Source organism: Pseudomonas sp. Pso3, assembly GCF_055393275.1.
Genome location: NZ_AP043687.1, coordinates 4,080,530 through 4,304,844 on the forward strand (window position 1 = coordinate 4,080,530; position 224,315 = coordinate 4,304,844).

Consider the following 224,315-nt stretch of genomic DNA (forward strand, 5'->3'; position numbering starts at 1 on the left):
CGCGCTCGCGGCGCAGGCGACCCAGTTTCTCGTCGCCACTGGATTCTTCCACTTCCTCCAGATCGAGGATCTGCTGGTCGAGCTTGGCGTAGTCTTCCAGCAGCTTGGCAAAGGCCGCATCGGTCTGCGGACGGCTGTCCAGCTGCTCGGCGTACTCGGGAAAGTCTTTGTGCAGGTCGTGTTTGGCAACCATCAGGGGCTCCTTGGGGACGAGAGGTGGAGGTCGCGAGGGTTGCTGCCCTCGGCGTACAAGGGTGGACCCGGCCCCTTCGACAAAGTGCGACAGCCGCGACCAGTTGCCGATCGCGCGGCGATTTGCCGCTTCCGGGGAACCTGGAGACCGTTAGCAGGGTTCCAAACCCGAGCGAAGCGAGCACAATCGTCTATCGTCTCTTCGAAACCATCCAAAGGAGTGCAGCATGAGCATCATTGCCGAGTTCAAGAAATTCGCCATGAGAGGCAACGTGGTCGACCTGGCGGTCGGCATCATCCTGGGCGCGGCTTTCGGCAAGATCGTGTCGTCCTTCGTGGCCGACATCATCACGCCGCCGCTGGGCCTGTTGCTGGGGGGTGTGGATTTCTCGCAACTGGCGATCACCCTGAGGGCCGCCGTGGGTGACCAGCCAGCCGTGGTCATGTCCTACGGCAAGTTCCTGCAGACCATCTTCGACTTCGTGATCATCGCCTTCGCCATCTTCATGGCGATCAAGGTGCTCAACCGCCTGCGCCTGCACCAGGATGCCGCCCCGGCCGGTCCGACCAAGGACCAGGTGCTGCTGACCGAGATCCGCGACCTGCTGAAGGAGCAGAACAGCAAGGCGACCGAGGCTCCCGTGGTGAAGCAGGAACCGCCGGTCAACCCGCTGTAAGCCTTTCAAAGGCGGCTGCGCGTCGGCCAACCTGCGTTGAAAATGGCTTCGGAATGCTCATTTACCACTTGTAAACTCCGCTTCCTCAGCCATTTTCGCCTTGTTTGACTCTAGCTCGCAGCCTTTGAACAGGCTTACAGAACGCCCGCCTCGCTAGGAGGCGGGCCGCTCCAGGCGGATCCAGCCGATCCGCCGATCCTTGACCGATTCCACGGTCAACTGCCAGCCCTGGTATTCCAGGCGATCACCGGCCACCGGCAGGCGTCCCAGCAGGTCCACCACCAGGCCGCCAAGGGTCTGGTAGTCCTCGTTTTCGGCGATCTGGAAACCGGTGCGCTGGGCCAGGGGATGCAGATTCAGGCCGCCGCTGGCGCGATAGCCGTTCTCCACCTTTTCCAGTTCCGGCAGGCTCTCCTCGCTGGCGTCCGGCAATTCGCCGGCGATGGCCTCGAGGATGTCGGTCAGGGTCAACAGGCCTTCGAAACCACCGAATTCATTGACCACGAAGGCCACGTGGGTCGAGGCGGCGCGCAGCTGTTCCAGAGCGCCCAGTACCGTGGCCTGGGCCGGCAGGTGGATGGGGGTGCGCACCCGGGCACGCAGATCCGGCGACTGGCCTTGCAGGATGTCAGCGAACAGCTCCTTCTTGTGCACATAGCCCAGGGGTTCGTCGATGTTGCCGTTGACCACCAGAGGCAGGCGCGAGTGGGCCGAGGCCAGCAATTGCTCGCGCAGCCGTTCCGGGGCGGCGTCGGCATCGAGGATGTCGACGTCGGCGCGAGCGGTCATCACCGTTCGCACCGGGCGCTCGCCCAGTTGCAGCACGCCACTGATCATCAGGCGCTCGCGGCGATCGAAGACCGGGCCCTCGCCCTTCTCGCCTTCCATCAGCTCGGCGATGTCCTCGTCCACCTCGTCTTCGCGCAGGCGACCGCCCAGCAGCCGCAGCACGGCCTGGGAGGTCCTCTCGCGCATGCCGAGCCGCTCGTGCAACTGGCGCTTGCGCTTCCAGCGCACCACCTGGTTGGCCAGCTCGATGAGGATCGAGAAGCCGATGGCGGCATAGAGGTAGCCCTTGGGAATATGGAAGCCCAGGCCTTCGGCGGTCAGGCTCAGACCGATCATCATCAGGAAGCCCAGGCACAGCATGATCACCGTGGGGTGGGCGTTGACGAAGGCGGTCAGCGGCTTGCTCGCCACCAGCATCAGGCCGATGGAGATGATCACGGCGATCATCATCACGCTCAGGTGCTCGACCATGCCCACGGCGGTGATGACGGCGTCCAGCGAGAACACGGCGTCAAGCACCACGATCTGCGCGACCACCGGCCAGAAGGCCGCGTAGGCGCGATTGCCACCGGTCTTGTGGGTGTGGCCCTCGATGCGTTCGTGCAACTCGGTGGTGGCCTTGAACAGCAGGAAGATACCGCCGAACAGCATGATGAGGTCACGGCCGGAGAAGGCCTTGCCGAAGACCTCGAACAGCGGCTCGGTGAGGGTCACCATCCAGGAGATGCTGGCCAAGAGGCCCAGACGCATGATCAGCGCCAGCGACAGGCCGATCACCCGTGCCTTGTCACGCTGCGCGGGCGGCAGCTTGTCGGCGAGGATGGCGATGAACACCAGGTTGTCGATGCCCAGGACGATTTCCAGGACGATCAGGGTGAGGAGTCCCAACCAGGCGGTGGGATCGGCGATCCATTCCATTAGCGGGATGCCTCCGCGATAGAGGGCCGAACGGCCGCGGAGGAAGAAAGACGGTAGGGGGTGTCAGCCGCACCTGGCCTGGGGGCCGGGGGCGGCTCGGATCTGTCACTGCTCATCGGGACTCGGAAAGTAGCCTTGGAAATTCCGATCCTAGAGCAAGGTGGGGCCAAAGCTAAAGGCCCAACCTTTTCCAATTGTGAAGAAAACGTAAAGACGCCGGTGGTGGCCCCTGTTACCAGTAGTTTTCCACCGCCACCTGCCCGGGTCGGCGACTCAGGGCCAGCTGTAGATCGCGGGTCTTGAGCAGCTGGCGGGTGTCGTCGACCATCTCCGGATTGCCGCAGATGAGGATGCGCGAGTGCTCGGGCGAGAGTTCGACGCCGGCGGCGCGTTCCAGCTCGCCGTTCTCGATCAGGGTGGTGATGCGGCCACGCAGGGCGCCGGGGTGATCCTCGCGGGTAACCACGGGAACATAGACCAGGCGGTCGGTGAGGCCTTCGAGGTGCTCCACCTCGCCGTAACCGCGGATGACCTCCTGGTAGGCCAGATCGCGAGCTTCGCGCACGCTGTAGACCAGCACGATGCGCTCGAAGCGCTCCCAGGTATCGGGCTCCTGCAGCATCGACAGGAAGGGCGCGAGGCCCGTGCCGGTGGCCAGCAGCCAGAGATCGCGACCGCCGCCGAAGCGCTCCAGGGTGAGATAGCCATAGGGCTGCTTTTCCACCAGCAGTTCGTCGCCCTCGCGCAGGCGGCTCAGTTCGCTGGTGAAGGCGCCACCCGGCACGACGATGGAAAAGAATTCGAGGAAGTCGTCGTGGGGCGCCGAGACCATGGAGTAGGCCCGCCAGACGATGTCGCCATCGGCCTTGCGCACGCCCAGCCGGGCGAACTGGCCGGCGCGAAAGCGATAGCGCGGATCGCGGGTGGTCCTCAGGCTGAAGAGGTTGTCGCTCCAGGGCCAGACGGCGGTGATCGTCTCGCGGGTGAACTTGTCTTCGGTGGCGGTCATACTGGCCTCTTTTTCCCGATTGCTTGGCGCCATTGTCCCGCAGTGAGCCGCCGATAAACACCGACAGAAACCATGCCTTCTCTCGTCTCGCCCTTCGCCACCCTCGAACTCGACCGTCAGCCCCCGCGCCGCGACGATCCCCTGCAGGCCTTCGACGCCGCCGACGAATACCTGCTGCAGCAGGTCGCCGAGGAGGGCCTGGCCCCGTCCGCCCGGGTGCTGGTGCTCAACGACGGCTTCGGCGCCCTGGCCGCCAGTCTCGCCGCTCATGCCCAGGTGACCTCCAGTGGCGACTCGCACCTGGCGGCCCTGGCGCTGGCGGCCAACCTGGCGCGCAACGGCCTCGCCGCCGAGGCGGTAACCTTCGTCCCGGCCAGCGAGGCGATCAGCGGTCCCTTCGATCTGGTGCTGGTGCGGGTGCCCAAGACCCTGGCGTTGCTGGAAGAGCAGCTGATCCGCCTGCACGGCCAGCTGGCGCCGGGTGCCCGGGTGATCGCCGCCGGCATGCTCAAGCACCTGCCCCGCGCCGCCGGCGACCTGCTGGAGCGGCATATCGGCCCGGTGCAGGCTTCGCTGGCGGTAAAGAAGGCGCGGCTGCTCTTCGCCACCCCCGAGGCGCGACCGGCGGTGGCCTCGCCCTACCCGAGTCGCTATCGCCTGGATGCGCCGCCACTTACCCTGGTCAACCATGCCAACGTCTTCTGCCGCGAGGGCCTGGATATCGGCACCCGTGCCTTCCTGCCACACCTGCCCCAGGGCCTGGGCCAGGCCCGGGTGGCCGATCTCGGCTGCGGCAACGGCGTGCTGGCGCTGGCCTGCGCCCTGGCCAATCCGGAGGCGCAATTCACCCTGGTGGACGAGTCCTACATGGCGGTGCAGTCGGCGCGCGAGAACTGGAGCGCGGCCTTCGGCGAGCGACCGGTGGCAATCCGCGCGGCCGATGGCCTGGCCGACCAGGCGCCGCGGTCGCTGGAGCTGATCCTGTGCAATCCGCCCTTTCACCAGCAGCAGGTGGTGGGCGACTTCCTCGCCTGGCGCATGTTCCAGCAGGCGCGGGCGGCGCTGACCGAGCAGGGCGAACTCTGGCTGGTGGGCAATCGCCACCTGGGTTATCACGTCAAGCTCAAGCGGCTGTTCAGGCGTGTCGAACAGATCGCGGCCACGCCGAAATTCGTGGTGCTCAGGGCGGTCCAACCCCTCTGACATCCACCCAGGAGCGAGAGCTGCCCGCGTGCCTTCCCTGCCCCTCGATCTCCACTACATCGCCCTGGTCCTCGAACTGATCGGCATCAGCGCGGCGATCCACGCCATTATCACGGTGCGTACCGCCCAGGGCGCCATGGCCTGGGCCATGGCGCTGGTGTTCATGCCCTTCCTCAGCCTGATTCCCTATCTGGTATTCGGCCGGCGGCGCTTCGACAGCTATGTGAAGGCGCGGCGTCAGGCCGACGAGGAGATGGCGCGCCAGGCCGCCGAACTGGACTGGCGGCCCTGGATCGCCGAGGCCATGGCCGCCCAGCAGTGCAGCGCGGCCAATCGCAAGCTCAAGGCCATGACCGCCCTCACCGGCACGCCCTGCGTTGCCAACAACCAGGTGCGGCTGCTGATCAACGGCGAGGAGACCTTCGCCGCCATCCTCGCGGCCATCCGCGGGGCGCAGAAGGTGGTGCTGGTGCAGTTCTTCATCATCCACGACGACGCCCTCGGCCTGGCCCTGCAGAACACCCTGCTGGACCGCGCCCGCGCCGGGGTCCAGGTCTTTCTGCTGTACGACGCCATCGGCAGCCATGCCCTGCCGCGCGCCTATGTGGAAAAGCTGCGCGAAGCCGGTTGTGAGGTGAAGGGCTTCAGCAACAGACGCGGGCTGATCAACAGGTTCCAGGTCAATTTCCGCAACCATCGCAAGATCGTCATCGTCGATGGCGAGGTGGGCTTTACCGGCGGGCTCAACGTCGGCGACGAATACATGGGTCTCAAGCCGCCCCTGGCGCCCTGGCGCGACACCCACCTGGAATTGCGCGGTCCGGCCCTGGCCACCCTGCAGGAAACCTTTGCCCAGGACTGGTACTGGGTGACCAGAAAGCTGCCCACCCTGCTGCTGCCGGAACGCTACGAAGAGGGGGGCGTGCTCTGCCAGGTGGTGCCCAGCGGGCCGGCGGACGATCAGGAGACCTGCTCGCTGTTCTTTGTAGAGGCCATCCACTCGGCGCGCCACCGCGTCTGGATCACCACGCCCTACTTCATCCCTGACGAAGCCGTTTCGGCGGCCCTGCGCCTGGCCGCCCTGCGCGGGGTGGACGTGCGCATCCTGCTGCCCTCGCGACCCGACCACAAGGTGGTCTATGCCGCCTCCTACCTCTATGCCTTCGAAGCGGTACATGCCGGGGTGCGGGTGTTCCGCTACGGCCCGGGCTTCCTGCACCAGAAGGTGGTGCTGATCGACGAAGACGTGGCCGCGGTGGGCAGCGCCAACCTGGACAACCGTTCCTTCCGCCTCAACTTCGAGGTCATGGTGATGGTGATGGACGTCCCCTTCGCCTGGGAGGTGCGCAAGATGCTGGAGCAGGACTTCAGTCGCTCCCGCGAACTCACCCCCGAGGACAATGCCGCCCTGCGCCGCTGGCGGCGGGTGGCCATGCGGGTGGCGCGGGTGTTTTCGCCGGTGCTCTAGGGCCTGGAACCCGCTCGGCGGCGGCCTGGTCCGATGCCCCATGGCGCCTCACCCGGAGCGCCCCGCGCATCCCGGAGTCGCCATGTCGTGCCCCTCGCCCCTGCGTTGCGCCGGTCTGCTGGCGGGCTGTCTGGCCCTGGAGGCCACCGCCGCGCCGCGTAGCGTGCCGTCCATCGAAAGCGAAGACGCCGCCCTGGGCAGCGTGGAGGTCAGCGAAAACTCCGGGCGCTTCCATCCGCAACTGGGCATGGACGTGCGCAACGGCGACTTTTCCCGCGGCAACTACGATGACGACGCGGCCAGCCTCGACCGCGTCCCCTTGCACCTGCAGGCGGGCTTCGCCCTGGATCTGCACCAGGGAAGCGACGGCAATGCCGATGCCTGGCTGGTGTTCAGCAGCAGCAACGGCTTGCACAGCCCCTCCAGCGAGGAACGGGTCAGCCCGCGGCGCTGGTACGAGAGCAACAACCTGCTGGGCGTGGTGGTGTCACCGGCCGAGGGCCTGAGGGTCGGCTTCGTCTACACGGTCAAGAGCAGCCCAAACGATGTCGCCGCCACCACGCAAGAGGCCAGCCTGACCCTGGCCTACCAGGCCGAGTCGGGCCTGGGTGCCTGGCGTCCGGGACTGGCGGTGACCACCCGCACCCAGGGCGACAGCGGTCTCTATACCCAGGGCAGCCTGGAACCCGGACTGGACCTCTCGGCCAGTGGCCTGCGCCTGAGTTTCCCCAGTGCCCTGGGGGTGGGCTGGAACGGCTTCTATGGACCGGATTCCGGCGATCGCCTCTATGCCCGCACCGGGCTGGCGCTGGAGCAGCCCTTTCGCTGGGGCGAGACGCGCTGGAGCGCTCGCGCCGAAGCCCTGGCGCTCTATCGCGACGGCGCCCTGCGCGAGTTGAGCGGTCCGGAGGGCGAGACCGACGGCGTGGTGCCCCAGGTAACCCTCAGCCTGTCCATGGCCTACTAGCCGAGCGGCGCCACGCCCAGCCCTTCCACCAGGGTCTCTAGAGAACGCAGGCCGGCCACCGAGTTGCCGTAGCTGTCCAGCCGGGGCGACCAGACGCAGATGCTCATCTGTCCCGGCACGATGGCGACGATGCCGCCCCCTACCCCGCTCTTGCCCGGCAGGCCGACGCGCCAGGCGAAGTCGCCGGCCGCGTCATAGAGGCCGCAGGTCAGCAGCAGCGCATTGAGCTGGCGGGTCTGCTGGGGCGTCACCACGACCTGGCCATCCTGGGGATTGATGCCGCCGTTGGCGAGAAAGGCGAAGGCGCGAGCCACGTCGACGCAGCTCATGGCCAGGGCGCAGCCGTGGAAATAGACGTCGAGGACGTCATCGACCTCGCTGTGCAGATTGCCGTAGGCCTTCATCAGATAGGCCAGGGCGGCGTTGCGCGCCTTGTGGTCCATCTCCGAGCGGGCCACGCGGTCGTCGAAGTTGAGCGTCGGATTGCCGGCCAGACGGCGCGCCTGTTCGCGCATCATCCAGTGGATCGACATGATGCGCGACACCAGCAATTCGCAGACCTGCACGGCGCCGGCGTTGATGAAGGGATTGCGCGGCACGCCCTTCTCTTCTTCCAGCTGGGCCATGGAGTTGAAGGCATGGCCGGAAGGCTCGCGGCCGACGCGGGTCCAGATATCCGCCTCGTCCAGGCGCTGCATGGCGATCACCAGGTTGAGCACCTTGGAGATGGACTGGATGGAAAAGGCGGTGTCGGCCGCCCCGGCGCGCCAGACCTGGCCGTTGACGTCGCAGACGGCGATGCCGAACTGATCCGGCGCCACCTCGGCCAGCGCCGGGATGTAGTCGGCCACCTTGCCCTCGCCGAAATGGCGCGGCGCGGCGGCGGCGATACGGTCGAGCAGGGGTTGCAGCGAGTGGCGGTCGAAGGGCTCTGCCATGACGATTCCGAAACGGGCGGGGGCGCCAAGTGTAGGGGCCACGGCGGCCTCAGGCGAGCCCCAGGCGCGGCGGCAATGGCAGGCGGATCTCGAATCGAGCGCCACCCTGGGCACCGGCGCTCAGGTCCAGCCGGCCACCCTGGTTTTCCACCGCGCGCCGGCTGATGGCCAGGCCCAGGCCGAAGCCGCCGGTGGCGCGGTCACGACTGCGATCCAGGCGATAGAAGGGTTCGAAGACCCGCTCGCGCTCCGCCGCGGGAATCCCCTCGCCGTCATCCTCGACGGCGATCAGCAACGCGTCGCCGTCGTCACGGACCGCTACCCAGACCTCGCGCTGGCAATAACGCAGGGCGTTGCCGACGAGATTCTGCAGGGCGCGGGCGGTGAGGCGTGGCGCCAGTTCGGCCCGCCTGGGCGCCTGCGTCAGGTCCAGGTGAATCACGACGCCGCGGCGCTCCTGCTCTTCGGCGAAGTCGGCCAGCACGCTGTCGAGAAAGGCTTCGAGTTCCAGGCTCAGGCGTTCGGGCGGCTGCTGGCTGCTCTGCAGGCGGGCAAAGGACAGTAATTCGTCGACCAGGGCATCCAGTTCGCGGACGTGGCGCACCAGTTGTTCCAGCTGGCGGTGGGTCTCGGCGGGCAGCGGATCGGCCTGCAACAGCGCCAGGCCGAATTCCAGGCGTGACAGCGGCGTGCGCAATTCATGGGAGACGGCGTTGAGCAGGTCGCGCTGCTGGACGATCAGCGCCTCCAGTTCCTGGGCCATGTCATCGAAGGCCCGCGCCACCTCGCCGATGTCCGAGCGCGGCGAGATGGCCGTGCGCTCGCCCAGATGGCCCTTGCCCAGGCGCGCCGCGGTACGCCGCAGCCGCTCCAGGTCGCGCCAGTGCGGTCGCAGCCAGACATAGAGGCAAACCAGCAGGGCCGCGCCGATCAGGGCGTTCATGGCCCAGTAGGTCAGGGCGATGTCGGTGGGCGCCTCGGGGATGCCGACCCAGAGCACCTGATCCGTCGGCAGCGGCACCAGGGCCGCGCTGGGTTCGCCATAGTCGCCCAGGCGTACCCGCCGCTGGCCGGCGGCCAGATCGGCGCGCTCCTCCGGGGTGAGGGCTGGATCCTCAAGCGGGACCAGACGCAGGCTGATGGGCGCCAGCTCCGCGGCCAACTCCTTCTGCAGGGCTGGCCAGCGCGCCGGCGGCGCCTGGTTGAAGGTGCGCTGCACCAGGCTGAGCGGGCCGTGCAGTTGTTCGAGGGTGTAGCGACTGTAGCGCTCGTAGAACACCTGCAGCAGCGCCTCGGGCACCAGGTAGCTGGCGGCGCCATAGGTCACCAGCAGGATGAGGTAGAGGCGGACGAGGATCTTGAGCATCTATTCCCACTCGGCGCGGGAAAGGAGATAGCCCTTGCCCCAGACGGTCTTGATCCGCCGGGCGTCGCCGGGGTGCTCTTCGAAGCGCCGGCGCAGCTTGGAGATGGCCACGTCCACCGAGCGATCGACGCCGTTGAATTCGATGCCGCGCAGTTGCTGGATCAGCTGGTCGCGACTGAGCACCTCGCCGGCATGGCGCATGAGGATCGCCAGCAGGTTGAATTCGGTGGATGACAGCTCCACCAGTTGGTCGCGCCACCAGACCTGGCGTTCACCCGGCAGCAGCCGCAGCTGGCCGATAGTGAGGCGGTCATCGGCGGGTGCCTCACCCAGCTGGCAGCGGCGCAGCAGGGTGCGGATGCGTGCCAGCAGCACCCGCGGTTCGCAGGGCTTGCTGACGTAGTCGTCGGCGCCGATCTCCAGGCCCAGCACCTGGTCGTGGCTGTCGTCCAGGGCCGTAAGCATCAGGATCGGCAGGCTCGGCTGGGCGGCGCGCAGCTGACGGCAGACCTGCAGGCCGTCCAGCCCCGGTAGCATGACGTCGAGCACCACCAGGTGCGGGCGCAGGCGCTGCACCGCGGCCAGGGCTTCGTCGCCGCGACCGATCACCGTCACGGCATAGCCCTGACGGCCCAGGTAGGTGGCGATGAGCTCGGCCAGGGCGGTGTCGTCTTCGACGATGAGCAAGGGGATCACGGCAGGTCTTCGCGGTGGAAAGTGCCGAGCATAGCCGAGCCCCGGGCAGGCGGGCGCCAGGCTTAACACTCTTTCACAAGAGACCTACAGACGTTTACAGGGAGGCCTGAGCGGGACGCCTACCATGGCGCTCTCCTGGAGGAAGCCCCTGATGTCCCTGCCCCGCCCTGCCCTCGGCAGCCTCGCGCTGCTCTGCCTGCTGCTCGCCGCCTGCGACCGTCCGGCCCCGGAAGCTGCCGCCCCGCCCGCGCCCAGGGTGCAGGTGGAGACGCTGCACCCCTCGCCCCTGGCCATCGCCAGCGAACTCAGTGGCCGCCTGGTGGCGCCGCGGACCGCCGAGGTACGGGCGCGGGTCGCCGGCATCGTGCTGCAGCGGGTGTTTCACGAGGGCAGCGAGGTCAAGGCCGGCGCGGTGCTGTTCCGTATCGATCCGGCGCCGCTGCAGGCCGAGGTGGACAGCGCCGCCGCCGCCCTGCGCAAGGCCGAGGCCAGCGCCTTCCAGGCCCGCCGCCTGGCCGAGCGCTATGCGGCACTGGTGGAGAGCGAGGCGATCAGTCGTCAGGCGCAGGACGATGCCCAGGGTGCCAGTCTGCAGGCGCAGGCCGAGGTGGCGGCCGCCCAGGCGGCGCTCAAGCGGGCGCGGCTGAATCTGGGCTATGCCACGGTCACCGCGCCCATCGCCGGGCGCATCGGCAAGGCCCTGGTCAGCGAAGGCGCCCTGGTCGGCCAGGGCGATGCCACGCCGTTGGCGATCATCCAGCAGCTGGACCCCATCCATGCCGACGTCACCCAGTCGACCCGCCAGCTCAAGGCGCTGCGCGATGCCCTCAGCGACGGCCGGCTACAGCAGGTGGCGCCGGACCAGGCGCGGGTCACCCTGCTGCAGGAAGACGGCAGCCCCTACCCGGAGAGCGGCCGCCTGCTATTCGCCGATCTGGCGGTGGACGCCAGCACCGGCCAGATCACCTTGCGCAGCCAGTTTCCCAATCCACGGCGCGAACTCCTGCCGGGCAGCTTCGTGCGGGTGCGCCTGGAGCAGGCACGGCTCGACCAGGGCCTGAGCGTGGCGCAACGGGCGGTGCAGCGCAGCGCCGGCGGCCAGGCCCAGGTCTGGGTGGTGGACGCCGAAGACCGGCTCGCCCTGCGCGAGGTGCGCCTGGGACCGGTGGTGGACGGTCGCTGGGTGGTGAAATCCGGCCTGGCCGCTGGTGAGCGGGTACTGCTCTCGGGCCTGCAACAGGCGCAGCCAGGACTGCTGGTGGAACCCCAGGAACCCCAGGCCGCCCCGGCGGAGGCGCGCTGATGGCCAATTTCTTCATCGACCGCCCGGTGTTCGCCTGGGTGGTGGCGCTGTTCATCCTGCTCGCCGGCCTGCTGGCCCTGCCGCAGTTGCCGGTGGCCCAGTATCCCAACGTGGCGCCGCCGCAGATCGAGTTGACCCTGAGCTATCCGGGCGCCACGCCGCAGACCCTGGACGAGAGCGTGGTCAGCCTGGTCGAGCAGGAACTCAATGGCGTCAATCACCTGCTCTACTTCTCGTCCAGCAGCAGCCAGGGCAGCGCCACCCTGACCGTGACCTTCCAGCCCGGCACCGATCCGGAGCTGGCCAAGGTGGACATCCAGAATCGCCTCAAGGTGGTGGAGCCGCGCCTGCCGCGGGCGGTCACCCAGCAGGGCATCCAGATAGAGGAGACTTCCGCCGGCTACCTGCTGTTCGTCACCCTCACCGCCACCGACGCGCGCCTCGACACCACCGCCCTGAGCGACTACCTGGCGCGCAACGTGGTCAACGAACTGCGCCGGCTGGACGGGGTGGGCAAGGCCCAGCTGTTTGGCGCCGAGCACGCCCTGCGCGTCTGGCTCGATCCCAGTCGCCTGGTGGCGGTCGGCCTGACCCCGGCCGACGTGACCCGCGCCATCGCCGAGCAGAACGTCCAGGTGGCGGCCGGCAGTCTCGGCGAATTGCCCACCCCCGCGGGTCAGGAGCTGAACGCGCCGGTGCTGATCAAGGGCCAGCTCAGCGACCCGGCCGAATTCGCCGGCATCCTGCTGCGCGCCGGGGTCGATGGCTCCAGCGTGACCCTGGGCGATGTCGCCCGGGTCGAGGTGGGCAGCCAGAGCTACAACTTCGGCACCCGGCTGGACGGCAAGCCCTCGGTGGCGGTCGGCGTGCAGCTGGCGCCCACCGCCAATGCCCTGGCCACCGCCAAGGCGGTGCGCGCCAAGCTGGCCGAGTTGTCGCGGTACTTTCCGCCGGGAATGAAGTACGACATCCCCTACGACACGGCGCCCTTCGTCGAGATCTCCATCACCCAGGTCATCCACACCCTGCTGGAGGCCATGGCGCTGGTGTTCGCGGTGATGTACCTGTTCCTGCAGAATCTGCGCTACACCCTGATCCCGACCCTGGTGGTGCCGGTGGCGCTGCTGGGCACCTGCGCCGTGCTCCTGGCGCTGGGCTATTCGATCAATGTGCTGACCCTGTTCGGCATGGTGCTGGCCATCGGTATTCTGGTGGACGACGCCATCGTGGTGGTGGAGAACGTCGAGCGCCTCATGGCCACGGAAGGACTCGATCCGCGCGCCGCCACGCGCAAGGCCATGGGCGAGATCTCCGGCGCCATCGTCGGCATCACCCTGGTGCTGACCGCGGTCTTCGTGCCCATGGCCTTCATGAGCGGTTCGGTGGGCGTCATCTATCGCCAGTTCTCGGCGTCCATGGCGGTGGCCATCCTCTTGTCCGCCTTTCTCGCCCTGAGCCTGACCCCGGCGCTGTGCGCCGCCCTGCTCAAGCCGATTGCCCAGGGCGCCCATGCCCGCGGCGGCTTCTTCGGCGCCTTCAACCGGGGCTTCGAACGCCTGACCGGCGGTTTCGAAGGCTGGGTGGCCCGCGCCATCCGCCGACTGCTGCCCAATCTCCTGCTGTTCGCCGTCCTGCTGGCGGCCCTGGTGGCGCTCTATGGCCGCCTGCCCGGCGCCTTTCTGCCCACCGAGGACCAGGGCTATCTGATCACCGACATCCAGCTGGCGCCGGGCGCTACCCAGGAGCGCACCCTCAAGGTGCTCGAGCGCCTGGAGCGCCATTATGCCGAGGAGCCGGGCGTGGCCAACGATCTCGTGCTGCTCGGCTTCAGCTTTTCCGGCAGCGGCCAGAACGCCGCCCTGGCCTTCACCACCCTCAAGGACTGGTCCGCCCGCGGCCCGGCCGACTCCGCCGCGGCCATCGCCGAGCGGGCCAATAACGTCCTGGCGGGCGAGAGCGAGGCCCAGGGCTTCGCCGTGCTGCCGCCGCCGGTGGAAGGCCTGGGCACCTCCAGCGGCTTCGAGGTGCGTCTGCAGGACAGGTCCGATCGCGGCCAGGCGGCGCTCAAGGCGGCGCGCGATGAACTGCAGGCCAGACTGGCAGGCAATCCGATCATCGCCTACGTGCGGGAGACCGCCCTGGCCGACAGCGCCCAGGTGCAGCTGGTGGTGGATCGCCGCCAGGCCGCCGCGCTAGGAGTGAGTTTCAGCGCCCTCGGCGAGACCCTGGGCACGGCCCTGGGCTCCAGCTACGTCAACGACTTTCCCAATCGAGGCCGGATGCAGCAGGTGATCGTGCAGGCCGACCTGGGTACCCGCAGCCAGGTGGACGACCTGCTGCGCCTGGAGGTACGCAACGAGCGCGGACGCATGGTGCCGCTGTCCGCCTTCGTCAGCGCCGACTGGACCCAGGGCCCGGCGCAGTTGTCGCGCTACAACGGCTACCCCGCCATCAGCCTGGCCGGCGAGCCGCTGCCCGGTCATACCACCGGCGAGGCCATGGCCGAACTGGAGCGCCTGGCCGCCGAGTTGCCGCGCGGCTTCGCCCTGGAGTGGACGGCGCTGTCGCTGCAGGAACGCCTCTCCGCCGGCCAGGCGCCCCTGCTGCTGGGCCTGTCGCTGCTGGTGGTGTTCCTCTGCCTGGCGGCGCTCTACGAGAGTTGGTCGATTCCCACCGCGGTGCTGCTGGTGGTACCCCTGGGGGTGCTCGGCGCGGTGCTGGCGGTGACCCTGAGGGGGATGCCCAACGACGTCTTCTTCAAGGTCGGCCTGATCACGGTGATCGGCCTCACGGCGAAGAACGCCATCCTGCTGATCGAATTCGCCAAGCGCCTGCACGACGAAGGCATGGACCTGCACCAGGCCACCTGCCGCGCCGCCCGCCTGCGCCTGCGACCCATCGTCATGACCTCGCTGGCCTTCATCCTCGGCGTGGTGCCCCTGGCCCTGGCCACCGGGGCCAGCTCGGCGAGCCAGCAGGCGGTGGGCACCGGGGTGATCGGCGGCATGCTCAGCGCCACCCTGGCGCTGGTCTTCGTGCCGGTGTTCTTCGTGCTGGTGCTGCGGCTGGTCCGGCGCTGGCGCGCGCCGGACCGTTAGCCTCAGGCGTTGTGGGGGCGCTTGTCGCCCAGCAGCGTGGCGTCCTCGACCGGCGCGGGCTCGGGCTTGCGGGCGCCGAGCTTGTCCGAGGTCCGCAGGCTCTGCGGCAGCGCCCAGAACATCAGGCCGGCGGCCAGCAGGCTGGTGCAGCCGATGAGATAGAGCGCCGGGGTGGTGCTGCCGGTCAGGTCCTTGATGTAGCCCACCATCACCGGACTGACGATACCGCCGACCTGCCCCAGGGTGTTGATCAGGGCGATGCCCCCCGCGGCGCCTGCGCCGGCGCCGGCCAGCAGTTTCGGCGGCAGCGACCAGAAGGTCGGGATGGCGGCGATGATGCCGGCGCCCATCAGGGCCAGGGACAGGATCAGGAAGAGGGTGTGGTCGGCGAAGAGTCCCGCACTGAAGAACCCCAGGGCGCCGGCGATCACCAGGCCGCAGACGAACTTGCGCCGCTCGCCGCTGGCGTCCGACAGCCGTCCCACCACCACCATGGTGATGGCGCCGAAGACGTAGGGCACGGCGGTCAGCAGGCCTATGAGGGTGGGACTCTCGGTACCGGCGCTGCGGATCAGCTGCGGCGCCCAGAAGTTGAGGCCATAGGAGGCGACCTGGATCAGGAAGTAGATCACCGCGAGCAGCAGGAAGCCCGGCAGCCGGATCGCCGCCAGCAGCGAGCCGTGGCTGTTGTTTTCATGGCGGGCGATACGGCTGGCCAGGAAGGTCTTCTCGTCGGCGTTGAGCCAGGGCGCATCGGCGATGCGGTCATGCAGCAGGCGCAGCACCAGCACGCCGAGCAGCACGCAGGGGATGCCACCGACCAGGAACAGCCAGTGCCAGCCGCGCATGCCGAGCAGGCCGTCCATCTGCCCGAGGATCACCCCCGAGACCGGGGCGCCGATCAGCCCGGCAAAGGCCGAGGCGAGAAACAGCGTCGAGGTGATGCGCCCGCGATAGCTCTGTGGAAACCACAGCGTCAGGTAGTAGAGGATGCCCGGCGCGAAGCCGGCCTCCATGGCGCCGATCAGGAAGCGCAGCACATAGAACTGCCATTCGGCGGTGACGAACATCATCAGCGCCGTGGCGATGCCCCAGGAGATCATGATGCGGGCGATCCAGCGCCGGGCGCCGACCTTGTACAGCATCATGTTGCTGGGTACCTCGAACAGCACATAGCCCACCACGAAGAGTCCCGCGCCCAGGCCATAGGCGGTGTTGCTCAGCGACAGGTCCGCCTGCAGCTGGAACTTGGCGAAGCTGATGTTGATGCGGTCGAAGAAGGCGAACAGGTAGCAGACCATGATCAGCGGCATGAGCCGCCAGGCGACCTTGCGGACGATGGCCTGTTCGGTGGCCGCCAGGGCGGCGGAGGTTGCGGATGAGGACATAGCGGTCTCCCGGGAGCGGCCAGGCTGGCGCTCCTTTGTTGTTGTAGTCAGGGCGAACGAATGAAAACGGGGGCGGCTCAGCCAGTGGCGGCGGGCGGCGGATGCAGATCGCAGTTGCGACCGGCCTTGGCCAGCTGACCGGGGGTGTCGTGGCCGAGCAGCGCCGGCAGGGTGCGCGACAGCGCGATCAGCCGCTCCAGGTCGATTCCGGTCTCCACTCCGGTTTCCACGCAGAGGTTCACCAGGTCCTCGGTGCAGATGTTGCCGGACGCACCGGGCGCGAAGGGGCAGCCGCCGAGTCCGCCGAGGGCGGCGTCGAAGCGGCGCGCGCCGGCTTCATAAGCCGCCAGCACGTTGCACAGGCCGAGGCCGCGGGTGTTGTGGAAATGCAGGGTCAGGGCGGACGCCGGGATCAGTTCCAGCACCTGGCGGACGATCCGCGCGACCTGCCGCGGATTGGCCATGCCGGTGGTGTCGGCGAGGGTGATGCCGGTCATGCCCAGCGCCAGATAGCGCTGTACCAGCTCGAACACCCAGCCTTCGTCGATGCGCCCCTCGAAGGGGCAGCCGAAGGTGGTCGCCACCGTGCCGTTGAGCGAGACCGCCTGCCCCTTGGCCAGCTGCACCACCTCGGCGAAGCTGGCGAGGGACTGCTCGCAGCTCATGCGCATGTTGGCGCGGTTGTGGGTCTGGCTGGCGGAGAGCACCAGGTTCAGCTCGTCGGCGCCGGCCGCCAGGGCACGCTGGGCGCCCTTGAGATTGGGCACCAGGGCGACGTAGGTCACCCCGGGCCGGCGGGCGATGCCCTGGAACACGGCCTCGCCGTCGCGCAGCATGGGTACCGCCTTGGGCGAGACGAAGGAACCGGCCTCGATCCGCGAGAAACCCAGCGCCGAAAGCTCGTCGATCAGAGCGATCTTGTCGGTGGTTTCCACCCAGCTCGGCTCGATCTGCAAGCCATCGCGGGGGGCGACTTCCTGGACGATCAGGCGTTCGGTACTCATTGCACCACCCCGCCCTGCCTGAGTCGCTGGATGTCCGCTTCGCTCAGCCCCAGTTCGGCCAGCAGGCCGTCGGTGTGCTGACCGAGGGTCGGACCCTGCCAGTTGACCTGGCCCGGAGTGGCCGACAGCTTGGGCACAATGCCCGGCATCTTCAGGGTCGCGCCGTCGGGCAGCGTGGTGTCCAGCAGCATCTCCCGCGCCTGGTAATGGGGATCGGCGACGATGTCGGCGGCCGAATAGATGCGGCCGGCCGGGACCTCGGCGCCTTCGAGGATCTCCAGCACCTCGTCGATGCCGCGACTGCCGGTCCAGGCGGCGATGGCCTCGTCGATCAGCTCGCAGTGGCGGGCACGCCCGTCGTTCTGCGCAAGGTCCGGGCGCTCGGCCAGATCGGGACGGCCGATGGCCTGCATCAGCCGGACATAGATGGGATCGCTGTTGCCGGCGATTACCACGAAACCGCCATCGCCGGTGGGATAGGTGTTGGACGGCGCGATGCCCGGCAATGCCCCGCCGGTGCGCTCGCGCACATGGCCGAGCATGGAGTATTCGGGCACCAGGCTTTCCATGACGTTGAACACGCTCTCGACCAGGGAGACATCGACCACCTGGCCGTCGCCCTGGCCGGTCTTGACCCGCAGCACCGACATCAGGGCGCCGATCACCGCGTGCATGGAGGCCAGGGAATCGCCGAGGCTGACCCCGACCCGCGCCGGCGGCACGCCCGGGGTACCGGTGGTGTAGCGGATGCCGCCCATGGCCTCGCCGATGGCACCGAAGCCGGGTCTATCACGATAGGGGCCGGTCTGGCCGTAGCCGGAGATGCGCACCAGGGTGAGCTTGGGATTGAGGGCGTGCAGGACGTCCCAGCCGAGGCCGAGCTTTTCCAGGGCGCCCGGGCGCAGGTTCTCGATGAGCACGTCGGCGCCCTCGACCAGCTGCTTGACCAGGGCCACGCCTTCGGCGGAACGCAGATTCAGGGCGAGGGACTTCTTGTTGCGCGACTGCAGGTACCACCACAGCGAGGTGCCCTCGTGCAGCTTGCGCCACTTGCGCAGGGGATCGCCCTTGTCCAGGGCTTCGATCTTGATCACCTCGGCGCCGAATTCGGCCATCAGCCGAGCGGCGAAGGGGGCGGCAATGAGCGTGCCGATCTCGATGACACGGAGTCCGGTGAGAGCCGTCATGGCGGGCTAGCCTCTCTTTGTTATTGGAATGAGGCCGATGCTAGGACAATAGTGCAGTCGGTGGTTAACGTCTTTCGGCAAGGGGTCTTCGCAGATCGCGAAGACCCGATTCACACGTCCAGCAGGTGGTCGTAGAGCAGCCGGCTGACCGGCGACAGCGACTCGACGTCGCGCACCACCAGCGCCAGGCTGCGCTGGGACCAGTCGTCATCCAGCGCCGCCGCGATCAGTCCGAGCGGTCGCCCGATGAGCTCGAAGGCCTGCAGCGGCAGCACGCCCAGGCCGAAGCCCGCCTGCACCATGCGGCACACGGCATCGAAGCCGGGCACATGGATGCGCAGGCGCAGGGCCTTGCCGTGACTGCGTGCGGCCGCCTTGGTGCGCAGGTTGATGAAGCTGTCGGCGTGCAGGCCGACGTGGTCGTCGTCCAGGGTCTCGGCGAAGGCCAGCCGCGGGCGTGCGGCCAGGCGATGATCCGGACGCATCACTACCACCAGGGTGTCCTGCCGGTAGGGCACGGCCAGCAGGCCGCGGGTATCGGTGTCCGAGGAGCAGATGCCCAGGTCGGCGGCGCCTTCCAGCACCCCCTTCACCACCCCGGCGCTGGGTCGTTCGTCCAGGCTGACCTTGACCTGGGGATGGCCGACGGTGAAGGCCTGCAGGTCCTCGGGGAGGAATTCGATGATGGCGGAGATGTTGGCCATCATCCGCACGTAGCCGCGCACGCCCTGCAGGTGCTCGCCGACATCGATGCTGATGCGCTCGACGTCGGCGAGGATGCGCTTGGCGTAATGCAGCAGCGTCTCGCCGACCGGGGTGAGGGTGGTGCCCTTGGCGTTGCGCTCGAAGAGTTCGATGTCGAGCGAGCGCTCCAGGTCGTGCAGTCGCTTGCTGGCGGCGGACAAGGCGATCATCTCGCGCTCGGCGGCGCGGGTCAGGGTGCCCTCCTCGTGCACCGCCAGCAGCAGCTGCAGCGAGACCAGGTCGAGGCGGCGGAGCAGGTTGCGGTAGTGCATCGTCTTGGGGTCCAGGCGGCCAGAGGTCCTTGTACAGGACCCGGCGCGCCCGGGGTAGCCACCTGCCTCAGGTTAGAGACCCAGGTCGCTCAGGCCGGGATGGTCATCCGGGCGCCGCCCCTGGGGCCAATGAAACAGCCGCTCGGCTTCGGTGATCGGCAGGTCGTTGATGCTGGCGTGACGCTCGGCCATCAGGCCCTGGTCGTCGAAGTGCCAGTTCTCGTTGCCGTAGGCGCGGTACCACTGGCCGTCTTCGTCCCGCCATTCGTAGGCGAAGCGCACGGCGATACGCGCGCCGTCATGGGCCCAGAGTTCCTTGATCAGCCGGTACTCGTGCTCGCGCTGCCACTTGCGGGTGAGAAAGGCCTCGATGGCGGCGCGGCCCTGGAGGAAATCGCTGCGATTGCGCCAGCGACTGTCGGCGGTATAGGCCAGGGCCACCTTGGCCGGATCGCGGCTGTTCCAGCCGTCTTCGGCGGCGTGGACCTTTTGCCGGGCGGATTCGAGGGTGAAGGGCGGGACGGGAGGACGGGCGGCGCTCATGGGACACTCCTAGGCAGATGAGGCCCCAGTGTCGGGCCGCAGCGCGGGTGTCACAAGGTCGATCAGCCCACGGATCCGGCCAAGTCGCTCAGACCTCGACCAGGCGATAGTGCAAGCCCCGCACCACCGCCTCGACCCGGTTGCGCGCGCCCAGTTTGCGGGCGGCGGAGTTGAGGTGCAGGTTGACCGTGGCGGTGGAGCGGTTGAGGGTCGCGGCGATGCGCTTGGCGGTGAGGCCCTTGGCCGAGTACTGCAGGCATTCGCGCTCGCGCGGCGTCAGGCGGACCTGACCGCAGCGGCGTTCAGCCGGCGCGAGCAGTTCGTCGGCCCGGGCCTGGAAGGCATGGGCCAGCACCAGGAAGGCGCCCAGGCAGGCTTCGCCGGCGGCCTCGGCGTCCCGCGCATCGGCATCGAGGATGCCGGTCAGGGTGGCGAAGGCACCGCCCGGCAGGTGCAGCGGCACCGTCACCCCGGTGGCCAGGCCGCTGTCACGCACATAGCAGGTGACCGGGCGGTGACTGTCACCCAGGTACTCGCGCAGGGCGCTGCGGGTTTCGCTGCGAAACGACCAGACGAAGGGCGCCGCGCGCCGACTGGCGCATTGCTGCACCGGGTCGATCTGGTAATAGCCGCGCTCGCACCAGAAGGCCTGCATGTCCGCCGGGGCGTTGCGCACCTTGAATACCGAGGGGGTGATGAGCACGCCCTCGTGACTGAGGGGCACCGGGGCATAGTCGTAGATCAGCGCCTTGCACCCCAGGTGGTCGGCGCTGGCCTGGACGGCATCCAGACAGGCGTCGAGCGTGGGCAGTCCGGCGAGGCGGCTGCTGACGGTAAGCAGATCGGCATGCATCTTGGAGCTCCTCCCCTGGATCGCGATGGGGAACGCGAAGCAAAGGTTCTGCCAGTCGCGACAGCACTGCTGCAAACCTAGCACTTTTGCGGATGGGGCCAGGCCCCACCCTGGCCTAGAGTCGAGCCTAACCCGCCCCTTCGAGGAAGCCCCCATGACTCAGCACGCTCCGTCCGGCGACGCCGCCGACCTCGCCCGCTTCGGCTACACCCAGGAACTCAAGCGCCAGCTCGGGTTGAAGGACCTGCTGATCTACGGCCTGGTGTTCATGGTGCCCATCGCGCCCTTTTCCATCTTTGGCGGGGTGTTCGATGCCAGCCACGGCATGGTGCCCCTCACCTACCTGATCGGCTTCGTCGCCATGCTGTTCACCGCGGTCAGCTACCAGCAGATGTCGCGCGCCTTCCCGGTGGCCGGTTCGGTCTATGCCTATGTCGGCCGCGGCCTACACCCGGCCCTGGGCTTTCTCGCCGGCTGGGCCATCCTGCTCGACTACCTGCTGGTGCCCACCCTGCTCTATGTGATCGGCGCCAACGCCATGGCCAACGTCATCCCGGCGCTTCCCCAGCCGCTGTGGATCCTCTTCTTCGTCGGCCTCAACACCCTGGTCAACCTGCGCGGCATCGAGACCACCGCCCGCGCCAACCGGCTGTTCCTCTACGGTCAGCTGGCGGTGCTGCTGGTGTTCGTGGTGCTGGCGTCGCTGGCCATCAGCCGCGGCGTGAACGGCGCCGAGTGGAGCCTGAAGCCGCTGTACAACCCTCAGGAATTCTCCCTGCCGCTGATCTTCAGCGCCCTGTCGGTGGCGGTGCTGTCCTTTCTCGGCTTCGACGCCATCTCCACCCTTTCCGAGGAAACCCGCGGCGGCAGCCGCGTGGTGGGTCGCGCCACCCTGCTGGCCCTGACCCTGGTGGCGGCGCTGTTCATGGTGCAGACCTGGCTGGCCGCCCTGCTGCAACCCAACCTGATCCAGTACCCCGACGCCGACGCCTCCAACAACGCCTTCTACGAGATCGGTCGGCTGATCGCCGGCCCCTGGCTGCAGGTGGTGATCGCCCTGGCGGTGGCCATCGGCGCCGCCATCGCCAACGCCCTGGTGGCCCAGGCCGCCACCTCGCGCCTGCTGTTCGCCATGGCCCGTGATCGCCAGATGCCGCAGTTCCTGCGGCAGATCCATCCCACGACCCGGGTGCCGCAACGCGCCATCCTGCTGGTGGCGGCCCTGAGTCTGGTGCTGGGGCTGTTCTTTGTCGGCCAGATCAATCTGCTCGCCTCCATGTGCAACTTCGGTGCGCTGACCGCCTTCCTGCTCCTGCATGTGGCAGTGGCCTGGCATCACCGCGGCGCCGGTCGCCCGCTGCTCCATGCGCTGGTCCCGCTGATCGGCTTCATCATCCTCGCCTATGTGCTGTTCAACGCCGACGTCTACGCCAAGGTCGGTGGCAGCTGCTGGATGGTGCTGGGCCTGGCCGTGCTGGCCTTCCTCAGGCTCAGCGGCCGGACCACGGAATTCAAGGCCAACGACGCCGTCCATTAGGCACAGACCCGCCGCGGAGGCTTCAGATGATCAAGACCCTGCACAGCCAGCACTGCCATTGCGGCTGGGACCACAGCCTCCCCCCGGCGCTGGAGGTCGCGCCGGGCGAAACGGTCAGCTTTGCCTGCCGCGACGCGGCGGACGGCCACTTCCACGGCCACTCCAGCGCCGCCGACATCGCCACCCTGCCCTTCGAGCGGGTCAATCCGGTCTGCGGTCCGCTGTGGATCGACGGTGCCGAGCCGGGCGACGTGCTCAAGGTGACGCTGGACAGCTTCACCCCCAGCGGCTTTGGCTGGACCGCCAACATCCCCGGCTTCGGCCTGCTCGCCGACCAGTTTCCGGACCCGGTGCTGCAACTCTGGCAGTACGACCGCAGTGGTCAGACGCCGGCCGCCTTCGGCGAGCTGGCGCGGGTCCCGCTCAAGCCCTTCGCCGGCACCCTGGGGGTGGCGCCCGCGGCGCCGGGTCTGCACTCGGTGGTGCCACCGCGACGGGTGGGCGGCAATCTGGATATCCGCGACCTGGCCGCCGGCACCAGCCTCTACCTGCCGGTGGAGGTCACCGGGGCGCTGTTTTCCATCGGCGACACCCATGCCGCCCAGGGCGATGGCGAGGTCTGCGGCACCGCCATCGAAACGGCCATGGCGGTCACCGCCACCTTCGAGCTGATCAAGGGGCAACCGCTGGCCATGCCGCGCTTCAGCACCCCGGGGCCGGTCACCCGCCACCTGGACGGCGCCGGCTACGAGGTCTTCACCGGCGTCGGACCGGACCTGCTGGCCGCGGCGCGCATGGCCGTCAGCGGCGCCATCGACTGGCTCGGGCAGAGCCGCAACCTGCCGGCGGAACAGGCCTATCTGCTCTGCTCGGTGTGTGGCGACCTGCGCATCAGCGAGATCGTCGACGTACCCAACTGGGTAGTCAGCTTCTACTTCCCGCGGATCGTGTTCGAATAGCTGGTTCCGAATAGTCCGGCGCCCGCCGTGGCAAGGTCCCCCACAGCGAGGCGATGACGATCAGCAGGCCGCCCAGCCAGCCCCAGAGGCCCAGGCGTTCGTCCAGCCAGACGCTGGCGAACAGCGCGCCGAACAGCGGCTCGGCGCCCATCAGCAGGGCGACGCGGGTGGCGCTGGTGCGGCTCAGGGCAAAGTTCTGGGCGAGAAAGGCGCCCAGGGTGCAGAACAGCACCAGGTAGCCGGTGGCCAGCCAGAAGCCTGGCTGTACGGGCAGCGGCGCCAGGCCCGGGCCGAGGGCGAACAGCAGCAGGCAGGCCAGGCCGACCACCCCGGTCTGTACCGCGGTCAGTGCCAGGGCCGGCACCGGGGCACTGGCCCGCTGCAGACGCCGGCGCACCACGCAGACATTGATCGCGCGCAATACGGCTGCCAGCAGGATCAGGCCATCACCCAGGTTGAAGCTCAGGGTCACGCCACGGGTCAGCAGCCCGGCGCCCGCCACCGCCAGGGCCGCGGCGCCCAGGGCACGGGCCTCGGGGCGCTGGCCGAGCAGCCACCATTCGGCGAAGGGCGTCAGGGCCACGCACAGGCTGATGAGAAAGGCGGCGTTGCTGGCGCTGGTCAGGGCCACGCCATAGGTCTCGGCGAGAAAGATCGCCAATAGCAGCAGACCGGTCGGCACCCCGGGCCGCCAGGCCCGTCGGCCTTCGCCCCTCAGGGTGGGCAGCAGCAGCGCTGCGGTGAGACAGAAGCGCAGCGCCAGATAGCCGAGCACCGGATAGAGCACCACGGCGTCCTTGACCACGGCGTAGCTGGTTCCCCAGACCAGGGCGGTGGCGAGCAACAGGCCTTCGGCAAGGCCGAAGGTGGGGCGTGACGACATGACGGCTTCTCCCTGGATCAGGCCGCCAGTGTGCCCGTCTCGCGGTAGGCGCGATAAGCCTGTTCGCGTGCACAGCTCTTGTTCCGCCAGGGAAGCAATGCCAGTCTTTCCAGCCCCATTGCTTCCCACGGACTTGGCATGGATCTCGTGCGCGCCCTCCCCCTGCTGCCCTGCCTGGTCGCCTTCGCCAAGGTGGTGGAGACCGGCAGCTTCACCGCCGCCGCCCGGCTGCTGGACGCCACCCCCTCGGCGATCAGCCGCCAGGTCGCCCGCCTGGAACGGGAGCTGGGCGTACGCCTGCTGCAACGCACCACCCGTCAGCTGCGCCTGAGCGAGGCCGGCCGCGAGGTGCTCGGCCACTGCCGCCAGCTGCTGACCGCCGCCGGCGCGGCGCTGGACAGCGGTCTGCAGCATCGCGAGGAGCCCCGCGGCCAGGTGCGCCTTGCCGTTCCCAAGGCGGTCGGCTACCGGCTGATATCTCCGCTGTTGCCGGACTTCTTCCAGCGCTATCCCGAGGTGGATCTGCAACTGCGCCTGGACGATCGTCCGCTGGACCCCATCGCCGACGATCAGGATCTGCTGGTGCGCATCACCGAGCAGCCACCCGCCGGCTTCGTCGCCCGGCCATTGCGCGAGATGGACTTCGTGCTCTGCGCCAGCCCGGCCTATCTCGGGCGCCGCGGCACGCCGCAGCAGCCCCAGGCGCTGGCCGAGCACGATTGTCTCTACCTGGGCGAAACCCCGGGCGACCAGCGCTGGCAACTGCGCCGCGGCGACCGGGTGGAAAGCGTGACGGTGCGGGGCCGCCTGGCCTGCAACCACAGCGGCGTGCGCCTGGAAGCCACCCTCGCCGACCTGGGCATCGCCTGCCTGCCGGCCTTCGCCGCCGAAGCCGGTCTGGCCGACGGCCGCCTGCGGCGGGTGCTATCCGACTGGCAATACCTCGGCCCCTACCAGGGCACCGCCTGGCTGCTCTATCCGCCGGATCGCCAGTTGCCGGCGGCGGTCAGGGCGCTGGTGGACTTTCTGCTGGAGCGGCTCGGGCCAACCCCAGGTTCAGGCTAGCACCGCCACCGACTTGAGCTGCGCCCACACTCGACTCCCCGGCTGCAACGCCAGCCGCTCCAGCGAATAGCGGGTGATCCGCGCCAGCAGCGCCGTGCCGCCCAGGTCCAGGCGCAAGAGCACCTGGGCCGGCGAACGGGTCGGGGCGATCTCGGCGACGATGGCCGGCAGCACATTGAGGATGCTGCTGTGCTGGCGTTCCAGGCTGAGGCTGACATCCCGTGCCAGCACCTTGATGCGCAGCGACTGCCCGGGCGGCAGCGGGGCATGGGCCAGCAGCACGCGCTGCTCGCCCGACAGGCCCAGGCTGAGCAGCCCGTAGTCCGGGTCATGGCCGAGCACCCGCCCTTCCAGCACCACCCCGGCGTCGTCGGCCAGGGCGATGGGCAGGTCGAGGCGCGCCAGTACCTCGGTGGTCGGCCCACTGGCCAGCACCCGCCCCCGCTCCAGCAGCACCAGGTGATCGGCCAGCCGCGCCACCTCGTCGGGGGCATGGCTGACATAAAGGATCGGCAGCGCCAGCTCCCGGGTCAGGCGTTCCAGGTAGGGCAGGATCTCGGCCTTGCGCTCGGCGTCCAGCGCCGCCAGGGGTTCGTCCATCAGCAGCAGCCGGGGACTGGTCAGCAGCGCGCGGGCGATGCCGACCCGCTGGCGTTCGCCGCCGGACAGGCGCGCCGGCATCCGCGCGAGCAGTCCTTCGATGCCCAGCAACTCGACGACCTGCTCCAGTTCCAGCCGGCGCGCGGCGGGCGCCACCCGCTTCCAGCCGAACAGCAGGTTGCGGCGCACGTCCAGGTGCTCGAACAGATTGGCGTCCTGGAAGACGTAGCCCAGGGCGCGTCGGTGCGGCGGCAGGAACAGGCCGCGGTCGCTGTCCTGCCAGGTCTCTTCCGCCACCACCAGGCGGCCACGGGCGGCGGGCTCGAGTCCGGCCACGCACCTCAGGCAACTGGTCTTGCCCGAGCCCGAGGGACCGAACAGCGCGGTGACGCCGCTGCCGGGCAGGGCGAGGGCCACGTCCAGCACGAAGTCGGCATGCCGCAATTCGAAGCGCGCAGCGAGACTCATGTCCAGGCCGACCGCCCACGGCGCCCATAGAGCAGCAGCAGGATCACGAAGGAGAAGGCCAGCATGCCCCCGGCCAGCAGGTGCGCCTGGGGATACTCCATGGCTTCCACATGATTGAAGATCTGGGTGGAGACCACCTGGGTGCGCCCGGGGATGTTGCCGCCGATCATCAGCACCACGCCGAATTCGCCCACGGTATGGGCGAAGCCGAGGATGGCGGCGGTGACGAAGCCCGGCCGCGCCAGCGGCAGCACCACGTGGAAGAAGGTATCCAGGGGACTGGCCCTGAGGGTCGCCGCCGCTTCCAGCGGGCGCGGACCGATGGCCTCGAAGGCGTTCTGCAGCGGCTGCACCACAAAGGGCAGCGAATAGCACAGCGAACCCACCACCAGCCCGGCGAAGGTGAAGGGCAACCGCCCCAGCCCCAGCGCCTCAGTCAATTGCCCTACCCAGCCCTCCGGCCCCATGGCCAACAGCAGGTAGAAGCCGATCACCGTGGGCGGCAGCACCAGCGGCAGGGCCACCAGGGCGCCGATGGGACCCTTGAGCCGGGAGCGGGTGCGCGCCAGCCACCAGGCGAGGGGCGTACCCAGCACCAGGAGCAGCAGGGTGGTCACGCTGGCCAGTTCCAGGGTCAGACGGATCGCCGCCCAGTCCGCCGCGCTCAGGCTCATGGCGTCACTGCCGGTAGCCGTAGGCCTTGAGCACCGCGGCCGCCTGGGGGCCCTTGAGATAGGCCAGCAGCGCCTTGGCCGCCGGCTGGTCCTGGCCCTTGTCCAGCAATACGGCGTCCTGGCGGATCGGCTCATAGAGCTCGGCCGGCACGATCCAGGCCGAGCCTTCCTTGATCTTGCCGTCCCCGTAGATCTGCGACAGGGCGACGAAGCCCAGCTCGGCATTGCCGGTGGCGACGAACTGGTAGGTCTGGGTGATGTTCTGGCCTTCCACCCGCTTGGCCGCGACCGCCTCGGTCAGGCCCAGCTTGGCCAGCACCTGGGAGGCGGCCAGGCCATAGGGCGCGGTCTTGGGATTGGCCACGGCCAGGTGGGTGAAGGCGTTCTGCTTGAGCACCGCGCCGTCGCCGTCCACATAGCCGGGCTTGGGCGACCAGAGCGCCAGGGTGCCGATGGCATAGGTGAAGCGCGAGCCCTTGACCGCCGCCCCCTCGCTTTCCAGCTTGGCCGGGGTGCTGTCGTCAGCGGAGAGAAAGACCGCGAAGGGCGCGCCATTCCTGATCTGGCCATAGAGCTGGCCGGTGGCGCCGCTGGAAATCACCAGCTGATGGCCGGTGTCCTGGGCGAAGCGCTCGCCGATGGCCTTGAGCGGCGCGCTGAAATTGGCGGCCACGGCGACCTGGACCTCATCGGCCAGGGCCGGGGTGGCCAGGGCCGCGGTGAGCAGGGAAAGCAACAGGCGGGAACGGCTGGATGGCATCGGGCTTTCTTCCTCGGGGCTGGCAATCCCTCCGCAGCCGCAGGACGCTGGCGGCTGCGGAGGGCACAAAAGAAAACGCCGGCAGGTGGCCCCGCCGGCGTTGGTTCTGGCGCTTAGGCCAGCTTCTTGTACTTCACCCGCTTGGGCTGGGCCGCGGCCTCGCCCAGGCGCTTCTTGCGATCGGCTTCGTACTCGGTGTAGTTGCCTTCGAAGAACACCACGTTGGAGTCATCCTCGTAGGAGAGGATGTGGGTGGCGATGCGGTCGAGGAACCAGCGATCGTGGGAGATCACGATGGCCGCGCCGGGGAAGTCCAGCAGGGCGTCTTCCAGGGCGCGCAGGGTTTCCACGTCCAGGTCGTTGGAGGGTTCGTCCAGCAGCAGCACGTTGCCGCCCTGCTTGAGGGTCAGCGCCAGGTGCAGACGACCGCGCTCACCGCCGGAGAGATCCTTGACGAACTTCTGCTGGTCGGCGCCCTTGAAGTTGAAGCGACCCACATAGCTGCGCGAGGGTACCTCGTAGTTGCCGATCTTGATCACGTCGGAGCCATCGGAGACCTGCTCCCAGACGGTCTTGGTGTCGGACAGGTTCTCGCGGCTCTGGTCGACGCTGGCCAGTTGCACGGTGTCGCCGATCTCGATGCTGCCCGAATCCGGCTGCTCCTTGCCCATGATCATGCGGAACAGGGTCGACTTGCCCGCGCCGTTGCCGCCGATGACGCCGACGATGGCGCCCTTGGGCACCACGAAGCTCAGGTCGTCGATCAGCAGGCGATCGCCGTAGCCCTTGCTGACGTTCTTGAACTCGATGACCTTGTCGCCCAGGCGCTGGCCGGCGGGGATGTAGATCTCGTTGGTCTCGCTGCGCTTCTGGAATTCCTGGGACTGCATTTCCTCGAAGCGCTGCAGGCGGGCCTTGGACTTGGACTGGCGGGCCTTGGCACCGGAGCGCACCCATTCCAGCTCGGCCTTCATGGCCTTGGCATGGGCGGCTTCCTGCTTGGCTTCCTGGGTCAGGCGCGCGGCCTTGGATTCCAGCCAGCCGGAGTAGTTGCCCTCGAAGGGGATGCCCTGGCCACGGTCCAGTTCCAGGATCCAGCCGGCGACGTTGTCGAGGAAGTAGCGGTCGTGGGTGATGGCCACCACGGTACCGGGGAAGTCGTGGAGGAAGTGCTCCAGCCAGGCCACCGAGTCGGCGTCCAGGTGGTTGGTGGGTTCGTCCAGCAGCAGCATGTCGGGGGCCGACAGCAGCAGGCGGCACAGGGCCACGCGGCGCTTCTCGCCACCGGAGAGCACGCCGACCTTGGCGTCCCAGGCCGGCAGGCGCAGGGCGTCGGCGGCGACTTCCAGCTGGCGGTCCAGGTTGTGACCGTCGGCGGCCTGGAGGATGGCTTCCAGCTTGGCCTGCTCGGCGGCCAGGGCGTCGAAGTCGGCATCCGGCTCGGCGTAGGCGGCATAGACCTCGTCCAGGCGGGCCTGGGCCTGCTTGATCTGACCGACCGCTTCCTCGACCACCTCACGAACCGTCTGCTCGGGATCAAGTTTCGGTTCCTGCGGCAGATAACCCACATTGATACCGGGCATCGGACGCGCTTCACCTTCGATCTCGGTATCGACGCCGGCCATGATGCGCAGCAGCGTCGATTTACCCGCACCGTTCAGACCGAGCACGCCGATCTTGGCGCCGGGAAAGAACGACAGGGAGATGTTCTTGAGGATTTCACGCTTGGGCGGCACGACCTTGCCGACCCGATGCATGGTGTAGACGTATTGAGCCATGGTGGGACCTTGGGACCGGAATGAAAAACAGGGGACACAGTATGGCGTCAGCAGCGAACGCTGTCGAAACCCCGCGCGACGAAAGCGCCGGCGCTGATCACGCGGAAAAAACCGGCGGAGACACCGTCCGGTCCCTTATCATAGGCCATCCCTGCCCCGCGGAATCGGGCGCAGCCGAACGGCCATCGCCTCTGCAGGAACGCAGTCCGTCGTGAACAGCCCGCCCTCCTCGCTGCCGGAAGCGCCGCTCGCCCCCGCCTCGCGACGCCTCACCCGCGGCCTGCTCGTCCTTTCGCTGGTGGCCATGCTGGCCCTGATGTTCTGGCAGGCCTTCGCCAGCGTGGCCGAGCGCGAGGCCCTGCGGCGCGAACAGCTGGACAGCCTGACCCAGCAACTGGCCAACACCGTCGAATTCGGCCTGGCGCTCAAGGCCCAGGCGGTGCGCAGCACCCTGCGCTGGTCGCTGGACCCTACCCTGCCGCTGGCTCCCAACCTGCTGCTCGGCCTCCAGGACTTCTTTCCCGGGCTGCAACAGGTGCGCTGGCTGCCGGCCAACGCCACTCTGCGCGCCGCCCGCCTGGGCGATACGCCGGACGCCGCCTTCATCCAGCAACTGATCGCGCGCGCCGGCCAGGCCGATTTCCGCTACGGCTACAATGCCGAGGCCGCGGCGGCGCCCCTCTATGTGCTGCTGGCCGGCGATCGCGAGGAGCAGCGGGGCTGGTGGGTGCTGACCAGCGCCCCCCTGCTCGAACCCCTGTGGCGGCCGACCCGGGTCCCGTCCGGCCTCGACTGGCGCCTGGAAGATCGCGCCCAGGGCACCCTGCTGTTCCGCGGCGGGGCGACCCCGGCGGCGGACAGCCGCGATGAAGTACGCCAGGAGCTGGCCTACAGCAACTGGCAGGTGGTGGGCAGCCATCCCGCCGAAGACATGGGCACCACCCTGCTGGGGGCCTCCTTCGGCCGCCTGGCGCTGTTCGGCCTGTCCGGCCTGGTGGCGGTCATCCTGCTCTACCTGCTGCTGCGCGAAGAACGTGGCCTGCGCGCCCTGACCCTCGCCTCGCGACGCGGCCTGCGCCTGGCCGGCATCGCCCTCAACGGCATCGAGGAAGCCGTCTGCATGACCCAGGCCGACGGTCGCCTGGTCCATGTCAACGCCACCGCCGCCCGTCTGCTGGGCATCGCCGCCGATGACGCCCAGCAGTTCTTCCTCGCCAGTCTGTTGCCCGAGGTGGTGGCCCTGACGCCCGCCGAACGTGATGGCGGTGCCCTGGTCACCCTGGTGGTGGAAGGCCAGCCGCGGCGCTTCGCGGTCAGCTGCCATGCCCTGGCGGCCAGCCAGCCCAGCGCCCGCGTCCTGCGCGACCGCACCCAGACCCAGGACGGCTTCGTCTGGGTACTGCGCGACGTCACCGAGCAGCAGCGCAACCTGGAGACCATCCAGACCACCCGGCAGCGCTACGAAAGCATCTTCAACGGGGTGCACACCGGCATCTGCGTGGTCGATCTGAGCGCCGTCCATCCCCACATGCACGCACTGGGCCTGGAACGTCCCGAGCAACTGGCGGAGCTGTTCGCCCGCCAGCCCGAGGCCCTGGATGCCCTGGGCCGTCAGGTGCGCATCACCGAGATCAACCAGCGCGCCCTGGAAATGCTCGGCATCGGCCACCTGGACCAGGCCTGGGCGCGGCTGGTGGGTGACTCCCGCGTCCAGCTCGGCGGCAAGCGCTACCGCCTGCTGGCCGGTCTGCTCTCCGGCCAGCAGGTGCTGGAACTCGAGACCTGCATCGACACCGCCGAGGGCGAGCGCCATCTCTGGCTGACCATGCACCTGCCGGCCGATCCCCAGCACCTCGATGCCACCCTGCTCAGCCTCACCGACATCACCCAGCGCAAGCTCGGCGAATTGCGCCTGCTCGAGCGCGACAGCTTCTGGTCGAATCTGATCAGCGCCATCCCCGACACCCTCTACACCTACGACGTGGCCAGTGGCGAGCTGACCTACGAGAGTCATTCGCTGGCGCTCAAGCTCGGCTATCCGCCGGAGGCCTTCGCCAGCCTGGGTCGCGCGCGCCTGCACCCGGACGACGTCGAACTGCACGAGCGGGTGGTCAGCATGCGGCCGACGCTGTGCGACCAGCCCAGCAGCAGCCTCCTACGCTGGCAGCACCGCAATGGCGGCTGGCGCTGGTTCGACGTGCGCGAGCAACGCCTCGCCAGTGCGGCGGACGGCAGCGCGGCGAGCGTGGTGGGGCTGGCCCTGGACGTCACCGACATGGTCCGCGCCAGCGAGCGCCTGCGCGAGAGCGAGAATCGCTACCGGCAGCTGGCGGAAAGCATCAGCGACGTCATCTTCACCACCGACGCCCAGCTGGTGCTCAACTACCTCAGCCCCTCGGTCGAGGAATTGCTCGGCTATCCCGTCGCCGAGCTGCAACAGCGCACCCTGGCCGAGCTGGTGGTGCATTCGCGCCAGCTGCAGGAATTCCGCCGCACCCTGCAGCGGCTGTTGCGCAGCCTCGACGATCCGCGCGCCCTGGCCGAGCTGCGCCGGGAACACTTCGCGCCCCTGCTGCTGGATTGCCTGCACGCCCAGGGTCACACCCTGCAGATCGAGCTGCGCCTCAAGCCGCTGTGGGACGACCACGAGCGCTTCGCCGGCCTGCTCGGCATCTGCCGCGACATCTCCGCCCAGCGCCGCACGGAAAAGGACATGCGCATGGCGGCCACGGTCTTCGACCACTCCGCCGGCGCCATCCTGGTCACCGACCCGGCCGGCTACATCGTGCGGGTCAACCGCACCTTCACCCGCATCACCGGCTTCAGCCCCGAAGAGGTGTTCGACCAGCAGCCGATGATGCTCTGCGCGGACAAGCAGGAAGCCAACCAGCTGCAGCACGTGATGCAGCAGCTGCGCACCCAGGAGAGCTGGGAAGGCGAACTCTGGCAGCGACGCCAGGACAACGAGCCCTACCCCTCCTGGGTCGGCATCACCGCCATCCGCGACGACGACGGCGACCTGATGAGCTATGTCTGCTTCTTTGTCGACATCAGCGAGCGCAAGGCCAGCGAAAGACGCATCCATCGCCTCGCCTACTACGACGCCCTGACCCTGCTGCCCAACCGCACCCTGTTCCAGGACCGCCTGCACAACGCCCTGCAGCAGAGTCGCCACAACGGCAGCTGGGTGGTGCTGATGTTCCTCGACCTCGACCGCTTCAAGCCGATCAACGACAGCCTCGGCCACGCCGCCGGTGACCGCCTGCTCAAGGAGGTGGCCATGCGCCTGACCGCCTGCGTGGGCACCGAGGACAGCGTGGCGCGCATGGGCGGCGACGAATTCACCCTGCTGCTGTCGGGCCTGGAAACCCGCGAGGTGGCCCTGGCCCAGGCGATCCGCGTCGGCGAGCAGATCCTCACCCAGCTGTCCGAGGCCTTCGTGCTCGAAGGCCGCGAATTCTTCGTCTCCGCCAGCATCGGCATCGCCCTCTCGCCGCAGGACGGCCATGAGCTCAGCCAGCTGATGAAGAACGCTGACACCGCCATGTACCACGCCAAGGAGATGGGCAAGAACAACTTCCAGTTCTACCAGGCCGAGATGAACGCCCGCGCCCTGGAACGCCTGGAACTGGAAGCCGATCTGCGGCACGCCCTGCTGCAGGGCGAATTCCGCCTGCACTACCAGCCGCAGTACCGCTGCGACAACCGGCGCCTGACCGGGGTCGAGGCCCTGCTGCGCTGGGAGCATCCGGTGCGCGGCCACGTCTCGCCGGCGGAATTCATCCCGGTGCTCGAAGAGATCGGCCTGGTGGTCCAGGTCGGGGACTGGGTGATTCGCGAGGCCTGCCGGCAGATGCGCGAATGGCACGCGGCCAGGGTGCGCATTCCCAAGGTCTCGGTGAATCTCTCCGCGCGGCAATTCAGCGACGGCCAGCTCGGCCAGCGCATCGCCGCGATCCTCGCCGAGACCGGCCTGGCGCCGGCCTGCCTGGAACTGGAACTGACCGAGAGCATCCTGATGCGCGACGTCGGCGAGGCCCTGCAACTGCTCGGCGAACTCAAGAGCCTGGGCCTGTGCATCGCGGTGGACGACTTCGGCACCGGCTATTCCTCGCTCAACTACCTCAAGCAGTTCCCCATCGACATCCTCAAGATCGACCGCAGCTTCGTCGACGGCCTGCCCCACGGCGAGCAGGATGCGCAGATCGCCCGGGCCATCATCGCCATGGCCCACAGCCTCAATCTCTCGGTGATCGCCGAGGGCGTCGAGGAACCGGCGCAACTGGAATTCCTGCGCCTGCATGGCTGCGACGAGGTGCAGGGCTTCCTCTTCGACCGTCCGCTGCCGCCGGATCTGCTGCGCGAACGGCTGGAGCACCAGGGGCTGTTTCCGGTCCTGACATGAGACCGATGGCGCCACCGCATGACCGGCGCTCATACCTCAGAGTTCCCGCGATGGGGTAGAATACTGCCCCTCACGAGCCCGATCGGGCTCGCTCTTCGCCATGCCTCAGGGGACCCTGCCGCCATGTTCAGCCGTGAAACCACCCTCGCCCGCTTCGACGCCGACCTGTATGCCGCCATGCAGCAGGAAGCCCAGCGTCAGGAAGATCACATCGAGCTGATCGCTTCGGAGAACTACACCAGCCCGGCGGTCATGGAAGCCCAGGGCAGCGTGCTGACCAACAAGTACGCCGAAGGCTATCCCCACAAGCGCTACTATGGCGGCTGCGAATACGTCGACGTGGTCGAGCAACTGGCCATCGACCGCGCCAAGCAGCTGTTCGGCGCCGACTACGCCAACGTCCAGCCGCACTCCGGCTCCCAGGCCAACTCGGCCGTCTACCTCGCGCTGATCGAAGCCGGTGACACCATCCTCGGCATGAGCCTGGCTCACGGCGGTCACCTGACCCACGGCGCCACCGTGTCCTCTTCCGGCAAGCTGTACAACGCCGTGCAGTACGGCATCGACGAGCAGGGCCTGATCGACTACGCCGAGGTCGAGCGCCTGGCCCAGGAGCACAAGCCCAAGGTCATCGTCGCCGGCTACTCCGCCTACTCCCAGGTGCTGGACTTCGCCCGCTTCCGTGCCATCGCCGATGCCGTGGGTGCCTACCTGTTCGTCGACATGGCACACTTCGCCGGCCTGGTCGCCGCCGGCGTCTACCCCAACCCGGTCCCCTTCGCCGACGTGGTCACCAGCACCACCCACAAGACCCTGCGCGGTCCGCGTGGCGGCCTGATCCTGGCCAAGGCCAACGAAGCCATCGAGAAGAAGCTCAACTCGGCGGTCTTCCCCGGTGCCCAGGGCGGCCCGCTGATGCACGTCATCGCCGGCAAGGCGGTGTGCTTCAAGGAAGCCCTGCAGCCCGAGTTCAAGACCTACCAGCAGCAGGTGATCAAGAACGCCCAGGCCATGGCCGGCGTGTTCATCGAGCGTGGCTTCGACGTCGTCTCCGGCGGCACCGACAACCACCTGTTCCTGCTCAGCCTGATCAAGCAGGAAATCACCGGCAAGGACGCGGACGCCGCCCTGGGTCGCGCCTTCATCACCGTGAACAAGAACTCGGTGCCGAACGATCCGCGCTCGCCCTTCGTCACCTCCGGTCTGCGCATCGGCACCCCGGCCGTCACCACCCGTGGCTTCCAGGAAGCCGAGTGCCGCGAACTGGCCGGCTGGATCTGCGACATCCTCGGCAACATGGGCGACGAATCGGTGATCGACGCCGTCCGTGAAAAGGTCAAGGCCGTCTGCGCTCGCCTGCCGGTCTACGGCAAGTAAGAGGCACGCCTTCCCCCTCTCCCCCTGGGAGAGGGCCGGGGTGAGGGAACCCCCAGAACAAAGAGCCCCGACCAAATGGCCGGGGCTCTTTGCATTTCCAGAAGGGTCGTCAAGGCAGCCAGGCCAGCTCTTGTCGCACGCCGGAAGCTTCCGAAAACGAAAAACCCTGGCCAGTGCCGGGGTTTTTCTTTGTCAGGCGTCGATCAGGCCTTAGAGGACCTGGAGATCGCCCAACCCATCCAGGTAGCGCTCGGCGTCCAGCGCCGCCATGCAGCCGGCACCGGCCGAGGTGATGGCCTGGCGGTAGGTGTGGTCGGCCACGTCGCCGGCGGCGAACACGCCCGGCACGTTGGTGGCGGTGGCATTGGCCTCGCGGCCGCCCTTCACCACCAGATAGCCGTCGTGGGTCTCCAGCTGGCCTTCGAACAACCCGGTGTTGGGGGTATGGCCGATGGCGACGAACAGACCGGCCACCTGCAGCTCTTCGCTGCTGCCATCGTTGTTCTTGATGCGCACGCCGGTGACGCCCATGTTGTCACCCAGCACCTCGTCGACGCTGGCGTTGAGTTTGAGCGCCATCTTGCCCTCGGCGACCCGGGCACGCAGCTTGTCCTGCAGGATCTTCTCGGCGCGGAAGGTCTCGCGGCGGTGGATCAGGGTCACCTTGCTGGCGATGTTGGCCAGGTACAGGGCTTCCTCGACCGCGGTGTTGCCGCCGCCGACCACCGCCACCTCGCGGTTGCGATAGAAGAAGCCGTCGCAGGTGGCGCAGGCGGACACGCCCTTGCCCATGAAGGCCTCCTCGCTGGCCAGGCCCAGGTAGCGGGCGCTGGCACCGGTGGCGATGATCAGGGCGTCGCAGGTGTAGGTGGCGCTGTCACCCTTGAGGGTGTAGGGCTTGCCGCCAAAGTCCACGGCGTTGATGTGATCGAAGACGATCTCGGTCTCGAAGCGCTCGGCGTGCTCGCGCATCCGCTCCATCAGCGCCGGACCGGTCAGGTCGTGGGGGTCACCCGGCCAGTTGTCGACCTCGGTGGTGGTGGTCAGCTGGCCGCCCATCTGCATGCCGGTGATCAGCAGCGGCTTGAGGTTGGCACGGGCGGCATAGACCGCGGCCGTGTAACCGGCCGGACCGGAACCGAGGATGATGAGACGCGAATGGCGCGAGTTGCTGACTTCAGACATGACATTCTCCCTGCCGGGGTCTCCGGCAGACCTAAGAGTAGAGTGGCCGGCGCGCCCTGGGGGCATGCCGGCCGGTGTGCGTGCGGAGCCGTTCCGCAAGCGCCGGTCGCTCCTGGCGACGGCGCGACCGGCGCCGATAGGCGGACACCGGGTCCAGGGATGGGGCTCAGCGTACCGGGTGCCGCCCCTCCACAGAAGCGACCATTCTAAATCCAGACCATAGGGCGCGCCTATGTCGACCGCTTCGGCCAGGGAGCCCTGAGGTAAGCTGTGCCTCCCGCCACCTGTCAGGAATCTTCATGGCTGTCGCTCCGCTGTCCGGCTCCGCCTACTTCGCCGAAGGGCTGCGCCTGGTGACCCGCCCCGGCATGCGCCGCTTCGTGGTCATCCCGCTGACCATCAACCTGCTGCTCTACGCCGCCATTCTCACCTTTGCCGTGCGCGGCTTCGAGGGTTGGCTGGAGCAGCTGATGCCGAGCCTGCCGGCCTGGGCGAGCTTCGTCGAATGGCTGCTCTGGCCGCTGTTCGTGCTCCTGCTGCTGGCGATCATCTTCTTTACCTTCACGATGCTGGCCAACCTGGTGGCGGCGCCCTTCAACGGCTTTCTGGCGGAAAAGGTCGAGGTCATGGTGCGCGGCCAGGACGACTTCCCGCCGTTCAACCTCACCGAACTGGTCACCATGGTGCCACGCACCCTGCAGCGCGAACTGCGCAAGCTGGGCTACTACCTGCCGCGCGCCCTGGGCCTGCTGGTGCTGACCTTCATCCCCGGCCTCAACCTGATCGCCGCGCCGCTGTGGATCCTGTTCGGCGTCTGGATGATGGCGGTGCAGTACATCGACTTTCCCGCCGACAACCACAAGCTGGACTTCCGTGCCATGCTCGCCTGGCTGCGCACCCGCCGCCTGCGCTGCCTGGGCTTTGGCGGGGTGACCTACCTGGCGCTGCTGGTCCCTGGCCTGAACGCCCTGTTCATGCCCGCCGCGGTGGCTGGGGCGACGCTGTTCTGGGTGCGTGAAGGGGGCGACAAGGCCCTGGTGGTGCGTCCCCAAGGCAGCCTGGCCCGGTAGGGTGGAAAACCGCGCAGCGTTTTCCACGCGGCCATCGTGCCTCCGTGGATGAGGCTGCGCCGTCATCCACCCTAGGCCGCATCATCCAACCAGCCCCCTCTCCCCCTGGGAGAGGGTTGGGGTGAGGGCCACCCCGCACGGACGCCACAAACGACAACGCCCGCGCCGGCAAGGCCGGACACGGGCGTCGCAGGAGCCTGAGGCCAGGCTTAGTGGTGGTGACCACCTTCGCCATGGATGTGGCCGTGGGCGATTTCTTCGTCGCTGGCCGCACGCACGTTGACCACCTTGACGTCGAAGTTCAGACGCTGGCCAGCCAGGGGGTGGTTGCCGTCGACGGTGACCTGGTCGCCGTCGATGTCACGCACGGTGACGATCTGCATGGCGCCGTCCGGGCCGGAGGCGTGGAACTGCATGCCCACTTCCAGCTCGTCCACGCCTTCGAACATTTCCTTGCCCAGGGTGGCAACCAGTTCGGGGGTGTATTCGCCGTAGGCGTCTTCCGGCTCGATGGCCACCTTCAGCTCGTCGCCGGCCTGCTTGCCGGACAGGGCGCGCTCGAGGCCGGGAATGATGTTGCCCGCGCCTTGCAGGTACACCAGCGGAGCACCACCAGCGGAGCTGTCGATGACTTCGCCGGCGTCGTTGGTCAGGGTGTAGTCGATGGATACTGCCGTGTTCGCCGCGATCTGCATGGCCAGAACCTTCATGCTGGGAAAAAATAGGATTGACGCATCAGTCTACGCGTCCAACCTAGCAATTGCGAATGCGTTCGGTCAGTCCCCTGGCGCCCGCAGGCATCTGGAGGGCGCCCCTGCAACGGTGCCCGACCGCTCGTCACGAGATCGCCATGGCCGCTTCACGGGGCTGTCATCCCGGCTACCTAGGGTTTGCTGCATACCCACTGCCGGAGCCCTGCCATGCCGATTCCAGTGTCCGCACCGCCCGCGCTGCGCGCCGAACGCCTGTCGACCGCCGCGGATATCCGCGCCGCCCAGCGCCTGCGGGCTGAGGTCTTCGGCAGTACCTACGGCGTGCATTTCGCCGACAACCTCGACCAGGACGCCTACGACGCCCACTGCCTGCACCTGGGGGTGCGCGACCTGCGCAGCGGCGAGCTGATCGCCACCACGCGACTGCTCGACGGACGCCGCCGCGAGCGCCTGGGCAGTCTCTACAGCGAAAGCGAATTCCAGCTGGAAGGCCTGGACGGCCTGCAGGGTCCGCTGCTGGAAATCGGCCGCACCTGCGTGGCGCCCGGGCATCGCACCGGCGCGGCCATCGCCCTGCTGTGGGCGGAACTGGCCGAGATCATGGCCTGTGGCGACTATCGCTACCTCATGGGCTGCGCCAGCGTGCCCATGGCCGATGGCGGCCTGCAGGCCGCCGCCCTGCTGCGCCAGGCCGCGCGGGACGAACGCATCCCGGCGATCCGCGCCACGCCGCGGCGCCCGCTGCCCTTCGTCGCCGTGCCCGACAACCTGGTGGTGCAGCTGCCGCCCCTGCTCAAGGCCTATCTGCGCCTGGGCGCCCAGGTCTGCGGCGCGCCCTGCTGGGATCCGGAATTCGGCGTGGCCGACGTCTTCATCCTGCTCAAGCGCGAAGACCTCTGCCCGCGCTATGCCCGCCACTTCAAGGCCGCGGTATGAGGCGACTGCGCCTCGCCCTGCGGCTGTTGCCGGTGCTGGCCGCGCTGCTGCTCGGGGCGCTGTTCGCCCTGACGGTGGCGCTGGCGGTAACGCTCGGTCGGCGGCCCTGTCTGGGGCTGCGGCAACGGCTGACGCGGCGCTTCTTCCAGCTGCTGGCCCGGGCGCTGCGCCTGCGCCTGGAGGTCTGGGGCGAGGTGCCGCGCGGCACCCATCTGTGGCTGGCCAATCATGTGTCCTGGCTGGACATCGTCGCCCTCGGCAGCCTGCGGCCGCTGGGTTTCCTGTCCAAGGCGGAGGTGGCGGACTGGCCCTTCGCCGGCTGGCTGACGCGCCAGGCCGGCACCCTGTTCATCCGCCGCGGTGCCGAACGCGGCGACGCCCTGGGCGAGGCCTTGACCACGCGCCTGACCCAGGGCCTGTCACTGGCGCTCTTTCCCGAGGGCACCACCACCGACGGCAGCGTGCTGCGCACCTTTCATGGTCGGCTGCTGAGTCCGGCCATCGCCACCGGCACCCCGCTGCAACCCGTGGCCCTGAGCTACTGGCGCCACGGCGAGCCGGATCGGGACGCGGCCTTCATCGGCGACGACGACCTGGTGAGTCATCTGCTGCGGCTGCTGGACAACGGCGGGACCACCCTGAGGATCGAGTTGCTGCCCGCGGTGCTGCCCCAAGGCCAGGCGCGCCAGGTACTGGCGGGTCGCTGCCAGGCGGCCATCGCCGGCCGCCTCGGGATTCAGCTGGAAACCCGCGCCGCCCGCTCGGCGGCGGCAAAGGCCTGCAACTGCGGATAGAAGTCGCGGAAATCTGCCAGCAGGCCATCGTAGGCGGCGTCCAGTTCGGCGAAGGCCCCGGCCAGCAGCTCCGGGCGTGACAGCCGCCGCGCCATGCCTTCCACCACCCGCTCCAGCACGGCGAAGTCTTGGTAGCTGCCCAGCCAGTCCTGACGCGCCATCAGGGGCGCGATGCGGGCCAGCCGCGGCGGCAGCTCCGGCTCCTCCAGCAGGGTCTGGTAGCAGTCCGCGACGAAATCCGGCAGCGGCTGCTCGGCATAGTCGTGCCAGAGGCGCGCCAGGCAGTGATCGAAGAAGACATCCACCAGCAGTCCGGCCACCCGCCGCCGCGCCGCGGGCAACCGGGTCTTGGCCCGGATCACCAGGGGATGGTCGTCGGTATAGACGTCGATGCGCCGGTGCAGCCGGATGCCGGCGGCGATCCCGGCCGGCCAGAGGTCCGCCGGGCCCTTGACGAAATCGCCGTAGAGACTGCCGAGGCGATCTTCGCGGCCGGGGCCGCCCAGGTGCAGGTGCGCGAGATAATTCATCCCCTCAGCATACTCCAGCCGCGACCGGGCGGTTTTCCTGGACGACCCGCGGCTGCTAGGCTCGGACCTCCCTTCCCTGTCCGCTGGAGTCGTCATGCCCGTTCGCGCCGTGTTCCTCGACTATGCCTCTCTCGACCTGGGCGATCTGGACCCGGCGCCCTTGCGCGCGGTGTTCGACGAACTGGAACTCCATCCGGCGAGCGCCCCGGAGGAGGTCGCGGCGCGCCTGGCCGGCGCCCAGGTCGCCCTCGTCAACAAGGTGGTGCTGGACGCCGCCATCCTGGCCGCCTGCCCCGAGTTGAAGCTGGTGCTGGTCAGCGCCACCGGCACCAACAACATTGACCTGGAGGCCGCGCGCGCCCAGGGCGTGCGCGTCTGCAACTGCCAGGGCTACGGCACCGCCTCGGTCGCCCAGCACACCCTGGCGCTGCTGCTGGCCCTGGCCACCCGGTTGCCGGACTACCAGGCGGACATCCGCGCCGGTCGCTGGCAGACCGCCAGCCAGTTCTGCCTGCTCGATCACCCCATCGTCGAGCTGGAAGGCAAGACCCTCGGCCTGCTCGGCCTCGGCGAACTGGGCAGCGCGGTCAAGCGGCTGGCCGAAGCCTTCGGCATGCAGACCCTGGTGGGCCAGTTGCCCGGTCGCCCCGCCCGCCCGGGCAGCCTGCCGCTGGCCGAGCTGCTGCCCCAGGTGGACGCCCTGACGATGCACTGCCCGCTGACCGAGCAGACCCGCGGCCTGATCGGTACGGCGGAACTGGCGGCGATGAAACCCACGGCCTTCCTGGTCAACACCGCCCGCGGCGGCATCGTCGACGAACAGGCCCTGGCCGACTGCCTGAGACGCGGCCACCTGGCCGGCGCCGCCACCGACGTGCTCAGCGTCGAGCCGCCGCGCGACGGCAATCCGCTGCTGGCCGGTGACATTCCACGACTGATCGTCACCCCGCACAACGCCTGGGGCAGTCGCGAGGCGCGCCAGCGGATCATCGGCCAGCTCGCCGCCAATGCCGAAGGTCATTTCGCCGGCACGCCGCAGCGGGTGGTCTGCTAAAGTTCGCGCTTTTTTCGCCAGGTAGCCCCATGGATCCGCGCAGCGAAGTCCTCCTCCGTCACCCCGAGCGCTTTGGCGGCGCCTTGCTGCTCGCCGGCTTGCCGGCCGATGAGCTGCTCGGCAGCCTGCCTGCGGCCAGCGGCTGGAGTTGGCATGCGGGCGAGGCCGAACAACTGATGCGGCGCTATCCGGGTCGCGTCAGCCTGGGGATCGAGCCCCCGGCGGGCGACTTCACCGCTGCCGTGCTGTTCCTGCCCAAGTCCCGCGAGGCCACCGACTTCCTGCTCACTGCCCTGAGCCAGCGCCTGCCGGCCGCGGGTAGTCTGTTTCTGGTCGGGGAAAAGAAGGCCGGGATCGAACGCGCGGCGCGCCAGCTGGGCGTCCTGGGCCAGGCCAGCAAGCTCGACAGCGCCCGCCATTGCCAACTGTGGGTGGTGCAGGACCCTAGCACCTCGGCCGATCCGCAGCCGGACGCCTGGCTGCAACGCCATCGGCTGGAGCGGGCGGGGATGAGTCTGGAGATTCTCAGCCTACCGGGTGTGTTCAGCCATGGCCGGCTGGACGTGGGCACGGCGCTGCTGCTGGAACACCTCGACGGCCTGCCCGAGGGGGCGGTACTGGACTTCGGTTGTGGCGCCGGCGTGGTCGGCGCCGCCCTGGCCCGCCGCTATCCCGCCAGCACCCTGCACCTGCTCGACGTGGACGCCTTCGCCGTGGCCAGCAGTCGCCAGACCCTGGCGGCCAATGGCCTGGCCGCAACCGTGATCGCCGGTGACGGCATCGCCGCGGCGCCCAGCGGTCTTGCCGCCATCGTCAGCAATCCGCCCTTCCACAGCGGCGTGAAGACCGACTACCGCACCACCGAGACCCTGCTGGCCGAGGCGGTGCGCCATCTGCGTCCCGGCGGAGAGTTGCGCCTGGTGGCCAACAGCTTCCTGCGCTATCCGCCACTGATCGAGGCCGCCTTCGGCAATTGCCGCACCCTGGCCGAACGCGACGGCTTCAAGGTCTACAGCGCCCGGCGGCGGTAGCGACGCCGAGCCCTGCCGGGCTTCACTGCACTCAACCCAGCCTACGGCGCCTACCCGCCCCCTCTCCCCCTGGGAGAGGGCTGGGGTGAGGGAAGTACCTTCCCCCAAACCCAAATCCTCAACCCTTCTTCGCCGCCTCGTACAGCGGCATCACCTTGGGAATCGCCGCCTGCAGGGCCTTGGTGCGGTTGGCGTCGGAGGGGTGGGTGCTGAGGAATTCCGCCGGCTGCTTGCCCTGGCTGGCCTGCGCCATCTTCTGCCAGAGGGTGATGGCGGCATTGGGGTTGTAGCCGGCGCGCGCCGAGAGCTCCAGACCGATGAGATCCGCCTCGTTCTCGTTGCCGCGGCTGAACGGCAGGGTCAGGGCCACCTGGGACACCTGGTCGGCCAGCTGCATGCCGCCCTGGCCGACGCCCAGCAGGGCGCCGCCGAGGTTCTCGCCCATCTGGATGGCATAGGCCCGCGACATCTGCTCGCGGCTGTGCTCGCGCAGGGCGTGGGCGATCTCGTGGCCCATCACCGCCGCCAGTTCGTCGTCGGTCAGCTTGAGCTGATCGATGAGGCCGCTGTAGACGAAGATCTTGCCGCCCGGGCCGCAGTTGGCGTTGAGTTCGTCGCTCTGCACCAGGTTGACCTGCCAATCCCAGTTCACCGCGTCCGGACGGAAGGCCGCGGTCTGCGGGATCAGCCGCTTGGCGATGGCGGCCACGCGCTTGCCGTCGGCCGTATCGTTGGCCAGCTTGCCGGCGGACTTGGCCTCGCTGACCGTCTTGGCATAGGACTGGGCGTACATCTGGTTGACCTGCTGCTCGGACAGCATGCTGAACATGTACTGCTTGCGCTGCACCCCGACCGCACCACCGGAGGTGGTATTGACGGTCTGGCAGGCGACCAGCAGCAGGCTCAGGGACAGGCCTGCGAGGGGAAGGATACGGCGCATGGGAATCTCCAGGTATCGAGGCGGATACAGTCTAGAGAGGGGCGTCAGACCCGGCAACGTCCGGTAATGCCCGGCAACGCTCTCCTGCCAGCCGACCGGAGGCCTCAATGGACAGACATCTGCGCCGATAGCTCCCGGTATCGAACGCCCCGGAGTCCCCCATGAATTCCCGCTCCATCCGCACCTCCATCACCCTGCTGGCCGGCGCCTGCATCCTGGCGGTGGTCGCTGCCCTGATCGCCTACACCCTGTTCGCCGGTCAGCGCACCCGCGCCCTGGTCGACAGCCATACCGAGGCCCTGGCCGCCACGGCCGCCGAAGCCCGGCTCACGGCCGAGGCCGAGGCCGTGGGCAACCAGCTGCAACGCCAGCTGGACGTCCCCCTGCAACTGGCCAGTCAGCTGGCGCAACTCAACGTGGCCATGGCCAGTCCGGGCGACCAGCAGGTCGAGCTGGATCGCCAGAGTCTGGTCCGCCTGCTGGGCCGGAGTCTGCAGCGCCAGTCCGGCCTGCTCAGTCTCTATACCGTCTGGGAGCCCAATGCCATCGACGGCCAGGACGACCGCCATCGCGGTAATGCCGCGGCCGGCTACGACGAGCAGGGGCGCTTCACCCCCTGGTGGCACAAGACCCTCGACGGCGATGTGACGGTGGAACCGATCGGCCCGACCGTGGAAAGCCAGACCCGGCTGCCCTCGGGCGTGCGCGAAGGCGAGTACTACCTCTGCCCGCGGGAAAATCGCACCACCTGCGTGCTCGACCCCATGCCCGACACGGTCAACGAGCAGCAGGTGCTGATCGCCTCCTTCAACGTGCCGATCCTAGTCGGCGACGCCTTCAAGGGCGTGGTCGGTGCCGACGTGCCGCTGGACTTCATCCAGCGCCAGCTGGTCAAGGCCAATGGCCGCCTCTATGGCGGCGTGGGCCGCATGGCCCTGGTGGCCGGCCGCGGCACCCTGGTCGCCTACACCGCCGATGCCAGCCAGCTGGGCAAACCGGCCGAACCGGTGCTGGGCGCGACCCTGGCCGGCCTCAAGGACCTCGGCGAAGGCGTCACCCGGCGCTTCGACGCCAAAACCGAGCGCTACCAGGTCTATCTGCCGCTGCGCTTCGCCGGCGACAACCGCCAGGTCTGGACGCTGATCATCGAACTCCCCCGCGAAGCCGTACTGGCCGACCTCTACAGCCTCAAGGACACCCTTGGCAGCCAACGCCACCAGGACGTGATCGGCATGCTGCTGGTGGGCCTGGCGGTCGCCGGCGCCGGTCTGCTGGTGCTCTGGCTGATCAGCCTGCGCATCGCCCGGCCGCTGCGGCAGATGGTGACCATGCTCGACGCCATCGGCCAGGGCGACGGTGACCTCACCCAGCGCCTCGCCACCGAGCGCCGCGACGAGGTCGGCGCCATGGCCGGCGGCTTCAATCGCTTCCTGGCCTCGCTGCAGGGCCTCATCGGCCAGCTGATCCGCTCGGTGGGCGAGGTGGCCTCGGCCGCCGAGCACACCTCCCATATCGCCCAGCGCACCCGCGACGGCGTGCAGCGCCAGCTGCAGGAGATCGACCAGTTGGCCACCGCCATGCAGGAGATGACCGCCACCGCCCAGGACGTGGCCGGCAATGCCGGTCGCGCGGCGCGGGCCGCCACCGAGGCGGACGGCGCGGTCAACGAAGGCCAGCGGCTGGTGCAGCAGAACGTCGCCAGCAGCGCCGCCCTCGCCCGGGAGATCGAGCGCGCGGTGGAGCAGGTCCGCCGGGTCGCCGAGGACAGCGAGAACATCGGCTCCATCCTCACCACCATCAACGGCATCGCCGAGCAGACCAATCTGCTGGCGCTCAACGCCGCCATCGAGGCGGCGCGCGCCGGCGAGCAGGGCCGCGGCTTCGCCGTGGTGGCCGACGAGGTGCGCAACCTGGCGCAAAAGACCCAGGTCGCCACCGGCGAGATCCAGGAGATGATCCAGCGCCTGCAGCAGGGCACCCGCGAGGCGGTGACGGTGATGCAGGCCAGCGGTGCCCAGACCAGCACCCAGGTCGCCCAGACCGAGGCCACCCGCCAGGCCCTGGACACCATCCTGGCGGCGGTGGGCGAGATCACCAGCATGAACCTGCAGATCGCCAGCGCCGCGGAAGAACAGAGCGCGGTGGCCGAGGACATCAATCGCAACGTGGTCAATATCGGCCAGAGCGCCCAGGCGGTCCACGGCGAAGCCGACAGCGCCTCCCGCGCCGGCCAGCAACTGCGCGAACTGGCCGAACAGCAACGCCAGCTGGCGGGACGGTTCCGGGTCTAGCCCCCTCCCCTCAAGTGCCAAGCCACCCCCTCTCCCTCCTGGGAGAGGCAGGGGTGAGGGCCGCGTCTACAGCGGGGTCAGACACTCCGGCCCGTCCACCTCGGGTCGGTTGACGATATCGGCCAGCACCCGCTCGCGCAGCGGCATGCCGCCCGTGGCCAACAGCGCCTGCAGGGCTTCGGGCGAGCTGTTCGGATCCTGCCAGAGGGCACGCCCCGCTTCATCCAGCAGGATCGGCCGCCGCAGCGGGCCGGCGGCCTGGGTGACCATGGCCACCGACAGCCAGAGCTGGTCCCCGGCCGGATAGGCCTCCCAGAGCGCGGCGAACCAGGCCAGGGGTTCGCCATTGAGCATCCAGTAGGGCCGCTTGCGATGATTGCCGCGCCATTCGTAGAAGCCGTTGGCGGGCAGCAGGCAACGCCGCAGGCGAAAGGGCTCGCGAAACATCGGCTGGGTGGCCAGGCTTTCGGCGCGGGCGTGGGTGGGGGTGCGGGAAAGATCGGTGAGCCAGGGCGGAGTCAGTCCCCAGCGACCGCTGTCGACCCGCTCGCCCTCGGCGGTCCGCCGCTGCAGTAGCACCTGCTGATGGGGGGAGATGTTCCAGCGCGGCGCATGCTTTTCGGGGAATCCCGCCAGGGCGGCGAATTCGGCGGGCCAGCGGAACAGGGCGTAGCGTCCGGACATGAAAACCTTTTTAGGTTCTTTACGAAAAGTCGCCGAGCGAAGGTCAGGCGAGGCGAAAAATGCTGAGGAAGCGGAGTTTACAAGTGGTAAATGAGCATTCCGAAGCGTTTTTCAACGAAGCATCACCGATGCGTAGGCACTTTTCGTCTAGAACCTAGCAGACGAGGATGCCCTGCTCGGGGGAGGGATCCTCTCCCGGCAGGGGCGTGGCGGCATTGTACGCGGCGATCAGCGCCTGCGCGCGGAGGGCCTCCTCATCCTCGACCAGCAGGCCGAGCAGCCCTGCCGCCGGCAGGTCGCCGATGCCCCCGAGCAGATGGCGCCCGGCAAGAAAGCCGCTGATGCCTTCGCTGGCCAGCACCGCCAGGAGCAATTCACCCTCGTGCAGCGAACCCGGCTCGTAAATGCGACGCATCAGTCGTCCTCCCGACGAACCTCGAGATTCCAGTCCTCGCCATCGGTGTGCAGGCCGAAGCGGATCGGCCGGCAGCAGACTTCGCAGTCTTCGTAGTAGTCCTGATCACCGCCGCTGAGGTCGAGCACCACCTCGCCCGGTTCGCCGCAATAAGGGCAATCGTATTCCTGGCTTTCCAGCATCTGCCTGCACTCCTCGACCGCCAACCTGCCGCCCATCCGGCCCCTGGCGCTTGCATCTGGCGCCACGCCCACTACTATGGCCGCCGGAATTTCTACAAGAGAACACCATGGGCGAGTTCGAAGCCATTCGACCCTATAACGACGCGGAAGTCCCCGGGGTTCTGGCCCGCCTGATCGACGACGACCACTTCATCGCCATCCTCGCCGGCTACCGTTTCCCGCGCCTGTCCAAGGGCCTCGGCTGGGTGGTGCGGCCCCTGTTGCGCACCCGCCTGCGCCAGGAACTGGGCGGCATCCAGAGCGTCGCCGCGCTGCAGGACAAGCTCGAACCCTATGTGGATCGCGCCATCGAAAAGGCCTCGGACGGCGTCACCTACTCCGGTATCGACCAGCTGCGCAGCGGCCGGGCCTATCTGTTCCTGGCCAACCACCGCGACATCGTGATGGACCCGGCCTTCGTCAACTATGCCGTCTACCACGCCGGCCTGCCAACGCCGCGCATCGCCATCGGCGACAACCTCCTGCAGAAGCCCTTCGTCAGCGACCTGATGCGGCTGAACAAGAGCTTCATCGTGCACCGCTCCATCAGCGGCCGGCGCGAGAAGCTGGCGGCGTACCAGAATCTGTCCGCCTACATCAATCACTCGATCCGCCAGGACGGCCAGTCCATCTGGATTGCCCAGGCCGAGGGCCGGGCCAAGGATGGCGACGACCGTACCGATTCGGCCATCCTCAAGATGTTCCACATGAGCTGCAAGGACGCCCCCTTCGCCGAGCTGGTCAAGGCGCTGAACATCGTGCCGGTGTCCATCAGCTACGAATTCGATCCCTGCGACCAGGCCAAGGCCCGCGAACTGCACATCCGCGCCACCACCGGCGGCTATACCAAGGCGCCGGGCGAGGACGACGTCAGCATCGCCCTGGGCATCACCGGCTACAAGGGCCGGGTGCACGTGGCCTTTGGCGAGCCGGTCACGGGTGAGTTCGAGGATGCCAAGGCGCTGGCCCAGGAAATGGACCGGCAGATCCTCGGCAACTACCGGCTGTTCCCGGCCAGCTACCTGGCCTATGCCGCCTCGGAGGGTCGCGATCCGGAGCTGGCCGTGCCCGCGGTGGACGCCCTGTTTCCCGCCGAGGAAATCGCGGTCGCCCGCGGCGAGTGGGAAAAGCGCCTGGCCGAGTGCCCGGCGGAATACCGGGCGCAGCTGGTGCGCCAGTACGCCCAGCCGGTGCTCAACAAGTACCGCGTGCTGGCCGGCCTGGAATAGCGGTCGGCGACCCATGAAAAAGCCCGGCACTGGCCGGGCTTTTTCATGGGCGTCGGGTTTTCAGCGACCGCTGAGCACCTGGACCACGGTCGGATCCTTGAACACCCGGGTCAGGGCGTCGCTCAGCACATCGCTGACCAGCTTGGTGTTGGCCTCGGCGTTGGGCGCCATGCCAAAGCGCTGGTTGAGGCTGGCGCCGTAGCGGCCGCGGTAGCCGCGCTGGCTGTTGCGCACGTCGACCTGGAAGGCCGCGGCGACGTCGGAGGCGGTGACGTACAGTTCCTTGGGCGACTGGTAGTTCAGCTCGGCCAGGGTCAGGGTCAGCTGGGGCGCGCCGGGGCCGGCATTGGGCGACGGGGTGAAGCCCATCTGGCGGACCGCCTTCTCGGCTTCGGCCTGCAGCTTGGGAATCACGTCCTGGGTCTGCACCACCACCACGCTGGTGTCGGGATAGAGACCGCCACGGGTGCCGAGGGTAAAGGAGGAGCGACCGTCGACCACCCGGACCGAGACCGGCTGGCCCTGGCCGACCGGGGCGATGGGCGCGGTGATCTGGGGTTGCGGACTCAATTGCTGGGGGCTGCTGGCGCAGCCGGCCAGGGTCAGACCAGTGGCGGCGAGCAGGCCGAGCAACAGGCGATAGCGCATGCAGAGACTCCAGAGAAAGGGACAGGGGGCAGTATACCCAGCCCCCCAGCGGCGTCGATAGACGGGCACCCCGGACAGAAGAACGCCGGCACGAGGCCGGCGTCTTCCTGGAGCAGGGTCAGGGCTTGGCCGCCAGCGGCGGTCGCGTCTGGCTGCGCTCCAGCCAGCCACCGCCGAGGGCCTTGTACAGGGTGACCTCGCTGTTGAGCTGGTTGAGTCGATCGGTGATCAGCTGCTGCTGGGCGCTGTACAGCGAGCGCTGGGCGTCGAGCACCGTGAGGTAGTTGTCGATGCCCTGGCGATAGCGCAGGTTGGCCAGGTCGTAGTACTCCTGGCTGGCCTGCACCAGGTCCTGCTGGGCCTGCAACTGGTCGTCGTAGGTGCCCTTCGCCGCGAGGGCATCGGCCACTTCGCGGAAGGCGGTCTGGATCGACTTCTCGTAGGTGGCGACGTTGATGTCCTTCTGGATCCTGGCCGCATCCAGGCTGGCCTTGAGACTGCCGGCCGTGAAGATCGGGATGTTGATGCTCGGCGAGAAGGTCCAGTAGCCGGAGCCGGCGTCGAACAGGCCATTCAGATCGCGACTGGCCGTGCCACCCTGGGCGGTCAGGCTGATGCGCGGGAAGAAGGCCGCCCGCGCTGCGCCGATGTTGGCGTTGGCGGCGCGCAGCTGCAGCTCGGACTGGAGGATGTCCGGGCGCTTCTGCAGGAGATCCGACGGCAGGTTGGCCGGCAGGTCGGCGAGCAGGTCCTTGCCGTCCAGGCCCTTGCCCTGCGGCAGGTCGGCCGGGATCGAGGTGCCCAGCAGCAAGGCCAGGGCGTTGCGATCCTGGGCCACCTGGCGGGTGTATTGCGCCAGATTCGCCCGCGCCCCTTCCAGGGCGGTGCGCGACTGGCGAAGGTCCAGGCCGCTGGCCACGCCGTTCTCCACGGTCTGACGGGTCAGGTCGTAGGAGCGCTGATAGGCGTCCAGGGTCTCGCGGGTCAGTTGCAGCATGCGCTGGTCGGTGAGCCAGGCGTAGTAGGCGTTGGCCACTTCCGAGACCAGCGAGATCTGGGTGCTGCGACGTCCTTCGCTGGTGGCGAAGTAGTTGAGCAGCGCCTGCTCGCTGAGGCTGCGCAGGCGACCGAAGAGGTCCAGCTCATAGGAGGTGAAGCCCAGGGTCACGCTGTACTGGCTGCTGATGCTGCCGCCGCCACCGCCACCCGCGCCGTTGGCGCTGTTGCCGGCGAGCAGTTCGCGGATGGCGGAGACCTGGCTCAGGTCTTCAGGCTGGCGGGTACGGGTCCCGGTGCCGCTGACACTGATGTCGGGAAACAGCTCGGCGCGCTGCACGCGGTACTGCGCCTGGTAGAGGCGCACGTTCAGCGCGGCCTGGCGCAGGTCGCGGTTGTTGTCCAGTGACAGCTGGATCAGTTGCTGCAGGGCCGGATCGCGATAGAAATCGCGCCAGCCGATGTCGGCCGCCTGCTGGTCGCGGTTGACCGTCAGGGCATCGTAGGCCTGGCCATGGGGCCAGGCATTCTCCACCGGCGCGTTGGGTCGCTGGTAGTCGGGGATCAGGCTGCAGCCGGAGACGGCCAGCATGCCCACGACCACCGCCAAGAGAGACTTCTTCATATCAGTGTCCTTCCTTGCCATGGGCTTCCTGGTCCTTGGTGGCCTTGTCCTTGAACAGGCTGCTGACCACCACGTAGAACATGGGAATCCAGAAGATCGCCAGTATCGTGGCGGTGAGCATGCCGCCGATCACGCCGGTACCCACGGCGTGCTGGCTGCCGGAGCTCGCGCCCGAGGAGATCGCCAGGGGCACCACGCCCAGGATGAAGGCCATGGAGGTCATGATGATGGGCCGCAGACGCATGCGCGAGGCTTCCACCGCCGCATCGACGATGTTCTTGCCGCCCTCGTGCAGCTCCTTGGCGAATTCCACGATCAGGATGGCGTTCTTCGCCGCCAGACCGATGGTCGTCAACAGACCGACCTGGAAGAAGACGTCGTTGGCCAGGCCACGGAAGTAGGTGGCCAGCAAGGCCCCCACCACCCCCAGCGGCACCACCAGGATGACCGCGATCGGAATCGACCAGCTCTCGTACAGCGCCGCCAGGCAGAGGAACACCACCAGCAGCGACAGGGCGTAGAGCGCCGGCGCCTGGGAGCCCGACAGCCGCTCCTCGTAGGACAGACCGGTCCAGGCGATACCCACGCCCTGCGGCAGGTCCTTGGCCATGCGCTCGATCTCGGCCATGGCGTCACCGGTGCTGTAGCCGGGCGCCGCGGAACCGAGGATCTCCAGTGAGGAGATGCCGTTGTAGCGCTCCAGCTTGGGCGAGCCGTAGATCCACTCGCCGCGGGCGAAGGCCGACACCGGCACCATCTCGCCCGCGCTGTTGCGCACGTACCACTTGTTGAAGTCCTCGGGATTCATCCGCGCGCTGGCTTCGCCCTGCAGGTAGACCTTCTTCACCCGACCGCGGTCGATGAAGTCGTTGACGTAGCTGGACGCCCAGCCGATGGACAGCGTCTGGTTGACGTCGCTCTGCGACAGCCCCAGGGCGCGCACCTTCTCGTCGTCGACGATGAGCTTGAATTGCGGCTCGTCGTTGAGGCCGTTGGGACGGGTCTGCATCAGCTTGGGATTCTGCGCGGCCATGCCGAGCAGTTGGTTGCGCGCGGCCATGAGCGCCTCGTGGCCGATGCCGCCCTGGTCCTGCAGATAGAAGTCGAAGCCGGTGGCGTTACCCAGCTCCAGCACCGCCGGCGGCACGATGGCGTAGACGATGGCGTCCTTGATGCCCGACAGGTAGCCCATGGCCCGACCGGCCACGGCACTGGCCCCATCCTTGGCGTCCGGACGCTCTTCCCAGGGCTTGAGCTGGATGAACGCCAGGCCCGAGCTCTGGCCTCGACCGGCGAAGTTGAAGCCGTTGACGGTGAACATCGAGCTGACCGCGCTCGAGTCGTTCTTCATCATCATCTCGCGCATGGTGTCGAGCACCTTCTGCGTCCGCTCGGCACTGGAGCCCGGCGGCGTGGTGACCTGGGCGAAGATCACGCCCTGGTCCTCTTCCGGCAGGAAGGACGACTGGATGCGGGTGAACAGGAACACCATGACGCCGACGATCAGCAGGTACAGCAGCAGGAAGGGCACCTTGTGGCGGATCACCGCGGCCACGCTGCGCTCGTAGCGGTGCTGACCGCTCTCGAACTTGCGGTTGAACCAGCCGAAGAAACCGCGCTTCTCGTGGTGCCCCTGCTTGACCGGCTTGAGCAGGGTGGCGCACAGCGCCGGGGTCAGGATCAGGGCCACTAGCACCGAGAGCACCATCGAGGAAACGATGGTGATGGAGAACTGGCGATAGATCACCCCGGTGGAGCCGCCAAAGAAGGCCATGGGCACGAACACCGCCGACAGCACCATGGCGATACCGACCAGGGCGCCCTGGATTTGACCCATGGACTTGCGCGTCGCCTCCTTGGGCGAGAGCCCCTCCTCGGCCATCACCCGCTCGACGTTTTCCACCACCACGATGGCATCGTCCACCAGCAGGCCGATGGCGAGCACCATGCCGAACATGGTCAGGATGTTGATGGTGAAACCGGCGGCCAAGAGCACCGCGAAGGTGCCCAGCAGAACCACGGGTACGGCGATGGTGGGGATCAGGGTGGCCCGGAAGTTCTGCAGGAACAGGAACATCACCAGGAACACCAGCAGGATCGCCTCGCCCAGGGTCTTGACCACCTCGTGGATGGAAGCGGTCACCACCGGGGTGGTGTCATAGGGATAGACCACTTCCATGCCCGGCGGCATGAACGGCTTGAGCCGTTCGATGGTGGCGCGGACCGCCTTGGCGGTGTCCAGGGCGTTGGCCCCGGTGGCCAGACGCAGGGCCATGCCGGAGGCCGGCTTGCCGTCGAACTGAGCGTCGATGGAATAGTTCTCGCCCCCCAGCTCCACCCGTGCCACGTCGCGCAGGCGCACCTGGGCGCCGCTCTGATCGACCTTGAGGAAGATCTTGCCGAATTCCTCGACGCTGGTCAGGCGGGTCTTGCCGATGATGGTGGCGTTGAGCTGTTGCCCCGGCACCGCCGGCAGGCCGCCGAGCTGACCGGAGGCGATCTGCACGTTCTGGCTCTGGATGGCGCTGCTGACGTCGACCGGCGTCAGCTGGTACTTCACCAGCTTCTGCGGATCGAGCCAGATGCGCATGGCGTACTGGGCACCGAACACCTGGAAGTCACCCACACCGCTGGTCCGCGCGATGGGATCACGCATGTTGGAAACGATGTAGTTGGACAGGTCTTCCTTGGTCAGGGAGCCGTCCATGGAGACCAGGCCCACCACCATCATGAAGTTGCGCTGGTACTTGGCCACGCGCATGCCCTGCTGCTGCACTTCCTGCGGCAGCAGCGGCGTCGCCAGCTGCAGCTTGTTCTGCACCTGGACCTGGGCGATGTCGGAGTTGGTGCCCTGGTTGAAGGTCACGATGATGGTCATGCTGCCATCGGAGTTGGACTCCGAGGAGATGTACCTGAGGTTGTCGATCCCGTTCATCTGCTGCTCGATGACCTGGACCACGGTGTCCTGCACCGTCTGCGCCGAGGCGCCCGGGTAGCTCACCTGGATCGAGACCGCCGGGGCGGCGATGTTCGGGTACTGGTTGATCGGCAGATTGAGGATCGACAGGATACCGGCGAGCATGATCACCAGGGCGATCACCCAGGCGAAGATGGGCCGGTCGATGAAGAACTTGGACATCGGGCGCTCCCCTTACTGAGCCTGACCCGCCGGCTTCTGCTCGGCGGAGGCGATGTTGCTCGCCGGCTTGGTGGTGACGGTGGCGCCCGGCTTGATCTTCTGCAGGCCCTCGGTGATGACCTTGTCACCCGCCTTCAGGCCGTCGGTGACCAGCCAGTCGGAGCCCACGGTACGCTCGGTCTTGAGGATCCGCTGCTCGACCTTGCCTTCGCCGTTGACCACCATGGCGGTGGGCTGGCCCTTGATGTCGCGGGTCACGCCCTGTTGCGGCACCAGCAGGGCATTCTGGCGAACGCCGGACTGCAGCTGGGCACGCACGAACATGCCGGGCAGCAGCAGCTTGTCGGGGTTGGGGAATTCGGCGCGGATGGTCACCGAGCCGGTGCCCTGATCCACCGAGACCTCGGCGAACTTGAGCTTGCCGGGACGGCTGTAGGCACTGCCGTCTTCCAGCATCAGCTTGACCTCGGCGGCGTTCTCGCCCTGCACGCGCTGCAGCTGACCGCTGTCCAGTTCACGGCGCAGGCGCAGCAGGTCGGTGGCGGACTGGGTCACGTCGACATAGATGGGATCGAGCTGGGTGATGCTGGTCAGGGCGGTGGTCTGGTCGGCGGTGACCAGGGCGCCTTCGGTCATCATCGAGCGCCCGATGCGGCCGGAAATCGGCGCGGCGACCTTGGTGTAGGCCAGGTTGATCTCGGCGTTGCGCAGGGCGGCTCTCGCCGATTCCACCTGGGCTTCGTTCTGCCGCTGCATGGACAGGGCGTCGTCGGCTTCCTGCTTGCTGATCGCCTGCTCCTTGACCAGGGCGCCATAGCGCTGGGCCTTGAGCCGGTTGGAGGCCAGGGTCGCCTGGGCCTGGGCCAGCGAGGCCTTGGCCGAGTTGACGTTGGCTTCGTAGGTGCGCGGATCGATCTGATAGAGCTGGGTGCCGGCCTTCACGTCGGCGCCCTCGGTGAAGTAGCGCTTGAGCAGGATGCCGCTGACCTGGGGACGGACCTCGGCGATGCGGAAGGCCGAGGTGCGCCCGGGCAGTTCGTCGGTGAGGGTCACGGTGCGGGGTTGCATCGTCACCACCCCGACCTCAGCGGGCTTCTGCTGCTGTTGCTGCTGCTGGTCCTTGTTGTCCTGCTTGCCGCAGGCGCCAAGGGCCAGGGCCACGGCCAGCAGGGCGGGGGCGAAAAAGGCATGCGCCGGCTTGATCTGCATATCAAAAGTCCTTGAAAGCGGGGAAATGAGCATGCGCAGCGCGCCTTGTGGATCCGCACCGGCTCGAGCATAGGAATTATTATCAGACAAATATACTTACGTTCACGACTGTTTGTAAATAACCCAAGCGCCATGCTCGGGTATCTCGCCGGCGGCTCCGGCGCCTCGTGAAAACGGTTATTCCTACGACATCAGGCCCAGACGACCGACCTCGGTAGCAGACCATCAGGCTGAAGGCGAGTTCTGCCGGGGGATTCCTCTGGCGCCCGCCTCGTCGCCAAAAACGACCAGGCATAAAAATGCCGGACGAATCCGGCATCTTTGGTTACAACCTGAGGGCGTCCCGTTACTGGCGCACGCCTTCGAAGGACAGCATGAATTCCACTTCCTGGGACTTCGGACCGAGGTCCTTCTGGATGTTGAAATCCTTGAGCTTGAGGGTGGTGGTGCCCTCGAAGCCGGCGCGGTAGCCGCCCCACGGATCCTTGCCCTCGCCCATGAAGTGGGCCTTGATGGTGACCGGCTTGGTCACGCCGTTCAGGGTCAGGTTGCCGGTGACGTCGGCGGTGCCGTCGCCGGTGGGGGTGACCTTGGTGGATTCGAAGCTGGCCTGGGGATGGGCGGCGACGTTGAGGAAGTCGGCGCTGCGCAGGTGCTTGTCACGCTCGGCGTGGTTGGTGTCGACGCTGTCGGTGTTGATGGTCACCTTGATCTTGTCGGCGGACGGATCCTTGGCATCGAAGCTGAAGTTGCCGTCGAAGTCCTTGAAGGTGCCGTACAGCCAGCTGTAGCCCAGGTGCTGGATGCGGAACTGGATGAAGGCGTGCTGGCCCTGCTTGTCGATCTTGTAATCGGCGGCCATGGCCTGGCCGGCGCCCAGCAGAGCGGTACCCAGGGCCAGGGCGGCAACGGTTTTCTTCAGCATTGGATGGAGCTCCATGTGGTGGTGGGAAGCGAACATCAGGAAGGGGTATGGACCCGGCCGAGCATGCGCACCAGGGTGCCGTCGCGATCGACGAAATGGTGCTTGAGCGCGGCCAGCACGTGCAGGCCGGCCAGGACGATCAGCGTCCAGGCGAACCAGAGGTGGATCTTGCCGGCGGTATCGGCCTGGTCCGGCAAGCCGCTCAGGGTCGCCGGCACCTTGAACCAGCCGAAGACATCGATGGCCACACCATCGGCGGTGGAGATCAGATAGCCGGCCACCATGACGCTGAGCATCAAGGCATAGAGCAGGAAGTGCCCGGCCCCGGCGGCGCGGCGCACCAGGGGGCTGCCCTCCACCGGCGGCGGCGGACTGACCAGGCGCCAGAGCAGGCGCAGCACCAGGGCGATCAGCAGGAGGATGCCGGCGCTCTTATGCAGTTCGGGGGCGGTGTGGTACCAGGTGTCGTAGTAGTCCAGGGTGCGCATCCACAGGCCGGAGGCGAACATGGCGACGATCGCCAGGGCCATGACCCAATGCAGAACCAGACTTACCAGACCGTAGCGAAGGCCATCGTTGCGCCAGTGCATCGCTTTTCTCTCCTGAAAAAGCTTTGCCTAAGCCTAGCCGCAAACGTATCGATGGAAAGCGGAAAAAGTGTCGAATCAATATCGAAGGAATCGATGGATCGGACGGCGCATGGAGGCCCCGTCCGCTGCGGCCGGGAGGCTGCGCAGGGGCAGCCTCCCGGCGCGGGTCTGGATCAGAACGACCAGTGGAACAGCTTCCAGAAGAAGCCGTGCTCGCCACTGTCCTTGGCCGGCGCGGCGTCGGCGGCCTTGGGCGCGGCAGCCGGCTGAGCCGGGGCCTTGGCGCTGGCGACGACCGGCACCACGGCCTTGCCGGCCTTGAGGTCGCGGACCTGGCCGGCGGCGCGCTGACCGCTGGCCAGGGCCCCTTCCAGGGTGCCCGGATGCAGCGGATCGGTGTGCTCGCCAGCAAAGATCACCCGGCCGGTGGGCTTTTCCCACAGCCGCCAGTAGCGGGTGATCTGGCCCGGACCATAGGCCAGGTAGGCACCGCCCACGCCCGGATCGCGGCTGTAGCGACGGACTTCGTAGCCGGAGAAGGCACCGCGCGCCTTGGGATAGAGGGCGTGGAAGCGGATCAGCACCTGATCGACCATCTGCTTGTCGCCGAAGGCCTGCACCAGGCGCGCGCTGTCGCCGGCCAGGTTGACCAGCACATTGGCGCCGCCCTTGACGTCCGGTTCCACCCACAGCATGCCCAGACCCTGGTCGCTGTAGATCTCGCCGCTCATGCGCGACTTGCTGTCCCACACCGGGGTCTTGAACTTGAGCAGGATCTGGTCGCGCCAGCCATAGGTGGTGCCCTTGATGGCGGCCTGCTGGGTGGCGTCCAGCGCCGGGGTCATCTGCACCTGACCAAGGGCGCGCAGCGGCACCGCCATCACCACGTAGTCGGCCTTGTAGCCATTGGCGCCGGCCTTGACCGTCACGCCGCTCGGATCCTGGACGATGCTCGACACCTTGCTGTCGGTCTTGATCGTCTTGATCTGCTTGACGAAGGCCTGGGCCAGGACGTCGCTGCCGCCGGGCAGGCGCGAGGCGCGCAGGTCCTTGTCCTCGACGCCGCGATAGACGCGGGTCTGCTGGGCCAGATAGAGCAGCGACAGCCGCGAGGGCTCGTCATAGCGCACGCGGATGCGCTGGTTGATCAGCTGGCGGGCCACCGGCGGCAGATTCTGCTTGTCCAGCCAGGTGGCGGCGTTGATCTGGTCGAGGGCGTGCAGGGTCGGGGTGGCGGTCGGCTGCAGCGGATCGCTGATGGCGGCGGCCAGGTCGTCCAGGGACTTGTCGACGCGCTTCAGGGCATCGGCCACGGCCGGCATCTTCTGCACCAGGTCGTCCTGGGAATAGTACTGGCCGTCGATCAGATAGCCCGGGGTGCGCACGAAGGACGGCGCGTCCACGGTCTTGAGCTTGAAGGTGTCCAGGTAGTGGTTGAGCACCGGCTGGGCCTTTGTGTCGCCGATCCATTCGCTGGAGGCGAGACCGGAGCGACCGCCGACGCGCGCGCCGGCTTCCAGCAGGGTCACGTTCCAGCCGGCCTGCTGCAGTTCATAGGCCGAGGCCAGACCGGCCATGCCGGCACCGACCACGATCACCGAGGGACCACTGGGCGCGACGGGCGCCGCGGCAGCCTTTTCCGGCGCCTTGTGCGACTCTTTATGGGCCTTCTCGGCAGCGCCTGCGCTCAGGCTGGTAGCGAATACGCCGGCTGCCAAGCAGACGGTAAAACCTGTCCAACGCGACGACATCTTTTCTAGACTCCTGGGACCGGGAAACGGCGGTGGCGCAGCATACGCCAGCGGCCCCGGGGCAACCAGACGGCGCCACGACCGGCAATCGGCCCGCGCCTTGCTCCCGTCGCGCGCCCTGGCTTAGGCTTGCGCCCCCTTTTTATCGCCGGGCCCGTCGCCAGGAGACCGCCAATGACCAATCACGACTGGATGCGCCGTGACCTGGAGGTGCTCTGGCACCCCTGCACCCAGATGAAGGATCACGAGCAGCTGCCGGTGATCCCGATCCGCCGCGGCGAGGGCGTCTGGCTGGAAGACTTCGACGGCAAGCGCTACCTGGACGCCGTCAGTTCCTGGTGGGTCAATGTCTTCGGCCACGCCAATCCGCGCATCAACGACCGCATCAAGGCCCAGGTCGACCAGCTGGAGCACGTCATCCTCGCCGGCTTCAGTCACCAGCCGGTGATCGAGCTGTCCGAGCGCCTGGTCGCCCTGACCCCGGCCGGTCTCGACCGGGTGTTCTATGCCGACAACGGCTCCTCGTGCATCGAGGTGGCCCTGAAGATGAGCTACCACTACTGGCGCAACGTGGGCCAGCCGGACAAGCGCCGCTTCGTCACCCTGACCAACAGCTACCATGGCGAGACGGTGGCGGCCATGTCGGTGGGCGACGTGGCGCTGTTCACCGAGACCTACCAGGGCCTGTTGCTGGACACCCTCAAGGTGCCGAGCCCCGATTGCTACCTGCGCCCCGAAGGCATGGACTGGGAAGAGCATTCGCGGCAGATGTTCGTGCACATGGAGCGCACCCTGGCCGAGCACCACCAGAGCGTCGCCGCGGTCATCGTCGAGCCGCTGATCCAGGGCGCCACCGGCATGCGCATGTACCACCCGGTCTATCTGCGCCTCCTGCGCGAGGCCTGCGATCGCTATGGCGTGCACCTGATCCACGACGAGATCGCCGTGGGCTTCGGTCGCACCGGGACGATGTTCGCCTGCGAACAGGCCGGTATCCGTCCGGATTTCCTCTGCCTGTCCAAGGCCCTGACCGGCGGCTACCTGCCGCTGGCCGCCTGCCTGACCACCGATGCGGTCTACCAGGCCTTCTACGACGACTACCACACCCTGCGCGCCTTCCTGCATTCCCACAGCTACACCGGCAATCCGCTGGCCTGCGCCGCCGCCCTGGCGACCCTGGACATCTTTGCCCAGGACGAAGTCATCGAAGCCAACAAGCCCCTGGCCCGGCGCATGGCCGAGGCCACCGCGCACCTGGCCGAGCATCCCCAGGTCGGCGAGGTGCGCCAGACCGGCATGGCCCTGGCCATCGAGATGACCGCCGACAAGGCCCGCCGCACGCCCTACCCCTGGCAGGAGCGCCGCGGCCTGGCCGTCTACCAGCACGCCCTCTCCCGCGGCGCCCTGTTGCGGCCGCTGGGCAACGTGGTCTACTTCCTGCCGCCTTACGTCATCACTCCCGAGCAGATCGACTTCCTCGCCGAGGTGGCGAGCGAAGGCATCGACCTCGCCACCCGCACCTCGGTCAGCGTCGCCCTGAGCGACCTGCACCCCAACCACCGCGATCCCGGCTGATCTGGAGTCCGCCATGCGTCTCACCCGCTGCCACCTCGACCTGCCCCTGGCCCTCGGCCGTCTCGACCTGCCCGAGGCCCAGGCCCACTACCTGGGCCGCGTGCTGCGCCTGGCGCCGGGGGATGCCGTGCAACTGTTCGACGGCAGCGGCCGCGAATACCTCGGCCAGATCGCCGAGGTGGGCAAGAAGACCCTCAGCGTCGAGCTCACCGAGGAACTGCCCGGCCAACCCGATTCGCCATTGCGGATCCACCTCGGCCAGGGCCTGTCCCGCGGCGAGCGCATGGACTGGGCGATCCAGAAGGCCACCGAGCTGGGGGTGGCCGAGATCACTCCGCTGGTCAGCGAGCGCTGCGAGGTGCGCCTCAAGGACGAACGCGCCGACAAGCGCCTGCAGCACTGGCGCCAGGTCGCCATCAGCGCCTGCGAACAGTGCGGTCGCTCCACGGTGCCGCTGATCCATCCACCGCAGTTGCTGGCCGACTGGCAGGCCGGGCTGGACGCCGATCTCAAGCTGGTCCTGCACCCGGTGGCCGAGCCCCTGGAAAGCCATGCCCGCCCCACCCGCCTGGCCCTGCTGATCGGGCCGGAAGGCGGCCTGAGCGAGACCGAAGTCACGGCCGCCCGCGCCGCCGGTTTCCAGCCGGCCCGCCTGGGGCCGCGGGTGCTGCGCACCGAGACCGCGCCGGTGGTGGCCCTGAGCGTGGCCCAGCAACTCTGGGGTGATTTCCAGACCCCCTGACCTGCCCCCGGACCGCTGCCCCGCGGCGGTCCGTCCCTTTCCCCACGGATAGTTTTGGAGCCCCGGATGACCCTGCCCTCTCGCCCCTACGCCGCCTTCCTGTTCGACATGGACGGCACCCTGCTCACCAGCGTGGCCTCCGCCGAACGCGCCTGGAGCACCTGGGCTCTCGGCCATGGCCTCGATCCGGCTGACGTCCTCGCCGTGATGCACGGGGTGCGGGCGGTGGAGACGGTCAAGCGCTTCGCCCCGGCGGGCGCGGACATCGACGCCGAGACCCGCGCCATCACCGAACTGGAGATCGCCGATGTCGCCGATATCCAGGAAATCCCCGGCGCCGCGGCCTTTCTCGCCAGCCTGCCGGCCGGCAGCTGGGCGCTGGTCACCTCGGCTTCGCGCCGGCTGGCCGAAGTGCGGCTCGCCGCGGCCGGCATGGCCCTGCCGCCGGTGATGATCTGCGCCGAAGACGTCACCCAGGGCAAGCCCGCGCCGGACTGTTTCCTGGCGGGTGCGCGCAAGCTGGGGGTGGCGATCGGCGACTGCCTGGTGTTCGAGGATGCCCACGCCGGCTTTGCCGCGGCCAAGGCCGCCGGCGCCGATGCGGTGGCCATCACCGCGACCCATCGCCAGCCGCTGGACCTGGGGCTACCGACCCTGGCCGACTACCGCAGAGTCGGCATCAGCCGTGATGAAGACGGCGCCCTGCGCCTGACCCGGAAGGACTAGAAGACGCCGGCGGCGGCGAGGCGCTCTTCCACCCCGATCAGATCGGGAATGCGCGCCGTGCCGCCTTCGTAGGCCACAGCGCCCAGTTCCAGGGCGGCCAGGGGCACCTCGGCGGCGACCAGCTCGGGGGTGATGCGCAACGAGCGCGGAATGCTGCGGATCAGCAGCGCCAGGAAGCGCACCCGCTCACGCCCACCCAGGGCGTTGAGGATGGCCACCCGCGCATGGCGATCGCCATCGAATTGCGCGGCGCTGCCACTGGACAGCGCCTCGAAACTGATCAGCGGCAGACGCAGGTCGCGCCAGGCCACCTGGCCCAGGCACCAGTCGGGTTGCACAGGCAGTGGCCGGATCTCGCGACAGGGCACCAGCTCGGCCACCGCCGCGTTGGGCAGCAGCAGGGTGCGATCGGCCAGGGTCAGCAGCAGACCGGTCAGGTGTTCGGCGGGCGCGGCGGTCGACATGGGAGATTCCTTCAGCTTTGCTGCTCGGCCAGGCGCGCCACCAGGGCTTCGGCCAGGCCGCGGGGATCGGCGGTAAGGGTCGCGAGACCCGATTCGCGCAGGCTTTCCGGCATGCTCGGGGCGATGCAGGTGCTCGCCGACTGGGTCCAGAGCGTGCCACCGCGCCGCCGCACATAGGGCGCCGAGGCGGTGCCGTCGTTGCCCATACCGCTGAACACGATGACCCCGCAGCGGGCGCCGAAGTGCTGCGCCAGGTTGAGCATCATCTGGCTGATCGACGGCGTATGGGGCTCGGGCCAGGCGCGCTCGACGATGTCCAGGGCGCCGTTGGCCCGGAAGGTGAGCTCCTGCTGGGTCGGCACCACCACCACCTCGCCACAGCGCACCGGCTCACCCGGGCGCACGCCCTGGATGTGCCACTGACTGTGCCGGCCGACCGCGCGCAGCAGGTTGGCGGCAAAGCCGTCACCGATGTGCTGCGCATAGAGGAAACCGACCGGCAGACCGCCCGGCAAGGCGTCGAGAAAGGCCTTTACCGCCGCCGGACCGCCCAGGGAGGCCGCCAGCAACCAGACCTCGGGAGCCGGATCGCCGGCGGGCAGCGGCAGATTGGCCAGGGGTTCCGGCAGGGTCAGGCGCGGCGGTCGCGGCTGGTCCTGCAACAGGGTCTCCAAGGCCGGACCGACCGCCGCCACCGGATCGCCGACCAGCCGCTTGAGCTTACCGATCAGGCGCTTCTCCCACTGGGTGAAGGGGTCGGTGAAGCGCTCCGGCGCCTGGCCTTCGCCGAACAGGATGGGCACTTCGGCCCCCTCCAGCAGCGCGTCCACCAGCGGTGATTCCTCGGTCTGGCTCAGGTCGATCAGCCACAGGTCGGTCGCGACCGAGGGCCAGGCCGCTTCGTCGAAGCGCTCCGGATCGCTGTTGAGGACGACGTGATAGCCATTGTCGGCCAGCACCTGCTGCAGTACGTGACGCTGCAGCGGACTGTCGGCCAGGATGGCGACGCGGGCGGTGTGCATCTCAGTCATGTTCCCTGACCAACCGATGGATGTGGGCCAGGAGTTCGCTCTCCTGGTAGGGCTTGCCCAGGTATTCGTTCACGCCCAGGCTCAGCGCCCGCTCGCGGTGTTTTTCCCCGGTACGGGAGGTGATCATCACGATCGGCAGGCCCTTGAGGCGCGCATCGTGGCGCACCAGGGTCGCCACCTCGAAGCCGTCCATGCGCGGCATCTCGATGTCCAGCAGCAGGATGTCCGGCTGCCGCTCCTGCAACTGGGCGATGGCGTCCACCCCGTCCTTGGCGGTGAAGACCTCCATGCCGTGGCGTTCCAGCAGGCGGCTGGTGACCTTGCGCACCGTGACCGAATCGTCGACCACCATGACCAGCGCCGGGCGGGTGACCTCGGCCACGGTGGCCGGACCCTGCGCCAGCCGCGCCAGCTCTTCGCCACTGGCGCGCTGACTGCGGATCATCGCCAGCAGGTCGAGAATCACCACCACGCGCCCGTCCCCCAGCAGGGTGGCACCGGACAGACCCGGCACCCCGGCGAATTGCGGACCCAGGCTCTTCACCACGATCTCCCGCGAACCGGCCACCGCATCCACCTGTACCGCCACCGCGTATTCGGCGGCGCGCACCAGCACCACCGGCAGCGGCAGACTCTGGCCGCTCAGCTTGGGCTGCTGGCCATTGCCGAGCAGGTGCCCCAGGTAGCGCAGGTCATAGTGCTGGCCGCCGTATTCGAAGGTGCCCGCTCCCGGACGGTAATAGCGTTCGAGATCGGCCGCGGTCACCCGCACGATGCCTTCGATGGTGTTGAGCGGCACGGCATAGAGGTCGTCGCCGGCATGCACCATGAGCGCGCGGTTCACCGACACGGTGAACGGCAGGCGAATGGTGAAGCGCGTCCCCTCGCCCGCCACGCTGTGGATGTCCATGTTGCCGCCGAGCTGCTTCACCTCCTGGTGCACCACGTCCATGCCCACGCCCCGCCCGGAGATCTGGGTGACGGTCGGCGCGGTGGAGAAGCCCGATTCGAGGATGAATTGCAGCAGCTCCTCATCGGCGAGCTGCGCGTCTTCCGCCATCAGGCCGCGCTCGATGGCCTTGCGGCGTACCGCGGCCAGGTCGATGCCACGACCGTCGTCGGCCAGGGTCAGGATGATGTCGCCACCTTCGCGGCGCAGATCCAGGCTGATCACGCCTTCGGCCGGCTTGCCGGCGCGCTGGCGTCCGGCGGCGTCCTCGACGCCATGGTCGATGGCGTTGCGCAGCATGTGCTCCAGCGGCGGAATGATCCGCTCGAGCACCGTGCGGTCCAGCTCGCCTTCGGCGTTGCCGACCCTGAGCTCGATCGGCTTGTCCAGTTCGGCGCTGACCTGGCGTACCACCCGGTGCAGGCGCGGCACCATGCGCTCGAAAGGCACCATGCGCGTCTGCATGAGGCTTTCCTGCAGCTCGGTGTTGACCCGCGCCTGTTGCAGCAGCAGGGTCTCGGCATCGCGATTGCGCTGGCCCAGGGTGTTCTTCAGATCCAGGAGGTCGGACGCCGATTCGAACAGGGCGCGGGACAGCTGCTGCAGCTGGGAATAGCGATCCAGCTCCAGGGGATCGAAATCCTCGTAGCCGGCGCGATCCACGTCTTCGTGGTGACGACTGATGATCTGCGCCTGGGTCTCGGTATCCAGCCGGCGCAGCTGATCGCGCACCCGCTCGATGGTGGCTTCCATCTCGCCGAGGGTGGTGCCGATGTCGCTGACCTGCTGTTCGACGCGACCGCGGAAGATCGAGGTCTCGCCGGCCAGGTTGACCAGCTGCTCCAGCAGCGCGGCCGGTACCCGCACCAGCTCTTGGGACGAACGCCGCTGCGCCGCCTGCTGGCGGACCTGCTGCAGGCGTTGCACGAAGGGCAGTGGCGCCACTGGGGCCGCGGGTGTCTCGGCCGCGACCATGACGGGGGCCGCCGCGCTGTCTTGCTCAGGCAGGGCAACAGGCAGGCCCTCGACGGCGGGCTCGACGTCAGGGTCGGCAGGCGCTTCCTCCTCGGCGACGTCCGCGACCGGTGGCTGCTCAGCCTCGCGCACGACGTCCGGTTCGGCCTCGGCCGTCTCGACCGGCTCGGCCGCCGCATTCGCCTGGGCGGCGGCCGGCAGCGACAGCTGGGCGACCGCCAGTTGCAGCCCGTCGACGCCCTGAGTCGCCAGGGTGCGTACCCGTTCACGGTCGCCCTCGCTCAGCCCCACGGCGAGCGAGCGCAATTCCGCCAGTTGCTGTTCCAGTTCATGGGCCTGCTCGCCCAGGCCGTGCAGACCGGCCAGGCGCGCGCCACCCTTGAGGGTATGCAGGCAGCGCAGCAATTCGTCCACCGCCACATCTGGCGCGGCCGACCAGTCCGCCAGGGCCTCGTCCATGCTGACCAGCAGGTCCTGGGCTTCCTCGATGAAGATCTCGAGGATTTCCGCATCGGTGTCGGCATCGAAGACCGGTGCCGCCACCACGGCCGCGGCAGTCACGCCGGTCGCCAGTGGCTCGCCGCGGTAGTCGCGCAAGGCCGCGATGAGATCGGCGGCCGGGACCGGGGTCTCGCCCCGGGCTAGGGCTTCGAGTTGCTCGTGCAGGCGGTCATGGCAGCGCTGCAGCAGGTCGCCCAGGTCCGCGCCGGGCTTGATCCGTCCGCGCGCCAGTCCTTCGTAGAAGGCCTCCAGGGCATGGGCGAGATCGCCGATGGCATCCACCTCGGCCAGCCGCGCACCGCCCTTGAGGGTGTGCAGGTCGCGCAGCAGGGATTCCAGTTCGAGACTGTTGTGCGGCTCGGCTTCCCAGGCGCGCAGCGAGGTCGCCATGCTGTCGAGCAGGTCGCGACTCTCTTCGATGTAGATGGCCAGCAACTCGGCGTCGGGACCTTCCTCCGCCGCCGGCGCGGCCGCCATGGGCGCCGGCTCCCGGAGCGCGGACTCGGCGTCCGCCGGGTGATCCGCGAGCGATTCGCCGAGCGCGGGCTCGCCCGGGGCCGATCCGCTGTCGTCCAGCGCCGGCAGGTCATCGAGATGACCGCTACGAATCCGCTGCAGGCGCTCGACCTGGTCGGCATGCTCGCTGACCGACTCCCCCGCCGCCAGCTCTTCGAGTTGCGCCGCCAGGCAGCCATGGGCATCGCGCAGGGGCTGGGCCAGTTCGGCACCGCCGGCGAGACGGCCATCGAGCAGGCCTTCGTAGATGGCGTCCAGCTCCGTGGCCAGGTGCGCGACCGGCGCCACCCCGGCGAGGTGGGCGCCGCCCTTGAGGGTATGCAGATCGCGCTGCAGGGTGCCGAGGTGGAAGCGCTGCTGCGGCTCCACCAGCCAGCGTTTCAGCGCCCGGTCGGCGCTGTCCAGCAGATCCTGGGCCTCTTCAAGGAAGATCAGCTGCATTTCCGGATCGACGGGATCGACGGGCTCGGCAGCCTCGGGCTCGACCGCCACCGGCTCGCTGTCCGCTGCCAGCGGCTGCGGCTCTTGCGGCTCTTGCGGCTCTTGCGGCTCTTCCGGCAGCTCGAGGTCAGGCTCGGCTTCGGCTTCGGCTTCGGCTTCGGCGGGCAGTTCGACGTCCAGCGCCAGCTCAGGTGCCACCGGCGTGGCCGTTGCCGGATCGAAGAGCGCTTCGGGTTCGGGCTCGGCCAGCAGGCTGGTGTCCGCCATGGGCAACCCGGCGAGAATGCCGGCCAGCAGGCCGCGCAGGCCCTGGATACGTTCCTCGCTGGGCGTCGCCCGCATGCCGCCGGCCAGCTGATTGAGCATGCTGATCAGGGCTTCCTGGGCCTCTTCCGCCTCGCGGAAGAAGGCCGCATCGGCGGGCAGCGAACCGCTCGCCGCGGCGGCATAGACCACCTGCAGGGCTTCGGCCAGTTGCTCGACATCGGCCAACCCGACCCGGGCGGCCCCGTCGGCAAAGGTGTTCAGGCGTTCGGCCAGCAGATCCGGGCAGGCAGCCAGAACACCGTCGGTGCGCCAGGCATGCAGGCGCTCGTCGGCTTCCAGCAGCAGATCCATGGCCGGCATCAGGAAATCAGTCAGGCGCAGGACGTCACGCTGCTCCGGCAGCGGTGCCGCGGGGATCGGCAACTGGGGATTCAACTCTTCCAGCAGCCCTTCGCAGCGCGAGATCACCTCCGCGGCACCCGCCAGCGGGGTCGCCAGCGACCCTTCGTCGAGTTCGGCCAGTCGCTGCTCCAGCAACTCGGCGCCCTGGGCGAGCAAGCCGCACTCGGGCTCGGCGAAGGCGACATGGGCGAGCTTGTATTCCTTGGCCAGCCGCTCCAGCGCCGACGCCAGTTCGGCCATCGGCGAACTGCCCGCCATATGGGCACTGCCCTTGAGGGTGTGCAGGGCGCGCAGGAGATTGTCGGAGACCGGCTGGGCACTGCCGGCGTCGGCCGACGTGAGGAAACGGCGCACGGTTTCCAAGTGCGCCTGGGCTTCGGTGCGGAAGATATCCAGCAGCTGGGTATCGGCCTCGGCGGCGGCAGGTGCAGGAATCGCGGATTCGACGAGTTCTGCCACGGGCAACGCAGCTGCCGCGGACGGGGCCGCGCTACCGGCCGGCGCTCGCTCGGGCAGGGCTTCGTTGCAGGCCAGCGCGTGGGCCGCGTGGGCCAGCCAGTCGACGTCGTCACGTTGCCGTTGACGATCCGCAGCGTATTCCGCGACCAGCTCCGGCAGCAGCGCGCAGGTCTGCTCGACCACCGTCTGCACGGCAGCGCTGTGCGCGACGCTGTAATCCAGCCGGCGATTGAACAGATTCTCCAGCGCCCAGGCCAGTTCGCCGATGACCAGCGCCTGGACCATGCGGCCACTGCCCTTGAGGGTGTGGAAGTTGCGCCGCAATTCACTCAGCGCGGTGCGCTGCTCGGGCTCGGCCTGCCAGGTCGGCAGCCAGCGCTCCAGCTCGGCCTGGACCTCGCCGGCCTCTTCGATAAAGACCTCGCGCAGCTCCTCCTCGACCGGCTCGGCATCGGCCGCGGGCGGCAGCAGCGCCTGCGGCACCTGCGCCGCCGGAGGATTGATGGGGTTGACCGGCGTCGCCAGCACCTCGGCGATCGCCTCGGCATCGGGGGTCGGCGGCGGCAGGCTGTCCAGCTCGATGCCGGCCAGCAACTCCTCGGGCTCTGCACCCTCCGGCTCGGCCTCGGCCTGCGGCGCTTCATCGGTCACCGCGGCCGCGTCCTGCTCGTCCGCCTGGGGCGCGGAGGTCGGAGATTCCTGCGCTGCGGCAGGCTCGAATTCGACCAGGAATTCTTCGTCGGCGTCCGCAGGCTCCTCGACCGGCAGGGCGGTAGGTTCCAGCGCCTCTTCAGCCACCGGCTCCGCCGGCGGTGGCAATTCTTCGGGCAGCTCCTGAGCCGGCGGCTCGACCTCGCCGGAGGCCAGGGGCGCGGCCGCCGCCTCGCCTTCGCCGGCCGCCCTGGGCGGATAGCCGAGAGCGATGAGGCTTTCGTCGGCGATGTCGAGAATCATGTCGTGAGGCGTAGACGGGTCTTCCGCCAGGCGCTCCAGGTAGTACTCGACGCTGGTGATGGCGTCGGCCAGGGTGTCCAGACTCTGCCAGTCGGGCACGGCCTGCTTGCCCAGCAGCTGCTGGCAGATGTAGTCGTTGGCCGCCTGGACCTGGGCCGCGGCCCGTTCCAGCGGAATCATCGCCAGGCCGCCACGGACCTGGGTCAGCAGCAGGGGCACCGACTCCAGGTGAACATGGTTCCACTGGGAGGCGATGAACTCGATGATGGCGTCCTTGGATTGCTCCAGGCCGTTGCGCGCCTCGCGCACCACCACCCGATGCAGCTGATCGATGTCGGTGGTGGGCAGCCGGCTCTCCTCGGCATCGCCGACCTCGTTGCCACTGACCATGCCGGCCAGGGTGGCTTCGACATAGAGCAGCGCCCCGGCGATATCCATGAGGGCGGCGTCGCTGGCCTCGCGCACGCCTTCGGCCAGTTCGGCCACGGCTTCGTGCTGTTCCAGCACCACCTTGCGCGGCTGCCCGAAGCCCAGCACCGCCAGGGTATCGGCGATCTGCTTGAGCGGCGCCAGGAGGCCGCGCAGGCTGGCAGGCTGCTGGCGATCGCTGCGCACGAAAAGGTCCAGGCTGTCCTTGATCTGTACCAGCTCTTCGCACAGCGCGGTCACCACCGAGCGCATGGCTTCGCGATCCGGACCGACGATGCGCGAACGCTCGAAGCCCACCAGCTCGGCATCCGGCAGGGCCTCGTCGAGACGATAGTGCGCCTTGAGCGCGGCGATGCGCGGACTCTGCACCGGCGCCTTGGCCAGGTAGAACAGCAGATTCTTCAGCAGATCGGCCGGCGCCGGCTGGTTGAGGGTGGTCACCCCATCGCTGATGAGTCGCTTGAGTTCACGATCCAGTTGCCGGAGCAGACCGCGGATCGAGCTGCTGTTGTCCAGCTCGCCGGCCTGCAACAGCTCGGTCAGACCCGCCGCCACCGGCCAGAGCGCGCCAAAGGGCGAGCCGGCGCAGAGCTGATCCAGCCGCTCGAAGACCCGCAGCAGATAGTCCAGGTGCAGCTGGACGTCGCGGTCGCGGAACAGTCCGACCTGGGCGCCCTGCAGCGCCTGGCGCAGCTTGCGCAGGCGTGGCAGCCAGTCCGGCGCCGCGCGGTCTGCCAGTTCGGCATCGCTCAGCGACAGCGGCGTGGCGGACAGATCCGGCGAGAACAGGCTGGTTTCCGAGAGCAGCTTTTCCCCGCGCGCCGAGCGCAGGTCGTTGAGCAGCGGCAGGATGGCCAGTGGCAGATCGCGGCGGGCCTCGAGAACCCGGTCCAGATAGGGCGGCACCTGCAGGATGGCCTGCATCAGGACTTCCAGCGCCTCGTCCGAGCTGTTCACCCGCTCTTCGTGAAGGGCCTGCAGCAGCAGCTCCATCTCTTCGGCGAGCAGCGCGGCGCCATAGAACTCCACCATCTGCAGCGTGCCGTAGACCTGGTGCACATAGGTCCGGCAGAAACCCAGGCGGCTACGGTCGTGCGGGTTGTCGACGAACGCCTCGAGCGCCTTGCGGGCCTGCTGCAAGGTTTCGGCGATCTCTCCCTTGACCCACTCGAGGGCTACGTAGTCGTGTCGATCGATCATCTCGGCTCCTGTCATGCCGGGGGGCTTACCTGGCGGGTGAACGCCAGGACTTCGGGATGATCGACGGGTACCAGTTGCGGGTGGCTCCAATTGCTCACCTCACCGACACCCAGGACCAAGAGCCCACCCGGTGCAAGCCGCTGGACCAGCTGGTTGAGCAGGTCTCGACGCAGCCAGCGGCGGAAATAAATCAGCAAGTTCTGACAAAAAATGACATTGAGCCCCTGCAAGGGGGCCTGCCCCAGTTCCAGCACATTGAGTCGGGCGAAGCACAGTCGCTCCGCCAGGCCCGCGGTGACCTCGAAACTGCCGTCCGCATGGGTGCGGAAATAGCGCTCGCGCAGGCTGGCCGGCACCCCAGCCAGCCGCTGCAGGCTGTAGGTCCCCTGCCGCGCCTGGCGCAGGGCTTCGCTGCTGATGTCGGTACCGGTCAGGGCGAACGTCAGGGGGCGTGGCTGCCGGGCCAGAGCTTCGGCGGTACTGATGGCCATCGAAAACGCTTCCTCTCCACTGGCGCACCCCAGACTCCACAGGGTCAGACCGTTGCCCTCGGTGGTCCGGGCGAATTCACTCACATAGGCTTCCAGCAGCGCGAAGGACGGTGGATGGCGGAAGAAGCGGGTGGCCTGGATGGTCAGCCGATCGAGCAGCCGGACCCATTCGATGCGCCCGCCGATGCCCGCGCAGACGACCTGGTAGTAGCTGTCGTAATCCGCGATCTCCAGTTCGCGCATGCGCGCGGCCAGCTGGATCTGCAGAAAGCTGCGCTGGCGATCGTCCAGTACCATGCCGGCGCGCATCTCGAGCAGCTGTCGCCAACGCTCGAAGTCCGCATCCGGCAGCTCGGGAGCACGGCGCAACGCCCAACTCGACTCCCTCACCCCGTCTCCCCCTCGCCACACCGCGATGCGGCCGCTGCGGTCAGCCCAGCGGCTGCTCGTTCGGCAGATTGAAGCCCGAGACCGAACGCCGCATCTCGCTGGCCAGCTTGGCCAGCTCGCCGATGCTGCGCGCGGTGGCGGTGGTGCCGGCCGAGGTCTGCGAGGTGATCTCCTGAATCACGTTCATGGTGCTGGAGATGTGGCTGGCGGACGAAGACTGCTGGCGCGCGGCATTGGAGATGTTCTGGATCAGCCCGGCGAGGCTCTGCGATACCTTCTCGATCTCTTCCAGGGCCACACCGGCGTCCTGGGCCAAGGCGGCCCCGCGCACCACTTCCGAGGTGGTCTGCTCCATGGAGATGACCGCTTCGTTGGTGTCGGTCTGGATCGCCTTGACCAGGGCCTCGATCTGCTTGGTGGCGCCGGAGGAACGTTCGGCGAGGCGCTGGACCTCGTCGGCGACCACGGCGAAGCCGCGGCCGGCGTCACCGGCCATGGAGGCCTGGATGGCGGCGTTCAGGGCCAGGATGTTGGTCTGGTCGGCAATGTCGTTGATCAGGCCGACGATGTCGCCGATCTCCTGGGACGATTCGCCCAGGCGCTTGATCCGCTTGGCGGTGTCCTGGATCTGCTCGCGAATGCTGTCCATGCCGATGATGGTGTTGTGCACCACCTGGTTGCCCTTGTTGGCGATGGCCACGGAGCGCTCCGCCACCGCGGTGGATTCGGAGGCGTTGGTGGATACCTGGTCGATGGACACGGCCATCTCGTTGATCGCCGCGGAGGCCCCGGCGATTTCCTGGGCCTGGTGTTCCGAGGCTTCGGCCAGCACGGTGGCGGTGTCCTGGGACTCCTGGGCGGCGGCAGCCACCTGGACGGCGGTCTGGTTGATGGTTTCCACCAGTTCGCGCAGCTGGTCGATGGAGTAGTTGATGGAGTCGGCGATGGCGCCGGTGAAGTCTTCGGTCACCGTGGCCTGCACGGTCAGGTCACCGTCGGCGAGGTCGGCGATCTCGTCCAGCAGACGCAGAATGGCGGTCTGGTTGCGCTGGTTCTTCTCGTCGGTCTCGGCCAGGCGGCGGCGGGTGTCGCGCACCAGGATGTAGCCGATGCAGAGGATGGCGCCGAGGGCGATGAACACCAGCAGGTAGCTGCCCACGGTGTTGATCTTGCGGCTCTGGGCCAGCGACGCGTAGCCGGCGCTCAGGTCCGAGGCGGAACCGAGCAGCGCCTGGGAACCACGGTAGATCAGGCCCACGGCGGAACGGATCTGCAGCAGTTCGGGCGAGGTCGCGAGGATCTCGTCGACGTTGCCGGAGACGAATTCGAACAGCTTGTTGGCTTCGTTGAGGCGGCCGACCGCCTCGGGATCGGTGATCTTGGCGATGCCCATGGAGGCATTGCCTTCGCGCATGGCCTTGAGCACCCGGCCGAACAGGCTGGCGTCGCGACCAAAACTGTCGGCCGCCTGCACGGCGGCTTCGTCGCCGGTGAGGATCTTGTTGATGGCACCGAGGATCCGCTCGGCGAGCAGCGCCTGCCGCTGAGCCACCACCACCTGACTGGCGGGCGCGCCGCGCTCAATCAGGATGTCGACGATCTCTTCGTTCTCGACCTGCAGCTGGGGGATGGTGTCGGCCAGGGCGCCGGACAGCTGGTGCAGCGACAGTACGGTCTGCTCGCTGCCGAGCATGGTGTCGACCTGCTTGCGCTGGGCCTCCCACTGGGACTCCAGGGTGTCCAGACGCGGACGGAGGATCGCCGGCGACGCCGGCAGACCGGTCTGCGGATCGCCGCTGCGCAGGATGTTCAGGCGGCGCTCGAATTCGGCACGGGCCTGGCGCAGGTCCTTGAAGGCGTCGGCCTTACCGGTCGCGGCCTCACTGGCGCTCTTGGCCAGCTGCTGCGAGAGGATGCGCAGCTCGGTGGCCTGGCCCTGATACTGGTTATCGTAGTTGGTCTGAGTGCCCAGGTACGCGAAGTTGGCGAACAGCAGCACGATCGCAACGATCAGCACCACGAACATGCCCGCGACCCACGCGTTGAGTTTCCCGGTATTGAGTTTGTTCATCAGCGGCCCCCGCCTGGACCTTGGTTCCTTTAGTTCTATCCTTGTCGGACGCCGGACCGGTTTGCTTGAAGCCGGTGCTCGTCGCCCTACCCCCACCCGTCGACGACGGCTCCTGCCATCCCGACCCCGATCCGCCCTGCAGCGTCCGGACCTCCGACCCGCTAGGCCGCGACGTCCATGAACTCGGGATGCTCGACCAAGGCGCGCGGGCTGCAGACCAGCCAGGGCACGTCGCGTTGGAAGACACCTTCCAGAAAGAAGTGCAGGCCCGCCGGCACGCTGTCGGCGTGCTCGCGATAGGCCTCGATGTCGAAATGCTGCATCCCCAGGACTTCGTCAACCGCCAACCCGACGAAGAGGTCGCCATGGTCGACGATCAGGATGCGCCGCTGTTTGCGCAGGGCCTGGATCTTCACGCCGAGGAATTGCCCCAGGTCGGCGATCGGCAGCAGGCGACCACGCACGTTGGCCACGCCCTTGAGCCACGGCTTGACGCCGGGCAGCGCGGTGAAGCGCGGCTCCGGCAGGATCTCGCTGACCTCGCCCATGGGAATCACGAAGCGCAATTCACCGAGGCGAAAGCCGATACCGCTCCAGCTGCGCTGGTTTTCCTGCTGCGCCGGCAGGCCGGCCGCCCGCTCGCGGCAGCGCAGATCGATCAGGCGCAAGATTTCGTAGGGCGTGGTGGCGTCGCTCATAGGATTCCCTGCCCAGTGGGGCGCTGCCGCGAGAAACGGACGAAAGACCTCAGCCTTGCAGGACACCCGCCAGGGTGCGCAGCAGGGTGTCTTCGTCGATGGGCTTGGTGAGGTAGTCCTTGGCGCCCTGGCGCTTGCCCCAGACCTTGTCGGTTTCCTGGTCCTTGGTGGTGACGATGACCACCGGGATGTGGCTGGTCTCGGCATCCTTGGTCAGCTGCCGGGTGGCCTGGAAGCCATTGAGGCCGGGCATGACAATATCCATCAGCACCGCGTCCGGCTTCTCCTGGCGGGCCAGGGCGACGCCGTCGGCACCGTTCTCGGCCTTGAGCACCTGATGCCCATGCTTTTCCAGCATGGCGGTGAGCTTGTACATCTCGGTGGGAGAGTCGTCGACGATCAGAATTCGAGCCATGAAAATTTCCTACTAGATTGAATCGCCCGCCTCAGGACACTCAGGACGCTTGTTCGAGCGGAGTGAAACTGGGGACGTGGGTCTTGATCGCACCGATCAGCTCTTCTTTGCTGAAGGGTTTGGTGAGGTACTGGTCAGAGCCGACGATGCGGCCCTTGGCCTTGTCGAAGAGCCCGTCACGGGAGGACAGCATGATGACGGGCGTCGCGCGGAAGGCGCTGTTGTTCTTGATCAGCGCGCAGGTCTGATAGCCATCCAGTCGCGGCATCATGATGTCCACGAAGATGATGTGGGGGTGACTATCGGCGATCTTGGCGAGCGCATCGAATCCATCGATGGCGGTGATGACCTCGCAGCCAACTTTCTTGAGCAGGGTCTCGGCGGTCCGACGAATCGTCTTCGAGTCGTCGATCACCATGACCTTCAGCCCTTCCGAATACTGTTCCATGTTCAAGCTACCAGCTCATCGTCGATGAAACGTGAATGATGTCGATCCGGGCACTTTGGCGGCGCCTCTTTGTAGCACACAATACCGTGACGTACCACGCAGATCCCCTGGTGGCGGACCACCGGCCCGCCCGCCACGACGATCGCGCAAGCATTGGCACTGGAGGGGATCGAAGGGCTATTCTGACGCCTTGCCCACGTACAACCGAGGTCTAGCGTCAATGAGTATCCGCCTGGGGATCGTCATGGATCCCATCGAACGCATCTCCTATAAGAAGGATAGCTCCATGGCCATGCTGTGGGCGGCCAAGGCGCGCGGCTGGACCCTGCACTATTTCGAGATGCAGGACCTGTACCAGGTCGACGGCGAGGCCCGCGGTCGCGGCCGGCAGCTGGACGTGTTCCAGGATCCGGAGCGCTGGTTCGCCTTTGGCGAGGACGTCGACCTGCCCCTGCGCGAGCTGGATGTGATCCTGATGCGCAAGGATCCGCCCTTCGACAACGAATTCGTCTATGCCACCTACCTGCTGGAGCAGGCCGAGCGTGGCGGCACCCTGGTGGTGAATCGCCCGGCCAGCCTGCGCGACTGCAACGAGAAGTTCTTTGCCACCCTGTTTCCCGAGCTGGCGCCGCCGACCCTGGTCAGCCGCCGCGCCGACATCATCCGCGAATTCGCCCGCACCCATGGCGACGTCATCCTCAAGCCGCTGGACGGCATGGGCGGCAGCTCGGTGTTCCGCCACCGCGAAGGGGATCCCAACCTCTCGGTGATCCTCGAGACCCTGACCGCCCACGGCACCCAGCAGATCATCGCCCAGCGCTACCTGCCAGGCATCAAGGACGGCGACAAGCGCATCCTGATGATCGACGGTCAACCCGTGGACTATTGCCTGGCGCGCATTCCGGCCCAGGGCGAGACCCGCGGCAACCTGGCCGCCGGTGGCCGGGGCGTCGCCCAGCCGCTGTCGGCGCGGGATCGCGAAATCGCCGCCACGGTGGGCCCGGAACTGCGCAAGCGCGGCCTGCTCTTTGTCGGCCTGGACGTGATCGGCGAGCACCTCACCGAGATCAACGTCACCAGTCCGACCTGCATCCGCGAGATCGATGCGGCCTATGACACCCGCATCGCCGAGCGCCTCATGGATGTGATCGCGCAGCAACGCGCGGGCTGAGGCGAGGGTCCGTGCCGCCGGTGGCGGCATGGACAACCGCGGACACAATCCGCAGACTGGCGCCAGCCCTGCCGCGCGTCCTCTGCCCTTGCCGACCCAGTCAATGCCCAGCACCGCCTCCTCCCCCGCCAGCCAGGTTCGTCCCGCCGACCGCCTGGGCTTCACGCTGCTCATCGCGACCCTGCTGCACGTCGTGCTGATTCTCGGCGTCGGCTTTTCGCTGCCCGAGCCCACCCAGATCAGCCGCACCCTGGAGGTGACGCTGGCCAGCTTCAAGAGCGACGAGGCGCCCAAGCAGGCCGACTTCCTCGCCCAGGAGAACCAGCAGGGCAGTGGCACCCTGGACAAGGCGGCGGCCCCGAGCACCCCGGTGCAGGCGCCCTTCCACGACAGCGAGATCCGCCAGGCCGCGCCCCCAGCCCGCCCGCCCGCAGCGGATCGCGCCCAGGCACCGAAGGCGGCGGTGACCACCCGCGCCGCGCGGCCGACCAAGGCCGAACCCAGTCGCGAGACGCCCGAACGGGAGCAGCGCGATGCGCCGAGTCCCGAGTCCGACAGCCAGGCCGCCGAACTCGCCAGTCTGGAGGCCCAGCTCGCCGAAGAGCGCCAGCAATACGCCAAGCGGCCGAAGATCTGGCGGATCAACGCCGCCTCGACGCAAAAGGATAAGGGCGCCCGCTACAAGGAAGAATGGCGGCGCAAGATCGAGCGCATCGGCAATCTCAACTACCCCGAACAGGCCAAGCGCGACCGCCTCTACGGCAGCCTGCGCCTGCTGGTGTCCATCAACAAGGACGGCTCGCTATACGAGGTCCAGGTGCTGGAGTCCTCGGGACGCCAGGTACTGGACCAGGCAGCGCTGCGCATCGTCCGGCTGGCGGCGCCCTTCGCCCCCTTCAGCGGCGACCTGGCCGACATCGACCGGCTGGAGATCATCCGCACCTGGCGCTTCGAGCGTGGCGACCGCCTGTCCAGTCAATAGCCCGGGACGCCGTTGGACTTGAAGCCGGACCGCGCAACCGGGAAACTTGCCGGTCATGAAGCCGACCTCCAGCACCACCCTACAGCACCAGCTCCTGATCGCCATGCCGCAGATGGACGATCCCAATTTCGCCGAGACGGTGATCTACCTCGTCGACCATGGCCCGGACGGCGCCATGGGCCTGGTGATCAACCGGCCCAATGGCCTGCACCTGGACGACCTTCTCGAACAGCTGCGTCCGGACATACCGGCCACCCCGGAAGACACCCGGGTCGTGCTCTATGCCGGCGGTCCGGTGCAGACCGATCGCGGCTTCGTCCTGCATGACGCCGGCCCGGTGTTCCAGAACACCCTGGAACTCGAAGAACTGAGCCTGACCACCTCGCCGGACGTGCTCTTCGCCCTCTCCGACGGCACCGGTCCGAGCCGCCACCTGATCACCCTGGGCTACAGCGGCTGGGGGCCCGGCCAACTGGAAGAAGAACTCGCCGCCAATCTCTGGCTCACCACCCCGGCCACCAGCGCCCTGCTGTTCGAGACGCCGAGCGAGCAGCGCCTCGGCGCGGCCGCCGCCCTGCTGGGGGTCGACCTGCGCCTGCTGTCGCGCCAGGCGGGCCACGCATGAGCGCGCCCAGCGGGCTCTACCTGGGCTTCGACTACGGCACCCGGCAGATCGGCGTCGCCGTCGGCCAGGCCGTGACCGGTCAGGCCCGCGAATTGCTCACCCTCAAGGCGCAGAACGGCGTACCCGACTGGCAGCAGATCCAGCGGCTGCTGGACGAGTGGCGGCCCACCGCCCTGGTGGTCGGCCTGCCGCTGAACATGGACGGCACCCCCAGCGAGATGAGCGAGCGCGCCGAACGCTTCGCCCGCCGCCTGCACGGCCGCTACGGCCTGCCCGTGCATACCCATGACGAGCGCCTCACCACCTATGCCGCCAAGGGCGAGCGCCTGCAGGGCGGTCAGCGCGACGGCTATCGCGAGCGCCCGGTGGATGCCCTTGCCGCCGCCCTTCTCCTGGAAGGCTGGCTGACCCAACAACTGGAACGGGCCGCGCGCCCGCAATCGGAGTAGCCATGCATCTGCCCTCTCCCGCCGAGCTCCTGCCGCGGCTGGCCGCCGACCTGCGCCTGTCGCTGAATCGTCGTGGCATCACCGACCCCGGCTTCGTCGGCATCCATACCGGCGGCCTCTGGGTCGCCGAGGCCCTGCTGGCCGAACTCGGCCTGGACACCCCGCTGGGCAGCCTGGACGTCTCCTTCTACCGCGACGACTTCACCCAGAAGGGCCTGCACCCCCAGGTGCGCCCCTCGGCCCTGCCGTTCGAGATCGACGGGCGCCACCTGGTGCTGGTGGACGACGTGCTGATGAGTGGCCGCACCGTGCGCGCGGCGCTCAACGAACTCTTCGACTATGGCCGTCCCGCCAGTGTGACCCTGGTCTGCCTGCTGGACGTCAATGCCCGCGAATTGCCGATCCAGCCTGACGTGGTGGGCGCCACCCTGACCCTGGCCCCCACCCAGCGCGTCAAGCTGACCGGCCCCTCGCCGCTCGCACTCGAATACCGCGACGTCCCCGCCGCCTGACCTGGATCTGCCGCCATGACCGACGCTACGCGTTCGCTGCAACTCAACGCCCAGGGCCAATTGCGCCACTTCCTGTCACTCGACGACCTGCCCGCCGAACTCCTCACCGAATTGCTCGACACCGCCGACTCCTTTCTCGAGGTCGGTGCCCGGGCGGTGAAAAAGGTGCCGTTGCTGCGCGGCAAGACCGTGTGCAACGTCTTCTTCGAAAATTCGACGCGCACCCGCACCACCTTCGAACTGGCGGCCAAGCGGCTGTCGGCGGACGTCATCACCCTCAACGTCTCCACCTCCTCCACCAGCAAGGGCGAGACGCTGTTCGACACCCTGCGCAACCTGGAAGCCATGGCTGCCGACATGTTCGTGGTGCGCCACGCCGACTCCGGCGCCGCCCACTTCATCGCCGAACACGTCTGTCCCGACGTGGCCATCATCAACGGCGGCGACGGCCGCCATGCGCACCCCACCCAGGGCATGCTCGACATGCTGACCATTCGCCGCCACAAGGGCGATTTCGCCAACCTGTCGGTGGCCATCGTCGGCGACATCCTGCATTCGCGGGTCGCCCGCTCCGACATGCTGGCGCTGCGCACCCTGGGTTGCCGAGACATCCGCGTGATCGCCCCGCGCACCCTGCTGCCGGTCGGCCTCGAAGAACTCTATGGCGTACGCACCTTCACCGACCTGGCCGAGGGCCTGGACGGCGTGGACGTGGTGATCATGCTGCGCCTGCAACGCGAGCGCATGCAGGGCGGCCTCCTGCCCAGCGAAGGCGAGTACTACCGGCTGTTCGGCCTGACCCGTCAGCGCCTGGTGCGCGCCAAGCCCGATGCCATCGTCATGCACCCCGGGCCGATCAACCGGGGCGTTGAAATCGAATCCGCGGTCGCCGATGGCGAGCAGTCGGTCATCCTCAACCAGGTCACCTACGGCATCGCGGTCCGCATGGCGGTCTTGTCGATGACCATGAGCGGGCAGACGGCCCAGCGTCAGCTACAGGAGAATGCGCAGTGAGCCTGAGCATCCGCAATGCCCGGGTGATCGACCCGGCCACCGGTCTCGACCAGATCGGCGACGTCCATGTCGACCAGGGTCGCATCCTCGCCCTCGGCGAGGCGCCCTCGGGCTTCCAGGCCGACGAGCAGCTGGACGCCAGCGGCCTGATCCTAGCGCCCGGCCTGGTCGATCTGGATGTCGCCCTGTGCGAACCGGGCCTGACCCGCAAGGGCAACGTCGACAGCGAGACCCGCGCCGCCGCGGCCGGCGGCGTCACCAGCCTCTGTTGCCCGCCCACCACCCGCCCGGTGCTGGACACCACGGCGGTGGCCGAACTCATCCTCGACCGGGCGCGCACCGCCGATCACGCTCGCGTCCACCCCATCGGCGCCCTGACCAAGGGCCTGGGCGGGGAACAGCTGGCCGAACTGATGGCCCTGCGCGACGCCGGTTGCGTGGCCTTCACCAACGGCCTGCAGCCCTTCGAGAATCTGCGGGTGCAGCGGCGCGCGCTGGAATACGCCGCCACCTTCGACCTCACCGTGGTCTTTACCGCCCTGGACGCCGATCTGGCCCACGGCGGCCTGGCCCACGAAGGACCCACCGCCAGCTTCCTGGGGCTCACCGGCATCCCGGAGACCGCGGAGACCATCGCCCTGTCGCGTGACCTGCTGCTGGTGGAACAGAGTGGCGTGCGCGCCCACTTCGGGCAGCTGACCAGTGCCCGCGCGGTGGAGATGATCGCCGCCGCCCAGGCGCGCGGCCTGCCGGTGACCGCCGATGTGGCGCTCTACCAGTTGCTGCTCACCGACGAGGCCCTGCAGGGCTTTTCCAGTCTCTATCACGTCAAGCCGCCGCTGCGCACCGCGCGCGATCGCGACGCCCTGCGCGCCGGGGTACGGGACGGGGTGATCGGCGCCATCTCCAGCCATCACCAGCCCCACGAGGCGGACGCCAAGCTGGCGCCCTTCGCCGCCACCGAGCCGGGCATCAGCAGCGTCGAATTGCTGCTGCCCCTGGCCCTGACCCTGGTGGACGATGGCCTGCTGGATCTGCCGGCCCTGCTGGCCCGCCTCACCAGCGGCCCGGCCCAGGCCCTGCGCCTGGCGGCGGGCCGCCTGGCCAAGGGCCTGCCGGCGGACCTGGTGCTGTTCGCCCAGCAGCCGACCGCCCAGGCCGCCACGCCCTGGCTGTCCCGTGGACGCAACTGCCCCTTCCAGGGCCTCACCCTGGGGGGACGCATCGAACGCACCCTGGTAGGTGGCCGCACCACCTACCGCCGTGACGCCTGAATAGAAGAAGGGGCTCCATGGAGCCCCTTCTTCTTGCCATCCAGCCGACGCTAGCGCACCAGCCGCCGGCGATTCTCTTCGGAGATCTGCGAATTGAGCGTCCAGAAGTCGTAGAGCACGCCCAGCAGGAAGAAACCCGCCGTAAAGAAATAGAGGATGGCGGTGATCCACTTGCCCAGGTAGAGGCGGTGCACGCCGAAGATGCCGAGAAAGGTCAGCAGGATCCAGCCCAGGCTGTAGTTGAGCGAACCGGACTGGAAGCGCAGGTCCGCCTCGCGATCCATGGCCGGGATCAGGAAGAGGTCGATCAGCCAGCCGATGCCCAGCAGGCCCAGGGTGCAGAACCAGATCGTGCCGGTAACCGGCTTGCCATAGTAGAAGCGGTGGGCGCCGAGAAAGCCGAAGATCCACAGCAGATAGCCCATGACCTTGCTGTGGGTGTCCTGATACCGCATGCCTACTACCTCGCGACTGAAGGAAAAGACCCGCCTTACCTACACCCTTACCTTCACCGTGACTTTATGTCGAAAACTGGATGAATGCCCAGGGAGTCTCACTGGCTGGCGCTCAAGGGACCTCACTTTCCGCTAAAAATTACATAATTTCTTGATGAGAGGTGCACAAAATATCCACAGGGTTGGTATAGAATCCCTCGCTTCGATCTTCAGACACCCCTACGACAATGCGTCTATTTCTTCTGACATGGCTCTCCGCCTGTCTTGTACTGCCCGCGGCAGTGCAAGCGAAAGAGAACTCTGCAGCGCGCACTGCCGCTCCGGTCCACAAGGTCGCAGCCCGGCATGTCACCGCCGCCTCAGCTCCCAAGACCGCCCGGCACGCCGCCGCTGCTCCCGCGCCCAAGGCCGCCGCTCGCCACGTCGCCAGCGTCGACCGTGCCCAGGCAGCCTCCGCGGCCCGCGCCAAGCGCGCCGCCCGTGCGACCAGCGCCCTGCACCGCAAACAGGCCACCGCCCAGGCCGCCACCCGCAACGTCGGCGCCCAGGTGGCGACCCGCGCCATGGACCTGGTCGGCACGCCCTATCGCTTCGGCGGTACCAATCCGCAGAACGGTCTGGATTGCAGCGGCCTGGTCAACTACGTCTATCGCGACGTGCACAACGTCAAGCTGCCGCGTACTTCCCGGGAGCTGGCCCAGCTCAAGGGACCCAAGGTCGCCCGTGGCGATCTCAAGGCCGGCGACCTGGTGTTCTTCAAGACCGGTCAGCGCAGCGGTATCGATCACGTCGCCATCTACCTGGGCAACGATAGATTCGTCCATGCCCCGCGCAGTGGCGAGAGCGTGCGCGTCGATCACCTGAGCAAGCCCTACTGGACCAAGCGCTTCGCCTCGGCCAAGCGCGTGCTGCAGCAGCCCACCACCCTGGCGGCGGAAACCGATCCCGTCGCGGACAAGCCGCGTACCAAGCGCACCCGCAAGTCCTGATCCCTCCCCCTCGCTCCGCCGGGCACTACCGCCCGGCGGAGTGTCGCTCCACTCGGCGCCGCCCGGCGCAAAGCCATTGAACGACGCTCCGCTTCCTGGATACTGTATGCAATCACAGTCCAGGAGATCTCGATGGAGCTCGCCGACAAGCTGATCATTCTCGCCGATGCCGCCAAGTACGACGTGTCCTGCGCCAGCAGCGGCGCGCCCAAACGCAGCTCGAAGGGCAAGGACGGCCTGGGCTCGACCGATGGCATGGGCATCTGCCATAGCTTCACCCCCGATGGGCGCTGCGTGGCGCTGCTCAAGGTGCTGCTGACCAACTTCTGCCAGTACGACTGCCAGTACTGCGTCAATCGCCGCAGCAGCAACGTGCCGCGGGCGCGCTTCACGCCCGAGGAAGTGGTGCAGCTGACCCTCGACTTCTATCGGCGCAATGTCATCAGCGGACTGTTCCTCAGCTCCGGCATCATCCGCTCCTCCAACTACACCATGGAGCAGATGACCCGGGTCGCCCAGCTGTTGCGCGAGCAGCACCAGTTCCGCGGCTACATCCACCTCAAGACCATTCCCGACGCCGATCCCGAGATCATCGCCCAGGCGGGTCTCTATGCCGATCGCCTGTCGGTCAACATCGAGCTGCCCACCGAGAGCAGCCTGATCAAGCTGGCACCGGAAAAGAACGGCAGCAGCATCCGCAAGACCATGGGCAACATCCGCCTAGGCCTGGAAGAAGCCGAGGCCGAAGCCAAGGCGCCGCGTTTCGCCCCGGCGGGCCAGAGCACCCAGATGATCGTGGGCGCCGATGCCACCGACGACCGCACCATTCTCGATACCGCCCAGACGCTGTACGGCGCCTATCGCCTCAAGCGGGTCTACTATTCGGCCTTCAGCCCCATCCCGGAAAGCCCGGGCACGGTGCCGCTGCAACCGCCGCCGCTCCTGCGCGAGCATCGCCTGTACCAGGCCGACTTCCTCATGCGTGGCTATGGCTTCCAAGCGGATGAGTTGCCCACCGAAGACGGCCAGCTGCCGCTGGATGTCGATCCCAAGCTGGCCTGGGCGCTGCACAATCGCGCCATCTTCCCTCTGGATCTCAATCGCGCCGACCAGGCGCTGATCGCCCGGGTACCCGGCATCGGCGTGCTCTCGGCCAAGCGGCTGGTGGAGCTCAGACGCGAGCGACGCATCCGCTACGCCGACCTGATCCGCCTGAAATGCAGCGTGGAAAAGGCGCGCCCCTTCATCGTCACCCAGGACTATCGCCCGCAACCGCGCCTGGCCGAGTCCCTGGACCTGCGCCGGCAGCTCGCCGAACCGCCCGCCCAGCTCGCCCTGCTCTAGATGCAGAGAGTCGATTTCGACGGCACCTTCGCCGGCTGGCGCAAGGAGGCGCGGCGGCTGTTGCAGGCCGGTATCCCGCCGGCCCAGGTGAGCTGGCAGGAGAGTCGCGGCCTGGGCGATCTGTTCGACGAACCGGCCGAAGTCGTGGCGCCCCCGCCCAGCGGCGCCATACGCATCCCGCCGCAACTGGCCGAAGCCCTGACCTACGCCGCCTGCTTTCGCAGCGACGATCGCTGGGCGCTGCTTTACCAGGTGCTCTGGCGCGTCGCCCGCGGCGAACGGGCAGCCATGCTGGCCGGTGACGAAGACGGCAGCGAATTGCAGCGCCGGGTCAAGGCGATCCGCCGCGAGATCCACCATGTGCATGCCTTCCTGCGCTTTCGGCCGCGCGCGGAAAGCGCAGGTCCGCCGGCCTGGGTGGCCTGGCACCAGCCGGCCCACGACGTCCTGGCCCTGGCGGCGCCGCACTTCTGCGACCGCATGGGCAACAGCAGCTGGCTGATCGCGACCCCCGAAGCCGCCGCGCTCTGGGACGGTCAGGCGCTGCAACTGGTGGAGCCCTGCCCCGCCGAGCTGCAACGCCTGGCCCGGCAGACGCCGGAAGACGACGACCGCAACGCTGGTGACGAACTCTGGCGCGCCTACTACCGAAGCACCTTCAATCCGGCGCGGGCCAATCCGCGCACCCTGAGGGGCAACATGCCGGCGCGTTTCTGGAAGGATCTGCCGGAAGGGCCGCTGATCCCGGCGCTGCTCAGCGAGGCGCGGGCCGGCGCCCAGCGCCTGGCCCAGGCCGAGGCCGTGGGTCGCCAGAGCGGTCGCGAGGTGCTGATCGCGGCCGAGCGCGCCCAGCCCGAACGCTCGCTGCCCACCACCCTCGACGAGTGCCGTCGCTGCGAACTCTGGGAAAAGGCCACCCAGCCGGTGGCCGGCGAAGGCCCGCGCACCGCGCGCATCCTGCTGTTGGGCGAACAGCCCGGCGATCAGGAGGACCTGGCGGGCCGGCCCTTCGTCGGCCCGGCCGGCCAGGTGCTGATGGCGGCGCTGGCCGAAGCCGGCCTCGAGCGCAGCGAGGTGTTCCTCACCAATGCGGTCAAGCACTTCAAGTGGATTCCCCAGGGCAGAAGACGCAAGCACGTCACCCCGGGACCGGAGATTGCCCCCTGCCGCTACTGGCTGGAGCAGGAATTGCGCGACATCCAGCCGACGGTCGTGGTGGCCCTGGGCTCGACCGCCCTGGAAGCCCTGCTCAAGCGCAAGCCAAGGGGTCTGGCGCAATTCATGGGACGGCCCCTGCGACTGGACGAGCGCTGGATCATCGCCACCTATCACCCCTCCTACATCCTGCGCACCCCGGATGCCGAGCAGCAGGACCAGGCGCGCCAGGCTCTTGTCGCCGCCCTGCGCGAGGCCAGGGCCCTGGCGGCCGGCAGCACAGCCGAAGGCTAGCGGAAGCGCTTGGGCGGCTCGTCGCCCATGTCCACCGAGAGGTTGCGGGTGATCTGATTGAGGTGATCGGCATCCGTTTCCGAACCCAGCTTGATCATCAGGCGCAGGTCGTTGGCGGAGTCGGCGTGGGCCAGGGCGGCCTCGTAGGTGATCTCGCCATCACGATAGAGCCCGTAGAGCGACTGGTCGAAGGTCTGCATGCCCAGCTCGCCGGACTTCTTCATCAGCGCCTTGAGCTCGTGCACCTCGCCCTTGCGGATCAAATCGGCGACCAGCGGGGTGTTGAGCAGCACCTCGATCACCGCGCGGCGGCCCTGGCCATCGATGGTGGGCACCAGTTGCTGGGCGACGATGCCCTTGAGGTTGAGCGAGAGGTCCATCCAGGTCTGGCTGTGCCGATCGGCCGGGAAGAAGTGGATGATGCGGTCCAGCGCCTGGTTGGCGTTGTTGGCGTGCAGAGTGGCCAGGCACAGGTGGCCGGTCTCGGCGAAGGCCAGGGCGTGCTCCATGGTGTCCCGGCTGCGGATCTCGCCGATCATGATGACGTCCGGCGCCTGGCGCAGGGTGTTCTTCAGCGCCACCTCGAAGGACTCGGTGTCGATGCCCACCTCGCGCTGGGTGACGATGCAGCCCTGGTGCTGGTGGATGTACTCGATGGGGTCCTCGATGGAGATGATGTGCCCCGCCGAGTTCTTGTTGCGGTGGCCGATCATGGCCGCCAGCGAGGTGGACTTGCCGGTGCCGGTGGCGCCGACGAAGATCACCAGGCCGCGCTTGGTCATGGCCAGCTTCTTGATGATCTCCGGCAGGCGCAGCTGCTCGACGGTGGGGATGTTGACCTCGATGCGGCGCAGCACCATGCCCACCAGGTTGCGCTGGTAGAAGGCGCTGACCCGGAAGCGGCCGATGCCGCGGGCGCTGATGGCGAAGTTGCACTCGCGCTTCTGCTGGAATTCCTGCCGCTGCTCGTCGTTCATCACCCCCAGCACCAGGGCCCGGCACTGCTCGGGCGTGAGCGAGTCCTTGGTGACCGGCGTCATGCGCCCGTTGATCTTCATCGAAGGGGGCACGCCGGTGGTGATGAAGAGGTCGGACGCCCCCTTGTCCACCATCAGCTGCAGGAACCTGTCGAAATCCATCAGAAGTTCTCCGGCGTCTTGGCCTTCTCGCGGGCCGCGTCGCGGCTGATCAGGCCCTTGGCCAGGAGCGCCTTGAGGCACATGTCCAGGGTCTGCATGCCCAGGCCGCCACCGGTCTGGATCGAGGAATACATCTGCGCCACCTTGTCCTCACGGATCAGGTTACGGATGGCCGGCGTGCCGATCATGATCTCGTGGGCCGCCACCCGGCCGCCGCCGACCTTCTTGAGCAGGGTCTGGGAAACCACCGCCTGCAGGGATTCGGACAACATGGAACGCACCATCGACTTCTCTTCCGCCGGAAAGACGTCCACCACCCGATCGATGGTCTTGGCCGCCGAGGTGGTGTGCAGGGTGCCAAAGACCAGGTGCCCGGTCTCGGCCGCGGTCAGCGCCAGGCGGATGGTCTCCAGGTCGCGCAGCTCGCCCACCAGGATGATGTCCGGGTCTTCGCGCAGGGCCGAGCGCAGGGCCTCGGAGAAGCCCAGGGTGTCGCGGTGCACCTCGCGCTGGTTGACCAGGCACTTCTTGGATTCGTGGACGAATTCGATGGGATCCTCGATGGTGAGGATGTGGTGGTACTTGGTGTTGTTGAGGTAGTCGAGCATGGCCGCCAGGGTGGTGGACTTGCCCGAGCCGGTCGGCCCGGTCACCAGCACCAGGCCGCGCGGGACGTCGGTGATCTTCTTGAACACCTCGCCCATGCCGAGCTCTTCCATGCTCAGCACCTTGGATGGAATGGTCCGGAACACCGCGCCGGCACCGCGATTCTGGTTGAAGGCGTTGACCCGGAAGCGCGCCACACCCGGCACCTCGAAGGAGAAGTCGGTCTCCAGGAATTCCTCGAAGTCCTTGCGCTGCTTGTCGTTCATGATGTCGTAGATCAGCGCGTGCACCTGCTTGTGCTCGAAGGCCGGCAGGTTGATGCGGCGCACGTCGCCGTCGACGCGGATCATCGGCGGCAGGCCGGCGGACAGGTGCAGGTCGGAGGCGCCTTGCCGCGCGGAAAAGGCCAGCAATTCGGTGATATCCATGGGACTCCCAGATGTCGAGCAAGCAGGTAGAATGCCGCGCAGCACTGGCGGTCTGACCTGGTCACCGCCACTCACTCATCCGGTACGCCGAGGCCTGCCGGATGCGCCGACGCAAGCAGGGGCTGAATGTCCACGATAGCCGAGAATAGCGCAACCGTACTCGAACGCATCGCCGCCGCCAGCCGGACGGCAGGCCGCGATCCCGCGACTGTCGGCCTCCTGGCGGTGAGCAAGACCAAGCCCGCCGCCGCCTTGCGCGAGGCCGCCGTCGCCGGTCTGCGCGACTTTGGCGAGAACTATCTGCAGGAGGCGCTGGACAAGCAGCCGGCGCTGGCCGACCTGCCCCTGGTGTGGCATTTCATCGGCCCTATCCAGTCCAACAAGACCCGCGCCATCGCCAGCCATTTCAACTGGGTGCATTCGGTGGATCGCCTGAAGATCGCCCAGCGCCTGGCCGAGCAGCGCCCGCCCGAGCGCGGCCCGCTGAACATCTGCCTGCAGGTCAACGTCAGTGGCGAAGCGAGCAAGTCCGGCTGCCACCCCGACGAGCTGCCGGCCCTGGCCGCGGCGGTCAGCCGGTTGCCCAACCTGCGCCTGCGTGGCCTGATGGCTATCCCCGAACCCACCGACGACCCGGCCAGCCAGCGCGCCGCCTTCGCCCGGCTGCGCACCCTGAGCGAAGCCCTGAACCTGGGCCTGGACACCCTGTCCATGGGCATGAGCCAGGATCTGGAAGCCGCCATCGCCGAGGGCGCCACCTGGGTCCGCGTCGGTACCGCCCTCTTTGGCGCCCGCGACTACGGCGCCGCCTCTTCAACCTAGGAAGTCTCGATGAACGACACCCGCATCGCCTTCATCGGCGCCGGCAACATGGCCGGCGCCATCATCGGCGGCCTGCTCGCCCAGGGCGTGCCGGCCCGACAGCTGAGCGCCAGCAATCGCAATCCGGCCAAGCGCGAAGCCCTGGCCCGGGAGCACGGCATCCGCGTCGAGGCCAGCAACAGCACCGTGCTCGCCGACGCCGACGTGGTGGTGCTGGGGGTGAAGCCCCAGGTCATGGGCGAGGTCTGCCAGGAACTGGCCCCCCATCTGCGTCCGGACCAGCTGATCGTCTCGGTCGCCGCCGGCATCACCTGCGCCAGCCTGACCCGCTGGCTGGGCCCTCGCGCGCTGGTGCGCTGCATGCCGAACGTGCCCTCGCAGCTGCGCCTGGGCGCCAGCGGCCTGTTCGCCAATGACCAGGTCAGCGCCGAGCAGCGCGCCCGTGCCCAGGAGATCCTCGCCGCGGTCGGCTTGGCCCTGTGGGTCGAGGAAGAACAGCAGCTGGACGCGGTCACCGCCGTCTCCGGCAGCGGCCCGGCCTATTTCTTCCTGCTGATGGAAGCCATGACCCAGGCCGGCACCAAGCTCGGCCTGCCGGCCGAGGTCGCCCAGCAGTTGACCCTGCACACCGCCCGCGGCGCCGCCGCCATGGCCTGCCAGGGTGACCGCAGCCCCGAACAATTGCGTCGTTCGGTGATGTCCCCCAAGGGCACCACCGAGCGCGCCATCGAAACCTTCCAAGCCGGAGCCTTCGAGGACCTGGTGGAAGAAGCCCTCACCGCCGCGGCCGACCGAGCTGCGGAACTGGCCCAGTTGCCGGATCGATAAGGAGTATCCATGTCCGCTCTCGCGCAAGCTCTCGTCTATGTCATCCAGACCCTCGGCAGTCTCTATCTGCTGATCATCCTGCTGCGCTTCATCCTGCAGCTGGTCCGGGCCGACTTCTACAATCCGCTGTCGCAATTCACCGTGCGCGCCACCCAGCCGCTGCTCAAGCCGGTGCGACGCATCATTCCCGGCTTCGGCGGCGTCGATCTGGCGGCCCTGGTGCTGGCCGTGCTGGTCCAGCTGGCGCTGATGATGGTCGTGGTGGTGCTGCTCGGCGCCAGCATCGGCGGCCTGTTCCCCGCCCTGCTGATCTGGGCCCTGCTCGGCGTGGCCTCGCTGTTCCTCAAGGTGTTCTTCTTTGCCCTGATCGTCAGCGTCATCCTCTCCTGGGTCGCGCCCCAGACCCACAATCCGGCCGCCGAACTGGTCAACCAGATCTGCGAGCCGCTGCTGGCACCCTTCCGCCGCATCCTGCCGAGCCTGGGCGGGCTGGATCTGTCGCCGATCTTCGCCTTCATCGTGATCAACCTGCTGGACCGCTTCGTCATCGGCCAGCTGGCCGCGGCCACCGGCATGCCGCAGATTCTCGCGCCCTTCCTCTGACGCACCACTCGCGCACCCGCCACGACCGCCCGCCGCGTCGTGGCGGAGGCGCCATTGACGTCCTCTGGACGCTGGGGCACCGTCCAGCCTTTGCTGTTCAGGTCAAGGAAGTCCCCTATGGAACGCCTGTTCCGCCACGTCGATGCCTATGCCGCGTGGAAAGCCGAACTCGACACCCAATTGGGCCGCTACCGCGACTGGTTGCAGCGTAATCGTCTGGCCTCCCCGGCCCTGGACGCCGCCCTGGCGACCTGCCAGAGCGAATTGCAGGCCGACGGCATCACCCTGGCCTTCGCCGGCGAGTTCTCCCGCGGCAAGACCGAACTGATCAACGCCCTCTTCTTTGCCGACTACGGCCAGCGCATGCTGCCGTCCCAGGCCGGGCGCACCACCATGTGCCCCACCGAGATCTTCTTCGACGCCGGGGCCGACGGTCCCTATCTGCAGCTGCTGCCCATCGACAGCCGCCTGGACGAACGCAGCCTGACCGCCTGGCGCAAGGCGCCCGAGGCCTGGCAGCGCTTCGCCCTGGACGACAGCCACGCGGACGCCATGGCCGCCCTGCTGGCCAAGGTCACCGAGACCCGCGAGGTGGAAACCGCCGTCGCCGTGCAACTGGGCTTCGATCCCGAGCAACTGGAACAACTCGACAGCGACGGCCTGGTCAGCATCCCGGCCTGGCGCCATGCGCTGATCAGCATCGATCATCCGCTGCTGCGCCAGGGCCTGCGCATCCTCGACACCCCCGGCCTCAACGCCCTGGGCGCCGAACCCGAGCTGACCCTGTCGCTGCTGCCCCACGCCCAGGCCGTGCTCTTTCTCATCGGTGCCGACACCGGCGTGACCGCCTCGGACCTCGCGCTCTGGGAGCAGTGCGTCAAGCCGTCCCTGGGCGATGCCCCGGAGCGACTGTTCGCGGTGATGAACAAGATCGACAGCCTCTGGGACGACCTCGGCGGCGTCGCCCATGTCGCCCAGTCCCTGGAAAACGTCCGCCAGGCCAGCGCCCGGCAACTGGCGCTGCCGGCCGAGCACATCCTGCCGCTGTCGGCCAAGCAGGCCTTGCTGGGCAAGGTCCGCGGCGATCTGGAACTGCTCGCGCGCAGCCAGCTGGACAGCCTCGAGCAGTTGCTCGCCGAACGCATCGTCGGCGCCCGCGAGCGCCTGCTGCAGCAGCGCATCGTGCAGCAGGCCAGTGGCCTGCTGGGTGCCAGCCGGACCCTGATCGAGCAGCGCCTGGAAGCCATTCGCGCCCAGTACGCGCAACTGGCCGACGAGGAATTGCCCGGTGCCGGCCTGGAATTGCAGACCGCGCGCACCCGCCAGGAATACGACCTCTATCACCGCCGCCTGCTGGATCTGCGCACCACCCAGAACATGCTGGCCGGGCAGCGCAAGCTGCTGACCGACCTGGTCGCGCCGGAACGCCTGGACGCCCATCTGGACACCGCGCGCCGGGAATTCCGCACCAGCCTGACCACCGTCGGCATCAACCAGTCCATCGCCCGCTTCTTCCGCGTGGTCGAGCATGATCTGCTGGCCCTGGACAACGAGGCGGACCGGGCCAACAAGGTGCTCGGCGCGGTCTACCAGCGGCACAATGTAGAGAATCCGCTGCACCCCCTGGAAGCGCCGCGGCTGCGCATCCGCCCCTATGTCCGCGAGCTGCGCCAGCTGCAACTCAAGACCGAGGAGGTCCAGCGTCAGGTCAAGACCCTGCTCACCGAGCAGAGCGCCCTGGCCCGCCGCTTCTTCGCCACCGTGGCCCAGGAGGTCCAGGCCCTGCAGGAGGGCGCCCATGCCCAGGTGCTGCGCTGGAACGACGGCGCCCTGACCCCGCTGGTGCAGCACACCCGCGAGCAGAAGCAGCTGCTGGAAACCAGCATGCTGGCGCTCAAGCAGCTCACCCAGCAGAACCTCAACAGCCAGGAACAGGTGCGGCGCCTGCAGGTGCACGAAGACGTCCTGCATCGGCAGCTCAGCGAGGTCAGCGACATGCTCAAGCAGATCAGCCGGCCGGCCCCTTCCCAGCGCCACGACAACGTGGTCGCCCTGCCGCTGGCACGGGTCGGCTAGCCCCACCCGCCACCCGAGGCGCGGCCCCTGACCGCCGCGCCACGGCTGCCCTTGCCGCTCCTGGCGACGCTCTTTAGACTGGCGAGCCCCCGCCCCGGACGAGCCGTCAATGCCCAGCGTCATTCCCGAAGATTCCGTCGGCCTGGTCACCCCCGAGCTGCTGCACTTCAACGAGCCCCTGGCCCTGGCCTGTGGCCGCACCCTGCCGGCCTACGACCTGATGGTCGAGACCTATGGCGAACTCAACGCCAGCCGCAGCAACGCCGTGCTGATCTGCCACGCGCTCTCCGGCCATCACCACGCGGCCGGCTACCACAGCCTGGACGACCGCAAGCCGGGCTGGTGGGACAGCTGCATCGGTCCGGGCAAGCCCATCGACACCCGCAAGTTCTTTGTCGTCGCCCTCAACAACCTCGGCGGCTGCAACGGCTCCACCGGTCCCAGCAGTCCCAATCCCGACACCGGCCGCGCCTATGGCGCGGACTTTCCGGTGCTGACCGTGGAAGACTGGGTCAACAGCCAGGCGCGGCTGGCCGATCGCCTGGGCATCGCGCAGTGGGCGGCGGTGATCGGCGGCAGCCTGGGTGGCATGCAGGCGCTGCAGTGGACCATCAGCTATCCCGAGCGCATCCGCCACTGCCTGGCCATCGCCTCGGCACCCAAGCTGTCGGCGGAAAACATCGCCTTCAACGAGGTGGCGCGCCAGGCCATCCTCTCGGACCCGGACTTCCACGCCGGGCACTTCCAGGAAAAGGGCGTGATCCCCAAGCGCGGCCTGATGCTGGCGCGCATGGTCGGCCACATCACCTACCTGTCCGACGAGGCCATGGGCGAGAAATTCGGTCGCGAACTCAAGACCGACCAGCTCAACTACGACTTCCACAGCGTCGAATTCCAGGTGGAGAGCTACCTGCGCTACCAGGGCGAGGAATTCTCCGGCCGCTTCGACGCCAACACCTATCTGCTGATGACCAAGGCGCTGGACTACTTCGATCCGGCCCACGCCCATGGCGGCGACCTGGCCAAGACCCTGGCCGGGGTGCAGGCACGCTTCCTGATCGTCTCCTTCACCACCGACTGGCGCTTCTCGCCGGCGCGCTCCAAGGAGATCGTCAACGCCCTGATGGCCGCGCGCAAGGACGTCAGCTACCTGGAGGTCGACGCCCCCCAGGGTCACGACGCCTTCCTCATCCCCATCCCGCGCTATCTGCAGGCCTTCTCCCACTACATGACCCGCATCGAGGTATAGCTGCCGTGCGCGCCGATCTGGACATCATTCAGGAATGGATCCCCGCCGGCAGCCGGGTCCTCGACCTCGGTTGCGGCACCGGCGAGTTGCTCGCCTGGCTGCGCGATCACAAGCAGGTCACCGGCTACGGCCTGGAGATCGACCCGGACAAGATCGCCGAATGCCTGCTCAAGGACGTCAACGTCATCGAGCAGGATCTCGACGGCGGCCTGGCCAACTTCGCCAGCGACAGCTTCGACGTGGTGGTCATGACCCAGTCGCTGCAGGCCATGCAGTACCCCGATCGCATCCTCCAGGAGATGCTCAGAGTCGGTCGCCAGTGCATCATCACCTTTCCCAACTTCGGTCACTGGCGCTGCCGGCTGTACCTGGGCGGCCGGGGGCGGATGCCGGTCTCCGACTTCCTGCCCTACACCTGGTACAACACGCCGAACATCCACTTCTGCACCTTCGAGGACTTCGAGCGCCTCTGCCGCGAACAGCGCGCCCAGGTGCTGGATCGCCTCGCTGTGGACCGCCTGCATCGTCATGGCTGGGCCAGCAAGCTGTGGCCCAACCTGCTCGGCGAGATCGGCATCTACCGGGTCAGCGCGCCGCGCCTGCAGGAGCATCGCGTCGCGATATGACGTAAGGCACGGGGGGCGCATCCAGCCCGGGCACGGCTTCGCGTACAATACGCCGCCCTTCTCAACGCGACGCGGAGTCTCCCATGTCCGACCTTACCGAACTGGTGCTCGCCAGCCACAACGCCGGCAAGCTCAAGGAACTCCAGGCCATGCTCGGCGACCGGGTGCGGGTGCGCTCGGTGGGTGAATTCAGCCAGGTGGAGCCCGAGGAAACCGGGCTGTCCTTTGTCGAGAACGCCATCCTCAAGGCACGCAACGCGGCGCGGCTGTCCGGTCTGCCGGCCCTGGCCGACGATTCGGGCCTGGCGGTGGACGCCCTCGGCGGCGCCCCCGGCATCTATTCCGCGCGCTATGCCGACGGCCAGGGCGATGCGGCCAACAACGCCAAGCTGCTCGAGGCCTTGAAAGAGGTGCCCGACGCCGAGCGCACCGGCCAATTCGTCTGCGTGCTGGCGCTGGTGCGTCACGCCGACGATCCGCTGCCGATCCTCTGCGAAGGCCTCTGGCCCGGGCGCATCCTGCATGCCGCCCAGGGCGAGCATGGCTTCGGCTACGATCCGCTGTTCCAGCCCGATGGCGAAGCGGTCTCCGCAGCCGAACTGGCGCCGGCGGAAAAGAACCAGCGCAGCCATCGCGCCCGCGCCATGGCCCAGCTCAAGCAACGGCTCGGCCTGTGACCCAGGTGTTCGCCCTGCCGCCACTGGCGCTCTACGTCCACATCCCCTGGTGCGTGCGCAAGTGCCCCTATTGCGACTTCAACTCCCACGCGGCCGGTCCGAGCCTGCCGGAAGCGGAGTACGTCGACGCCTTGCTGGCGGATCTGGACAGGGACCTGGTCCACGTCCATGGCCGCCCGCTGACCTCGATCTTCTTTGGCGGCGGCACGCCCAGTCTGTTTTCCGCCGAGGCCCTGGGGCGCCTGCTGGACGGCGTGGCCCGGCGCCTGAGCTTCGCACCGGACATCGAGATCACCCTGGAAGCCAACCCCGGCACCTTCGAGCAGGCCAAGTTCGTCGCCTATCGCGGCCTGGGCATCAATCGGCTGTCGATCGGCATCCAGAGTTTCCAGGACGCCAAGCTCAAGGCCCTGGGGCGTATCCACGGGCGCGAGGAAGCCATCCGCGCCGCCGACCGGGCGCGCGCCGCCGGTTTCGACAACTTCAACCTGGACCTCATGCACGGCCTGCCCGAGCAAAGCGTGGCCGATGCCCTCGGTGATCTGGAGCAGGCCATCGCCCTGGCGCCCACGCACCTGTCCTGGTACCAGCTGACCATGGAGCCCAACACGGTGTTCTGGAGCCAGCCGCCGGAGCTGCCCGAAGACGACACCCTCTGGGACATCCAGGAAGCCGGCCAGGCGCGGCTGGCGGCCGCCGGCTACGGGCAATACGAGACCTCCGCCTATGCCCAGCCCGGGCGCCAGGCGCGGCACAATCTCAACTACTGGGGCTTCGGCGACTTCCTTGGCATCGGTGCCGGCGCCCACGCCAAGCTCAGCGCCCCGGACGGTACCCTGCTGCGCACCTGGAAGACCCGCCTGCCCAAGGACTACCTGGATCCGGCCAAGGCCTTCCAGGCCGGCGCGAAAGCTCTGGAACCGGCCGATCTGCCCTTCGATTTCATGATGAACGCCCTGCGCCTGGTCGACGGGGTGCCCGCCGCCTGGTATCCGCAGCGGACCGGTCAGTCGCTGGACGGCCTGGCGCCGGCGCTGGCCGCGGCGCGCCGCGCCGGCCTGCTGGCCGAGGACGAAGAGCGCCTGCGCCCCACCGCCCGCGGCCAGCTGTTCCTGAACGACCTCTTGCAATCCTTTCTGCCTGACTGACGAGGAGCTCTGCCTTGGACTTCGTACTCGACCATATCGCCGACCTCTCCCGCTGGAGTCGCAGCCACCTGGACGAGGTGGCCCTGGCGGTCACCGCCACCCTGCTGGTGCTGTTCGGCAGCCAGGTCAACGCCTTCATCCAGGCGCGCCTGGGCAGCCTGCCGACCGCCGTCCGGGTCCCGGCCTTCGCCCTGGCCTGCCTGGCCATCTATGGCGCCGCCATGACCTTCCTGACCCCCTGGGTGGTCAAGGGCCTGGCGCAGTTCAACAACTACGCCCTGGCCCCGGTGCTGCTGATCGGCGTCTGCCTGCTGGGCGTGCTGGCCGAGCGGCGCGGCTAGCGGTCGGCGGCGCGGATAGCGTCCAGCAGGCACTCCAGGGATTGCGGGCGCCCCAGCAGGAAACCCTGGAAGGTTTCCACGCCCAGGTCCTTGAGCAACTCGAACTGGGCCTGGGTTTCCACCCCTTCGGCGACGATCTGCATGTCCAGTGCGCGGCACAGGCTGACGATGCCGGCCAGCAACTGCCGGGATCTGTCGTCGGCGTCCACCGCCAGCAGAAAGCTGCGGTCGATCTTGATGGTGTCGAAGGGCAGGCGGTGCAGATAGCCCAGCGACGAATAGCCGGTGCCGAAGTCATCCATCGCCACCCGAAAGCCCTGCTCGCGCAACAGGGCCAGGCGCCGCTCCGGGGTGCCCTTCTGCAGGAACACCGACTCGGTCACCTCCAGCTCCAGGGCCCTGGGCGCAATAGCGAATTCGGCGCAGGCCGCCGCCAGGACTTCGACCAGTTCATCATCGGCCACCTGCAGCGGCGAGATGTTGACCGCCACCGGGATCTGCAGGCCGGCGTCCTGCAGGGCCCGGGCGCAACCGGCCGCGCGGCGGATGGCCAGGCGCCCGAGGGCCGAGGCCATGCCGTTCTGCTCGGCCAGGGCGACGAAGACATTGGGCGGCACGGCGCCGACGCCCGGACAATTCCAGCGCGCCAGCAACTCGGCGCTGATCATGCGCTGACGGGCATCGAACTTGGGCTGCAGCACGAAGGTGATCAGCTCGGCCTCGATGGCGCCATGCAGATGGGCCAGCAGGGTCACCTTGCTGCGCGCCTCGCTGGTCAGCTGCGGATCGTAGCAGCGTACCCGGCTCTTGCCGGCCGCCTTGGCCGCGTACATGGCGGCATCGGCGTTGCGCAGCAGGGTCTCCACATCCAGCCCCTCTTCGGGCGCCAGACTCAGGCCGATGCTGGCCGATACGCGGATATCGTGGCCGGCGATGCATTGCTGGCGACCCACCGCCTGCACCAGTTGCTCGGCCACCTGGCGGGCCTGGTCACGATCGCTCACGTCCAGGAGGGCGACGAATTCATCGCCACCCCAGCGCGCCAGCACCTCGCCGGCGCCCAGCACCTGGCGCAACTCCCGCACCAGGGCGCAGAGCAACTCGTCACCGGCCGCATGGCCCAGGGAGTCGTTGACCTCCTTGAAGCCATCGACATCGATGAACAGCACCGCCAGGTTGCCGGTCTCCTCCAGCTTCTGCAGGCGCGTCTCGAAAGCCTGGTAGAAGGAGGTCCGGTTGGGCAGCTGGGTCAGGGCATCGCTCAGGGCCATGCGTTCCAGGGCCTGCTCGGCGCGCTTGCGCTCGGTGATGTCCCTCAGGCTGGCGACCACATAACCTTCGCGATCCGCCTCGCCGGCGAAGCGGCTCAGGCTGATCTCCACCGGCGTGACGCGCTTGGCGGAGACGTGGAATTGGGCTTCGCACAGGGCATAGCCGTCGCGCTCGAAGGTGCGGATGGCCGCCTCGGGCAACTTGATGTAGTGCGACAGGTACTGGCCGCTGACACTGCGCTCCGCGCTGAGCATCAGGGCGCGCAGGGCGTCATTGGCTTCGATGATCTGACCGCTTTCGGTCAGCACGGCCATGGCGTCGCGGCAGAGGGCGAAGGCCGAGGCGATGAGGTGCAGCGAGCGTTCGGTGCGCTGCCGGGCGCTGCGTTCGACTTCGAGCCAACGCCGTACGGCGTGCAATTCGGCCGCCGGCGAGTCGGGGCGTACCAGGTCCGTCATCGGATCCGGCCTGCACGAAGGGCGGCGCGGAGCCGGTTGGCATTCTCGGGAAGGGCTGACATCCAGATGTCTCTGTGAATTCGACTGCAACCGCCATCACAGCAGGGCAATTGGCCATCATGCCAATTGCCCTTCGGCAGCTCAAGCTCGATTCGTCAGCGATACACGGTCAGCTCTGGCGTTCGAACTTGAGATCCCAGACCCCATGCCCCAGGCGTTCGCCACGGCGCTCGAACTTGGTGATGGGTCTTTCCTCGGGGCGCGGCACATAGCCCGAGGCGTCGCCGAGATTACGGTAACCCGGGGCGGCGTTCATGATCTCGAGCATGTGTTCGGCATAGGCCTGCCAGTCGGTGGCCATGTGCAGCACCCCGCCGACCTTGAGCTTCTGCCTGACCAGCTCGGCGAAGGCCGGCTGGACGATACGGCGCTTGTGGTGGCGGCTCTTGTGCCAGGGGTCGGGAAAGAACAGCAGCACCCGGTCCAGGCTGGCATCGGCCACGCACTGGCGCAGCACCTCCAGGGCATCGCAGCTGTAGACCCGCAGATTGGTCAGTCCCTGGGTCATGGCACCGTTGAGCAGCGCGCCCACGCCCGGGCGATGCACCTCGACGCCGATGAAATCCTGCTCCGGCGCGGCGGCGGCCATTTCCAGGGTGGAATGGCCCATGCCGAAGCCGATCTCGAAGGTGCGCGGCGCCTGGCGCTCGAACACCTGGTCGAAATCCCGCAGGCCGTCGGTCAGCTCCAGACCGAAGCGCGGCCAACCCTGGTCGAGACCGCGTTGCTGGCCTTCGGTCATGCGGCCGGCGCGCATCACGAAGCTCTTGATGGTGCGCCGGGGGCGGTCGGGGGTCTGGTCGTCTTGATGATCGGTCATGGCATTATCGATAGTGGGAAAAAGAGACGCCCGGCAGAGGCCGGGCGCGTGACGGAGGGCGCCAGGTCCTAGTTGACCAGGCCATCCAGCGGCGAAGACGCCGTGGCATAGAGCTTGCGCGGCATGCGCCCGGCCAGATAGGCCAGGCGACCGGCGACGATGGCGTGCTTCATGGCTTCGGCCATCAGCACCGGCTCGCGGGCATGGGCGATGGCGCTATTCATCAGCACCGCTTCGCAGCCCAGCTCCATGGCGATGGTGGCGTCGGAGGCGGTACCCACCCCGGCATCCACCAGCACCGGCACCTTGGCTTCTTCGAGGATGATGCGCAGGTTGTAGGGGTTGCAGATGCCCAGACCCGAGCCGATCAGACCGGCCAGCGGCATGACCGCGATGCAGCCGATGGCTTCCAGCTGGCGGGCGACGATGGGGTCGTCGCTGGTGTAGACCATGACGTCGAAGCCGTCGGCGACCAGGGTTTCGGCGGCCTTGAGGGTCTCGATGACATTGGGGAACAGGGTCTTCTGGTCGGCCAGAACTTCCAGCTTGACCAGGTTGTGGCCGTCGAGCAGCTCGCGGGCCAGGCGGCAGGTGCGCACCGCTTCCACCGCGTCGTAGCAGCCGGCGGTGTTGGGCAGGATGGTGTAGCGCTCGGGCGAGATCACGTCGAGCAGATTGGGCTCGCCGGGCGTCTGGCCGATGTTGGTGCGGCGCACCGCCACGGTGACGATCTCGGCGCCGGAGGCCTCGATGGCCACGCGGGTCTCTTCGAGGTCACGATACTTGCCGGTACCGACCAGCAGGCGCGAGGCATAGGTACGCCCGGCCAGGGTGAAGGGAGTGTCTTTCATCTGGATTCCTCTTTCGCGGCTAGCCGCCGCCGATGGCGTGGACCACTTCCAGCCGGTCGCCGTCCGCCAGGGCGGTGGTGGCGTGCTGGCTGCGCGGCACGATGTCGAGGTTGCGTTCCACCGCCACTCGCCGTCCGGTCAGGTCGAGACGCACGAGCAGGTCGGCGACGGTGGCACCGTCCGGCAATTCAAGGGATTCGCCGTTCAACAGGATCTGCATGGCAAAGGCATCGTCACGGGGTGAGCCGGCATTCTACGCCGGTCGGGCGTTCATTGCAGCGGCGCCGGGCCGGGAACGACGGCCAGTGCGCGCTCAGATGCTGCTCAGACGCCAGGCGAGGATGGCCAGGCAGGCCCAGCCGGCGAGAAAGCACAGGCCGCCGAAGGGAGTGATGATGCCCAGCCGCGAGAAGCCGGTCAGCGTCAGCAGATAGAGGCTGCCGGAAAACAGCAGGATGCCGGCGATGAAGAAGCCACCGGCCCAGGCCACCAGGCGCCCCTGGAAGTGCAGCGACAGCAGGGCGATGCCAAACAGCGCCAGGGCGTGGATGAGCTGATAGAGCACGCCGGTCTGGAACACCGCGAGGTAGTCGGCGGTGAGCCGGCCCTTGAGTCCGTGGGCGGCGAAGGCGCCGAGTCCGACACCGGTGAAGCCGGCCAGGGCCGCGAACAGCAGGAAGAGACGCAACATGGGTTTTACCGGGCGATGGGAGAGAAGCGCTGGTTATAATGGCCCGCTAACCGCCAAAGACCAAGCCGATGCTGCTCACCCTCCTCCGCCGTCTCCTGCGTATCGCCCTCTGGTTCGCCGCCCTCAGCGCCGCCCTGGTGCTGATCCTGCGCTGGGTCCCGCCGCCGGGCAGCATGCTGATGGTGGAGCGCAAGGTCGAATCCTGGATCGACGGCAAGCCCATCGATCTGCAGCGCGACTGGCGGCCCTGGAAGGAACTGCCGGACGATCTCAAGATGGCGGTGATCGCCGGTGAAGACCAGCACTTCGCCGAGCACTGGGGCTTCGACATGGCGGCGATCCGCCAGGCCTTCAGCCATAATGAAGCCGGCGGCTCCCTGCGCGGCGCCAGCACCATCAGCCAGCAGACCGCCAAGAATCTCTTTCTCTGGAGCGGCCGCAGCTATCTGCGCAAGGCCTTCGAAGCCTGGTTCACCGTGCTGCTGGAAACCTTCTGGTCCAAGCAGCGCATTCTCGAGGTCTATCTCAACAGCGTGGAATGGGACGACGGCGTGTTCGGTGCCGAGGCCGCGGCCCGCCACCATTTCGGCATAGGCGCGCCCTATCTCTCCGACCGCCAGGCCAGCCTGCTGGCCGCGGTGCTGCCCAATCCTCGCGAATGGAGCCCGAGCCGCCCCAGCGCCTACGTCGCCGAACGCGCCGCCTGGATCCGCCAGCAGGAACGCCAGCTGGGCGGCAGCGACTACCTGCGACGGATGACCGGGCAATGAACCAGGGGCAAATTCAGCAGGGATCGCCGGCGGATTTCGACCGCCTGCTAGAGGTCTGGGAAGAGGCGGTCCGGGCAACTCATGATTTTCTCGATGAAGCGGACATCGATTCGTTGCGCCGCCTGGTTCGCGACCACGCGCTGCCGGCAGTGGACTTGCGGGTCTACCGCGATGGTCAGGGCGTCATCCAGGGCTTCGCCGGTACCGACGGCGACCGCCTGGAGATGTTGTTCGTGTCCAACGCGGTCCGGGGCACCGGTATAGGGCGGCAATTGGTGGAGCAGGTCATCATTGAGCGGGGCATCCGCCACGTCGACGTCAACGAGCAAAATCCCCAGGCCCTGGGATTCTATCGGCACCTTGGTTTCGAGCAGGTGGGCCGCTCTCCACTGGACGGCCAGGGCCGGCCCTTTCCGCTGTTGCACCTGCGCCTGACTGGGGCCTAGCAAAGCAAGCGCTGAATCCCCTCCTCGACCCGGGCTCCCGGAGCTGGAGCGTTCGCGGCTCGAGAAGGCTGTGAAATTTGCCGCCCTGGCAGACACTTGGGCAGCATTCTTGGGATCACGACCATAAAAAAACCGCGCCCTGGCTGGGGCGCGGCTTTTCGATTCCAAACCGGATCAGGCGGCGATGTTGCCCTTGAGCTTGTTCATCGCGTTCTTCTCCAGCTGACGGATACGTTCCGCGGAGACGTTGTACTTGGCCGCCAGCTCATGCAGCGTCGCCTTTTCCTCGGCCAGCCAGCGCTGGTAGAGGATGTCGCGGCTGCGGTCGTCCAGGCGTTCCAGGGCCTCGTGCAGATTGGCCGTGGAGCTGTCGGTCCAGTCGGCTTCCTCCAGCTGACGCGCCGGATCGTAACGGCTGTCTTCCAGGTACTGGGCCGGCGACTGATAGGCCGCGTCGTCATCGGCATCGCTGGCCGGGTCGAAGGCCATGTCATGGCCGGTCAGACGGCTTTCCATCTCACGCACTTCCCGGGGCTCGACACCCAGGGTTTCGGCCACGCGATGGACCTCGTCGTTGTTCAGCCAGGCCAGTCGCTTCTTCTGGCTGCGCAGGTTGAAGAACAGCTTGCGCTGCGCCTTGGTCGTGGCGACCTTGACGATCCGCCAGTTGCGCAGGATGAATTCGTGGATTTCGGCCTTGATCCAGTGCACGGCAAAGGACACCAGGCGTACGCCCATTTCGGGATTGAAGCGCTTCACGGCCTTCATCAGGCCAACGTTGCCTTCCTGGATCAGGTCGGCCTGGGCCAGACCATAGCCGGAATAGCTCTTGGCGATATGCACCACGAAACGCAGATGCGCGAGCACCAACTGCCGGGCGGCCTCGACGTCTTCCTTGTAGAAGAGGCGCTCGGCCAGTTCACGCTCCCGCTCCGGAGTGAGCAGCGGAATGCTGTTCACCGAATGCACATAGGCTTCCAGGGTGGCGCCGGGAACCAATGTAGGAACAGGTTGCAACGAAGTGGTCATGCGAATCCTCCGATTCACTAAGCACTGGGCAGTCTAGCACTGATTTTTTGGACAGCGCCAGACTAGCCGAGGTTCCCTTAACCCCAACTGAAAACCACCGTGAAAGCCGTGTGCCATCAAGGGTTTAGACCGTTTCCGGAGGTTTCGGAAACGGCCGTTCGTCAGCGCGGGGCGAGTTCGCGCAAATGACGGGCAACCGCCAGCCAGGCGCCGATGTAGCCGAGCAGCACCGCGCCGATCAGCAGCTGCAGCCCGTCCTCGAGGGCGACGCTGCCCAGGGCGAAATCGCTGCCGTAGAGGCCGGCCAGATCCAGCACCGCCGCGTTCAGCCAGTTCAGGCCGAACACCAGCAGGGCCCAGGCGGCGATGCCGGCGCCCAGGCCGAACAGCGCGCCCATGTAGAGGAAGGGCCGGCGCACGTAGCCGTCGGTGCCGCCCACCAGCTTGACCACCTCGATCTCGGTGCGGCGATTCTCGATGGCCAGGCGGATGGTATTGCCGATCACCAGCAGCAGGGCAATCACCAGCACCACGGTCAGGCCGAAGACGAAGCGCTCGCCGAGCTTGAGGATGGCAGTGAGGCGCTCGACCCACTGCATGTCCAGCTGCACCTGCTGCACGCCGTTCATCTCGGCCAGCTGGCTGCGCAGCATGTCGAGGCGACTCTTGTCGATTTCCTTGGGGGTCACGGCGATGACGCCGGGCAGCGGATTCTGCGGCAATTCGCGCAGCGCCTCACCGAGGCCGGCATCCTGTTGCAATTCCTTCAGGGCGTCGTCCGGGCTGATCCAGCGTGCCTCGGCCACATCAGGCAGGACCTTGATCTGGCTCATCAGCACCTCGGCCTGGTCCTGACCGGTGCGCAGGTCGAGGAACACCGAGATCTGCGCCGCGCGCTGCCAGGAGCCGCCCAAGCGCTCGACGTTCTTCAGCAGCAGCGACACGCCCATGGGCAGCGCCAGGGCAATGCCCATCACCAGGCAGGTGAGGAAGGTGCCTATGGGTTGCTGCACCATGCGCCTGAGGCTGTCCCTCAGACCGGTGCGGTGGGCTTCGAGGTAGGCATGCAGCGGGCTGCGCCAGTCGCTCTTGGGTTTCTTCGGGGCCTGGCGCTGCGGACGCTGGGGCTTGCCGCCCTGTTCCTGGCCACGGGGCAGTTCGGTGGCGCTCATGGCTGGCTCTCCTCTTCGTCGCCGATCAGGCGGCCGCGCTGCAGGGTCAGCATGCGATGGTGCAGCCGGGCGATGAGGGCATGGTCGTGACTGGCGATCAGCACCGTGGTGCCGAGGCTGTTGATGTCCTCGAAGACGCCCATGATCTCCGAGGCCAGGCGCGGATCGAGGTTGCCGGTGGGTTCGTCGGCGAGCAGCAGGGCCGGCCGATGCACCACGGCGCGGGCGATGCCGACCCGCTGCTGCTGGCCGGTGGAGAGCTCGGCCGGATAGTCGTCGAGCTTGTCCTTGAGGCTGACCCGCTCCAGCGCCGCGGCCACGCGCTTGGCGATCTCGGGCTTGGACAGGCCGAGGATCTGCAGCGGCAGGGCGACGTTGTCGAACACGGTGCGGTCATAGAGCAGCTGGTGGTTCTGGAAGACCACGCCGATCTGCCGGCGCAGGAAGGGAATCTGCGCATTGGTAATGCGCGAGATGTCCTGGCCGGCCAGGGTCAGCTTGCCGCCGGTGGGCCTTTCCATGGCCAGGATCAGCCGCATCAGGGTGCTCTTGCCGGCGCCGGAATGCCCGGTGACGAAGAGGATCTCGCCGCGTTCGGCACGGAAGCTCAGTTCCTGCAGGCCGACGTGACCGTTGGGATAGCGCTTGGAGACGCGGTCGAACTGGATCATGAGACGCCCCGCTCCGCGAACAGGGCCTGGACGAAGGGCCGCGCCTCGAAGGGCCGCAGGTCGTCGATACTCTCGCCGACGCCGACATAGCGGATCGGCAGGGCGCTCTGCTTGGCCAGGGCGAAGATCACCCCGCCCTTGGCGGTGCCGTCGAGCTTGGTCAGCGCCAGGCCGGTCAGGGGCACCGCGTTGTGGAATTGCTTGGCCTGGTTGAGGGCGTTCTGGCCGGTACCGGCGTCCAGCACCAGCAGGGTCTCGTGGGGCGCCGCCTCGTCCAGCTTGCCGATCACCCGGCGCACCTTGCGCAGCTCTTCCATGAGGTTGTCCTTGGTGTGCAGCCGGCCGGCAGTGTCAGCGATCAGCACATCGATGCCGCGGGCCTTGGCCGCCTGGACGGCGTCGAAGATCACCGAGGCGGAATCGGCGCCGGTGTGCTGGGCGATCACCGGGATGCGGTTGCGCTCGCCCCAGACCTGCAGCTGCTCGACCGCTGCGGCACGGAAGGTGTCGCCGGCCGCCAGCATGACCTTCTTGCCTTCGTTCTGCAGCCGCTTGGCCAGCTTGCCGATGGTGGTGGTCTTGCCGGCGCCGTTCACGCCGACAACCAGGATGACATAGGGCTTGTGCGAGGTATCGATCACCAGGGGCTGTTCCACCGGCAGCAGCATCTCGGTGAGCTCCTGCTGCAGCGCCTGATAGAGCGCCTCGCTGTCGGCCAGCTGCTTGCGCGCCACCTTCTGGGTCAGGTTGCGCATGATGACGCCGGTGGCCTCGACGCCGACGTCGGCGGTCAGCAGGCGGGTCTCCAGCTCTTCGAGCAGGTCGTCGTCGATGGCCTTCTTGCCGAGGAACAGACTGGCCATACCTTCGCCGAGACTGGCGCTGGTCTTGGACAGGCCCTGGCGCAGGCGGGCGAAGAAGCCCAGCTTGGCCGGTTCGGCCGGGGTGGCGGCGACAGCGGGTGGAGCGGGTTCGGGTTCGGGCGCAACCACCTCGGGCTCAGGACGGACCGGGGCGACGGGCGCAACGGGTACGACCGGGGCGGGAGCAGGCTCAGGCACCGGCATAACCGGAGGCAGCGGCGCGACCGGCACAGCCACTGGTTCGGGCTCGGGCTCCGGCTCGGGCGCCCTAGCCGGCTCGACCTCGACCGGAGGCACGATGGGATCGGCCACCAGCGGCTCGACCAGCGCCGTGAGCGCCACCGGCGACGGCGCCTCCTCTTCGGCGACCGGCACCGGGGTCAGCGAGGGAATCGCCTCCGGCGGTTCGGGCACCGGCTCCGGGTGCTGCACCGGCTCGCTGGCCAGCGGCTCGGGCAGGCGCTCCTCGGCTTCAGGCGCGGGGGCTTCGGCAGGCGTCTCTACGGGTTCGGCAGTCTTCTTGCGGAACCAGCCGAACAGGCCTTTCTTCTCCGTGGGGGGAGACTTCTTGTCGTCGGATCCAAACATGCGGGGCTCTGTATCGAACGGACGAACCGGCTGCGGGAGCTCCGCCAGGCGGGGCTCGACCGTCAGGCATGGCCGTCGGGAAAAGGGATGCGTATCCTAGCAGCCTGCCGGGCGGAAGACCTCCCCGTCGGCGAAAAACGCGCGACCGTCCCCAGGACGCAGCCGCTTCGTCCCCTACCGCGCTACAAGGCCTGCTCTCGCGATGCCCGCCTCCCGCTCCCGTCGGACCGCCCTGGTCGTCCTGCTCAGCCTGCTCCCCACCTTCGCCCTGGCCACGACCAGCCGGCAGAACACCGAGGAATTCACCCTCGACAACGGCCTCAAGCTGGTGGTCCGCGAAGATCACCGGGCGCCGGTCGCCGTGGTGCAACTCTGGTACCGCGTGGGTTCGAGCCTTGAGGCGCCCGGGGCGACCGGCCTGTCCCATGCCTTGGAACACCTGATGTTCAAGGGAAGCCGCAAGCTCGGTGCCGGCGAGGCCTCGCACCTGCTGCGCGACCTGGGCGCCGAGGAAAACGCCTTCACCACCGACGACTACACCGTCTATTACCAGCTGCTCGCCCGCGATCGCCTGCCCGTGGCCCTGGAGCTGGAAGCCGATCGCATGCAGCACCTGCGCCTGGAACCGGACGAAGTCAGCCGCGAGCTGGAAGTCATCAAGGAAGAACGCCGGCTGCGCACCGATGACCGGCCCGAGGCGCTGTCCTTCGAGCGCTTTAAGGCCGCCGCCTACCCGGCCAGCGGCTACCGCAACCCCACCATCGGCTGGCCCCAGGATCTGCAGCGCCTCGGTGTGGACGACCTGCGTCGCTGGTACCAGACCTGGTACGCACCCAACAACGCCACCCTGGTGGTGGTCGGCGATGTCGAACCCCAGGCAATCCGCGCCGAGGTGCAGCGCTGGTTCGGCGGCATTCCCCGCAGCGACCTGCCCGCGCCGCGGCGGCCGCTGGAACTGCCGGCGCCGGGCGAGCGGCGCCTGGCCCTGCAGGCCCGCGAACTGCCCAGCCTGCTGATGGGCTTCAACGTGCCCAGCCTGGCCACCGCTGCCCAGCCGCGCGATGCCTATGCGCTGCAATTGCTGGCCGCCCTGCTCAGCGGCGGTTCGGGGGCGCGCCTGCCCAGCCGTCTCGAACGCGGCGCGGAAGTGGCCAGCAGCGTGCGCGCCGCCTATGGCGCCTACACCCGTGGTGACAGCCTCTTCCTGCTCAGCGGCACCCCCAACACCCCGCGCGGCAAGACCCTCGATCAGCTGGAAGCGGCCTTCTGGGCGCAACTGGAGCTGCTCAAGCGCGAGCCGCCCAGCACCGAGGAACTGGCCCGGGTCCGCGCCCTGCTGGTGGCCGGGCTGGTCTATGGCCGCGACTCCATCACCGCCCAGGCCAGCAGCATCGGCCAGCTGGAAAGCGTCGGCCTCGGCTGGCGCCAGGGGGATCGGCTGCTCGACGAACTGGGCCGGGTCACCCCCGACGACCTGCGCCGGGTGGCCCGCACCTACTTCACCCGCGAGCGCCTGACCCTGGCCCAGCTCGAGCCCGCAGCCACCGCGGAGAATCGTCCATGAAGCCGCTGCTCTGGCTGTCGCTGTGCCTGCTCGCGGGCTGCCAGTCCCCTACCCCGGTCGGCGATCTGGCGCGCGCCTATCCGGCCGTGGACAGTCTCAAGACGCTCAAGGACGCGCCGCCCCTGGGGCGCCAGCTGGACATCCAGCGCTGGCGCACCGCCGAGGGCGCCCAGGTGCTGTTCGTGCCGGCGCCGGAATTGCCGATGTTCGACGTGCGCCTGATCTTTGCCGCCGGCAGCAGCCAGGATGGCGCCACCCCGGGCCTGGCCATGCTGACCAATGGCCTGCTCAACGAAGGCACCCCGGGACGCGATGCCGGCGCCATCGCCGATGGCTTCGAGCGCCTGGGCGCCGACTTCAGCAACGGCGCCTATCGTGACCAGGCGGTGGCCGGCCTGCGCACCCTCGCCGATCCGGCCCACAGCGAACCGGCCCTGACGCTGCTGGCCGACGTGGTAGGTCGCCCGACCTTTCCCGCCGAGGCCATCCAGCGCATCCGCGACCAGCTGCTGACGCTGATCGCCGCCAGCCGTCGCGAACCGGCGAACCTGGCGGGTGAGGCGCTGCAGGAACGCCTCTACGGCGACCATCCCTATGCCCATTCGCCACGGGGCACGGCCGCTGGCCTGGCCCGCCTGGACGCGGCCAGCCTCCGGGCCTTCCATGCCCGCGCCTATGCCGCCGGCAATGCCGTGATCGCCCTTACCGGCGATCTGGATCGGACCCGCGCCGAGCAGATCGCCGCCCAGCTGTCGCGCGCCCTGCCCCGCGGTCCGGCCCTGCCGCCGCTGCCCGTGCCGGCTCCCGCCGCGCCGGCGCGGGTGCAACTGGAGGTCCCGGCCCAGCAGACCCGCCTGCTACTCGGTCAGCTCGGCATCACCCGCCGCGATCCCGACTATGCCGCCCTCTTCGTCGGCAACCAGATCCTCGGCGGTGGCGGTTTCGGCAGTCGACTGATGACCGAATTGCGCGAACGCCGCGGTCTCACCTACGGCGTCAGCTCGGGCTTCACCCCCATGCGTCAGCCGGGTCCCTTCACCATCGGCCTGCAGACCCGCGCCGAACTGGGCGATGCCACCCTGGCGCTGGTCCGCGACCTGCTGCGCGACTACCTGGCCCAGGGTCCCACCCAGGCCGAACTGGACCGCGCCAAGCGACAGATCGAAGGCAGCTTCCCGCTGGCCAACGCCAGCAACGGCGCCATCGTCGCCCAGCTGGGCAACATCGGTTTCTACGACCTGCCCAGCAGCTACCTGGACGACTTCCTCCAGCAGGTCCGCCGCCTGACGGTGGAACAGGTGCATGCGGCCCTGCAGCGCCACCTGGATCCGGAAAAGCTCGTCGTGGTCAGCGCCGGCCCGCGGGTCGCCCAGCAGCCGCTACCGCCCCCCCGCCCTCTTCCCAACCTGCCGCCCAGCGGCGTTCCGGAGCACTAGCATGGCCCAGAAGACCGCCAACCAACTGCGCATCATCGGTGGCGAATGGCGCAGCCGGCGCTTCGCCTTTCCCGATGCCCTGGGCCTGAGGCCCACCCCGGACCGGGTCCGCGAGACCCTATTCAACTGGCTGGCCGCCGTCACCCCAGGCGCGCGGGTGCTGGACCCCTTCGCCGGCAGCGGCGCGCTGCTGCTGGAAGCCCTCTCCCGCGGCGCCGGCCAGGCGCTGGCCTTCGACCTCAATGCCCAGGCCGCCACTGCCCTGCGCGGCCATCTGCAGACCCTGGGCTGTGCCCAGGCCGAGGTGCGCCAGACCGACGCCCTGCAGGCCCTGGTTAAGCCGGCGGAAGCGCCCTTCGACCTGGTGTTTCTCGATCCGCCCTTTGGCAAAAACCTGCTGGAACCGGCCTGCGCGGCCCTGGAAGCCCAGGGCTGGCTGGCTGCGGACGCCTGGATCTACACCGAGAGCGAGACCCAGCCCTCGCGCCTGACGCTGCCCGCGACCTGGCAACTGCACCGCGAGAAGAAGACCGGCAACGTCCACTACGCCCTCTGGCACCGCCAGGCGTGACCAGCACGCCCTTCAAGCCGGCGCGCTGGCTGCCCGGCCCGCACCTGCAGACCCTCTGGGGCTCACTGTGGCGCCGCCTGCCGCCCATCACCCGGCCGCGGGAACGACTGTGGCTGGAGGACGGCGACTTCCTCGATCTGGACTGGTACAACGCCGAGGATCCGCGGGCACCGCTGGTGCTGATCGCCCACGGCCTGACCGGCAGCTCCGGCTCCCACTATGTGCTCGGCCTGCAATTCGCCCTGGCCGCCCGCGGCTGGGCCAGCGTCGGCCTCAACTGGCGCGGCTGCTCCGGCGAACCCAACCGCCTGCCACGTGGCTATCACTCCGGCGTCAGCGAAGACCTGGCCGCGGTGGTGCGCCACCTGCAAACCAGTCGTCCGGACGCGCCACTGTATGGCGTGGGCTTTTCCTTGGGCGGTAACGTGCTGCTCAAGTACCTGGGCGAGCGGGGCGAGCACAGCGGCCTGCAGGCGGCCGCTGCGGTCTCGGTACCCTTTCGCCTGGACCTCTGTGCCGATCGCATCGGCATCGGCTTCTCGCGCATCTATCAGCGGCACTTCATCCGCGAACTGGCGCGCTATGTGCGCGACAAGCAGGCGCTGTTCGACCGCGACCTTCATCCCGAACAGCACGAGATCCTCGCGCGCCTGGGGCCGCCCGAGGGACTCAAGACCTTCTGGGACTTCGACGATCGCTACACCGCGCCCCTGCACGGCTTTCGCGATGCCCGGGACTACTACCGCCAGGCCTCCAGCCGCTACTACCTGGGGGGTATCCGCATCCCCACGCTGCTGATCCAGGCCGAGGACGACCCCTTCATCGGCACCGACGCCCTGCCCGCCCGCGCCGAACTGGCGCCCGACACCCTGTTCGAGCGCCTGCCCCATGGCGGCCATGTCGGCTTCGTCGGCGGCCCCTTCCACGATCCGGACTACTACCTGGAAAGACGCATCCCCGACTGGCTGGTCAGCCAGCGGGCAGCGCCATCCGGCCGATAAACGCCCACGGGTCGGCGATCCCGGCGGCTGTCGCCTTGGCCTCACTCCGCCCCTGAGCTACCATCCAAGCCCCAACAGCTTCGCCCCCAGGACAGCGTCATGAACCGAGTGCTATACCCCGGCACCTTCGACCCCATCACCAAGGGCCATGGCGACCTGGTGGAGCGCGCCTCGCGGCTGTTCGACGAAGTCGTGGTGGCGGTGGCGGCCAGCCCCAAGAAGAATCCGCTGTTTCCGCTGGAGCGCCGGGTCGAGCTGGCCAAGGCGGTGACCGCGCACCTGCCCAATGTCGAGGTGATCGGCTTCAGCTGCCTGCTGGCCACCCTGGTGGAGCAGCAGAAGGCGACCATCATCCTGCGCGGCCTGCGCGCGGTGTCGGATTTCGAATTCGAATTCCAGCTGGCCAACATGAACCGGGTGCTGGCGCCCCAGGCGGAAAGCATGTTCCTGACCCCGTCGGAACACTACTCCTACCTGTCTTCCACCCTGGTGCGGGAGATCGCGGCGCTCGGCGGCGACGTGACCAAGTTCGTCCATCCCACCGTGCATCAGGCGCTGCTGGAGCGTTTTGCCCCGGCCAGCTGATTAACCCCAAGGACTGTCGGGTGCAGCCGGCGCGCGGATGGGGCAAAATGCGCGCCTGACTTTTGGATCGCTGCGCGTTCGCGCAGCGTGGAGCCGACGATGTCCCTCATCATTACCGACGATTGCATCAACTGCGACGTGTGCGAGCCCGAGTGCCCGAACGGCGCCATCTCCCAGGGTGCGGAGATCTACGTGATCGATCCGAACTTGTGCACCGAGTGCGTGGGCCACTACGACGAACCCCAGTGCCAGCAGGTCTGCCCGGTGGACTGCATCCCCCTCGACGAGAACCATGTCGAGACCAAGGAGCAGCTGCACGACAAGTATCTGAAGATCAGCGGCCAGGCCTGAGCGGCCAGGCCCGGCGCCAGGGCCTATTCGGTACGCCCGTACCCGCTCTGGGTACAGCCCAGGCAGCGCACGAAGGCCGCCTTGCCCGGCTCGACCACCAGCGCCTTGCCGGCCTTGCCGATGTTACCGCCGGCGGCGGTGAACGGCAGACTGACCACGAAAGCCCCCGCACCGATCACGGTCGCGGCGATCAGCAGCGGCCGCGCGATCAGCAGGTCGCCGATCATGGAAAAGGCAGCGGGTGCCTGGGCTTCACCGAACGCCTGGTCGGCGGTCTGATATTCGGTGACTTCACCCTGAGCCTGCTGCGCCTGCGCCGGCAAGACCTGCATCGTCAGGGCCAGCGCCAGCACGGCAGCCAGGCTACGGAACGGATTCATACGGCTGATCCCTTGCGCGGTTGTGATGGTGGTCCCTGAACTATAACAGGCCGCCCGCACTTGTCATGCGGGCGGGCCTCAGACGTCATTCGGCGCGGACGACCGGCTGCGGCGCGCGGCGATGGGCATAGACCATCAGCGCGATGCCGCCGAGCACCATGGGCACGCAGAGCACCTGCCCCATGGTCAGCCAGCCCCAGGCCAGATAGCCGAGCTGGGCGTCGGGAACCCGCACGAATTCGACGATGAAGCGGAAGATGCCGTAGCAGAGCACGAACAGGCCGGACACGGCCATGGTCGGCCGCGGCTTGCGCGAATACAGCCAGAGGATCACGAACAGCGCTACCCCTTCCAGGGCGAACTGATAGAGCTGCGAGGGATGGCGCGGCAGCTGGGCCGGATCGCTGTAGGGCGGAAAGATCATCGCCCAGGGCACGTCGGTGGGCTTGCCCCAGAGTTCGGCGTTGATGAAGTTGCCGATGCGGCCGGCACCGAGACCGATGGGGACCAGCGGCGCAATGAAGTCCATCAGTTCGAAGAAGCCCTTGTTGTGGCGCTTGCCGAACCACCAGACCGCCAGGATCACCCCGAGCAGGCCGCCGTGGAAGGACATGCCGCCCTTCCAGACCTCGAAGATCAGCGTCGGATTGGCGATGTATTCCGCCAGGTTGTAGAACAGCACGTAGCCGAGTCGCCCGCCGGCGATGACCCCCAGCGCCACCCAGAACACCAGATCGGACAGGGTCTCGCTGGTCCAGCGCGGATCGAAGCGATTGAGTCGCCGCTTGGCCAGCCACCAGGCGCCACCGATCCCCACCAGGTACATGAGGCCGTACCAGTGGATCTTCAGCGGCCCCAGCGACAGGGCCACCGGGTCTATTTGCGGATACGGCAGCATGGTGCCTCCTTGAAAGGGATCAGAGTAAGAAGTTGAGACCGACGCCGAACAGCAACAGGGCAAACAGGCGCTTGAGCAGCCGGGGCGACAGGCGATGGGCCAGCCGCGCACCGAAACGGGCCGAGAACATGCTGGTCAGGGCGATACCCAGCAAGGCCGGCAGATAGACATAGCCCAGACTCCAGGCGGGCAGGCCCGGCTCCTGCCAGCCGACCAGGATGAAGGACAGCGCCCCGGACAGGGCGATGGGCAGGCCGCAGGCCGCCGAGGTGGCCACCGCCTGCTGCATGCTCAGGCTGCGCCAGATCAGGAAGGGTACGGTGAGCGAGCCGCCGCCGATGCCGAAGATGGCCGAGGCCCAGCCGATCACCACCCCGGCCACCGTCAGCGCCGGCTTGCCGGGTTCGCTGGCCTGGGCCCTGGGGCGCAGGTCCAGCGCCAGCTGGATGGCGATGAGGATGGCGAAGGTGCCGATGATCTTCTGCAGCAGCGGGCCGTGGATGGCGGCGGCGGTCAGGGCGCCCAGGGCGCTGCCGAAAACGATGCCCAGGGCCATCCAGGCGAACAGTCGCCAGCGCACGGCGCCGAGTCGGTGGTGGGCCCAGACGGAATTGAGCGAGGTGAAGACGATGGTGGCCAGCGAGGTACCCACCGCCAGGTGGGTGAGGATGTCCGGATCGAGGCCCTGGGCGGTAAAGCTGTAGACCAGCACCGGCACGATGATCAGGCCGCCGCCGACCCCGAACAGACCGGCCAGCAGCCCGGCGCAGACGCCGAGCACCAGGAAGAGCAAGAGATCCATCATCACCTCGGGCGCAGGAGGCGGCATGGTACGCCGCTGCCTGCCCGGCGGGAAGCGGCCTTCCCGCCGGGCACGCTCAGCTCTGGACGCTGGCAGCCGGGTTGATCACCCGACCCAGTCCGAGATTGCGCAAGGCCAGATGCAGGGCGCTGTGGATGACCTGGGGGTTGTCGATCTGGCGCATCTGCTGCACCAGCTCGCGGGCCTTTTCCAGGGTGACCTGGCGCAGCAGCCACTTCACCTTGGGCAGGTTGGTGGCGTTCATCGACAGGGTGTCGAAGCCCATGCCCATGAGCAGTACCGCCGCCGCCGGATCCCCGGCCATCTCGCCGCAGATGCTCACCGGCACCCCTTCGGCGTGGGCGCCATCGACCACCTGTTGCAGCGCCTGCAGCACCGCCGGGTGGAAGTAGTCGTAGAGATCGGCCACCCGCGGGTTGTTGCGATCCACCGCCAGCAGGTACTGGGTCAGGTCGTTGGAGCCCACCGAGATGAAGTCCACCTGGCGCGCCAGGTCGCGGGCTTGGTAGACCGCCGAGGGTACCTCGACCATGACACCCACCGGCGGCATGGGAATGTCGACGCCTTCGTCCCGCACCTCGCACCACGCGCGGTGCAGGAGATGCTGGGACTCCTCCACCTCGTGCACGCCGGAAATCATCGGCAGCATGATGCGCAGGTTGTTCAGGCCTTCGCTGGCCTTGAGCATGGCGCGGGTCTGCACCAGGAAGATTTCCGGATGATCCAGGGTGACGCGGATGCCGCGCCAGCCCAGGAAGGGGTTGTCTTCCTTGATCGGGAAATAGGACAGCGCCTTGTCGCCACCGACGTCCAGGGTGCGCATGGTCACCGGTGCCGGATGGAAGGCGGCCAGTTGCTCGCGATAGATGGAGAGCTGTTCCTTCTCGCTGGGAAAGCGCTCGTTGACCATGAAGGGCACTTCGGTGCGATACAGCCCGACCCCTTCGGCGCCGCGCTGCTGGGCGCGGGCCACGTCGGCCATCAGGCCGGTGTTGACCCACAGCGGCATGCGGTGGCCGTCGAGGGTCTCGCAGGGCAGGCTGCGCAGGGCGTCGAGGCCCTGGGTCAGCTGGCGCTCCTCTTCCACCACGTCGCCATACTGCTTGATCAGCGTCGGCGACGGATTGGTGAAGATCTCGCCGTGGTAGCCGTCGACGATGAGGTCGATGCCATCCACCTTGGAATACGGCAGGTCCACCGCGCCCATCACGGTCGGCACGCCCATGGCACGCGCCAGGATGGCGACGTGGGAGTTGCCCGAGCCGAGTACCGAGATCAGGCCGACCAGGCGCCCCTCGGGCACCTCGCCGAGCATGGCCGGCGAGAGCTCCTCGCTGACCAGAATGGTGTTTTCCGGATAGATCAGGCAGGCCTGGTGGGCCTGCTGCAGATAGGCCAGCAAGCGGCGCCCGAGGTCACGCACGTCGGCGGCGCGCTCGCGCAGATAGGCGTCGTCCATGAGTTCGAAGCGCTGGACGTGCTCCATCACCACCTGGCGCAGGGCGCCCTGGGCCCACTGGCCGCTCTTGATGATGGTGGTCACCTCGTTACCGAGGGCGGCGTCGTCGAGCATCATCAGGTAGACGTCGAACAGCGCCTGCTCTTCCTTGCGCAGCTGGGTGGACAGCCGCTTGGACAGCGCCTTCATGTCCGCCCGTACGCCTTCGAGCGCCGAGCGGAACAGTTGCAGCTCGGCGTCGATGTCGGTCACGGTCTTGTCCGGGACCACCTCCAGATCGGCAGGCGGCAGGACCACCACCGCCTTGCCGACGCCGACCCCGGGCGAACCGGGGATGCCGACGAAACGGGCCTCCTGGATGCCGCGGCCCTGCCGGTCCAGACCACGGATGGTCCCGGTGGCCTCGGCATGGGCGATCACCCCGGCGAGCTGGGCGCTCATGGTGACCAGGAAGGCTTCCTCGCCTTCGTCGAACTGACGGCGTTCCTTCTGCTGCACCACCAGCACGCCCATGACCCGGCGGTGGTGGATGATGGGTGCACCGAGGAAAGACGCATAGCGCTCCTCACCGGTCTCGGCAAAATAGCGAAAGCGCGGGTGGCTGGCGGCGTCTTCGAGATTGAGCGGCTCTTCGCGGGTGCCGACCAGGCCGACCAGGCCCTCGTTGGGGGCCATGCTGACCCGGCCGATGGACCTCTTGTTGAGGCCTTCGGTGGCCATGAGCACGAAACGGTTGGTGTCGGGATCCAGCAGATAGACGGAGCAGACCTGCGACTGCATGGCCGCGCGGACACGCTGCACGATGATGGACAGTGCCGACCCCAGATCCTTGGCGGCATTGACCTCCTGGACGATCTTGCGCAGAACTGCAAGCATCTAGCGCCTCCGCAGCCGACGTCCGGCGGAGCCGCCGGCGTGCATCACGTGTCGTTCATCCTGCATGACCACAGCTTCTCCTCACCTCTTTCGCACCGGCCGAACCGGTAATCAGGCCAGCAAGCGGGGTGCCAACTCCTTGAGCGCCCGCCGATAGACCTCTCGCTTGAAGGTCACCACCTGGCCCAGCGGATACCAGTAGCTTACCCAGCGCCAGCCATCGAATTCCGGCTTGCCGGTCACATCCATCCGCACCCGCTGCTCTTCCGCGGTCAGCCGCAGCAGAAACCACTTCTGCTTCTGGCCGATGCACAGCGGACGGCTGTGGGTGCGCACCATGCGCTGCGGCAGACGGTAGCGCAACCAGCCCCGGGTACAGGCCAGGATACGGACGTCATCGGGGCTCAGCCCCACTTCTTCGTTCAGCTCCCGGTACAGCGCCTCTTCGGGCGTTTCCCGGTCGTCTATCCCACCCTGGGGGAACTGCCAGGCATCCTGATTGATGCGGCGGGCCCACAGTACCTGGCCGGCATCGTTGGCGAGAATGATGCCGACGTTGGGGCGAAAACCATCAGCGTCGATCACGGCTGCCACCCTTGAAAAATGTCGTTGCCCGCATTGTTCCACAAAGCCCGACAGCCCAGCAATGCAAGCTCCGGACCGACTGGGGCGCGGCCGACCGGCGCAGGCGTCCGGCACCTGCCGCCGCCTGCAAAAGCCCGCATTATGGTGGTCGCTAGCTGAACGTCGGCTTAAGGGCCGGCAAACGTCGCGCCCTAGCGAAAATGCCGTTGCACGGCCATGTAGAGGGCCAGCGCCAGACCGATCCAGCCGACCAGCCAGAAATAGTCGAGATAGCCCAGCACCTGGCTCTGGCGGGTGACCAGACTGGAGATCTGCGCCAGGGCGCTGTCGGCACCGGTGGCCAGCCGATAACGCTCGCCATAGGCCTGGTAGGTCTGGGCATAGGGAGTGACCGCGGCGCTGAGCACCGAGGCATGGAAGGCGTCGCGCCACTGCAGGAAGACGTTGGACAGCACGATGCCCATGGGCATGACCAGTTGCTGGGTCATGTTCTTGATCTGGTAGGCCTGGCTGAAATAGGCCGGCTCGACGCGCATGAAGGTGTACATGATGATCACCGCGAAGGTGCCGATCAGGTAGGTGCCATGCATCATCAGCCCAGGCACCAGCTGCTGGTAGAGGGGCACGTCGGCATGCTGGCGCACCATCCAGAAGCCGTAGCCGGCCAGCAGCAGGTAACCCGCCACGAGGTACTTGCGAAAGCCGCCCCAGGGAAAGCGCTCGCGCAACCGCACCGAGGTGATCATCAGCAGCGGCGCAAGGCCGCACAGCCAGCCCAGCGCCATGACGCCCCCGGCGGTATAGACCGGCAGTTGCAGGCCGTTGACCACGTATTGGGGGATGATGAAGTTGTAGGCGCCGAGCAGGAAGTAGTTGAGCATCATGAACAGCATGCCGGCGAGAAAGCCCGGGGTGATGGCGTGCTTGAAGTCCAGGGTCGGTCGCGCCAGGCCGCGCTCGTAGTAGACATAGAGTCCGAGGATGGCCGCTCCCACCAGCAGCTCCACGGCCAGCCACGGACCATCGCTGAAGAAGTCGAAGGCCAAGCGCTGGGTGGTGGTGGTCAGCAGCAGACTGCCCACCGTCAGCAGCACCATGGACAGCAGCGACGGCGCCCCGGAATTCTGCAGCGGATGGGAGCGCCGCGGCAGCGACAGCCAGACGCAGACGGCCACCAGCGCGCAGGCCAGCGCCGGCACCATGAAGATGGCGCGCCACTGGTGACCTTCCAGCAGCTCCGCGGTGGTGAAGGAGGCCAGCGCACCACCCAGGGGCACGCCCGAGGCGAAGGCGCGAATCCCGGTCGGCAGCTGGGGGCCGGAAAAATACATCTGCACCAGTACCCGCGCCCCGGCAAAGAAGGTGGCGGCACCGGCGCCCATCAGCGCCCGCCCGACGATGAAGGTCGGCAGATCGGTGGCCACCAGGCAGCACACCTGGCCGACCAGGTGGATGCCGACGGCGGCGAAGATCAGGTTGCGATAGCCCAGGCGCTGGGCGAACCACTGGTGCGGGGCGCTGGTGACGATGACCGCGGCGCTGTAGCAGGCGGTGGCCAGGGTGTAGCTGCGCTGGTCGATACCCAGGCCGCCATATACGTAGCGGTTGGCCAGGGCGATGGAGAGATTGTCGAGAAAGTACACCAGCACCATCAGGGTGATGCTCAGCAGCAACAGGCCGCGATGATGGGGGCGATCGGTGTCGTCGGCGTACATGAAGACCCAGGCTGGCACTAAGGGGGCCAGTCGTGGACCCTGCGTCCAGGGCGGGGTTCAGAGACTGCGTTGGCGCAGCCTCTTCGAAGTGATGCGGATCGCGTCCTGGCTCAGCCGGGCAGCAGCGCCCGGACGTCGGCCAGGAGTTCGTCGGGCACCTCCAACCAGCCACGGGTGGTATTGCGTTCTCGTGCCTGGTAACGACGCTGCGACGGCAGGCGGGCGCCCTGGGCTTCGATGCCGGCGAACAGCTGCTCGGCGCGCTGCTGGTAGTCGGCTACCGCGGTACCGAGAAAGCGCTGGGGATCGAAGGCCAGGATGAGTTCGCCGTGATAGGGCAGCCCGCCGGCACCGGCGTCGACCGCGGAAGACTCCGGACTGGTGAGATCGCCGATCAGCGGGCCGGCGAGCAATTCGATCATGGCCGACAGCGCCGAGCCCTTGTGACCGCCAAAGGTGAGCATGGCGCCCTCCTCCAGCACGGTGCGGGCATCGTTGCTGGGCGCGCCCTCGGCATCCACTCCCCAGCCCTCGGGCAGGGCTTTGCCTGCGCGACGATGCAATTCGATTTCGCCGCGGGCCACGGCGCTGGTGGCGAAATCGAAGACGAAAGGCGGACCCTCGGGCCGCGGCCAGCCGAAGGCCAGGGGATTGGTACCGAACAGCGGGCGACGACCACCGGCCGGGGCGACATAGGCCTGGGTCGGATTGCAGGCCAGGGCCACCAGGCCCCTGGCGGTAAGGGCTTCCATCTCCACCCAGAGCGCCGAGAAGTGCACGCAGTTGTTGATCGCCAGGGCTGCCAGGCCACAGCTGCGCGCCTTGGCGTCGAGCAGGGGCAGCCCCGTCTCGAAGGCCAGCGGGGAGAAGCCGCCACCCGCATCGACCCGGACGATGGCCGGAGCCACGTCCTCTACCGTCGGCTCGGCATCGGGCACCACCTTGCCGGCCTTGAGCGTCTTGACGATGCCCAGCAGCCGATAGATGCCGTGGGAGGCGCAGTCGTCACGCTGGCCGGCGACCATCATGGCGGCGATGGCAGCGCCCTGCGGCTGACTGAAACCTTGGGCCGCGAGCACCTCTTCGGCCAGGTGCTGCAGGTCTTCCGGGGTCATCTGGGCCATGGCGGCGCTCCGTTGGGAAAACCCCGACTATGCCGCAACCGGCCACGACCCGCTCGCTCGACTTGGGATCGGTCGTGCCGATCCCGGCACAGTCAGCCCTGGTGATAGCGCCCCGACAACTCGTGCACGGCCTCGATGAAGGCACCGGCATGGGCCGGATCTACCTCGGGGGTGATGCCGTGGCCGAGGTTGAAGACGTGGCCGCTGCCCTGGCCATAGCTTTCCAGGATGCGCCCCACCTCGGCGCGGATGGCCGCCGGCTTGGCGTAGAGCACGCTGGGGTCCATGTTGCCCTGCAGGGCGACCTTGCTGCCGACCCGCCGACGGGCTTCACCGATGTCGCAGGTCCAGTCCAGGCCCAGGGCCTCGGCGCCGCTGTCGGCCAGGCTTTCCAGCCAGAGACCGCCATTCTTGGTGAAGAGGATCACCGGCACCCGGCGTCCTTCATGCTCGCGGATCAGCCCGGCGACGATCTTGCGCATGTAGGCCAGGGAAAATTCCTGGTAGGCCGCGGCGGACAGGTTGCCTCCCCAGGTATCGAAGATCTGTACCGCCTGGGCGCCGGCGCGGATCTGGCCGTTGAGGTAGGCGGTGACCGCCTGGGCCAGCTTGTCCAGCAGTAGGTGCAGGGCCTCGGGGGTGTCGTAGAGCATGGCCTTAGCCTTGCGGAAATCCTTGCTGGAGCCGCCTTCGATCATGTAGGTGGCCAGGGTCCAGGGGCTGCCGGAAAAGCCGATCAGGGGTACCCGCCCGTCCAGCGCCGTGCGGATGGTGCGCACGGCGTCCATGACGTAGCCCAGGTCGGATTCGGCATCGGGTATCGGCAGCGCCTCGATGTCGGCCGGGGTGTCAATCACCTTGCGAAAGCGCGGACCCTCGCCGGTCTCGAAGTAGAGGCCCTGCCCCATGGCGTCGGGGATGGTGAGGATGTCGGAAAAGAGGATGGCGGCATCCAGCGGATAGCGCTCCAGCGGCTGCAGGGTCACCTCGCAGGCGAATTGCGGGTTCTTGCACAGACTCATGAAGTCCCCGGCACGCGCCCGGCTGGCGCGGTACTCGGGCAGATAGCGTCCGGCCTGGCGCATCATCCACACCGGGGTGACATCCACCGGCTGCTTGAGCAGGGCACGCAGGAAACGGTCGTTCTTCAGGGCAGTCATGGCGACATCCGGCAGCAAAAGTGCCGGCATTGTCGCAAAGCGGCTGGCAAAAGGCACGGCACCGGGGCGTGCCTTTTGTCTATCGCACCGATCGGCTTACCAGCTCTTGTAGGGCAGGAACTTGCCGTTGAGCACGATCTGCACCCGGTCGCCCTTGGGATCGGCCACCCGCGAGATGTCCATGCTGAAGTCGATGGCACTCATGATGCCGTCGCCGAACTCTTCATGGATCAGGGTTTTGATGGTATCGCCGTAGACATTGATCATCTCGTAGAAACGATAGATCAGCGGATCGGTGGGCACGGCCTTGTCCCACTGCTTGTGCGGACAGGCTTGCAGCGCCAGGGACACCTCGCTCGGCAATTCCAGCACCTGGCACAGGCGTTCCGCCACCGCCGGCGCCATGCTGTTCATGCCCAGGCAGGCAGAGGTGGTCCAGACCGGCGACATTTCCAGGCTGGCGGCGATCGCCGCCCAGCTCAGGCCCAGGCGCTGCTTGGCGGCGAGAATGGCGGCGGTCATTTCGGGCTTGTTCATGGCAGTACCTCGCAGGAGAGAACCGGGATCTTTGCAGACCCTGTGCCAGACACAGAAAGCGCTCTGGCACAGGCTCCGCAGCGCACTTACCTGCCATCACTGCACCAGAACGCAGCCCTGCCCCTGGATGACGCCCAAGAAAAAAGCCGACCGGCTCAGCGCCGGTCGGCTCTTGTCCAGCCGTCGGGTATTAGACGCCCAGGTAGTCGAGGATGCCCTCGGCGGCGTTGCGACCTTCGAAGATGGCGGTCACCACCAGGTCGGAGCCGCGCACCATGTCGCCACCGGCAAAGATCTTCGGGTTGCTGGTCTGGTGCTTGAACTCGTGCAGCCCCGGCGCGACCACGCGGCCCTGGCTGTCGAGGTCGATGCCGAATTGCTCGAACCAGGGCGCCGGGCTCGGCCGGAAACCGAAGGCGATGACCACCGCATCGGCCGGCAGGATCTCCTCGGAACCGGGGATCGGCTCGGGACTGCGACGACCGCGGGCATCGGGCTCGCCCAGACGGGTCTCCACCACCTTGACGCCTTCCACCCGGTCTTCGCCGATGATGGCGATGGGCTGGCGGTTGAAGAGGAACTTCACGCCCTCTTCCTTGGCGTTCTTCACTTCCTTGCGCGAGCCCGGCATGTTGGCGGCGTCGCGGCGGTAGGCGCAGGTCACGCTCTTGGCGCCCTGGCGAATGGAGGTGCGGTTGCAGTCCATGGCGGTGTCACCACCCCCCAGGACCACCACGCGCTTGCCCTTCATGTCGACGAAGTCGGCCGCATCCTTTTCGAAGCCCAGGTTGCGATTGACGTTGGCCACCAGGAAATCCAGGGCATCGTGCACGCCGGGCAGGTCTTCGCCGGGGAAGCCGCCCTTCATGTAGGTGTAGGTACCCATGCCCAAAAAGACCGCATCGAATTCCTCGAGCAGCTGGTCCATGGTCACGTCCTTGCCCACCTCGGTGTTAAGGCGGAATTCCACGCCCATCCCGCCGAAGACCTCGCGACGACGGCTGAGCACGGTCTTTTCCAGCTTGAACTCGGGAATGCCGAAGGTCAGCAGGCCGCCGATCTCGGGGTGCTTGTCGAACACCACCGGGGTCACGCCGTTGCGCACCAGGATGTCGGCACAACCCAGGCCGGCCGGACCGGCACCGATGACGGCGACGCGCTTGCCGGTCGGCTTGACCTTGGACATGTCCGGGCGCCAGCCCATGGCGAAGGCGGTGTCGGTGATGTACTTCTCCACCGAACCGATGGTCACCGCGCCGAAGCCGTCGTTGAGGGTACAGGCACCCTCACAGAGGCGATCCTGCGGGCAGACCCGGCCACAGACCTCGGGCAGGGTGTTGGTCTGGTGCGACAGCTCCGCCGCCGCCAGGATGTTGCCTTCGGATACCAGCTTGAGCCAGTTTGGAATGAAGTTGTGCACCGGGCACTTCCATTCGCAATAGGGGTTGCCGCAACCCAGGCAGCGGTGCGCCTGCTCGGCAGCCTGCTGCGGCTTGAAGGGATCGTGGATCTCGACGAATTCCTTCTTGCGCTGGCGCAGCAGCTTTTTCTTCGGATCCTTGCGACCGACCTCGATGAACTGGAAGTCGTTGTTCAGACGTTCAGCCATTTCCAAACCTCTTGAAGCGACGCCCTTTTCTGCCGGGCGCCACGAGCTATCACGGTGAAACCGGCGCCCTGGGGAGCCGGCATCGAAGTCGTTATTCCGGACGGGCGCGGGTGCTGACCAGCAGCGACGCAAGGCTTGCGGCCTTGGGCTTCACCAGCCAGAACTTGCGCAGGTAGTCGTCCAGGTTTTCATGGAGATGGCTGCCCCAGGCACTGCCGGTCTCGCGCACGTATTCGGCCAGCACCCCTTCCAGGTGGCTGCGATAGGCTTCCATGGCTTCGCTGTTGATGCGCTGGATTTCCACCAGCTCGTGGTTGACCCGGTCATAGAAGCCGTTATCCAGGTCCAGCACATAGGCGAAGCCGCCGGTCATGCCCGAGCCGAAGTTGTAGCCGGTCTTGCCCAGGACGCAGACGAAGCCGCCGGTCATGTATTCGCAGCAGTGGTCGCCGGTGCCTTCCACCACGGTGTGGGCCCCGGAGTTGCGCACCCCGAAGCGCTCACCGGCGGTGCCGGCGGCGAACAGCTTGCCACCGGTGGCGCCATAGAGGCAGGTGTTGCCGATGATGGCCGATTCCTGGCTCTTGAAGCCCGCGCCCTGGGGCGGGGTGATGACCAGCTTGCCGCCGGTCATGCCCTTGCCCACGTAGTCGTTGGCGTCGCCTTCCAGATACAGATGCAGGCCGCCGGCGTTCCAGACGCCGAAGCTCTGGCCGGCGGTGCCCTTGAAGCGGAAGGTCAGCGGCGCCTTGACCATGCCCTGGTTGCCGTGGCGCCGGGCAATCTCGCCGGAGACCCGGGCGCCGATGGAGCGGTCGCAGTTGCCGATGCTCAGGCTGAACTCACCGCCTTCGAGCTTTTCGATCCCTGGCAGCGACAGACGCACCATTTCCTCAGCCAGCAGACCCTGGTCGAACGGCGGGTTCTTTTCCACCTGGCAGTATTGCGGCTTGTCGGCCGGAATGTGATCGCTCCCCAGCAGCGGGGTGAGATCCAGGTGCTGCTGCTTGGCGGTCTCGCCCGGCAGGATTTCCAGCAGGTCGGTACGGCCGATCAGCTCGCCCAGGCTGCGCACGCCCAGCCTGGCCAGCCACTCGCGGGTTTCCTCGGCGATGAAGGTGAAGAAATTCATCACCATCTCCACCGTGCCGATGAAGTGTTCCTTGCGCAGCCGGTCGTTCTGGGTGGCGACGCCGGTGGCGCAGTTGTTCAGGTGGCAGATGCGCAGGTACTTGCAGCCCAGGGCGATCATCGGCGCGGTGCCGAAGCCGAAGCTCTCGGCGCCGAGGATGGCCGCCTTGATCACGTCCAGGCCGGTCTTCAGGCCGCCGTCGGTCTGCACCCGCACCTTGCCGCGCAGGTCGTTGCCCCTCAGGGTCTGGTGCGCCTCGGCGAGGCCCAGCTCCCAGGGCGAGCCGGCGTACTTGATGGAGGTCACCGGCGAAGCGCCGGTACCGCCGTCGTAGCCGGAGATGGTGATGAGGTCGGCATAGGCCTTGGCCACACCGGCGGCCACCGTACCCACCCCGGGCTCGGAGACCAGCTTGACCGACACCAGCGCCTTGGGATTGACCTGCTTGAGGTCGAAGATCAGCTGCGACAGGTCTTCGATGGAATAGATGTCGTGGTGCGGCGGCGGCGAGATCAGGGTCACGCCGGGCACCGCATAGCGCAGCTTGGCGATCAGGCCGTTGACCTTGCCGCCCGGCAGCTGGCCGCCCTCGCCCGGCTTGGCGCCCTGCGCCACCTTGATCTGCAAGACCTCGGCGTTGACCAAGTACTCGGGGGTGACGCCGAAGCGGCCGGTGGCCACCTGCTTGATCTTGGAGCTCTTGATGGTGCCGTAGCGCGCCGGATCCTCGCCACCCTCGCCGGAGTTGGAGCGCCCGCCCAGGCGGTTCATGGCCTCGGCCAGGGCCTCGTGGGCCTCCGGCGACAGAGCGCCCAGGGAGATGCCGGCGGCGTCGAAGCGAGTGAAGATGTTGGCCAGCGGCTCGACCTCTTCCAGGGCCAGGGGCTGGTCGCTGGTCTTGACCTTGAGCAGGTCGCGGATCATGGCCACCGGACGCTGGTCCACCAGCGCGGTGTATTCGCGGAACTTGGCGTAGTCGCCCTGTTGCACGGCGGCCTGCAGCAGATTGACCACGTCCGGGTTGTAGGCGTGGTACTCGCCGCCATAGACGAACTTGAGCAGGCCACCCGGCTGGATCGGCTTGCGGTTGTTCCAGGCTTCGCCGGCCAGCAGCTTCTGCTCGGCTTCCAAGTCGACGAAGCGCGCACCCTTGATGCGGCTGGTGACGCCGGGGAAGCAGAGGTCGGTGACCTCGTCCGCCAGCCCCACGGCCTCGAACAGCTGGGCGCCGCGATAGGAGGCGACGGTGGAGATGCCCATCTTGGAGATCACCTTGAGCAGGCCCTTGGTGATGCCCTTGCGGTAGTACTTGAACACCTCGTAGAGATCGCCCAGCACCTCGCCGGTGCGGATCAGATCGCCCAGCACCTCGTAGGCCAGGAACGGATAGACCGCGGTCGCACCAAAGCCCAGCAGCACGGCGAAGTGGTGCGGATCGCGGGCGGTGGCGGTCTCCACCAGGATGTTGCTGCTGGTGCGCAGGCCCAGGTTGACCAGGTGGTGGTGCACGGCGCCGGTGGCCAGCACCGCATGCACCGGCAGCTTGCCCGGCTCGATGTGGCGGTCGGTCAGCACCAGCAATACCTTGCCGGCGCGCACGGCCTCCTCGGCCTGCTCGACGATGTTGCGCAGCGCCGCCTCGAGGCCCATGGACTCGGGGTAGTTGAGGTCGATCTTGACATGCTCGAAGCCGGGCTTGGGCATGTTGAGGATGGTCCGCCACTTGGCCGGCGAGACCACCGGGCTGCTCAGGATGGCGCGATCGGCGTGCTCGGCGGTTTCCTCGAAGACGTTGCGCTCGGCGCCCAGGCAGGTCTCCAGGGACATGACGATGGACTCGCGCAGCGGGTCGATCGGCGGGTTGGTGACCTGGGCGAATTGCTGGCGGAAATAGTCGTAGGGCGAACGGATGCGCCGCGACAGCACCGCCATCGGGGTATCGTCGCCCATCGAGCCCACGGCTTCCTGGCCCTGCTCGCCCAGCGGGCGCAAGACCTGGTCACGCTCCTCGAAGGTGACCTGGAACATCTTCATGTACTGGCGCAGCTGATCCTGGTCGTAGAAGGCTGAACCGTGATCGTTGTCGTCCAGGGTCGCCTGGATGCGCATGGCGTTCTTGCGCAGCCACTGCTTGTAGGGATGGCGCGCCTTGAGGCGATTGTCGATGTCGTCGGTCTGCAGCACCTCGCCGGTCTCGGTGTCCACGGCGAGGATCTGGCCCGGGCCGACCCGGCCCTTGGCGATGACGTCGTCGGGCTGGTAGTTCCAGACGCCGACTTCCGAAGCCAGGGTGATGTAGCCGTTCTTGGTGGTCACCCAGCGCGCCGGGCGCAGGCCGTTGCGGTCGAGCAGGCAGACCGCGTAGCGGCCTTCGGTCAGCACCACGCCGGCCGGACCGTCCCAGGGCTCCATGTGCATGGAGTTGAATTCATAGAAGGCGCGCAGATCGGCGTCCATGGTCTCGACGTTCTGCCAGGCCGGCGGAATGATCATGCGCACGGCGCGGAACAGGTCCATGCCGCCGGTCACCAGCAGCTCCAGCATGTTGTCCATGCTGGAGGAATCGGAGCCGACCCGGTTGACCAGCGGACCGAGCTGGTCGAGGTCCGGGATCAGTTCGTTGACGAACTTGGTCCGCCGCGCCTGGGCCCAGTTGCGGTTGCCGGTGATGGTGTTGATCTCGCCGTTGTGGGCGAGGTAGCGGAAGGGCTGCGCCAGCGGCCACTTCGGCAGGGTGTTGGTGGAGAAGCGCTGGTGGAATACGCAGATGGCGGTGGCCAGGCGCGGATCGCCGAGGTCCGGATAGAAGGCGGCGAGATCCGCCGGCATCATCAGGCCCTTGTAGACGATGACCCGCGACGACAGGCTGCAGATGTAGTGCTCGGCGTCCTCGGCATTGCGCACCGAGGAACGGCGGCGCGCGGAGAACAGCTTGACCCCGAACTGCTGATCGTCGAGACCGGGACCGGCGACGAATACCTGCTCGATGCGCGGCAGGCGGGCCAGGGCCAGTTCGCCCAGCACCGAGGTGTCGATGGGCACCTTGCGCCAGCCGACCAGGGTCAGGCCGGCGGCCTCGATCTCCAGATTCATGTTGGCGCGGGCCTGTTCGGCGCGGGCCTCGTCCTGGTTGAAGAACACCACGCCCGCGGCGTACTGCTCGGGCAACTCGGCGCCGAATTGTTCCTGGGCGATGGCGCGCAGGAAGGCGTCCGGCTTCTGCATGAGCAGACCGCAACCGTCACCGGTCTTGCCGTCCGCGTTGATACCCCCCCGGTGGGTCATGCAGGTCAGGGCTTCGATGGCCGTTTCCAGCAGGTCGTGGCTGGGCTCGCCCTGCATATGGGCGATCAGGCCGAAGCCGCAGTTGTCCTTGAAGCTATCGGGATTGAACAGGCCTGCTTTCATAGCGCTCTCACCGGCAATCAGGTTATTGCGAAGGCATCACAAAACGGTCCGCTTATTTGAACTTTTTTCGGACAGTCAAAGGCTGACCAGTGTAGCGAAAAAATCGCTTACGACAAACACTGATGACACCTGATGAAAATTCGATGACGCAAAACAGAAAGCCCCGGCGTCACTCTCGTGATAGCGCCGGGGCTTTCTTTTCGTGCCAGGCAAGAATCAGCGACTGGTGGCGATATCCTGCTGGATGCTGGCAAAGGTCCGCGGCCAGGGCTTGCTGGCCTGTACCTTGGCCGGCAGCTGCTTGACCGCCGCCTCGGCCGCCGCCCGATTGGTGAAGTTGCCGTAGGTCACCACATAGAGCGCCTTGCCCTGGTAGCTCTTCTTGAAATAGCGGAAGTTGCCACTGTCGGCCTGGGCGGCGATGAAGTCCTGCGCAGCCTTTTCGGTGCTGGTGCCCACCACCTGCAAGGCGTACTTGCTGCCCGCCTGACTGCCGTACCAGCCCGCCGCAGCGCCACCGGTGTGCGCAGGGGCAGCAGCCGGGGCCGGCTTGGCCGGTGCCGGCGCGGGGGTCGGCGCAGGTGCGGTATGCCGGGGCGCCGGAGCGGCCACTGCCGGCGCGCTGGGCGCTGGCGTGCGTGTCGGTGTCCGGCTGGGCAGTTCGTCCTCGTCACTGATGGGCGGGGCGTCGGTGGTCACGGTGGGCGGTACGCCACCCGCACCCATGTCGTTGCCAGCAGCGGTACCAGCCTGACGCCCTCCCGCCGCTTCCGCCAGGGGTTCGCGGATGACCGGCTGCGACTCGCCCACCAGCGGCAGGGGTAGCGGCTTGGAAGAGCCATCGAACTGGATGGGCGCCCCCTGGGCGTCCTTGCCGACGGACGAGGTGTTCTGGCCGCCCATGGGCAGGTCCTGCCCGGCCGTGCCGGTCGCCGGGGTTTCGCTCTTGCCGCCCTTGAGCGACAGCGCCGCGGCGCCGACTGCCAGCACCACCACCCCGAGAATGACCAGATGCTTGCGCGGCAGCGCCGCCAGCAGATTGCGCGAGCCCTTCGCCGGAGCAGCGGCCTTCTTGCGCCGGGCGGTCATGCCGGCCACCAGGACATCCCGGGCTTCCTCGTTGAGCCGACCGGGCCAGCCACCGGAGCGCTGGTGAATGGTCGCGAGTTGCTCGTCGGTAAAGATCTCCAGCCCCTGACCGGCACCCTCCAGGCGCTGGGCGAGATATTCCTCGGCCTCGCTTTCGCTGTAGGGCAGCAATTCGATGGCGTGATAGCGCTCTTCGCCCTGGGCGATGTCCTCCAGGCGCATCACCACTTCCGCCTCGCCGAACAGGAAGACGTGCAGACGCTCCTTTTCGCCGCCACCGGCCAGCTCCAGCAGGGCTTCCAGGGCGGGGGTGGCCAGCGCCTCGGCGTCATCCACCAGGATGTAGACCTCCTGCCCCGCCAGGCGCACTTCCGCCGCCTGCGCGAGAATGGCCGCCGGCGTCTGGCTGTCGGCGCCCACGCCCTTGGCGACCTGGGCCAGCACGGTGCGGGCGTCGCCGCCGTTCTGCGCGGAAATCACCACGCAGTGCACCGCTTCCTTCTTGGTGCTGGCCGCCAGCGCCTGACGCAGCAGCGTCTTGCCGCTGCCCTCGGGACCGCTGACCACCAGCAACAACTGGCTGTAGCGGGCCAGGTGATGCAACTGACCCAGCACCGGCTTGCGCTGCGCCGGAAAGAATTTGAAACCGGGAACGCGGGCGGCGAACGGGTCGTGAGTGAACTGATAGTGACCGAGGAAGGCTTCGTCGGCGTGCAGATTGGACATGGGACTCTCTTGTTCTCCTTACTGGGCGGTCAGCGCTTGGTAATCGGTACGCAGCGTCTGCTCGAGAATGTCGCGGGCGAAGTCGGCGGTCACCACGGCCTGGCCCAGGTCACTGAGCAGTACCAGCCGGAGTTGTCCATCCAGGACCTTCTTGTCCACCGCCATGAGGCGTTCGAAATCGGCCGGCTGCATGTCGGCCGGCGGTACCACGGGAAGCCCGGCCCGGACCAGCAGGCGCAGGGCGCGGTCGCGCTGGGCGGCCGTGAGCCAGCCCAACAGCAGGGACATCTGCAGCGCCATGACCATGCCGGCGGAAACCGCTTCGCCGTGCAGCCAGACGCCATAGCCCTGGTGGGTCTCGATGGCGTGGCCGAAGGTATGCCCCAGGTTGAGGATGGCCCGCAGACCCGACTCGCGCTCGTCGCTGCCGACCACCTGGGCCTTGGCCGCGCAGGAGCGCTCGATGGCTTCGGTGAGGGCCTGCTGGTCCAGCGCCAGCAGCGCCTCGACATGCTCCTCGAGCCAGCCGAGGAAGGGCTCATCGCAGATCAGGCCGTACTTGATGACCTCGGCCAGACCCGCCGACAGCTCCCGCGCCGGCAGGGTCGCCAGGCTGGCGGTGTCGATGACCACGGCCTTGGGCTGGTAGAAGGCGCCGATCATGTTCTTGCCCAGCGGGTGGTTGATGCCGGTCTTGCCGCCCACCGAGGAATCGACCTGGGACAGCAGCGTGGTCGGCACCTGGATGAAGTCCACCCCGCGCTGATAACAGGCCGCGGCGAACCCGCCCATGTCGCCGACCACCCCGCCACCGAGGGCGATGAGGGTGGTCTTGCGATCATGGCGATCCTGCAGCAGACCGTCGAAGATCAGCTGCAGGGTTTCCCAGTTCTTGTGCGCCTCGCCATCGGGCAGCACGATCGAGCTGACCTGGCGATCGCCCAGGGTGCGCAGCAGGCGCTCCAGATAGAGCGGCGCGATGGTTTCGTTGGTGACGATCGCCACCTTGCGCCCGGCGAGATGGGGCAGGAAGCATTCCGGCTGATCCAGAAGGCCCTGGCCGATGTAGATCGGGTAGCTGCGCTCACCGAGCTCGACGTGAAGAGTCCGCATGCCGTCACCTTGATTCAAAGGGCGCCTAGCATAGCGCAGAACGCCTGCGGCTTTAATGCGGTGCCAGGGCTTTCAGACGGTCGAGTATCTGCAGCACGACCAGCCGGGGCGGCCGCTCGTCGGTCTCGATGATGATGTCGGCGATTTCGCGGTACAGCGGATCGCGCATGGCCATGAGAGTGCGCAGCACCGCCGCGGGATCGGCGGTCTGCAGGAGCGGGCGATTGCGATCGCGGGAGGTGCGCTCGATCTGCTGCTCGATGGAGGCATGCAGATAGATGACCCGCCCACCGCGCTTGAGCGCCTGGCGATTGTCCTCGCGCAGCACGGCGCCACCGCCGGTGGCCATCACCAGGCCGTTTTCCGCGCACAGCTCGGCGATCGCGGCGCGTTCGCGCTCGCGAAAGCCCTGCTCGCCTTCCACATCGAAGATCCAGGGGATGTCGGCACCGGTACGTTCTTCGATTACCTTGTCGGAATCCTTGAACGGCAGCCGCAATTCCTTCGCCAGGAGCCGGCCGATGGTGCTCTTGCCCGAGCCCATCGGTCCTACGAGAAACAGATTACGCACTTATGTCATCGACCAACCGCTATCGCCTGGTTGTTCATGATACGCGGCGTGAGGAAGATCAGCAGCTCGACTTTGCTGTCGGTGACCGAATCCCGGCGGAACAGTCGGCCAACATAGGGAATGTCGCCCAGCATCGGCACCTTGGTGGTGGACTTGGTCTGGGTGTTGGAGAACACCCCGCCCAGTACGATGGTCTCGCCATCGCTCACCAGTACCTTGGCATTGACCTCGTTCTTGCTGATCGGCGGCACGCCGTTGAGGGCGTTCTGGTAGTCAGGGGCATCCTTGTTGACCTTGACCTCCATGATGATGCGGTTGTCCGGGGTGATCTGCGGCGTGACCTCCAGCGACAGGGCGGCCTGCTTGAAGCTGGTGCTGGTGGCACCGCTGGAGCTGGCTTCCTGGTAGGGGATCTCGGTACCGCGCAGGATCTTGGCGGTCTCCTTGTCCGAGGTCACCACCTTGGGCTGGGAGATGATCTCGCCATTGCCGCTGGACTGCAGGGCCGACAGCTGCAGGTCGAGCATCTTGCCGCCGACCATGAAGCCGATGCCGATACCCGAGGTGCTGCCAGAAACGCCCATGTCGACGAAAGGCGTGGGCGCGACGCCGTTGGTAGAGGTGAAGTTACCCACGGTACTGGTACCCGGCAGGAAGGCCTGTCCGGTGGTAGGGTCGACCGTGGTGGCGCCGTCCTTGCCATAGACCGCGAAGTTGCCCGAACTGGCGTTCCCGCCCCAGCGCACGCCCAGCTGCTTGCTGTAGTCGACGTTGGCCTCCACCAGCCGCGCCTCGATCATCACCTGGCGCACCGGGATGTCCAGCTGGGAGACGATGCGGCGCAGTTCGTCCAGGCGATTCTGGGTCTGGTAGGCGATGATGCTGTTGGTGCGCTCGTCCACCGAGATGGAGCCGCGCTCGTCGGCGGTCTTGTCGGCACTGGTCACCGACTGGAACAGCTTGGCTATGTCGGCGGCCTTGGCGTAGTTGACCTGAATCAGGTCGCGACGCAAGGGGGCCAGTTGCTGGATCTGCTTCTGGGACTCCAGCTCCTGACGTTCGCGGGCGGCGATCTCGTCGGCCGGGGCCACCAGCAGCACGTTGCCGATCTGGCGCTTGTCCAGCCCCTTGGTCTTGAGGATCAGATCCAGCGCCTGGTCCCAGGGCACGTTCTGCAGGCGCAGGGTGATGTTGCCCTGCACGGTGTCGCTCGCCACCAGGTTGAGATTGGTGAAGTCGGCGATCAGCTGCAGCACCGAGCGGACATCGATGTCCTGGAAGTTCAGCGACAGCTTCTCGCCGGTATAGGTGAAGCGATCGGCTGCGCGCTTTTCCTTTTCCTCGGTGGTGAGCGGCTTGACGCTCAGGGTCAGACGGTTGTTGGTCTGGTAGGCCAGGTAGTCGTAGGTACCGGTCGGCTCGATGACGATGGACGCCCCGCTGCTGTCAGCGGAGGCGTTGACGAACTGCACGGGGGTGGCGAAATCCTTGACGTCCAGCCGTACCCGCAGCTCTTCGGGCAGCTGGGTACCGGCAAAGGTCAGGCGAATCTTGCCGCCCTGCTCCTGGATGTCCGGATTGATGCCGGTCTCGCTCAGGTCGATGACCACGTTGCCCTCGCCCTGGGGCCCCCGCTGGAAATCGATATGGCGGATCGCCTTGCCGCGCAATTGCGGCCGCGGCGCAGTCATGGCCGCCACGGTAGAGGTGGCTTGGGTCGGCGGCAGCGGCGTGCGGGCGATCGCGCCGGGCAAGGGAGCGGACGACGGCGCGGTCACGGTGGTCGGCGCAGCGGCGCGCGGCAGGTTGGGCGTCAGGTTGGCCTGGGCGCTGGCGGTCTGGCGACCGGCGGTGCCCCCGATGGTGACGAACAGGTTGCGACCGTCGGCCCGGGTGTCATAGCTGGCCAGATTGGTGAGGTTGATGATCAGGCGGGTGCGGTTGCCCGCCTCGACCACCGTCACGCTGCGGGCATTGCCATTGCCCAGCTCACGGCTCTTGGTACCGAGCTTGTTGGCGACGCCGGGCAGATCCAGGGCGATGCGCGCCGGCTGCTCGATGGTGTAGCCCTTGGGCACCGGCACCGGCTGATCGAAGGTCAGCTTGAGTTCGATGCGATCCCCGGGCAGGGAGGCGACGTTCAAGGCCTGCAGATCGGCTGCCAGAGCCTGGCCGGCCAGGCTGCTCAGCAGCAGGGCCAGGCCCAGCCCCAGTCGTCCCGCGATAGTAGTGTTCACAGTGCTCGCCCCGCCCATTTAAGTCTTTTCCTTCAAGGTGATGGTGCGCGGCCGTTCCAGCCAGCCACCCTCGCCATCCGGGACGATTTCGATCACGTCGATCTCGCCATCGGTAATCTTGGTGATGCGCCCGTCATTGCGTCCCAGGTAGTCGCCCACCTTGACGCGATGCACGCCCCCGGCGCCGTTGACCAGCGCATAGCGGCCACTGGCATTGGCCAGGATGCCGACCATGCTGAAGGTCTCGATGTTGAAGCCTTCGAGAAACTGCTTGGGCCGATTCACGTCCGGCTTGATGTTGCCGGTTCCGCGCTGGCGCACCGTGGGATCGATGCGTACCGGTGCCTGGAAGGGGCTGCGCAGGGCCGAAGCCGCATAGGTGAAGGGTTCGTAGGCGCGAAACTGCGGCAGCGGCTCGATGGAACCACGCGGCTTGGCGCGGGTTTCGTCCATGAAGGCCTGCAGATCGCTGGTATCGCTGGAACCGCAGCCGACCAGCACGCCGGTCAGCAGGCATAACAACAGGGGCGTCCTCATTTGCCGAGCCCCTTGTCGTTGTAGCGATAGGTCTTGGCCAGGACATTCATGCGCAACTTGCCACCGGTGCCGGATACCGTGCCGCCGCCATTGGCGTTTCTGTCGTCCACCGGCTTGAGGTCGAAGTCGTGCAGGGTGACGATGCGCGGCAGGCTGGACACGCTGCTGACGAAGGTGGCCAGGTCATGATAGCTGCCCACCACGGTGATCTGGATCGGCAACTCGACATAGAACTGCTGGGTGACCTCGGGCAGCAGCTTGATCTGCTCGAACTCCAAGCCGCTGCCGAGACCGGTGCGTGTGATGTCCTCCAGCAGCGCCGGCACCTCGGTGTCGCCGGGCAGTTGCCGCAGCAGGGCACCGAAGGACTCCTCCATTTCCACCATCTGCTGCTTGTAGGCATCCAGATTGGCGGCCTGGAAGGCCTTGCTGGCGTATTGCTGCTTGAGCGTCTCTTCCTGGTTGCGCTGGCTGTCCAGCTGGGCCTGCATGTCGCTGAGGTGGAACTGATAGCCGAGCAGCAGCACCACCAGCACGATCAGCAGGCAGGCGATGACTTTTACCGGCTTGGGCCAGGAACCCAGATTCTCGAGATTGAGGTCGTTGATGTCGACCTTGCGCAGGCTGGCCAGGGAATCGGCGAGACTCATGGTTTGCCTCCCTGGGCGAGCGGGGCCGGTGTCGCAGGGGCGCCGGGCTGGGTCTGCTTGACGGTGAGCTGGAAGGTATTGGCCTGGTCCACCGCACCCGCGGTGGTGGCCTTCACCTCGATCAGCGTAGGCGAGGCGAACCAGTCCGAGGCATCCAGGTTACGCATCAGGTTGGAGACCCGGTTGTTGGATTCCGCCTCGCCGCTGATCGACAGGGTGTCACCCTGCATCTTCAGCTCGCGGAAATACACGCCGTCCGGCAGCGTCCGCACCAGTTGATCGAAGACATGGCCGATGACCGGGCGGTTGCCCTGCAGGTCTTGGATGATCTTCATCCGCGCCAGCAGTTGCTGACGACGGGTCTTGAGTTCGCTGATCTCCTTGATGCGCACGTCCAGCTGGGCAATGTTCTGCTGGATGAAGGCATTGCGCGCCTCCTGGCGGGCGATCTCGCCGGACAGGTACTGGTCGCCGAGAAACACGGCGCCACAGGAGAGCACGAAGATGCCACCCAGGATCACCAGGAACTGCTTGCGCCTTTCTTCGCGCAGCTGCTCCCGCCAAGGCAAGAGGTTGATGCGGGCCATCTAGTCGAAACTCCTCATGGCCAGGCCGCAGGCGATCATCAGCGCCGGGGCGTCACCCGCCAGGGCCGCCGCGTTGACCTTGTTGCTGACGGTCATGTCGGCGAAGGGATTGGCCAGGACCGTGGGGGTGCCGATTTTCTGCTGGATCAAACGGTCGAGTCCGGAAATTGACGCGGTTCCTCCAGCAAGCAAGATGTAGTCCACATCATTGTATTGCCCGGCGGCGAAAAAGAACTGCAGCGAACGCGCCACCTGTTGCACCACCGCCTCGCGGAAGGGCGTCAGCACCTCGCTCTGGTAGTCGTCCGGCAGCCCGCCCTGCTTCTTGGCCAGACCGGCCTCTTCCACCGACAGGCCATAGCGACGCTGGATCTCTTCGGTGAGCTGGCGACCGCCAAACAGCTGTTCGCGGGTGTAGATGGTCTTGCCGTTGTGCAGCACGCTCAGGGTGGTCATGGTGGCGCCGATGTCGACCACCGCCACGGTCAGGTCGTCGACGTGGCCACCGAGCTGATTGGCCAGCAGCTGATAGGCGCGCTCCAGGGCATAGGCCTCGACGTCGACCACCTTGGCCGAGACGCCGGCCAGCGCCAGGGCCGCTTCGCGGACCTCGACGTTTTCCTTCCGGCAGGCGGCCAGCAGCACCTCGACGCGCTCGGCGTTGCGCGGCGACGGCCCCTGCACCTCGAAATCGATGGCGACCTCGTCCAGCGGATAGGGAATGTACTGGTCGGCTTCCAGCTTGATCTGGTTTTCCAGCTCGTCGTCGGTCAGACCGGCGTCCATCTCGATGGTCTTGGCGATCACCGCCGAGCCGGAGACGGCCACGGCAGCGCTGCGCGCGGAGGTGCGCGCCTTGACCAGCACCCGGCCGATGGCCAGGCCCACGCCTTCGAGTTCGGCGATGTTCTTCTCGACCACGGCATTGGCCGGCAGGGGTTCGACCGCATAGGCCTCCACCCGGTAGCGCCCGCCTGCACGGCTCAACTCGATGAGTTTCACGGATGTCGAACTGACGTCGATACCCAGCAGCGTATTCGCCTTCTTTCTGAATAGCCCTAGCACATCAGTTCCCTATGAGCGACGGTGGTCTTCCGCGGACGGGCATTAGATAACAGACTTGACACCCGAGCAAATAGCGGCCAACCGCCAAACGCGCCTATAATGGCGACGCCGTGTAGGCTGACCCTCACCTGTCGCCCTTTCCTTCTTTCCATTCGAAAAGTCTCTTGATGCGTGTTCTGAAATTTTTCTGGTGGTCGTTGGTCGCCCTGGTCTGCAGCCTTTTGCTGGGTCTCAGCGGTGCCTTCCTCTACCTCAGCCCCAGCCTGCCCTCCATCGACGCCCTGCGAAACGTGCAACTGCAGATACCTCTGCGGGTGTACAGCGCGGACGGCAAACTCATCGCCGAATTCGGTGAAATGCGCCGCTCGCCGCTGCGGTTCAACGAGATACCGCCCGATTTCATCCATGCCCTGCTCTCCGCCGAGGATGACAACTTCGCCAATCACTATGGCGTGGATGTGAAAAGCCTGGCGCGAGCGGTGAGCCAGCTGGTCAAGACCGGACACATCCAGACCGGCGGCAGCACCATCACCATGCAGGTCGCCAAGAACTACTTCCTGACCAGCGAACGCAGCTTCTCGCGCAAATTCACCGAGATCCTCCTGGCGCTGCAAATCGAGCGCCAACTGACCAAGGACGAGATCCTCGAGCTCTACGTCAACAAGATCTACCTGGGCAACCGCGCCTACGGTATCGAGGCCGCCGCCCAGGTCTACTATGGGAAGTCCATCAAGGACCTGACCGTTGCCCAGATGGCGATGATCGCTGGTCTGCCCAAGGCGCCGTCGCGTTACAACCCGGTCGCTAATCCTGAGCGTAGCCTGGAAAGACGCAATTGGATTCTCGAACGCATGTTCAAGCTCGGTTATATCGATCAGGCGGCCTACCAGGCCGGCATCGCCGAGCCGCTCGAGGCCTATCACCATGTCGCCATTCCCGAGCTCAACGCCCCCTACATCGCCGAGATGGCGCGGGCGGAAATGGTCGGCCGCTATGGCGGTGACGCCTATACCGATGGCTACCAGGTCTATACCACCATCGACAGCCGGCTGCAGACAGACGCCTTCGAGGCCGTGCGCGACGGCCTGACCGACTACGACCGCCGCCATGGCTACCGCGGACCCGAGGCCCAGTGGCCCAACCGCAGCCGGGCCGAGTGGACCGCACTGATCCAGAAGCAGCGCATCGTCGGCGGCCAGGATCCGGCCATCGTCACCCAGGTGGAAAAGAGCGGCATCCTGGTCCTGACCCGCGAGGGCAAGGAAGAGGCAGTCTCCTGGGATTCGATGAAGTGGGCCCGCCCCTACCTCAGCGCCAACAGCCTGGGGCCGCGGCCGAACGGTCCGGCCGACGTGGTCAAGGTCGGCGACCTGATCCGGGTGCAGCGCCAGGACGATGGCAGCCTGAAGTTCTCGCAGATCCCCAAGGCGCAGAGCGCCCTGGTCTCCCTCGACCCCCAGGATGGCGCCATCCGCGCCCTGATCGGCGGTTTCTCCTTCGAGCAGAGCAACTACAACCGCGCGACCCAGGCCCGCCGCCAGCCCGGCTCCAGCTTCAAGCCGTTCATCTATAGCGCGGCCCTAGAAAAGGGCTTCACCGCCGCCAGCCTGGTCAACGATGCGCCCATCGTCTTCATGGACGAGAATCCCGACGAAGCCTGGCGACCAAAGAACGACAACAACACCTTCCTCGGCCCCATCCGCCTGCGCGAGGCGCTGTATCGCTCGCGCAACCTGGTGTCCATCCGGGTGCTGCAGGCCATCGGCATCGACTATGCGCTGGACTACGTCAGTCGCTTCGGCTTCGAGCGCGACCAGTTGCCGCGCAACCTGTCCCTGGCCCTCGGTACCCCGGGCCTGACGCCGCTGGAAGTCGCCACCGGCTGGTCAGTGTTCGCCAACGAGGGTTACAAGGTGACCCCCTACGTGGTCGATCACGTGACCGATCGCGACGGCAAGGTGGTCTATCGCACTGCCGCGCCGCGGGTGCCCCAGCAGGTGCAGGCCAAGGCCGCACCCGGCGTCGAGGTCACGCCAGCGGCCGATACCGCCGCGGCCGATCCGGCCAATCCGGCGCCGGTGTTCGCGCCCCAGGTCATCGACCCGCGCAATGCCTTCATCATGAACAGCATGCTGCAGGACGTGATCAAGCGCGGCACTGGGCGCAAGGCGCTGGAACTGGGTCGCAACGACCTGGCCGGCAAGACCGGTACCACCAACGAATCCAAGGACACCTGGTTCTCCGGCTACAACGGCGACTACGTGACCACGGTCTGGGCCGGCTTCGATCAGCCCGAGACCCTGGGTCGCCAGGAATTCGGTGGCACCGTGGCTCTGCCGATCTGGATGAGCTACATGGGCGCGGCGCTCAAGGACAAGCCGCCACATCAGCTCAAGGAACCGGAAGGCATCGTTTCCATCCGCGTGGACCCCACCACCGGTCGCGCCGCGCCGCCCGGCACGCCCAACGCCTACTTCGAGCTGTTCAAGAGCGAGGACACCCCGCCGAGCCTGGACGAGCTGCCGCCTGGCGTGGCGCCCGGCACGCCGCTGCCCTCCAGCGAAACCGTGCCCATGGACATCTTCTGATCCCAGCCAATAAAAAACCCCGCCGCGGCGGGGTTTTTTATTGCTTCAGGCCTTACTTGGCGAAGACGTCATCCACCGACTTCAGCGGATAGTTCGCCGGATAGGGCAGCGTGGCCACGCCGGTCTCGATGGCGGCCTTGGCCACGGCATCGGATACCAGGGTGATCAGGCGCGCATCCATCGGCTTGGGAATGATGTACTCGCGGCCGAAGCTCAGGCTGTCGACCTTGTAGGCTTCGCAGACTTCCTTGGGCACCGGCAGCTTGGCCAGGTCACGCAGGGCCAGGGCGGCGGCGATCTTCATCTCTTCGTTGATGACCCGGGCGCGGACGTCCAGGGCACCGCGGAAGATGAAGGGGAAGCCGAGGACGTTGTTGACCTGGTTCGGGTAGTCGGAACGACCGGTGGCCATGATCACGTCGTCGCGGGTGGCGTGGGCCAGCTCGGGGGTGATTTCCGGATCCGGGTTGGAGCAGGCGAAGACGATGGGGTTGGCCGCCATGCGCTTGAGGCCTTCGGCCGACAGCAGATTCGGGCCGGACAGACCGACGAAGACGTCGGCACCCTCGAGGGCATCGTCCAGGGTGCGCTTGCTGGTCTCGGTGGCGAAGGCCGCCTTGTACTGGTTCAGGTCGTTGCGGCCGCTGTGGACCACGCCCTGACGGTCGATCATGTAGATATTCTCGACCTTGGCGCCCATGCTGGCCAGGAGGCGCATGCAGGAGATGGCGGCGGCACCGGCACCCAGGCAGACGATCTTGGCGTCTTCCAGGCGCTTGCCGGCGATTTCCAGGGCGTTGAGCATGCCGGCGGCGGTGACGATGGCAGTGCCGTGCTGGTCATCGTGGAACACCGGGATGTCGCACTGCTCGATCAGGGCGCGCTCGATCTCGAAGCACTCGGGCGCCTTGATGTCTTCCAGGTTGATGCCACCGAAGGTGATGGAGATGCGCTTGACGGTATCGATGAAGGCCTGGGGGCTCTCGGCGTCCACCTCGATGTCGAAGACGTCCACACCGGCGAAGCGCTTGAACAGCACACCCTTGCCTTCCATCACCGGCTTGGAGGCCAGCGGGCCGAGGTTGCCCAGGCCGAGGATGGCGGTACCGTCGGAGATCACGGCGACCAGGTTGCCCTTGCCGGTGTAGCGGTAGGCCAGTTCGGGATCGCGACCGATCTCACGGACCGGTTCGGCGACGCCGGGGCTGTAGGCCAGGGACAGGTCGCGGGCGGTCGCGGTGGGCTTGGTCAGCTCGACGCTGAGTTTGCCGGGGCGCGGCTGGGCGTGGTATTCGAGGGCAGCGGTTTTGAGATCAGACATTATTGGTATATCCGCGTGGTGTGGGTCTTGGGTCGGGCGAGAATACGCAAAGACTCAAGGTGCCACAAGCAATCGGCCATATGCCTGAAATCAATCGCAATACGACTTTCGGCTAAAACGATTCAACCTGTAAACCCAGCATGTGCGGATCGCTCAAGGTCATCTGCCAGCGGGCGCGCCCCGCTTCCTGGCGCCGGCTGCGATCGGAAATCCAGCCCCGCGCCTCAAGCTGGCGGCCGATCCATTGATGCAGCGGCACGCCGTCGAAGGCCTCGACGAAGCGCTCGGGGACATTGACCACCAGATCGCCTTCGAACTGCAGCCAGAGGCCGCCGCGATTGCGTTCGACGTCCAGCAGACGCCCCTGCACCACGGCGAAACCGCCTTCCGCGATCCGGGTGGCGGGGGTCGGCTCCTGCTTCCAGACCCCGAGACGCGCCCGGCGCGCCTGGCTTTGCGCGGCGGCCTGACAATCGGCCAGCCGGATATTGGGCGCGATGGCGACGGCATAGCCGAGACCCTCGGCGATCAACCGGGCTTCCAGATTGTCGCCTTCGCGATCATAGAGATGCGCCAGGGTGCGGCCGTAATGGTCGGTCGCCTCGCTACCCGGCACCAGCCGCAGGCGCTCGTCGCTGGCCGCGACCAGTTCCTGCAGGCGCCGGCGCGCCGCCTCGGCATAGGGCTGGGCGGTACCGCCGGACTTGCCCAGCTCGGGCGCATTGACGCCGATCAGCCGGACCGAGCGGCCGTCGACCAGGCGCAGGGTATCGCCATCCACCACCTGCCGGACCATCACCTCCTGGCCACCAGGCAGCAGCGGGCACGCCGCCAGGGCCGCGGGCGCGCTGGTAAGGCCACAAACGAAAAAGGCGCCCCAGAGGGACGCCTTCTTCAGTGTCGAACCATGCGGAGATGGTCGACGGCAGCGCATTACTTGCTGCTGCCGAACACGCCGAAGCGCTGCTTGAAGCGGTCGATACGGCCGCCAGCGTCCAGGACCTTCTGCTTGCCGGTGTAGAACGGGTGGCATTCGGAGCAGACGTCCAGGTGAATGTTCTTGCTCAGGGTCGAGCGGGTCTTGATGACGTTGCCGCAGCTGCAGGTGGCTTCGATGGCATCGTACTGCGGATGGATATCAGCTTTCATGGGGCTATCCTCGGGGTCTAGCTGTGCCGCCACCCGGCGCCATTGCCGGATACCGCACAGATTTGGGCTGCAAATCATACCAGAGCAGCTAAGAGGTGCAAGCAGCCCCCACACCGCCCGTCTGCTACCATCGGGCTTTCCTCCTGCGAGCCCTGCCGTGCCCCTGATCCTGCGCCTGGCGCTGCCCTCCCCGCTGCGCCGCCTGTTCGACTATCTGCCGCCTAAGGGAGCGGTCGAGGAGCAGTTGCGCCCGGGCGTGCGGCTGCGGGTGCCCTTTGGCCGCCGCGAGGTGATCGGGGTCCTGATCGAGGTCGCCCAGGAGACCGAGGTGCCGCCGGACAAGCTGCGCAAGGCGCTGCAGCTGCTCGACGAGCGTCCGCCACTGCCGAGCGCGCTGTTCGAACTCTGCCAGTGGTCCGCCCAGTACTATCAGCACAGCCTCGGCGACACCCTGAGCTGGGCACTTCCTGCCCTTTTGCGTCAGGGAGAACCGGCGGAGCGACGGCTGCAGCGCTTCTGGATCGCCCAACCCGACGCCCGCCCGGAAGATCCGCGCCTGGCCCGGGCGCCGCGCCAGCGCGAGGCGCTCAAGACCCTGCGCCAGCACCCCCATGGCGTGCTGCACGAATTGCTCGGCCAGCTCGGCCTGGTCAAGGACAGTCTGGACCTCCTGCAGGCCAAGGGCCTGGTCAAGGTGGAGACCCGCTATCACCAGCCGCATCGGCACCAGGGCGCCTGGCTCGCCCAGGCCGAACTGCCGCTCAACGGCGAGCAGCGCCTGGCCTACGAAGCGGTCCGCGCCGGCAGCGGCTTCCACTGCTATCTGCTGGAAGGGGTGACCGGCAGCGGCAAGACCGAGGTCTATCTGCAGCTGATCCGCGCCACCCTGGAAGCGGGACGTCAGGCCCTGCTGCTGATCCCCGAGATCAACCTGGGGCCCCAGACCCTGGGTCGCTTCGAACAGCGCTTCAATGCGCGCATCGCCCTGCTGCATTCGGCGCTGACCGATCGCGAGCGCATGGACATCTGGCTGGCCGCCCGCGATGGCGAACTGGACATCGTGGTGGGCACCCGCTCGGCGCTGTTCACCCCGCTCAAACACCCCGGGCTGATCATCGTCGACGAAGAACACGACGCCTCCTATAAACAGCAGGAAGGCCTGAGGTACCACGCCCGCGACCTGGCGGTGGTCCGCGCGCGCTTCGAGAATCTACCGGTGGTGCTGGGTTCGGCCACGCCCTCGCTGGAAAGCCTGCACAACGCCGAGCAGGGGCGTTACGCCCATCTGCGTCTGTCACTCCGCGCCGGTGGCGCCCAGCCGCCGCGCTTCGAGCGCCTGGACGTGCGCAGTCGCCCCCTGGACAGCGGCCTGTCCCAACCGCTGCTCAAGGCCATGGGCGCGACCCTGGAACGCGGCCAGCAGGTGCTGGTGTTCCTCAATCGCCGCGGCTTCGCCCCCACCCTGCTCTGCCACGATTGCGGCTGGCTGGCCCAATGCCCGCGCTGCGACGCCCGCATGACCTATCACCGCGGCTCCGGCGAGTTGCGCTGCCACCATTGCGATCAGCGCCAGACGCCCCCGCGCCACTGCCCCTCCTGCGGCAAGCTCGACCTGCGTCCGGTGGGTGCCGGCACCGAACGCGCCGAGGAACGCCTGCAGCTGCTGTTCCCGGACGTCCCGGTGCTGCGCATCGACCGCGACACCACGGCGCGCAAGGACGCCCTGGGCAAGCTGCTGAGAACCATCCACAGCGGCGCGCCCTGCATCCTGGTCGGCACCCAGATGCTCGCCAAGGGCCACCACTTTCCCAAGGTGACCCTGGTCGCCGTGCTGGACGCCGACAGCGGGCTGTTTTCCGCCGACTTCCGCGCCAGCGAGCGCATGGCCCAGCAGATCGTCCAGGTGGCCGGCCGTGCCGGGCGCGCCGAGGAACCGGGCCAGGTGCTGATCCAGACCCATCTGGCCGATCATCCGCTCATGGTGCAGCTGGCCGAGGAAGGCTATCCGGCCTTTGCCCGCCAGGCCCTGCAGGAGCGCCGCGCCGCCGGCCTGCCGCCCTTCGCCTATCTGGCGCTGCTGCGTGCCGACGCCCATCGCCAGGATCAGGTGGAGAATTTCCTTGAGGCGGCCTATCACGTCGCCGAGGGCCTGGCGGTCAATCTCGCTCTGCCCCAGGTGGAGTTGCTCGGTCCGGTACCGGCGCCGATGGAAAGACGCGCCGGTCGCCATCGGGCCCAGTTGCTGCTGCAGAGCAGCAGTCGCGCGCCCCTGCACCGGCTGCTGGGCATCTGGGTCGTCCAGCTGGAAAGCCTGCCCGAAGCCCGCCAGGTGCGCTGGTCGCTGGATGTGGATCCCATCGATCTCTTCTAGTGGCATAGGCTTACCATTGGCAAGGCCGGGCTCGCCACGGATAATGCCGGGTTTTCATCGCAGTGCGCGCTCGGCGCACGCCGAAGGCCAAAGACCATGAAAGACAGCATCCGCCAGCTCATCCAGCACGCCCTCGACCGCCTGATCGCCGACGGCACCCTGCCGGCCGACGTGGCCCCGGCCATCCAGGTCGAGAACACCAAGGACAAGAGCCACGGCGACTTCGCCAGCAACGTCGCCCTGCTGCTGGCCAAACCGGCCCGGGCCAAGCCCCGTGACCTGGCCGAGAAGCTGCTGGCCGCCCTGCCCGCCGATCCGGCGGTGAGCAAGGTGGAGATCGCCGGCCCCGGCTTTCTCAACTTCTTCCAGAATCATGCGCAACTGGCCGCGCGGCTGGATGCGGCCTTCGCCGATTCGCACCTGGGCATGCCCAGCCACGAGCCGCGTCAGCGCGTGGTGGTGGACCTCTCCTCGCCGAACCTGGCCAAGGAGATGCACGTCGGTCACCTGAGATCCACCATCATTGGTGATGCCGTGGCGCGGGTGCTGGAATTCCTCGGCGACGAGGTGATCCGCCAGAACCACGTGGGTGACTGGGGTACCCAGTTCGGCATGCTGCTGGCCTACATGGAAGAGCAGCCCCAGGCCGCCGAAGGCGAGCTGGCCGATCTCGAGGTGTTCTATCGCGCCGCCAAGGGCCGCTTCGACGCCTCGCCGGAATTCGCCGCCCGCGCCCGCGAACTGGTGGTGGCGCTGCAGGCGGGCGATGCCCACTGCCTGCGGCTCTGGGAGCGATTCAACGCCGTCTCCCTGTCCCACTGCCAGGAGGTCTACGATCGCCTCAACGTCAAGCTGACCCCGGCCGACGTCAAGGGCGAGAGCGCCTACAACGACGACCTGGCCCAGGTGGTGGCCGATCTGGACGCCGCCGGTCTGCTCACCGAGAGCGACGGCGCCCGTTGCGTCTTCCTCGACGAATTCAAGAACGCCGAGGGCAATCCGCTGCCGGTGATCGTGCAGAAGGCCGGCGGTGGCTATCTCTATTCCACCACCGACCTGGCCGCCATGCGCTATCGCAGCCGCCAGCTGCACGCCGATCGCGCGCTCTACTTCGTCGATCAGCGCCAGGCCCTGCACTTCCAGATGGCCTTCGAGGTGGCGCGCCGCGCCGGTTTCGTCGATGCGGCCATGGACCTCGAGCACATGGGCTTCGGCACCATGAACGGCGCCGACGGCCGTCCGTTCAAGACCCGCGACGGTGGCACCGTCAAGCTGGTCGACCTGCTCGACGAAGCCGAGGAACGTGCCTACCAGCTGGTCAAAGAGCGCAATGCCGGTCGCGCCGAGCGTGGCGAAGCGCCCTTCAGCGAGGACGAATTGCGCCACATCGGCCGCGTGGTGGGCATCGCCTCGGTCAAGTACGCCGACCTGTCCAAGCACCGTACCAGCGACTACAGCTTCAACTTCGAACAGATGCTCAGCTTCGAGGGCAACACCGCGCCCTATCTGCTGTATGCCTACACCCGCGTCGCCAGCGTGCTGCGCAAGGCCGAGCAGAACGACCCCGCCGGCAGCATCCGCCTGGACGCGCCCCAGGAGCAGGACCTCGGCGGACGTCTGGCGCAATTCGGCGAGATCCTCGCCAGCGTTGCCGACAAGGGCACCCCGCACCTGCTGTGCAGCTACCTCTATGACCTGGCCGGCCTGTTCTCCAGCTTCTACGAGAATTGCCCGATCCTGACCGCCGAGGACGCCGCCCTGCGCCAGAGCCGCCTGCGGCTGGCCGCCCTGACCGGGCGCACCCTCAAGCAGGGTCTGGAACTGCTCGGTCTGCACACCCTGGAACGCATGTAAGAGACGGATCACCGCCTGATGGCCACCAAGAAAGCCCCACCCAAGCGCGGCGCCAGTCGCAACACCTCGGCTCCCAAGAAACAGCCCCTGCCCGGCTGGGTCTGGCTCGCGTCGGGTCTGGCCATCGGGGCCTTCGTGGTGTTCCTGATGAAGCTCGAACCGGGCAACAAGGCGGTGCAGCGCGCCAAGCCGGAAGAGGGTCGCCCGGCCGCCGCGGCGGGCAACGGCAAGCCAGCCGCGACCGCCGCTGGCAAGACCGAGGGCACGCCGCCCACGCCGATCAAGCCCAAGTACGATTTCTATACCCTGCTGCCGGAATCCGAGGTGATCGTGCCGCCGGATGCCGTGCCGCGCAATCCGGCCGCCAAGCCGGCCACCCCGGCCAAGCCGGATGCCGCCGCGACCCCGGCGCAACCCGGCCAGGCGGCCACGGCGACACCGGCCACGCCCGCGACCACGCCGGGCCAGCCGGCCGCCACGCCGCCCAAGGAAGCCACCACCAAGGCCCAGCCGCCGGTGACGCTGTTCTTCCTCCAGGCCGGGTCCTTCCGCACCCAGGCCGATGCCGACCGGGTCCGCGCCCAGATCATCATGCTTGGCCAGGACGTGCGGGTAGAGTCGGGCAAGGTCAAGGACGACACCTGGTACCGGGTACTGGTCGGTCCCTACAGCGATCGCGACCAGCTGACCCAGGCGCAGAAACAGCTCGCCGGCAGCGGCTTCAAGAATCTGTTGCTACAACAGCGACGCGGTCACTGATCGGAGCAATCCCTCGCCGCGGCGCTTGAAGGGCGTCGCGGCCATCCCCATATCTCCGCGTAACCGGGGCTGACTGCCCCAAGCAACGCGGAGAGATTCCCTTGACCACCATCGTTTCTGTACGCCGCAACGGCAAGGTCGTGATCGGCGGCGACGGCCAGGTTTCCCTGGGCAATACCGTCATGAAAGGCAACGCCAAGAAAGTCCGGCGGCTGTACCGGGGCGAGGTGCTGGCCGGTTTCGCCGGCGGTACCGCCGACGCCTTTACCCTCTTCGAGCGCTTCGAGGCGCAACTCGAGAAGCACCAGGGCCACCTGGTCCGGGCCGCCGTCGAGCTGGCCAAGGACTGGCGCACCGACCGCGCCCTGCGCCGCCTGGAAGCCATGCTGGCGGTCGCCAACAAGGACGCTTCCCTGATCATCACCGGCAATGGCGACGTGGTGGAGCCCGAAGAAGGCCTGATCGCCATGGGTTCCGGTGGCGCCTATGCCCAGGCCGCCGCCCGCGCCCTGCTCATGCACACCGACCTGGGTGCGCGCGAGATCGCCGAGACCGCCCTGAATATCGCCGGTGACATCTGCGTGTTCACCAACCGCAACCTGACCATCGAGGAGCTGGACGCGCCCCAGGCGTGATCCGGTTTAGAGACTGCCCATGTCCATGACCCCCCGCGAGATCGTCCACGAACTCAATCGCCACATCATCGGCCAGGACGACGCCAAGCGCGCCGTGGCCATCGCCCTGCGCAACCGCTGGCGGCGCATGCAGCTGCCGGTCGAGCTGCGCCCCGAGGTCACGCCCAAGAACATCCTGATGATCGGCCCAACGGGTGTGGGCAAGACCGAAATCGCCCGCCGCCTGGCCAAGCTGGCCAATGCGCCCTTCCTCAAGGTGGAAGCCACCAAGTTCACCGAGGTCGGCTATGTCGGCCGCGACGTCGAGTCCATCATCCGTGACCTCGCCGATGCCGCGGTGAAGATGCTGCGCGAGCAGGAGATGGTGCGTAACCGCCATCGCGCCGAAGACGCCGCCGAAGAGCGCATCCTCGATGCCCTGCTGCCGCCGGCGCGTCCCTCGGTAGGCTTCAGCAACGAACCCCAGCCGGCGGCGACCGATAGCAACACCCGCCAGCTGTTCCGCAAGCGCCTGCGCGAAGGCCAGCTGGACGACAAGGAAATCGACATCGAGGTGGCCGATGCCCCTGCCGGCGTCGAGATCATGACCCCGCCCGGCATGGAGGAGATGACCAGCCAGCTGCAGAATCTCTTCGCTGGCATGCACAAGGGCAAGACCAAGCAACGCAAGCTCAAGGTCAAGGAAGCGCTCAAGCTGGTGCGTGACGAGGAAGCCGCCCGTCTGGTCAACGAAGAAGAACTCAAGGGCCGCGCCCTGGAAGCCGTCGAGCAGCACGGCATCGTCTTCATCGACGAGATCGACAAGGTCGCCAAGCGCGGCAACACCAGCGGCGCCGACGTCTCCCGCGAAGGCGTGCAGCGCGACCTGCTGCCGCTGATCGAGGGCTGCACCGTCAACACCAAGCTGGGCATGGTCAAGACCGATCACATCCTGTTCATCGCCTCGGGTGCCTTCCACCTGTCCAAGCCCAGCGACCTGGTGCCGGAACTGCAGGGCCGCCTGCCGATCCGCGTCGAACTCAAGGCGCTGACCCCGCAGGACTTCGAGCGCATCCTCACCGAGCCGCACGCCTCGCTCACCGAGCAGTATCGCGAGCTGCTCAAGACCGAGGGGCTGCACGTGGACTTCGCCGCCGACGGCATCACCCGCATCGCCGAGATCGCCTGGCAGGTCAACGAGAAGACCGAGAACATCGGTGCCCGGCGCCTGCACACCCTGCTGGAGCGCCTGCTCGAAGAGGTGTCCTTCAGCGCCGCCGACCTCGCCGGCCAGCAGAATGGCGAGCCCATCGTCATCGACGCGGCCTATGTGAACGGCCACCTGGGCGAACTGGCCCAGGACGAAGACCTGTCGCGCTATATACTGTAACGGTAGGTTTGGTGCATTCGTGATCGCGGCCATCGGCCGCTCCTACAGGAGACATCGAACCCTGTAGGAGCGGCCGCATCGGCGGACCGCCATGGCCGCGATGGCCTGAGGCAAAGACTGCAAAACCGCTCAGAGAACCTCACCATGCGTACTCCCACCGCCATCCAGCTCCACAAGGCTTCGAAGACCCTCAGCGTCAGCTATGGCGCGGAAACCTTCGAGCTGCCCGCCGAATTCCTGCGCGTGCATTCGCCCTCGGCCGAGGTTCAGGGACACGGCAATCCGGTATTGCAGTGGGGCAAGCAGCAGGTCGGCATCAGCGCCGTCGAACCGGCCGGGCGCTACGCCATCAAGCTGACCTTCGACGACGGCCACGACAGCGGCCTGTTCAGCTGGGACTATCTTTATGAACTGGGCAGTCGCCGCGACGCGCTCTGGGCCGACTACCTGGAACAACTGGCCCGCGCCGGCAAGACGCGGGACCCGCATGTCAGCGCGGTCAAGCTGATGCTCTGAGCGGACTCAGGCCGCCAGGGCCTTGTCCAGCTTGCGCTCGATTTCCTTCTCGATCTGGCCACTGAGCATCGAGAACATCATGCCCAGGGTCGCCAGCACCCGCACCCGGTCCTCACCCACCTCGATCCGCCCATCCACGCCGCTGCGCGTGAACGTCAGGGTATCGCCTTCCCAGGCGCAGGCCACCCCATAGTCGCGCGTGAGTTTTTCCGCCAGCTGGTCGGTCTTCTGGCGAACGCTTTCCAGGCCGAGCGAATGGCTGCGTTCGATGGTGATCTGGGACATCGGGGAACTCCGGATAAGGGGCCCTGACTATAGCGAGGGCCCGGCACCTCGCCAATCGCGAGAACCGAGCGGTCAGCCAGGTTTTAGCCAGGCAAGCCGGGCGATCCCCCTGCTAGAATGCCCTCTTGTCCCTGTCCCAGGTGTAGCCCCATGAGCGATCCGCGCAAAGGCCCCGAGGCCGAATCCCAGACCCACTTCGGCTACCAGAGCGTTCCGGAGAGCCAGAAGGCTTACAAGGTCGCGGAAGTCTTCCATTCGGTCGCGGCCAAGTACGATGTGATGAACGACCTGATGTCGGCGGGCATCCACCGGCTGTGGAAGAGATTCACCATCGAACTCTCCGGCGTGCGCCGCGGCAACCGAGTGTTGGACATCGCCGGCGGTACCGGCGACCTGACCAAGCAGTTCGCCCGCCTGGTCGGCCCCACCGGCGAGGTGGTCCTGGCCGACATCAACGATTCCATGCTCAGGGTCGGACGCGACCGCCTGCTCGACGAAGGCGTCGCCAGCAACGTGCGCTTCGTTCAGGCCGATGCCGAGAAGCTACCCTTCCCCGACAACCACTTCGACTGCATCACCATCGCCTTCGGTCTGCGCAACGTCACCCACAAGGACCAGGCGCTGGCCTCCATGCTGCGCGTGCTCAAGCCCGGCGGCCGGCTGCTGGTGCTGGAATTCTCCAAGCCCACCAATCCGCTGGTGTCCAAGGCCTATGACGCCTACTCCTTCGGCTTCCTGCCGCTGATGGGCAAGCTGGTGGCCGGTGACGCCGACAGCTATCGCTACCTGGCCGAATCCATCCGCATGCACCCCGACCAGCAGACCCTCAAGGCCATGATGGAAGAGACCGGCTTCGCCCGGGTGACCTTCCACAACATGACCGGCGGCGTGGTCGCCCTGCACCGCGGCATCAAGCCCTGATGGCCCTCGTCACCCAGGCGTTGCTGGCCGCGCTGGAGCGTGGCCTGAATCCGCTGCTGGCGCTGGATCCCGTGGCGCTGCCGCGACTGGCCGGCCTGACCGGCCGGGTGATCGCGGTCCAGACCCGGCAACCGGCGCTGCGCCTCTACATCCTGCCCGCGGGTGACGGCCTGCACTTCGCCGCCCATCACGAGGGCGACATCGACTGCACCCTGAGCGCCCCGGCGACGCGCCTGGCCGAGCTGGCCCTGGCCCGCGACAAGCAGCGGGTGCTGCACCAGCCGGACGTCCGCCTGGAAGGCGACAGCACCCTGCTGATCGAGCTGTCCGACATCCTGCAGAAGCTGGAGCTGGACTGGCAGCACGAGGTCAGTCGCTGGCTCGGCCCGCTGCCCGCGGCACTGCTCGGCGATCTGGCCCGGCGTGGCCAGGCCCTTGGCGAACAGAGTCGTGACAGTCTGCAGCTGACGCTGTCCAATTGGCTGAACGAAGAGAGTCGTCAGCTGGTCGGCCGCCTGGAAGGCGAGGCCCGCTTCGCCGAGATCGATGCCCTGCGCCTGGACGTGGATCGTCTCGACGCCCGTCTCGCCCGCCTGGGCACCGCCCGCAACGCCAGGGATAACCCCGACGAATGAAGCTGTTCGCTGCCCTCAACCGCCTGTTGCGGATCTTCTTCGTGGTGATCCGCTATCGGCTGGACGACATCGTCTACGCCCTGCCGCTGCCTTGGTACCTGCGCGCCACCCGCTATGTGCTGCCCTGGCGCTGGCTGCCGCGGCCGAGCAAGACCCTGCCGCGCGGCGCCCGCCTGCGCCTGGCGCTGGAAGGCCTGGGCCCGGTGTTCGTCAAGTTCGGCCAAATCCTCTCCACCCGTCGCGACCTCATGCCCGAGGATATCGCCGACGAACTGATGTTCCTGCAGGACAAGGTCCCGCCCTTTCCACCGGAAAAGGCCGTGGCGCTCATCGAGTCGCAACTCGGCGTCCCCATCAAGCAGGCCTTCGCCCGTTTCGACCACCAGCCGCTGGCCTCGGCCTCGGTGGCCCAGGTGCATGCCGCCCAGCTGCGTACCGGCGAAGAGGTGGTGGTCAAGGTGGTACGGCCCGGCCTGAAGGGCATCATCAGCCAGGACATCGCCTGGCTGTTCCTGCTGGCGCGCATGGCCGAGCGGCTGTCCGCCGAAGCCCGCCGCCTGCACCCGATGGACGTGGTCAGCGACTACGAGAAGACCATCTACGACGAACTGGACCTCCTGCGCGAAGCCGCCAACTCCAGCCAACTCAGACGCAATTTCGACGGCTCCGAGCGCCTCTATGTGCCCCAGGTGTACTGGGACTGGTGCCGCGAGCGGGTGCTGGTCATGGAGCGCATCTACGGCATCCCGGTGACCGACCTGGCCGCGCTGCGCGACCAGGGCACCGACTTCAAGCTGCTGGCCGAGCGCGGCGTGGAGATCTTCTTCACCCAGGTGTTCCGCGACAGCTTCTTCCATGCCGACATGCACCCGGGCAACATCTTCGTCAGCACCGCCAAGCCGTGGGATCCGCTCTACATCGCCGTGGACTGCGGCATCATCGGCAGCCTGACCCCCGAGGACCAGGACTACCTGGCGCGCAACCTCTGGGCCTTCTTCCAGCGCGACTACCGCAAGGTCGCCCAGCTGCACATCGACTCCGGCTGGGTGCCGGCCAACACCCAGGTCAACGAACTGGAAGCGGCCATCCGCACCGTCTGCGAACCCATCTTCGAGAAGCCGCTGAAGGACATCTCCTTCGGCCAGCTGCTGCTGCGGCTGTTCCAGGTGGCACGCCGCTTCAACATGGAAATCCAGCCGCAGCTGGTGCTGCTGCAGAAGACCCTGCTCAACATCGAAGGCCTGGGCCGCCAGCTCTATCCGGACCTGGACCTCTGGTCCACCGCCAAGCCCTATCTGGAAAAGTGGATGCGCAAGCGGCTGAGTCCGCCCCAGGTCGCCCGCAACATCCAGCAGCAACTGGAGCAGATCCCGCATCTGGCGCAGATGGCCCGCGACACCCTGGAACGCATCACTCAGCCCCACCGCAAGGACCCGCCCAATCCCTGGGGGGATCGCCGCGACGACTGGATCGTGCGCGTCATAGGCGCGGTGCTGCTGGTGGGCGCCGCCCAGCTGGGTCTCGAACCCCAGCCCCATGCCTGGCCGGCCTGGGCCATGCTGGTCGGCGGCCTGGTTCTGGTGATCAGGCGCTGAACTCCTTAAGCTGTAACCGTCCTGTCATTTTTATCGGGCGAAATACACGCCCTCAGCCACTGGTGCCCTGCCGCTGTATTCGAGCCGCGTCTTGTGCGAGGCTGGTACCCTAATTCGTAGTACTGAACAGACCGATGAGCGACTGGTTAGACGAGATCCACTGGAACAGCGATGGCCTGGTACCGGCCATCGCCCAGGACCCCACCTCGGGGCGCATCCTGATGATGGCCTGGATGAACCGCGAATCCCTGGCCCTGACCGCTGCCGAAGGCCGTGCCGTCTACTGGTCGCGTTCGCGCAACCGGCTGTGGCGCAAGGGCGAGGAATCCGGGCACGTGCAGCGCGTCATCGAGCTGCGCCTGGATTGCGATGCCGACGTGGTGGTGCTGCAGGTGGAACAGCTCGGTGGCATCGCCTGCCATACCGGCCGGGAAAGCTGCTTCTATCGCGTGTTGCGCGAAGGCCAGTGGGAGACCGTCGATCCGGTGGTCAAGGACCCCAGCGCCATCTATGCCGGAGGGCACGGCCATGACTGACACCCTCGCGCGCCTGGCGCAGGTGCTGGAAGAACGCAAGCAGGCCGCCCCGGACTCCTCCTATGTGGCCAGCCTCTACCACAAGGGTCTGAACAAGATCCTGGAAAAGGTCGGCGAAGAAAGCGTCGAGACCATTCTCGCCGCCAAGGACGCCGCCATCAGCCAGCAATACGACGACGTCATCTACGAGACCGCCGACCTCTGGTTCCACAGCCTGATCATGCTCTCGGCCCTGGGCCAGCATCCCCAGGCCGTGCTGGACGAGCTGGATCGTCGTTTCGGCCTCTCCGGGCATGCCGAAAAGGCCGCCCGCACTCAATCCTGACCCCAAGCTTCGCAACGAGGAAAGACCATGGGTATCTTCGACTGGAAACACTGGATCGTCATCCTGCTCGTCGTGGTGATCGTCTTTGGCACCAAACGCCTGAAGCATCTGGGCTCCGACGTGGGCGAAGCCATCAAGGGCTTCCGCAAGGCCATGCACACCGACGAGGACGACAAGGCCGAACAGCCGGCGCCCACCGCCAGCACGGCCACCCCGAATGCGCCCCTGAATCGTCCCCAGACCTTCGATGCCGAGCACCGCAAGGTCGAAGAGCCGGTGGTGCGCAAGGACTAAGGCCCCGCCATGTTCGGAATCAGCTTTCCCGAAATGATGCTGGTGGGGTTCGTCGCCCTGCTGGTGCTGGGCCCGGAACGCCTGCCCGGTGCTGCGCGCACCGCGGGTCTGTGGATCGGTCGCCTGAGGCGCAGCTTCAACAGCATCCGCCAGGAAGTGGAGCGCGAGATCGGCGCTGACGAAATTCGCCAGCAGCTGCGCAACGAGCATATCCTGTCCATGGAACAGCGCGACAACCGGCCCAAGCCTGCCGCTTCCACCCCGGAAGCCCAGACCCCACCGGCCGCCGTTGCTCCGCCCATGCCCCAGGACGTGGTTGCCGAACGCCCGCAGGATCCGCCCCAGACGCCGCCAAGAGCACCATGAGCGACAAGCCTTCCGAACACGATGACCAGGAAATGCCCCTGGTCTCGCACCTCACCGAATTGCGCACCCGCATCCTCAGATGCGTGCTGGCGACCTTTCTGATCTTTCTCGGGCTGTTCTACTTCGCCCAGAAGATCTATGCCTTCGCCTCCGAGCCGATCCGCCGCGTCCTTCCCGAAGGCGCGACCATGATCTCCACGGACGTCACCTCGCCGTTCCTGGCGCCCTTCAAGCTGACGCTGGTGGTGTCGCTGTTCATCGCCATGCCGGTGATCCTGCACCAGGTCTGGGGGTTCGTCGCGCCTGGGCTCTATCGTCACGAGAAGAAGGTCGCCATCCCGCTGCTGATCTCCAGCATCGTGCTGTTCTACGCCGGCATGGCCTTCGCCTACTTCCTAGTGTTCCCGATCATCTTCCACTTCTTCAGCAGCATCACGCCGGAAGGCGCCATGATGATGCCGGATCTGAACGCCTATCTGGATTTCATCCTGACGCTGTTCTTCGCCTTTGGCGTCGCCTTCGAGATTCCGGTGGCCACCGTGCTGCTGATCTGGATCGGCGTGGTCGATGTGGCCTACCTGAAGAAGATCCGCCCCTACGTCATCATCGGCTGTTTCGTGGTCGGCATGATCCTGACCCCGCCGGACGTCTTCTCCCAGACCATGCTGGCCGTACCCATGTGGCTGCTGTTCGAGATCGGCCTGCTGTTCGGCCGCTTCGTGCAGAAGCGCGAGCGCCCGCTGGCCGACGAAGACGCCGCCCCCGAAGCCCAGCCGCCCGCCGAACGTCCGTGAATCTGATCCTGCTCGAAGCGGCCGACTTCACGGCCGCTGACCGGGTCGTGCTGCGCGATCCGCGCCGTCTCGCCCATCTGCGCGAGGTCCACCAGGCGGCCGCCGGCGACCGGATGCGCGTCGGCCTGCTGGATGGTCTGATGGGTTCTGGCCAGATCGAGTCCCTCGACGCCGGCCAGGCCTGCCTGACCGTCACCCTCGACCAACCACCGCCGGCCAAGCTGCCGCTCACCCTGCTGCTGGCCCTGCCCCGTCCCAAGATGCTGCGCCGGGTACTGCAGACGGTGTCCGCCATGGGCGTCGCGCGCCTGGTGCTGCTGAACAGCTACCGGGTGGAAAAGAGCTTCTGGCAGACCCCGTTCCTGGAGCCCGCGGCTATCGAGGAGCAATTGCGCCTAGGACTGGAGCAAGCCCGGGACACGGTGCTGCCGGAGGTGCTGATCGAAAAGCGATTCAAGCCCTTCGTCGAGGATCGCCTGCCCGCGCTCGTCGCCGGCACCCGCGGCCTGGTCGGTCATCCGGGCAACTACCCAGCCTGCCCTCGCGCCCTCAGCGAGCCCGTGACGCTGGCGATCGGTCCCGAGGGTGGCTGGATACCCTATGAGGTCGAAAGGCTGCAGGAAGCGGGTCTGGCGCCCGTACAGCTCGGTGAGCGCATCCTGCGCGTCGAGAACGCCGTACCCGCCCTCCTCGCCCGCCTGTTCTAGCCCGCCTGTCTTAGTCCGATCAGGGACAAGAAAAAGCCCCGGCGTCTCGCGACACCGGGGCTTTTTCAATGCGCGGAGCGCCGCCTCAGGAGGCGGGCCGCGGGGTCAGGCTGGCCGGACTGGCTGCGGCATCCGCGGCCGAGTCGCTGTGGGAGCGCGGCCGCAGGGTAGCGTAGGCTTCCCGCCAATTGCGGTGCTCTTCGGCCTTCCAGACCTGCAGGTGCAGTTGCGCCATGCCGTCCGGGTCGCTGAGCAGACGCCACTGGTCGTCGCCCTTGGTCTTCTCGGGACCGGCGGCCAGGACCCGGGCCACCCGCTCTTCGCGCAGCCGGCGTGCCGGCTCCACCACCTTGCCGTGGCGACCGCGGGCCATGCCGATGGCCAGGGCATTGAGCACCGGATCGACGGTGGCGCGCAGGAAGCCCCTGGTCAGGGCGTTGCGGTTGTTCAGGTGCAGGTACTCGTCGGTCGCCACCAGCTCGCGCGGCGGTGCGTACTCTTCCGGGATCAGGAACAGGTGATGGCGGCGACTGCCCAGACCCAGGTTGGTCCGGCTGGAAATCACCGACACCGGTGCCGACAGGATCAGCGACACCACGATGGGCGACAGCCACCAGAGGAAGCGCGGATCCAGCCAGGCCACGCCGGCGGTCCAGATCAGACCGAGCAGCATCTGCGAACCATGGCGGCGGAAGGCTTCGCTCCAGGGCGTGTCGTTGTCGTCCCGCTGGGGCGAATTCCACTGCACCGACCAGCCCAGGAAGGCGGCGGTCACGAACACCGTGTGGAACAGCATCCGCACCGGTGCCAGCAGCACCGAGAAGAGCATCTCCAGCATCATGGAAAGGAACAGCCGCAGGCCGCCACCGAATTCCTTGGCACCCTTGGCGATGATCAGCACCACGCTGAGCAGCTTGGGCAGGAACAGCAGGATCAGGGTGGTGGAGAACAGCGCGATGGCCTGCTCCGGATGCCACTGGGGCCAGACCGGGAACAGCTGGCGGGGCTGGAAGAAGTACTGGGGCTCCAGCAGCTTGTGGATCGCCAAGAGCGCCGTGGACAGCACCAGGAAGAGGAACCACAGCGGCGCCGACAGGTAGGACATCACCCCGGTGAGGAACACCGCGCGGTGTACCGGGTGCATGCCCTTGACCAGGAACAGCCGGAAGTTCATCAGGTTGCCATGGCACCAGCGACGGTCACGCTTGAGTTCGTCCAGCAGGTTGGGCGGCAGTTCTTCGTAGCTGCCCGGCAGGTCGTAGGCGATCCACACGCCCCAGCCGGAACGCCGCATCAGCGCCGCTTCGACAAAGTCGTGAGAGAGAATCGCACCGGCGAACGAACCCGTGCCCGGCAGCGGTGCCAGGGCGCAGTGGTCGATGAACGGCTTGACCCGGATGATGGCGTTGTGGCCCCAGTAGTGGGATTCACCCAGCTGCCAGAAGTGCAGGCCGGCGGTGAACAGCGGTCCGTACACGCGGGTGGCGAACTGCTGCAGGCGTGCATACAGGGTGTCCATGCCGGACGCCTTGGGCGCGGTCTGGATGATGCCGGCACGCGGATTGGCTTCCATCAGCCGGACCAGGCTGGCCAGGCATTCGCCGCTCATGACGCTGTCGGCGTCGAGCACCACCATGTACTTGTACTGGCTGCCCCAGCGACGGCAGAAGTCGTCGATGTTGCCGCTCTTGCGCTTCACCCGACGACGACGACGGCGATAGAAGATGTGGCCGAAGCCACCAACCTCGCGGCACAGCTCCAGCCAGGCCTTTTCTTCGGCTACGCATTTGTCCGGATCGTTGCTGTCGCTAAGGATGAAGAAGTCGAAGTGCTCCAGCTCGCCGCTGGCGCGGACCGACTCGTAGGTGGCGCGCAGACCGGCGAAGACCCGTGGCACGTCTTCGTTGGCGATGGGCATCACCAGGGCGGTACGCGACTGGGGATCGATCGGCTCGGTGCCGGTGGAACTGGCCGAGATGCTGTACTTGTCGCGGCCGCTGAGCAGTTGCCAGAAGCCCATCAGGGCGGTCCAGAAACCGGCGGACACCCAGCAGAACAGCAGGGCGAAGAGCAGCAGGATGCTGGTCTGCACCACATAGGGCAGTACCTGGCGGATGGACTCGCCCCAGCCCTGACGGTAGACCTCGCCGAGATCGACCAGCGCCCAGCCCTGATAGGGCAGCACGGCCTTCATGTACCAGGTGGCGATGCCGGTCTGCACCAGCATCAGGATCAGCAGGATGAAGCGCCGGAAGGAACCGACCTTGCGCCAGTGCGCATGGGCATCGGCTTCGGGATCGGGTTGCCAGCGGCTGTGATCCTTGCGGCCGAGCAGCCGCTTCCAGCTCCGCGCCACGGGATTGGTGCGCCAGGGATCGGGCACCATCATGGAGCGGGTCATGGGCGGGGTGGCCTTGATGAAGACGCGACCCTGGGCATCGCTGCCCAGCAGCTCGCCATCCTCCAGGGTATCGTCCCAACCGGCGGCCAGACGCGCTTCGGTGGAGGCGATCACCGCCTCGGCACCCTGGGCGCCTTCGCCGCGGGCACCGGCCAGTTGCCGGTGCAGCGACTCGACGTCCGCCGTCTGGTCCAGCACCTGCCGTTGCCCGGCGGGCAACGGCAGGTGTTCGAGGTAGTCGCCAGCAGCGGCGACCGAGGTATCGCGGGTGGTGTTATTCATTGGCAGGTAGCTGGTAAGTCCAGGTTTCGCTGAGCGGTTTGTCACCCTGGGCGAGGTTGGCGCGCATTTCCACCGGCTTGGTCTGATCCTTGACCTTGAGTCTCAAGGTCAGGCGATAGCCCTTGGTAACCGGGTTGTAGCGCACAGAGTTCTCGACCAGTTCACCGTTGGCATCCAGGCTGACCTGGGAGCCGACCTGCGAATCCTCGGGCAGGTCATCGAGGTTCGGACCTTCGAAGTCGATGATATAGGCCAGGCTGCCATCGGTCTGGCGCACCAGGTTGGACTGGCGCACGTCACCGGTGGACAAACGGGTCTGGGAGACCCAGGCCAGGTCCTTGGTGTGCAGGTTGGGTTCGTCGGTGGTGAAGTGCAGGCGATAGCTGACATCGATCGGCTGGCCCTTCTCCGGCAGGGTGTCCGGCGTCCAGAAGGCCACGATGTTGTCGTTGGTCTCGTCCGGGGTGGGGATTTCCACCAGCTCGACGTGACCCTTGCCCCAGTCGCCCTTGGGCTCTACCCAGCCGCTGGGACGCTTGTCGTAGCGCTCGTCCAGGTCCTGGTACTTGTAGAACTCGTGGCCACGCTGCAGCAGACCGAAACCGCGCGGATTCTCGATGGTGTAGGTGCTGACCGACAGGCGGCGCGGGTTGTTAAGCGGACGCCACAGCCACTCGCCGTTGCCGGCATGGATGGCCAGACCGTTGGAGTCGTGCAGTGCCGGACGATAGTTGACCTGGGCGCTCGGCTGGTTGGGGCCGAACAGGTACATGCTGGTCAACGGCGCGATACCCAGCTTGTTGACGTTGTCGCGCAGGAACACCTTGGCTTCGACGTCGACGGTGCTGTCCTTGCCGGGAGTCAGCACGAAGCGATAGGCACCGGTGGCGCGCGGCGAATCGAGCAGCGCATAGATCACCAGGTTGCGGCGATCCGACTGGGGCTGTTCGACCCAGAATTCGGTGAAGCGCGGAAATTCTTCGCCGGACGGCAGCGCGGTGTCGATGGCCAGGCCACGGGCGGACAGGCCATAGACCTGGTTCTTGCCGATCACGCGGAAATAGCTGGCGCCGAGCATGGTCATCAGCTCGTCATGCTTGTCCGCCTTGTTCAGCGGATAGAGCACCTTGAATCCGGCGAAGCCGAGATCCTTGAGCTGGGCCTGGTCGACCTGCAGGTTGCCGAAGTTGAACATCGAGGGATCGTATTTGATCTCTTCGACATTGTTGGCGGTGACCTCGTTGATCTTCACCGGCAAGCTGTAGTGCATGCCCTCGTGATAGAAATTCAGGCGGAAGGGCGTCTTTGCATCCTTCCAGTAGGCCTTGTCCTGATTGAAGGTGATCTGCTGATAGTCGGCATACTTCATGCCGCTGAAGGATGCGGGCAGGTTGCTCTTGGGCGCGACGAATTTCTGGCCGGAGAGTTCTTTGGCCTTGGCGGCCACGTCGTCCAGGCTGAAGGCCAGGGCCTGGGCACTGAACAGACCCAGAGCGACGGAGAGCCCGATCAGGGCGAAGCCCTGCTTGCCCGGCTTAACTTTGGAATGAGATAACACGCAGCCTCCTAAATCAGCGTACGAATACGTTTGGCGACGGGTGGTCGCGAAACGGATAGGCAGAGGTCCGACTCCCGCAGGGGTCAATGATTCCCCAGTTGGACGACCGTTCAAACTCGAACTGCGCAATCATAGACACTTGGCAGGGCGCTGTAAGGGGCGCCCTCACTAAATCGACAATAAAAATGTCACTGGTCCGTCGTTGACCAGGGAAACCTGCATGTCGGCGCCGAAACGACCGGTCTGGACCTCGGGATGAAGGTCGCGGGCGAGGCCTACCAGATGGTTGAACAGCCGCTCGCCCTGGGCCGGTGGCGCGGCGCTGGAAAAGCTCGGCCGGCGGCCGCTGCGGGTATCGGCGGCCAGGGTGAACTGGGAGACCAGCAGCAAGCCGCCGCCGACGTCCTGCAGGGACAGATTCATGCGCTGCTCGCCGTCGGCGAACACCCGGTACTCCAGCAGTCGCTTGAGCATGCGGCTGCAGGCGGCCTCGTCATCCGCCGGCTCGATACCGACCAGGACCAGCAGGCCCGCGCCTATGGCGCCGACCGTATGGCCCTCAACCTCGACGCTGGCGCGGCTGACCCTTTGCAGCAGCGCCTTCACTCGGCCTCCTGGGGCAGATCGAGCAGCTGGCGGGCGATCTGATCGGTCGCCCGCACCAGGGCGTCGCAGATACCGGGCTCGCTGGCCGCATGACCGGCGTCGCGGATGATCTGCAATTCGCTGCCCGGCCAGGCGTGGTGCAGGGCCCAGGCATTGTCCAGCGGGCAGACCATGTCGTAGCGGCCGTGCACGATCACCGCCGGGATATGGGCGATCCGGGGCATGTCGCGCAGGAGCTGGTCGGGCTCGAGGAAGGCATTGTTGATGAAGTAGTGGCACTCGATGCGGGCGATGGCCAGGGCGTGCTCGCTGAATTTCTCCAGCACGTCGGGATTGGGCCTCAGGGTCACCGTACGCCCCTCCCAGCAGGACCAGGCGCGCGCGGCGGACATCTGTGCCAGTTCGTCCGGACCGGTCAGGCGGCGATAGTAGGCCTGGATGAGGTTGCCGCGCTCTTCCTCGGCGATGGGGTGCAGATAGTCCTGCCAGAAATCGGGAAACAGCCGGCTCGCGCCTTCCTGGTAGAACCACTGCAGATCCACCGGGCGGCAGAGAAAGATGCCGCGCAGGACCATGGCCTTGACCCGCTCGGGATGGCGCTGGGCATAGGCCAGCGCCAGGGTCGACCCCCAGGAGCCACCGAACAGCACCCATTGCTCGATGCCCAGGTGTTCGCGCAGGCGCTCGATGTCCTCGACCAGGTGCCAGGTGGTGTTGTTCTCCAGGCTGGCATAGGGCGTGGAGCGACCGCAGCCGCGCTGATCGAAGGTGACGATGCGGTAGAGATTGGGATCGAAGAAGCGCCGGCTCAAGCGATCGCATCCGGAGCCGGGTCCGCCATGGATGAACAGCACCGGCAGACCATCCGGCGAGCCGCTCTCATCGACATAGAGCACATGGGGCGCTTCGACGGCCAGCTCGTGGCGGGCGTAAGGCTTGATTTCCGGATACAGATTCAGCATGTCGCGCTCCGCGGGGCAGGGTCGGCCCCTTCATCATAGACCTGCACCTTACCGGGTTTCCACGCTACCCGGGCTTGCTTCGCGTCCAGTGGCACCCGCACCATCGACGGCCAGTCGCCCGAGGAGATCGCCATGTCCCATGCCAAGCTGCAGTTGCTGCTGATCGATCCGCAAAACGATTTCTGCGACCTGCCGGGTGCGGCCCTGCCGGTGCCCGGTGCGGTGGCCGGACTGCGGCGCGTCGCGGCCCTGATCGAGCGCCTGGGTGCCCGCCTCAGCGGGGTGCAGGTGACCCTGGACTCCCATCAGCCGCTGCACATCGCCCATCCGCACGGCTGGCAGGATGCCCAGGGCCAGCCACCGGCGCCCTTTACCCAGATCGGTGCGGACGAGGTGGCCAGCGGTCGCTGGCAGACCCGTGATCCAGCCGAACGTGCCCGGGCGCTGGCCTATGTGCAGGCGCTGGAAGCCGGGGGTCGCTATCGCCTGGTGATCTGGCCGGAGCACTGCCTGGTGGGCGGCTGGGGCCATGGGGTGCAGCAGGATGTCCATCAGGCGCTCAATGCCTGGGGCCGGCAGCAGGGACGCCTGGTGGATTTCATCGCCAAGGGCAGCAATCCCCATACCGAACATTATTCGGCGCTGCGCGCCGAGGTCCCGGATCCGGCGGACCCGGGCACCGCGGTGGACGCTGGCCTGATCGCCCGCCTCCAGGCGACCGATACCCTGTTGATCGCCGGCGAGGCGCTTTCGCACTGCGTGGCCAGCACCGTTCGCGATCTGCTGGAATTCTGGCCGCGGGAGAGGCGCCAGGACCTGGTGCTGCTGACCGACTGCAGTCATTCGGTACCGGGCTTCGAAGCCCAGGGCGACGCCTTCCTCGCCGAGATGCGCGCCGCCGGCATCCGCCTGGCGACCTCGACGGACGTGCTCTAGCCCGTCCGTCCGCGGCCCTACTTGATCTCGTAGAGACCGGTGTAGGTCGCCGAAGCCAGCTGGTTGAGGTGGATCATGAAGCGACCGACCGCATTGGTCGCGTCCGCCGGCACCGGCAGCTGATCGACCTTGAGCGCATGCAGCTGGAAGATGTAGCGGTGCGGCTTGTCACCCTTGGGCGGCGCCGCGCCGCCGAAGCCGCGGGTGCCATAGTCGTTGATCAGCTGCAGGGCGCCCGCCGGCAGACCCGAGCCATCGGCGCGGCCGGCGTCTTCCGCCAGGCCCTGGGTACCGACCGGGATGTTGACCACCACCCAGTGCCAGAACCCGCTGCCGGTGGGGGCGTCCGGATCGTAGACGGTCAGCGCCAGGCTCTTGGTATCGGCCGGCAGATCGGACCACTGCAGCGCGGGCGAGATGTTGTCGCCGTGGGCACCGAAGTCGGCCACGTCGAATTCGTGGCGCTTGGGCATGAAGGCGTTGTCGGAAAAGGCATCGGTCCAGAGTTTCACGGGGAGCTCCTGTGGCCTAGGGCATGTGGGCGTCGGTCTCGCGCCAGACCAGACGATTGAGGTTGTAGCCCTTCTCGCGGGCGATGCGCAGCAGCTTTTCGCTCTGCGCCGCGGAAATGTCGGGCTTGCGCGCCAGCAACCAGAGGTACTTGCGATCCGGACTGCCGACCAGGGCGGTCTTGTAGTCGTCGTCGACATAGAGGATCCAGTAGGGTCCCTTGGCGACATTGGGCAGGACACCGCTGAACCAGGTATCGAAGCGCACTTCCAGGCGATCGGTCACGCCCGGCTTGATGGGGGTGGCGGTGCCGGTGGCTTCCTCCACCTTGCCGTCCAGGGTACGGCAGCGGTTGAACACGGCGACCGAGCCGTCGGCCATGACGTGATAGTTGGCTTCGGACTGGGCGCACTTGCGCTGGAAGAACATCGGCAGCCGCGCCACCTCGTACCAGTGTCCCTGGTAGCGCTGCAGGTCGACATTGCCCGCGGTGAGCGGCGGGACTTCGCGCGGGCCGCTGGCGCAGGCCGCGAGCAGTCCGGCGGCACCCGCCAGCAGTAGCAGTTTGGTAGAGGTTTTCATCGCAGACCCTGCCCGGCGAACATCGCCACCTTATCGTTGAGATACTGCACGCTGATGAAGGAGCCGCGATCGCCCCAGGTACAGGTGGTGACGCCCAGGGCACCCGCGCATTCCGTGGGTGCACCCAGAATCTGCTCCACCTCGGCCTTGGTCTGGCCGGCCTTGAGCCGGGAATAGTTTTCCTGATTGACCTTGCCGCAGCCAGCCAGCATCAGACTGCCCACCAGCAACAGCGCCAAGCGCCCTTTCATACCTCTGCTCCTCCATCCTGACGGCAAGGCTATAGAGCCCGCCCGGCCGCCAGGGTTCGCTTCGTCAGCCGGCGAGATAGGAGGAACGGGTCAGGCCCAGGCGCATGGCGTCGAGGAACTGGGTGCGCTCGCGCGCGGTGAGGCGCGCACTGGCTACCTTGTCGCGGTAGTAGGTCATCAGCTCCTCGGGCGAGAGGTGCACGTACCTGAGCATGTCCTCGATGGTGTCGTGGGTCTCGATGCCCCCGTGACGCACACTGCCGTCGGCGTCCTGGTAGACGTTCACCGAATCGGTGTCGCCGAACAGGTTGTGCATGTCGCCGAGGATCTCCTGGTAGGCGCCCACCAGGAACACCGCCAGCAGATAGTCTTCGCCCTCGCGCACCTCGTGCACCGGCAGGCTGGTCTCGATGCTCTGCTCGTCGACGTACTGCTTGATCTTGCCGTCGGAGTCGCAGGTCAGGTCCTGCAGCACGGCGCGGCGCACCGGCTCCTCGTCCAGGCGGGTCAGGGGCACGATGGGCAGGATCTGGTCGATGGCCCAGGTGTCGGGCAGGCTCTGGAACACCGAGAAGTTGCAGATGTACTTGTCGGCCAGCTTGTCGTTGAGTTCGTCGAGCACCTGGCGGTGGGAACGCTGGCGCGCCTTGAGCTGGTTGTAGAGGCGACGGCAGATGGCGAAGTAGCACTGCTCGGCCAGGGCCTTGTCGCTCAGGCTCAGGGTGCCGGCGGCGTACTGGGCGGCGGCTTCGCTGACGTACTGGGTGGCGCGCCAGTAGGTCTCGGTGACCATCTCCGGATCGGTGTCGCCGAGCAGCTCGGCCAGCCACTGCACCACCTCGGCCTTGCCTTCGAAGCGCTCGCTGGCCGGCACGCTGTCGTTGTGGCGCTCGACGTCGGTGACCTGCATCACCAGCATGGCGTGGTGGGCGGTCATGGCGCGACCGCTTTCCGAGAAGATGTTCGGATGCGGCAATTCCTGCTGGTCGCAGAATTCCTTGAGCATGCCGACCACGGTACCGGCGTAGTCGTCCATGTCGTAGTTGATCGAGCTGGCGTTGCGCGAGTGGGTGCCGTCGTAGTCGACGCCCAGACCGCCACCGACGTCGATGTGGTCCAGCGGCAGACCCAGGGCGCGCAGCTCGGCGTAGTAGCGGATGGCTTCGCGGAAGCCCTGGCGGTAGTCGGCCAGGTTGGCGATCTGCGAGCCCATGTGGAAGTGCAGCAGGCGCACGCCCTGCTCCAGGCCGGCGGCGCGGAAGCGCTCGATCACCGACAGCAGCTGGGCGGCGGAGAGACCGAACTTGGACTTCTCGCCACCGGTGTCGGCCCATTTGCTCGACGCCAGGGACGACAGCCGCACGCGCAGGCCGACCTGGGGCGTGACCTTGAGCTCGGCCGCCTCCTCGATCACCAGCGGGACCTCGGATTCCTTCTCGATGACGATGAAGACGCTGTGGCCCAGCTTCTGGCCCATCAGCGCCAGGCGGATGAATTCGCGGTCCTTGTAGCCGTTGCAGACGATGGTGCCGCCCTTGGGCGCCAGCGCCAGCACCGCCATCAGCTCCGGCTTGGAGCCGGCTTCCAGGCCGATGGAGACGTCACGGGTGGCGATGATGTTTTCCACCACCGCTTCCTGCTGGTTGACCTTGATCGGATAGAGGGCGGTGTAGCGGCCCTGATAGTCGAGGCGCTCGATGTTGCGATCGAAGGCACCGGTCAGGTGGCGCACCTGGCCCTGGAGGATGTCGGGGAAACGCACCAGCAGCGGCAGCGACAGCCCCGCTTCGCGCAGCTGGCCGACCAGCACATGGAGGTCGATCGGCTGGCCGTCCGGGCCGTGGGGGCGGACTTCGACGTTGCCGGCGTCGCTGATGGCGAAGTAGCCGGCACCCCAGTGGCGAATACCATAGACGCTGCGGCTGTCCGCCACGGTCCACTGGCTGCCGTCATCTTTGCGCGTGCGTCGTGGGGACATTCGCGGGAATCTCCTGTAGGGAATCTTGCTTTGGATGGACCGCCGCCAGGGGCGGTAAGTTGTACGCGGGGGCTGGAAGGCCTGGCCTAGCCGCCCGATCTCCTGGTCTTGAAGCCGCGTTTTTCGAGTTCGCCGAGCAACAGGTCGACATGGTCGCCCTGGATCTCGATGACGCCATCCTTGAGCGCCCCGCCGGTGCCGCAGCGGCGCTTGAGCGCGCTGGCCAGGTCCTTGAGCGCTTCCTCGCCCAAGGGCACGCCGCTGACCGTGGTCACCGTCTTGCCGCCACGACCCTTGGTCTCGCGGCGCACCCGGGCGATGCCGTCGCCCGCCGGAGCCGCGGCCTGGGGTTCTTCCGGGCGAATGCGGCCGACGTCGGTGGAGTACACCAGCCGGCTGAGATCCGACAGCGACGAGGTTTTCTTGCTCAAGGGACGGTCCTCCCAGTCGGGTTCAGGCGCCGGGCGCCTGGAGGAAGCCTTGGACGCAGCGCCGGCCGGCACGGGCCGCGCTGGTCCGGGGCCGCGCAATGTAGCAGCATCGTCCGCGGATGCTAAGGCGCGAATGCGAGAAATTAAGGCAGGGATGCGACATCCGCGCGGCTGAGCGCCAGCTGCAGGGCTTCCAGCGAATCCGGGCAATAGGGTCGCTGACGCGCGTCATCGAGGATGGCCGCCGGGGCCAGGAAGCGCGCCTCCAGCACCTCTTCCGGTTGCAGCCGCAACGGACCGTTCCAGCGCGCGCTGAACACGCCGCCCCAGAGGCGATTGCCCGGCTCCTCGAAATAGAAGGTGCCATGGGCGCGCAGGGGCACGCCGCTGACGCCCAGTTCCTCGGCCAGCTCGCGAGCGGCCGACTCCGCATAGCTCTCGCCCGGCGCCACCATGCCGCCGGCGGCGACGTCCCAGTAGCCCGGGTAGAGCGCCTTGCTCAGGGTGCGCCGGTGCACGCAGAGTTCGCCGGCGTCATTGAACAGGAGGATGAAGGTGCAGCGACCGATCAGGCCGCGGGCACGCAGTTCCGCCCGCGGCAATTCACCCTGGATGCGGTCGTCGCGATCGACCCAGACCACCCCTTCCTGGTCGGAGGCGGCGCGATGCGCCGCTTCGCGAGCGTCCGGCGTCATCAGCCCTGTTCCAGCAACTGGCGCAGGTCGATGATGGCGGCGTTGGCGCGGGAGATGTAGTTGGCGATCACCAGCGAGTGGTTGGCCAGAATGCCGAAGCCGCTGCCGTTGAGGATCATCGGACTCCAGACCGGCTGCTGCGCCGCTTCCAGTTCGCGGATGATCTCGCGCACGTTCACCGTGGCGTTCTTCTTGGCCAGGGTGTCGGCGAAGTCGACCTCGATGGCGCGCAGGATGTGCGACAGCGCCCAGGCCTGACCGCGGGCCTCGTAGAAGACATTGTCGATCTGCAGCCAGGGCGTCTCGACGCGCTGCTCATGCACCTCCGGCACCTGGCCGGCGGGGATGTCCTGGTTCGGCCGCACCTCGGCGTCCAGGCGAACCCGACCGACGCTGGCGGACAGCCGCTGGGACAGCGAACCCAGGCGGGTCTCGACATCACCCAGCCAGTTGCGCAGGTTGTCCGAACGCGAATAGAAGTAGGCGGTGGGCTGGCCCTGGGCATTCTGGCCACCCAGGCGCGCCAGGTAGCGGTCCAGGGAGGCGATGCCGGCGCGGTATTCCGATTCCGACGAGGGCATGGCCCAGCTGTGGTTGTCGAAATTGAAGCGCGGCTCGGCCTGGGCCAGGTCGACGTCCTCGGTGGACTGCGACTGGGAACGGGCGAAGTCCTTGCGCAGGGCGCGCGCCAGGTCGCGGGTCTGCACCAGCACGCCGTATTCCCAGGACGGCATGTCGTCGAGCCAGAGGCCCGGCGGGAAGATGTCGTTGGAGAGATAGCCACCCGGTTTGTCCAGCAGGGTACCGGCCACCTGCTTGAGGGTCTCGACCGTGGTGTAGCCAAGCACCAGCTTGCGCCCGCTGGCAGCGGCCGCCTCCTGGGCATGCTGCTGCACCGGGAAGAAATCCGGTTCGCGACTCCAGTACCAGCCTATCGCCAGGGTGACCAGCAGGTAGAGCGCGACCAGCACTGCCACCAGCCGGAGCCATCCCGACCTCAAGTTCCACTCCCGCATGGGCAATTCCTTGCAATGTTTTCAAAGGTGTTGGCGCTTGGACCCCTGCCCGCGGCGCCGGTTGCGCAGCCTTGGCGGCCGACGCGGGCGCCAGGCACCCGGGCAGCCGCTTCCGAGACTAGGGTAACAGGCGACGGACGCTACTCCAGAAGCGACCGACAGTGTCCATGCGAGCGGCATAGCCGCCGCTAACCAGGGTACCGCCTCTCCCCTGCCCGCCAGCAATTGGTAGCATAGGGCCACCACCTCAAGAATGACGGAACAATTCGTGAGCGAACCAGATGATCCGAGCCGGGACCGCCTCAAGCTGCACTTCGCGCAACGGGTCATCCACCAGTCGCGCCAGGTGCTGGAGATCTGGCAACGGCTGCAACGAGACGAGTGGACGGCTGGCAGCCTGGTCGAGCTGACCGACGCCAACGCACGCCTGCTGCAATACGCCAAGCGCTTCGAGCAGCAGGGCCATGCCGAGCTCGCCGAGGCCATCGGCGCCTCCCTGGCCCAGGTCGCCGCCAATCGCGGCCGTCTCAACAGCCAGGCCATCACCGAACTCAGCCTGGCCATGCAGAGCCTGTCGCGCACCGGACTGCGCCAGGGTGACCAGCTGGAAACCACCAGCCTGCCGCCGCTGCGCAAGCCGATCTACATCGCCCTGCTCGACACCGAGCGCGCCGAGCGCCTGGCGCAGCAGATGGAATACTTCGGCGTCACCATCCAGATCATCCACGGCGCCGACGACTTCCGCGCGATGATGGACAGCCGGCACCCGGCGGTCATCGTCATGGACGTGGACTTCGGCGGCGCGGGTGCCGGCATCCAGCTGGCGCTGGAGGCCCAGACCGGTCTGGAGCGCAAGCTGCCGGTGCTGTTCTACAGCCACCAGGAAGCCGACACCCCCTTTCGCCTGGCCGCGGTGCGCGCCGGCGGCCAGGAGTTCTACACCGGCACCCTGGATTCGGCGCGGCTACTGGAAAAGATCGAGACCCTCACCCGCACCGTCTACTACGATCCGATCCGCGCCCTGGTGGTGGACGACTCCCGCGCCCAGGCCATGGCCACGGAAATGGCGCTCAACAGCGCCGGCATCGTCACCCGCACCCTGATGCAACCCGGCGCGGTGATGGCGCACCTGGCCGAATTCGTGCCCGATCTGATCATCCTCGACATGTACATGCCCGAGTGCACCGGCACCGAGCTGGCCAAGGTCATCCGCCAGCACGAGCGCTATGTCAGCGTGCCCATCATCTACCTGTCGGCCGAGGACGACCTCGACAAGCAGCTGGACGCCATGAGCGAGGGCGGCGACGACTTCCTCACCAAGCCGATCAAGCCGCGCCACCTGATCGCCACGGTGCGTACCCGCGCGGCCCGGGCGCGCAGCCTGCAGGCGCGCATCGTCCAGGACAGCCTCACCGGCCTGTACAACCACACCCACACCCTGCAGCTGCTGGAAGACGCCTGCTTCCGCGCCCGGCGCAGCCAGCGGCCGATCACCTTCGCCATGCTGGACATCGACCACTTCAAGCAGGTCAACGACCACTACGGCCATCCCATGGGCGATCGGGTGATCAAGAGCCTGGCGCTGTTCCTCAAGCAGCGCCTGCGCAAGTCCGACCACATCGGCCGTTATGGCGGTGAGGAATTCGCCATCGTGCTGCCCGACACCGACCTGGCCACCGCCACCCGCCTGATCGACGAGATCCGCCAGCGCTTCGCCGAGATCCACTATCCGGCGCCGCCCAAGGAACTCAGCTGCACCTTCAGCGCCGGCGTGGCGCAGCTGCAGCCCGGCCAGGAGATGCCCGCGCTGGCCAAACAGGCGGACGAAGCCCTCTATGCCGCCAAGCATGCGGGACGCAATTGCGTACGCCAGTACGGCCAGGACTGACCAGCCAGATGCCTCTGCTATGATCGGCCGCTGCCGATCGCCGAGAAGCCCATGCGTGTCCTGCTGTTCCTGCTCACCCTGCTGCTGACCTTGCCCGCCACTGCCGGGCTGTTCGATGCGCCGCGCCCGAGCGCCGCGCTGGGCCTGGACGGTCAGCGCCCCAGTCAGCAATTCCTGCCGGTGGATCAGGCCTTTCGCCTGGAGCAGCGCCGCGACGCCGAGGGCCGTCCCCAGCTGCGCTTCACCATCGCCGAGGGCTACTACCTCTATCGGCAACGCTTCGCCTTCGACGCCGACCCCGGCCTGCTCACCGCGCCGGTAGCCCTGCCGCCCGGCGAGCCCAAGCACGATGAATGGTTCGGCGACGTCCAGGTCTATCACGCCGGCGTCGACATCCCCCTGCCCCTGGCGCCCGACCGTGGCGGCCAGATCAAGGTGACCTACCAGGGCTGCGCCGATCGCGGCCTCTGCTATCCGCCGGAAACCCGCACCCTGGACATCGCCGGCCCTGCGCTGGCGACCACGGCGACCCCGGCGGCCGCCGCACCCGTCCCAGATCAGCTCGGCTGGCACAGGATCCTGCTGGCCTTTCTCGCCGGACTCGGGTTGACCTTCACCCCCTGCGTCCTGCCGATGCTACCCATCGTCTCGGCGGTGGTTCTGGCCGGCAAGGCGCGCCCCGGACGTGGCCTGCTGCTGGCGCTGGCCTACGTGGTGCCCATGGCCCTGAGCTTCGCCGCCCTGGGCGCGCTCATGGGCGTCTTTGGCGCCAGTCTCAATCTGCAGGCGCAATTGCAGTCGGCCTGGGTGCTGATTCCCTTCGCCGCGCTGTTCGCGCTGTTCGCCCTGGCCATGTTCGGTCTCTTCGAACTGCGCCTGCCGGCGGTCCTGCGCGAGCGCCTGGAGCAGCTGGCCAGTGGCACCCGCGGCGGTTCCCTGGGCGGCGCGGCCACCCTCGGCGTGCTCTCCAGCCTGATCGTCTCGCCCTGCGTCTCGGCGCCCCTGGCGGGCCTGCTGCTCTATATCAGCAGCACCGCCGACTGGCTCGGCGGCGGACTGGCGCTGTTCGCCCTGGGCCTGGGCATGGGTACCCCACTGATCCTCATCGCCGCCGGTGGCGGCGCCCTGCTGCCACGCAGCGGCGCCTGGCTGGTGGGCATGCGCAATGCCTTCGGCGTCCTGTTGCTGGCGGTAGCCCTGTGGCTGCTCGAACGGCTGCTGCCGGGGCCGCTGGCGCTGGCCGCCTGGGGCCTGCTGGCGGCCGGCGTCGGGCTATTTCTCGGCGCCCTGGAATTCGTGCCCAAGCCACCCCGTCAGCGGCTGCTGCAACTGGCCGGCCTGACCCTGGTGGTTTACGGCGCGACCGCCGGTATCGGCGCCCTGCGTGGGGCCAGCGATCCCCTGCGACCGCTGGGCGACGCCGCGGCGCCCGCCGTGGCCGGCCGCGCGGACGTCATGCACAGCCTCAGCGATCCGGCGGCCCTGGCCAGCCGTCTCGGCCAGGGGCGACCGGTGCTGGTGGACGTCTATGCCGACTGGTGCATCAGCTGCAAGCTGATCGAGCGCGAGGTGTTCGGCAATCCCGAGGTCCAGGCGCATTTGCGCGACTTCACGCTGATCCGCTTCGATATGACGCAAAGCACCCGGGAACAGCGGCAGTGGCTGGAACGGCAGGGGCTGTTCGGTCCGCCAGCGATCCTGTTCTATGCCGGCAGTGGCCAGGAGCAGACCCAGGCGCGCATCGTCGGCGAAATCGACGCCGCGGGTTTTCTTGCCCGACTCGGTGAAGCAAAAAGGCTTATCGCCAGCGATTAAAAGAATTTCGCCCAACGTGCGGGTATTTCCGGCAAACGTCTAGCGACTGGACAGTCACCTCCGGTTGCGGCATAGTCCGCGGCCAATCTGGTTGCGAAATCGCGAGGCAAGTGGCTATGGCGCATCTGCTGGTACTGCACGGGCCCAACCTGAATCTCCTGGGCACCCGCGAGCCGGGCGTCTACGGGGCCACCACCCTGGCCCAGATCAACGCCGATCTCGAAGCCCGTGCCACTGCGGCGGGGCATCGCCTGCAATACCTGCAAAGCAACGCCGAGCACCTGCTGATCGAACGCATCCATGCCGCGCGTGACGAAGGGGTGGATTTCATCCTCATCAATCCGGCTGCCTTCACCCATACCAGTGTCGCCCTACGTGACGCCTTGCTCGCGGTGAGCATCCCATTCATCGAAGTGCACCTGTCGAACGTGCACAAGCGCGAGGCCTTCCGCCACCACTCCTATTTTTCCGACGTGGCGGTCGGTGTCATCTGCGGGCTCGGTGCCAGTGGCTATCGCCTGGCCCTGGAAGCCGCCTGCGAACAGCTCGCCGCCCGCGGCTGAGCGCGACTCAATATCCAGAACATCACCAGAACCCGAGGGGAGAGCCAACGCCAATGGACATCCGTAAAGTCAAGAAACTGATCGAGCTGCTGGAAGAGTCCGGTATCGACGAGCTGGAAATCCGCGAAGGCGAAGAATCCGTCCGCATCAGCCGCAACACCGGCCGCGGCCAGGGCATGCAGACTGTCTACGCCGCTGCCCCCGCTCCGGTCGCCGCCCCGGCCCCGGCTGCCGCGCCGGCCGCTGCCGCTGCACCCGCCAGCGAAGCCGCCGCGCCGCAACTGACCGGTAACGTGGCGCGCTCGCCCATGGTCGGCACCTTCTACCGCGCCTCCTCGCCCACCACCCCGGCCTTCGTCGAAGTCGGCCAGCAGGTGAAGAAAGGCGACATTCTGTGCATCGTCGAAGCCATGAAGATGATGAACCACATCGAAGCCGAAGCCAGCGGCACCATCGGCCAGGTGCTGGTCGAGAACGGTCAGCCCGTCGAATTCGACCAGCCGCTGTTCACCATTGTCTAAGCCCGTGGAGCCCACGATGCTGGAAAAAGTCCTGATCGCCAACCGCGGGGAAATCGCCCTGCGCGTGGTGCGTGCCTGCAAGGAGCTGGGCATCAAGACGGTGGCGGTTCATTCCACCGCCGACCGCGAACTGATGCATCTGTCCCTCGCCGACGAATCGGTGTGCATCGGCCCGGCCCCCTCGCCCCAGTCCTACCTGAACATCCCGGCCATCATCAGTGCCGCGGAAGTAACCGGCGCCACCGCCATCCACCCCGGCTACGGCTTTCTCGCCGAGAACGCCGACTTCGCCGAGCAGGTGGAGCAGTCCGGATTCGCCTTCGTCGGCCCCACCGCCGACGTGATTCGCCTGATGGGCGACAAGGTGTCCGCCAAGAACGCCATGAAGCAGGCCGGTGTGCCCACCGTGCCGGGCTCCGACGGCGCCCTGCCGGATGACGAGGCCGAGTGCCTGCGCATCGGCCGCGAAGTCGGCTATCCGGTGATCATCAAGGCCGCCGGTGGCGGTGGTGGTCGCGGCATGCGCGTGGTCGAGGACGAGGCCGAGCTGATCAAGTCGATCAAGCTGACCCAGACCGAAGCCGGCGCCGCCTTTGGCAACTCCATGGTCTACATGGAGAAATTCCTCGGCAATCCGCGTCACGTGGAAGTCCAGGTGCTCTCCGATGGCCAGGGCAACGCCGTGCACCTCTATGACCGCGACTGCTCGCTGCAGCGTCGTCACCAGAAGGTCATCGAGGAGGCGCCTGCGCCCCAGATCGACGAGAAGGCCCGCGAAGAAGTCCTGGCACGCTGCGTCAAGGCCTGCATCGACATCGGCTACCGCGGCGCCGGCACCTTCGAGTTCCTCTACGAAGACGGTCGCTTCTACTTCATCGAGATGAACACCCGCGTGCAGGTGGAGCATCCGGTGACCGAGATGATCACTGGCGTCGACATCGTCAAGGAGATGCTCAGCATCGCCGCGGGCAACCCGCTGTCGATCAAGCAGGAAGACATCAAGATCACCGGTCACGCCATCGAGTGCCGGATCAACGCCGAAGATCCCAAGACCTTCATGCCCTCTCCGGGCCTGGTCAAGCACTATCATGCACCGGGCGGCAACGGCGTGCGGGTGGATTCGCACCTGTACAGCGGCTACAAGGTTCCGCCGAACTACGATTCGCTGATCGCCAAGCTGATCACCTGGGGCAAGACCCGCGACGAGGCCATGGCCCGGATGCGCAACGCCCTGGACGAGCTGATTGTCGACGGCATCAAGACCAATGCCGATCTGCACCGGATGCTGACCCGCGACCAGGCCTTCGGCCAGGGCGGCGTGAACATCCACTACCTGGAGAAGAAGCTCGGCCTGCGCCACTGAGTGTATGACGAGCTCTGATTCAGCGAACGGGCTGCCCTCGGGCAGCCCGTTTTCATTTACCCTCCCCGCTTTGACCCGATTCAGGTAGCCCACCATGTCCTGGCTGCAAGTCCGCCTCGCCCTCACCCCCGCCCAGGCGGAAACCTACGAAGACCTCATGCTCGAACTGGGCGCCGTCTCGGTGACCTTCATGGACGCCGAGGACCAGCCGATCTTCGAGCCGGATCTCGGCACCACCCCGCTGTGGTCCCAGACCCACCTGCTGGCGCTGTTCGAAGGCGATACCGACGCCGCCGCCCTGGAGCAGCGCGTGCAGCTCCTGGCCAACGGCCTTGTCTACGAGGTGGAGCGCCTGGAAGACCAGGAATGGGAACGCAGCTGGATGGACAACTTCCAGCCCATGCGTTTCGGCCAGCGACTGTGGATCGTGCCCAGCTGGCACGAGGCCCCGGAACCCGAGGCGGTCAATCTGCTGCTGGATCCAGGCCTGGCCTTTGGCACCGGCACCCACCCCACCACCTCGCTTTGCCTGCAGTGGCTGGACGGCGAACCGGTCCAGGGCCTGCAGGTGCTGGATTTCGGCTGCGGCTCGGGCATCCTCGCCATCGCTGCCCTGCTGCTGGGCGCCAAGCGCGCCGTGGGCACCGACATCGACGTCCAGGCCCTGGAAGCCTCGCGGGAGAATGCCAATCGCAACGGCATCGACCCGGCACGCTTTCCGCTGTACCTGCCCGCCGATCTGCCAGGCGAGCCGGCCGACGTGGTGGTGGCCAACATCCTCGCCGGTCCGCTGGTCGGCCTGGCCGAGCAGATCACCCGCCTGACCCGCATCGGCGGTCGCCTGGCCCTTTCCGGCATCCTCGCCGAGCAGGCCGAGGACGTGCGCGCCGCCTATGCCGGCTGCTTCGACCTGGAACCCACCGCCACCCTGGACGGCTGGGTACGCATTAGCGGCACCCGTCGTCGCTGACCTGCGCACCGCCACCGGTCCGCTCACCCGGCGGCCCGGTGGAGGCCCTTCTTTCGCCAGGGCCTTCGGGTACACTAGCGCGCTTCACTCCCTGGCTGTCGCCTCGCCATGACCGAATCCCTCGTCGCCCAGTGTCCGCATTGCCATACCCGCTTCCGCGTCACCCAGGAACACCTGGCTGCCGCGGACGGCGACGTGCGCTGTGGCGTCTGCCTGGAAGTGTTCAACGCCAGCAACCAGGCCGCACCCCTGACGGCGCCGCAGCCCATGCCCGTGCCACCTGCGCCCGTGGCCGAACCGGCGCCGACGCCCAGCGAAGCGGCCTGGCCCCATGACGAACTGGACCTGAGCCACCTGGAGCTGGACGCCGAGGTCGCCCGTCTGGGCGCCCTGGAAGAACAGCGCCGCGCGCCGGCAGCACCTTCCGCAGCAGCAACGCCGCCCGCCGTGGCCGCGCCGCGGGAAGAACCGGCACCGGCCCAGGGCCTAGCAGCCCATCGCCCCCAGGACGACGAAGACCCCTTCGAACTGCCGTCGCTCGGCGCCGCCTCCGCCGAGCGCGAACCCGAGCCGGAATCCCTGCGCCTGCCGGCCGAACCCGAGGTCGAGTTCGAGCCGCAGCCCGCCCCCTTGCCGCTTCCCGCCGCCGAGCCGGAACCGGAGCCCGAGCCTGAGCCCGCCGTGGAGGCCCGGCCGGAGCCGGACATCGCTCCCGTGCCGACGGCCGTACCTGTGGCACCGCTCGCGGCCACGCGCGCCCCGCTCAAGCCCGCCCCGGCCACGCCGCCCGCGCCCCTCACAACCGCACCCCCGCGTGAACGCCAGGAGCCGGCACTCGGGCGGGTCGAAGCCGACGACGACGAACGCGCCGAACCCGGCCTGGGTCGGCTCGACGACTGGCAGGAGCCCGTTGCCGAACCCCTCAGCGCCGCGCGCGACGGCGACGACGAGCCGCTGCCGGCCAAGGCCACGACCGCCCTGCGCAGCGAACCGGAATGGCAGGACGATCCTCTGCTGGACCTGCACGACGATCCGCTGCAGCTGGACAGCCAGCCACGGCGCCCGCACTGGGGTCGCCGCCTGCTGTGGATCCTGCTCTGCCTGCTGGCGCTGCTCGGCCTGGCCGGCCAGTACGTCTATTACCACTTCGACGAACTGGCGCGGCAGGACAGCTATCGTCCGCTGTTCGTCCAGGCCTGCGCCAGCCTGGGCTGCAAGGTGCCGTCCAAGGTCGATGTCCAGCAGATCCGCAGCAGCAACCTGGTGGTGCGCAGCCATCCGCAATTTTCCGGGGCCCTGCGCGTCGATGCCATCCTCTACAACCGGGCGCCCTTCTCGCAGCCTTTTCCGCTGCTGGAATTGCGCTTCGCCGACCTCAACGGCCAGTTGCTCGCCAGCCGCCGTTTCAAGCCCGGCGAGTACCTGAACGGCGAGCTCAAGGGCCAGGACGAGATGCCGCCGCAGACGCCGATCCACATCGCCCTGGACATTCTCGACCCCGGTCCGCGCGCGGTGAACTACAGCCTGAGCTTCTTCTCGCCGGAGTAGCGCCAGGGCGAATTGCTCATAAACTAGCCAACTCGCGCTTTATCCGGAGGCGGCGAGCGGGTATCATTCCCAACCCTTTTCAAGCACAGCAGCCCCTGTCCGCGGCCGGTTTCCGGCGCAGGCGGAACAGGCGCCTATTCGCCAGGGAAAAAGATATGTCGATGGTACGCATCGGCCCTTATACCTTGCCCAATCCGCTGATTCTCGCGCCCATGGCCGGGGTCACCGACCTGCCCTTCCGGCGCCTGTGCCTGGCACTCGGCGCCGGCATGGCCGTGTCGGAAATGGTGACCAGTGACGTGCGGCTCTATGACAGCCGCAAGTCGCGGCTGCGCCTGATCCACGCCAGCGAGCAGGAACCGCGCTCGGTGCAGATCGCCGGCGGCGATCCGGCGATGCTGGCCGAAGCAGCCCAGCGCAATGTCGAACTGGGTGCCCAGATCATCGACATCAATATGGGCTGCCCGGCGAAAAAGGTCTGCAACAAGGCCGCCGGCTCCGCGCTGATGAAGGACGAGGTCCTGGTGGCCGAGATCCTCGCCGCCGTGGTGGCCGCGGTGGACGTTCCGGTGACCCTGAAGATCCGCACCGGCTGGAATCCCGAGAATCGCAACGGCCTGCGCATCGCGCAGCTGGCCGAAGCCGCCGGCATCCAGGCACTGGCCGTGCACGGCCGCACCCGTGACGACAGGTTCCTGGGCGCCGCCGAGTACGACACCATCGCCGCGATCAAGCAGGCGGTCGGTATCCCGGTGTTCGCCAATGGCGACATCGACAGCCCGGAAAAGGCCCGGCGCGTGCTCGAGCACACCGGCTGCGACGGCCTGCTGATCGGCCGCGCCGCCCAGGGCCGCCCCTGGATCTTCCGCGAGATCGCCCACTACCTGGCGACCGGCGAGCACCTGGCGGCGCCGAGCGATGCCGAGGTGGAGGCCATCCTGCTGGAGCACCTCGACGCCCTGCATGCCTTCTATGGCCCGGAAATGGGCGTGCGCATCGCCCGCAAGCACGTCGGCTGGTACCTGGCCGACCGGCCAGGCGCCGCGGAATCGCGCGCCCAGTTCAACCGACTGCAAGACACCCAAGCCCAGCACGCCAGCATTCGCGCGTTCTTCGCGCAGCCCCCGATCGGGAAGCAGGTGGCATGAATTCGATGACCGAGACTTTGACTGGAACAGCGCCCGTGAGTGACAACGGCGACCTCAAGCAGCACCTGACCGCTCCCCTGCAGGAGGGCCAGACGCTGCGCGACAGCGTGGAAAAGGCGCTGCGCAACTATTTCGCCCACCTCGATGGGCAGCCGGTGACCGACGTCTACAACATGGTGCTCTGCGAAGTGGAAGCACCCCTGCTCGAAAGCGTGATGAATTACGTCAAGGGCAACCAGACCAAGGCATCGGAGATGCTCGGGCTCAATCGCGGCACCCTGCGCAAGAAGCTCAAGCAATACGACCTGCTCTGATCCGCCTCATCGCCGGCGGCCCAGGGGGCTTGACCGGCGGTCTCTCTCCTCCTGATGGACATGACCATGACCGACCAGACCTCTCGCCTCCCCGTCCGCCGTGCGCTGATCAGCGTGTCCGACAAGACGGGCGTCGTCGACTTCGCCCGTGAACTCGCGGCCATCGGCGTGGAAATCCTGTCCACCGGCGGGACCTACAAGCTGCTGCGCGACGAAGGCATCCCGGCGGTGGAAGTCGCCGACTACACCGGCTTCCCGGAAATGATGGACGGCCGCGTCAAGACCCTGCATCCGAAGATCCACGGCGGCATCCTCGGCCGCCGCGGCATCGACCACGAGGTCATGAGCGAGCACGGCATCCGCCCGATCGACTTGGTCGCGGTCAATCTCTACCCCTTCGCCGCCACCGTGGCCAAGCCCGGCTGCAGCCTGGCCGACGCCATCGAGAACATCGACATCGGCGGTCCGACCATGGTCCGCAGCGCGGCCAAGAACCACAAGGACGTCGCCATCGTGGTCAATGCCAGCGACTACGCGTCCATCCTCGACGACCTCAAGGCCGGCGGCCTGAGCTATGCCCAGCGCTTCGACCTGGCGCTCAAGGCCTTCGAGCACACCGCCGCCTACGACGGCATGATCGCCAACTACCTGGGCAGCATCGACCAGCGGGCCGAGACCCTGTCCACCGAAGGCCGCGCCGCCTTCCCGCGTACCTTCAGCGCCCAGTTCATCAAGGCGCAGGACATGAGATACGGCGAGAACCCGCACCAGCAGGCGGCCTTCTATGTCGAGCACGCCAGCGAGGCCTGCGTGGCCACCGCCACCCAGCTGCAGGGCAAGGAACTGTCCTTCAACAACGTCGCCGACACCGACGCCGCCCTGGAAACCGTCAAGAGCTACGAGGAGCCGGCCTGCGTCATCGTCAAGCACGCCAACCCCTGTGGCGTGGCCGTGGCCGGCGACATCCGCCAGGCCTATGAACTGGCCTATGCCACCGACAGCGAGTCGGCCTTCGGCGGCATCATCGCCTTCAACCGCGAACTGGACGCCGAGACCGCCCGCGCCATCGTCGAGCGCCAGTTCGTCGAGGTGATCATCGCCCCGCGCGTCAGCGCCGAGGCCCGCGACGTCGTCGCGGCCAAGGCCAACGTCCGCCTGCTGGAGTGCGGCGAGTGGCCCGCCGAGCGCAAGCCCGGCCTGGACCTCAAGCGCGTCAATGGCGGTCTGCTGGTGCAGAGCCGCGACATCGCCATGATCACCGCCGCCGACCTCAAGGTGGTGACCCAGCGCGCCCCCAGCGAGCAGGAACTGCAGGACCTGATCTTCGCCTGGAAGGTGGCCAAGTTCGTCAAGTCCAACGCCATCGTCTACGCCAAGGGCCAGCAGACCGTGGGTATCGGCGCCGGCCAGATGAGTCGCGTCAACTCGGCGCGCATCGCCGCCATCAAGGCCGAGCACGCCGGCCTGGCCGTGGCCGGCGCGGTCATGGCCTCGGACGCCTTCTTCCCCTTCCGTGACGGCATCGACAACGCCGCGGCCAACGGCATCACCGCGGTGATCCAGCCGGGCGGCTCCATGCGCGACGCCGAGGTCATCGCCGCCGCCGACGAAGCCGGCATCGCCATGGTCTTTACCGGCATGCGTCACTTCCGCCACTAAGGGCCCGTCCCGGCGAGGCCGCACGCGCCTCGCCGTCGCTCCAATTCAAAGTGCGGACGCCACCCTGCGGCCGCCCGAGAGGAACACTGCATGAACGTACTCATCATCGGCAGCGGCGGTCGCGAACACGCCCTGGCCTGGAAGGTCGCCCAGGACACCCGGGTCACCAAGGTCTATGTGGCCCCGGGCAACGCCGGCACCGCCACCGAAGCCAAGTGCGAGAACGTCGCCCTGGACGTCCTGGCCCTGGAACAACTGGCCGACTTCGCCGCCGCCAACGTCGAGCTGACCATCGTCGGCCCCGAGGCGCCGCTGGTGGCCGGGGTGGTCGACCTGTTCCGCAGCCGCGGCCTGCCCTGCTTCGGCCCCACTGCCGGTGCGGCCCAGCTGGAAGGCTCCAAGGCCTTCACCAAGGATTTCCTGGCGCGCCACCAGATCCCCACCGCCGCCTACGCCAACTTCACCGAGGTGGAGCCGGCCCTGGCCTATCTGCGCGAGCAGGGTGCGCCGATCGTGATCAAGGCCGACGGCCTGGCCGCCGGCAAGGGCGTGATCGTCGCCATGACTCTCGCCGAAGCCGAGGACGCGGTGCGTGACATGCTTTCCGGCAATGCCTTCGGCGACGCCGGTGCCCGCGTGGTGATCGAGGAATTCCTCGACGGCGAGGAAGCCAGCTTCATCGTCATGGTCGATGGCAAGAATGTCCTGCCGATGGCCACCAGCCAGGATCACAAGCGCGTCGGCGACGGCGACAGCGGTCCCAACACCGGCGGCATGGGCGCCTATTCCCCGGCGCCGGTGGTGACCCCCGAGGTCCACGAGCGGGTCATGCGCGAGATCATCGAGCCCACCGTGGCCGGCATGGCCAGCGAAGGCAATGTCTACACCGGCTTCCTCTATGCCGGCCTGATGATCGACCAGAGCGGTGCGCCCAAGGTCATCGAATTCAACTGCCGATTCGGCGATCCCGAGACCCAGCCGGTGATGCTGCGCCTGCAGTCCAGCCTGGTGCTGCTGGTGGAGGCCGCCCTGGCCGAGGCGCTCGACAAGATCGAAGCCTGCTGGGATCCGCGTCCGAGCCTGGGCATCGTCCTGGCCGCCGGCGGCTATCCGGGCGACTACGCCAAGGGTGACGCCATCGCCGGTCTCGAAGCCGCCGCGGCACTGCCGGGCAAGGTGTTCCACGCCGGCACCAGCCTGCGCGATGGTCAGGTCGTCACGGCCGGCGGTCGGGTGCTGTGCGCCACGGCCCTGGGCGAAACGGTCTCCGCCGCCCAGCAGAACGCCTATGCGCTGGCCCAGGAAATCTCTTGGAAGGGCTGCTTCTACCGCAGCGACATCGGCTACCGCGCCATCGCCCGCGAGCGACAGTGAAGCTCGCCTAAGGGATCAGCCTGTTACACTGTTACGTCAACAGACGTGACGGGCTGATCTATACTCGACGTCCGCATTTGCGAAGGGAACTCTCGTGCACCGGCTCTGGATCGCCATAGGCTTTGTGGTCAGCTGGCTGCTGTTGCTGCTGGTGGCCAATTCCGTGCAGGCCGAGAATTCGCCGGATGCGGGCTGGGCGCAATACGAGGACGCCACCGGCGAATTCTCGCTCGACGACGTCCGTGACCGGCTGTCTGCCTTCAAGCCGCTGACCACCGCCCGCGCCCACCGCCCCGCCGGCCCCGGGGCGCTCTGGCTGCACACCCGCATCCAGCCCGACACCCAGCAGCGCCTGCTGCGCATCATTTCGCCCAATGTCGGCTATCTGGACTTCTTCGCCTATCGCGACGACCAGTTGCTCAGCGAGATCCGCGATGGCCTGTCGCGGCCGTTGCTCAATCCGCAGCAACTCAGTCGCGACTTCGTCTTTCCGATTCCGCAGAGCGACCAGCCGCTCGACCTCTTCCTGAGATTCGAATCGCCCCAGCCGATGCGGATCGCCCTGACCCTGAGCAGCAGTGCCGAAGCAGAGGTCACCCATCGGCTGGTGATGTTCGGCGTGCTGCTCGGCTGCCTGGCCATGCTGGCGCTGTACAACGGCGCCCAGCTGCTCTATCACCGCAGTCGCGCCACCAGCGCCCTCACCCTGCTGCTGGTGATGCTGGTCTGCGTGGCCCTGAACATCTTCGGGCTGAGCAAGTTCTTCCTGGGCGGCTTCAAGGGCCAGACGCCGCTGCTGACCGATCTGTCGGTGCTGGCCTGCAGCGCCGCCGGGCTGAATTTCGTGGGGGCCTTCTTTGGCTGGCGGCGACTGCCGCTGTGGATCCGCCGCACGCTCAGGGGCCTGCTGGCGCTGGTCGCCCTGGCCGCCGTGGTGCGCATCGCCGCCGGCGAGTTCTATATCGGCGACTGGCTCATGGCGGTCAATGGTCTGGCGCTGTTCGCCTGCCTGAGCATCGCCCTTGAGCGCTGGCACCAGGGTGCCCGCTATGCGCGGCTGCTGGTGGTGAGCTGCGCCCTGCTGGCCCTGGCCGGGCTGATCGCCCTGCCGATCCTGGCCGGTTACGCCAATCCGCCGGTGTGGATGGGCCGCGGCCTGATCGCCAGCTGCATGTTCAGCGGCATCCTGCTCACCCTGGCCCTGGAGGAGCGCCGTCGCTATCTGCGCGAAGAGCATTTCACCCGTACCCGTGACAGAGCGGCCAACCATGCGGAGCTCAAGGGCAAGGCCGAATTCCTTTCGCGCATCAGCCACGAGATCCGCACGCCCATGAACGGCGTGCTGGGCATGACCGAGTTGCTGCAGGGCACGGCGCTGTCGGCCAAGCAGCGCGACTATGTGCAGACCATCCACAGCGCCGGTGCAGAACTGCTCAACCTGATCAACGAGATCATCGACATCACCCGTCTGGAAAGTGGCCAGATCGAACTGGAAGAGGTCACCTTCGACCTCAATGCCCTGCTCGACGACTGCCTAGACATCTTCCGGCCGCGCGCCGAGGAGCACCGGGTCGAACTGCTCAGCTTCATCCAGCCCCAGGTGCCCCGCCGTTTCATCGGCGATCCGACCCGCCTGCGCCAGATCCTGCTCAACCTGCTGGAAAACGCCTTCCAGCGCACCGAGGAAGGCGAGATCCTCCTGGTGATCTCCCTGGAAGAGGCCACCGGCCAGCCGCCACGCCTGCGCATCTCGGTGCAGGACAGCGGCACCCCGCTGGATGCGGCGCTGAGTCGCCAGCTGCTGTCCACCCACCTCGACCGCCGCGACTTCCTCGCCAGCGACACCGACAGCCTGGATTTCGGCCTGATCATCGCCCGCCAGCTGGTGCTGCTGATGCAGGGCGACTTCGGCATCCAGAACAACGCCGAGGGCGGTTCCAGCTTCTGGATCAGCCTGCCCATCCCGGCGCAGGCGCTGGTGCTGTCGCGCGGCGACAGCGACTATCCGCTGCAGGACGTGCGGGTGCTGGTGGTCGATGACAACGAGCTCTGCCGCAAGGTCCTGCAGCAGCAGTGCAGCGCCTGGGGCATGCAGGCGGTGACCGCCGCGTCCGGACGCGAAGCCCTGGCCCTGCTGCGCACCCAGTCGCACCTGCGGGAATACTTCGACGTGGTGCTGCTCGACCAGCAGATGCCGGGCATGACCGGCATGCAGCTGGCCGCGCGCATCAACGAAGACGAGAATCTCAACCACGACCTGCTGCTGATCATGCTCACCGGCCTGAGCAATGCGCCGAGCAAGGTCATCGCCCGCAACGCCGGCATCAAGCGGGTGCTGGCCAAGCCGGTGGCCGGCTATACCCTCAGGGCGACCCTGGCGGACGAGCTGTCGCGCCGCGGCCAGCGGGTCAGCGAACCCGAGCCCGAAGAACAGCCCAGCGGCATCCCCAGCGATTTCCGCGTGCTGGTGGCCGAGGACAACAGCATCTCGGTCAAGGTGATCCGCGGCATGCTGAAAAAGCTCGGCGTCGAACCCGACACCGTGAGCAACGGCCTGGAAGCCTTCGAAAAGCTCCAGCAGAACACCTACGACCTGATCCTGATGGATTGCGAGATGCCGCTGCTGGACGGCTTCGGCGCCACCCGCCGGCTACGCGCCTGGGAACAGCAGAATCATAGGTCGCGCACTCCGGTGGTGGCCTTGACCGCCCATATCCTCGCCGAGCACAAGGATCGCGCCCAGGAGGCCGGCATGGACGGCCACATGGGCAAGCCGATCGAACTCTCGCAGCTGCGCGAACTGCTGCTCTACTGGGCCGAGCGACGGCGGCTGGACGTGACCCGCGCGGGCCTCAAGGCGACTCCTTGAACCTGTCCTTGACGTAGGTGATCTCGGTCTTGCCGTGCGGCACCGGATTGCCTTCCTCGTCGAGATTGACGAAGACGATCTTGTCGATGGTGAGGATGCTCTTGCGGGTGATCTTGTTGCGCACCTCGCATCTGAGGGTGATGGAGGTACGCCCGAACTCGGTGGCGGTGATGCCCAGTTCGATGATGTCGCCCTGGCGCGAGGCGCTGATGAAGTTGATCTCGGAGATGTACTTGGTCACCACCTTGGGATTTTCCAGCTGCACGATGGCGTAGATCGCCGCCTCCTCGTCGATCCACTTGAGCAGACTGCCGCCGAACAGGGTGCCATTGGCGTTGAGGTCTTCGGGTTTCACCCACTTGCGGGTATGGAAGTTCATCAGGGCTCCTTGAATTCCCGGGGTCTTGAGGCATCAGATCAGGGCGCGCGCGGTAGATTCCGGTCGACATGAGGCAGAGCGCCACCCTTTGGGTTTATCGCGATCCTCGTTATACTGCCCGCGCATCGCGGCCACCAGGCCGCCCCGCCTTCCGTTCGAGGGGCGCTGCAGCACGCTGCGTTATCCCATCCTAGCCGACCCGCCGCTGGCGCGGGACCCTCGGCGGGCATGACGCCAGACGTTGTCAGGCTCGAGCGGAGCGTTATCAGAACGCATCAACGGCGCCCATTCGCACCTAACGAATGGAGACTCTTCAATGAGCGCTGTCCTCACGCCTGCCGCTTTCAACGATTTCAAGGTCGCCGACATCTCCCTGGCCGACTGGGGTCGTCGCGAAGTCATCATCGCCGAATCGGAAATGCCCGCCCTCATGGGTCTGAGACGCAAGTACGCCGGCGAGCAACCCCTGGCTGGCGCCAAGATCCTCGGCTGCATCCACATGACCATCCAGACCGCCGTGCTCATCGAGACCCTGGTGGCCCTGGGCGCCGAAGTGCGCTGGTCGAGCTGCAACATCTTCTCCACCCAGGACCAGGCCGCGGCCGCCATCGCCGCCGCCGGCATCCCGGTGTTCGCCTGGAAGGGCGAGACCGAAGCCGAATACGAGTGGTGCATCGAGCAGACCATCCTCAAGGATGGCCAGCCCTGGGACGCCAACATGGTGCTGGACGACGGCGGTGACCTGACCCAGATCCTGCACGACAAGTATCCGCAGGTGCTGGAGCGCGTGCACGGCATCACCGAAGAGACCACCACCGGCGTGCACCGCCTGCTGGACATGCTCAAGGACGGCACCCTCAAGGTCCCGGCGATCAACGTCAACGATTCGGTCACCAAGAGCAAGAACGACAACAAGTACGGCTGCCGCCACAGCCTCAACGACGCCATCAAGCGCGCCACCGACCACCTGCTGTCCGGCAAGCAGGCGCTGGTGATCGGCTACGGCGACGTGGGCAAGGGCTCGGCCGCCTCGCTGCGTCAGGAAGGCATGATCGTCAAGGTCTCGGAAGTCGATCCGATCTGCGCCATGCAGGCCTGCATGGACGGCTACGAGCTGGTCTCGCCCTATGTCGACGGCCTGAACGACGGCACCGAAGCCTCCGTGGATCGCGCCCTGCTGGGCAAGATCGACCTGATCGTCACCACCACCGGCAACGTAAACGTCTGTGACGCCAACATGCTCAAGGCCCTGAAGAAGCGCGCCTTGGTGTGCAACATCGGTCACTTCGACAACGAGATCGACACCGCCTTCATGCGCCAGCACTGGGGCTGGGAAGAGGTGAAGCCGCAGGTGCACAAGATCCACCGCACCGGCCTGACCGTCGATCCGGCCAACGACGACTACCTGATCCTGCTGGCCGAGGGCCGCCTGGTGAACCTGGGCAACGCCACCGGTCACCCCAGCCGCATCATGGACGGCTCCTTCGCCAACCAGGTGCTGGCGCAGATCCACCTGTACCAGGAGAAGTTCGCCGACCTGCCGGTCGCCGAGAAGACCGCCAACGTCACCGTCATGGTCCTGCCCAAGAAGCTCGACGAAGAAGTGGCGCTGGAAATGGTGAAGGGCTTCGGTGGCGTGGTGACCCGCCTGACCGAGGCTCAGGCCAAGTACATCGGCGTGACCCAGGAAGGCCCCTTCAAGCCCGACAGCTACCGCTACTGATGGCCAGCCCCGCCCGTAAGGGCGGGGCCGCTCACGAGAGAGACGCCGTGAAACCCAGTCTGAGTTTCGAATTCTTTCCCTGCAAGACCGAAGCGGGCCACGAGAAGCTGATCGCCACCGCGCGACAGCTGGCGAGTCATGGGCCGGAGTTCTTTTCCTGCACCTACGGCGCCGGCGGCTCCACCCGCGACGGCACCTATCGTACCGTGCGCCAGCTCAACGACGAGGTCGGGGTACCGACCGCGCCGCACCTGTCCTGCGTCGGCGACAGCAAGGCCAAGTTGCGCGAGCTGCTGCAGCAGTACCGGGAAGCCGGCATCAACCGCATCGTCGCCCTGCGCGGCGACCTGCCGTCCGGCATGGGCCTGTCCGGTGGTGGCGAATTGCGTTATGCCAGCGATCTGGTCGCCTTCATCCGCGAGGAAACCGGCGATCACTTCCATATCGAGGTCGCCGCCTATCCGGAAACCCATCCGCAGGCGCGCAGCTTTACGGACGACGTGCGCAATTTCGTGTACAAGATGCAGGCCGGTGCTGACCGCGCGGTCACCCAGTACTTCTTCAACGCCGACTGCTACTTCCATTTTGTGGAACGTGTCCGCAAACTGGGAGTCGAAGCCCCAGTGATCCCTGGCATCATGCCGATCACCAACTACAGCAAGTTGGCGCGCTTCTCCGATGCCTGTGGCGCTGAACTGCCACGCTGGCTGCGGAAGCAACTGGAAGCCTACGGTGACGACACCCAGAGCATCCAGGCCTTTGGCGAAGAAGTCATGACCGCCCTCTGCGAGCGACTGCTCGAAGGCGGGGCACCCGGTGTGCACTTCTATACCCTGAACCAAGCGGAGCCGTGTATCGCCATCTGGCGAAACCTCGGTTTTTGAAGTCGGCCACGCGAACTGGCGGCGACTTCACCCAATCGTGATTACCGCTACCGGTCATCGCCCGACTCTTCATCCAGCGCAGGATGACGAGGGCGGGCGAGACGTCCGAAACCTTTTGGACGTCAACCGGAAGCGCAACCGCGCCCCCACGTCGGCGGGACGCCGACAGAGACAGGAACCCCGCATGTCCTTCATTTCCCTCGGTCTCTCCGAGGCCCTTGCCCGCGCCGTGGAAGACGCTGGCTACACGAATCCCACTCCTGTTCAGCAACGCGCCATTCCGGCCGTCCTGCAGGGTCGCGATCTGATGGTGGCTGCCCAGACCGGCACCGGCAAGACCGGTGGCTTCGCGCTGCCGGTGCTCGAGCGCCTGTTTCCCAATGGTCATCCCGATGGCCGCCAGCACGTGGCCAAGCAGCCGCGCGTACTGGTCCTGACGCCGACCCGCGAACTGGCGGCCCAGGTCCACGACAGCTTCAAGGTCTATGCCCGTGACCTGCCCATGCGCAGCGCCTGCGTCTTCGGTGGCGTCGGCCTCAAGCCGCAGGTCACCGCCCTGGCCAAGGGCGTCGACGTGCTCGTCGCCTGCCCGGGGCGTCTGCTGGATCTCGCCGGTCAGCAGAGCGTCGACCTGTCCGCCGTCGAGATCCTGGTGCTGGACGAAGCCGACCGCATGCTCGACATGGGCTTCATCCACGACGTCAAGAAGGTCCTGGCCCGTCTGCCGGCCCGCCGCCAGAACCTGCTGTTCTCGGCCACCTTCTCCAAGGACATCACCGACCTCGCCGGCAAGTTGCTGCAGGATCCCGAGCGGATCGAGGTCACCCCGCCGAACACCACCGTCGAGCGCATCGAGCAGCGGCTGTTCCGCATCCCCGCCAACCAGAAGCGCGCTCTGCTCGCCCACCTGATCACCCTGGGTGCCTGGGAACAGGTGCTGGTGTTCACCCGCACCAAGCACGGCGCCAACCGCCTGGCCGAGTACCTGAACAAGCATGGCCTGCCGGCCGCGCCGATCCATGGCAACAAGAGCCAGAACGCCCGCACCAAGGCCCTGGCCGACTTCAAGAGCAACGAGGTCCGCGTCCTCGTCGCCACCGACATCGCCGCCCGCGGCCTGGACATCGACCAGTTGCCCCACGTGGTCAACTTCGAGCTGCCCAATGTCGAGGAAGACTATGTCCACCGCATCGGCCGTACCGGTCGGGCCGGGCGTAGCGGCGAAGCCATCTCCCTGGTTTCGCCCGACGAAGAGAAGCTGCTCAAGGCCATCGAGCGTCTGACCAAGCAGAGCATCCCCGACGGCGACATGCAGGGCTTCGATCCGCAGTCCGTGCCGCCGGAGCAGCCGGAAGTGCGCGCCCCGCGCGAGCCGCGTGGCAAGCCGCAGCAGAATCGCCAGAAGAAGGCTGACAAGCCGGCGCGCAGCGAAGGCAAAGGCCAGAATCAGGGCCAGGGCAAGGCCGCCAGTGGCGAGCAGTCCGGTGCCCAGCCCCAGGGCGAGCGCAAGGGCCGTACCCGCAATCGTCGCGACCGCCGTGATCGCGACGACGCCGGTCAGGCCAATGCGCAACCCGGCCAGGCCGCGGCCCAGCAGCCGCGCAATCGCGATCCGGAAGAGTTCCTGGACGACGATTACGACAACTTCGGTAACAGCGTCGACTACGTCAGCCCCTACCAGGGCAAGGGTCGCAACGGCCAGCGCCGTGGCAACGGCGGCAACGGTGCCCGTCCGGCAGCCGCGAGCAGCAATGGTCAGCAGCCCCGTCAGGGTCAAGGCCAGGGCCAGGGCGCTGCCCGCGCCCAGCGTGGCCAGCAACAGCAGCAGCCCGGCAAGCGCCGTGGCCAGAATGGCCAGCCCCGCGTCGCCCGCCCCTACGAGGCCGCACCCAGCGAGCCGCGTGCCTATGCCCAGGAAGAGCGGGCATCGAGCAAGCCGCAACCGAAGATCGTGCACAAGCCGTCGCGTGCCGACCGCCTGCCTACCCTGGAGCAGCTGGAAGACCTGCCGAGCCGGCCGCGCAGCGAGAAGCCCGCGCTGCTGACCCGCAACCGCGAAGCCTGATGAAGTGCGGGCCGCCCAGGCGGCCCAAACTCCAGGCAAAAAGAAACCCCGCCTTGGCGGGGTTTCTTTTTGCCTGCGGCAGATCAGGCGTGCGCGGCGCGCAGGGCGTCGATATAGGGCTCGGCCTGGCGATGGCTGCGGATCAGCTCGATGAAGTCTTCACCCTGATCGTTACGGGCATCCAGATCGTAGCCGGCCTCGACGAAGAAGCCGACGAAGCGCTCGAAATCGTCCGGACGCAGACCGCGATAGGCCTTGACCAGCTTGTGCAGAGACGCGGGGGTATCGTCCGCCGGCTCGACCGCGAGAAACAGCTTGATCTGCTCGTCGCTGATCTCTTCACCGATGACCTGCTTTTTATCCTTGCGCATCCTTTGGCTACCTGTGCTGGGGGATTCTTTGGAGAAAAGAGGGCCGATTCTAACCCCGCCCCTCGCCTGCCCGCCAGTGACAAAGCCAGGGCAATACCGCGACCCCGATCAAAAGTTCAATCGAATTGAGCGCGCATCCAGCGGCGATAGCGCTCGGCATCGGCGGCGCCTTCCAGCGGTGCCCAGCCTGGTCGCTCACCCTCGCCCAGAGGCACGAAGGGCCCGGCCTTGCATTCGAAGAACAGGCAGTCGCCCTCCAGGGCAACCAGCGCATGGTAGTGCCCGGGGGCGAGATCGACGCCCGGGCAACCGGCGCGCTGGGACAACTCGCGGCGCAGCAGCACCTGCCCTTCTTCGCTGAAGGTCAACAGCCCGAGTCGGCCCTGCAGCACCAGCAGACTCTCGGACTTGTGCGGATCCAGGTGGCGATGGGGCGGGATGTAGCTGTCCTCGCACATGCCCACCACCAGGCGGTGGCAGGGCTCGTCCATGGCGTGCAGGTTGTGATGGGCACGGCGGCGCGGACTGGCCGCCGCCTGCCGGAGCAGGTCGGCGAACAGCGCCTGATCGAACAGCCGGGCGGTCACAGTCCCTTCACGGCGTAGATGCCGGGGGCATTGCGCCAGTAGCCCTTGTAGTCCATGCCGTAGCCGAAGATGTAGCGATCGATGCAGGGCAGGCCGACATAGGTGGCTTGCAGGCCCTTGACCTTGCGGTCGTGGGTCTTGTCGATCAGCACCGCGGTATGGACCTCGCGGGCGCCGGCATGGCGGCAGAAGTCGATGATGGCCTTGAGGGTGTGGCCCTCGTCGAAGATGTCGTCGACGATCAGGACGTCGCGATCGATGAAGGACACCTCGGGCTTGGCCTTCCAGAACAGCTCGCCGCCAGTGGTCTCGTTGCGATAGCGTGTGGCGTGCAGATAGGACATTTCCAGCGGGAAATTCAGCCGGGTGGCCAGCTTGCCGGTCAGGATCAGGCCGCCATTCATGACGCAGAAGACCACTGGATTGCGCTCGGCGAGATCGGCGGTGATGGCCGCGGCGATCCGGTCGATGGCCGCTTCGACCTGGGCTTCGTCATACAGGCAATCGGCTTCCTGCATGACCTGGCGGATGTGGGCGAGATCGGCGGACATGGGGCTTCTCCGGGGGACGGGGCGCCTGCGGGGTGGTTGGCGCGGATAAAAGGCGGCAAAGGTACAGACACCGCGGACCGATCTCAAGCGCCGCCAGGCGGCTACTATTGTCGCAGGGTACTGCCCACCTCGAGCCGGATGCTTTAATGTACCGCGGTTTTTTTGTGCGCCTGCCCTTCCTGCGGCAGGCCTTCGGGCCGCCGGTCGTACCGAAACCGCCCTCGATCCGCTGCCCTACCGTCTCTGGAGAATCCCATGCCCGTCCACGAAATCCGCCACCCGCTCATCCGTCACAAGCTCGGTCTGATGCGGCGCGCCGACATCAGCACCAAAAACTTCCGTGAACTGGCCCAGGAAGTCGGTGCCCTGCTGACCTACGAGGCGACCAAGGACCTACCGGTGGAAGAGGTGGACATCGAGGGCTGGTGCGGCACCGTCAAGGTGGAAAAGATCTCCGGCAAGAAGGTCACCGTGGTGCCCATCCTGCGCGCCGGCATCGGCATGCTCGACGGCGTGCTCAGCCTGATCCCCAGCGCCCGGGTCAGCGTGGTCGGCCTCGCCCGCAACGAATCCACCCTGCAGGCCCACACCTACTTGGAAAAGCTGGTGGGTGAACTGGACCAGCGCCTGGCCATGATCATCGATCCCATGCTGGCCACCGGCGGCTCCCTGATCGCCACCATCGATCTGCTGAAGAAGGCCGGGGCCAAGGAGATCCGCGCCCTAGTGCTGGTCGCGGCGCCCGAGGGCATCGCCGCGGTCGAGCAAGCCCATCCGGACGTGCGCCTCTACACCGCCTCCATCGACGAGCGCCTCAACGAGCATGGCTACATCCTGCCGGGCCTGGGCGATGCCGGTGACAAGATCTTCGGCACCAAGCAGAAGGACGCCTGAGCGTGACCGCGCGGGAACCGCTCTGGCGGGAGATCTTGGTCGGCGCCCAGATGCTCTTCGTGGCCTTTGGCGCCCTGGTGCTGATGCCACTGATCACCGGCATGGACCCCAATGTGGCCCTCTTCACCGCAGGCTTCGGCACCCTGCTGTTCCATCTGGTCACCGGCCGTCAGGTCCCGGTGTTCCTGGCATCGAGCTTTGCCTTCATCGCCCCGATCATCGCCGCCAAGGCCGAATTCGGCCTGCCGGCGGTGCTGGGCGGCGTGGTGGCGGCCGGCTTCGTCTACACCTTCCTGGGGCTGGCGGTGAAGCTGCGTGGCGTGGGCTTCATCGACCGCCTGCTGCCGCCGGTGGTGATCGCCCCGGTGATCATTTCCATCGGCCTGGGCCTATCGCCGGTGGCGGCCAACATGGCCATGGGCAAGGCCGGTGACGGCAGCGCCCAGCTGGTGCCCTATGCCACGGCGATGATGATCTCCATGCCGGCGCTGGTCACCACCCTGCTGGTGGCCATCTACGGCAAGGGCATGTTCCGCCTTGTGCCGATCCTCGCCGGGGTCTTCGTCGGCTACGCGCTGGCCTTCGTCTTCGGCATCGTCCATACCGAGGGCATCGGCGCTGCGCCCTGGCTGGCGATCCCGGCCTTCGTCGCACCGGAATTCCACTGGGGCGCCATCCTGTTCATGGTCCCGGTGGCCCTGGCGCCGGCCATCGAGCATGTCGGCGGGGTGATAGCGGTGGGCGGGGTGACCGGCAAGAACTACCTCAAGCAACCCGGTCTGCACCGCACCCTGCTGGGTGACGGCCTGGCCACCTCCTCCGCCGGCCTGTTCGGCGGACCGCCCAACACCACCTACGCCGAGGTGACCGGCGCGGTGATGCTGACCAAGAACCACAATCCGCGGGTCATGCTGTGGGCGGCGGGCTTCGCCATGGTGCTGGCTTTCGTCGGCAAGTTCGGCGCGGCGCTGCAGACCATCCCGGTGCCGGTCATGGGCGGCATTCTCTGCCTGCTGTTCGGCTCCATCGCGGTGGTGGGGCTGAACATCCTGATCCGCCATCAGGTGGATCTGTCCGAGGCGCGCAACCTGGTGATCGTCTCGGTGACCCTGGTGTTCGGCATCGGCGGCATCGTCTTCGGCAACGGCGAGATCGGCCTCAAGGGCATCTCCCTCTGCGGCCTGATCGCCATCGGCCTCAACCTGGTCCTGCCCGGGCACAACGCCTGGAAGAAGGACGCCGAGCCGCCTGAGCGTCCGCTGCTCTGACGGCACCCCTCCAGATGCCGGCCTAGGCCGGCATCTTGGGTTGCTCGATGGGCTGCGGCGGCAGCTCCGCCACCTCTTCGCACAGTTCCACCAGCGCCTGCGCCCAGGCCGGGTTGTCGTTGACGCAGGGGATCAGCACCAGCTCCCGGCCACCGGCTTCGATGAACTGCTCGCGCCCGCGATCGCCGATCTCTTCCAGTGTCTCGATGCAGTCGGCGACAAAGGCCGGGCACATCACCAGCAGGCGCTTCACGCCGGCCTTGGCCAGCTCGTCCAGCCGCGCCTCGGTGTAGGGCTCGATCCACTTGTCCTTGCCCAGCCGTGACTGGAAGGACACCGACCACTTGCCATCGGGAATGCCCAGGCGCCGGGCCACCAGCTCGGCGGTGCGCTGGCACTGGCTGCGATAGCAGACGGCCAGGGCCTTGGCGCTGACCTTGCTGCTGTCGGGCGCGCGCAGGTCGTGGCTGCGATCCTTGACCAGCTTGCGGATGTGCCGCTCGGGCAGGCCGTGGAAGGACAGCAACAGGTGGTCGTAGGGCTCCTCGAGATAGGGCTCGACGCTGGCCGCCAGCGCCGCCTGGTATTCCGGACGGTCGTAGAAGGGCGGCAGGATCTTCAGCGTCAGCGGCAGCTGGTGGGCCTCGATCACCCGCCGTGCCTCGACGATGGCGGTGGTGGTGGTGCTGTCGGCGAACTGCGGATAGAGCGGCGCATAGGTCACTTCGCGGATGCCCTGGCTGGCCAGGCGCTTGAGCACCGATTCCACCGAGGGCTCGCCGTATCTCATGCACAACTCCACCGGACCGTGGCGCCAGAGGGGCCGCACGGCCTCTTGCAGGCGGCGGCTGAGCACGATCAGCGGCGAGCCGTCGTCCCACCAGATCGACTCATAGGCCTCGGCCGAGGCGGCGGGTCGCTTGATCAGCACCAGGGACACCAGCAGACGGCGCAGCGGCCAGGGCAGATCGACCACATAGGGGTCCATCAGGAACTGGTTCAGATAGCGCTTCACGTCGGGGACGTGGGGCGAATCGGGCGAACCCAGGTTGGCGAGCAGCAGAGCGTTGGTAGTCATCGTGAATCCTTGGCAGCGAGCAGGTCGGCCAGGGCCGCGTCCAGCTCGGGATAGCGAAAGACATACCCGGCCGCGAGCAGGCGCTCGGGTCGGGCGCGCTGACCACCCAGCAGGAGGATGGACAGCTCTCCCATCAGGCGCAGGGCGAAGGCGGGAATCAGCAATCGCGCCGGGCGCCGCAAGGCCCGCCCCAGCGCTTCGGTGAACTCGCGGTTGCGGACCGGCTGGGGGGCACAGAGATTATAGGGACCCTGGGCGTCGCTTCGGTTGAGAAGAAAATCGATGGCCCCGATTTGATCCTGTAAATGAATCCAGGGCATCCATTGGCGTCCATTGCCCAGGCGCGCGCCCAGGCCGAAGCGGAAGGGCGGCAGCAGGCGCAGCAGAAAGCCGTCGTCGGCGGCCAGTACCAGGCCGGTGCGCAGGTTGACCACGCGGATGCCCAGTTGCTCGGCCTCGTTGGCGATCTGCTCCCAGGCCAGGCACAGCTCGCCAGCGAAGTCGGGGCCGGCCAGGCTGTCGGCCTCGCTCACCGGTTTTTCGCCGCTGTCGCCATAGAAGCCGGTGGCCGAGCCGGAGAGCAGGACCGCGGGTTTCTGCGGGCGCCCGCGCAGCCACTCGATCAGGCGCTCGGTGGTGCCGATGCGGCTCTGCCAGAGTTCGGCCTTGCGACTGCGGGTCCAGGGCTTGTCGGCGATGGGCGCGCCGGCCAGGTTGACCACCGCGTCCAGCTGCTCGTCGCCCAGCGCGTCCAGCTGGGCGATGCCGCGCACGCCGGGTCCGCATTCGCGCGCTACCCGCGCCGGGTCGCGGCTGAGCACGGTGAGCTGGTGCCCGGCAGCCGCCCATTGGCGGCACAGCGCGCGGCCGATCAATCCGGTGCCACCTGTCAGCAGGATATGCATGTCGTCACTTCCTTCTCGTATTGCCCTGCCGCCCGTATGCATCTGAACGAAGGGAAGAGGATTGTTTGGTATGGTCGTGGGTCGAAAGATCCAGAACGGTTGCCAGTCGTAGCCGTAGAGCCCTTGCGCGCGCAAACGTTCGACAAGGGCGAGTCGTCAGACAAGCGAGGTCCATCATGACTGCCCCCATCGCCATCGTTGGCGCAGGAATAGCCGGACTTGCCGCGGCCCAGACGCTGATTCGCGCCGGGCAGCAGGTCCAGATCTTCGACAAGAGCCGCGGCAGCGGCGGCCGCATGGCCAGCAAGCGCAGCGAAGCCGGTGCCCTGGACCTGGGCGCCCAGTATTTCACCGCCCGCGACCGGCGCTTCATCGACGCCCTCAACGAATGGCGGCGAGCCGGTTGCGCGGCCGAATGGAATCCGGTGCTCTACCAGTATCGCGACGGGCGCCTGAGTCCCTCCCAGGACGAGCAGCCGCGCTGGGTCGGGGTGCCGCGCATGAGCGCCATCACCCGCCACCTGCTGGCCGATCTGCCGGTCACCTTCGACTGCCGCATCACCGAGGTCTTTCGCGGCGCCCAGCACTGGCACCTGCTGGACGCCAGCGGCGAGACCCACGGCCCCTTCGCCCAGGTCGTCATCGCCATGCCGGCGCCCCAGGCCACCGCCCTGCTCTCCAGCGTGCCCAAGCTGGCGGCCACCGTGGCCGGCGTCAGCATGGAACCGACCTGGTCGGTGGCCCTGGCCTTCGCCACGCCCCTGCAGACCCCGGTGGAAGGCTGCTTCGTGCAGGGCAGCGAACTGGACTGGCTGGCGCGCAATCGCTGCAAGCCCGGGCGCGACACCACCCTGGACACCTGGGTGCTGCACGCCACCAGCGCCTGGAGCAAGGCGCACATCGATGCCTCCAAGGACGCGGTGATCGAACGTCTGCACGGCGCCTTCGCCGAGCTGATCGGCTGTCCGCTGCCGGCGCCGGCCTTTACCCTGGCCCATCGCTGGCTCTATGCACGCCCCGCGCAACCTCACCAGTGGGGCGCCCTGGCCGACCCCGACATGGGCGTCTTCGTCTGTGGCGACTGGTGCTCCAGCGGGCGGGTGGAAGGGGCCTGGTTGAGTGGTCATGAGGCTGCGCAGCAGCTCCTGAGCAGTCTGGATTAAGCGACGAAGCGCACGCCGTCTGTAACCTGCGGCGAATCTTTTGCCGCAGCCCCCTGTCGAAAGTTGCACCAAACTTGTACAAACAGGAAAACCTTGTACAAGAAAATACACGACAGGGGATCTCCATGCTTGCCAACTCCTCCTCCAGCCTGCCCCGCCCGCGCCTGGGCATCAGTGCCTGCCTGCTGGGTGACGAAGTCCGCTATAACGGTGGACACAAGGAATCCCGGCTCTGCAGCCAGACCTTCGCCGAGCACTTCGACTTCGTCCGGGTCTGCCCGGAAATGGCCATCGGCCTCGGCACGCCCCGCGAACCCATCCGCCTGGTGGGCGACTCCCAGGCGCCGCGCGCGGTGGGCACCGTCGATCCCAGCCTGGACGTGACCGCCGCCCTGACCCGCTACGGGGAAAAGATGGCGGGCGAGCTCACCGACCTGTCCGGCTTCATCTTCATGCAGAAATCGCCTTCCTGTGGCATGGAAAGGGTCAAGGTCTATCACGCCAATGGCCAGGGCAGCGAAACCGACGGTCGCGGCCTGTTCGCCGCCGCCATCATGCGTCTACGACCGGACTTGCCGGTGGAAGAAGCCGGGCGCCTGAATGATCCGGTGCTGCGGGAAAACTTCGTCACCCGCGTCTTCGCCCACGCTCATTGGCTGCAGCTCATGCAACAAGGCCTGACGGCACGTGCCCTGCTGTCCTATCATTCGCGCTACAAGTACCAACTCATGGCCCATGATGCCCACCGGGCCCGGGCGCTTGGTCAGTTGGTCGGCAGCATCGGCCAGCGCAATCTGGACGAGCTGGGACAGGAGTATTTCAGTGGCCTGATGGCTGCACTGAAAAAGTGCGCTACCCGTGGTACTCACTGCAATGTGCTCTATCATCTATTCGGTTATCTGCGTCGGGTCCTGAGCGACAGCGAGAAGCAGGAAATGCAACAGCTCATCGAGCAGTACCACGAGGGCGTCGTTCCTCTGGTCGTGCCCCTGACGCTGCTCAAGCACCACTTCCGCCAGCATCCGGATCGTTATGTGAACGAGCAGGCCTATCTCCAACCGCACCCCGAACGCCTGAGTCTGCGAAATGCCATCTAGCGCCTCTCCCTTGCCTTCGTCGTCCAACGCCGAAGAGCAGGACTACCAGTCCGCTCTCCATGAGGGCTGGCTGCCCATCCGGGAAATCGCCCGGCGCACCGGCGTGAACGCCGTGACGTTGAGGGCCTGGGAGCGGCGCTATGGCTTGCTGGTGCCCAAGCGCACCCCCAAGGGCCATCGGCTGTACAGCGAGGCCCATGTGGTCCGGGTGCAGCAGATCCTCGCCTGGATCGCCCGCGGCGTGGCGGTCAGCCAGGTCAAGGGACTGCTCGACGAACAGCGGCCCGCCGCGGTACCTAGCGACACGCCTTGGCAGGGCATCCATCAGGAGATGATGGACGCCATCGGCCGGCTGGCCTCGCGCGCCCTGGACGAAGCCTACAATCGCGCCGCCTCGCTCTATCCCCCGCGGGTGCTGCTGGACCAGTTGCTCTGGCCGCTGCTGCGGGAACTGGAGCGCCTGAGCCAGGCCACCGACGATGGCCGCTTGCAACAGGTGTTCTTCCAGTCCTGGCTGCGCAGCAAGCTGGGCGCGCGGATCTACCACAGCCAGCACAGCCTGAGAGGCGCCCCCCTGGTGCTGCTCAATCTCGACGACACGCCGATGAATGTGTCCCTGTGGCTCTGCGCCTGGCTGATCAGCACCGCCGAGTGCCCGGTCGAGATCGTGGAATGGGCGGTCCCCGCGGGCAATCTGGATCGCCTGGTCGAGCAGCTGGAGCCCCGGGCGCTGGTGCTCTGCCGTGACAGTCGACCCGACAGCGAGCTGCGCCGCCAGCTGCAGACCTTCGCCAACCGCCATGCCCGCCCCTGCCTGACCCTGGGCGCTCTGGGCGAATCCCTCACCGCCGATGCCGCACCGGCGCGCAGCCCGGGGGAGGCCTTCGACCGCCTGCAGAGTGCCGGCCTCCTGCGCCAGGAACGCCACGCATGAGTCAGCTCGTCTGGTTTCGTACCGACCTGCGCACCCTCGATCATCCCGCTCTCCACGCCGCCGCCGAACAGGGTCCGGTGGTGGCCGTCTTCCTGCTGAGTCCTGCCCAGTGGCAGGAACATGACGAGGCGGCGGTCAAGGTCGATTTCTGGCTGCGCAATCTCGCCGAACTGGGCAAGACGCTCGGTTCTCTCGGTATTCCCTTGCTGGTGCGTAGCGCCGAGCGCTGGAAACAGGCGCCCCAGGTACTGCTTGAGCTGGCCAGGGAACTGGACCTCGAACACCTGCACTTCAATGACGAATACGGGGTCAACGAAGCCGCGCGCGACGACGCCGTGGCTGAAGCCTTCGAAGCGGCGGGGCTGACGGCCCATCGCTATCTGGACCAGACGCTGTTCGCGCCGGGTACGGTGCTGACCAAGAGCGGCGGCTATTTCAAGGTCTTCGGCCAGTTCAGGAAGACCTGCCTGGCACGCCTGGAAACCGGTCTGCCGACGCCCCTGCCCGCTCCCGGCAAGCAGAAGAAAAGTCTGGTCCAGGCGGATGACCTGCCCACCTCGGTCGCCGGCTTTGCGGCCATCTCGCCCGAGGTGCAACAGCTGTGGCCGGCCGGTGAAGAGGCCGGCCTGCAGCGTCTGCAGGCCTTTATCCAGGACGACCTGGAGGACTATCACCAGGCGCGGGACATTCCCTCCACACCCGGTACCAGCCAGTTGTCCGCCTACCTCAACGCCGGCGTGCTGACGCCCCGGCAGTGCCTGCAGGCGGCGGTCCGCGCCAATGACGGCCTGCTTAGCGGTGGCAAGCAGGGAGCGGCCACCTGGATCACCGAGTTGCTCTGGCGCGAATTCTATCGCCACGTACTGGTGGGCTATCCCTGGGTTTCGCGGCACCAGCCGTTCAACCGGGACCTGGCCGCCCTGCCCTGGCGTAACGACCGCGAAGGCCTCGACGCCTGGCAGCAGGGGCGCACCGGGATTCCCATCATCGATGCCGCCATGCGCCAGCTCCTGCAGACCGGCTGGATGCACAATCGCATGCGCATGCTGACCGCCATGTTTCTCTGCAAGAATCTGCTGATCGACTGGCGTGAAGGTGAACGCTGGTTCATGCAGCACCTCATCGACGGCGACCTGGCCTCCAACAACGGCGGCTGGCAGTGGAGCGCCTCCACCGGGACCGATTCGGTGCCCTATTTCCGGGTGTTCAATCCCCATACCCAGGCGCTCAAGATCGATGCCCGGGGCGATTATGTGCGCACCTGGATACCGGAGCTAGCCGACCTCAAGGGCAAGGCCGTGCACACCCCCGGGGGCCGCTACCTGACGCCGCTGGTGGACCTGGGCGAGAGTCGCCAGCGCGCCCTGGCCGCCTACCGCGGCATGGCGCGCAAGACGGAAACGAAAAAGCCGGACTAGGTCCGGCTTTTTTCATAGCAGCCCTGGATCAGAGGGTATGGCTGTAGAACAGCGCATAGGACTCGATGCCATCGTTGGGCTGCTTGATGCCGGCGTTGGAATAGTGGGTCGCGCGGATGCCGACGCGCTGGGTGTCGCCGAACTTCAGGCCCAGGCCGATGCGGTCTTCGAAGTTGAAGGCCGAACCCAGGTCCTGTTCGCCGACCTTGGTGCTGGAGAAGACCGAGACGCCGATACCGGCCTCGACGAAGGGCTTCACCTGGCCCTGGCCGAATTCGTAGACGAACACCGGGGCGAAGGACAGCGAATGCTGGTCGGAAGAATGGCCGTTGTCACCTTCCCAGTAGGTGTAGCCCGCATCCCAGTAACCGGTCAGGCGGCCGGTGGAGCTCTGCCACCAGCTCTTGTCCCAGTTCCAGCCGGCACCGATGCGGTAGGTCATGCCGCTCTGGCTGGTGGCGCCGACCGCCCCGGTGATTTCCACAGCCTGTGCCGCTGCCACGCCACCCAGCGAAAGCGCGGCGGCTACTGCGAGGGAAAGCAATTTGTTCATGAGAGTGCCCTTATGGATGTTTCTAGTTTTTACGAACCGCCAGCATTGACCCCTAAGTCGTGAAGGTGTTCACAGGCTGGGACATTTTTACCTACAAGGTCGGATGCTAGTCGCTGGACAGGCATTTGGCGAGCAAAACCCGGGCAGAAAAGTCAGACGAACGCCTTTACCTCGGCACCTGCCGGCCAGAGTTGCGGCAGTACCGCCTCCAGGTCGGCGGGCTCGCCGGACGTCCAGATCCGCGTCGGGCCGGCGGGTCCACGGGCCAGGCGCGCGTCCCGCGCCAGCAGACTCTGCAGGCGTCGGGCCACGGCGGCGCCGGTGTCCACCAGGATGATTTCTGGCGGCACCAGTTCGGCCAGCAAGGGGCGCAGGAAGGGGTAGTGGGTGCACCCCAGGATCAGGGTGTCGCACTCTGCCGTCAGCAGCGGCTCGAGAAAACCCTGCAGCAGGCGCCGGGTCTCGGGGCCGTGCAGATCGCCGCGCTCGACCTGCTCCACCAGTCCCGGGCAGGGCTGGGTCACGACCTGGACGCCCAGGGCGAATCGGTCCAGCAAGGCCGCGAACTTGGCGCTCTGCAGCGTACCCGTGGTCGCCAGCACCCCGACCCGGCCATTGCGGGTGGCGGCGGCCGCCGGCTTCACCGCCGGCTCCATGCCGACGATGGGCCAGCGGGGATAGCGTTCGCGCAGATCGGCCACCGCCGCCACGGTGGCGGTGTTGCAGGCCACCACCAGGGCCTTGGCACCCTGGGCGTGCAGCCGCGCCGCGATCAGCTGGCAGCGCTCGCGGATGAAGGCAGGGGTCTTTTCCCCATAGGGGATATGGCCGCAGTCGGCGATGTAATGCAGGGTTTCCGCTGGCAACAGCTGGCGGATCTCCGCCAGCACCGACAGGCCGCCGACGCCCGAGTCGAAGACCCCGACCGGCGCCTCCTCAGCCATGGCGGGCGCCGCACACCGGGCACCCCGGATCGCGCCGGACGCGCAATTCGCGGAAGCGACTGCCCGCGGCATCCACCAGCAGTAGCCGTCCCACCAGCGGCTCGCCGAAGCCGGCCAGCAACTTGAGCGCTTCCAGTGCCTGCAGACTGCCCACCAGGCCCACCACCGGACCAAGCACCCCGGCTTCGCTGCAACTGAGCTCGGCTTCGCTGCCCTCGCCATAGAGGCAGTGATAGCAGGGACTGTCGGCACGACGCGGATCGAAGACGCTGAGCTGGCCTTCCAGGCGAATGGCCGCGCCACTCACCAGCGGCCGCCCGGTGGCGACGCAGGCGGCGTTCACGGCCGCGCGGGTGGTGAAGTTGTCCGAGCAGTCCAGCACCAGGTCCACCGCGGCGATGCGCGCCGCCAGGCTGTCGGCGTCCAGCGCCTCGCGCAGCGGCACCAGGCGTACCTCCGGATTGAGCGCCGCCAGGCGTTGCAGGGCGGAATCCACCTTGCCCTGGCCGATGCGGCTCTCGTCGTGCAGCACCTGGCGCTGCAGGTTGCTCAGGTCCACCTGGTCGAAGTCGGCCAGGTGCAATTCGCCGACGCCGGCGGCAGCCAGGTAGAGCGCCACCGGCGACCCCAGACCGCCGAGGCCGACGATGAGCACCCTGGCGTCCTTCAGTCGCAATTGTCCGGCGATATCCACCTGGGCCAGCAAGATCTGCCGGCTGTAGCGCAGCAGTTCGCCATCGCTCAGCATGGCCAGCGGCCTCCGCTGATGCGCGCATGACCACCCAGGTCCTGGCGACTCTCGACCTCGATGAAGCCCTGGCGCACCAGCAGTTCGCGTACCGCGGCGGCCTGCTCGAAGCCGTGCTCCAGCCACAGCCAGCCACCCGGCTGCAGGTGCGCGGGCGCCGCCGCGATCAGCTCGCGGATGTCGTCCAGGCCATCGGCGCCAGCCACTAGGGCGCTGCGCGGCTCGAAGCGCACATCGCCTTCGTCGAGATGGCGATCGCTGCCGGCGATATAGGGCGGATTGCTGACGATCAGCTCGAAACGCTGTCCGGCGAGGGCGGCGAACCAGTGACTCTGCTGGAAGCCGACGTTGCCCAGCCGCAGGCGCTGGGCGTTGCGTTGCGCCAGCTCCACTGCGGCCGGGATGCGATCCACGCCGCTGACCTGCCAGCGCGGTCGTTCATGGGCCAGGGCCAGGGCGATGGCGCCGGTACCCGTGCCCAGATCCAGCACCCGCACCTCGTCGGCCAGGGGCAGCGCCAGGGCGGTTTCCACCAGCACCTCGGTGTCGGGACGCGGGATCAGGGTATCGGGGCTGACCTCCAGGTCCAGCGACCAGAAGCCCTGCTGGCCGAGGATATAGGCCACCGGCTCGCCCTGCCGGCGGCGTTCGAGATCGGCCTGGAACCGTGCCAGGGCCTCGCGCGGCACCAGCTTTTCCGGCCAGGTGCGCAGGTAGCTGCGTGGCTTGTCCAGGGCGGCCGCCAGCAGCAATTCCACGTCGAGGCGGGCGCTGGGCGAATCCGGCAACTGGCTTTCGCGCACCAGGGCGCCGATGGTGGCCATGGCTTAGTCTCCCAGGGCCGCCAGCTGGTCGGCCTGGTATTCCTGCAGCAGCGGATCGATGACCTGCTGGACGTCGCCGTTGACCACCTCGCTGAGGGAATAGAGGGTCAGGTTGATGCGGTGATCGGTCACCCGCCCCTGGGGGAAGTTGTAGGTACGGATGCGCTCGGAGCGGTCACCCGACCCCACCAGCAGCCGGCGGGTGTCGGACATTTCCTTGTGCGCCGCCGCGTCCTGCTGGTCGTTGAGCTTGGCCGACAGCCAGGCCATGGCCTTGGCGCGGTTCTTGTGCTGGGAGCGTTCCTCCTGGCACTCCACCACGATGCCGGTGGGCAGGTGGGTGATGCGCACCGCGGAGTCGGTCTTGTTGACGTGCTGACCGCCCGCCCCGGAGGAGCGATAGGTGTCGACGCGCAGATCGGCCGGATTGATCTCGATGGCCTGCTGCTCGTCGGGCTCGGGCAGCACCGCCACGGTACAGGCCGAGGTGTGGATGCGGCCCTGGGATTCGGTTTCCGGCACCCGCTGCACCCGGTGCGCGCCGGACTCGAACTTGAGCTTGGCGTAGACGTTGTCGCCCTCGACCCGGGCGATGACCTCCTTGAAGCCGCCGTGCTCGCCCTCGTTTTCCGAGAGCACTTCCAGTCGCCAGCCCTGGCGTTCGGCATAGCGCGAATACATGCGGAACAGATCGCCGGCAAAGATCGCCGCCTCGTCGCCACCGGTACCGGCGCGGATTTCCAGGAAGACGTTGCGGCCGTCGTTGGGATCGCGCGGCAGCATCATGCGCTGCAACTCGTCTTCCAGTTCCTGCAGGCGCGCCTTGGCAGTGCCGACCTCTTCCTCGGCCATCTCGCGCAGATCCGGATCGCTGTCCTTGAGTAGCGCCTGGGCGCCCTCCAGGTCGGCCTGCACCTTGCGGTATTCGGTGAACGCCTGGCTGACCGGCTCGAGTTCAGCGTATTCCTTGGAATAGGCGCGGAACTGGGTCTGGTCGCTGATGACTTCGGCGTCGCCCAACAGCGCGGTCAGCTCCTCGAAGCGGTCCTGCAGACCGTCGAGCTTGTGCAACAGAGAGGTCTTCATGTCTTGTCCAAACCCTCGTCGAGGGCGAAGAGTTCCTGAGCCAGGGTCAGCGCGTCGACGCGTCCCTCGGCGGATAGTTTCTTGAGCTGCACGCTCGGTGCGTGCATCAGCTTGTTGGTGAGGCTGCGCGCCAGGGCGGCCAGGGCTTCCTGGGGATCGGCGCCATTGGCCAGCTGGCGCTGGGCGCGAGCCAGTTCGTCGTCGCGGATCTGCTCGCCCTGCTGACGATAGGCGCGGACCACGTCCACCGCGGCGCGCTCGCGTAGCCGCTGCATGAAGTCGTCGACCCCGGCCAGCACCAGCTTCTCGGCGGCCTGGGCCGCGCCCTGGCGACTCTTGAGATTTTCCGCCACCACCTCGTGCAGGTCGTCCACCGTATAGAGGTAGACGTCTTCCAGCTCGCTCACCTCCGGCTCGATGTCGCGCGGCACGGCGATGTCGACCATGAAGATGGGCTTGTGCCGACGCTGCTTGAGCGCCCGTTCCACCGCGCCCTTGCCGAGGATGGGCAACTGGCTGGCAGTGGAACTGATGACGATGTCGCTGTTGACCAGTTCGTCGGGAATGTCGGCCAGGAGCACGGTATGGGCGCCGAATTCCTCGGCCAGGTGGCTGGCGCGCTCCAGGGTGCGGTTGGCGACGACGATGCGGCGCACGCCCTGTTCGTGCAGATGGCGGGCGACCAGGGTGATGGTCTCGCCAGCGCCGATCAGCAACGCCTGGCTGCGGCTGAGGTCGCTGAAGATCTGCTTGGCCAGGCTGACCGCGGCAAAGGCCACCGACACCGGGTTCTCGCCGATCGCCGTGTCGGTGCGCACCGCCTTGGCGGTGTTGAAGGTGGCCTGGAACAGGCGGCCTAGCAGCGGCCCCACGGTGCCGGCCTCGCGGGCCACGGCATAGGCCGACTTGAGCTGGCCAAGGATCTGCGGCTCGCCCAGCACCATGGAGTCCAGCCCGGCGGCCACCCGCATCATGTGGCGCACCGCGGCTTCGTCCTGGTGCAGATAGATGCTGGCGCGCAGGTCTTCCAGAGGCACCCGGTGGTACTGGGCGAGCCAGGCCAGCACGGCGTCCGCCAGGCTGGGCTCCAGCTCCAGGTAGAGTTCGCTGCGATTGCAGGTGGAAAGAATCGCCGCTTCGCGACTGTGGGTGGCCTGCTCCAGCTGGCGCAGGGCCTCGACCGTCTGCTCTGGAGTGAAAGCCACGCGTTCGCGCACCTCAACCGAGGCGGTCTTGTGATTGATGCCGAGCGCGAGAAAGGCCATGGACGCAAGCAGTCGAACGGATTGGGAAAGCCGAACATTGTCCTACGCGCGGGCGGTGGCGACAACCAGCAGCGACGAGACGTCGGACAATCGCCGTCATAGCCTGGGCGAATGAATCTTGCCGGGCAAAAGGCGTCAACAGCCTCGACCACCGCACTTCTCGGCCCGCCGCTCCGCATGTGCGACGCGGCCACGGCGACTCTTGTGGCATGATGGACCGACTGTAAAAAGGCCGCCCTGACCCTATGACCAGATACCTCGCGCTGCTGACGACCGCCCTGCTGCTCGCCGGCTGCCAGAACCTCGGCCGGCAGCCGACGCCCGCCGCCGCCATCCCGCCGCCCACCGCCAAGACCAGTACGCCGCAACCGGCCGGCTCCTTTCGCGAAGACACCCTCTATGACCTGCTGGTCGGCGAGCTGGCCGGTCAGCGCAACCGTTTCGACATCGCCCTGACCAACTATGTCGAGCAGGCTAAGTCGACCCAGGACCCAGGGGTCGCCGAGCGCGCCTTCCGCATCGCCGAATACCTGGGCGCCGATACCCCGGCGCTGGAAACCGCACAGATCTGGGCGCGCAACGCCCCCGACAACCTGGATGCCCAGCGCGCCGCCGCCATCATGCTGGCCCGCGCCGGGCGCTACGACGAATCCATGGCCTATATGGAGCGCGTGCTCCAGGGCCAGGGCGACACCCACTTCGATTTCCTCGCCCTGTCCGCGGCGGAAACCGACGAGACCACCCGCGCCGGGCTGCTCAAGAGCTTCGATCGACTGCTGGCCAAATATCCGCGCAACGGCCAGCTGCTGTTCGGCAAGGCGCTGCTCTTGCAGCAGGACGGCCGCGCCGACGAGGCGCTGAAACTGCTGGAGCGCAATCCGGCGGCCAAGCGCGAAGTCGCCCCGCTGCTCCTGCGCGCGCGCCTGCTGCAGAGCCAGGACCGCAGCGCCGAGGCCCTGCCGCTGCTCGAAGCCGGCATCCGCCAGCACCCGGAAGATCGCCGCCTGCGCCTGGCCCATGCCCGGCTGCTGGTGGAGCTGGATCGCCTGGACCAGGCCAAGCGCGAATTCGCCGAGCTGGTCACCCAGTTCCCGGACGACGACGACCTCAGATTCTCCCTGGCGCTGGTCTGCCTGGAAGCCCAGGCCTGGCGCGAAGCCCAGATCTATCTCAAGGAACTGCTCGAGCGCGGCAGCCATGTGGACGCCGCGCACCTCAACCTGGGGCGCAGCTACGAAGAACTCGACCAGCCCGAACAGGCGCTGGCCGAATACGCCCAGGTCGGACCGGGCACCGACTACCTGGCCGCCCAGCAGCGCCAGGCGGAAATCCTGCTGGGCAGTGGGCGCATCGCCGAGGCCCGTCAGCGCCTGGCCGACGCCCGCAAGCGCCAGAGCGAATACGCCGTGCCGCTCTATCTGCTGGAAGTCGAAGGCCTGGCCAGTGCCGACCAGACCGCCCTCGCCGACCAGACCGTGCAGCAGGCCTTGCAGCAGTATCCCAACGACCTGAATCTGCTCTATGTCCGCTCCATGCTGGCGGAAAAGCGCGGTGATCTCGGTCAGCTGGAAGCCGATCTGCGCTATATCATCGCCCACGACCCCGACAACGCCATGGCGCTCAACGCCCTCGGCTACACCCTGGCCGATCGCACTCCGCGACTGGCCGAGGCGCGCCAGCTGATCGACAAGGCGCACCAGCTGAGTCCGGACGATCCGGCGATCCTCGACAGCATGGGCTGGATCCGCTATCGCCAGGGCCAGCTGGCCGACGCCGAACGCTATCTGCGCCAGGCCTACGAACGCTTCCCCGATGCCGAGGTGGCGGCCCACCTGGGCGAGGTGCTCTGGGCCCAGGGCAAGCGCAGCGAAGCGCGCAAGGTCTGGCGCGTGGGCCTCGACGCCGACGCCGATGACGCCATCCTGCGCAGTACCCTCAAACGCCTGACTGGAAGCGAAACCCTCCGATGATCCGCCTGCGTACCCTCTTCACCCTGTTGCTGCTCGCCCTGCTGGCCGGTTGCGCCAGCACCTCTCGCCAGGAGGCCGTGGAAGGCCAGGGCAACGCCGCCCAGTGGCAGGCCCATAAAAAACGTATTGCCGCCCTCGACGGTTGGCAGATCGACGGCAAGGTCGGCATCCGCGCGCCGCGCGATTCCGGCAGCGGCACCCTGTTCTGGCTGCAACGCCAGGACTACTACGACATCCGTCTGGCCGGCCCCCTGGGGCGCGGCGCCACCCGCCTCACCGGGCGTCCGGGCGCCGTCACCCTCGACGTCTCCGGCCAGGGCAGCTATCAGGCCGATTCCCCCGAGGCCCTGCTGGAACAGCAACTCGGCTGGCGCCTGCCGGTGTCGCACCTGCTCTGGTGGGTGCGCGGCCTGCCGGCCCCGGACAGCCGCAGCCAGCTGACCCTGGACGCCGACAGCCACCTGGCGCGCCTGGTGCAGGACGGCTGGACCGTGGAATACACCCGCTACACCGAGCAGAACGGCTACACCCTGCCCGAGCGTCTCAAGCTCACCGGCAAGGACCTGGAAGTCATCCTGGTGGTGAAGACCTGGCAGCCGCGCGAGCTGGGCAAATGACCCCAGCGCCCGCCTTCACCCTGCCGGCGCCGGCCAAGCTCAATCTGTTCCTGCACATCCTCGGGCGCCGCGCGGACGGGTATCACGAACTGCAGACGCTGTTTCAGTTTCTCGACTGGGGCGACGATCTGGGCTTTGCCGGACGCGACGACGGCGAATTGCAGCTGCACGACGGCCTGCCGGGCGTCGCCCCCGAGCAGAATCTCATCCTGCGCGCCGCCCGGTTGCTGCAGCAGGAAAGCGGTACCCGGCAGGGCGCCGATCTCTGGCTGACCAAGCGGCTGCCCATGGGCGGCGGCATCGGCGGAGGCAGTTCGGATGCCGCCACCACCCTGCTCGGCCTAAATCACCTCTGGGGTCTGGGCGCCAGCCTCGACGACCTGGCGGCCCTGGGACTGCGCCTGGGCGCCGACGTACCGGTGTTCGTCCGTGGCCAGGCCGCCTTCGCCGAGGGCGTGGGCGAAAAGCTCACCCCGGTCGCACCGCCGGAACCCTGGTATCTCGTGGCCGTGCCGCAAGTCTCTGTAAGTACAGCAGAAATTTTTTCAGATCCGCTGTTGACACGGGACACTCCCGCCATTAAAGTTTGCGCCGTTCTCAAGTGGTCAGGTCGAAACGACTGCCAGAGTACGGTCGAAAGGCGTTACCCAGAAATTCGTAACGCTTTGATCTTGCTAAACAAATTTGTTTCAGCTAGATTAACCGGCACTGGAGGTTGCATATTTGGAAGCTTTCCAAATAAGACCGAAGCTGATACAGTAGCAAGCCAGCTACCAGCATCACTTCCAGGCTTCGTAGCCAAAGGCAGCAACACTTCCATGTTGCACCGGGCGCTAGCAAGTCTGACCAGAGAATGAGTACAGCTAGTACTCTGCAAGATACAGGGGCGTCGCCAAGCGGTAAGGCAGCAGGTTTTGATCCTGCCATGCGTTGGTTCGAATCCAGCCGCCCCTGCCATTTTCCTTCCAAGACCCACCTCAAGCCGCAGGAACTGCAGCGTGTCCAAGATGATGGTCTTCACGGGGAACGCCAACCCCGATCTGGCACGGCGCATCGTGCGCCAGCTGCACATCCCTCTCGGTGACGTCTCCGTCGGAAAATTCTCCGATGGCGAGATCAGCGTCGAAATCAACGAGAACGTTCGGGGCAAGGATGTCTTCATCATCCAGCCCACCTGCGAGCCGACCAACGACAACCTGATGGAACTGGTGGTGATGGCCGACGCCTTCCGCCGCTCCTCGGCCACTCGTATCACCGCAGTCATCCCCTATTTCGGCTATGCGCGCCAGGATCGCCGTCCGCGTTCCGCGCGCGTCGCCATCACCGCCAAGGTCGTGGCCGACATGCTGACCGTGGTGGGCATCAATCGGGTGCTCACCGTCGATCTGCACGCCGACCAGATCCAGGGTTTCTTCGATATTCCCGTGGACAACATCTACGGCTCCCCCGCCCTGGTGGATGACATCGAAGACCAGCGTTTCGAAAATCTGATGATCGTCTCCCCGGACATCGGCGGCGTGGTGCGTGCGCGTGCCGTGGCCAAGAGCCTGGGTGTGGACCTGGCGATCATCGATAAGCGTCGTCCCAAGGCCAACCAGTCGGAAGTGATGCACATCATCGGTGACATCCAGGACCGCACCTGCGTGCTGGTCGACGACATGGTCGATACCGCCGGCACCCTGTGCCACGCGGCCAAGGCCCTGAAGGAACACGGCGCCGCCAAGGTCCTGGCCTACTGCACCCACCCGGTGCTGTCGGGTCGGGCCATCGAGAACATCGACAACTCCGTGCTGGACGAGCTGGTGGTGACCAACACCATTCCGCTTTCCGCCGCGGCTCAGGCCTGCAGCCGTATCCGCCAACTGGACATCGCGCCGGTGGTGGCCGAGGCGGTACGCCGGATCAGCAACGAAGAATCCATCAGCGCGATGTTCCGTTAAGGAACAGCCGCTCTGGAAGCGCCCCGGAAGGCCGTGACGGTCTACCGGGGCTTTTTAGTCGGTAGGGCCGTAGAACTGGTCGCAAGTCTCGGTCTGCCGATTCCTTATCCTGGAGATTCACAATGGTTGATTTCACTCTGAATGCCGAAGTGCGTTCCGACCTGGGGAAAGGTGCGAGCCGCCGCCTGCGTCGTAATGCCGGTAACGTTCCCGCCGTGATCTACGGTGGCGACAAGGCTCCGACCTCCATCACCCTGGTCGGCAAAGACCTGGCCAAGATGCTGGAAAGCGAAGCCGCTTTCGCCAGCGTCATCACCCTGAAGGTCGGTGGCAGCAACGAAAGCGTCCTGGTCAAGGCCCTGCAGCGTCATCCCTCCAAGGGCTACGTCATGCACGCTGACTTCCTGCGCGTCATCGCCGGCCAGAAGCTGACCGCCCACGTCCCCCTGCACTTCATGAACCAGGAAACCTCCGTGGGCGTGAAGCAGCAAGGTGGCGAGATCCTGCACACCATCAACGAAGTCGAAGTTTCCTGCCTGCCGAAAGACCTGCCGGAATTCATCGAAGTCGACATGGCCAAGGTCGAGCTGGACCAGATCGTTCACCTGAGCGACCTGAACGTCCCGGCTGGCGTCGAGCTGGTGTCCCTGGCCCACGGCAGCGATCTGCCGGTTGCCAGCATCCACATGCCGCGCATCCGTGAAGAAGCTGCTGACGGCGCTGCCGAAGAAGGCGCTGCCGAGTAAGTTCTCGCACGCCTGAAAGAGAAGGGCTCCTGACATGACTGCCGTCCAACTGATCGTCGGCCTGGGTAATCCGGGCCCCGAATACGACCAGACCCGGCACAATGCAGGGGCCCTTTTCGTTGAGCGGCTGGCAGCCGCCCAGGGCGCGAGCCTGGCTGTCGACCGCAAGTATCACGGCCTCGTGGGGCGTTTTCGCCACGCGGGCAACGATGTTCGTCTGCTCATCCCCACCACCTACATGAACCGCAGCGGCCAGGCCGTGGCGGCGCTCGCCGGCTTTTTCCGCATCCCGCCGGCGGCCATCCTGGTGGCCCATGACGAACTCGACCTGCCACCCGGCACCGCACGCCTCAAGACCGGCGGCGGCCACGGCGGGCACAACGGGCTGCGCGACATCATCGCCCAGCTCGGCAATCAGAACGGCTTCCAGCGCCTGCGCCTGGGCATCGGCCATCCGGGCCATGCCAGCCTGGTTTCCAACTTCGTGCTGGGCCGCGCACCGCGCAGCGAGCAGGACCTGCTCGACACCAGCATCGAGGCCGCCCTGGAGGTGGTACCGGCGCTGCTGGACGGCGAGCTGACCCGCGCCATGCAACGCCTGCACAGCCGCAAGGCCTGACCTACCCTACCCTCTTCCTTTTCTTCCGCGAGGACACACACCATGGGATTCAATTGCGGCATCGTCGGCCTGCCCAACGTCGGCAAGTCCACCCTGTTCAATGCCCTGACCCAATCCGGTATCGCGGCGGAAAACTTCCCCTTCTGCACCATCGAGCCCAACAGCGGCATCGTGCCCATGCCCGATGCGCGACTGAACGCCCTGGCGGAGATCGTCAAACCCGAGCGGGTGATCCCCACCACCATGGAATTCGTCGACATCGCCGGCCTGGTGGCGGGTGCCTCCAAGGGTGAAGGCCTGGGCAACAAGTTTCTCGCCAACATCCGCGAGACCGATGCCATCGCCCACGTGGTGCGCTGCTTCGAAGACGAGAACGTCATCCACGTGGCCAACTCGGTGGACCCCAAGCGGGACATCGAGGTGATCGACCTGGAGCTGATCTTCGCCGACCTCGACAGCTGCGAAAAGCAGCTGCAGCGCGTGACCCGCAACGCCAAGGGCGGTGACAAGGAAGCCCTGGCGCAAAAGGCCCTGCTGGAACAGCTGATTCCCCACTTCGAGGCCGGCAAGCCCGCCCGCAGCCTGATGAAGGGCCTGGACGAGGAGCAGAAGCGCCTGGTGCGCAGCTTCCACCTGCTGACCAGCAAGCCGGTGATGTACATCGCCAACGTCGCCGAAGACGGCTTCGAGAACAACCCGCACCTGGACGTGGTCCGTGCCATCGCCGAAGAAGAAGGCGCCGTGGTGGTGCCGGTGTGCAACAAGATCGAGGCGGAAATCGCCGAACTGGACGACGACGAGGAAAAGCAGATGTTCCTCGAATCCATGGGCATGGAAGAGCCGGGCCTGAACCGGGTGATCCGCGCCGGCTACGAACTGCTCAACCTGCAGACCTACTTCACCGCCGGGGTGAAGGAAGTCCGCGCCTGGACCGTCCGCGTCGGCGCCACCGCGCCCCAGTCGGCCGCCGCCATCCACACCGACTTCGAAAAGGGCTTCATCCGCGCCGAAGTGGTGGCCTATGACGACTTCATCGCCTTCAAGGGCGAGAACGGCGCCAAGGAAGCCGGCAAGTGGCGCCTGGAAGGCAAGGACTACATCGTCAAGGACGGTGATGTCATGCACTTCCGCTTCAACGTCTAAGCGACGGCCAAGGCCAGAGCCCCCTCCCCACCGCAAGGTGGCGAGGGGTTTTCTTTGCGCGCTCGCCAGCGGCCTGGCTGACACTGGACGCCAGGCGATTTGGCACAATGACGGCGATTCAACCGTCGTCAAACGTCTCCCGCTGCCTGGATGCCGCCATGAATTTCGAAGACCTGCGCCTGTTCGTCACCACCCTGAACGAGGGCAGCTTCACCGCCGCCGCCGACAAGCTGGGGCTGTCCAAGCAATTCGTCAGCCGGCGGACCATGGCACTGGAGGAAAGCCTGGGGGTGCGGCTGCTCAATCGCACCACGCGACGCCTGCAGGCGACCGAACTGGGAATGCTGCTCTATGAGCGGGCGGTCAAGATCCTCGAAGACGTCAACGACACCGAGGAATTGCTCTCCAGCCGGCGGACGGTGCCCCAGGGGGTGCTGCGGGTCAGTGCGCCGATGACCTTTGGCACCCTGCACCTGAGTCCCCTGCTGCCGGATTTTCTTTCAGCCTATCCGCAGATCCGCCTGGAGCTGGATCTCAATGACCGGGCGGTGGATCTGCTGGCGGAGGGCTATGACATGTCGATCCGTATCGGCACTCTGGCCGACTCCAGTCTGATCGCCAAGCGGCTGACCGAGATGCAACTGGTGACCTGTGCCAGTCCGGATTATCTACAAAAGGCGCCGCCGCTGCTGCAGCCGGAGGATCTGGCCGAGCACAGCTGTCTGCTCTATGGCCATGGTCGCCAGGTGGAATGGCGCTTCCAGCGTGGGGGCAAACCGCTGGTGCTGCCCATGCAGGGTCAGCTCCGGGCCAACAACGGAGAGGTGGTGCGGGATGCGGCCATCGCCGGTCAGGGCATCGCGGTGCTGCCGACCTTCATCATCGGCGCGGCGCTGGCCTCAGGGGCGCTGGTACAGGTGCTGGAAGACTTCGCCCTGCCCAGCGCGGCGGTCTATGCGGTCTATCCCCAACATCGTCAGTCGGCGCGCATCGTCCAGCTGTTCTCGGACTATCTGCGCGACCGGCTGACGGTTCAGCCGACTCACGCCGCGGCGCCGCGGGTCGGTTGACGCTGGGGCCACTGCTGCAGGGTCCGCTCGGCGCCGTCGGCGGCCAGGCGTTGGCCGTCCAGGCGCTGCTGCTGGCGCTGGATCGAGGGCTGCAGACTGCGCTCGGCGCCGTTTTCAGCCAGGGCACGGCGCGGGTCGAGACGCTGTTGCTGGCGCTGGATCGAGGGTTGCAGGCTGCGATCGGCACCGTTTTCGGCCAGGGCACGGCGCGGGTCGAGACGCTGTTGCTGGCGCTGGATCGACGGCTGCAGACTGCGATCGGCGCCGTTTTCAGCCAGAGTACGATCCTGCTGCTGGTGCTTTTCAATCAGCGAACCCAGGGGGCGCAGGGCGCTTTCCTCGGCCTGGGCGGATTGGGCGATGGCGGTGGTGAGCAGGGTGGCGGCGAAGAGGGCGGTGAGGGCTTTCATGGCGAGTACCTGTGTCGGGTGGGTGTGGACTCATTGTCGCCAGCCCACCCCGCGCCTAGAAATCGTCCCTCGGGATAGCGATCATCGACCGCGCTGATGATGGCGTTCAGGCCCGCGCCTGACGCTGCCGCATGAGGAACAGGCCCCAGACCGCCAGCGCCGTGGCCGCCAGCAGGCACCCGGCCAGGCTCACGCCGGTCCAGCCGAAGTGTTCGTAGAGTCGCGCCGACAGCAACGAACCCAGGGAGCCGCCGAGGAAGTAGCCGGTCATGTAACCGGCGTTGAGGCGGCTGCGCGCTTCCGGGCGCAGCCGATAGACCACGTTCTGGTTGCTCACGTGGCTGAGCTGCACGGCGAGATCCAGCACCAGGATGCCGACCAGCAGCGCCGCCAGCGACTGCTGGGCGAAGGCCAGGGGTGGCCAGGCCAGGGTCAGGGAGGCCAGGCCGATGCTGGTGGCGAGACTGCCCTTGCCCTGGTCGGCCATGCGTCCGGCCAGGTTGGCGGCCAGGGCGCCCACGGCGCCGGCGAGACCGAACAGGCCGATGGTGCCGTCGCTGAAGCCATAGGGTTCGGCGGCGAGCAGAAAGGCCAGCGGCGTCCAGAACACCGCGAAGACGGCGAAGCCCAGGCACCCCAGCAGGGTGCGCAGCCGGTGCAGGGGCTCGTCGCGCAAGAGCTCGAACACCGACCCCAGCAGCCGCGGATAGCTCAGGCCCGCCGACTGCTGATAGCGCGGCAGCGCCAGGCGCAGGGCCAGGGCGGTGGCCAGCATCAGACCGGCCGCCACGGCATAGACAGTGCGCCAGTCGCCCAGGGACGAGAGCGCTCCGGCCACGGTGCGGGCCAGCAGGATGCCGAGGATGAGGCCGCTCATCACCGTGCCCACCGCCCTGCCCCGCTGCTCCGGCGCGGCCAGGGTCGCGGCGAAGGGCACCAGCACCTGGGCCACCACCGAGAAGAGCCCGGTCATGGCGGTGCCCAGCAGCAGCCAGGTCAGACTGGTGGCGGTGGCGCTCAGGGCCAGGCCGGCGGCGGCGATCACGCTCATGGTGACGATCAGTCGCCGGCGTTCCAGCAGGTCGCCCAGGGGCACCAGCAGCAGGAGTCCGGCGGCGTAGCTGAGCTGGGCGGTGGTGACGATGCTGCCGGCCTGGGTGTAGCTGAGGTCGAAGCGCTGGGCGATGGTGTGCAGCAGCGGTTGGTTGTAGTAATTGCTGGCCACGGCGATGCCGGTGGCGACGGCCATGAGCAGGGTCAGCCAGCGGCTGAGAGGAGGCGTGGGGTTCGACATCCGCGGGGTCCGGCAAGAGAGGGGCTGGCCAGTATCGGACAACGGCAGCTATCGGTTAAATGAATCGTTAAGATGGCTTTGATCTCATTTCAAGATAGCACCATGAATCTCAAGCAGCTGGAATTCGCCGTCGCCCTGGCCGAGGAGCGCCACTTCACCCGCGCCGCCGAGCGTTGCCATGTAGTGCAGTCGGCGCTCAGTCACCAAATCGCCCGCCTGGAAGCCGAGCTGGGCGCCACCCTGTTCGAGCGCCTGCCGCGCCAGGTGCGCATTACCCCCGCCGGCGAAGCCTTGCTGGTCCATGCGCGCCAGGCGCTGGCGGCGGTGGAGCGCTTGCAGCAGGACGTGGCCGCCGCGGTCGGCGCCATTCGCGGCACCCTGACGCTGGGCCTGATCTCCTCGGTGCCGCGCCTGGATATCGTCGACTTGCTGGCCACCTTCCATGCCCGTCATCCCCAGGTGGACATCCGCCTGCGCCAGGACAAGAGCGAGACGCTGCTGGCGGCGGTGCGCGAGCGGCAACTGGATTTCGCGCTGATCGGGCTGTCGCGCCAGGTGGCCCTGGAAGCGGTGGACAGCCGCCTGCTGCTCAGCGAGGAACTGGTGGCGGTGCTGCCCGCCGCGCACGGCCTGGCGGGGCGAGAAAGGCTGTCGCTGCACGAGCTGGTGGATCTGCCGCTGGTGGACCTGCCCGCGGGCAGCGGCGCGCGGCGGCAAACCGACGAGGCCTTCGCCGCTCTGGGCCTGCCCCATCGGGTGCGTTTCGAGACGGGCAACATGCAGTTGCTGGAGCGCTTCGTCCGCCGCGGCCTGGCGATCGGCCTGGTGCCCCAGAGTATCGCCAGCACCTTTGCCGGCCTGGCCCGGGTGCCGGTCAGCGATGCGCCCCAGCGTAACGTCCACGCCATCTGGTCGCCCCTGCCGACGCCGGCGACCCGGGAATTTCTCAAGGTACTGGAAGAGGCGCTGGCGGATTAGCTGTCGCGCATCGGTCGGCCGCCGCGAGACGCGAGTGACAGCCTGGCAGCGGCCCTTGCTAAGCTGTCAGGCCCGTACCGCCGGAGATTTCAGCCATGCAGATCACGCGCATCGTACCGAACATCGCCACCGCGCAATTGGCCGCCGCCAAGGTCTTCTACGGTGAGCTGCTGGGGCTGACGCTGGCTATGGACCATGGCTGGATCCTGACCTTCGTCGGCGCCGGCCAGACCACTCCCCAGGTCAGCTTCGCGATGGAAGGTGGCTCGGGCACGCCGGTGCCGGAGTTGTCGCTGGAGGTCGATGACCTGGACGAGGTCTTGCGTCGATTGGAGGGCGCGGGCTACGTGCCGGAGTACGGTCCGGTGATGGAGCCCTGGGGCGTGAGACGCTTCTTTGTCCGCGATCCTGGTGGGAGGCTGTTGAATTTCCTGGAGCATGTTTGAGGAATGACCGCCGGGTGGTCCGCCGGTACGGCCGCGCCTAAAAGCCCGCGCAGAAACGTAGCCTGGAAAACGGCGCGGCCTTTTCAAAGGGGTGACGTTGTTGCGCGGGGAGCGCCCTCACCCCAACCCTCTCCCAGAGGGAGAGGGGGCTAGCCGTGCAGGCGTTCAGCTCTATTTGAACCGTAGCCTGGAAAACGGCGCAGCCTTTTCCGGGGGTGGCGCCGTTGCGCGGGGAGCGCCCTCACCCCAACCCTCTCCCGGAGGGAGAGGGGGCTAGCCGTGCAGGCGCTCAGCTCTATTTGAACCGTAGCTTGGAAAACGGCGCAGCCTTTTCCAGGGGTGAGGTCGTTGTGCGGGGCGTACCCTCACCCCAGCCCTCTCCCGGAGGGAGAGGGAGTTATTCGAGCCGGTGTTCAGCCGTGGCAGGACGCTCGACGGCCTGCGGAGCTACCCTCAGCCCTCGCTGACCGGCTGCTGGCGCACGAAGTTGCCCACCCGCCAGGCCAGCTGTTCGCCCTGGCACTGCACCAGCAGGTTGCGCACCGGGTAGGACTGGCCGGCGACGCTGGCTTCGGCCTGGGCTTCGCTGGCGCCGTCCAGGTGGTTGCGGGCGAGAACCTGATAGCTGCCGGTGGGGCAGCGCGCCGCGGCTTCGCCCGCGCAGCCGGACCAGCTGCCGAAGACCCCGTTGCACTGCACCAGGTAGGCCGTGCTGCCATCCCTGAGGTAGGCGTTGTGGGAGCTGGCGCAGCCGGCCAGCAGGGCGAGGAAGCCGGCGCAGGCCAGCAGGCGGAGGGTATTACGAAGGGCGGCGAGATTCATGGGAGTGGCTCCAAACAATATGGAGCCATCCTAAGAAGCCAACCCCCTCCCCCATAAATCGTACCGGCGGATAGCGCTTATCGACGACGCTGATGGCCGCGGCGCTAGGGGTTCTCGCCCATGAATCTGATGATCTCGCCGCGCAGCCAGCGCTCGCCCGGGTCCTGGTCCTGGGCCGCGCGCCAGACCAACGACAGCTTGGCCGGGACGATGGGAAACGGCGGTTCCTCGAGGCGCAGACTGCCACCGGCGGCCAGCGCCCGGGCGGCGTAGTCGGGCACCGTGGCGAGCAATTCGCTACCGGCCAGCAGGGCGCCGAGGCCGTTGAAGTGGGGGACGCCCAGGGCCACCTTGCGACTGCGGCCGAGGCGCGCCAGGTCGTCGTCGATGTTGCCGCAGAGATCGCCGGACATGGACACCAGCACATGGGGCCGGGCGCAGTAGTCGTCCAGCGTCAGGGGCGCGGGATCGCGGTCGGCGCGGACCACCAGGGCGCGGATGTGCCTCAGGGTGCGGCACTTGGCGTTGGCCGGCAGCTGGGTGGTGTAGCTGATGCCCAGGGACACCTCGCCACTGGCCAGCAGCCCGGGCAGGAGCAGGAAGTTGGCGTTGCGCACCACCAGCAAGCAGTGCGGCGCCACCTCGCGCAGATGGGCCAGCAGCGGCGGCAGCAGGCCGCACTCGACGTCGTCGGACATGCCCAGGCGAAACACCGCGCGACTTGCGCCGGGGTCGAAGTCGTCGACCTCGCTCAAGGCATTGGACAGGCCGTCCAGGGCCGGACGCAACCGTTCGAGAATGGCCAGGGCGCGCGGCGTGGGCTCCATGGCGCGACCGCTGCGCACCAGCAGGGGATCGTCGAAGAACTGTCGCAGGCGCACCAGGGCGGCGCTGATGGCCGGCTGGCCAAGAAAGAGCTTTTCCGCGGTGCGGGTGAGGTTGCGCTCGTGCATCAGGCTTTCGAACACCACCAGCAGGTGCAGGTCGATGCGGCGCAGGTCGTTGCGGTTCACGGCATCCCTCCGCGAAGGTCAGGCGCCGGGAGAGGCGCCTGACTTCGTTTACCTTACTTGGCGGCCAGCTTGGCGTAGCTGGTCATCAGGTTGCGGTAGTTGGGGATGTGGTTGGACAGCAGCGCGCCCAGGCCCTCGATGTCGTTGCGCCAGTCGCGGTGCAGTTCGCAGGCCACGCTGAACCAGTTCATCAGCTGCACGCCGGCGGCGCTCATGCGTGCCCAGGCGGCCTGCTGCACGGTCTTGTCGAAGGTGCCGGAGGCATCGGTCACCACGAAGACGTCGAAGCCTTCGGCGATGGCGGCCAGCGCCGGGAAGGCCACGCAGACGTCGGTCACCACGCCGGCGATGATCAGCTGCTTGCGGCCGGTGGCCTTGATGGCGGCGACGAAGTCTTCGTTGTCCCAGGCGTTGATCTGGCCGGGACGGGCGATGTACGGCGCCTCGGGGAACAGCTCGATCAGCTCGGGCACCAGCGGTCCGTTGGGGCCCTGCTCGAAGCTGGTGGTGAGGATGGTGGGCAGACCAAAGAACTTGGCGCTGTTGGCCAGAGCCAGGACGTTGTTCTTGAAGTCGCTGGGGGTGAAATCCTGCACCAGGGAGATCAGACCGGCCTGGTGGTCGATCAGCAGGACGACGGCATCGTTCTTGTCGAGACGGTTGTAGGGCTTGCTCATGGTGGAGTCCTCGGGGGGTGGTTGATGAGGTAACGGGCTGCGCTAGGCGCCGCCCAGGAGATGGCGGATGGCGATGGGTACGCCGGGGGTCTGGTACTGCCGCGCCGCCGCTTCCAGGCGCTGTTCGCCCTGGGTGACGCGGTGGTGGTGGCGCAGGTGTTCCAGCCAGGATTCGTCGCAGAAGAATTCCTGCCAGCGGCGCGGCTCGGCGCTGTCCTGCAGCAGCGCCCAGGAGAAGGCGCCGTTGCGCCGGCGCATGGCGCCCACCGCCTGCATGGCCTGGCGAAAGGCCGGGCCGTGCTCGGGGGCGATGTCGTATTCCAGGGTGACCATCACCGGGCCGCGCTCGCGGTCCAGGGAGTCGTCGAGGATGGGCGCCGGCCAGTGCAGCGAAGGCGCGATGTCCGCCGCCGGGGTGACCGGCAGGCGCAGGCGCCAGGTCAGCCCGATGCCGGCCAGCAGCACCCCGGCCGCCGCGCTCAGCGCCACGCTCAGGGAGAAATGACTGGCCAGGGCGCCCCAGAGGAAGCCGCCCAGGGCGCTGGTGCCGAAGAACACCAGGATATAGACGGCCAGGGCGCGGGCGCGCACCCAGGCGGGTACGGCGGTCTGGGCGGCCACCTGCAGGCTGGAGAGCACGGCGATCCAGGCCAGGCCGCTGGCCAGCATCACCGGCAACAGCCAGGCGAAGTCGCGGATCCAGGCCAGGCCGAGCAGGACCAGCGCATAGAGGGCACTGGCGCCGGCCACCAGCAGGTCGCTGGAGAGTCTTTCACGCAGGCGCGGCAGGAGCATGGCGCCGCCGATGGCGCCCAGGCCGACACAGCCGAGCAGGATGCCGAAATCCAGGGCGGTGCCCTGCAGGGCCTGGCGTACCAGCAGGGGCAGCAGGGCCATGCCGGCACTGGCGCCGAGGAAAAACGCGGCGGTCCGGGCCAGCACCACCTGCAGCTGGAGCGAGCTGCGGGCATAGCGGAAGCCGACCCGGACGGCGCCCAGCAGGCGCTCCGCGGGCAGCACGGCGGCTGCAGGTTGGCGTCGCCAGGTCAGGAGCGCGACGATCACGGCAAAAAAGGAGACGGCATTGAGGGCGAAGGTCAGCCAGGGACCGGCCAGGCTGACCAGCACCCCGGCCAGGGCCGGGCCGAGGGCGCGGGCCACGTTCATGCCCAGGCTGGACAGGGCGATGGCAGCGGGCAACTCGCTCTTGTCGACCAGCTCGGGGGTCAGCGCCGACCAGGCCGGCAGCATCAGCGCGGTGCCCACGCCCATGGCCAGGGTCAGGCCCAGCAGCAGCGGTACGGTCATCCAGCCGGCCAGGGTCAGGCCGGCCAGGGCCAGGGCCACCGCGGCCATCCACAGCTGCACGCCGAGCAGATAGCGGCGCCGGTCGACGATGTCGGCCAGGGCGCCGGCCGGCAGCGCCAGTAGGAACATCGGCAACGCCCCCGCCACCTGCACCAGGGCCACCGCCAGGGGGCTGGCGGACAGCGAGGTCATCAGCCAGCCGGCGCCCACCTCGTGCATCCAGGTACCGATGTTGGAGGCGATGCTGGCCAGCCACAACCAGCGAAAGGTGCGCTGGCGCAGCGGCTGCCAGGGCGAGGCGGCGTTGGGAGTCACGGCGGCGGCGGTCATGGCGGCGCTCCTCAGAAGCTGAAGCAGGAGCAGCCGAAGGCGCCCCAGAAGCCACTGAAGTCGCTCACCGGCACCCGGCTCTGGCGCGCCCGCTCATGGCCGTGGCCATGCACGGCACAGGCACCGGCGCACTGATGCACGGCGGCCTGCAGGGGCGCACCGGGTTTCCAGTGACCGGGCACCTTGACCACCGGCGACCAGTCCGGGGTGACCGGCAAGGGCGGCGGACCCAGACGATCGAATTCCTCGGCGCCATGGACGATGCGGCCACCAACCACGGTGAGCACCGACTCCAGGTGCTTGATGGCCTCTTCCTCGACCGTGAAGAAGTCCGCCGAGAGCACCGCCACGTCGGCCAGCTGGCCCACCCGCAGCTGGCCCTTCTTGCCCTGCTCCGAGGAGAACCAGGCGCTGCCTTGGGTGAACAGCTGCAGCGCGGTGGCCCGTGGCAGACCTTCCTGATAGAGCGCGAGACCGCCGACGGTACGACCACTGACCAGCCAGTACAGCGAGGTCCAGGGGTTGTAGCTGGAGACGCGGGTGGCGTCGGTCCCCGCACCCACCGGCACGCCTTCGGCCAGCATCCGCTGGATCGGCGGGGTCTGCTCGGCCGCCTGGGCGCCATAGCGGTCGACGAAGTATTCGCCCTGGAAGGCCATGCGGTCCTGGATGGCGATGCCGCCGCCGAGCGCCTTGACCCGCTCGATGTTGCGCGGGCTGATGGTCTCGGCGTGGTCGAAGAACCAGGGCAGGCCGTTGAAGGGCACGTCGCGGTTGACCCTCTCGAAGACGTCGAGCATCCGCGAGATGGATTCGTCGTAGGTGGCGTGCAGGCGGAACGGCCAGCGCTGCTCCACCAGGTGGCGCACCACGGGTTCCAGATCGGCTTCCATGGTGGGCGGCAGGTCCGGGCGCGGTTCGAGGAAGTCCTCGAAGTCGGCCGCCGAGAAGGCCAGCATCTCGCCGGCGCCGTTGTGGCGGAGGAAGTCGGTGCCCTGGTGCAGGGTGACGCTGCTGGTCCAGTTCTTGAAGTCGGTCAGCTCTTCCTTGGGCCGCTGGGTGAAGAGGTTGTAGGCGATGCGCACGGTGAGCTGGTCGGCGTCGGCCAGTTCCTGGATCACCTGATAGTCGTCCGGGTAGTTCTGGAAGCCGCCGCCGGCGTCGATGGCGCTGGTCAGCCCCAGGCGATTGAGTTCGCGCATGAACTGGCGGGTGGAATTGACCTGGTATTCCAGCGGCAGCTTGGGCCCCTTGGCCAGGGTGGCGTAGAGGATCATGGCGTTGGGCCGGGCGATGAGCATGCCGGTGGGCTCGCCGCGGGCATCGCGCTGGATCTCGCCGCCTGGCGGATTGGGCGTGTCCCTGGTGTAGCCCACGACCCGCAGGGCGGCGCGATTGAGCAGCGCCCGGTCGTAGAGGTGGAGAATGAACACCGGGGTGTCCGGCGCCGCCTGGTTGAGTTCGTCCAGGGTCGGCAGGCGGCGCTCGGCGAACTGGAATTCGTTCCAGCCGCCCACCACCCGCACCCACTGGGGCGCCGGGGTGCGCTCGGCCTGGTCCTTGAGCATGCGCAGGGCATCCGCCAGCGAGGGCACGCCCTCCCAGCGCAGCTCCAGGTTGTAGTTGAGACCGCCGCGGATCAGGTGCAGGTGGGAGTCGTTGAGGCCGGGAATGGCGCGGCGCCCGCGCAGGTCGACCACCTGGGTGGCCGGGCCGCGATAGGCCATGACGTCGCTGTCACTGCCCACGGCGATAAAGACGCCGTCCCTGATGGCGACCGCGGTCGCTTCGGGGCGCTCGGGATCGACGGTGTGGAGCTTGCCGTTGTGCAGGATCAGATCGGCGTGTTGCATGTGGCCTCCGGGACCAGGGTCAGAAGCCCGGGCGCAGGGCGCCCGGGAAGGTTCAGCGGGCGACGAAGGCCAGCAGGTCGCGGTTCAGTTGCTCGGCGTGGGTCACCGCGAAGCCGTGGGGTGCGCCGGCGTACACCTTGAGTTCGGCGCCGCGGATCAGCTCGGCGGCGAGCTTGCCGGTGGTTTCGAAGGGCACCACCTGGTCGGCGTCGCCGTGGATCACCAGGGTGGGTACGTCGACCTTGGCCATGTCCGGGCGGAAGTCGGTTTCCGAGAAGGCGGTGACGCAGTCCAGGGTGCCCTTCAGCGACGCCAGCAAGGCGATGTTGAGGGTCTGGGTGAAGACGCCTGCGGAGACCTCCTGGCCCTTGTTGGTGCCATAGAAGACCGGGGCGAAGTCGGCGAGGAACTGGGCGCGGTCCTTGAGCAGACCACCACGGATACCGTCGAAGACGCCCTGGTCGACGCCCTGGGGGAAATCCGGCTTCTGCCCGAACAGCGGGGTGACGGCGCCGAGCAGCGCCAGCTTGGCGACCCGCGCCGAACCGTGGCGCGCCAGGTAGCGGCTGACGTCGCCACCGCCCATGGAGAAGCCCACCAGGGTGACGTCGCGCAGATCCAGGTGCTCGATCAGCTCCTTGATGTCGTCGGCGAAGGTGTCGTAGTCGTAGCCGTTCCACGGCTGGCCGGAGCGCCCGAAACCGCGGCGGTCGAAGGCGATGGCGCGATAGCCGTTGGCGGCCAGATGGTGCATCTGGTAGTCCCACATATCGGCGTCAAGCGGCCAGCCGTGGCTGAACAGCACGGGCTTGCCGCTGCCCCAGTCCTTGAAATAGATCTCGACGCCGTCGCGGGTGGTAAAGGTGCTCATGGTTGTTCGCCTCTAGCGGTGGGGGGAGTGGAAAAGGCGCCCGAGCGGGCGTTGAGCCAGGGCGCGCACAGGCGGCTCACCCTCGGCATGATCAGGAACACCACCAGCGGCACGATGCACAGTGTGATCAGCAGGTTGCTGGGCACCGGTCCGGCCAGCAGCGGATAGCGCGCGAACAGCGGCTGCCACAGCGGCGGGATCAGCATCGTCAGGGGCGCGATGACCAGGTAGGTGAGCACCGCCTGCTTCCAGGCCGGTGGCGGACGCACGCCGGGGCGTGGCGGCTTGAACCAGAATTCGGCGTCGGCATGCACCTCGGGCGCATCGGCCTCGCGCAGCAGCGGCGCCACCTCGGCGATCAGCGCCTGGCGCTCCGGCGAGGCCAGCCAGGCCTGCAGTTGGTCGACGTCGGCGAAGCGCACCAGGGTGGTGAAGGCGGCGCCCTCCTCGGCCGGCGGGATGACGTCCACACCGAGGTGACCGCAGGCCGCGCGGGCGACGCTGACGGCGCGCTGCAACCAGCGCTGATAGGCCTGGTGCTGGCCGGCCAGGGGCTGGTGGCGGATCACCAGGGTGACGATGCGGCCGTGCGCCTGGTGCAGGTCCTGCCCGAGCGCGGTGCTCATGACAGGGCCCTGGCGAATCCGCCCTGGGCGGCGTGACGCCTGGCCAGCCGCGCCTCCAGCGAGTAGCGACCCGGTCCGGTGAGTGCCAGGGTGCCGAACAGCACCAGCAGCAGCCAGCCGAACTGACCCTCTTCCAGCGACCACTGCGGATGCACCACCAGCAGGGCGATCAGCAGCAGCCCCAGGATCGGCAGGCAGGCCAGGCGCGTCGCCCAGCCGAGGGCGATCAATAGCGGGCAGAGCACCTCGGCGAAGACGGCGAAACCCAGGGTCGGCCAGGCACCCAGGTGCAGCGGGTCCTCGATCAGGCCGAGCTGCTGGCGGAAATGCAGCGCCTTGGGCAGGCCGTGTACCGCCAGGAGCAGTCCGGCGCCACCCAGGCGCAGGAACAAGAGTCCCAGATCCAGTCGCGTCTCGCGCATGGCCATCCTCCTGGTGAAAGAGTCGGCTGCGAGAAAAGCCCCGCGCCGTCGATGGGGCGGACTTTCGCCCGGACGCTGGGGAGCGGCCTTGGACGTCTGTGCTGGTTTTTGTACGCCTGTGCTGTGGCGTGCAGGTGAAAGGATTCAGGTCACAACAGCGGCCTGAACGTGCCGAACAGTCAACTCATGCGTGACGGTAAAACGCCGACCAGCTACTTAATCGATTTCAAGGTGGACAGTAATCTGCGCCCATCGCATCCAAGCCGGATGCCAGACCTTTAAAGGACAGCTGACGATGAACACCACCCAAGCCCTCACCGCCACCACCGGCCGCCTGCTGCTCGCCAGCCTCTTCCTGTTCAGTGGCGTGGGCAAACTGCTCGCCCCGGCCGCCACCAAGGGCTACATCGCCGCCATGGGCCTGCCTTTCCCGGACCTCGCCTACCTGGGCGCCCTGGTGGTGGAGCTGGGCCTCGCCAGCCTGCTGCTGATCGGCTATCGCACCCGGCCGGTGGCCCTGGCCATGGCCGCCTTCACCCTGGTCACCGCCCTGGTGTTCCACAGCCACTTCGCCGACCAGAATCAGTTGATCCACTTCCTCAAGAACGTCGCCATCGCCGGGGGCCTGCTGCAGGTGGCGGCCTTCGGCGCCGGGGCCCTGAGCCTGGATGGCCGGCGACCGCTGCGGGCGGCCCGGCTGGCCTGATCGCCCTCGCTCGTTGCGCCCGCCTGGATCCTTGGGTTCAGGCGGGCGCCGTCACATCCAGCATCCTGGCGCAGGCCTCGCGCACCAGCTCGAGGAACAGACGCAACCGCGCCGGATAGACCCGGGCGTAGGGATAGATGAGATAGATCGGCAGGGGCGCGGCCTGCCATTCGGGGAGCAGATGCACCAGGCGCCCCGTGGCGACGTCCTCGCGTACCATCCAGTGCGACAGCGCCGCGCAGCCCAGCCCCCGCACCGCGGCATGCCGGGCGACGAAGAGACTCTCGGTGGCCAGCCGCGCCCGCAAGGGGATCAGCCGGCTTTCGCCAGAAGAACCCAGCTGCAGGCGCAATTCGGTCTGGTAGAACTGGGTCATGGCGATCCAGGGCAGCGCCGTCAGCTCCTCGGGTGCCCTCAGCGTGCCTGCCAGGTCCGGCGCCGCCACCAGGATGCGCTGGACATCGCCCAGGCGCACCGCCACGGTGTCCGGATCCTCCACCGCCCCCACCCGAATCGCGCAGTCGACGCCATCGGCGACGAAATTCGGTGCCCGGTCGCTGAGCACCCAGTCCACCTGCATGCCCGGATAGCGCCGCAGATAGGTCTCCAGCGGATCGAGCAACTGCTCCTGGCCGAAGGCATGGGGCATCACCACCCGCAGCCGTCCCTCGGGCTCGGCATGGGCGCCGTGCAGGGCGGCGGCGAAGGCCTGCCAGTCGCCGAGCAGTTGCTGGGCCTGGCGATAGCAGCGCTGACCATCCTCGGTCAGCCGCAGGGCGTGGGTCGAACGCTGCACCAGACGCACCTGCAGCGCCGCTTCCAGTGCCTGCAGCCGTCGGCTGACGGTGGGCTGGGTGGTGCCGAGCTGGCGCGCGGCCGCCGACAGACTGCCGGCCTCGACGATGCGGACGAAGGTCTCCAGCAGGTCGAGACGGTCGTGGGAAAAGGTACTGTTCATACGGCCTACGTATACCCCCTGTACCTGGCGTTCGGCTACAGGTAGCGACAGCTCTGGTCGAGAATGCGCTCATCGTCTTCCCACCGGATGAACCGCCATGACCGATATTCCACTCCCGCATAGCCCGACCTCAGCGCACCGTACCGGCCTGTCCCCTGCCCTGCTCGGCCTGCTGGCCACCGGCGCCGGCCTCAGCGTGGCCAACCTCTATTACAGCCAACCCCTGCTGGGCACCCTGGCCACTGCCCTGCCCGCGCCCGCTGCCGACGTCGGGCTGATACCCACCCTCACCCAGCTCGGCTATGCCCTGGGTCTGCTGCTGCTCGCACCTCTGGGTGATCGCTTCGACCGCCGTCGCATCATCCTGGCCAAATTGGCCGTACTGCTGCTGGCGCTGCTGGGCGCCAGCCTGGCGCCCAGGCTGCACGGGCTGCACGGGCTGCTGCTGGCCAGCCTGGTGACCGGGCTGGCCGCCACCGTGGCCCAGGACCTGGTGCCCGCCGCCGCGACCCTGGCGCCGCCGGCCGAGCGCGGACGCATCGTCGGCACGGTGATGACCGGCCTGCTGCTGGGCATCCTGCTGTCCCGGGTGGTCAGCGGCCTGGTGGGCGAGTGGCTTGGCTGGCGGGCGGTCTATCTGTTCGCCGCCCTGAGCATCGCCGCCATCGGCGTGGCGGTCTGGCGCGGCCTGCCCGCCTTCGCCGCCACCACCCAACTCAGCTATCCGGCCCTGCTCGGCTCCCTGGGCGCGCTCTGGCGCCGCCATGCCGCCCTGCGCCGGGCGACCCTGGCGCAAGCCCTGCTGTCGGTCGGCTTCAGCGCCTTCTGGTCGACCCTCGCCCGCTATCTGCACGCCGGGCCCTTCCAGCTGGGCAGCGCCGCCGCCGGCGCCTTCGGCCTGGCCGGTGCCGCCGGTGCCCTGGCCGCGCCCTGGGCCGGCCGCCTGGCGGATCGCCATGGCTCGGAGTGGG

Annotated in this window: 206 protein-coding genes, 1 tRNA gene and 1 riboswitch (2 of these 208 running past the window's edge); of the genes, 99 read left to right on the forward strand and 108 right to left on the reverse strand. The window is 67.3% G+C overall.

The window, feature by feature from the left end; genetic code table 11:
• Positions 1-193, reverse strand: partial view of a YdcH family protein gene (locus ACZ5R1_RS19190; RefSeq protein ID WP_115946705.1) — the 5' portion only. 47 nt of this gene lie to the left of the window's left edge; the window shows 193 of its 240 coding nt (coding positions 1-193); it begins with the start codon at positions 191-193; the stop codon falls past the left edge of the window.
• Positions 194-419: 226 nt separating this feature from the next.
• Here ACZ5R1_RS19190 and mscL point away from each other — a divergent pair, with 226 nt between their 5' ends.
• The gene (mscL, locus tag ACZ5R1_RS19195) at positions 420-869 is read left to right on the forward strand and encodes a large-conductance mechanosensitive channel protein MscL (protein WP_108582976.1); all 450 of its coding nucleotides are present in this window, start codon (positions 420-422) and stop codon (positions 867-869) included.
• A 153-nt stretch (positions 870-1,022) separates the two neighbouring features.
• On the opposite strand, the gene ACZ5R1_RS19200 is transcribed toward mscL, so the two are convergent.
• On the reverse strand, positions 1,023-2,576 hold the full coding sequence (locus ACZ5R1_RS19200) for a TerC family protein (RefSeq protein ID WP_027598462.1): 1,554 nt from the start codon (positions 2,574-2,576) through the stop codon (positions 1,023-1,025).
• A 232-nt stretch (positions 2,577-2,808) separates the two neighbouring features.
• Complete coding sequence (locus ACZ5R1_RS19205) at positions 2,809-3,585, reverse strand: ferredoxin--NADP reductase (protein WP_027598461.1); 777 nt, start codon at positions 3,583-3,585, stop codon at positions 2,809-2,811.
• 72 nt (positions 3,586-3,657) lie between these two features.
• Here ACZ5R1_RS19205 and ACZ5R1_RS19210 point away from each other — a divergent pair, with 72 nt between their 5' ends.
• From ACZ5R1_RS19210 to ACZ5R1_RS19220, 3 genes are all read left to right on the forward strand, one after another.
• Positions 3,658-4,788, forward strand: a complete 1,131-nt coding sequence (locus tag ACZ5R1_RS19210) for a methyltransferase (protein ID WP_115946704.1) — start codon at positions 3,658-3,660, stop codon at positions 4,786-4,788.
• Positions 4,789-4,816: 28 nt separating this feature from the next.
• Entirely contained in the window at positions 4,817-6,256 is a 1,440-nt protein-coding gene (gene cls, locus ACZ5R1_RS19215; protein WP_007162696.1) for a cardiolipin synthase, read from the forward strand.
• An 82-nt stretch (positions 6,257-6,338) separates the two neighbouring features.
• The gene (locus ACZ5R1_RS19220) at positions 6,339-7,223 is read left to right on the forward strand and encodes a hypothetical protein (RefSeq protein WP_115946703.1); all 885 of its coding nucleotides are present in this window, start codon (positions 6,339-6,341) and stop codon (positions 7,221-7,223) included.
• Here the strand turns inward: ACZ5R1_RS19220 and glsB are convergent.
• The 3 genes from glsB to ACZ5R1_RS19235 all read right to left on the reverse strand — a co-directional run bounded on the left by glsB (position 7,220) and on the right by ACZ5R1_RS19235 (position 10,223).
• A complete protein-coding gene (gene glsB, locus ACZ5R1_RS19225; protein ID WP_220376274.1) occupies positions 7,220-8,134 on the reverse strand; it encodes a glutaminase B in 915 nt (304 codons plus the stop codon). The genes ACZ5R1_RS19220 and glsB overlap by 4 nt on opposite strands.
• A gap of 76 nt (positions 8,135-8,210) precedes the next feature.
• A complete protein-coding gene (locus tag ACZ5R1_RS19230; protein WP_288505319.1) occupies positions 8,211-9,527 on the reverse strand; it encodes an ATP-binding protein in 1,317 nt (438 codons plus the stop codon).
• On the reverse strand, positions 9,528-10,223 hold the full coding sequence (locus tag ACZ5R1_RS19235; RefSeq protein ID WP_081737461.1) for a response regulator: 696 nt from the start codon (positions 10,221-10,223) through the stop codon (positions 9,528-9,530).
• Between the two features lie 151 nt (positions 10,224-10,374).
• Between ACZ5R1_RS19235 and ACZ5R1_RS19240 the strand changes: the two genes are divergently transcribed.
• Both ACZ5R1_RS19240 and ACZ5R1_RS19245 read left to right on the forward strand, forming a co-directional pair.
• On the forward strand, positions 10,375-11,526 hold the full coding sequence (locus tag ACZ5R1_RS19240; protein WP_115946700.1) for an efflux RND transporter periplasmic adaptor subunit: 1,152 nt from the start codon (positions 10,375-10,377) through the stop codon (positions 11,524-11,526).
• Positions 11,526-14,624 carry a multidrug efflux RND transporter permease subunit gene (locus ACZ5R1_RS19245; RefSeq protein ID WP_115946699.1) on the forward strand — a complete coding sequence of 1,033 codons (3,099 nt, stop codon included), beginning with the start codon at positions 11,526-11,528 and terminating at the stop codon, positions 14,622-14,624. Before ACZ5R1_RS19240 ends, ACZ5R1_RS19245 begins: the two co-directional genes overlap by 1 nt.
• Positions 14,625-14,626: 2 nt before the next feature.
• Here the strand turns inward: ACZ5R1_RS19245 and ACZ5R1_RS19250 are convergent, their stop codons facing one another.
• From ACZ5R1_RS19250 to ACZ5R1_RS19275, 6 genes are all read right to left on the reverse strand, one after another.
• On the reverse strand, positions 14,627-16,012 hold the full coding sequence (locus ACZ5R1_RS19250) for an MFS transporter (protein WP_037007309.1): 1,386 nt from the start codon (positions 16,010-16,012) through the stop codon (positions 14,627-14,629).
• A 77-nt stretch (positions 16,013-16,089) separates the two neighbouring features.
• The gene (locus ACZ5R1_RS19255; RefSeq protein WP_027598452.1) at positions 16,090-17,016 is read right to left on the reverse strand and encodes a hydroxymethylglutaryl-CoA lyase; all 927 of its coding nucleotides are present in this window, start codon (positions 17,014-17,016) and stop codon (positions 16,090-16,092) included.
• Positions 17,013-18,203 carry a CaiB/BaiF CoA transferase family protein gene (locus ACZ5R1_RS19260; RefSeq protein WP_027598451.1) on the reverse strand — a complete coding sequence of 397 codons (1,191 nt, stop codon included), beginning with the start codon at positions 18,201-18,203 and terminating at the stop codon, positions 17,013-17,015. The genes ACZ5R1_RS19255 and ACZ5R1_RS19260 overlap by 4 nt, the downstream gene beginning before the upstream one ends.
• 110 nt (positions 18,204-18,313) lie before the next feature.
• Positions 18,314-19,219 carry a LysR family transcriptional regulator gene (locus tag ACZ5R1_RS19265; protein ID WP_027602961.1) on the reverse strand — a complete coding sequence of 302 codons (906 nt, stop codon included), beginning with the start codon at positions 19,217-19,219 and terminating at the stop codon, positions 18,314-18,316.
• 72 nt (positions 19,220-19,291) lie between these two features.
• Positions 19,292-19,762 (reverse strand): nuclear transport factor 2 family protein, encoded by a 471-nt coding sequence (locus tag ACZ5R1_RS19270; protein WP_115946698.1) that lies wholly within the window; start codon positions 19,760-19,762, stop codon positions 19,292-19,294.
• Between the two features lie 88 nt (positions 19,763-19,850).
• On the reverse strand, positions 19,851-20,615 hold the full coding sequence (locus tag ACZ5R1_RS19275) for a LuxR family transcriptional regulator (protein ID WP_027602960.1): 765 nt from the start codon (positions 20,613-20,615) through the stop codon (positions 19,851-19,853).
• Between the two features lie 154 nt (positions 20,616-20,769).
• Here ACZ5R1_RS19275 and ACZ5R1_RS19280 point away from each other — a divergent pair, with 154 nt between their 5' ends.
• Both ACZ5R1_RS19280 and ACZ5R1_RS19285 read left to right on the forward strand, forming a co-directional pair.
• Positions 20,770-22,152 carry an APC family permease gene (locus ACZ5R1_RS19280; RefSeq protein ID WP_077171005.1) on the forward strand — a complete coding sequence of 461 codons (1,383 nt, stop codon included), beginning with the start codon at positions 20,770-20,772 and terminating at the stop codon, positions 22,150-22,152.
• Positions 22,153-22,178: 26 nt separating this feature from the next.
• Complete coding sequence (locus ACZ5R1_RS19285; protein WP_077171006.1) at positions 22,179-23,111, forward strand: acetamidase/formamidase family protein; 933 nt, start codon at positions 22,179-22,181, stop codon at positions 23,109-23,111.
• Here ACZ5R1_RS19285 and ACZ5R1_RS19290 read toward each other — a convergent pair.
• On the reverse strand, positions 23,077-23,994 hold the full coding sequence (locus ACZ5R1_RS19290) for a DMT family transporter (RefSeq protein ID WP_077171007.1): 918 nt from the start codon (positions 23,992-23,994) through the stop codon (positions 23,077-23,079). The two genes, ACZ5R1_RS19285 and ACZ5R1_RS19290, sit on opposite strands and share 35 nt — an antisense overlap.
• 138 nt (positions 23,995-24,132) lie before the next feature.
• On the opposite strand from ACZ5R1_RS19290, the gene ACZ5R1_RS19295 reads away from it, so the two are divergent.
• Entirely contained in the window at positions 24,133-25,059 is a 927-nt protein-coding gene (locus ACZ5R1_RS19295) for a LysR family transcriptional regulator (protein WP_042136723.1), read from the forward strand.
• Here ACZ5R1_RS19295 and modC read toward each other — a convergent pair.
• From modC to ettA, 4 genes are all read right to left on the reverse strand, one after another.
• The gene (gene modC / locus ACZ5R1_RS19300; RefSeq protein ID WP_077171008.1) at positions 25,051-26,127 is read right to left on the reverse strand and encodes a molybdenum ABC transporter ATP-binding protein; all 1,077 of its coding nucleotides are present in this window, start codon (positions 26,125-26,127) and stop codon (positions 25,051-25,053) included. The genes ACZ5R1_RS19295 and modC overlap by 9 nt on opposite strands.
• On the reverse strand, positions 26,124-26,801 hold the full coding sequence (modB, locus tag ACZ5R1_RS19305; RefSeq protein WP_074584100.1) for a molybdate ABC transporter permease subunit: 678 nt from the start codon (positions 26,799-26,801) through the stop codon (positions 26,124-26,126). The genes modC and modB overlap by 4 nt, the downstream gene beginning before the upstream one ends.
• A gap of 4 nt (positions 26,802-26,805) precedes the next feature.
• The gene (modA, locus tag ACZ5R1_RS19310; protein ID WP_115946697.1) at positions 26,806-27,561 is read right to left on the reverse strand and encodes a molybdate ABC transporter substrate-binding protein; all 756 of its coding nucleotides are present in this window, start codon (positions 27,559-27,561) and stop codon (positions 26,806-26,808) included.
• A 113-nt stretch (positions 27,562-27,674) separates the two neighbouring features.
• Positions 27,675-29,339, reverse strand: a complete 1,665-nt coding sequence (gene ettA, locus ACZ5R1_RS19315) for an energy-dependent translational throttle protein EttA (RefSeq protein ID WP_007162716.1) — start codon at positions 29,337-29,339, stop codon at positions 27,675-27,677.
• Between the two features lie 211 nt (positions 29,340-29,550).
• Here ettA and ACZ5R1_RS19320 point away from each other — a divergent pair, with 211 nt between their 5' ends.
• Both ACZ5R1_RS19320 and glyA read left to right on the forward strand, forming a co-directional pair.
• A complete protein-coding gene (locus ACZ5R1_RS19320; protein WP_115946696.1) occupies positions 29,551-33,744 on the forward strand; it encodes an EAL domain-containing protein in 4,194 nt (1,397 codons plus the stop codon).
• 123 nt (positions 33,745-33,867) lie between these two features.
• On the forward strand, positions 33,868-35,121 hold the full coding sequence (glyA, locus tag ACZ5R1_RS19325) for a serine hydroxymethyltransferase (RefSeq protein ID WP_027602952.1): 1,254 nt from the start codon (positions 33,868-33,870) through the stop codon (positions 35,119-35,121).
• A gap of 210 nt (positions 35,122-35,331) precedes the next feature.
• Here glyA and trxB read toward each other — a convergent pair whose 3' ends face one another.
• The gene (trxB, locus tag ACZ5R1_RS19330; protein ID WP_027598439.1) at positions 35,332-36,306 is read right to left on the reverse strand and encodes a thioredoxin-disulfide reductase; all 975 of its coding nucleotides are present in this window, start codon (positions 36,304-36,306) and stop codon (positions 35,332-35,334) included.
• 299 nt (positions 36,307-36,605) lie between these two features.
• On the opposite strand from trxB, the gene cysZ reads away from it, so the two are divergent.
• Positions 36,606-37,376 (forward strand): sulfate transporter CysZ, encoded by a 771-nt coding sequence (gene cysZ, locus ACZ5R1_RS19335; protein ID WP_027602951.1) that lies wholly within the window; start codon positions 36,606-36,608, stop codon positions 37,374-37,376.
• Positions 37,377-37,585: 209 nt separating this feature from the next.
• Here the strand turns inward: cysZ and ACZ5R1_RS19340 are convergent, their stop codons facing one another.
• Positions 37,586-38,071, reverse strand: a complete 486-nt coding sequence (locus tag ACZ5R1_RS19340) for an FKBP-type peptidyl-prolyl cis-trans isomerase (RefSeq protein WP_027598438.1) — start codon at positions 38,069-38,071, stop codon at positions 37,586-37,588.
• A gap of 225 nt (positions 38,072-38,296) precedes the next feature.
• Between ACZ5R1_RS19340 and ACZ5R1_RS19345 the strand changes: the two genes are divergently transcribed.
• Together ACZ5R1_RS19345 and ACZ5R1_RS19350 are read left to right on the forward strand one after the other, a co-directional pair.
• Positions 38,297-39,025 (forward strand): GNAT family N-acetyltransferase, encoded by a 729-nt coding sequence (locus ACZ5R1_RS19345; RefSeq protein ID WP_027602950.1) that lies wholly within the window; start codon positions 38,297-38,299, stop codon positions 39,023-39,025.
• Entirely contained in the window at positions 39,022-39,819 is a 798-nt protein-coding gene (locus ACZ5R1_RS19350) for a lysophospholipid acyltransferase family protein (protein ID WP_115946695.1), read from the forward strand. The genes ACZ5R1_RS19345 and ACZ5R1_RS19350 overlap by 4 nt, the downstream gene beginning before the upstream one ends.
• Here ACZ5R1_RS19350 and ACZ5R1_RS19355 read toward each other — a convergent pair.
• Complete coding sequence (locus ACZ5R1_RS19355) at positions 39,762-40,349, reverse strand: acyl carrier protein phosphodiesterase (protein WP_027602948.1); 588 nt, start codon at positions 40,347-40,349, stop codon at positions 39,762-39,764. The two genes, ACZ5R1_RS19350 and ACZ5R1_RS19355, sit on opposite strands and share 58 nt — an antisense overlap.
• A gap of 94 nt (positions 40,350-40,443) precedes the next feature.
• Between ACZ5R1_RS19355 and ACZ5R1_RS19360 the strand changes: the two genes are divergently transcribed.
• Both ACZ5R1_RS19360 and ACZ5R1_RS19365 read left to right on the forward strand, forming a co-directional pair.
• On the forward strand, positions 40,444-41,403 hold the full coding sequence (locus tag ACZ5R1_RS19360) for a 2-hydroxyacid dehydrogenase (protein WP_027602947.1): 960 nt from the start codon (positions 40,444-40,446) through the stop codon (positions 41,401-41,403).
• Between the two features lie 29 nt (positions 41,404-41,432).
• The gene (locus ACZ5R1_RS19365) at positions 41,433-42,434 is read left to right on the forward strand and encodes a class I SAM-dependent methyltransferase (protein ID WP_115946694.1); all 1,002 of its coding nucleotides are present in this window, start codon (positions 41,433-41,435) and stop codon (positions 42,432-42,434) included.
• Positions 42,435-42,552: 118 nt separating this feature from the next.
• Here the strand turns inward: ACZ5R1_RS19365 and ACZ5R1_RS19370 are convergent, their stop codons facing one another.
• On the reverse strand, positions 42,553-43,374 hold the full coding sequence (locus ACZ5R1_RS19370) for a M48 family metallopeptidase (protein ID WP_007162727.1): 822 nt from the start codon (positions 43,372-43,374) through the stop codon (positions 42,553-42,555).
• 161 nt (positions 43,375-43,535) lie between these two features.
• On the opposite strand from ACZ5R1_RS19370, the gene ACZ5R1_RS19375 reads away from it, so the two are divergent.
• On the forward strand, positions 43,536-45,665 hold the full coding sequence (locus tag ACZ5R1_RS19375) for a methyl-accepting chemotaxis protein (protein WP_115946693.1): 2,130 nt from the start codon (positions 43,536-43,538) through the stop codon (positions 45,663-45,665).
• A 66-nt stretch (positions 45,666-45,731) separates the two neighbouring features.
• On the opposite strand, the gene ACZ5R1_RS19380 is transcribed toward ACZ5R1_RS19375, so the two are convergent.
• From ACZ5R1_RS19380 to ACZ5R1_RS19390, 3 genes are all read right to left on the reverse strand, one after another.
• Positions 45,732-46,349 (reverse strand): SOS response-associated peptidase, encoded by a 618-nt coding sequence (locus ACZ5R1_RS19380; RefSeq protein WP_115946692.1) that lies wholly within the window; start codon positions 46,347-46,349, stop codon positions 45,732-45,734.
• Positions 46,350-46,503: 154 nt separating this feature from the next.
• Positions 46,504-46,764, reverse strand: a complete 261-nt coding sequence (locus ACZ5R1_RS19385; RefSeq protein ID WP_007162730.1) for a putative signal transducing protein — start codon at positions 46,762-46,764, stop codon at positions 46,504-46,506.
• Positions 46,764-46,946 carry a CPXCG motif-containing cysteine-rich protein gene (locus ACZ5R1_RS19390; protein ID WP_017639858.1) on the reverse strand — a complete coding sequence of 61 codons (183 nt, stop codon included), beginning with the start codon at positions 46,944-46,946 and terminating at the stop codon, positions 46,764-46,766. The genes ACZ5R1_RS19385 and ACZ5R1_RS19390 overlap by 1 nt, the downstream gene beginning before the upstream one ends.
• 107 nt (positions 46,947-47,053) lie before the next feature.
• Between ACZ5R1_RS19390 and ACZ5R1_RS19395 the strand changes: the two genes are divergently transcribed.
• The gene (locus ACZ5R1_RS19395; protein WP_464712644.1) at positions 47,054-48,214 is read left to right on the forward strand and encodes a 1-acyl-sn-glycerol-3-phosphate acyltransferase; all 1,161 of its coding nucleotides are present in this window, start codon (positions 47,054-47,056) and stop codon (positions 48,212-48,214) included.
• Positions 48,215-48,274: 60 nt separating this feature from the next.
• Here the strand turns inward: ACZ5R1_RS19395 and ACZ5R1_RS19400 are convergent, their stop codons facing one another.
• The 7 genes from ACZ5R1_RS19400 to ACZ5R1_RS19430 form a co-directional block, all read right to left on the reverse strand.
• Positions 48,275-48,862, reverse strand: coding sequence for a YajG family lipoprotein (locus ACZ5R1_RS19400; protein ID WP_007161696.1), 588 nt, complete (start codon positions 48,860-48,862; stop codon positions 48,275-48,277).
• Positions 48,863-48,980: 118 nt separating this feature from the next.
• A complete protein-coding gene (locus tag ACZ5R1_RS19405) occupies positions 48,981-50,483 on the reverse strand; it encodes an efflux transporter outer membrane subunit (protein ID WP_074584090.1) in 1,503 nt (500 codons plus the stop codon).
• 1 nt (position 50,484) lies between these two features.
• Positions 50,485-53,622 (reverse strand): efflux RND transporter permease subunit, encoded by a 3,138-nt coding sequence (locus ACZ5R1_RS19410; protein WP_027598429.1) that lies wholly within the window; start codon positions 53,620-53,622, stop codon positions 50,485-50,487.
• A 12-nt stretch (positions 53,623-53,634) separates the two neighbouring features.
• Positions 53,635-54,831 carry an efflux RND transporter periplasmic adaptor subunit gene (locus ACZ5R1_RS19415; protein WP_027598428.1) on the reverse strand — a complete coding sequence of 399 codons (1,197 nt, stop codon included), beginning with the start codon at positions 54,829-54,831 and terminating at the stop codon, positions 53,635-53,637.
• 346 nt (positions 54,832-55,177) lie between these two features.
• Positions 55,178-55,756, reverse strand: a complete 579-nt coding sequence (locus ACZ5R1_RS19420; RefSeq protein ID WP_007161692.1) for a YceI family protein — start codon at positions 55,754-55,756, stop codon at positions 55,178-55,180.
• Between the two features lie 35 nt (positions 55,757-55,791).
• The gene (locus tag ACZ5R1_RS19425) at positions 55,792-56,346 is read right to left on the reverse strand and encodes a cytochrome b (RefSeq protein WP_027598427.1); all 555 of its coding nucleotides are present in this window, start codon (positions 56,344-56,346) and stop codon (positions 55,792-55,794) included.
• A gap of 173 nt (positions 56,347-56,519) precedes the next feature.
• On the reverse strand, positions 56,520-58,097 hold the full coding sequence (locus ACZ5R1_RS19430; RefSeq protein ID WP_115946691.1) for a flavin monoamine oxidase family protein: 1,578 nt from the start codon (positions 58,095-58,097) through the stop codon (positions 56,520-56,522).
• A gap of 174 nt (positions 58,098-58,271) precedes the next feature.
• Between ACZ5R1_RS19430 and ACZ5R1_RS19435 the strand changes: the two genes are divergently transcribed.
• From ACZ5R1_RS19435 to ACZ5R1_RS19445, 3 genes are all read left to right on the forward strand, one after another.
• Positions 58,272-59,672, forward strand: coding sequence for an adenosylmethionine--8-amino-7-oxononanoate transaminase (locus ACZ5R1_RS19435; RefSeq protein ID WP_115946690.1), 1,401 nt, complete (start codon positions 58,272-58,274; stop codon positions 59,670-59,672).
• A 13-nt stretch (positions 59,673-59,685) separates the two neighbouring features.
• The gene (locus ACZ5R1_RS19440; RefSeq protein ID WP_115946689.1) at positions 59,686-60,414 is read left to right on the forward strand and encodes a 16S rRNA (uracil(1498)-N(3))-methyltransferase; all 729 of its coding nucleotides are present in this window, start codon (positions 59,686-59,688) and stop codon (positions 60,412-60,414) included.
• Between the two features lie 66 nt (positions 60,415-60,480).
• A complete protein-coding gene (locus ACZ5R1_RS19445) occupies positions 60,481-61,140 on the forward strand; it encodes an HAD-IA family hydrolase (RefSeq protein WP_115946688.1) in 660 nt (219 codons plus the stop codon).
• On the opposite strand, the gene ACZ5R1_RS19450 is transcribed toward ACZ5R1_RS19445, so the two are convergent.
• The 8 genes from ACZ5R1_RS19450 to pilG all read right to left on the reverse strand — a co-directional run bounded on the left by ACZ5R1_RS19450 (position 61,137) and on the right by pilG (position 74,241).
• Positions 61,137-61,604 (reverse strand): chemotaxis protein CheW, encoded by a 468-nt coding sequence (locus ACZ5R1_RS19450; RefSeq protein ID WP_007161686.1) that lies wholly within the window; start codon positions 61,602-61,604, stop codon positions 61,137-61,139. The genes ACZ5R1_RS19445 and ACZ5R1_RS19450 overlap by 4 nt on opposite strands.
• An 11-nt stretch (positions 61,605-61,615) precedes the next feature.
• Positions 61,616-62,635, reverse strand: a complete 1,020-nt coding sequence (locus ACZ5R1_RS19455; RefSeq protein ID WP_464712645.1) for a chemotaxis protein CheB — start codon at positions 62,633-62,635, stop codon at positions 61,616-61,618.
• Positions 62,628-69,728, reverse strand: a complete 7,101-nt coding sequence (locus tag ACZ5R1_RS19460) for an Hpt domain-containing protein (protein WP_464712646.1) — start codon at positions 69,726-69,728, stop codon at positions 62,628-62,630. Before ACZ5R1_RS19460 ends, ACZ5R1_RS19455 begins: the two co-directional genes overlap by 8 nt.
• An 11-nt stretch (positions 69,729-69,739) precedes the next feature.
• Complete coding sequence (locus tag ACZ5R1_RS19465) at positions 69,740-70,588, reverse strand: CheR family methyltransferase (protein ID WP_081347946.1); 849 nt, start codon at positions 70,586-70,588, stop codon at positions 69,740-69,742.
• A 61-nt stretch (positions 70,589-70,649) separates the two neighbouring features.
• Positions 70,650-72,680, reverse strand: a complete 2,031-nt coding sequence (locus ACZ5R1_RS19470) for a methyl-accepting chemotaxis protein (RefSeq protein WP_027598875.1) — start codon at positions 72,678-72,680, stop codon at positions 70,650-70,652.
• Positions 72,681-72,841: 161 nt separating this feature from the next.
• Positions 72,842-73,378, reverse strand: coding sequence for a chemotaxis protein CheW (locus ACZ5R1_RS19475; protein WP_115946685.1), 537 nt, complete (start codon positions 73,376-73,378; stop codon positions 72,842-72,844).
• Positions 73,379-73,427: 49 nt separating this feature from the next.
• A complete protein-coding gene (pilH, locus tag ACZ5R1_RS19480; RefSeq protein ID WP_007161680.1) occupies positions 73,428-73,793 on the reverse strand; it encodes a twitching motility response regulator PilH in 366 nt (121 codons plus the stop codon).
• A gap of 40 nt (positions 73,794-73,833) precedes the next feature.
• Positions 73,834-74,241 carry a twitching motility response regulator PilG gene (gene pilG / locus ACZ5R1_RS19485; RefSeq protein WP_007161679.1) on the reverse strand — a complete coding sequence of 136 codons (408 nt, stop codon included), beginning with the start codon at positions 74,239-74,241 and terminating at the stop codon, positions 73,834-73,836.
• A 220-nt stretch (positions 74,242-74,461) separates the two neighbouring features.
• Between pilG and gshB the strand changes: the two genes are divergently transcribed.
• From gshB to ACZ5R1_RS19520, 7 genes are all read left to right on the forward strand, one after another.
• Entirely contained in the window at positions 74,462-75,412 is a 951-nt protein-coding gene (gene gshB, locus ACZ5R1_RS19490) for a glutathione synthase (protein ID WP_027602934.1), read from the forward strand.
• Between the two features lie 103 nt (positions 75,413-75,515).
• On the forward strand, positions 75,516-76,394 hold the full coding sequence (locus ACZ5R1_RS19495; protein WP_007161677.1) for an energy transducer TonB: 879 nt from the start codon (positions 75,516-75,518) through the stop codon (positions 76,392-76,394).
• A 55-nt stretch (positions 76,395-76,449) separates the two neighbouring features.
• Complete coding sequence (locus ACZ5R1_RS19500) at positions 76,450-77,019, forward strand: YqgE/AlgH family protein (RefSeq protein ID WP_007161676.1); 570 nt, start codon at positions 76,450-76,452, stop codon at positions 77,017-77,019.
• Positions 77,016-77,468, forward strand: coding sequence for a Holliday junction resolvase RuvX (ruvX, locus tag ACZ5R1_RS19505; RefSeq protein ID WP_027598879.1), 453 nt, complete (start codon positions 77,016-77,018; stop codon positions 77,466-77,468). The genes ACZ5R1_RS19500 and ruvX overlap by 4 nt, the downstream gene beginning before the upstream one ends.
• Positions 77,469-77,470: 2 nt before the next feature.
• Positions 77,471-77,980: a bifunctional pyr operon transcriptional regulator/uracil phosphoribosyltransferase PyrR gene (gene pyrR, locus ACZ5R1_RS19510; protein ID WP_042136676.1), complete on the forward strand. Its 510-nt coding sequence runs from the start codon at positions 77,471-77,473 to the stop codon at positions 77,978-77,980.
• A gap of 15 nt (positions 77,981-77,995) precedes the next feature.
• Positions 77,996-78,994 (forward strand): aspartate carbamoyltransferase catalytic subunit, encoded by a 999-nt coding sequence (locus ACZ5R1_RS19515; RefSeq protein ID WP_115946684.1) that lies wholly within the window; start codon positions 77,996-77,998, stop codon positions 78,992-78,994.
• Positions 78,991-80,268, forward strand: coding sequence for a dihydroorotase (locus ACZ5R1_RS19520; protein WP_115946683.1), 1,278 nt, complete (start codon positions 78,991-78,993; stop codon positions 80,266-80,268). Before ACZ5R1_RS19515 ends, ACZ5R1_RS19520 begins: the two co-directional genes overlap by 4 nt.
• 50 nt (positions 80,269-80,318) lie before the next feature.
• On the opposite strand, the gene ACZ5R1_RS19525 is transcribed toward ACZ5R1_RS19520, so the two are convergent.
• Positions 80,319-80,723: an NINE protein gene (locus ACZ5R1_RS19525; RefSeq protein ID WP_007161671.1), complete on the reverse strand. Its 405-nt coding sequence runs from the start codon at positions 80,721-80,723 to the stop codon at positions 80,319-80,321.
• Positions 80,724-81,004: 281 nt separating this feature from the next.
• On the opposite strand from ACZ5R1_RS19525, the gene ACZ5R1_RS19530 reads away from it, so the two are divergent.
• The 3 genes from ACZ5R1_RS19530 to ACZ5R1_RS19540 all read left to right on the forward strand — a co-directional run bounded on the left by ACZ5R1_RS19530 (position 81,005) and on the right by ACZ5R1_RS19540 (position 84,505).
• Positions 81,005-81,712: a C40 family peptidase gene (locus tag ACZ5R1_RS19530; RefSeq protein ID WP_037007725.1), complete on the forward strand. Its 708-nt coding sequence runs from the start codon at positions 81,005-81,007 to the stop codon at positions 81,710-81,712.
• A 132-nt stretch (positions 81,713-81,844) separates the two neighbouring features.
• On the forward strand, positions 81,845-83,056 hold the full coding sequence (locus ACZ5R1_RS19535; protein ID WP_027602931.1) for a putative DNA modification/repair radical SAM protein: 1,212 nt from the start codon (positions 81,845-81,847) through the stop codon (positions 83,054-83,056).
• Positions 83,057-84,505, forward strand: coding sequence for a UdgX family uracil-DNA binding protein (locus ACZ5R1_RS19540; protein ID WP_115946682.1), 1,449 nt, complete (start codon positions 83,057-83,059; stop codon positions 84,503-84,505).
• On the opposite strand, the gene ACZ5R1_RS19545 is transcribed toward ACZ5R1_RS19540, so the two are convergent.
• Together ACZ5R1_RS19545 and pilT are read right to left on the reverse strand one after the other, a co-directional pair.
• Entirely contained in the window at positions 84,502-85,644 is a 1,143-nt protein-coding gene (locus tag ACZ5R1_RS19545; protein WP_007161667.1) for a PilT/PilU family type 4a pilus ATPase, read from the reverse strand. The two genes, ACZ5R1_RS19540 and ACZ5R1_RS19545, sit on opposite strands and share 4 nt — an antisense overlap.
• The gene (gene pilT / locus ACZ5R1_RS19550; protein WP_007161666.1) at positions 85,644-86,678 is read right to left on the reverse strand and encodes a type IV pilus twitching motility protein PilT; all 1,035 of its coding nucleotides are present in this window, start codon (positions 86,676-86,678) and stop codon (positions 85,644-85,646) included. Before pilT ends, ACZ5R1_RS19545 begins: the two co-directional genes overlap by 1 nt.
• Before the next feature lie 126 nt (positions 86,679-86,804).
• Here pilT and ACZ5R1_RS19555 point away from each other — a divergent pair, with 126 nt between their 5' ends.
• The 9 genes from ACZ5R1_RS19555 (at position 86,805) to ACZ5R1_RS19595 (ending at position 95,048) form a co-directional block, all read left to right on the forward strand.
• Positions 86,805-87,500 (forward strand): YggS family pyridoxal phosphate-dependent enzyme, encoded by a 696-nt coding sequence (locus tag ACZ5R1_RS19555; protein WP_115946681.1) that lies wholly within the window; start codon positions 86,805-86,807, stop codon positions 87,498-87,500.
• Between the two features lie 9 nt (positions 87,501-87,509).
• Positions 87,510-88,328 (forward strand): pyrroline-5-carboxylate reductase, encoded by an 819-nt coding sequence (gene proC / locus ACZ5R1_RS19560; RefSeq protein ID WP_115946680.1) that lies wholly within the window; start codon positions 87,510-87,512, stop codon positions 88,326-88,328.
• Positions 88,329-88,337: 9 nt separating this feature from the next.
• The gene (locus ACZ5R1_RS19565; protein WP_007161663.1) at positions 88,338-88,931 is read left to right on the forward strand and encodes a YggT family protein; all 594 of its coding nucleotides are present in this window, start codon (positions 88,338-88,340) and stop codon (positions 88,929-88,931) included.
• A gap of 117 nt (positions 88,932-89,048) precedes the next feature.
• Positions 89,049-91,007, forward strand: coding sequence for a dynamin family protein (locus ACZ5R1_RS19570; RefSeq protein WP_027602927.1), 1,959 nt, complete (start codon positions 89,049-89,051; stop codon positions 91,005-91,007).
• A gap of 109 nt (positions 91,008-91,116) precedes the next feature.
• Complete coding sequence (metX, locus tag ACZ5R1_RS19575; protein WP_007161661.1) at positions 91,117-92,256, forward strand: homoserine O-succinyltransferase MetX; 1,140 nt, start codon at positions 91,117-91,119, stop codon at positions 92,254-92,256.
• Between the two features lie 5 nt (positions 92,257-92,261).
• Positions 92,262-92,882 (forward strand): methionine biosynthesis protein MetW, encoded by a 621-nt coding sequence (metW, locus tag ACZ5R1_RS19580; protein WP_007161660.1) that lies wholly within the window; start codon positions 92,262-92,264, stop codon positions 92,880-92,882.
• 83 nt (positions 92,883-92,965) lie between these two features.
• Positions 92,966-93,559 carry an RdgB/HAM1 family non-canonical purine NTP pyrophosphatase gene (gene rdgB / locus ACZ5R1_RS19585; RefSeq protein WP_007161659.1) on the forward strand — a complete coding sequence of 198 codons (594 nt, stop codon included), beginning with the start codon at positions 92,966-92,968 and terminating at the stop codon, positions 93,557-93,559.
• Entirely contained in the window at positions 93,556-94,707 is a 1,152-nt protein-coding gene (gene hemW, locus ACZ5R1_RS19590; protein WP_115946679.1) for a radical SAM family heme chaperone HemW, read from the forward strand. The genes rdgB and hemW overlap by 4 nt, the downstream gene beginning before the upstream one ends.
• Before the next feature lie 14 nt (positions 94,708-94,721).
• Positions 94,722-95,048, forward strand: coding sequence for a DUF3392 family protein (locus ACZ5R1_RS19595; protein ID WP_007161657.1), 327 nt, complete (start codon positions 94,722-94,724; stop codon positions 95,046-95,048).
• On the opposite strand, the gene ACZ5R1_RS19600 is transcribed toward ACZ5R1_RS19595, so the two are convergent.
• The 5 genes from ACZ5R1_RS19600 to ACZ5R1_RS19620 all read right to left on the reverse strand — a co-directional run bounded on the left by ACZ5R1_RS19600 (position 95,045) and on the right by ACZ5R1_RS19620 (position 99,200).
• Positions 95,045-96,778 carry a putative bifunctional diguanylate cyclase/phosphodiesterase gene (locus ACZ5R1_RS19600; RefSeq protein ID WP_115946678.1) on the reverse strand — a complete coding sequence of 578 codons (1,734 nt, stop codon included), beginning with the start codon at positions 96,776-96,778 and terminating at the stop codon, positions 95,045-95,047. The two genes, ACZ5R1_RS19595 and ACZ5R1_RS19600, sit on opposite strands and share 4 nt — an antisense overlap.
• A 169-nt stretch (positions 96,779-96,947) precedes the next feature.
• Positions 96,948-97,658 (reverse strand): tRNA (guanosine(46)-N7)-methyltransferase TrmB, encoded by a 711-nt coding sequence (trmB, locus tag ACZ5R1_RS19605; RefSeq protein ID WP_077173114.1) that lies wholly within the window; start codon positions 97,656-97,658, stop codon positions 96,948-96,950.
• 68 nt (positions 97,659-97,726) lie between these two features.
• Positions 97,727-98,509: a thiazole synthase gene (locus tag ACZ5R1_RS19610; protein WP_007161654.1), complete on the reverse strand. Its 783-nt coding sequence runs from the start codon at positions 98,507-98,509 to the stop codon at positions 97,727-97,729.
• Between the two features lie 19 nt (positions 98,510-98,528).
• Positions 98,529-98,729 carry a sulfur carrier protein ThiS gene (thiS, locus tag ACZ5R1_RS19615; protein ID WP_007161653.1) on the reverse strand — a complete coding sequence of 67 codons (201 nt, stop codon included), beginning with the start codon at positions 98,727-98,729 and terminating at the stop codon, positions 98,529-98,531.
• 93 nt (positions 98,730-98,822) lie between these two features.
• Entirely contained in the window at positions 98,823-99,200 is a 378-nt protein-coding gene (locus ACZ5R1_RS19620) for a DUF423 domain-containing protein (RefSeq protein WP_115946677.1), read from the reverse strand.
• Positions 99,201-99,268: 68 nt separating this feature from the next.
• Here ACZ5R1_RS19620 and mtgA point away from each other — a divergent pair, with 68 nt between their 5' ends.
• Positions 99,269-99,970 carry a monofunctional biosynthetic peptidoglycan transglycosylase gene (gene mtgA, locus ACZ5R1_RS19625; protein WP_007161651.1) on the forward strand — a complete coding sequence of 234 codons (702 nt, stop codon included), beginning with the start codon at positions 99,269-99,271 and terminating at the stop codon, positions 99,968-99,970.
• Positions 99,967-100,416 (forward strand): GNAT family N-acetyltransferase, encoded by a 450-nt coding sequence (locus ACZ5R1_RS19630; RefSeq protein WP_115946676.1) that lies wholly within the window; start codon positions 99,967-99,969, stop codon positions 100,414-100,416. Before mtgA ends, ACZ5R1_RS19630 begins: the two co-directional genes overlap by 4 nt.
• 174 nt (positions 100,417-100,590) lie before the next feature.
• On the opposite strand, the gene rpoH is transcribed toward ACZ5R1_RS19630, so the two are convergent.
• The 4 genes from rpoH to ftsY form a co-directional block, all read right to left on the reverse strand.
• Positions 100,591-101,445 carry an RNA polymerase sigma factor RpoH gene (gene rpoH, locus ACZ5R1_RS19635; protein WP_464712647.1) on the reverse strand — a complete coding sequence of 285 codons (855 nt, stop codon included), beginning with the start codon at positions 101,443-101,445 and terminating at the stop codon, positions 100,591-100,593.
• 161 nt (positions 101,446-101,606) lie between these two features.
• Entirely contained in the window at positions 101,607-102,617 is a 1,011-nt protein-coding gene (gene ftsX / locus ACZ5R1_RS19640; RefSeq protein ID WP_007161648.1) for a permease-like cell division protein FtsX, read from the reverse strand.
• Complete coding sequence (gene ftsE / locus ACZ5R1_RS19645) at positions 102,614-103,288, reverse strand: cell division ATP-binding protein FtsE (RefSeq protein ID WP_007161647.1); 675 nt, start codon at positions 103,286-103,288, stop codon at positions 102,614-102,616. Before ftsE ends, ftsX begins: the two co-directional genes overlap by 4 nt.
• Positions 103,285-104,739: a signal recognition particle-docking protein FtsY gene (gene ftsY, locus ACZ5R1_RS19650; RefSeq protein WP_042136657.1), complete on the reverse strand. Its 1,455-nt coding sequence runs from the start codon at positions 104,737-104,739 to the stop codon at positions 103,285-103,287. The genes ftsE and ftsY overlap by 4 nt, the downstream gene beginning before the upstream one ends.
• 202 nt (positions 104,740-104,941) lie before the next feature.
• Between ftsY and ACZ5R1_RS19655 the strand changes: the two genes are divergently transcribed.
• From ACZ5R1_RS19655 to ACZ5R1_RS19680, 6 genes are all read left to right on the forward strand, one after another.
• Positions 104,942-106,303, forward strand: coding sequence for a M16 family metallopeptidase (locus tag ACZ5R1_RS19655; RefSeq protein ID WP_115946674.1), 1,362 nt, complete (start codon positions 104,942-104,944; stop codon positions 106,301-106,303).
• On the forward strand, positions 106,300-107,739 hold the full coding sequence (locus ACZ5R1_RS19660; protein ID WP_115946673.1) for a M16 family metallopeptidase: 1,440 nt from the start codon (positions 106,300-106,302) through the stop codon (positions 107,737-107,739). The genes ACZ5R1_RS19655 and ACZ5R1_RS19660 overlap by 4 nt, the downstream gene beginning before the upstream one ends.
• A gap of 1 nt (position 107,740) precedes the next feature.
• The gene (gene rsmD, locus ACZ5R1_RS19665; RefSeq protein WP_115946672.1) at positions 107,741-108,310 is read left to right on the forward strand and encodes a 16S rRNA (guanine(966)-N(2))-methyltransferase RsmD; all 570 of its coding nucleotides are present in this window, start codon (positions 107,741-107,743) and stop codon (positions 108,308-108,310) included.
• Positions 108,307-109,311 (forward strand): hydrolase, encoded by a 1,005-nt coding sequence (locus ACZ5R1_RS19670; protein ID WP_027602915.1) that lies wholly within the window; start codon positions 108,307-108,309, stop codon positions 109,309-109,311. The genes rsmD and ACZ5R1_RS19670 overlap by 4 nt, the downstream gene beginning before the upstream one ends.
• 99 nt (positions 109,312-109,410) lie before the next feature.
• Positions 109,411-109,896 (forward strand): pantetheine-phosphate adenylyltransferase, encoded by a 486-nt coding sequence (coaD, locus tag ACZ5R1_RS19675; RefSeq protein WP_007161641.1) that lies wholly within the window; start codon positions 109,411-109,413, stop codon positions 109,894-109,896.
• Positions 109,897-109,995: 99 nt separating this feature from the next.
• Positions 109,996-110,247, forward strand: a complete 252-nt coding sequence (locus tag ACZ5R1_RS19680) for a YfhL family 4Fe-4S dicluster ferredoxin (protein WP_007161640.1) — start codon at positions 109,996-109,998, stop codon at positions 110,245-110,247.
• Between the two features lie 23 nt (positions 110,248-110,270).
• Here ACZ5R1_RS19680 and ACZ5R1_RS19685 read toward each other — a convergent pair whose 3' ends face one another.
• The 19 genes from ACZ5R1_RS19685 to ACZ5R1_RS19775 all read right to left on the reverse strand — a co-directional run bounded on the left by ACZ5R1_RS19685 (position 110,271) and on the right by ACZ5R1_RS19775 (position 134,528).
• Complete coding sequence (locus tag ACZ5R1_RS19685) at positions 110,271-110,627, reverse strand: hypothetical protein (protein WP_027598899.1); 357 nt, start codon at positions 110,625-110,627, stop codon at positions 110,271-110,273.
• Between the two features lie 85 nt (positions 110,628-110,712).
• Entirely contained in the window at positions 110,713-111,525 is an 813-nt protein-coding gene (gene lgt, locus ACZ5R1_RS19690) for a prolipoprotein diacylglyceryl transferase (protein ID WP_017641011.1), read from the reverse strand.
• Between the two features lie 19 nt (positions 111,526-111,544).
• Positions 111,545-112,327: a sulfite exporter TauE/SafE family protein gene (locus ACZ5R1_RS19695; RefSeq protein ID WP_077173118.1), complete on the reverse strand. Its 783-nt coding sequence runs from the start codon at positions 112,325-112,327 to the stop codon at positions 111,545-111,547.
• 76 nt (positions 112,328-112,403) lie between these two features.
• Complete coding sequence (gene ptsP / locus ACZ5R1_RS19700; RefSeq protein ID WP_007161636.1) at positions 112,404-114,683, reverse strand: phosphoenolpyruvate--protein phosphotransferase; 2,280 nt, start codon at positions 114,681-114,683, stop codon at positions 112,404-112,406.
• Positions 114,684-114,794: 111 nt separating this feature from the next.
• Positions 114,795-115,268 (reverse strand): RNA pyrophosphohydrolase, encoded by a 474-nt coding sequence (locus ACZ5R1_RS19705; protein WP_007161635.1) that lies wholly within the window; start codon positions 115,266-115,268, stop codon positions 114,795-114,797.
• Positions 115,269-115,459: 191 nt separating this feature from the next.
• Positions 115,460-116,983, reverse strand: a complete 1,524-nt coding sequence (locus tag ACZ5R1_RS19710; protein WP_027598902.1) for an MFS transporter — start codon at positions 116,981-116,983, stop codon at positions 115,460-115,462.
• Between the two features lie 110 nt (positions 116,984-117,093).
• Positions 117,094-118,107 (reverse strand): Ldh family oxidoreductase, encoded by a 1,014-nt coding sequence (locus tag ACZ5R1_RS19715; RefSeq protein ID WP_115946670.1) that lies wholly within the window; start codon positions 118,105-118,107, stop codon positions 117,094-117,096.
• 92 nt (positions 118,108-118,199) lie between these two features.
• Positions 118,200-119,267 (reverse strand): uroporphyrinogen decarboxylase, encoded by a 1,068-nt coding sequence (hemE, locus tag ACZ5R1_RS19720; RefSeq protein WP_042136641.1) that lies wholly within the window; start codon positions 119,265-119,267, stop codon positions 118,200-118,202.
• Between the two features lie 96 nt (positions 119,268-119,363).
• The gene (gene cynS / locus ACZ5R1_RS19725) at positions 119,364-119,804 is read right to left on the reverse strand and encodes a cyanase (protein ID WP_027598905.1); all 441 of its coding nucleotides are present in this window, start codon (positions 119,802-119,804) and stop codon (positions 119,364-119,366) included.
• 190 nt (positions 119,805-119,994) lie between these two features.
• On the reverse strand, positions 119,995-121,413 hold the full coding sequence (locus ACZ5R1_RS19730) for an FAD-dependent oxidoreductase (protein ID WP_027598906.1): 1,419 nt from the start codon (positions 121,411-121,413) through the stop codon (positions 119,995-119,997).
• Between the two features lie 91 nt (positions 121,414-121,504).
• Complete coding sequence (gene gltB / locus ACZ5R1_RS19735; RefSeq protein ID WP_115946669.1) at positions 121,505-125,953, reverse strand: glutamate synthase large subunit; 4,449 nt, start codon at positions 125,951-125,953, stop codon at positions 121,505-121,507.
• 216 nt (positions 125,954-126,169) lie between these two features.
• Positions 126,170-127,768, reverse strand: coding sequence for an AAA family ATPase (locus ACZ5R1_RS19740; RefSeq protein WP_115946668.1), 1,599 nt, complete (start codon positions 127,766-127,768; stop codon positions 126,170-126,172).
• Between the two features lie 18 nt (positions 127,769-127,786).
• The gene (gene aroB, locus ACZ5R1_RS19745; RefSeq protein ID WP_007161628.1) at positions 127,787-128,881 is read right to left on the reverse strand and encodes a 3-dehydroquinate synthase; all 1,095 of its coding nucleotides are present in this window, start codon (positions 128,879-128,881) and stop codon (positions 127,787-127,789) included.
• A gap of 52 nt (positions 128,882-128,933) precedes the next feature.
• Positions 128,934-129,452: a shikimate kinase AroK gene (aroK, locus tag ACZ5R1_RS19750; protein ID WP_007161627.1), complete on the reverse strand. Its 519-nt coding sequence runs from the start codon at positions 129,450-129,452 to the stop codon at positions 128,934-128,936.
• A 5-nt stretch (positions 129,453-129,457) separates the two neighbouring features.
• Complete coding sequence (gene pilQ / locus ACZ5R1_RS19755) at positions 129,458-131,707, reverse strand: type IV pilus secretin PilQ (RefSeq protein WP_115946667.1); 2,250 nt, start codon at positions 131,705-131,707, stop codon at positions 129,458-129,460.
• A complete protein-coding gene (locus tag ACZ5R1_RS19760; RefSeq protein WP_027602907.1) occupies positions 131,708-132,226 on the reverse strand; it encodes a pilus assembly protein PilP in 519 nt (172 codons plus the stop codon).
• Positions 132,223-132,876 carry a type 4a pilus biogenesis protein PilO gene (gene pilO / locus ACZ5R1_RS19765; RefSeq protein ID WP_115946666.1) on the reverse strand — a complete coding sequence of 218 codons (654 nt, stop codon included), beginning with the start codon at positions 132,874-132,876 and terminating at the stop codon, positions 132,223-132,225. Before pilO ends, ACZ5R1_RS19760 begins: the two co-directional genes overlap by 4 nt.
• On the reverse strand, positions 132,873-133,463 hold the full coding sequence (locus tag ACZ5R1_RS19770; protein ID WP_007161623.1) for a PilN domain-containing protein: 591 nt from the start codon (positions 133,461-133,463) through the stop codon (positions 132,873-132,875). The genes pilO and ACZ5R1_RS19770 overlap by 4 nt, the downstream gene beginning before the upstream one ends.
• On the reverse strand, positions 133,464-134,528 hold the full coding sequence (locus ACZ5R1_RS19775) for a pilus assembly protein PilM (RefSeq protein ID WP_027598915.1): 1,065 nt from the start codon (positions 134,526-134,528) through the stop codon (positions 133,464-133,466). It abuts the gene before it with no gap.
• 167 nt (positions 134,529-134,695) lie between these two features.
• Here ACZ5R1_RS19775 and ACZ5R1_RS19780 point away from each other — a divergent pair, with 167 nt between their 5' ends.
• The gene (locus tag ACZ5R1_RS19780; RefSeq protein WP_039976065.1) at positions 134,696-137,116 is read left to right on the forward strand and encodes a penicillin-binding protein 1A; all 2,421 of its coding nucleotides are present in this window, start codon (positions 134,696-134,698) and stop codon (positions 137,114-137,116) included.
• A 52-nt stretch (positions 137,117-137,168) separates the two neighbouring features.
• On the opposite strand, the gene ACZ5R1_RS19785 is transcribed toward ACZ5R1_RS19780, so the two are convergent.
• The 3 genes from ACZ5R1_RS19785 to rpmE all read right to left on the reverse strand — a co-directional run bounded on the left by ACZ5R1_RS19785 (position 137,169) and on the right by rpmE (position 139,586).
• Entirely contained in the window at positions 137,169-138,437 is a 1,269-nt protein-coding gene (locus ACZ5R1_RS19785; protein ID WP_027598917.1) for a malic enzyme-like NAD(P)-binding protein, read from the reverse strand.
• Positions 138,438-138,549: 112 nt separating this feature from the next.
• Entirely contained in the window at positions 138,550-139,371 is an 822-nt protein-coding gene (locus ACZ5R1_RS19790) for a thermonuclease family protein (protein ID WP_258874360.1), read from the reverse strand.
• Entirely contained in the window at positions 139,371-139,586 is a 216-nt protein-coding gene (rpmE, locus tag ACZ5R1_RS19795; RefSeq protein ID WP_007161618.1) for a 50S ribosomal protein L31, read from the reverse strand. Before rpmE ends, ACZ5R1_RS19790 begins: the two co-directional genes overlap by 1 nt.
• 157 nt (positions 139,587-139,743) lie before the next feature.
• Here rpmE and ACZ5R1_RS19800 point away from each other — a divergent pair, with 157 nt between their 5' ends.
• From ACZ5R1_RS19800 to ACZ5R1_RS19825, 6 genes are all read left to right on the forward strand, one after another.
• Positions 139,744-141,957: a primosomal protein N' gene (locus tag ACZ5R1_RS19800; RefSeq protein ID WP_115946665.1), complete on the forward strand. Its 2,214-nt coding sequence runs from the start codon at positions 139,744-139,746 to the stop codon at positions 141,955-141,957.
• A 96-nt stretch (positions 141,958-142,053) separates the two neighbouring features.
• Positions 142,054-143,811: an arginine--tRNA ligase gene (gene argS, locus ACZ5R1_RS19805; RefSeq protein WP_115946664.1), complete on the forward strand. Its 1,758-nt coding sequence runs from the start codon at positions 142,054-142,056 to the stop codon at positions 143,809-143,811.
• 18 nt (positions 143,812-143,829) lie between these two features.
• Positions 143,830-144,570 (forward strand): SPOR domain-containing protein, encoded by a 741-nt coding sequence (locus ACZ5R1_RS19810; protein WP_007161615.1) that lies wholly within the window; start codon positions 143,830-143,832, stop codon positions 144,568-144,570.
• Between the two features lie 101 nt (positions 144,571-144,671).
• Positions 144,672-145,205: an ATP-dependent protease subunit HslV gene (hslV, locus tag ACZ5R1_RS19815; protein ID WP_007161614.1), complete on the forward strand. Its 534-nt coding sequence runs from the start codon at positions 144,672-144,674 to the stop codon at positions 145,203-145,205.
• 19 nt (positions 145,206-145,224) lie between these two features.
• Positions 145,225-146,574, forward strand: a complete 1,350-nt coding sequence (gene hslU, locus ACZ5R1_RS19820; protein WP_027602901.1) for an ATP-dependent protease ATPase subunit HslU — start codon at positions 145,225-145,227, stop codon at positions 146,572-146,574.
• A gap of 144 nt (positions 146,575-146,718) precedes the next feature.
• Positions 146,719-147,090, forward strand: a complete 372-nt coding sequence (locus ACZ5R1_RS19825; RefSeq protein WP_007161612.1) for a gamma-butyrobetaine hydroxylase family protein — start codon at positions 146,719-146,721, stop codon at positions 147,088-147,090.
• Positions 147,091-147,096: 6 nt separating this feature from the next.
• Here the strand turns inward: ACZ5R1_RS19825 and ACZ5R1_RS19830 are convergent, their stop codons facing one another.
• Positions 147,097-147,375 (reverse strand): polyhydroxyalkanoic acid system family protein, encoded by a 279-nt coding sequence (locus ACZ5R1_RS19830; RefSeq protein WP_115946663.1) that lies wholly within the window; start codon positions 147,373-147,375, stop codon positions 147,097-147,099.
• Positions 147,376-147,525: 150 nt separating this feature from the next.
• Here ACZ5R1_RS19830 and ubiE point away from each other — a divergent pair, with 150 nt between their 5' ends.
• From ubiE to ACZ5R1_RS19875, 9 genes are all read left to right on the forward strand, one after another.
• The gene (gene ubiE, locus ACZ5R1_RS19835; protein ID WP_007161610.1) at positions 147,526-148,296 is read left to right on the forward strand and encodes a bifunctional demethylmenaquinone methyltransferase/2-methoxy-6-polyprenyl-1,4-benzoquinol methylase UbiE; all 771 of its coding nucleotides are present in this window, start codon (positions 147,526-147,528) and stop codon (positions 148,294-148,296) included.
• Positions 148,296-148,931 (forward strand): ubiquinone biosynthesis accessory factor UbiJ, encoded by a 636-nt coding sequence (locus ACZ5R1_RS19840; RefSeq protein ID WP_037007730.1) that lies wholly within the window; start codon positions 148,296-148,298, stop codon positions 148,929-148,931. The genes ubiE and ACZ5R1_RS19840 overlap by 1 nt, the downstream gene beginning before the upstream one ends.
• Positions 148,928-150,526 (forward strand): ubiquinone biosynthesis regulatory protein kinase UbiB, encoded by a 1,599-nt coding sequence (gene ubiB, locus ACZ5R1_RS19845; protein WP_007161608.1) that lies wholly within the window; start codon positions 148,928-148,930, stop codon positions 150,524-150,526. The genes ACZ5R1_RS19840 and ubiB overlap by 4 nt, the downstream gene beginning before the upstream one ends.
• 134 nt (positions 150,527-150,660) lie before the next feature.
• The gene (hisI, locus tag ACZ5R1_RS19850; RefSeq protein WP_007161607.1) at positions 150,661-151,062 is read left to right on the forward strand and encodes a phosphoribosyl-AMP cyclohydrolase; all 402 of its coding nucleotides are present in this window, start codon (positions 150,661-150,663) and stop codon (positions 151,060-151,062) included.
• Positions 151,055-151,387, forward strand: coding sequence for a phosphoribosyl-ATP diphosphatase (locus ACZ5R1_RS19855; protein ID WP_007161606.1), 333 nt, complete (start codon positions 151,055-151,057; stop codon positions 151,385-151,387). Before hisI ends, ACZ5R1_RS19855 begins: the two co-directional genes overlap by 8 nt.
• A gap of 27 nt (positions 151,388-151,414) precedes the next feature.
• On the forward strand, positions 151,415-151,681 hold the full coding sequence (locus ACZ5R1_RS19860; protein WP_115946662.1) for a twin-arginine translocase TatA/TatE family subunit: 267 nt from the start codon (positions 151,415-151,417) through the stop codon (positions 151,679-151,681).
• Positions 151,682-151,690: 9 nt separating this feature from the next.
• Positions 151,691-152,047, forward strand: coding sequence for a Sec-independent protein translocase protein TatB (tatB, locus tag ACZ5R1_RS19865; protein WP_007161604.1), 357 nt, complete (start codon positions 151,691-151,693; stop codon positions 152,045-152,047).
• On the forward strand, positions 152,044-152,841 hold the full coding sequence (tatC, locus tag ACZ5R1_RS19870) for a twin-arginine translocase subunit TatC (RefSeq protein WP_007161603.1): 798 nt from the start codon (positions 152,044-152,046) through the stop codon (positions 152,839-152,841). The genes tatB and tatC overlap by 4 nt, the downstream gene beginning before the upstream one ends.
• Positions 152,838-153,548: a 16S rRNA (uracil(1498)-N(3))-methyltransferase gene (locus ACZ5R1_RS19875; RefSeq protein ID WP_115946661.1), complete on the forward strand. Its 711-nt coding sequence runs from the start codon at positions 152,838-152,840 to the stop codon at positions 153,546-153,548. Before tatC ends, ACZ5R1_RS19875 begins: the two co-directional genes overlap by 4 nt.
• Before the next feature lie 85 nt (positions 153,549-153,633).
• Here ACZ5R1_RS19875 and mdoH read toward each other — a convergent pair whose 3' ends face one another.
• The 4 genes from mdoH to pip form a co-directional block, all read right to left on the reverse strand.
• Entirely contained in the window at positions 153,634-156,231 is a 2,598-nt protein-coding gene (gene mdoH, locus ACZ5R1_RS19880) for a glucans biosynthesis glucosyltransferase MdoH (RefSeq protein WP_027602896.1), read from the reverse strand.
• Positions 156,224-157,744 carry a glucan biosynthesis protein G gene (locus tag ACZ5R1_RS19885; protein ID WP_394337623.1) on the reverse strand — a complete coding sequence of 507 codons (1,521 nt, stop codon included), beginning with the start codon at positions 157,742-157,744 and terminating at the stop codon, positions 156,224-156,226. The genes mdoH and ACZ5R1_RS19885 overlap by 8 nt, the downstream gene beginning before the upstream one ends.
• A gap of 213 nt (positions 157,745-157,957) precedes the next feature.
• The gene (dtd, locus tag ACZ5R1_RS19890; RefSeq protein ID WP_027602894.1) at positions 157,958-158,395 is read right to left on the reverse strand and encodes a D-aminoacyl-tRNA deacylase; all 438 of its coding nucleotides are present in this window, start codon (positions 158,393-158,395) and stop codon (positions 157,958-157,960) included.
• Positions 158,392-159,357: a prolyl aminopeptidase gene (gene pip, locus ACZ5R1_RS19895; RefSeq protein ID WP_027602893.1), complete on the reverse strand. Its 966-nt coding sequence runs from the start codon at positions 159,355-159,357 to the stop codon at positions 158,392-158,394. Before pip ends, dtd begins: the two co-directional genes overlap by 4 nt.
• Before the next feature lie 132 nt (positions 159,358-159,489).
• On the opposite strand from pip, the gene ACZ5R1_RS19900 reads away from it, so the two are divergent.
• Positions 159,490-160,293, forward strand: coding sequence for a cysteine hydrolase family protein (locus ACZ5R1_RS19900; RefSeq protein ID WP_074584064.1), 804 nt, complete (start codon positions 159,490-159,492; stop codon positions 160,291-160,293).
• Between the two features lie 17 nt (positions 160,294-160,310).
• Here ACZ5R1_RS19900 and ACZ5R1_RS19905 read toward each other — a convergent pair whose 3' ends face one another.
• The 7 genes from ACZ5R1_RS19905 to ACZ5R1_RS19935 form a co-directional block, all read right to left on the reverse strand.
• Positions 160,311-160,805: a YbhB/YbcL family Raf kinase inhibitor-like protein gene (locus ACZ5R1_RS19905; protein WP_027602891.1), complete on the reverse strand. Its 495-nt coding sequence runs from the start codon at positions 160,803-160,805 to the stop codon at positions 160,311-160,313.
• A 16-nt stretch (positions 160,806-160,821) separates the two neighbouring features.
• Positions 160,822-161,385 (reverse strand): lipocalin family protein, encoded by a 564-nt coding sequence (locus ACZ5R1_RS19910; RefSeq protein WP_007161595.1) that lies wholly within the window; start codon positions 161,383-161,385, stop codon positions 160,822-160,824.
• The gene (locus ACZ5R1_RS19915; RefSeq protein WP_007161594.1) at positions 161,382-161,636 is read right to left on the reverse strand and encodes a hypothetical protein; all 255 of its coding nucleotides are present in this window, start codon (positions 161,634-161,636) and stop codon (positions 161,382-161,384) included. The genes ACZ5R1_RS19910 and ACZ5R1_RS19915 overlap by 4 nt, the downstream gene beginning before the upstream one ends.
• A gap of 64 nt (positions 161,637-161,700) precedes the next feature.
• A complete protein-coding gene (speA, locus tag ACZ5R1_RS19920) occupies positions 161,701-163,614 on the reverse strand; it encodes an arginine decarboxylase (protein ID WP_007161593.1) in 1,914 nt (637 codons plus the stop codon).
• Positions 163,615-163,700: 86 nt separating this feature from the next.
• Positions 163,701-164,045, reverse strand: a complete 345-nt coding sequence (locus tag ACZ5R1_RS19925; protein ID WP_115946659.1) for a translation initiation factor Sui1 — start codon at positions 164,043-164,045, stop codon at positions 163,701-163,703.
• A gap of 143 nt (positions 164,046-164,188) precedes the next feature.
• On the reverse strand, positions 164,189-164,740 hold the full coding sequence (locus ACZ5R1_RS19930) for an NUDIX hydrolase (protein ID WP_115946658.1): 552 nt from the start codon (positions 164,738-164,740) through the stop codon (positions 164,189-164,191).
• Positions 164,740-165,756, reverse strand: coding sequence for a DUF2333 family protein (locus tag ACZ5R1_RS19935; protein ID WP_007161590.1), 1,017 nt, complete (start codon positions 165,754-165,756; stop codon positions 164,740-164,742). The genes ACZ5R1_RS19930 and ACZ5R1_RS19935 overlap by 1 nt, the downstream gene beginning before the upstream one ends.
• A gap of 268 nt (positions 165,757-166,024) precedes the next feature.
• Between ACZ5R1_RS19935 and ACZ5R1_RS19940 the strand changes: the two genes are divergently transcribed.
• The 12 genes from ACZ5R1_RS19940 to ACZ5R1_RS19995 all read left to right on the forward strand — a co-directional run bounded on the left by ACZ5R1_RS19940 (position 166,025) and on the right by ACZ5R1_RS19995 (position 181,788).
• Positions 166,025-167,644: a response regulator gene (locus tag ACZ5R1_RS19940; RefSeq protein WP_017641054.1), complete on the forward strand. Its 1,620-nt coding sequence runs from the start codon at positions 166,025-166,027 to the stop codon at positions 167,642-167,644.
• A gap of 51 nt (positions 167,645-167,695) precedes the next feature.
• On the forward strand, positions 167,696-169,459 hold the full coding sequence (gene dsbD / locus ACZ5R1_RS19945) for a protein-disulfide reductase DsbD (protein WP_115946657.1): 1,764 nt from the start codon (positions 167,696-167,698) through the stop codon (positions 169,457-169,459).
• A gap of 116 nt (positions 169,460-169,575) precedes the next feature.
• Positions 169,576-170,022 (forward strand): type II 3-dehydroquinate dehydratase, encoded by a 447-nt coding sequence (aroQ, locus tag ACZ5R1_RS19950; protein ID WP_007161587.1) that lies wholly within the window; start codon positions 169,576-169,578, stop codon positions 170,020-170,022.
• Between the two features lie 53 nt (positions 170,023-170,075).
• On the forward strand, positions 170,076-170,543 hold the full coding sequence (gene accB / locus ACZ5R1_RS19955) for an acetyl-CoA carboxylase biotin carboxyl carrier protein (protein WP_007161586.1): 468 nt from the start codon (positions 170,076-170,078) through the stop codon (positions 170,541-170,543).
• A gap of 16 nt (positions 170,544-170,559) precedes the next feature.
• Positions 170,560-171,906 carry an acetyl-CoA carboxylase biotin carboxylase subunit gene (gene accC / locus ACZ5R1_RS19960; RefSeq protein ID WP_027598936.1) on the forward strand — a complete coding sequence of 449 codons (1,347 nt, stop codon included), beginning with the start codon at positions 170,560-170,562 and terminating at the stop codon, positions 171,904-171,906.
• Positions 171,907-172,000: 94 nt separating this feature from the next.
• Positions 172,001-172,876 carry a 50S ribosomal protein L11 methyltransferase gene (prmA, locus tag ACZ5R1_RS19965; protein ID WP_115946656.1) on the forward strand — a complete coding sequence of 292 codons (876 nt, stop codon included), beginning with the start codon at positions 172,001-172,003 and terminating at the stop codon, positions 172,874-172,876.
• A gap of 108 nt (positions 172,877-172,984) precedes the next feature.
• Positions 172,985-174,424 carry a DUF3426 domain-containing protein gene (locus ACZ5R1_RS19970; RefSeq protein ID WP_115946655.1) on the forward strand — a complete coding sequence of 480 codons (1,440 nt, stop codon included), beginning with the start codon at positions 172,985-172,987 and terminating at the stop codon, positions 174,422-174,424.
• 155 nt (positions 174,425-174,579) lie between these two features.
• Positions 174,580-175,572 (forward strand): tRNA dihydrouridine synthase DusB, encoded by a 993-nt coding sequence (gene dusB / locus ACZ5R1_RS19975; protein ID WP_027598939.1) that lies wholly within the window; start codon positions 174,580-174,582, stop codon positions 175,570-175,572.
• The gene (gene fis / locus ACZ5R1_RS19980; RefSeq protein WP_026083845.1) at positions 175,569-175,886 is read left to right on the forward strand and encodes a DNA-binding transcriptional regulator Fis; all 318 of its coding nucleotides are present in this window, start codon (positions 175,569-175,571) and stop codon (positions 175,884-175,886) included. The genes dusB and fis overlap by 4 nt, the downstream gene beginning before the upstream one ends.
• Before the next feature lie 66 nt (positions 175,887-175,952).
• Positions 175,953-177,545: a bifunctional phosphoribosylaminoimidazolecarboxamide formyltransferase/IMP cyclohydrolase gene (gene purH, locus ACZ5R1_RS19985; protein WP_042136598.1), complete on the forward strand. Its 1,593-nt coding sequence runs from the start codon at positions 175,953-175,955 to the stop codon at positions 177,543-177,545.
• A gap of 90 nt (positions 177,546-177,635) precedes the next feature.
• Positions 177,636-178,919: a phosphoribosylamine--glycine ligase gene (gene purD / locus ACZ5R1_RS19990; RefSeq protein ID WP_042136596.1), complete on the forward strand. Its 1,284-nt coding sequence runs from the start codon at positions 177,636-177,638 to the stop codon at positions 178,917-178,919.
• Between the two features lie 94 nt (positions 178,920-179,013).
• Positions 179,014-181,788, forward strand: a complete 2,775-nt coding sequence (locus ACZ5R1_RS19995) for a response regulator (protein WP_027602883.1) — start codon at positions 179,014-179,016, stop codon at positions 181,786-181,788.
• On the opposite strand, the gene ACZ5R1_RS20000 is transcribed toward ACZ5R1_RS19995, so the two are convergent.
• Positions 181,772-182,167: an acyl-CoA thioesterase gene (locus ACZ5R1_RS20000; RefSeq protein WP_007161577.1), complete on the reverse strand. Its 396-nt coding sequence runs from the start codon at positions 182,165-182,167 to the stop codon at positions 181,772-181,774. The two genes, ACZ5R1_RS19995 and ACZ5R1_RS20000, sit on opposite strands and share 17 nt — an antisense overlap.
• Before the next feature lie 151 nt (positions 182,168-182,318).
• Positions 182,319-182,461: riboswitch (S-adenosyl-L-homocysteine riboswitch) on the forward strand.
• Positions 182,462-182,483: 22 nt separating this feature from the next.
• Between ACZ5R1_RS20000 and ahcY the strand changes: the two genes are divergently transcribed.
• The 3 genes from ahcY to ACZ5R1_RS20015 all read left to right on the forward strand — a co-directional run bounded on the left by ahcY (position 182,484) and on the right by ACZ5R1_RS20015 (position 186,839).
• On the forward strand, positions 182,484-183,890 hold the full coding sequence (gene ahcY / locus ACZ5R1_RS20005) for an adenosylhomocysteinase (protein ID WP_007161576.1): 1,407 nt from the start codon (positions 182,484-182,486) through the stop codon (positions 183,888-183,890).
• Positions 183,890-184,774: a methylenetetrahydrofolate reductase [NAD(P)H] gene (gene metF, locus ACZ5R1_RS20010; RefSeq protein ID WP_235389914.1), complete on the forward strand. Its 885-nt coding sequence runs from the start codon at positions 183,890-183,892 to the stop codon at positions 184,772-184,774. The genes ahcY and metF overlap by 1 nt, the downstream gene beginning before the upstream one ends.
• Before the next feature lie 184 nt (positions 184,775-184,958).
• Positions 184,959-186,839, forward strand: a complete 1,881-nt coding sequence (locus ACZ5R1_RS20015) for a DEAD/DEAH box helicase (RefSeq protein WP_464712648.1) — start codon at positions 184,959-184,961, stop codon at positions 186,837-186,839.
• 83 nt (positions 186,840-186,922) lie between these two features.
• Here ACZ5R1_RS20015 and ACZ5R1_RS20020 read toward each other — a convergent pair whose 3' ends face one another.
• The 3 genes from ACZ5R1_RS20020 to ACZ5R1_RS20030 form a co-directional block, all read right to left on the reverse strand.
• A complete protein-coding gene (locus ACZ5R1_RS20020; protein WP_007161573.1) occupies positions 186,923-187,210 on the reverse strand; it encodes a PA4642 family protein in 288 nt (95 codons plus the stop codon).
• Between the two features lie 116 nt (positions 187,211-187,326).
• Complete coding sequence (locus ACZ5R1_RS20025) at positions 187,327-187,797, reverse strand: WbuC family cupin fold metalloprotein (protein ID WP_042136589.1); 471 nt, start codon at positions 187,795-187,797, stop codon at positions 187,327-187,329.
• Positions 187,794-188,348, reverse strand: coding sequence for a hypoxanthine-guanine phosphoribosyltransferase (locus ACZ5R1_RS20030; protein WP_027602880.1), 555 nt, complete (start codon positions 188,346-188,348; stop codon positions 187,794-187,796). The genes ACZ5R1_RS20025 and ACZ5R1_RS20030 overlap by 4 nt, the downstream gene beginning before the upstream one ends.
• 255 nt (positions 188,349-188,603) lie before the next feature.
• On the opposite strand from ACZ5R1_RS20030, the gene upp reads away from it, so the two are divergent.
• Positions 188,604-189,242, forward strand: coding sequence for a uracil phosphoribosyltransferase (upp, locus tag ACZ5R1_RS20035; protein WP_027598946.1), 639 nt, complete (start codon positions 188,604-188,606; stop codon positions 189,240-189,242).
• 50 nt (positions 189,243-189,292) lie between these two features.
• Complete coding sequence (locus tag ACZ5R1_RS20040) at positions 189,293-190,510, forward strand: uracil-xanthine permease family protein (protein ID WP_231500976.1); 1,218 nt, start codon at positions 189,293-189,295, stop codon at positions 190,508-190,510.
• A 22-nt stretch (positions 190,511-190,532) separates the two neighbouring features.
• On the opposite strand, the gene ACZ5R1_RS20045 is transcribed toward ACZ5R1_RS20040, so the two are convergent.
• On the reverse strand, positions 190,533-191,588 hold the full coding sequence (locus ACZ5R1_RS20045; RefSeq protein ID WP_027598948.1) for a ferrochelatase: 1,056 nt from the start codon (positions 191,586-191,588) through the stop codon (positions 190,533-190,535).
• The gene (locus ACZ5R1_RS20050) at positions 191,585-192,493 is read right to left on the reverse strand and encodes a TIGR01777 family oxidoreductase (RefSeq protein WP_042136587.1); all 909 of its coding nucleotides are present in this window, start codon (positions 192,491-192,493) and stop codon (positions 191,585-191,587) included. The genes ACZ5R1_RS20045 and ACZ5R1_RS20050 overlap by 4 nt, the downstream gene beginning before the upstream one ends.
• Positions 192,494-192,669: 176 nt before the next feature.
• Here ACZ5R1_RS20050 and ACZ5R1_RS20055 point away from each other — a divergent pair, with 176 nt between their 5' ends.
• From ACZ5R1_RS20055 to ACZ5R1_RS20070, 4 genes are all read left to right on the forward strand, one after another.
• Entirely contained in the window at positions 192,670-193,656 is a 987-nt protein-coding gene (locus ACZ5R1_RS20055) for an NAD(P)/FAD-dependent oxidoreductase (RefSeq protein ID WP_027598950.1), read from the forward strand.
• Positions 193,657-193,781: 125 nt separating this feature from the next.
• Positions 193,782-194,753 carry a YbgA family protein gene (locus tag ACZ5R1_RS20060; protein ID WP_027602876.1) on the forward strand — a complete coding sequence of 324 codons (972 nt, stop codon included), beginning with the start codon at positions 193,782-193,784 and terminating at the stop codon, positions 194,751-194,753.
• 10 nt (positions 194,754-194,763) lie between these two features.
• The gene (locus tag ACZ5R1_RS20065) at positions 194,764-195,687 is read left to right on the forward strand and encodes a MerR family transcriptional regulator (protein WP_052382670.1); all 924 of its coding nucleotides are present in this window, start codon (positions 194,764-194,766) and stop codon (positions 195,685-195,687) included.
• Entirely contained in the window at positions 195,684-197,105 is a 1,422-nt protein-coding gene (locus tag ACZ5R1_RS20070) for a cryptochrome/photolyase family protein (protein WP_042136583.1), read from the forward strand. The genes ACZ5R1_RS20065 and ACZ5R1_RS20070 overlap by 4 nt, the downstream gene beginning before the upstream one ends.
• A 28-nt stretch (positions 197,106-197,133) precedes the next feature.
• Here the strand turns inward: ACZ5R1_RS20070 and ACZ5R1_RS20075 are convergent, their stop codons facing one another.
• The 6 genes from ACZ5R1_RS20075 to hemA all read right to left on the reverse strand — a co-directional run bounded on the left by ACZ5R1_RS20075 (position 197,134) and on the right by hemA (position 202,525).
• Positions 197,134-197,658 (reverse strand): acyloxyacyl hydrolase, encoded by a 525-nt coding sequence (locus tag ACZ5R1_RS20075; protein ID WP_027598954.1) that lies wholly within the window; start codon positions 197,656-197,658, stop codon positions 197,134-197,136.
• A gap of 152 nt (positions 197,659-197,810) precedes the next feature.
• Positions 197,811-198,602, reverse strand: coding sequence for a glutamate racemase (gene murI / locus ACZ5R1_RS20080; protein WP_042136579.1), 792 nt, complete (start codon positions 198,600-198,602; stop codon positions 197,811-197,813).
• Positions 198,595-199,350: a molybdopterin-synthase adenylyltransferase MoeB gene (locus ACZ5R1_RS20085; RefSeq protein ID WP_042136577.1), complete on the reverse strand. Its 756-nt coding sequence runs from the start codon at positions 199,348-199,350 to the stop codon at positions 198,595-198,597. Before ACZ5R1_RS20085 ends, murI begins: the two co-directional genes overlap by 8 nt.
• Positions 199,344-200,174 (reverse strand): peptide chain release factor N(5)-glutamine methyltransferase, encoded by an 831-nt coding sequence (prmC, locus tag ACZ5R1_RS20090; protein ID WP_042136575.1) that lies wholly within the window; start codon positions 200,172-200,174, stop codon positions 199,344-199,346. The genes ACZ5R1_RS20085 and prmC overlap by 7 nt, the downstream gene beginning before the upstream one ends.
• A 3-nt stretch (positions 200,175-200,177) precedes the next feature.
• Positions 200,178-201,260 carry a peptide chain release factor 1 gene (gene prfA, locus ACZ5R1_RS20095; RefSeq protein WP_042136573.1) on the reverse strand — a complete coding sequence of 361 codons (1,083 nt, stop codon included), beginning with the start codon at positions 201,258-201,260 and terminating at the stop codon, positions 200,178-200,180.
• Complete coding sequence (hemA, locus tag ACZ5R1_RS20100; protein ID WP_007161557.1) at positions 201,257-202,525, reverse strand: glutamyl-tRNA reductase; 1,269 nt, start codon at positions 202,523-202,525, stop codon at positions 201,257-201,259. The genes prfA and hemA overlap by 4 nt, the downstream gene beginning before the upstream one ends.
• Positions 202,526-202,770: 245 nt before the next feature.
• Between hemA and ACZ5R1_RS20105 the strand changes: the two genes are divergently transcribed.
• From ACZ5R1_RS20105 to ACZ5R1_RS20145, 9 genes are all read left to right on the forward strand, one after another.
• Positions 202,771-204,495: a tetratricopeptide repeat protein gene (locus tag ACZ5R1_RS20105; protein WP_027602869.1), complete on the forward strand. Its 1,725-nt coding sequence runs from the start codon at positions 202,771-202,773 to the stop codon at positions 204,493-204,495.
• Entirely contained in the window at positions 204,492-205,112 is a 621-nt protein-coding gene (gene lolB / locus ACZ5R1_RS20110; protein ID WP_037007293.1) for a lipoprotein insertase outer membrane protein LolB, read from the forward strand. Before ACZ5R1_RS20105 ends, lolB begins: the two co-directional genes overlap by 4 nt.
• Positions 205,109-205,969, forward strand: a complete 861-nt coding sequence (gene ispE / locus ACZ5R1_RS20115; RefSeq protein WP_042136570.1) for a 4-(cytidine 5'-diphospho)-2-C-methyl-D-erythritol kinase — start codon at positions 205,109-205,111, stop codon at positions 205,967-205,969. The genes lolB and ispE overlap by 4 nt, the downstream gene beginning before the upstream one ends.
• A gap of 25 nt (positions 205,970-205,994) precedes the next feature.
• Positions 205,995-206,069, forward strand: a tRNA-Gln gene (locus tag ACZ5R1_RS20120).
• Between the two features lie 41 nt (positions 206,070-206,110).
• Positions 206,111-207,052 (forward strand): ribose-phosphate pyrophosphokinase, encoded by a 942-nt coding sequence (locus ACZ5R1_RS20125; protein ID WP_007161553.1) that lies wholly within the window; start codon positions 206,111-206,113, stop codon positions 207,050-207,052.
• A gap of 122 nt (positions 207,053-207,174) precedes the next feature.
• Complete coding sequence (locus ACZ5R1_RS20130) at positions 207,175-207,798, forward strand: 50S ribosomal protein L25/general stress protein Ctc (protein ID WP_027602867.1); 624 nt, start codon at positions 207,175-207,177, stop codon at positions 207,796-207,798.
• 34 nt (positions 207,799-207,832) lie between these two features.
• Positions 207,833-208,417 (forward strand): aminoacyl-tRNA hydrolase, encoded by a 585-nt coding sequence (gene pth / locus ACZ5R1_RS20135; protein ID WP_042136568.1) that lies wholly within the window; start codon positions 207,833-207,835, stop codon positions 208,415-208,417.
• A 42-nt stretch (positions 208,418-208,459) separates the two neighbouring features.
• Positions 208,460-209,560 carry a redox-regulated ATPase YchF gene (gene ychF, locus ACZ5R1_RS20140; protein ID WP_007161550.1) on the forward strand — a complete coding sequence of 367 codons (1,101 nt, stop codon included), beginning with the start codon at positions 208,460-208,462 and terminating at the stop codon, positions 209,558-209,560.
• Between the two features lie 158 nt (positions 209,561-209,718).
• Positions 209,719-210,630, forward strand: a complete 912-nt coding sequence (locus ACZ5R1_RS20145) for a LysR family transcriptional regulator (RefSeq protein ID WP_027602865.1) — start codon at positions 209,719-209,721, stop codon at positions 210,628-210,630.
• Here ACZ5R1_RS20145 and ACZ5R1_RS20150 read toward each other — a convergent pair.
• Entirely contained in the window at positions 210,603-211,040 is a 438-nt protein-coding gene (locus tag ACZ5R1_RS20150) for a hypothetical protein (protein ID WP_042136566.1), read from the reverse strand. The genes ACZ5R1_RS20145 and ACZ5R1_RS20150 overlap by 28 nt on opposite strands.
• 106 nt (positions 211,041-211,146) lie before the next feature.
• The gene (locus tag ACZ5R1_RS20155) at positions 211,147-212,334 is read right to left on the reverse strand and encodes an MFS transporter (RefSeq protein WP_115946651.1); all 1,188 of its coding nucleotides are present in this window, start codon (positions 212,332-212,334) and stop codon (positions 211,147-211,149) included.
• 102 nt (positions 212,335-212,436) lie between these two features.
• Between ACZ5R1_RS20155 and ACZ5R1_RS20160 the strand changes: the two genes are divergently transcribed.
• On the forward strand, positions 212,437-213,312 hold the full coding sequence (locus tag ACZ5R1_RS20160) for a LysR substrate-binding domain-containing protein (protein ID WP_115946650.1): 876 nt from the start codon (positions 212,437-212,439) through the stop codon (positions 213,310-213,312).
• Between the two features lie 95 nt (positions 213,313-213,407).
• Positions 213,408-213,758 (forward strand): VOC family protein, encoded by a 351-nt coding sequence (locus tag ACZ5R1_RS20165; protein WP_027602861.1) that lies wholly within the window; start codon positions 213,408-213,410, stop codon positions 213,756-213,758.
• A 453-nt stretch (positions 213,759-214,211) separates the two neighbouring features.
• On the opposite strand, the gene ACZ5R1_RS20170 is transcribed toward ACZ5R1_RS20165, so the two are convergent.
• The 8 genes from ACZ5R1_RS20170 to ACZ5R1_RS20205 form a co-directional block, all read right to left on the reverse strand.
• On the reverse strand, positions 214,212-214,580 hold the full coding sequence (locus ACZ5R1_RS20170; RefSeq protein WP_042136561.1) for a hypothetical protein: 369 nt from the start codon (positions 214,578-214,580) through the stop codon (positions 214,212-214,214).
• Between the two features lie 104 nt (positions 214,581-214,684).
• Entirely contained in the window at positions 214,685-215,593 is a 909-nt protein-coding gene (locus ACZ5R1_RS20175; RefSeq protein WP_464712649.1) for a LysR family transcriptional regulator, read from the reverse strand.
• Between the two features lie 53 nt (positions 215,594-215,646).
• Complete coding sequence (gene ycaC, locus ACZ5R1_RS20180; RefSeq protein WP_042136560.1) at positions 215,647-216,270, reverse strand: isochorismate family cysteine hydrolase YcaC; 624 nt, start codon at positions 216,268-216,270, stop codon at positions 215,647-215,649.
• Positions 216,271-216,312: 42 nt separating this feature from the next.
• Positions 216,313-217,908: an MFS transporter gene (locus ACZ5R1_RS20185; RefSeq protein ID WP_042136558.1), complete on the reverse strand. Its 1,596-nt coding sequence runs from the start codon at positions 217,906-217,908 to the stop codon at positions 216,313-216,315.
• Between the two features lie 11 nt (positions 217,909-217,919).
• A complete protein-coding gene (locus ACZ5R1_RS20190) occupies positions 217,920-219,761 on the reverse strand; it encodes an amidohydrolase (RefSeq protein ID WP_042136556.1) in 1,842 nt (613 codons plus the stop codon).
• 52 nt (positions 219,762-219,813) lie between these two features.
• Positions 219,814-220,632: an alpha/beta fold hydrolase gene (locus tag ACZ5R1_RS20195; RefSeq protein ID WP_042136554.1), complete on the reverse strand. Its 819-nt coding sequence runs from the start codon at positions 220,630-220,632 to the stop codon at positions 219,814-219,816.
• Entirely contained in the window at positions 220,629-221,258 is a 630-nt protein-coding gene (locus ACZ5R1_RS20200) for an antibiotic biosynthesis monooxygenase (protein WP_042136552.1), read from the reverse strand. Before ACZ5R1_RS20200 ends, ACZ5R1_RS20195 begins: the two co-directional genes overlap by 4 nt.
• A complete protein-coding gene (locus ACZ5R1_RS20205) occupies positions 221,255-221,680 on the reverse strand; it encodes a DoxX family protein (protein ID WP_027599156.1) in 426 nt (141 codons plus the stop codon). The genes ACZ5R1_RS20200 and ACZ5R1_RS20205 overlap by 4 nt, the downstream gene beginning before the upstream one ends.
• A 295-nt stretch (positions 221,681-221,975) precedes the next feature.
• On the opposite strand from ACZ5R1_RS20205, the gene ACZ5R1_RS20210 reads away from it, so the two are divergent.
• Positions 221,976-222,386, forward strand: a complete 411-nt coding sequence (locus ACZ5R1_RS20210; RefSeq protein WP_042136548.1) for a DoxX family protein — start codon at positions 221,976-221,978, stop codon at positions 222,384-222,386.
• 37 nt (positions 222,387-222,423) lie between these two features.
• Here the strand turns inward: ACZ5R1_RS20210 and ACZ5R1_RS20215 are convergent, their stop codons facing one another.
• The gene (locus tag ACZ5R1_RS20215) at positions 222,424-223,344 is read right to left on the reverse strand and encodes a LysR family transcriptional regulator (RefSeq protein WP_042136547.1); all 921 of its coding nucleotides are present in this window, start codon (positions 223,342-223,344) and stop codon (positions 222,424-222,426) included.
• Between the two features lie 97 nt (positions 223,345-223,441).
• Here ACZ5R1_RS20215 and ACZ5R1_RS20220 point away from each other — a divergent pair, with 97 nt between their 5' ends.
• Positions 223,442-224,315: the 5' portion of an MFS transporter gene (locus ACZ5R1_RS20220; protein WP_464712650.1), read on the forward strand. The gene runs 362 nt beyond the window's last position; the window shows 874 of its 1,236 coding nt (coding positions 1-874); the start codon lies at positions 223,442-223,444; the stop codon falls past the right edge of the window.

What these genes read in the sequence shown, in the direction of transcription:
- mscL (WP_108582976.1), top strand. Translation starts at nt 420, where the DNA reads ATGAGCATCATTGCCGAGTTCAAGAAATTCGCCATGAGAGGCAACGTG.
- ACZ5R1_RS19200 (WP_027598462.1), bottom strand. Translation starts at nt 2,576, where the DNA reads ATGGAATGGATCGCCGATCCCACCGCCTGGTTGGGACTCCTCACCCTG.
- ACZ5R1_RS19205 (WP_027598461.1), bottom strand. Translation starts at nt 3,585, where the DNA reads ATGACCGCCACCGAAGACAAGTTCACCCGCGAGACGATCACCGCCGTC.
- ACZ5R1_RS19210 (WP_115946704.1), top strand. Translation starts at nt 3,658, where the DNA reads ATGCCTTCTCTCGTCTCGCCCTTCGCCACCCTCGAACTCGACCGTCAG.
- ACZ5R1_RS19220 (WP_115946703.1), top strand. Translation starts at nt 6,339, where the DNA reads ATGTCGTGCCCCTCGCCCCTGCGTTGCGCCGGTCTGCTGGCGGGCTGT.
- ACZ5R1_RS19230 (WP_288505319.1), bottom strand. Translation starts at nt 9,527, where the DNA reads ATGCTCAAGATCCTCGTCCGCCTCTACCTCATCCTGCTGGTGACCTAT.
- ACZ5R1_RS19240 (WP_115946700.1), top strand. Translation starts at nt 10,375, where the DNA reads ATGTCCCTGCCCCGCCCTGCCCTCGGCAGCCTCGCGCTGCTCTGCCTG.
- ACZ5R1_RS19245 (WP_115946699.1), top strand. Translation starts at nt 11,526, where the DNA reads ATGGCCAATTTCTTCATCGACCGCCCGGTGTTCGCCTGGGTGGTGGCG.
- ACZ5R1_RS19250 (WP_037007309.1), bottom strand. Translation starts at nt 16,012, where the DNA reads ATGTCCTCATCCGCAACCTCCGCCGCCCTGGCGGCCACCGAACAGGCC.
- ACZ5R1_RS19255 (WP_027598452.1), bottom strand. Translation starts at nt 17,016, where the DNA reads ATGAGTACCGAACGCCTGATCGTCCAGGAAGTCGCCCCCCGCGATGGC.
- ACZ5R1_RS19260 (WP_027598451.1), bottom strand. Translation starts at nt 18,203, where the DNA reads ATGACGGCTCTCACCGGACTCCGTGTCATCGAGATCGGCACGCTCATT.
- ACZ5R1_RS19265 (WP_027602961.1), bottom strand. Translation starts at nt 19,219, where the DNA reads ATGCACTACCGCAACCTGCTCCGCCGCCTCGACCTGGTCTCGCTGCAG.
- ACZ5R1_RS19270 (WP_115946698.1), bottom strand. Translation starts at nt 19,762, where the DNA reads ATGAGCGCCGCCCGTCCTCCCGTCCCGCCCTTCACCCTCGAATCCGCC.
- ACZ5R1_RS19275 (WP_027602960.1), bottom strand. Translation starts at nt 20,615, where the DNA reads ATGCATGCCGATCTGCTTACCGTCAGCAGCCGCCTCGCCGGACTGCCC.
- ACZ5R1_RS19280 (WP_077171005.1), top strand. Translation starts at nt 20,770, where the DNA reads ATGACTCAGCACGCTCCGTCCGGCGACGCCGCCGACCTCGCCCGCTTC.
- ACZ5R1_RS19285 (WP_077171006.1), top strand. Translation starts at nt 22,179, where the DNA reads ATGATCAAGACCCTGCACAGCCAGCACTGCCATTGCGGCTGGGACCAC.
- ACZ5R1_RS19290 (WP_077171007.1), bottom strand. Translation starts at nt 23,994, where the DNA reads ATGTCGTCACGCCCCACCTTCGGCCTTGCCGAAGGCCTGTTGCTCGCC.
- ACZ5R1_RS19295 (WP_042136723.1), top strand. Translation starts at nt 24,133, where the DNA reads ATGGATCTCGTGCGCGCCCTCCCCCTGCTGCCCTGCCTGGTCGCCTTC.
- modC (WP_077171008.1), bottom strand. Translation starts at nt 26,127, where the DNA reads ATGAGTCTCGCTGCGCGCTTCGAATTGCGGCATGCCGACTTCGTGCTG.
- modB (WP_074584100.1), bottom strand. Translation starts at nt 26,801, where the DNA reads ATGAGCCTGAGCGCGGCGGACTGGGCGGCGATCCGTCTGACCCTGGAA.
- modA (WP_115946697.1), bottom strand. Translation starts at nt 27,561, where the DNA reads ATGCCATCCAGCCGTTCCCGCCTGTTGCTTTCCCTGCTCACCGCGGCC.
- ettA (WP_007162716.1), bottom strand. Translation starts at nt 29,339, where the DNA reads ATGGCTCAATACGTCTACACCATGCATCGGGTCGGCAAGGTCGTGCCG.
- glyA (WP_027602952.1), top strand. Translation starts at nt 33,868, where the DNA reads ATGTTCAGCCGTGAAACCACCCTCGCCCGCTTCGACGCCGACCTGTAT.
- trxB (WP_027598439.1), bottom strand. Translation starts at nt 36,306, where the DNA reads ATGTCTGAAGTCAGCAACTCGCGCCATTCGCGTCTCATCATCCTCGGT.
- cysZ (WP_027602951.1), top strand. Translation starts at nt 36,606, where the DNA reads ATGGCTGTCGCTCCGCTGTCCGGCTCCGCCTACTTCGCCGAAGGGCTG.
- ACZ5R1_RS19340 (WP_027598438.1), bottom strand. Translation starts at nt 38,071, where the DNA reads ATGCAGATCGCGGCGAACACGGCAGTATCCATCGACTACACCCTGACC.
- ACZ5R1_RS19345 (WP_027602950.1), top strand. Translation starts at nt 38,297, where the DNA reads ATGCCGATTCCAGTGTCCGCACCGCCCGCGCTGCGCGCCGAACGCCTG.
- ACZ5R1_RS19350 (WP_115946695.1), top strand. Translation starts at nt 39,022, where the DNA reads ATGAGGCGACTGCGCCTCGCCCTGCGGCTGTTGCCGGTGCTGGCCGCG.
- ACZ5R1_RS19355 (WP_027602948.1), bottom strand. Translation starts at nt 40,349, where the DNA reads ATGAATTATCTCGCGCACCTGCACCTGGGCGGCCCCGGCCGCGAAGAT.
- ACZ5R1_RS19360 (WP_027602947.1), top strand. Translation starts at nt 40,444, where the DNA reads ATGCCCGTTCGCGCCGTGTTCCTCGACTATGCCTCTCTCGACCTGGGC.
- ACZ5R1_RS19365 (WP_115946694.1), top strand. Translation starts at nt 41,433, where the DNA reads ATGGATCCGCGCAGCGAAGTCCTCCTCCGTCACCCCGAGCGCTTTGGC.
- ACZ5R1_RS19370 (WP_007162727.1), bottom strand. Translation starts at nt 43,374, where the DNA reads ATGCGCCGTATCCTTCCCCTCGCAGGCCTGTCCCTGAGCCTGCTGCTG.
- ACZ5R1_RS19375 (WP_115946693.1), top strand. Translation starts at nt 43,536, where the DNA reads ATGAATTCCCGCTCCATCCGCACCTCCATCACCCTGCTGGCCGGCGCC.
- ACZ5R1_RS19380 (WP_115946692.1), bottom strand. Translation starts at nt 46,349, where the DNA reads ATGTCCGGACGCTACGCCCTGTTCCGCTGGCCCGCCGAATTCGCCGCC.
- ACZ5R1_RS19385 (WP_007162730.1), bottom strand. Translation starts at nt 46,764, where the DNA reads ATGCGTCGCATTTACGAGCCGGGTTCGCTGCACGAGGGTGAATTGCTC.
- ACZ5R1_RS19390 (WP_017639858.1), bottom strand. Translation starts at nt 46,946, where the DNA reads ATGCTGGAAAGCCAGGAATACGATTGCCCTTATTGCGGCGAACCGGGC.
- ACZ5R1_RS19395 (WP_464712644.1), top strand. Translation starts at nt 47,054, where the DNA reads ATGGGCGAGTTCGAAGCCATTCGACCCTATAACGACGCGGAAGTCCCC.
- ACZ5R1_RS19400 (WP_007161696.1), bottom strand. Translation starts at nt 48,862, where the DNA reads ATGCGCTATCGCCTGTTGCTCGGCCTGCTCGCCGCCACTGGTCTGACC.
- ACZ5R1_RS19405 (WP_074584090.1), bottom strand. Translation starts at nt 50,483, where the DNA reads ATGAAGAAGTCTCTCTTGGCGGTGGTCGTGGGCATGCTGGCCGTCTCC.
- ACZ5R1_RS19410 (WP_027598429.1), bottom strand. Translation starts at nt 53,622, where the DNA reads ATGTCCAAGTTCTTCATCGACCGGCCCATCTTCGCCTGGGTGATCGCC.
- ACZ5R1_RS19415 (WP_027598428.1), bottom strand. Translation starts at nt 54,831, where the DNA reads ATGCAGATCAAGCCGGCGCATGCCTTTTTCGCCCCCGCCCTGCTGGCC.
- ACZ5R1_RS19420 (WP_007161692.1), bottom strand. Translation starts at nt 55,756, where the DNA reads ATGCTGAAGAAAACCGTTGCCGCCCTGGCCCTGGGTACCGCTCTGCTG.
- ACZ5R1_RS19425 (WP_027598427.1), bottom strand. Translation starts at nt 56,346, where the DNA reads ATGCACTGGCGCAACGATGGCCTTCGCTACGGTCTGGTAAGTCTGGTT.
- ACZ5R1_RS19430 (WP_115946691.1), bottom strand. Translation starts at nt 58,097, where the DNA reads ATGTCGTCGCGTTGGACAGGTTTTACCGTCTGCTTGGCAGCCGGCGTA.
- ACZ5R1_RS19435 (WP_115946690.1), top strand. Translation starts at nt 58,272, where the DNA reads ATGACCAATCACGACTGGATGCGCCGTGACCTGGAGGTGCTCTGGCAC.
- ACZ5R1_RS19440 (WP_115946689.1), top strand. Translation starts at nt 59,686, where the DNA reads ATGCGTCTCACCCGCTGCCACCTCGACCTGCCCCTGGCCCTCGGCCGT.
- ACZ5R1_RS19445 (WP_115946688.1), top strand. Translation starts at nt 60,481, where the DNA reads ATGACCCTGCCCTCTCGCCCCTACGCCGCCTTCCTGTTCGACATGGAC.
- ACZ5R1_RS19450 (WP_007161686.1), bottom strand. Translation starts at nt 61,604, where the DNA reads ATGTCGACCGCCGCGCCCGCCGAACACCTGACCGGTCTGCTGCTGACC.
- ACZ5R1_RS19455 (WP_464712645.1), bottom strand. Translation starts at nt 62,635, where the DNA reads ATGACTGAGATGCACACCGCCCGCGTCGCCATCCTGGCCGACAGTCCG.
- ACZ5R1_RS19460 (WP_464712646.1), bottom strand. Translation starts at nt 69,728, where the DNA reads ATGATCGATCGACACGACTACGTAGCCCTCGAGTGGGTCAAGGGAGAG.
- ACZ5R1_RS19470 (WP_027598875.1), bottom strand. Translation starts at nt 72,680, where the DNA reads ATGAACAAACTCAATACCGGGAAACTCAACGCGTGGGTCGCGGGCATG.
- ACZ5R1_RS19475 (WP_115946685.1), bottom strand. Translation starts at nt 73,378, where the DNA reads ATGAGCGACGCCACCACGCCCTACGAAATCTTGCGCCTGATCGATCTG.
- pilH (WP_007161680.1), bottom strand. Translation starts at nt 73,793, where the DNA reads ATGGCTCGAATTCTGATCGTCGACGACTCTCCCACCGAGATGTACAAG.
- pilG (WP_007161679.1), bottom strand. Translation starts at nt 74,241, where the DNA reads ATGGAACAGTATTCGGAAGGGCTGAAGGTCATGGTGATCGACGACTCG.
- gshB (WP_027602934.1), top strand. Translation starts at nt 74,462, where the DNA reads ATGAGTATCCGCCTGGGGATCGTCATGGATCCCATCGAACGCATCTCC.
- ACZ5R1_RS19495 (WP_007161677.1), top strand. Translation starts at nt 75,516, where the DNA reads ATGCCCAGCACCGCCTCCTCCCCCGCCAGCCAGGTTCGTCCCGCCGAC.
- ACZ5R1_RS19500 (WP_007161676.1), top strand. Translation starts at nt 76,450, where the DNA reads ATGAAGCCGACCTCCAGCACCACCCTACAGCACCAGCTCCTGATCGCC.
- ruvX (WP_027598879.1), top strand. Translation starts at nt 77,016, where the DNA reads ATGAGCGCGCCCAGCGGGCTCTACCTGGGCTTCGACTACGGCACCCGG.
- pyrR (WP_042136676.1), top strand. Translation starts at nt 77,471, where the DNA reads ATGCATCTGCCCTCTCCCGCCGAGCTCCTGCCGCGGCTGGCCGCCGAC.
- ACZ5R1_RS19515 (WP_115946684.1), top strand. Translation starts at nt 77,996, where the DNA reads ATGACCGACGCTACGCGTTCGCTGCAACTCAACGCCCAGGGCCAATTG.
- ACZ5R1_RS19525 (WP_007161671.1), bottom strand. Translation starts at nt 80,723, where the DNA reads ATGCGGTATCAGGACACCCACAGCAAGGTCATGGGCTATCTGCTGTGG.
- ACZ5R1_RS19535 (WP_027602931.1), top strand. Translation starts at nt 81,845, where the DNA reads ATGGAGCTCGCCGACAAGCTGATCATTCTCGCCGATGCCGCCAAGTAC.
- ACZ5R1_RS19540 (WP_115946682.1), top strand. Translation starts at nt 83,057, where the DNA reads ATGCAGAGAGTCGATTTCGACGGCACCTTCGCCGGCTGGCGCAAGGAG.
- ACZ5R1_RS19545 (WP_007161667.1), bottom strand. Translation starts at nt 85,644, where the DNA reads ATGGATTTCGACAGGTTCCTGCAGCTGATGGTGGACAAGGGGGCGTCC.
- pilT (WP_007161666.1), bottom strand. Translation starts at nt 86,678, where the DNA reads ATGGATATCACCGAATTGCTGGCCTTTTCCGCGCGGCAAGGCGCCTCC.
- ACZ5R1_RS19555 (WP_115946681.1), top strand. Translation starts at nt 86,805, where the DNA reads ATGTCCACGATAGCCGAGAATAGCGCAACCGTACTCGAACGCATCGCC.
- proC (WP_115946680.1), top strand. Translation starts at nt 87,510, where the DNA reads ATGAACGACACCCGCATCGCCTTCATCGGCGCCGGCAACATGGCCGGC.
- ACZ5R1_RS19565 (WP_007161663.1), top strand. Translation starts at nt 88,338, where the DNA reads ATGTCCGCTCTCGCGCAAGCTCTCGTCTATGTCATCCAGACCCTCGGC.
- ACZ5R1_RS19570 (WP_027602927.1), top strand. Translation starts at nt 89,049, where the DNA reads ATGGAACGCCTGTTCCGCCACGTCGATGCCTATGCCGCGTGGAAAGCC.
- metX (WP_007161661.1), top strand. Translation starts at nt 91,117, where the DNA reads ATGCCCAGCGTCATTCCCGAAGATTCCGTCGGCCTGGTCACCCCCGAG.
- rdgB (WP_007161659.1), top strand. Translation starts at nt 92,966, where the DNA reads ATGTCCGACCTTACCGAACTGGTGCTCGCCAGCCACAACGCCGGCAAG.
- ACZ5R1_RS19600 (WP_115946678.1), bottom strand. Translation starts at nt 96,778, where the DNA reads ATGACGGACCTGGTACGCCCCGACTCGCCGGCGGCCGAATTGCACGCC.
- trmB (WP_077173114.1), bottom strand. Translation starts at nt 97,658, where the DNA reads ATGACCGATCATCAAGACGACCAGACCCCCGACCGCCCCCGGCGCACC.
- ACZ5R1_RS19610 (WP_007161654.1), bottom strand. Translation starts at nt 98,509, where the DNA reads ATGAAAGACACTCCCTTCACCCTGGCCGGGCGTACCTATGCCTCGCGC.
- thiS (WP_007161653.1), bottom strand. Translation starts at nt 98,729, where the DNA reads ATGCAGATCCTGTTGAACGGCGAATCCCTTGAATTGCCGGACGGTGCC.
- ACZ5R1_RS19620 (WP_115946677.1), bottom strand. Translation starts at nt 99,200, where the DNA reads ATGTTGCGTCTCTTCCTGCTGTTCGCGGCCCTGGCCGGCTTCACCGGT.
- mtgA (WP_007161651.1), top strand. Translation starts at nt 99,269, where the DNA reads ATGCTGCTCACCCTCCTCCGCCGTCTCCTGCGTATCGCCCTCTGGTTC.
- ACZ5R1_RS19630 (WP_115946676.1), top strand. Translation starts at nt 99,967, where the DNA reads ATGAACCAGGGGCAAATTCAGCAGGGATCGCCGGCGGATTTCGACCGC.
- rpoH (WP_464712647.1), bottom strand. Translation starts at nt 101,445, where the DNA reads ATGACCACTTCGTTGCAACCTGTTCCTACATTGGTTCCCGGCGCCACC.
- ftsX (WP_007161648.1), bottom strand. Translation starts at nt 102,617, where the DNA reads ATGAGCGCCACCGAACTGCCCCGTGGCCAGGAACAGGGCGGCAAGCCC.
- ftsE (WP_007161647.1), bottom strand. Translation starts at nt 103,288, where the DNA reads ATGATCCAGTTCGACCGCGTCTCCAAGCGCTATCCCAACGGTCACGTC.
- ftsY (WP_042136657.1), bottom strand. Translation starts at nt 104,739, where the DNA reads ATGTTTGGATCCGACGACAAGAAGTCTCCCCCCACGGAGAAGAAAGGC.
- ACZ5R1_RS19655 (WP_115946674.1), top strand. Translation starts at nt 104,942, where the DNA reads ATGCCCGCCTCCCGCTCCCGTCGGACCGCCCTGGTCGTCCTGCTCAGC.
- ACZ5R1_RS19660 (WP_115946673.1), top strand. Translation starts at nt 106,300, where the DNA reads ATGAAGCCGCTGCTCTGGCTGTCGCTGTGCCTGCTCGCGGGCTGCCAG.
- rsmD (WP_115946672.1), top strand. Translation starts at nt 107,741, where the DNA reads ATGGCCCAGAAGACCGCCAACCAACTGCGCATCATCGGTGGCGAATGG.
- coaD (WP_007161641.1), top strand. Translation starts at nt 109,411, where the DNA reads ATGAACCGAGTGCTATACCCCGGCACCTTCGACCCCATCACCAAGGGC.
- ACZ5R1_RS19680 (WP_007161640.1), top strand. Translation starts at nt 109,996, where the DNA reads ATGTCCCTCATCATTACCGACGATTGCATCAACTGCGACGTGTGCGAG.
- ACZ5R1_RS19685 (WP_027598899.1), bottom strand. Translation starts at nt 110,627, where the DNA reads ATGAATCCGTTCCGTAGCCTGGCTGCCGTGCTGGCGCTGGCCCTGACG.
- lgt (WP_017641011.1), bottom strand. Translation starts at nt 111,525, where the DNA reads ATGCTGCCGTATCCGCAAATAGACCCGGTGGCCCTGTCGCTGGGGCCG.
- ACZ5R1_RS19695 (WP_077173118.1), bottom strand. Translation starts at nt 112,327, where the DNA reads ATGGATCTCTTGCTCTTCCTGGTGCTCGGCGTCTGCGCCGGGCTGCTG.
- ptsP (WP_007161636.1), bottom strand. Translation starts at nt 114,683, where the DNA reads ATGCTTGCAGTTCTGCGCAAGATCGTCCAGGAGGTCAATGCCGCCAAG.
- ACZ5R1_RS19710 (WP_027598902.1), bottom strand. Translation starts at nt 116,983, where the DNA reads ATGTACGCCGACGACACCGATCGCCCCCATCATCGCGGCCTGTTGCTG.
- ACZ5R1_RS19715 (WP_115946670.1), bottom strand. Translation starts at nt 118,107, where the DNA reads ATGGCCCAGATGACCCCGGAAGACCTGCAGCACCTGGCCGAAGAGGTG.
- hemE (WP_042136641.1), bottom strand. Translation starts at nt 119,267, where the DNA reads ATGACTGCCCTGAAGAACGACCGTTTCCTGCGTGCCCTGCTCAAGCAG.
- cynS (WP_027598905.1), bottom strand. Translation starts at nt 119,804, where the DNA reads ATGAACAAGCCCGAAATGACCGCCGCCATTCTCGCCGCCAAGCAGCGC.
- ACZ5R1_RS19730 (WP_027598906.1), bottom strand. Translation starts at nt 121,413, where the DNA reads ATGGCTGAACGTCTGAACAACGACTTCCAGTTCATCGAGGTCGGTCGC.
- gltB (WP_115946669.1), bottom strand. Translation starts at nt 125,953, where the DNA reads ATGAAAGCAGGCCTGTTCAATCCCGATAGCTTCAAGGACAACTGCGGC.
- ACZ5R1_RS19740 (WP_115946668.1), bottom strand. Translation starts at nt 127,768, where the DNA reads ATGTCCAATCTGCACGCCGACGAAGCCTTCCTCGGTCACTATCAGTTC.
- aroB (WP_007161628.1), bottom strand. Translation starts at nt 128,881, where the DNA reads ATGCGGACTCTTCACGTCGAGCTCGGTGAGCGCAGCTACCCGATCTAC.
- pilQ (WP_115946667.1), bottom strand. Translation starts at nt 131,707, where the DNA reads ATGGGCGGGGCGAGCACTGTGAACACTACTATCGCGGGACGACTGGGG.
- ACZ5R1_RS19760 (WP_027602907.1), bottom strand. Translation starts at nt 132,226, where the DNA reads ATGAGGACGCCCCTGTTGTTATGCCTGCTGACCGGCGTGCTGGTCGGC.
- pilO (WP_115946666.1), bottom strand. Translation starts at nt 132,876, where the DNA reads ATGAGTCTCGCCGATTCCCTGGCCAGCCTGCGCAAGGTCGACATCAAC.
- ACZ5R1_RS19770 (WP_007161623.1), bottom strand. Translation starts at nt 133,463, where the DNA reads ATGGCCCGCATCAACCTCTTGCCTTGGCGGGAGCAGCTGCGCGAAGAA.
- ACZ5R1_RS19780 (WP_039976065.1), top strand. Translation starts at nt 134,696, where the DNA reads ATGCGTGTTCTGAAATTTTTCTGGTGGTCGTTGGTCGCCCTGGTCTGC.
- ACZ5R1_RS19785 (WP_027598917.1), bottom strand. Translation starts at nt 138,437, where the DNA reads ATGTCTGATCTCAAAACCGCTGCCCTCGAATACCACGCCCAGCCGCGC.
- ACZ5R1_RS19790 (WP_258874360.1), bottom strand. Translation starts at nt 139,371, where the DNA reads ATGCGCTGCCGTCGACCATCTCCGCATGGTTCGACACTGAAGAAGGCG.
- rpmE (WP_007161618.1), bottom strand. Translation starts at nt 139,586, where the DNA reads ATGAAAGCTGATATCCATCCGCAGTACGATGCCATCGAAGCCACCTGC.
- argS (WP_115946664.1), top strand. Translation starts at nt 142,054, where the DNA reads ATGAAAGACAGCATCCGCCAGCTCATCCAGCACGCCCTCGACCGCCTG.
- ACZ5R1_RS19810 (WP_007161615.1), top strand. Translation starts at nt 143,830, where the DNA reads ATGGCCACCAAGAAAGCCCCACCCAAGCGCGGCGCCAGTCGCAACACC.
- hslU (WP_027602901.1), top strand. Translation starts at nt 145,225, where the DNA reads ATGTCCATGACCCCCCGCGAGATCGTCCACGAACTCAATCGCCACATC.
- ACZ5R1_RS19825 (WP_007161612.1), top strand. Translation starts at nt 146,719, where the DNA reads ATGCGTACTCCCACCGCCATCCAGCTCCACAAGGCTTCGAAGACCCTC.
- ACZ5R1_RS19830 (WP_115946663.1), bottom strand. Translation starts at nt 147,375, where the DNA reads ATGTCCCAGATCACCATCGAACGCAGCCATTCGCTCGGCCTGGAAAGC.
- ubiE (WP_007161610.1), top strand. Translation starts at nt 147,526, where the DNA reads ATGAGCGATCCGCGCAAAGGCCCCGAGGCCGAATCCCAGACCCACTTC.
- ACZ5R1_RS19840 (WP_037007730.1), top strand. Translation starts at nt 148,296, where the DNA reads ATGGCCCTCGTCACCCAGGCGTTGCTGGCCGCGCTGGAGCGTGGCCTG.
- ubiB (WP_007161608.1), top strand. Translation starts at nt 148,928, where the DNA reads ATGAAGCTGTTCGCTGCCCTCAACCGCCTGTTGCGGATCTTCTTCGTG.
- hisI (WP_007161607.1), top strand. Translation starts at nt 150,661, where the DNA reads ATGAGCGACTGGTTAGACGAGATCCACTGGAACAGCGATGGCCTGGTA.
- ACZ5R1_RS19855 (WP_007161606.1), top strand. Translation starts at nt 151,055, where the DNA reads ATGACTGACACCCTCGCGCGCCTGGCGCAGGTGCTGGAAGAACGCAAG.
- ACZ5R1_RS19860 (WP_115946662.1), top strand. Translation starts at nt 151,415, where the DNA reads ATGGGTATCTTCGACTGGAAACACTGGATCGTCATCCTGCTCGTCGTG.
- tatB (WP_007161604.1), top strand. Translation starts at nt 151,691, where the DNA reads ATGTTCGGAATCAGCTTTCCCGAAATGATGCTGGTGGGGTTCGTCGCC.
- tatC (WP_007161603.1), top strand. Translation starts at nt 152,044, where the DNA reads ATGAGCGACAAGCCTTCCGAACACGATGACCAGGAAATGCCCCTGGTC.
- mdoH (WP_027602896.1), bottom strand. Translation starts at nt 156,231, where the DNA reads ATGAATAACACCACCCGCGATACCTCGGTCGCCGCTGCTGGCGACTAC.
- pip (WP_027602893.1), bottom strand. Translation starts at nt 159,357, where the DNA reads ATGCTGAATCTGTATCCGGAAATCAAGCCTTACGCCCGCCACGAGCTG.
- ACZ5R1_RS19900 (WP_074584064.1), top strand. Translation starts at nt 159,490, where the DNA reads ATGTCCCATGCCAAGCTGCAGTTGCTGCTGATCGATCCGCAAAACGAT.
- ACZ5R1_RS19910 (WP_007161595.1), bottom strand. Translation starts at nt 161,385, where the DNA reads ATGAAAACCTCTACCAAACTGCTACTGCTGGCGGGTGCCGCCGGACTG.
- ACZ5R1_RS19915 (WP_007161594.1), bottom strand. Translation starts at nt 161,636, where the DNA reads ATGAAAGGGCGCTTGGCGCTGTTGCTGGTGGGCAGTCTGATGCTGGCT.
- speA (WP_007161593.1), bottom strand. Translation starts at nt 163,614, where the DNA reads ATGTCCCCACGACGCACGCGCAAAGATGACGGCAGCCAGTGGACCGTG.
- ACZ5R1_RS19930 (WP_115946658.1), bottom strand. Translation starts at nt 164,740, where the DNA reads ATGACGCCGGACGCTCGCGAAGCGGCGCATCGCGCCGCCTCCGACCAG.
- ACZ5R1_RS19935 (WP_007161590.1), bottom strand. Translation starts at nt 165,756, where the DNA reads ATGCGGGAGTGGAACTTGAGGTCGGGATGGCTCCGGCTGGTGGCAGTG.
- dsbD (WP_115946657.1), top strand. Translation starts at nt 167,696, where the DNA reads ATGCGTGTCCTGCTGTTCCTGCTCACCCTGCTGCTGACCTTGCCCGCC.
- aroQ (WP_007161587.1), top strand. Translation starts at nt 169,576, where the DNA reads ATGGCGCATCTGCTGGTACTGCACGGGCCCAACCTGAATCTCCTGGGC.
- accB (WP_007161586.1), top strand. Translation starts at nt 170,076, where the DNA reads ATGGACATCCGTAAAGTCAAGAAACTGATCGAGCTGCTGGAAGAGTCC.
- accC (WP_027598936.1), top strand. Translation starts at nt 170,560, where the DNA reads ATGCTGGAAAAAGTCCTGATCGCCAACCGCGGGGAAATCGCCCTGCGC.
- prmA (WP_115946656.1), top strand. Translation starts at nt 172,001, where the DNA reads ATGTCCTGGCTGCAAGTCCGCCTCGCCCTCACCCCCGCCCAGGCGGAA.
- ACZ5R1_RS19970 (WP_115946655.1), top strand. Translation starts at nt 172,985, where the DNA reads ATGACCGAATCCCTCGTCGCCCAGTGTCCGCATTGCCATACCCGCTTC.
- dusB (WP_027598939.1), top strand. Translation starts at nt 174,580, where the DNA reads ATGTCGATGGTACGCATCGGCCCTTATACCTTGCCCAATCCGCTGATT.
- fis (WP_026083845.1), top strand. Translation starts at nt 175,569, where the DNA reads ATGAATTCGATGACCGAGACTTTGACTGGAACAGCGCCCGTGAGTGAC.
- purH (WP_042136598.1), top strand. Translation starts at nt 175,953, where the DNA reads ATGACCGACCAGACCTCTCGCCTCCCCGTCCGCCGTGCGCTGATCAGC.
- purD (WP_042136596.1), top strand. Translation starts at nt 177,636, where the DNA reads ATGAACGTACTCATCATCGGCAGCGGCGGTCGCGAACACGCCCTGGCC.
- ACZ5R1_RS20000 (WP_007161577.1), bottom strand. Translation starts at nt 182,167, where the DNA reads ATGAACTTCCATACCCGCAAGTGGGTGAAACCCGAAGACCTCAACGCC.
- ahcY (WP_007161576.1), top strand. Translation starts at nt 182,484, where the DNA reads ATGAGCGCTGTCCTCACGCCTGCCGCTTTCAACGATTTCAAGGTCGCC.
- metF (WP_235389914.1), top strand. Translation starts at nt 183,890, where the DNA reads ATGGCCAGCCCCGCCCGTAAGGGCGGGGCCGCTCACGAGAGAGACGCC.
- ACZ5R1_RS20015 (WP_464712648.1), top strand. Translation starts at nt 184,959, where the DNA reads ATGTCCTTCATTTCCCTCGGTCTCTCCGAGGCCCTTGCCCGCGCCGTG.
- ACZ5R1_RS20020 (WP_007161573.1), bottom strand. Translation starts at nt 187,210, where the DNA reads ATGCGCAAGGATAAAAAGCAGGTCATCGGTGAAGAGATCAGCGACGAG.
- ACZ5R1_RS20030 (WP_027602880.1), bottom strand. Translation starts at nt 188,348, where the DNA reads ATGTCCGCCGATCTCGCCCACATCCGCCAGGTCATGCAGGAAGCCGAT.
- upp (WP_027598946.1), top strand. Translation starts at nt 188,604, where the DNA reads ATGCCCGTCCACGAAATCCGCCACCCGCTCATCCGTCACAAGCTCGGT.
- ACZ5R1_RS20040 (WP_231500976.1), top strand. Translation starts at nt 189,293, where the DNA reads ATGCTCTTCGTGGCCTTTGGCGCCCTGGTGCTGATGCCACTGATCACC.
- ACZ5R1_RS20045 (WP_027598948.1), bottom strand. Translation starts at nt 191,588, where the DNA reads ATGACTACCAACGCTCTGCTGCTCGCCAACCTGGGTTCGCCCGATTCG.
- ACZ5R1_RS20050 (WP_042136587.1), bottom strand. Translation starts at nt 192,493, where the DNA reads ATGCATATCCTGCTGACAGGTGGCACCGGATTGATCGGCCGCGCGCTG.
- ACZ5R1_RS20055 (WP_027598950.1), top strand. Translation starts at nt 192,670, where the DNA reads ATGACTGCCCCCATCGCCATCGTTGGCGCAGGAATAGCCGGACTTGCC.
- ACZ5R1_RS20060 (WP_027602876.1), top strand. Translation starts at nt 193,782, where the DNA reads ATGCTTGCCAACTCCTCCTCCAGCCTGCCCCGCCCGCGCCTGGGCATC.
- ACZ5R1_RS20070 (WP_042136583.1), top strand. Translation starts at nt 195,684, where the DNA reads ATGAGTCAGCTCGTCTGGTTTCGTACCGACCTGCGCACCCTCGATCAT.
- ACZ5R1_RS20075 (WP_027598954.1), bottom strand. Translation starts at nt 197,658, where the DNA reads ATGAACAAATTGCTTTCCCTCGCAGTAGCCGCCGCGCTTTCGCTGGGT.
- murI (WP_042136579.1), bottom strand. Translation starts at nt 198,602, where the DNA reads ATGGCTGAGGAGGCGCCGGTCGGGGTCTTCGACTCGGGCGTCGGCGGC.
- ACZ5R1_RS20085 (WP_042136577.1), bottom strand. Translation starts at nt 199,350, where the DNA reads ATGCTGAGCGATGGCGAACTGCTGCGCTACAGCCGGCAGATCTTGCTG.
- prmC (WP_042136575.1), bottom strand. Translation starts at nt 200,174, where the DNA reads ATGGCCACCATCGGCGCCCTGGTGCGCGAAAGCCAGTTGCCGGATTCG.
- prfA (WP_042136573.1), bottom strand. Translation starts at nt 201,260, where the DNA reads ATGAAGACCTCTCTGTTGCACAAGCTCGACGGTCTGCAGGACCGCTTC.
- hemA (WP_007161557.1), bottom strand. Translation starts at nt 202,525, where the DNA reads ATGGCCTTTCTCGCGCTCGGCATCAATCACAAGACCGCCTCGGTTGAG.
- ACZ5R1_RS20105 (WP_027602869.1), top strand. Translation starts at nt 202,771, where the DNA reads ATGACCAGATACCTCGCGCTGCTGACGACCGCCCTGCTGCTCGCCGGC.
- lolB (WP_037007293.1), top strand. Translation starts at nt 204,492, where the DNA reads ATGATCCGCCTGCGTACCCTCTTCACCCTGTTGCTGCTCGCCCTGCTG.
- ispE (WP_042136570.1), top strand. Translation starts at nt 205,109, where the DNA reads ATGACCCCAGCGCCCGCCTTCACCCTGCCGGCGCCGGCCAAGCTCAAT.
- ACZ5R1_RS20130 (WP_027602867.1), top strand. Translation starts at nt 207,175, where the DNA reads ATGGTTGATTTCACTCTGAATGCCGAAGTGCGTTCCGACCTGGGGAAA.
- pth (WP_042136568.1), top strand. Translation starts at nt 207,833, where the DNA reads ATGACTGCCGTCCAACTGATCGTCGGCCTGGGTAATCCGGGCCCCGAA.
- ychF (WP_007161550.1), top strand. Translation starts at nt 208,460, where the DNA reads ATGGGATTCAATTGCGGCATCGTCGGCCTGCCCAACGTCGGCAAGTCC.
- ACZ5R1_RS20145 (WP_027602865.1), top strand. Translation starts at nt 209,719, where the DNA reads ATGAATTTCGAAGACCTGCGCCTGTTCGTCACCACCCTGAACGAGGGC.
- ACZ5R1_RS20150 (WP_042136566.1), bottom strand. Translation starts at nt 211,040, where the DNA reads ATGAAAGCCCTCACCGCCCTCTTCGCCGCCACCCTGCTCACCACCGCC.
- ACZ5R1_RS20155 (WP_115946651.1), bottom strand. Translation starts at nt 212,334, where the DNA reads ATGTCGAACCCCACGCCTCCTCTCAGCCGCTGGCTGACCCTGCTCATG.
- ACZ5R1_RS20160 (WP_115946650.1), top strand. Translation starts at nt 212,437, where the DNA reads ATGAATCTCAAGCAGCTGGAATTCGCCGTCGCCCTGGCCGAGGAGCGC.
- ACZ5R1_RS20165 (WP_027602861.1), top strand. Translation starts at nt 213,408, where the DNA reads ATGCAGATCACGCGCATCGTACCGAACATCGCCACCGCGCAATTGGCC.
- ACZ5R1_RS20170 (WP_042136561.1), bottom strand. Translation starts at nt 214,580, where the DNA reads ATGAATCTCGCCGCCCTTCGTAATACCCTCCGCCTGCTGGCCTGCGCC.
- ycaC (WP_042136560.1), bottom strand. Translation starts at nt 216,270, where the DNA reads ATGAGCAAGCCCTACAACCGTCTCGACAAGAACGATGCCGTCGTCCTG.
- ACZ5R1_RS20185 (WP_042136558.1), bottom strand. Translation starts at nt 217,908, where the DNA reads ATGACCGCCGCCGCCGTGACTCCCAACGCCGCCTCGCCCTGGCAGCCG.
- ACZ5R1_RS20190 (WP_042136556.1), bottom strand. Translation starts at nt 219,761, where the DNA reads ATGCAACACGCCGATCTGATCCTGCACAACGGCAAGCTCCACACCGTC.
- ACZ5R1_RS20195 (WP_042136554.1), bottom strand. Translation starts at nt 220,632, where the DNA reads ATGAGCACCTTTACCACCCGCGACGGCGTCGAGATCTATTTCAAGGAC.
- ACZ5R1_RS20200 (WP_042136552.1), bottom strand. Translation starts at nt 221,258, where the DNA reads ATGAGCACCGCGCTCGGGCAGGACCTGCACCAGGCGCACGGCCGCATC.
- ACZ5R1_RS20205 (WP_027599156.1), bottom strand. Translation starts at nt 221,680, where the DNA reads ATGCGCGAGACGCGACTGGATCTGGGACTCTTGTTCCTGCGCCTGGGT.
- ACZ5R1_RS20210 (WP_042136548.1), top strand. Translation starts at nt 221,976, where the DNA reads ATGAACACCACCCAAGCCCTCACCGCCACCACCGGCCGCCTGCTGCTC.
- ACZ5R1_RS20215 (WP_042136547.1), bottom strand. Translation starts at nt 223,344, where the DNA reads ATGAACAGTACCTTTTCCCACGACCGTCTCGACCTGCTGGAGACCTTC.